Here is a 230,686-nt window from a genome sequence, read left to right as displayed (position 1 = left end):
GAGCGGATAATACATTGAAGTTTTCATTTCCTTGGTTGGCGCTTAAGATACCGATGATTTGTTCGGAACCCGCTTTCAAAAATCCCAAAGAGAAACCGCTGAGTGTATTGATGTTCGGATTGATTTGTCCGTTCGAGTTGATGATGTTTGCTTCTTTGGAAAGACCCGAGTTAAACTGACCGAACGCTTCTCCCTTATATCTCCAGTCGATACCGAAGTCGTTTAAATCGCTGGATGTAAGTTCTACGATTAGAACTTCCAAGAGAACTTGTTTTCTAGCGGAATCCAAGACCTTGATGATCTTTCTAATCTCGGTCCATTCGGTGTTGGTTGCGGTTACGATTACGGAGTTCGATTCTTTGTGACCGACCGCTTTGATCTTATCAACCTTACCCGGAATTGCTCCCTGCGCTTTTTTTTCGGGAGAAAGTTCTTCGGATTGAACGACCGGATTGTCGAGTTTTACGAGGGTCGCGGCGATCTTTTCCGCTTCACTGTGTTCCAGCGTATAGATATGAACATCGCCTGCGGATGCGATCGCACCGGGAGTCGCCTCTTCCAATTTCATATCGAGTTCGTTTACTAAGATCAACAATTTGTTGATATCCGCCGCGGAACCGGAAAGAACGATCGTGTTCGTATTCTTATAAACGATCACGTCCGTGTTCGGAGAAGTAAGACGTTTGAGGATGGGTTCCAATTCTTCCGGCTTTACGTTTTCGACCGGAATGATCTGTGTGATGGTTCTGAAATCGCCCACTTCACTTTCGGGGATAAGATCCTTTCCAACACGAACGACGGGAGATCTCGCAAGAGCGTCCTTAATTTTAACGATGGAAATCAGATCGGGCTCTTCCACAACGCCGAAGCCTAAGGATTCCAAAACAGATTTCATAAAGATGAATGCGTTTTTGATCGGAATTTCTTTTTGAGAAATGATCGTGATTTTTTTGCCCTTTAAGCTTTCGTCCAAAAGAATATTCTTTCTCAGAATGGCGCTCATTCCTTTGAGAAAGTCGTTCAGTTCCGTATCTCTCCAGTTCGCATAAAAGGTTCTTTCCGCAGGTTCTTCGGATGCGGTCGATTTCGTCTTAACGGAGGTTTTCTTTTTCGATTGGGATAATACGGGTTTGTCCCATACTAAAAACAATAGCATGAGAATCGAAAATACTCTGAAGAATGGAATTTGATTGGTTGTTCCGGGCATTTTTTTTTTAGTTTCTGATAATAAATTCGTAGGTGAGAATCTGGCTACCTCTTTCCACATCTACCGTAATCTTATCGGCAGTTTTTACGGCTCCCCAGATCTCTAACATTTTTTCGGTTTCGGTCAACGGCATCCCGTTTACCCGTTTGATGATGTCTCCATTCCTTGCACCTAAAGCGTAAAAGATATGATCGGGTGCGACGCTGTAGATTTTGTAACCCGTTATCTTTCCGTTGATCAAAGCGGGTCCGAATCTTCCGTTCTTATAGATGGCCGCCGGGTCTTTCAGCTTCCGGTTGACGTCTTGTCTAGATAGAACTTTTCGGATCGTATCGGCCGATGCGGGTTGTCCCCCGTCCGTTTTGGCTCCTGCGTCCGGATTCAACTTGGCCCTTGCCTCTCCGGGGGTCTGACCTATCTCGACCTTAAGAGCGATCCCTCCCTTTTCTAAAACGACGTAGTTTAATGCGATCGAGCGGATCTTATATCCGGCGACGGTTTCGCCTGTCGCAAATTCCTGAGCATCCGGTTTTCCTTTTTCCACGATTGTAACTCGGGCAAAGGACCAGTGGCCGCTTAAGGTTCCGGTGATTTTCATTTCCTCACCTTCTCCGGTATCGGGCGGTGCGGTGGACATTTCACCTTCCGTTTGGATTTCGCCGGCTCTTGCGACGATTCCTCGGATTAGATTTCCTTGAACCATTTCCTCATACGAAGAAAGCGCTCGGTTGGTTTCCGGTCCCGTTTTTCGGACCGGATTCACGTTGGAACTTACGGCTTGAACGCTTGGATTTAAAAAGGCGAGAATGACCGCTCTCAAAAGATACGCGAGAGAATAAGAAAAGAATAATATAACAGGAATGAGCGTATAGAAAGTGTTCTTCCTGAGTTCTAAAAAAATCGCGTTCATAGGGTCGGATCAGTAAATTTTTTTTAGGAAACCGGAAATGTTCCGATTTCCATTCTACTACAGTCTGGCAAATTTACCGGGGTCTAAAGGTGTAACAATCTTTAGCGTCTTTCTCAAAGCCACATCCGGATTGATTCTATTTCCGTTTAAAAAAACTTCAAAATGGAGATGAGGTCCCGTAGCCGAACCGGTTCTGCCGACGGCACCTATGACCGTTCCCGCGCTCACTCTCGTTCCCTGTTCGATGGTAATTTTCGCGCAATGCGCATACATGGTTTTATAACCGTTTTCGTGATCGATGATGACCGTGTTTCCGTATCCGCCGTTGACTCCCGTAAACGAAACGATTCCGTCCGCTGAAGCGAGAATCGGAGCGCCTTGAGAACCGCCGAAATCCAGTCCGCTATGATAACCGCCAGATCCTGTATGAAACGGATCCTTTCTTCTTCCGTAACGAGAAGTAACCTTCGCGTTTACGACCGGATAAACGAAGACCTTGCGGAATTCCACTTTTTCGCGGCTTGCATTCTTAACTTGAACTGGAATGGAAAGACTTTGGCCCAATTGGAGCGTGGAATTCTTTTTCAGCCCGTTCGCGGAGCTGATTTTCTGCACGGAGGTTTTCATCGCTCTCGCGATTTTAGAAAGAGAATCCTTCGGTTTAACTACGTAATTCTTATAGATGATTCCGCTGTGGCTAACGATCTTCGAGGAGATGATCTTATTGACGCTGATAAAACTCGGAAGTTCTAAATTGGATTTATCCTTATGATAATTGAGGGAATACTTTTCTTCCTGCCAGTTTTCGGGAGACTGGGAGAACAGTTGTTTGATTTTACGTTCTTCCTTATCGGAAAAAAAGGAAGAATCCTTATTGGTGTATTCCGAAATCTCCGCGTCGTAATTCTTCAACGGATCTGCGGAAAGAGAGGTCAGAACCAATGTGGAAATCAGGGGAATAAAAAATAGTTTTCCATTCACCTTTTTAGTATCGGAACCGGGTCGGGCCGATCTTGAACCCACCCTTCTAGAGGATTTATTTTTTCTTTTTGTATTCCACGAGTTCATTGGCTATCAGTTTATCCAGATCCTCTATCGTAATTTTCTTGCCGCTGTATTCATCATTCAATTGATAGATGATCATTCTTCCGATCGCATATTCCCTTTTGTGGTCCGCAGGATAACATTTGATCTTCACCATCGAAGGCGTCGATTCCACGTAAATCCGAACGAGCATTCCCTTTTTAAAGGTTTCCGTATTGGAGACCTTTTTGTCTTGGGTTAGGTAATAAATTTTTTCCACATAGTGTTCGTTGATCTGAGCGACTACGTCTTTGCGGATCAGTCGGTTTCCGCATCCGGCGAGGAACAAAAAGATCGCCGGAAGCAAGAAAACAGTGATACGAAACATTTCAGAGCAAAATTACAGAGGCTAAACGTATTTGAAAGGAGTTTTTTTGGAAATGGCCGGAAACCCCTTTAATTTTTCGATTTCAAGACCGTTTTTCTAACACGAAATCGTTATTCTCCCTTCCGTGAACGGATGTTTCGGAACCGTACTTCCCGAGGAACAAAGTATGAAAAATTCTTGGATCTGTTTGACGGGCGCCAATCTGGAAGGACTCGATGCGTTTGCGGTTGGCGTGGAAATCAATCTTAAACGGGGCCTGCCGCGATTTATGATTACCGGTCTTGCGGCCCAGTCCATTCGAGAGTCTACTGAAAGGGTCCGGATTGCACTGGAGAACAGCGGCTATTCCTGTCCGTTTCAAAATATTCTCGTAAACCTTTCCCCGGCCGGCAGAAAAAAGGAAGGCACCTTGCTCGATCTATCGATTGCTTGCGGGATTCTTGTTTTGACCGGACAGATTTTTCCTTCCGGAAAATTACAGAGAACCCTTCTTTTGGGAGAATTGGGTCTGGACGGAAGCCTCAAACCTTTGAAGGGAGTTTTGCCCATTCTTTCGGGAATGCCTTCCGAAAAATACGATACCGTAATTCTTCCGTTTCCCAATCAAGAGGAAGCGTCGGTGCTCAAAAAATTCGAGGTCTTCGGAATTTCACACTTACGAGAACTGGAAGACGTTTTGGAAAATCGAAAAAGACCGGAAACCAAATCCAGAATCCAAATCAGAGAAGTGGAAGTTTTAAAGGACATAGAACTCTACCAAGATCAGATGGTCGCATTTCGGGCGGCCGAGATTGCGGCCGCGGGTTGGCATCATATTCTTTTTTCAGGGCCGCCCGGAATCGGGAAAAGTCTTCTTTCGAAGATGATCGGTCTTTTACTTCCTTCCCCCGGAGAAAACGAGGCCTTGGACATTTTGAAAATTCAATCCGCAATTTCTCCGTTGAAAGAATTGATCGCGGAAAGACCTTACCGCGCTCCGCATCATACAACGTCCGAGATTACCTTGGTCGGCGGTTCCAGAGATTTGAGAATGGGAGAAGTCACTTTGGCGAACCGAGGAATTCTATTCTTAGATGAACTCGCGGAATATAAATCAGGAATATTACAAACGCTTCGAGAACCGATGGAAGAAGGTTCGATTACGGTTTCTAGAATCAGCGGAACCGTAGTTTATCCGGCGCACTTTCTTTTGGTCGCGGCGACCAATCCTTGTCCTTGCGGGTTTTACGACGTGAAGGGAGAAAGCTGTTCCTGTAGCAAGGATAGAATCAAAAAATATCAGGCGCCCTATTCCGGTCCTTTCCGAGATCGGATCGATTTGGAAGTTCGTATGTATCCTCTCAATGAGGAAAAAGAGAAAGAACGAAAACGAATACCGGTTTCTTTGAAGGAAACCAAGGCACGCATTCAAAAAGCCGCATGGATCCAAAAGGAACGTTATCTTGGAAACGAATTTTATTTTAACGGACAACTCAGAGGAAGTTTCGTAAATTCCTATCTTCAGTTCGATTCCGTTTGTGAGGAAATTTTAGAAAAGGAAATGAAAAAAAGAAAGCTGAGCGTTCGTAAGTTCAATCAAATTCGAAAAGTGGCTCGGACGATCGCGGATTTGGAGGAGAAAGAGTGTGTGGAAGAAAATCACCTTCTAGAGGCCCTGAATTTCCAGAATGCCGGAAATTACGGAGAAAACAGGGCCGTCGCTTAATTCCCGTTAAGCGAGAAGTCTATTTTGCAAGAAAGTGGGAGATTTCCATAGCAATCTTATCGATCGCAAAATCGATGTAGCTTGGGTCTTCCAATTTCTTTTTATAATCCTCAAATTTTCGCTTTTTTACCGGCATTCCCCGTTTCCGGAGGATGACCGGATCCGGACCAAAATCATCTGATTCGGCCAGATTCCCTAAAATCGTGATGCTCTTCATAGTTACTTCCTTGTAACGATTTAAGGCTCTCTTCCTTGAGAACCCGCAGACAATTTAAGAATTCGGTGCTTGTTGGAAGTACCTTAACGTACTATTTCAGAAGAGGTCAGGATAATATTCACATCCCTTTTTTGCATTTACGGAGACAAGACAGAATGAGACAAAATGATTTTGAAAGGAACCATTCCGCGCGATAAACCCTTCGGCGGCCTTTCTCATCCTCGTTTGTTTCGCCTGGTTAAACGCGAATAACGGATCGAACTCGTGGAATTCTTTCCAAAACTTGACTTCGGTAAAATAAAGGACTTCTTCTTTGTTTGAGATTATGTCGATCTCGGCGCGACCGAAGCGGTAATTTCTTTGAACAATCATATGACCGAGCGAAATCAAAAAATCGGAAGCGATGGATTCTCCCTCGTATCCCTTGATTTTTCGAATCGACCGCAAAGGGAAGAATTTACGCGCTGATTTCCTGAAGATCCACCGGACGAGAAATGAAAAGGTTCGTTTCCTTCAAAAGATCGACCAGGATCAGATGGCGGACCATTTCACCATATTCATCTTTTATAATACGAATGCAGGGGCGAATCGGTTTATCCGGGTTCGGGCCCAAAACAACTCCGATTCTTTTATCCGAAAGTTCGATACAAGATCCTACCGGATACAAAGAAAGATGGTTGAGAAGAGATCTTACCAGCTTGAGATCGAATTTTCCCACATCCATGCTGATCATGGATTTGATCGCTTCGTGAGGAAGAATTTTCTTTCTGTGGGGACGATTGGTTACAAGCGCGGAAAAGTTATCCGCGATCGCGTAGATCCTCGCCTGTTCCTCGATCGCGGTTCCGGCTAACTTTTGAGGATAACCGTTTCCGTCGTATCGTTCGTGGTGTTGAAGCGCGACGATCGCGAGGTTATTTTTCAGTTTCATCTTTTGGGAAAGAATCTGATAACCCAGAATCGTATGTTTCATGATCGTCTTGAATTCTTCGTCCGTCAGTTGTTCGTTTTTTTCCGAAACGGCGGACGGAACCTTACACATTCCAATGTCCGCTAAAAGACAGGAGATTCCAAGATCGATCATCTTCGGTCTGGAATATTCCAGAAGTTTTCCGAGGATCAAGGAATAGAAGGTCGCGTTTGTGATCTGATTGTAGAGATAATAACCGGTCGGGTTGTTCGCAAGAATCAGATAGGATATGTTTTGATTGCTTCTTACGAAGTCTGTCAAACGTTCCGCGATCTCGCGAACCGGGGTGACCTCCAACGGCTTTTCGTCCAAGGTTTTTTTAAAAACATCCTGAAGGATCTGTGTGGTTTCTCGGAAGAGATTTCCGAACGTAACCTTGATTCGGTTCAAGTTATCGTAAACCGCTTTGAGGGGTTGTAACTCTTCTTCTACGACCGTATTGATGATGATATCGTCTATGCTTGTTTCCAGGATTTCCGGATCCGAGGAAGTGTTTCCGCCGAGCTGGAGAATTTCTCCCGCAGTCATAACCTCTCTAATTCCGAACTTATTCAAACGATCCAAGTCGCTATCCGTCACGGGAGTGTTTGAAGTGATAAATAAATTTTCCTTATCTAAGTAAACGGGTTTTGAGAATCTCATTCCCGGCTTAAGTTCGGATACTGCTAACTTCTTCATTTTAACATTTCCCTTTTTCCGGAATTTGAATCCAACTCCAGGATCATAGAAAAGATCGCACCTACGGCTCTGTAAAGATTTTCGGGAATTTCCGATCCAACGGGAAGATCGGAAAGGGATTCTGCAAGAATCGGATTCTCAACGATCGGAACGGAATTTTTATGCGCGATCTTACGAACTAAATCTCCCAAAAGGCCTGAGGCTGAAGCGGTGATCACGGGCGCGTTGTCTTTGTTTGGGATGAATTTGAGGGCAACACTGATCATTTACGCATTCCATTCCTTTTGAGTCAGGGAAGATTTATAAGCCAAATTGTATCCCTGAAAGCTCACTGACGATTCCATTAAAATTCTCTTAAATTTTTCTTTGTTTTGGCAAGCATGCAAGTACATTTTAAAATTATCAAAAGTGGCGTTGATTTGCAGATCTTCTCCCGAGTTTTCCTTCCATAAGAATAGAACCATTGTCTTTCCGGTTTTTTCGGTCTGAATTCGAAATAGGAATTTTTTAGTTTCCTCTTGCGGGTCGTAGGTTCCCTCCGCATTTCCTCCGGGAAACTCCCAACGAAAATGTGGTAATTCGGAATTCCATTCTAAAAAAGGATAATAGGTTTTTAAAACTTTGAACAAGGATGTCTCCGGTGAAGCGTCCTTAAAATCTGCTCCGTTCATTTTCTCGGAAAGTTCCCGAACGCTCATTCCCATCGTTTCCAATTTGTATGGAGAATTTTCGTTTCCTTTCAGCTCTCTTTCTAAGATCCTCAGTTCTATCCCTTTTTTTCCCGACTTTACGGCTAACGTGAGAATTTCTCCCACGAACAAGGGACCCGAGTCGGAGGTCGTTTTCAACTTTTTTCCTCCAATGGAAATCCAGGCTCCTCCGGGAAAAATTTCCAGAACGATCCCTTTGACGTTTCGGTTCAAAGGTAAACCGGCAAGCTGAGAATTTAAGGGATCGGATTCTTTTCCAAAAAGAAGTCTTAAATTTCCAGTTTGAAAGTCTGCAGAAAGTTTCATGTACGACATCGTGAAGACCGAAAAATTCTCGAGCCTTTTGTTCACTCGTTCAATGATTAGACTATGAGAGAGGCTGTGGAAATTTTCCGGTAAAACTTCTTCTATGAATATCGGAAAGTCCGTGGCGAAGAATCAGTTCCTCGTGAAGTTTTGTTCCGTATCCCTTGTGTTGGTCGAACCGGTAGTCCGGATATTTTTTGGATAAGGAGATCATATAACGATCCCGATCCACCTTCGCGAGAATGGAGGCGGCCGCGATGCTTACGATTCTTAGATCTCCTTTTGTGTAAAAGGAAGAACGGCTTTTGAGAAACTTCCATTCGGGATAACGGTTGAAGTTATAATTCCCGTCGATCAGAAGTTGGAGGGGCAACGTCGATTGGGCGGTTCGAATCGCGAGTTTGGAACATCTTCGAATCCCTTCCAAAACGGCTCGGTTGATCCCTTCCTTATCGATATAACTCGGACTTAGAAAAGTTCGATAAGAGATCTGAGCGGTTTTGAGAATTTCCGGGTAAAGAGATTCCCTTTTTTTTTCGGAGAGTTTTTTGGAATCGGTCAATCCCTGGAGGATCTTTCCTTCCAGAATTTGAGTGAGCGTATTTTGGGAAAAGGAGACCAGTGCAACAGAAAGAGGCCCCGCATAAGGACCTCTTCCGGCTTCGTCGATCCCACAAGGAATCGAGTCTGAGTAAAACCGGTTTTCTTCCGGTTCAAAACGAGTTGGGAATTCCGGCAATCCGGATTATTCCGCCGCAGGAGCCGCAGACTTTGCCGCCGCCGCAGATTCCTCTTGTTGTTGTCTTTTTCTATCTTCACTCACGAGTGTTTTACCGCCCTTGAGTTCTTTGATACGAGCCGCTTTACCAGCAAGATTTCTCAGGTAATAAAGTTTCGCTCTTCTTACTTTACCTTTGCGGATGAGTTCGATTTTCGCGATTCTCGGGGAAAACAATGGGAAAATTCTTTCCACACCGATATCGTAGGAAACTCTACGAACCGTGAAAGTTTTTCCGTTTGCTTCGTTTGCGATGGAGATAACGACCCCTTCATAAACCTGGATTCTTTCTTTTCCAGACTCAACAATTTTATAATGTACTTTTACAGTGTCGCCTACGGAAAAGTTTTGTTTTCTTTCTGCGTCCGGAGTTAATACTTCTTTTAAAAGTTGATTCATAATTTCCTCTCTTGATCGGGGTCGATCTTCTTTCTATTTTGTTCCCTCCACGCTTCTATTTGTGCGTGGTTGCCGCTGAGCAGGACGTCAGGAACTTTCCATCCATTGTATTCCGAGGGTTTTGTAAATTGCGGATATTCCAATACATCTGGATGATTGTGTGATTCATCCAGAAGGCTTTCCCCTGCGCCTAAAAAACCCGGCAGAAGTCTGGACACCGCATCCGCTATACAAATGCTGGCCAAATCCCCGGCAGATAATACATAATTTCCAAGGGACATTTCCATGTCAACTAGATGTTCTGCTACACGGTGATCCACTCCTTCATAGTAACCGGAAATGAAAGTAATCGGTTTTCCCGACTCTTTGAGTTTGGTTGCGATGCCTTGGTGAAACGGAACTCCGGATGGAGATGTGAGAATTACGATTCCCTTATCTTCTCCTAAGGATGAAAGCGCTTTGTGGATCGGTTCCACACGAAGGAGCATTCCCGGCCCGCCGCCGTAAATCGTGTCGTCTACGCGATTGTGTTTGTTCCCCGAGAAATTTCTTAACTGAATTACGTTTACGGAGAATACGCCTGACTCGATCGCCTTTTGTTGAAGACCTTCGGAGAAATAAGACTGAATCTTTTCGGGAAAGAGTGTGATGAAATTAAACTTCATTCCAAACCTCCGGTTGTATCAAAACGATCGTCTTCTTTTGCAGATCGACTTCACCCACAAAAACGTGTATGAAAGGAACCAAAACTTCTTCCCCTTCCGGTTTTGCAAAGATAAGAATCGGATGCGCGGGATTGTCTTGAACTTCGGTGAGTTTCCATTCTAAATTCTTACCCGACTCGTCGATTGCGCTTAGACCGATCAGTTCTCGAATGTAGAACTCGTCCTTGGTTTTGATCTTTGGAAGTTTGTTTTGCGGTAAATGAAGAATTCCGCCGATCCACTTTTCCGCTTCATCCGGTGTGGAAACACCTTCGAAACGAACTACGAACTTTCCGCTGTGTGGACGGATTTCCAAAAGAGTAATTTCTTTCGGTTGGAAACTCGGATCAGGTTTTGTAAGTCTGAGAGAAATCGGAAGTTTGATTTCAGTGAGAGCCGATTCTCGGACGTTCAAACGCAGCCACCCTTTGATTCCAAAGGGTTTGCCCAATTGTCCGAGTGAAATCCACTCTTCAGTCAATGATTTCTAAGGAGAAGTTTTTTCCTGCTTTAACGGAAGCCGCAGTAAGAATCGCGCGCAGGGATTTTGCAATACGACCGTTCTTACCGATGACCTTTCCCACGTCTTTCGGGGAAACTCTGAGTTCGATGATGTTTTGTTCTTCTCCTTCGATTTCCCGAATTACGATTTCTTCGGGAAATTCAACGAGAGAAGCAACAATGTACTTCAGTAATTCTTCCATTACTTCTTCAGAGTGGTTTTGTATTCTGCCCAGATTCCTGCGTTTTTAAACAGGTTCAGAACGGTTCCAGTTGGTTGAGCGCCGTTTTTTAGCCAGGTAAGAATTTTTTCTTTATTGAAAGTAGTTTGTTCTTTGATTTGCGCTGGATGATAATGACCCACGATATCCACGAACTTTCCGTCTCTAGGAGCTCTGCTGTCCGCGGCGACAATTCTATAATGAGGATCGTGTTTGGTTCCAGTTCTTTGTAATCTAAGCTTTACCAAGGGATATTTTCCTTTTAACCCATTCTATACTTTCGGATCGAGGACGATCGAAAAAAGAATGCATGATTTTTACCAATATTGGACAATATGTCCCCCTGTCAAGAAATGATCTGACAGAAAAGACGAGGTTCTTTACTTTGCCAAAGATTTGAGATTCTTTGCGTTGTCTACGGGATTTCCCGTTTTATAAAGTCCGGCTCCGACAACTACGATATCCACTCCGTTCTTCTTCAACTCTTGGATGTTGGTATCGTTTACGCCCCCGTCCACTTCGAGTTCGATCGCTCTGGATCCGATCAGCTCTTTCGCTTTGCGGATTTTTTCCATTCCGTTTGCGATGAACTTTTGTCCGTAAAAGCCCGGTTCCACGGTCATCAGAAGGATCAGATCCACATAAGGCAGAACGTTTTCTAAGTGAGAAACTGGAGTTCCCGGATTCAAGGAAATTCCTACTTTGGTTCCGTGGCTTTTGATTTCCTGAGCGAGTCTTACTGGAAAGTCGGTCGTCTCGATATGAAAGGTAATACAATAAGGATTGAGTTCGTAGTATTTTGCGACGTGATTCTCCGGTTTGGAAACCATCAAATGAACGTCTAACGGAATCGATGTGAGCGCTTTTACTTCTTTGCTGAGCGCTTCTCCAAAACTGATCTGAGGGACGAAATTTCCGTCCATCACGTCCATGTGCATGAGATCGATCGCCTTCGGATCGTAATCGGGAACGGTTTTTCCGAGTTCTGTAAGTTTGGTAGCTAAGATGGATGCGGAGATTTTCAAAGTTCACTCTCGTAGGATTTAGATTTTACTTTGGAATCGGTTGCGTCGAGCAAAGTCAACTTAGCGGTTCCTTTTCGATAGAAGACGGTTTGGAATTTTTCACCGTCTTTGAGAGTAACGGGAAGAGTCAGAACGTCGGCTTCTTCCTGATTCGGAGATTTTAAAACGGCCTTGTAATTTCCGTCGTCTCCAACCTCGTACGAAAACAATTCGTATCCGCTTTCCACGGCGAGTTCCGGTTCGAAATAAAATACTTTGAAACGGATTTCGTCCCCTTCGAGTCTTGCGGAGGAAACGAGCCCGTTTTCGGAACGAACCCTTGTATGAACGACTTCTTCCACTCTACTTTTGATTCCGGAACGGGTCAGACTTTTTTGAACCAAGGGAAAGGAAGCTCCTTGGAAAGAAGTCGGGGAAAATTCTTCCTTGGTTTTGCTCGGAGCCTTGGTCACGAGTAAGAATACTTTTTCTCTCGCAGAGGTGTTTTTACCGGCCTCCGGAATTTGATCGATGACCGTATTCGGAAGTTGATCCGCTTGCGGTTCTATGTAAGTGATCCCGCCGATCTGCATTTCCACATAGGTTTCTCCCGAAAGAACTTTTTGGAGATTGGCTCTTGCGGAGTCTATGGATTGTCCTCTGACATCGGGAACGATGAGACGATCGAGTCCTACGTTTACGGTAAGAACGATTTTACTTCCCGCTTCGATTTCTCTTCCGGGACGAATGGATTGATAAAGGATGATTCCGTCTGTTTTGTCCGGATAACGTTTGTTTTCCAGACGCACTTTGAGTTGAAGACGATTGAGTTCGTTGTGAACTTCCGGATAGGATTTTCCGATCAGGTCCGGAATGATTACCTTTGCCGTACTTTTGGTTCTAACGAATACGACTAAGAAGGCCGCGCTGAAAAATAAAAGAAGACCGGCCGCTAAGAATAAGATGTAACCTCCGATTGGAAGATACTTTTCTTTGATTTGTTCCTGATTCACCCGAATGTTTCCCCTTCTTGGATTCTGAAACCGTTGAGAAAATCGGATGCAGACATCCTGTTTTTATTTTCCGGTTGCAATTCCAGAATTTCCAGAAATCTACCATCACCACACTGTGTAAGAAGGCCTTTTTTGTCCAACCGTTTCAATTTGCCAGGGCCTGGATTCGATTCGGGAGGCAGGGAAGAATGTCTTGTTTTGAGGATGTTCAACCTTTTTCCTCGGAACGTGGTAGTTCCCACAGCGTCCGGGTATAAGGCGCGGATTCGATTGTGAAGTTCTTCCGCTCGAAGGTTCCAATCCAAAATTCTATCCTCGGATTTGATTTTACCGCAGTAAGTGGCTTTCTCGTGATCTTGCGGAGTCGCAGAGAAAGGTTTTCCGTTGAATTCTTTTAAGAGCTGGAGAATCGCTTCGATACCCGCGTCGGTGATCTTATCCATCAAGGTTCCGGTATTGTCTTCCGAAGAAATTTCCACTTCCTTGGAAACGAGAATGTCCCCTTCGTCCATCTTTTCGCCAATGTATTGAATCGTGATTCCCGATCGACTATAACCCTTCCAGAGAGCGGTTTGCACCGGAGAAGCACCTCGTAAATCCGGTAACAAAGAACCGTGTAAGTTGATCGAGGTCAGAGGTGCGTGCGCGTACACTTCTTTGGGAAGAATGGAACCATACGCGAATACAACGTAGAGATCCGCCGGAAAGGAACCGAAATCGGCGATCGCTTTTTCTTTTTCCTTTTTGATCGATTCGTATTGAAAGACCGGAAGATTGTGCGCGAGCGCGATTTTTTTTACCGCACCCGGTTCCGGCGTTTTGCTTCTTCCTTTGGGGCGATCGGGATTGGTTACGACGAACAAAACTTCCGCAAGTTTCGAGTCGATCAATGCCTGTAAAAGTTTTGCGGAATGTTCCGGGGTTCCAAAGTAGCCGAGTTTCATGTTCTTACACCAAGTCCAAAGGATCGAAGTCGATTTCCAAATACACTTTTTTGGAAAGTTTCAAAGGACGAATTTCTTTTTTAAAAATTTCCCTCCAAGTATTCAAGGAGGAAGTTTTGAGAATGATATGATTGCGGAAGTTAGAATCGATTCGATAAAAAGGACAAGGCGCCGGTCCGAGTAAAACCGTATCCTTGGAAGGAAAGAATTTTTTGAGAGCGGAAAAAACGAGTTCGATCGTTTCTAAAGAGACTTGTTCGTCCTTGGAACGGGAAACGATTCGAACGAGTCTAGAAAACGGGGGATAAAAAAGATCCTTTCGCACCGGGATTTCGGATTCATAAAATTGAATGTAGTTTTGGCTGGTCGCCATCTGGATCACCGGATGATCGGGAGCGTTGGTTTCGATCAAAACTTCTCCCTTGAGAGTCGATCGCCCCGCTCTTCCCGCAACCTGAGTCAAAAGCGAAAATACTCTTTCGTTGGCTCGGAAGTCCGGAAGTCCGAGTCCGATTCCGGCGTTCAAAACGCCGACTAACGTAACCTGAGACGCATCGAGTCCCTTTGCGATCATCTGCGTTCCCGTTAGAATATCGATTTCTCCGCCAAGAAGACGGGATATGACTTCGTTTAACAAACTTCGATCCTGGATCGAATCCTGATCGATTCGTTCCACCCTTGTATGCGGAAACGCTTCGAGAAGATTCTCCTCGAGCTTTTGGGTTCCGGTTCCCTTGAGGGTCAGACTTTCTCCCATTCTTCTTTCCAAAGAATCCAAGGTTTCCGTATGACCGCAGAGATGACAGATCGCCGTTCCCTTTTTATGATAACAAAGATTGGTCGTGCAGTTCGGACAGGGAACGTAAGAAGACGTGGAAGGAGAATAGATCAGAGGACTATAACCTCTTCGATTCAAAAGAAGAATGACCTGTTCCTTTTTGTCTAATCTTTGTTTGATTGCAAAGGAAAGTTCGGAACTGAGAACGTTAGACTCCTTTTGATTCTCCACGATCCGAACCGTTGGAGGCAAAACTCCTTCCGGTCTTTTGGTAAGAGTATGAAGATGAATCTTTCTTTCTTTTGCGAGGTGATAGATTTCGAGCGATGGCGTTGCCGTTCCCATGACGAGGACTGCGTTGTTGGTTTTACATCTTTGCATCGCCACTTGACGAGCGTGATAACGCGGGCTCGAATGTTCCTTAAAGGAAGAATCATGATCCTCGTCTATGATGACAAGACCTAAGTTTGAAACCGGAGCGAAGATCGCGCTTCTCGTTCCGACCGCGATTCTTTTTTTACCGCTTAAAAGTTCGTTATACGCTTTGAATTTTTCGGAAACCTTGAGCGCCGAGTGAAGCACCGCGAGTTGACCCGGAAAGATGAGTTCCAGTTTTCGAATGATATGAAACGTCAAACTGATTTCGGGAACAAGAAGGATCACGGAACGATTCGGTGTTTCGAGCGCCTTCTGGATGAGATGAATATAAACTTCCGTTTTGCCCGAGCCGGTGATTCCGAATAAAAGATGAACCGCGGTTTGTCCGAACGTGGAAAGAATATTTTGATAAGCGACTTCCTGTTCTTCGTTGAGTTTGACCGGTTTCCCTTCCGCGTCCGAAGGAAATGCTTCGAGTTTGACCTGTCTTCTTCCCGCGGGAATCATCTTATAGATACATTCGCCGAGAGAAGCGATGTATTGATCCTTCATCCAATACGCGAGATCGATTTGTTCTTTGAGAACGATCGGAGTTTTATCAATGATCTTTTCCACGGGAAGAACCTTATAGTTCGGTTCATTTTGGTGGACGGATACGATGATTCCTTCCTCTTCTCGGTTTCTCAATTTGGCGAGAACGCGTACGCCTACTTGAGTATTCGCAGGAACTTCGTATGTGAAGGTGTCGTCTTCGACCGGAAGATCGAAGGCAACTTCCGCGTAATAGATCAAAGTATATCCTTGAGTTTGTTTTGAAAAAGGGCGAGCTGGGAAAGAATACTTTCCTTGATCGAGATCTCTTCCTTTTTGATCGTCTCGAACTCGAAGGATTCTTTATCGCCTTTGAAGTTTTTGCGTTTTGTTTCGATCGCGGAAATCGCTTCGGGAGAACGTAATACGATCATCGGAATTCCGGGAAGGAAGTCTAATGTTCTTCCCATCATTTCAAGAGCTTTTTCTTTTCCGTAAACCGCGATCGCGCTCGTTCCCAAAAGAATGATTCCTTTGATATTTTCGGAATCGATGGTTTCCTTAACCTGGGTTTCGCACTTTTCCGTTCTCAGCTTCCAATCCTCGGCGTTCGATTTGGAATGAGCGAAAATACAGGCCGGATATTCCTGATAATAAAATTCTTTGTGACTGAAGCCGAATTGTTTTTGGATCATTCTTCCGAATAGATCCTCCGATTCCTTGTTTCTAAAGATCTGATCCGGTGATGTTTTGGAAAAGGAAGGTCTTCCGGGGGCGATCTCGCCCGTATAATGAAGTACTAATATGGGTTTTCGTCCCTTGATGAGAAAGTTGCGGACCGCGCTGATTCGATCCGCGCAGAGTTTACATACGAAATTTCTTTCCGCGGCTTTGGCGGGTCTACGAACCTGGATGCCTTCCGCTTCCAACGCTAAATCGTCCGAACGCGAACCTTGTGTCGAAGGATTCCAATCCTCTTTCCAAACAAGCTCCGTGGTTTCGGGAGGTTTTTCTCCCGCAAATTGGTGGATCGGAACCTGTTTTTTTTGGATCAAAAACCGGAGATCGCCGAGGATTCTTCCGAGACCGGTGAGAATTTCCTTATCCATCCGTGTATTGATCCGAAGAAATGTTAAGCGACTTCATCTTTCTGTAAAGATGCGAACGTTCGATTCCGAGAACACGAGAGGTGCGGGTTACGTTTCCTTCGTTAGTCTGTAACGTTTTTATAATATACTGTCTTTCGAATTCTTCCTTTGCCTTTCGGAAGTCTCCGAGTTCCACCATTTCGTTGGCGGTTTTGAATCCCTTGAGCGCGTCCCTCGCGTCGTTTGCGGTGATCGTCGCTCCCACGGTCATGATACAAAGTCGTTCCATGATGTTCTTGAGTTCTCGAATGTTTCCCGGCCAAAAATGATTTTGTAGAATCGAAACGGCTTCGGATTCTATTTTTTTAGGAGGAAGATTATTTTCCTCCAAGGTTCTTGAGATATAATAATCCACGAGTAAGGGAATGTCGGAGGTTCTTTCCCGCAAAGGGGGAATTATGATCGGAATCACGTTCAAACGATAATACAAGTCCTCTCGAAACTTTCCGTCTCGAATCGCCTCTTCCACGGGAATGTTGGTCGCGGCAATGATACGAACGTCCACAGTGATCGTTTCCGTGCTTCCCAATTTTTCGAATCTTTGTTCCTGAAGAATCCGAAGCACCTTTGCCTGAGTGGACAAGGACATATCGCAAATCTCGTCCAGAAAAAGTGTTCCTCCGTTGGCGGCTTCGAACTTTCCGATTCTCGAATCCGTGGCTCCCGTAAAAGCCCCTTTCGTAAAACCGAATAACTCGGATTCTATGAGTTCCTCGGGAATCGCGGCACAGTTCATCTCCACAAAGGGCTGATCCGCTCTTTTCGAATTTTTGAATATAGTTTTTGCTACGAGTTCCTTTCCGGTTCCATTCTCCCCATAGATAAAAACTCGGGCGTTTGTCGCGGCGGCTTGTGCGATCGCAAACTTGACTTTTTGGATCGCGGGAGAGTTCCCGAGAATTTCATCGTATTCTAATTTAACATCGGAAGCGGAACTTTTATCGTCTGGTTTGATTACGTTTTCGATCGCTTGTAAAACCTTCTCGATGGAAAGAGGTTTTTCCAAAAAATCCACCGCGCCCTTCTTTGTAGAAGCCACGGCGATTTCGATCGTTCCATGACCGGAGATCATCAAAACGGGAAGAGTCGGATATAGTTTTTTACATTCGTCGAGGACTACGATTCCGTCTTCTTTGCCGAGCCAAACATCCAAAAGAATCAAAGACGGTCTTTCGCTTTTGAGTTGTTTGAGAAGTGTTTTGCCGGTGGAAAACGTCTCCACTTCGAAATTCTCATCCTCCAAAATTTCCTTGAGTGACTTTCTGATTTCGGGTTCGTCGTCGGCGATAAAAATTTTCATGAATTGTAAACGGTTAGGAAACGGGCAACTCGATTTGAAATCGACAACCCCCCATATTGGAAGAATCTATCGAGATATGCCCGTTGTGGTCAATCACACTTTTCTGAACGATCGCAAGACCGATCCCGGATGTATTGTTGTTTTTGGTCGAGTAATAAGGTTCGAAAACTTTTTGTTTCAGTTCGGGAGAAATTCCAATTCCGTTATCCTCGATCGAGATGACGGCCACTCTTCGCATAATCTTTCTCGTCGTGGAGGCGGTGATGTGAATGGTTCCGATATAATCCGGAGTTTCTTCCTTTTCGCGTTTTCTTTCGATGGCTTCGATCGAATTTTTCACAAGGTTCGTAAGAACTCTTAGAATAATTTTTTGATCCAGAAAAAGTTGCGGAAATCCCTTCGCGATGTTCGTTGTGATTTTGATTTGGGGGGTATGTTCGAAAAGTTTCACAGCTTCGAGAATGATCGGTTCCAAGTTTTGATTGATGAGTTTCGGCGCAGGCATACGCGCAAAATCCGAGAATTCGTTTACGAGGTGTTCCAGGACTCGAACCTGTTTGATAATGGTATCCGTTCCCGTGGAAACGATTTCACGGAACTGTTCCATGTTTTCCGATTTCATTTTTCTACGGATTCTCTCCGCGGAAAGTTGAATCGGTGTAAGCGGGTTTTTGATTTCGTGCGCCATTCTTTGCGCCACTTCCTTCCAAGCGGCGATTCTTTGACTTCGCATCAGTTCCGCGTCTTTCGATTTTAAATCCTGAACCATCTGGTTGAAGGAATCGATGAGCGCGCCGATCTCACCGGCTTCTCGAATTTCCAAACTGATGTCGGTTTCACCCATGGAAATTTTTTGAGTCGCGTTTGCGAGTTCTATGATCGGTCTTGAAATTTTTCTCGCGAACAAAAGCGAAAAGTAAATCGCCAATAGAAAGATGGAAACCGTAATGATGCTAAACGTTAAACGAATTCGATACGGAAGTTTTTCTTTCGCTAAGTCCGCGCGATCGTAGTTTCTTCTGGTGGAAATGAGAGAATATACGATCTTCTCCTCGCCTTTGTGAACTCGAATTCCCGTTTGCAGAGAATACTCTCCGACCGGAAACGGAACACGTATGAAATACATACAGTAATCCGGTCTGTAACTCAGAAATTCTTTCCAGTTGGAAGTTTTGGAAAAACTTTTGAAATTCTTTTCGAGAGGTCTGTATTTCAAACCCCTGTTTTCCAAAATGGATTTTTCCTTTTCGTAAATTCCCACATAGAACTCGTCGCTTTGGATCAGATTGAGTTTGGACGCGCCCGCGACCAGCGATTCCAAGTTGAGGGGTTGCATTCTTAAAAAACTTTCGAGCAATCTCGTTTTTTCCACGAGGAGTTTCTTTTTGGGGATTTCTTCGTTCGAGATCAGAGTTTCGCCCGAGGAAAGCGCCTCTTCAATGTCGATCCCGTAAAAACGTTCGTATAGTTTTCCGGTGATGTTCGAGGAAAGAAAAAGAATCGGGACCGAAGGAAGAAGAGCTACGAAGATAAACGATAACGTTAGGCGATACCGGATCGAACTTTTGAGTCTTCCGGTTTCCAGGTTCCTTTTGTTTCTATAAAAGTAAGAGATCAGAAGAGAAAGGGAAAAAAGAGGAATGAAGTAGAAAATATAAACTACGATCCGATCCAAAAAACCGATATCGTCCGCAAAGGAATCCTGACCCGAAAATTGGATCACTTCCGCCAAAACCACGGAAAGGAGAATGATCAATCCGAGGATCAAAAGATCCCTGAGATAATATCTGGTTTCGTCGTTCATAAGTTTTGTCGTCGATTTTGTTAAACGAAATCGTTGTTTACGATATTGCTCAGTGCCTCCAGGGCTTCGTCTTCCTTTTCTCCAGTAACTTGAATTTTGAATTCGTTTCCGGGTGCGAGCGCGAGCATCATAAGTCCCATGATACTTTTGCCGTTTACGACGACGTCGTCCTTTACTACCGTGATTTCACAGGGAAACTTGGACGCGCAGTTGACGAAGACCGAAGCCGGTCTTGCGTGCATTCCGGTTCCGTTTTCATTGATTTTGAGGAGAATTTCTTTCAACTTTACCCTGCTGGAGATACTGACTCAGTTTTTGATTGAATTCCTGCGCCGCGTTTTTACCGAGTTTACGCAGACGTTGGTTCATCGCGGCGGTTTCGACGATGATCGGAATGTTTCTTCCCGGTCGAACCGGAACTCGGATGAGAGGAATCTGAACGCCCAGAAGTTCTTCGGTGGGATTTTCAAGCCCCGTTCGATCGAAGTCCTTATCCTCGGTCCATTCTTCCAGATGAATGATGAGCTCTATGAGTTTGTGATCGCGGACCGAACCGATTCCGAATATATCCTTTATATTCAAAATTCCTAATCCACGGATTTCCATGTGATGTCTCAATAAATCCGAACAGGTTCCGATGAGATAACTTTCGGAAAGTCTACGGATTTCCACCATATCATCGGCTACAAGACGATGTCCCCTTTCGATGAGTTCGAGTGCTGTTTCGCTTTTTCCGACTCCGCTTTTTCCCGAAAGGAGAATTCCGATCCCGAAAACCTCGATCAAAACCCCGTGTCTCATCGTTCTCGGCGCAAGACTTCGATCCAAAATTCCGGAGATCAAGGTGATGAACTTATGCGTGGAAACGTCAGAGATCATTAGAGGAATTCCGAGTTGTTCGCAATTTTCCATAAAAATCTGAGGAGGCATGTTTCCGTGCGTGAAGATGATACAGTTGAGATGAAAACTAAAAAACTCCGCGGCGATTTTTTTCAGATCCTCGGGAGTTCTGGAAGTGATGTAAGCCCATTCTCCCTTGCCGAAAATTTGAATCCGATCGTGTGCGAAACTTTCGTAAAAGCCGGTGAGTGAAAGACCGGGGCGATTGATCTCGGACATGTTGATCCGATTCATCAGTCCTTTTTCACCCGCGAGCATTCGTAAACCCAACTCTTCGTGTTCGTTTAGAATATTGGAAACATTGATACCTGGCATGGACATAGGTTATCTCGACTCCAAGGACTTGACTTTTTTTCTTTGGCTTGAGGGAAGAATTTTCAGAATCTTTCTGTACTTCGCTACCGTTCGTCTTGCGATTTCGATTCCCTGTTTTTGGATCGCTTCCACGATTTCCTGATCGGAAAGAGGATTGTCGGATTGTTCTTCTTTGACGAGATTTCGAATGAGGTCGTGGATTTTTTTGGAGGATTCGATTCCTCCTTCGGCAGAACGAACGCCCGAAGAGAAAAACCATTTTAACTCGAGAATCCCGCGCGATGTTTGTATGTATTTGTTCGAAGTGATTCTGGAAACCGTAGATTCGTGCATATCCAGTTTTTCGGCGATGTCCTTCAGAGTGAGCGGTTTGATATGCTGAATCCCTTTTTGAAAAAACGCGGTTTGCATTTCTATGATTGCGGAAGTTACTTTGAAAAGGGTTTGTCTTCTCTGGTTGACGGAACGGATCAACCATTCGGCGGATCCGAGTTTGGAAGTGATGTATTCCTTGTCGGTTTCCTTTGCGTTCTTTAGAATATTCTTATATTCTTTATTGATTTTGAGACGGGGAATCCATTCGTCGTTGATGTAGATGTCGAATTCTCCCTCTACTTCTCGTACGATTACGTCTGGGATCACGTAGTCCGGTTTGTTCGGTGTGTATAACGTGGCCGGGTACGGTTCCAATTTTTTGATTTCGGAAGCGAGAGATTCCACTGCTTCGAGTGAGATTTCCATCTTTTTGGAAATTGTCTTATAATCCAGTTTCTCCAGATCCTTGATATGATCTCGGATGAGCGTATGCAGTTTTTGATCTTCGGGTTTTAGAATCTTGGCTTGGATCAAAAGAGTTTCTTGAACGTCCTTGGCTCCGATTCCGATCGGATCCAGTCTGTGGATTTGATCGAGAACTTTACGAACTTTTTTTTCATTCAACTTCATCTCCGCGCAAAGATCCTGAATCGGAATCGTGATGAATCCGTGATCGTCCAGCATGGAGATTAGAATTTCACCGATCGAAATTCCTTCGGGTTTTAAACTCGAGAGTCTGAGTTGCCAAAGAAGGTGTTCCGACAAGGAACTTTTTTCGGGAGAGGATTCTATGTATTTTTGGTTTCGGTCGGACGCGTCCGAGCCCGCGCTTCCTGCGCGGTCCAAGGAAAAGTTATCCTGCCAAGTAACGTCCGAGTTTTTGATAAAGTCGTTCTTTTCTTTTCGACGAAGATCGTCTCTGCTGTATAGATCCGGGGTTCTGTTGCGTTCGGAAGCGTATTCTTCCTCAAGCATCGGATTTTCGACGAGTTCGGAACTGATTCGATCGGAAAGTTCAAGAGTCGATAAGGGTAAGAGTTCGATGGACTGTCTTAAGTCCTGGGTCATCACCAGTTTCTGGGTTTGTTTTTGAACCAGTGAGTGACCGAGATTCACAGCGTAAAGTCCTCGCCCAGATAAATTCTTCTCGTTTCGGGATCGTTGACAAGATCATGTGTGGAACCGGAAATCAAAATTCTTCCGCTATACATGATATAAGCGCGATCTGTGATCTTTAGGGTTTCCCGTACGTTGTGGTCCGTGATGAGAATTCCGAGTCCCCTTTCTTTCAGGGATTGGATCACAGTTTGAATGTCCTTTACCGCGATCGGATCCACACCCGCGAACGGTTCGTCTAACAAGATAAAGTCGGGATTCGTTACAAGCGCTCTTGCGATTTCACAACGTCTTCTTTCCCCGCCCGAAAGAGTATAACCCTTTTGATTGGCGACCCTCATGATTTGTAGTTCTATGAGAAGTTCGTCTCTTCGTTTGATAATTTCGTCTCTGGAAAGATTCATCGTTTCGAGAATCGCTTCCAAATTTTCCGCGACGGTCAGCTTACGAAAGATGGAAGCTTCCTGTGCGAGATAACCCACGCCGAGTCTTGCGCGGATATGCATGGGAGAATCGGTGACGTCTTGTCCGTCGATAAAAACTTTACCGGAATCGGGTCTTACGAATCCCACGGACATATAAAAGGAAGTTGTCTTGCCCGCACCGTTCGGACCTAAAAGTCCGACGACTTCCCCTTTTTTGATATTGAAACTGGCTCCGTCTACGACCTTTCTTTTGTTGTAGACCTTGACCAGGTTATCCATTCGGAAGGTTTTGCTCATATTCTTAGCTTACTTTCCGGGAACGATTCCATCGGTCAAAAGAGCGCGGCCTTCTCTTGGGAAGAATATGATTCTTCCTGCATGAATGTCCCTGCCGTTTTTTCTCAGAGTCGGATTTCCCTCAAGATACACTTTTTCCTCTTTTTCAAAATAAGTGGCGTATTCTCCCGTTGCGGAAGAATCCTTTCCTTCAATTAGAACGTTTCCTCGAATTACGGTTTCGTTTTTATCCATAAACCGTTCGAACTCGACTGCGGTCATCGTGCTCGTGATCGCGTCAGTCTTTTTGTCTAAGAAATCGATTTTTCCCGAATCGGTCAAATGAATGTACTGATCGTTTTTAAAGTAGTCAAGGACATTCCCGGAGAGGATCAATCTGTTTTCACGATCGTGAACCGTGATTTGATTTCTTGCTTCGATCTTGGATGAATTTTTTCCGTAGCTGACTAACTTTTCAGCATTCATTTTTAGATTTCTGCGGTAAATCGTAGCATTTCCATAGAGCCCCACTCTGGTTTCTCCATTCTCATCCTTGTCGCTGATGAGTTGATCCCCTTTCATGATGGCGACTCTCGTAACTTCCCTTTTGGTTTTTTCTTCAAGCGCCGGAGAATCTTTTTTATCCTTGTTCTCTTTGTTGTCTACGGTTTCCGTTTCGGTATAATTTTGGAAAAGAATACTTTCTCCGGTTAACTCAACTTTGTTGATGTTCGTATAAAACGTAAGTTGTTTTCCGGTGAGATAACGATCTTTTGCGATGAGAATCGGATCTGGATCGGTTGTGATCTTGTCTGAGTCCTCTTCGAACACAGCTTCCTTACAAAGAATGGTGATCTGAGGATGTGCTATGACAACGTTCTCTTTGAGTAAGGTAGTTTTTTTGGCGAGATTTCTTTCTATGAATGTCGCGGAGATCACCGTTTTGACTCCGCTTTTATCCGTGTGAAAAAGTCGTGGACGATCCTTGATAAAAACCTTTTCTTCGAACTTATCGTATTCTCCGACTCCGGCGCGAAGTGTAACTCCGTTGTCCCCGTCTTGAATGACGACTCCCCCTCTTAAGAATCCCTTGAACGCGTCCTTTCCATAGATTTCGATCTGATTTGCGGAGAGTTTTACTTTTTTGTGCTGAATCCAAGCGCCCCCGTCCAGGATAAACGCCGTCACCTTCAAACCCGAAACGGTTTTGTCTTCTTGGGTTAAGGAAGAGCCGCCCCAAAGAGTCGGAAAGGTAGGAGTGTTGTTGTTTTTCTTTTCCGGGTTTTCGGGAAGAACGTTTACGAACTTTCTGTCCGCAGTCTCGCTCCCCACAGGAATCGGAGGTTTTACGTTTCCGTAATATGAGAAAAACGGAATGCATAAAAAAAGGAATATACGGATGTTTCGAATCACGGGGACCCGGCCGCTTTCAAGGGGTTCGTGCCGCCTTGTGTGATCGCGCTCGGCTTAAGAATCGTGAACTTATTCAAATCCTTATCGGCTCTGAGTCCGATTCCGCGGATTGTGGTTCCGTCCGCGCTTACCGTAACTTCCGAATCGGATACGAGTTTTTTCGTATCCATATTGTATTCCATCGCTTTGGCGGTAAGAGTTTTGTTGTCTTCGGTTCTTAGGAAAATTTTACCTTCCAAGATCATCAATCTTGTCTTGTGATTGATTTCCCCTTTTTCGGAAAGAAGTTTGGATTTGAATTTTCCACCCTCATATTGATCGAAGTCGATATTGTAGAAGATGGTTTTATTCTCGTTTACATAGACGTAGGATTCTTCCGCTCTGAGTTCCCACTGAAGTTGGCCGTTCTCATCATAGGCTTCCCGTTTGAAGTTACGAATGGAAACCGAAGAACCGCTTTCTCTTTCCTTCTCCACTCTTTCGTAATTTACTTTTTTGCAATCGAAGAATGAAAACGTGAAGAAGACACAGACAACCGAAAGGAAAAAGATTCGAAGTCGATTGATGTTGTTCTTCTTCATAAAATAAGGTCGGGGTCGGTTTCGTCAGTTTCTGGAAACGAGAATTTCTTTTTTGATATAACGATCCAAACCGATCATCTCCTTCAAAAGGGATTTGATCTGAGAAAGCGGATATTGAGTCGTTGCGTCGGAAAGCGCCTTTTCAGGATCCGGATGGACTTCCATAAAAATTCCTTCTATGCCGAGAGAAACTGCGGAACGAAGAACGCTTGGAATGAATTCTCTTTGTCCACCGGTGCTGTTTCCCGCGGCGCCCGGAAGTTGAGCGGAATGGGTCGCGTCGAATACGACCGGGATATCGAACCCGTGGATGATCGGAATCGCTCTTCCGTCGAAGATTAGATTTCCGTAGCCGAAGGAGGTTCCTCTTTCGGTTACGATACATTTTTCGTTTCCGGATTCTTTCATCTTAACCGCGATATGACGCGTGTCGGCCGGAGCTAAGAATTGTCCTTTTTTTACGTTCACCCACCTTCCGGTTTTAGCGGATTCCGCGATGAGATCGGTTTGTCTGCAAAGAAATGCGGGAATTTGATAGATGTCGATCACGTCCTTTAGAGGAGCGATCTGATAAGTTTCGTGAATGTCCGTTAGAACGGGAACGTTGTATTTGTTTTTGATATATTCTAAATTCTTAATACCTTCGGCGAGTCCCGGTCCGCGATAGGAATTTACGGAGGAACGGTTCGCTTTGTCGAAACTGCTTTTGAATATATAAGGAATTTTTAATTCTCCGCAGATCTCGATCATTTCCGCGCAGACACGGTCCAATAGATCCCGATTTTCCATAACGCAGGGACCGGAGATGAGAAAGAACGGTTCGTCTCCTCCGATTTTGGCTCCGTTTAAAAAATCTCTCTTGGTGCATGTATTGTCTTTCATGTTTATCCTTTCTTTGAGTATTTCACGGTAGCACCGATAAATCCAGCGAATAAAGGATGCGGCGCCGTAGGTTTGGATTGAAATTCGGGGTGGAATTGAACTCCGATAAACCAGTTGTGTTTCGGAATTTCCACGATCTCCACTAGGTTGTCGTCGGGCGATGTTCCCGCGATCACCATTCCGTTTTCCTCATATTGTTTTTTGTAACGGTTCGTGAATTCGAATCTATGTCTGTGACGTTCGTGAATCAGTTCGGATTTGTATTCTTTAAAAGTAAGGGTGTCTTTTTTGATTTTACAAGGATAAGAACCGAGTCTCATCGTTCCGCCCATCTGTTCGATATCGTTTTGTTCTTCCAAAAGTGAAATCACCGGATGTTCGGTGTCCGGTCTGATCTCGGTGGAGTTTGCGTCTTTGAGACCGAGAACGTTTCTTCCGTATTCCACGACCGCACACTGCATTCCGAGACAGATTCCGAAAAAAGGAATTCCTTTGGTTCTTGCGTATTGGATCGCGAGAATTTTTCCTTCGATTCCTCGATCTCCAAAACCGCCCGGAACCAAAATGCCGTGTACGTTTTTTAAAGAATCGGCGACGTTGTCCTTGTCGAGGTTTTCAGGATCGATTTTTACGAATTCGACTTTCGCGTTATGCGCGATTCCACCGTGGGAGAGACTTTCGTAGATGGAACGATATGCGTCCTGTAAGGAAATGTATTTTCCGACAACGGCGACTTGAACGGTTTCTTTCGTGGTGAGAAGTCCTTTCACCATAGAATCCCATTCGTTGAAGTCGGAAGTGCGGAGTTCGATTCCCATCGTTTTGAGAACGACCTCGTCGAGTTTTTCTTCCTTATACATTTTAGGAATTTCGTATATAGATGTGGAGATGTCGCTTGCGGAGATTACGTTCTCTTCTTTTACGTTGCAAAAGAGGGAAAGTTTGTTTTTCATTTCCTTGGTCATCGGTTGGGAAACACGGCAAACGAGAATGTCGGGTTGGATTCCGAGTCCGAGTAACTCTTTAACGGAATGTTGAGTCGGTTTTGTTTTTGCTTCTCCTGCGGCTGTGATCGTAGGGACGAGTGTTAAGTGAACGAACAACACATTGGAACTTCCGTGTTCGTAACGCATCTGACGAATCGCTTCCAAAAAAGGAATCGATTCGATGTCGCCTACCGTTCCTCCGATTTCGACGATGATGAAGTCGGGGTTTTCTTCTCGGGCGACGATATACATCCGGTTTCGGATTTCGTTCGTGATATGAGGAACTACCTGAACGGTACGACCGAGGTAATCTCCCTTTCTTTCTCTTTGTATGACGGTATTATAAATCTGTCCGGTGGATACTGAATTCTTTCGTGTTAATTTGGAATGAGTAAAACGTTCGTAGTAACCGAGATCCAAATCGGTTTCGGCTCCGTCGGCGGTGACATATACTTCCCCGTGTTGGTAGGGACTCATAGTTCCCGGATCGATATTGATATAAGGATCCATTTTTTGGAGAGAAACCGTATATCCTCTGCTTTCCAACAAACAACCCAGAGCCGCGACCGTGACCCCTTTTCCAAGTGAGGAACTCACCCCTCCGGTTACAAAGATAAACTTAGTTCTCGACAACTTGCATTCCCGCCTTTCAGAACAGAGTTTTGAGTGTTTCCAGAAATTCAAACAGGAATTTCTAAGAATTCTGTCTCTAAAAAAATAGAAGGACTTCGTTTTAGAGTTTGAGGATTTTCTCGATGAGAAGCGAGGTGGATTTTCCGGGGACAAACGGCAAGATTTTGACTTCCCCGCCGAATTGACGAACGATCGGGGTTTCGGGGAGGTCGTCCACTTTGTAATCTCCCCCCTTTACGTGAACGGAAGGTTTTACGAGACGGATCAGATCGAGGGGCGTGTCCTGAGAAAAAATCGTGACCGCGTCCACAAATCTAAGATTAGAAAGTAGAATGGCCCGATCTTCCTCGGAAACGACTGGTCTTTGTTCTCCCTTGAGACGTTTTACGGAAGAATCTGCGTTGAGTCCCACCCAGAGAAAATCTCCGAGCTCTCTTGCTTGAGAAAGATAAGTAATGTGTCCTTTGTGAACCAAGTCGAAACAACCGTTGGTAAAAACGATTTTTTTGTTTTGCCGGATGGTGTCGGCGAAGTTTGCGGCCTGATCCCAGGGGACGATATGATTTTTTAAATCCATTCTTACTTTTGAAAACTCCCCATGGATTGAAGCGAGGCTTCGAGTTCGTCGGGTGTTACGGTTTCAGCTCCGAGTTTGGCAACGACTACCCCCGCGGCGGCGTTTGATACGACGCTTGCGTCTAGTTCGCTGAGCCCCGCCGCGTGATAAGCGGTGTAGGTGCTGATGACAGTATCTCCCGCTCCGGTTACGTCGAAGACCTCTCTTGCAACCGTCGGGATATGAAAAATTTCTTTTTTAGAAGAAAGATAAAGACTCATTCCTTTTTCTCCTCTTGTGATCATCAGAGAGGGACAGGAAAGTTTTTCCGAAATTTCTTCGGCGGCTTTTAATATCTCGGAATCGTTCTCAAGTTTTTTACCGATCGCCTTTCCCGCTTCGTGGTGGTTCGGGGTGAGAATGCTCACACCTTGGTAAAGAAAAAAATGACTTACTTGAGGATCTACCGTTACGATCTTTTTTTTATCCACACAAATCTTGGAAACTTCGCTGATGATTCTCGGTGTTAAAGTTCCCTTGTCGTAGTCGGAAAGAATCACCGCGTCTGCGGAATCGATTCTTTCCAAAAACGCTTTGAGAAGTTCGTCTTCCTCTTTTTGTGTGATCGGTTTTAATTCTTCCTTATCGATCCTACAAACTTGTTGATGTCCCGCGATCACTCTTGTTTTTAAAATGGTCGGTACGTCTTCGGATTGAATTAGAAAATTCTGATTTTGATCCGTCTTTTCGTTCGAGAGAAGTTCCGAAAGACTTTTTGCCTTTTCGTCTTTTCCGGCTCTTCCTAATACGATGGAAGTCACACCTAAGCTCGATAAATTTTTGACAACATTCCCCGCCCCGCCTAAGGTTATTTTTTCCTTTCGAACCCAGACAACCGGAACGGGAGCTTCGGGTGAAATTCGATTCACTTCTCCGATCAGATATTCATCCAGTATGAAATCTCCGATTACGATGATTTTTAAATTTTTAAGATTCGCCGTGGAAGTTTGAAAGCGGTTTCGATCGAGATAATACAAATTCTACTAGTCCTTGGGATTTTGATTTACGGTTTCTCTCTAAGCAGTTATAGTATCCTTCCCGTGTCAACCACTACTGTCCCCATCTTTCCGTTGCCGGAAATCATTCTATTCCCTGGGACATACCTACCGCTTCATATCTTTGAGCCGCGTTATAGATTGATGCTCGATTATTGTATGGAATCCGGAGAAGAATTGGCCGTTGCGCCCATTCTTCCCGCCAAGTCGAGAACTCCTTCCAAACATCCCGAAATCGAAACGGTTTTCGGCTGGGGAAAAATCATTCGAAGAGATCCTCTGCCCGATGGTCGATCGAATATTCTTTTGGAGGGAAAGGGAATCGCCAAACTGATCGACTACGAAACCGTGGAACCCTTCCGAGTTGCGCGCATCGAAAAGATAGAGCCCGATTTCGAATATCTCAGAGATGAGGATTTTAAAAAAACATTTGAAAGACTTCTCTTTCTTACAAAACGAATTCTTCTTTCGGAAGGCGCCGGAGAAGATTTGATTCTTCGAATGAATGAACTCATGACACATCCTTTTCCGATCGATTTTATAGCTTCGATTCTCAATTTTGAATTTTCCAAAAAGCAGGAGATTCTTGTGGATCCGAATCCTTTGGAGAAAACGAAAATTCTTATGGAGATTGTGGAAGAATTGAATCTGAAAGAATGAGTCTTCTTCGGTTTTCGTTTTTGTCGTTTTTCCTTGTTTGATTGTTTGCAGTTGGATTACGTCGGTTGGCGGTCGGTAGATTCTTTTTTTGGGTTTCTGTTTTCTGTCCGCGAGAGCGCTTTCGGTAACTGTACTTTGTATGGGCGTTTTATTACTGAATTCCGATCAAGAAATCCGTTCGATTCTTCAAGAAAGAAAAACGGAGGTTGTTACTTTTTTAGTTCCCGAAGCAACATTGCTCGCGTTGAACGAAAAGGCGCGAAAAAATATCGGTAAACAGATTCCGATTCTTTTGACTTATTATTCCAAGTATCTTTCCACGACAAACCGTTTGGGGAAGAATGCTCGTAAAACAACTTATCAACCTAGTCCGGGTAAAGAAAAAATGAAGCGAATCAATGTGCGTTTGAGCACTGGAAGTTGGGCTTTACTCAGCGCCCTTGCTCAGGTTCACGGGGTTTCTCGGTGTTATCTATTTAATTATTTACTTTGGTTGGAAAACGTTGGGGTTGGGAATTCTATCGTGAGAACTATGAATGAAGGAGGTCCTACATTTCACAGTAATTACAAATACATCCTCCACCTCGATCTACTCAAAAACGAAATAACGCGCAGATTAGAATGCAACCCACAAGATACTTTTTACGTAGTAAATTACGAAAGCCTCTACAGTTCCTAAAGAATCCCAAAACTTATACCCAAAGCTTGAAGCTACGATAAAAAGCCAAAAGCGCTAAACAACGCTTACTCATCGGAAAAACAATCGAAAGGATCGACCATTCGATCGATATCTTCCGACGAGGCAATGGCGAGACAAGCCGAAGCAGGCACTATCCAATTAAGATTGAACTTTCTTAAACACCCGACGAGACGTCACATACCGATCAATCCACCATTTCATGGAAATCTTATCGATCACAACGCCTCTCGTCGAGGAAGCATGCGCGAATTCCTTGTCACTGATGACAAGTCCTACGTGCGTAATCTTACTTTGATTCGGTGAAGCGGAAAAAAAGATCAAATCCCCCGCACGTAAATTTTCATGGGACACCTTACTCCCCGAATTCGCCTGTTCTCTACCCAATCGAGGAACGATTTTTGTGGGAACTCCTACCCTCTTATCGGTCAACGAATTAAACGTGAACCCGGAACAATCCACACCTTTCTTCGAGGTCCCACCCCAATAATAAGGAGTTCCAAGCCATTCTTTCACGACGGAAAGTAAATAAGAAGAATGTAATGTTTCCCAATCTTCCTTGGCGGCGGGAACGGGAGCGTCCGGCTCTACTTCGGGAACCAAAGGCAGATCGGGAATATTCTCCTCAAACCCGAACTTAGGCCGATCCCCGATCACAATTTCACCGGCGGAATCCAAACCGCTATCTAAACTTCTCGCGGTCGCGATCGAACTCGTCCAAGAATCCAAGGATTTACTTTTGGTTCCGTCGTGCAAAGATTTGAGCTGGGACAAAAGATCGGAGGCAAGCGTATAACGATCATTAGACGGATTAAAAAAAATCGCCTGCCGAAAGGAAGAATCCGTTTTTTCAAACGGAGAATTCGCCCCCTTGCTCGGAAGAAGGCTGAGAATTCTCGAAGCAAGTCGATTCTCAGGAATCCCCGCGTATTTACCCGCGATCAAAGCGCGACCACCGGCCAAAATTGAAAAACCGTCCCAACGGGACTTCAAAGCGGTGGATAAAAACACATTTCGGATCTCTTCCCGAATTCCCGCCTTGTCTGTTTCCTTAACGAAAAGAGAAACCAAAACGAAATCCTTATCGCTCAGTTTTTGTTTGGAAAGAATCGGGATCGCGTCCTCAGCCTCGGTAAAACGCATACCCGAAAGAGAAACATAGTATTGATTCACGATCAGATCCGCGATCGTATCCGGGGCAAGGCCTTCCATGATCGCCCAGGGAATCGTATTCTTCGTGATTTCGATTACTTTCGGATCTTTCGATTTACCGCCTAACTTTTGAAAGACGGAATTTCGAATCAAAAGGGTTTGACCGGTTTCAAAATCCTCTTTGAGCAGGTCGGAAAACGGGTCCGCAAAAACGGAAACTGGAATCCAAAGAACGGCGAAAAGAATCGTCAGAATTCGAAACATCATCATCTCCTAATATATCAATTTTAGAATATAGTAAAACGAGAATTCTCGCGTTGTGTTGTCATTGATCCCCACCGTGCATCCAAATTTGGAACTTCTTTCTTGCCAAATAAAGAATCAAACCTCCCGAAAAAGCGAGACAGGTAAACATTCCGAAGAACGTCGGAAAACTGTCCGTTCTCATAAGACCTGCCAATTCTCCCGCGAGAATATTCCCGAAAAAACTGGAAAGAAACCAAACGCCCATCATAAACCCGCCGAGATGGCTCGGAGCCAACTTCGTAACGAGCGCCAATCCGCCTGGAGAAGTAAACAACTCACCGACGGTAATACAAAGAACCATTAGAAAAAGCCAGATCGCAGAAATCTTATGACCGATTCGAAAGTCAAGGGTGACTAACGTCAAAATCAGAAATCCAAAACCCAAAATAAAAAAACCGTACGCGAACCTGGTCGAAGTATCCGGTTTCCAATTCTTTTTAGCAAGTACGGTCCAGAAAGAAGCGATTACAGGCGCTAAGATCAAAATCAAAAGAGGATTCAAAGACTGGAAAAAAGGAGTGGGAATATCGTAGCCGAACCAATTTCGATCCACGTGACGATCGATAAAAAGATTCATAGAAGAGCCGATTTGTTCGAATACCGCCCAGAAAATGATCGCAAAGGCGGTAAAAATCAGAATCACCGTGAGTCTTTGTTTTTCTTCCCGAGTTAAAGGAGAATGCCTGCGTCCTTCCTCGATATGATTCTTTTTGCCGGGTTCGAAAACCCGATCCGAAAATCTTTTTTGTCCGAAGAGAAAAATCAAAATTCCGAATAACACACCGAAGGCGGCCACTCCGAATCCGTAACCCCAACCGAAGGATTTGCTGAAATATCCGCAGAAAAGAGGCCCTAAGAAACCGCCGAGATTGATTCCCATATAAAAGATCGTAAACCCGGAATCTTTCATGTGGGTTTTGTTTTCTTCTTCGTAGATTCTACCCACAACCGTGGAGATGTTCGGTTTAAAAAAACCGACCCCGACGATGAGCAAGGCCAAACCGAAAAGAAAGAACGGCTTCGTTTCAAAGGCAAGACACAGATGGCCGAACATCATCAACGTCGTTCCCAAAAAGATGGATTTTCTAAAACCCAAATAACGGTCCGCGAGATAACCGCCGATCAAAGGAGTTAAATAAACGAGACCCGTATAAATTCCGTAAACTCGGTTCGCTTCCGGATCCGAATAATGAAAAACCTTCGTAAGAAATAAGACGAGCAAGGCGCGCATTCCGTAGAAGCTGAATCGCTCCCAGGTTTCCGTAAGAAATAAAACCGGAAGAGCTTTCGGATGAGAATTTACGCTTTTGCTCTGGAGGTCCATAAGGGTTCCTGAATATTCTCTTCAAGATTCGCATAACGCGCCGCTACGAAAAAATAATCCGAAAGACGGTTTATAAAAACCATCGGAGGAGAAAGTATCTCAAGACCTTCTTCCTTAAATCGCACCATTTCCCGTTCCAGTCTTCTCGCGACGGTTCTGGAAATGTGCAAAAACGAAGATGCCTTGGTTCCCCCGGGAAGAATGAATTTCTTCAGAGGTTGTAACTTTTCCTGCATCGTATCGATTTGCTGTTCCAAAAAGGAAATGTCCTCTTCTAAGATACAGGATTCTTCCTTGGGTCTAAAACCTGCGAGTTCCGAACCCAATTCAAAAAGCAGATTTTGAATCGTTTCTAAGGGAGAATGGAGATCCGAATTTTCAGGTAAAAAAGATTTAACGATTCCGATCGTGGAATTGAGTTCGTCTGCGGTTCCGTACAGCTCCACTCTTCGATCGGATTTGGGGACCTTGGCTCCGGTCGCCAGAGAGGTCTGACCGAAATCCCCTTTTTTAGTATAGATTTTCATGATTCTTCCGTAGGCTCGATTTTCCAAAACGGAAAAAGGAGACAAAATACGATCAAAACAATGGGAACGTCGGATGGAAAGAAAAGGACTTTTTTTATAAACTGAAGGAAAAGAGTTGCTTTCAGAAATACTTTTAGTTAATATTTTGACAAAAGTATCCTAAACTAAGGTTCGGCTCCCTCCGCACAATACTTTAGGAAAAAAATATAAAAACTTTCACCTCCGTCCCAAAACAGAGTGGAAGTTCGCAGTGGAAAACAAAGGCGGTTTACCGCCCAAACATCGGCCCGGACGGATCCGGGCAACATTGACAGGGAGGTTGTGAATATGATCATCAATCACAACATTAGTGCGCTCAGGACGAACAACGTACTGAAGAGCGTAAACAAAGAATTGGATAAAACCATGGAGAAACTCTCCACCGGTTTGCGGATCAATCGCGCCGGGGACGATGCTCTCGGTTTTGCCATGTCCGAGAAAATGCGGACTCAGATCCGCGGTCTGGCTCAAGCAGAGCGTAACGTGATGGATGGGGTTTCCTTCATTCAGGTTACGGAAGGAACTCTGGAACAGGTCAACAACATCCTCCAAAGACTGAGAGAACTTTCGATTCAAACTTCGAACGGAATTTATTCCAACGAAGATCGTAAGCTCGTTCAACTCGAAGTGGATCAATTGATCGAGGAAGTGGATCGAATCGGTAAGTCCGCCGAGTTCAATCATATCAAACCTCTTTCGGGAGATCATTCGAAACAATCCAATAAACCGATTCAGTTGCAGGTCGGACCGAATCAAAACGAAAAGCTCGATATTTTTATCGATTCCATGAACGCGACCGGACTTCAATTGGTTGCCAACGGTAAAAAACAAGTCCTCTCCTCTCCGGCCAGTGCGAATGCGATGATCGGTATTTTAGACACTGCGATTACCAAAGTGAATCAACAAAGAGCCGATCTCGGAGCTTACTACAACCGTTTGGAAATCACTTCCCAAGGATTGCAGTCAAGTTATGTGAACATGGTCGCCGCAGAAAGCCGCGTGAGGGACGCGGATATGGCGGAACAGATCGTGGATTATACGAGAAATCAAATTCTCACCAAAAGCGGATCCGCTATGCTCGCTCAAGCGAACATGAGACCCGATCAAGTGGTGAAATTGTTAAGCGACAGATTCGGTTGATCGTTTCGACTCGTTGAATTTTTCCATTGGGGAGAATGGAGAATCGACACGGTAACGAACCTTAAAAATTTTTCCGAAAACCCAAAGGCCGCTCGTTTCGCAACGAGACGGCCTTTTTTATTTTTCCGCACAAAGGCCTAGGCAAGTCTATTTTGCTTTTTGAATATTCAAACTTGAAAATATTCTATCGAACCGAATTCTTCCCTGTTTCCAAAGTAGATAAACCGGAGGATAGACCAATAACTCCAAAATAAAACTCGTTGCAAGACCACCGACCATCGGCGCGGCGATTCGTTTCATCACGTCGGAACCGGTACTGTTCGACCAAAGAATCGGTAAAAGCCCCATCATCGCCGCGAGAACCGTCATGATCTTGGGACGAACTCTGTGAACCGCTCCGTGAAAGACCGCGTCGATCCATTCTTCCTCGGTTTTGAGTTTTCCATTTTTGCGAGCGTCTTCGTAGGAAAGATCCAAATACAAAAGCATAAAAACTCCAGTCTCCGCGTCGAGTCCCATGAGCGCGATCATTCCCACCCAAACCGCGACGGAAACGTGATAGTCGAGAATATACAAAAGACCCACCGCTCCCACCAAGGAAAACGGAACCGCGAGCAATACGATCCAAGTTTTTGCATAGGATCTCGTGTTTGCGTATAACAGCAAAAAGATGACGAGCAACGTGATCGGAAGGACATACTTCATTCTTTCCCGGACTCGAATCATGTTTTCGTATTGGCCGCTCCATTCGATCGTGTAACCGCTCGGTGTTTTGATTTTTTGTTCAATCAATTTTTTGGCTTCGTCGACGTAACCTCCTATGTCGCTCGTGGACGGATCGACGTAAACGTAACCGGCCAGAAATCCGTTTTCATCTCGGATCATGGAAGGGCCCGTTTTTAAACGGACATCCGCGATTTCGGAAAGTGGAATGTGTCCGAACGTTTGCGTAGGAACCAAAATCGCACGGATCTTATCGGCGGAATCCCTGAGTTCTCTCGGATATCGAAGGTTTACGGAGAATCTTTCCCGTCCTTCTACGGTTTGTGTGATCGATTCTCCTCCGATCGCGGAAACTACGATTTGTTGAGCGCTATCCACGGATATATTATATCTTGCTAAATTAAATCTTTTGAATTCGATATCGAGATAGTATCCGCCGGCGGTTCGCTCCGCGAACGCGCTTCTCGTTTCGGGGATCGTTTTTAAAACCGTTTCGATTTGAATTCCGATTTTTTCGATTTCATCCAAGGAAGATCCGAGAATTTTGATTCCCACCGGGGTTCTCATTCCGGTGCTCAGCATATCGATTCTCGCTTTGATCGGCATGGTCCAAGCGTTTGTAACGCCGGGATATTCCATCTCCGCATTTAGAATTCGGATCAATTCTTCCTTCGTGATTCTTTCCGATAAAAAAGGATAAAAAGGAATCTGAAAAATTTTGGGCCATCCCGAATAGAATCGATTCGCCTTTCTCCATTCTTCCTTAGGATGTAAAAGTAAAACCGTTTCCATCATGGAGAACGGAGCCGAGTCGGTCGCGGTTTCGGATCTTCCCGATTTTCCAAAAACTCTTTTTACTTCCGGAACCGATCTGAGTTTTTTATCCATCGCGATCATGAGTTTTTCCGCTTCAGCCACTCCGATTCCGGGTAACGTGGTCGGCATGTAAAGAATCGTTTCCTCGTCCAGAGGAGGCATGAACTCCGATCCTAAACTCCAATACATCGGTATCGTAAGGATTACGAGGATCAACGCGGAAAAAATCGTTCGTTTCGGATTGTGAAGAACCCAACGACAAGCGGGTCCGTATAACTTAAAAAGAATCTTACTGACCGGATGTTTTTCTTCGGGGTAATATTTTCCCACAAAAACAGCGGTTGCGATTTTGGAAAGAATCGAACTTTTGAATCGGAAAGGATCCATTCTCGTGAACAACATTCTAAACGCTGGATCCAATGTGATCGCAAGAACTGCGGCAACCGCCATTGCAATGTTTTTTGAATATGCCAAAGGTTTAAACAACCTTCCTTCCTGATCGACTAAAGCGAACACCGGAATGAAAGCGACCGCGATCACAAGTAACGAAAAAAACACCGAGGGGCCGACTTCCAAAAGGGCTTCCAAACGAACCTGGTGATAGTCGCCCTTCCTTCCCGAGGTCTCCCATTCTTCTAATTTTTTATACGCGTTTTCCACTTCCACAATCGCGCCGTCCACAAGAACCCCGATGGAGATCGCCATTCCGGAGAGAGACATGAGGTTCGCGTTGATATCCAAAAGAAACATGGGAATGAACGTAAGAAGCAAACTGATCGGGATCGTCAGAATCGGAATGATCGCAGATGGAAAATGCCAAAGAAACAAAAGAATCACCGCGGAAACAATGATCATTTCTTCGATCAGTTTCCATTGAAGGGTTGAAATCGCGTTGGCAATCAACTCGGATCGATCATACACCGTGATCAGTTGGGTTCCGTCGGGGAGATTTTTTTGAAGTTGGGAAAGTTTTGTTTTTAGACGATCGATGACATTTAACGCGTTTTCCCCATGTCGCATAACAATCGTGCCGCCGACCACGTCCCCGTCCCCGTTTAAATCCGCGATTCCTCTCCGTAAATCGGGACCGAACTGTACGTTCGCGACGTTTTTTAAAAGAATCGGAGTTCCGTTTAAGTCGGTTCCCAAGGAGATATTTTCTATGTCAGTCAGCGAAGAAAGATAACCGCGCCCTCGGACCATATACTCCGCTCCCGAAATTTCCAAAAGCCTTCCACCCGTTTCCTGGTTGCTTGCTCGGATTCTTTGGACGAGGGTTTCAAAGTCTATATTATAAGATCTTAAAGCGTTTGGTTGGATCGTAATTTGATACTGTCTTTTGAATCCCCCGATCGAAGCGACTTCGGAAACCCCGGGTACCGCGTTTAAGGAATATCTGAGTTTAAAATCCTGATAGGTTCGCAAATCGGCGAGATTCGAATTTCCGCTCGTGTCCGATAAAACGTATTGATATACCCAACCCACGGAACTCGCGTCCGGACCGAGTTCGGTTTTGACGCCTGCGGGAAGATTGGATTGAATTCTGGAAAGATATTCCAAAACTCGGGATCTCGCCCAATAGATATCCGTCCCGTCCTGAAAGATCACATACACATACGAAAATCCAAAATCGGAAAAACCCCGAACCGCTTTGATCTTCGGAGCTCCGAGCAAGGAAGTGATGATCGGATACGTTACCTGATCCTCCAAGATATCCGGGCTTCGATCCCATCTGGAATATACGATCACCTGCGTATCCGAAAGATCCGGGATCGCGTCCAATGGAATGTTGCGAAGCGATACGATCGACACAACGACCGCGAAAAACGTCAGAAGAATGATTAAAAATTTATTATATACGGAAAAACGAATGATATTCTGAATCATGAATGTCGACCTCAGTGTTTATGATCTTCGGCGGAGGAACCGAAACGTATTTTGGCTTCCGAGTCGAGTAAAAAGGCCGATTCGACGACCACTTTCTTTCCCTCTTGCAATCCTTCTTTGATTTCGATCCAAGAACCCGCGCTCGCACCCGTCTTAACCGGAACTCCTATGAAATTGTCCGGTCCCGTTTGCACATACACTGTCTTGTGCATACCCGTATCGAGAACCGCCGAGGATGGAACGCTTAGAACTTTTTTCAAAGGAAGATCGATTTCCAGATCTCCGAACATCTGTGGTTTTAAAATTTGATTTTTGTCGTAGACCTCGCTTCTGAGTCGGAGGGTTCGATTGTTCTTATCCAGAATCGTATCGATGCTCGCGATTCTCCCGTAAAAGATCGCATCCGAATACACGTTGGTTCGGAACGAAATTTTTAAACCGACACGAACTACGGCGAGATCGGATTCGTAAATTTGAGAATAGATATGAGCCCTTCCCGACTTACCGCCTAAGATCAATTCGGAAGGATCTCTTTTTCCCGAGGACCAAAGTCGGATTTGTTCCGTGGAAAGGCCGAGTTGTCTAAGACGAATCTGCGGATTTTGACCCGCAAACGAGGACGAATCGGATAACAATTCTCGAGCGCGCAAAAGTTCCTTATACTCCGTAAGCGCCGTATACAATTCGGGATCGTATGCAACCGTAGAATATGCGGAAATTCTTTTATTCAAATCCCTTCTTTGAACCGTTTCCGTCCGGATTCCGATCGATTGTTGTTTTTCGAGAGAAAGTTGAATCTCCTGAGAATTCTTCGTTTTGAATGTCGGCTCCGATTTTCCATTTACAGGTCCACCGGAAGAACTTTGCGAAGAATCCGGCGTTGTATGTTCTTCGTGATTCTCGTGCGTTTTTGGAACGAGATCCATATTACAAATCGGGCATGTTCCCGGACGATCGGACGTATACGTAGGATGCATCGGGCAGTAATAAATTTGTTTGGTTTTTTTACAAAGAGCCAAAACGGAAAGGAGAGCGACTAACGCGGTTAAGAATAGAATTTTCCGTTTCATAAGGATTCTCCCGAATTCATTTCGGATGAGATGGACGAGTTTGCGGATTCTGAAGTCTTCGAAATCTTACGAACTTCGTGATCGTGTTCGAGATGAGGACCGGTTTCTTTTTCCGGATACAGAAGACTGAGCAATCTGAGAATGTTGAGAATGGATTCGTTCTTTCTTTCGTAGAGGTCTTCTTTGCGAATCTTCGCGTTGACCACTTCGACTTGTGCAATCAGAACGTCCTGCAATTTGGCTTTGCCCGGAAGATACAAATTGGAATTGGCTCGAACCGCTTTTTCCAATTCGGGGATCAATTGTTTTTGAAGAATCTCGAGTTGTTTGTCGAAACCTTGGATCAGTTCCAAGTTTCTTTGCAGTTCGGAAACAATTTGTTTTCTCGCTTTCTCGGCGGATTCTTTTCCTGCGTCCGCTTGTTTTTCATACTGCCCCGTGATGCTTCCCCATTTTAAGGCGGACCAAAACGGAACCTTCATGGTTACGCCGAAACTGAAAAGATCCCCTCTGTATTCGGTCGTGTCCATCAAACGATAATCCAAGGGACCTCGGTCGAGCGCGAAGGTTTGAGATCTTCGTTTCATATACGAAACGAAAACTTCGGTTTGAGGAAGAAGCGAAAGTTTACTTAAACGAGCGGATTCCTTCAGACGTTTTTCCTCGGTTAGAAACGCCCTATAGTCCGGATTGTCCGTCGCGGAATTTTCGATCGAGTTTTGAATCGAAAGAATTTTAGATTCGTTTTCCTTAAAGTAAGAATCCAAATCCAAAGAAGAAAGATCGTTTTTAGAAAGTCGATCGGGGATTTGAAAGTAATTCAACTGGGAAGAAATATCTTTGAGATTCGTGGTATATTCGGTTTCTCTTTCTATGGATTCCGTTTTTGCGATTGCGGGTTTAAACGCCTCCGCCAAGGAAATATTTCCCGAAGAATAATACCCCATTGCTACGTTTTTCTGAGCGGAAAGAAGATCGATCGTACTCCGATTCAGTTCCATCTTATTTTTCAATCTTTGATAACGATTGAGTTTGGATAAAAAATCCCAGAGAATTCGGTTGATTCCGGAAACATACGTTAGGCTCGCTTCTCGTTCCATAAATTTGGAAATTTTTTGTTCGGAACCGAGTTTACCCGGAAACGGAAGTTCTTGTGAAACCGAAAACTCAACTCCGGTCATCGTAGGAGTATCGAGTTGTCTGTCGTTTAACGCGTATCCGTTGCGGGCCGGATAGTTTCTGTAGGCGACTCCGATTTTAGGATCGGGAAGAATTCCGGAAGCCTCCGTATGCGATTTATGCGAATGTGTAAGATGTCCGAGCGACTTCGCTTCCGGATGTTCCTCCGCGATGAGGCTCAAAACCTCTTCCACACGTTTGCCGTTCGAAGACGACTGAGGCAACCGCGAAGGATCGGCGAACACGGACAAATTACCGACTGAAAGATAAAAATAGAATATTATAAAAATAGAATGAATGGGTAGAGAACCCATGGTCCCTCCTTAAATTTAAAAAGAAAAAGGAAGGATTGGGTTTAGATTAGAAAAACTTGAAGGATAGAAAGAGAATCTTTGGAATCCGGGCGGTAAAAGCTGAAATCTGCATTGAAAAAGGAAATTTGTGCGATCGGTTCTAAAACGAACTCAATCGGAAGTGAAAATAGAACCGCAAAAACCTGAAACTGAAACCAACTTTCCGATTCGATCCTGAACTCCGGTTGAGAAATTCCATCAGCGATTTCAGGGGAACAACATGGAGAAGAGGATTCGTTTGAAGATTCTCCATTCTCCCCATGGCAGGGAGAAGCCGAAGAATCCGCATCGAACGCGGAAGTTGTCATCGGACAAACACCCGTAACGTCGTTTAGGGAGGAACAGAATAGATTGAGTGCGATCGCAAAAATTACGACAACCCCATTCCCCTTTTTGATAAGCGACATCTCGGACATCTTGTCCATTGGACGAAAACGAAACGCACAATGGAAGAAAAAAAAGCCCGAAGATTCTCATGGAATACTCGGGCTTCAGAGTCGTACGGCGATTTATAACGGGAATTATAAATCCATTTTAGATATCGTCGTTTCCGGCTTTTGCTTAAGTCTTCCGGCTGAAATTTAAGGTCTTTCAGCCGGAAGAAACGGTGCTTTCAGTTTACTTGAGTAACTGGAGAACCGTTTGCGGTTTCATGTTGGCCTGAGCCAGCATCGCGGTCGCCGCCTGAGTCAGGATCTGGTAACGCGTAAAGCTGGTCATTTGCTCAGCCATGTCGGTATCACGGATTCTGGATTCCGCGGCTTGGATGTTCTCATAAGCGTTCATGAGACCCTTAGCGGCGTGTTCCAGACGGTTGTAATACGCACCCAAGTCCGCTCTCTGTTTAGAGATGGAACGGAGCGCATCGTCAGCCAATCCGATTACCGAGTTAGCCTTGCCGGCTGTAGAAAGAGAGATAAACGTTAAAACGGTCGGGTTTCTGAGACCCAATGCCGCCGTATTCATCGTTTCAATGTAAACTCTTTCTCTTTGGTGCATGTTTGCACCCATGTGAAACCACATACTCGCAGTCGGGTTCAAACGAGCGAAAGCTCCGGTAAGGAGTTTCATCTTGTTGAATTCCGCTTGGGAAGCGATACGGTCGATCTCGTCCACCAACTGAGAAACTTCCACTTGGATCTGTTGTCTGTCCTCTTCGGTATAAATACCGTTAGCGGCCTGAACTGCCAGAACCCGGATTCTCTGAACGATTTCATGAGTTTCCTGTAGATATCCTTCAGTTGTCTGAATCAGAGACATACCATCTTCAGTGTTCATTTCCGCTCTTCTGAGACCCAGAATCTGAGTTCTCATTTTTTCGGACACTGCAAGACCGGAAGCGTCATCACCTGCGCGGTTGATTCTCATCCCGGAGGACAATTTCTCGATGTCCTTTCCCATGTTTTCGCTATTGAACTTCAATGTTCTGTGCGCGAAAATGGCACTGATATTATGGTTGATAATCATTCGGTTCCTCCTTGAATCCGATTCCCTTAAAAAGGGGGTTATGATTTTTCAAAGGTCTTCCTTGACCTTTTCAAAGAATCCATCGACTGGTCCGTAAAATCCGATAATGAACTTTTTTGAATCCGGAAGAGATAAAATATTCTTCCCCGAAACGGATTCTATGTCCCCAATCCGATCTAAGAAGAAAGGGAGAATTTTTTTGATTCTTCGCTGAGCCGAGTTTCCTAAAATGGCAAGCGGACGGAGATATCATGTTAGAGAAGATCTATTTAGCCAACCCCAGAGGATTTTGCGCCGGCGTGAAGTATGCGATTTCTTACGTGGAACAGGTTCAGGCGAACGCGGCGGAACAGATTTACGTGCGTAAGGAGATCGTTCACAACCGCAGGGTCGTGGAAGACATGAAAAAACGAGGAATTCTTTTTATCAACGATCTGGACGAGGCTCCGGACGGCGCGACCGTGGTTTTCTCCGCGCACGGAGTGGCTCCTTCCGTAGTAGACGCCGCGAAAAAAAGAGGAATGAAAATCGGGGATGCAACCTGCCCGCTCGTAACTCGAGTTCACAGAAAGGCTCGCAGAATCAAGGACACTCATCAAATCATTTATATCGGTCACGAAGGACACGACGAGGCGATCGGAACCATGGGAGAAGCGGAGATGTTTCTCGTAGAATCCGCCGAAGACGTTCTCGCCCTCAAGGACAAGATCGATCCGGACAAACCTCTCACCTATTTGATGCAGACCACTCTTTCCGTCGCCGATACGAAAAGCGTCGTAGATCAGATTGCGAATACGTTTCCGTTCGTGGAACATCCCGCAAAGGACGATATTTGTTATGCGACCACCGAAAGACAGGAAGCCGTCTCTCTGATGATGGAAGAAATAGACGCGATGCTCGTGATCGGAGCGGACAACAGTTCCAATTCTCTCAGACTTCTACAACTCGCTCAAAAATCGAAACCGCATTCCTTTAAGGTAACCGGAGCGGACGATCTTTCCAAAGAATACATTCAAAATAATCAAATTAGAATATTAGGATTAACTGCTGGAGCCTCCACTCCTCAGGTTCTTGTGGACGAGATCATCTCCAAATTGAAAACGTTTTATCCGAACGCCGAAGTGGAATTGTTTCCCGGTTCGAGAGAGGATTCCATGAATTTTAAACTTCCAGGCAATCTGCTCAGTTAAACAATCGTTCAAAACGTTCCGATTAGGCGACATAGAAAATGCGTATACTTTTCCATATTCCTTAAGGAATGAGGGACTTTGGAAATTAATTTTTTACCGATTTTTAACGTTTTCTTTTTAAATTCTTTCAAAATCGAAATCGAACGAAGTTTTCCAAAAATCTAATTTAGAACTTTTTACTTTTCGAATATTGAATAAACCGTTTCTCAAATAATAAAATCATTGATCTTTTTATAAAATTGAGGATGTTTTCGGGCCGTGGAACGCGATCCGACAAACTTTGAACATTCTCAAGAACTTTATGAAATTCTTGTGAATCAAATTTCAGATTCGATTCTCGTAACCGATGCGATTTTGGATTCGCCCGGTCCGAAGATCATCTTTGCAAATCCGGCTTTTTGTGCGATGACCGGTTATCAAAGTTCGGAACTCATCGGTCAAACTCCCCGTATTCTGCAAGGTCCTCTTACCAATCGAAAAGCTTTGGGAGATTTGAAACGTTCGCTTGCACAAGGCAGGGACTTTTCGGGTGAAACCGTCAATTATAAAAAAGACGGAAGTCCATACAACGTCGAGTTGCACGTATCGGCGATACGGGATGCAAGCGGAACCGTTCTTTACTTTATCTCGATCCAAAGAGACATCACCGAAAAAGTAAAAAAGGGAGAATCCGCAACAAGACGTCTTCGTTTGGAAATGGGAATCACTTCTGCGACGCAGATTCTTTTGTCCTCTTCCGTGGAACTAAAAATTCTAAAATACGCGATGGAACAATTTTTGGTCTTTGTGGATTCGGAAAGATTGTATCTGTTTAAGAATTCCGAAAACGCGAATTCCGCCGAACTTTATCTGGAAGTCAGCGATCCTTCCTTGGATACTTCCAAAATTCCGATGACGAAAGTCGTTTCGTATAAGGATCATTACTCGCGTTGGAAAAAGATTTTTTCATCCGGCGGTTATCTGCAGGGAAACGTCGGCGAATTTCCCGAAAACGAAAAACTCTTTTTTGCGCAAAGAGAAATCCGCTCCATAACCTTGATTCCGCTTTTTGTTTCGAACGAATGGTTCGGATTTGCGGGTTTTGAAAATTTCAAAATGACGGAGGTCGTGAAGGAGGAAATTTTTACGATCCGTACATTCGTCGATTTGATCAGCGTTTTTTTGGAAAGAAAAAACGTATTAGAAGAATTGAAAGTTCATAGGGAAAAGCTGGAAGTTCTTGTGGATCAAAGAACCGAAGAGTTGAATCTCCAAAAAGAAATGGCGGAAAAAGCCAACAAAGCCAAATCCGAATTCTTGGCCAATATGAGTCACGAACTGAGAACTCCCCTCAATTCCATCATCGGGTTTTCCAGACTCATGCAACTTCCCGATGATATGGAAAAAGAAAACAAATATAAGGATCTTATCTTTCATTCGGGCGTTCATCTTTTGAATATCATCAACGATATTCTGGACGTTTCCAGAATCGAAGCCGGTAAATTGGTATTGAACGAATCCGATTTCGATCTCAAAGAACTGACTTCCACTTCGGTTGAAATGATTCTCGGGCAAGCGATCACAAAAAAGATCGGAATGACTTTCGAATTTTTTCCCGAAGGAGCGGACTTCGAAATCAAAGCGGATCCGAAACGAATCCGACAGGTGATTCTCAACCTGCTCGGGAACGCGATTAAGTTTACCGAATCTTCCGGCGAAATATTAATCCGACTGGAAAGATTGGAGGATCGATTTCTTCTTTCGGTTCGAGATTCAGGAATCGGAATTCCTACTGATGAGATTCCGAATATTTTCGAAACCTTTTATCAAGTAAAGGGAGAAGACAGAGGCGCGTATGAAGGAAGCGGGCTCGGACTTCCCATCGTAAAAAAAATCGTGGAGGCACATCACGGTTCCATCGAAGTGGAAAGCGAACCCGGACGCGGTAGCAAGTTCAGCGTATTCATTCCATTCTCCATTTCCGAATCGAAGATAGACGTATCCTTGCCGTCGGCTTCGACTCAAAATCCGACTTCGAATCCTTCTTTGCAGGAAATGTTATATCCCGAAGAACTTAAGTCTCTATCGCTTCTACTCGCGATTCAGGATCGGATTTACGATAGAGCGATTGAAAAATATTTCATACATAACTCGCAAGAGTTCATTACGCTTCGTACCGTGAAAGATTTTTCCAAAATTTCACAAAAAAGCCTCGATTCTCATAGAATACTGCTATATGATACACGTCTGCTCTTGGAAGAAACGGCAGTTGTCAGATCCTTGAGAACCTTATTGAACGGGGACCCTAAGTTCAGACATCTCGTCCTTTTGGAAACAGCGGATATCCCGCTTCCGTTTCAGGAAGATCTGCTTCCTTTCTTCCCGGATTACACGATCCAGAACCCGTTTTCCTTAGATAAGTTGAAATCGATTTTAATCGAGATTGAGAAGGAGATATATCTTGGAGACCGAACTGAAAAAGAAGAATACTCTTCATAGAATTCCGAACGATCCGATTCTGATCGTCGAGGATAAACAAGAGAACAGTATTCTTTTAGAAAGTTTATGCGACGAACTCGGAGTGAAACACGAGGTTGCGGCTAACGGTGCCGAAGCCATGCAACTCATTCAAGATCGTAAATATTCGCTTTTTATTTTGGATCTGATGATGCCGGTGATGGACGGGCGTTCCTTTCTCGTAAAACTCAGAGAGGTTTATCCTAACGCGGTGGTTCTTGTCCAAACCGCGATCGACAGCAACGAGAAGATCATTGAAATCATGAAACTCGGTGTGTTCGATTATATTCTCAAACCGATTTATCCCGAAATTTTTCTCAAGGTTCTTCAGAAGGCTCTGAACTATTGTTATCTCAAAAACATGGAGGAGAATCTCGCGGAGATCGAAGGGCAAAAACTCAGAAGTCAGCTCGAATGGCTTACCTACAAAGAAACGATCCGTAAATCGGACAGCGAATCCTTCGAAAAAACTTCGATTCACAGTTTGAAAACTTCCCTTTCTCAAGGAAGCGGGATCGGAGCGATGACAAGTCTTTTGGATATGATAGACTCCGTTAAAATTCAGGACGGGAATTTCTACAAGGTGGATAAGGAGGTTCTCGATCTTCTTCTCACCAATAACCGAATCACCAAAAACATGCTTCTCGGTCTTGAAAAACTTTTGAATTTGATCGATGAGGATTTTCTGCCTTCCGTGATTTCTTCCAAGGACGTTCTGGATAAAATCAAAGAGTTACCCGAGGGTTTGAATTCTTTTTTGACATCCAAAAAAGTATCCGTCAATCTTCCCGTATTAAAAAGAGAATATAAGATAAACGTAAATCTTTCCCTTTTGTATTTAGCGATGGAGGAATTGTTTCTCAACGCTTTTAAATATTGTTCCTCCAATTCTCCGATCGAAATTTTCGCGAACATCAATCAAAGTTATTTCTGTATCACGTTTAAGAACCGAGTGGACGTAAAACCCTACGGAGGAATTCCCGAAAAGTTCGAACAACTCGTGATCCAACCCTTTTTTCGAATTTATCCGCCCGTTGAAAACGTAAGCCATCTGGAGAAATTCGGTCTCGGCCTGGGACTTACCGCGGTGGATCATATCGTCCGCAAACACCACGGTCTCTTTTTTATACACAACGCGAACGATCATACTTCCGAAGACGTAAGTCTTTGTGTTCTCGCGGAAATTTTTATCCCTCTGGTTTGATAAAGGAGAAAGGAAAGAATGAAACGAATTCTCATCGTGGACGACTCGGCCGTTTTTAGGAAAATTCTGAACCTGCATCTGAGCAATTCGAATTTCGACATACTCGAAGCCGTAGACGGTCAGGACGGTTTGGACAAATTGCAAGGCGACAAGGTGGATTTAATCGTCAGCGACATGAACATGCCGAATATGGATGGGATCACTTTCGTAAAGGAAATCAAAAAAGATCCTAAGAATAAGTTCACTCCGATCATAATGCTTACGACCGAATCGCAAGAAGAGGTAAAAACGGAGGGAATGGCCGCGGGCGCGAGGGCGTGGCTTACGAAACCGTTCTCCCCCGAAGAGCTGGTGCAGACGATCCATAAGCTACTTCCTTGAGAAAAGTATATGTCATTTTCATTATATACAAATCCTGAAATATACAAAACGAAGGATTCTCAGTCCTCCGGTTTGAAAGTAACCGTAGAGGGCGAGCTAACGATCTACGAAGCCTCCGAATTTAAGGAGAAGCTCGACGGAGTGATGAAAGATTCTCCCGTTTTTTTAGAAATCGATCTTTGGAAGATCGCGAAGATGGATACTTCCTGTCTTCAGATTTTACTGGCTCTTAAAAAGGAAGCCAAACGAAAGGATGCGAGCGTGCGTTTCGTAAATCACAGTCATAGTGTACTTCGATTGATCGATCTCTTCGGGCTTACCGGGTTCTTGAGAGATAAGATCAAAGTTTCCAAGGAAGAACGCGGAGAATTTTCGTTTCAATACGGTATGAATAAGGATTAAAGATGGATCTTTCCGAGGTCAGGGACACGTTTATATCCGAATCCGAAGAATTGCTTTCCTCTATGGAATCCAATCTTTTGATTTTGGAAAAGGATTCTAAAAATACCGAAGGAATTCATTCGGTATTTAGAACGATTCATACGATCAAAGGAACTTCGGGGATGTTCGGCTACGAACCCATCGAAACGTTTACGCACGACGTGGAAACCCTTTTGGATCGAATTCGATCGGGGAAACAAAATCTTACCAAAGAAGGAATCGAATTTTTATTTTTAGCGTGTGATCATATCCGTCATCTTGTGGGAATCGTTGGCGATACTCTTGTGTTGGATTCCAAGACCTCGCATAGACAAGCCGAGCTCATTCAACTCGTCAAAAAACTTCTTTCCGAAACCTCCGCCCAAGAAACACAAGCGACCTCTCATTCCGGGAAGAATGGAGAATCAAAAAATAATGCGACATCGTCGGAGTTCGATCTTACTTCCACGTCTTCGTATTGGCAGATCACTCTCATTCCGAACCCGCATCTCTACGAGTCAGGAATGGATCCCTATACATTCATCAAATATCTGTCTCAATCCGGAAAGATCAGACATCTTTTCGTGTATCCGGATTCGATTCCCGATTGGGAAAGTTTTAATCCGGAGCTTTCGTATCTCGGGTTTGAAATTTCTTACGAATCCTCCTCGGATGGAAATGAAATTCATTCTACGTTTCAGTTTTTAAAAGAAGGAAGTTATCTTAAAATTCTTCCTCCTCAAAGCTCTTTACGTTTATTTGCGGAGAACTGCGATGATTTTCCATTAGGCAAAGAAGTGTATTTAAACGCCCTTGAAATTCAAAAAGCGTTAACCGAAGAAGAACTTCTGAAACTAAGAAACAAATCCGATGTCCCGGATTCGAGGGAAAGTTCAAGTTCATCAATCGAATCAAATCCGTCTTCTTCCGGCTCCTCTTCCCTTACGGAGAATGGAAAAGAATCCGAAGCGCTCAAGATGCAGACCAAAACGTTGAGAGTGGATTCGTCCAAGATCGACACGTTAATCGCTCTTGTCGGCGAGCTGATCACCCAAGAAGCGAATCTAAGTAGAAGGATTGGAGATACCGAAGACACACAGTTGATCGAAAGTTCGGAATCCTTGTATCGTCTCGTCAGCGAAATTCGGGAGTTTGCTCTCAGTCTTCGTATGGTCCCGATCGCGGATCTTTTTGAAAAATACAAACGAGTCGTGCGCGATCTTTCCAAAGAACTCAACAAACAAGTGGAACTTGAGATCATCGGCGGAGAAACCGAACTCGATCGATCCGTGATCGAAAAAATCGCAGACCCGATCGTTCACATACTACGAAACGCACTCGACCACGGAATTGAAACCTCCGAAGAAAGAATTCGAAAAGGAAAACCCGCAACGGGTAAACTTCAAATCCAAGCAAGTCACGGCACGGGAAGTATATTGATCGTGATTCAGGACGACGGGAAAGGTTTGGATGCTGAGAAGATCGTCGACAAGGCGATTTCAAAAGGATTGATCACGAGAGATCAGAATTTATCGGAATCGGAAATTTATTCACTGATCTTTCAGCCCGGATTTTCAACGGCGGAACAAGTCACCAATCTTTCCGGTCGTGGCGTGGGTATGGACGTGGTTCTTCGAAACATAGAATCCTTACGCGGAACCGTTCAGATTCAAACCATAAAGGATCAAGGAAGTTCCTTTCAGATTCGTTTGCCTCTTACTCTTGCAATCATAGACGGCTTCTTAGTGAAAGCTTCCGGTCTTTACTTTATCGTGCCGATGCAGATGGTGCGGGAAACCGTGGAATCCAAGGTCGTATTGAACGGTTCCTCGTCGGGAACCATGAATCTGCGCGGAGAACTTTTGCCGGTCCTTCATCTTTCCGAATTTCTAGTTTTGGAAAGATCCGTATTTGAAAAAGAGAATATTCTCATATTGGAATATGAGGACAAATCCTTCGGAATTGTGGTGAACGATCTCCAAGGAGAGGTTCAATCCGTGATCCGCCCCATGGCCGAAGTTTTCAAAAACATCAAATGTTTCAGCGGAACTTCGATCTTGGGAAGCGGAGAAATCGCATTTATACTCGACGTTCCGGGTTTGTATAACTCGATTCGAGACCAGGAACAAAATAAGAATCGGGAGTTTGCCGCCAAGACGAGTTAAGGAATTTAGGAATCATTTTACAGATATTGAATGTGGAGAAATCAGATGTTTCGAAAAAACTTAGGAATTTGGATCGGACTGGCTATCACCATAAACGGATTCGTTTTTTTATCGCTTCAAAACTTTCGGAGTTCGACGCCCGTTTTAGGAACGAACAACGGAGAACGATTGGAGTCCTTACGACGATCCGGAGAGACTTTTTTGAAAACGGAGGATTCATTCGCCGATTTTTCCATGCATCTTGCCCTCGGAAAGGATAAGGAAACTCTGCTCGAGGACCTTGACGGAATCAAAACCGATCTAAAAAATCTGAAATCATTTTTGTCCGATTCGGAATCCAAAGACGATTTTTCGATTCGTAAGTTCGACAAAAAAATATCTTCCCTTTTTACCTCCCTGGATGAATTGAAAGAAAAAATTTCATCCTCTAAGGACTTAAAAAAAGATTCCCCTATTCTTCTGAAATCTCCGTTCTTTGCGGATCTTTCCGACTTTAGACAAAGTAGGACGGAATTTTATAAGGAACTTCTCAAATCAACGGAATCGGCTTCGGTCGCGATCGTTCCTGCGAGCACGGACAATGCGTTCTTAATTACAATTTTAGAATATACCGGAGTTTCGATTCTTTTGATTTCATTACTCTGGTGGTTTAGTAGAAACAGTCAAAATATCATTCTCAACTTGGAAAGAGAGTTCTTAAGAATGAGAACCGCCGTGGACAACGTTACGACGAACATCATGATGTCGGATCGGAATCTAAACATCGTGTATATGAATAAGGCGATTCGGGAAATGTTCGGTAAGGCGGAGACGGATATCAAAAAACAACTCACCAATTTCGATCTTGGAAGTTTGATGGGAACCAATATAGATATCTTTCATAAAAATCCGGCGCATCAAAGAGGGCTTTTAAATCAGCTCAACGGAACGTTTAAGTCGTCAATCTCCATCGGCGGCAGGGATTTTGATCTGATCGCAAATTCGATTACGGACGTAAAAGGAAACAAACTTGGTACGGTCGTGGAATGGAACGACGTGACCGAACAAAACAAGGTTCAAAAACAAAGAAAGATCGAAAACGAGGAGCTAACGCGCGTTAAGGTGGCGTTAGACAACGTGACGACGAACATCATGATGGCGGATCGAAATCTGAACATCGTGTATATGAACAAATCGATCCGTTCCATGTTTCACGTCGCGGAGGCGGATATCAGAAAACAATTCGCGAGTTTCAACTCCGGCGCGTTGATCGGCACGAACATTGATACCTTTCACAAGAATCCGGCGCACCAAAGAGGACTTTTGGATAAATTAACGGATACGTTCCGTTCTTCGATTTCTATCGGAGGAAGAACATTCGATCTGATCGCAAATCCTATCGTAGATGAAAACGGAGACCGTTTGGGTTCCGTGGTGGAATGGAGCGACGTGACCGAACAGAATAAGATTCTCGAACAAAGAAAAATCGAAAACGAAGAATTGATTCGAGTCAAGGTCGCTTTAGACAGCACGTCGACGAACATCATGATCGCGGATAACGAATTCAATATTCGTTATATGAATAAGGCGGTTGTGCAGATGTTCGAGATCGGAGAAGCCGATATCAAAAAACAATTCGCTCACTTCAATCTCAAAGCCCTTATCGGAGCGAACATCGATCAATTTCACAAGAACCCGGCACATCAAAGAGGTGTATTGAGCAGTTTTACCGGAATTCATAAGGCTACGATTAAAATCGGAGGAAGGACGTTCAATCTCATCGCGAACCCGATTTTGGACGTGAGCGGAAAACGTCTCGGTTCCGTGGTGGAATGGTCGGACGTTACGAGCGAACTTGCCGTTCAGGATGAAGTGGAAGGAATCGTAAACGCCGCCGCAAAAGGAAACTTTACGACTCGGATCTCGCTCGATTCTAAGACCGGGTTCTTTCTCAATCTAAGTCAATCGCTCAACCAATTGTTGGAGGTGAGTAACGTAGGTTTGAACGAGGTCGTGGATGCTTTGGAAAGAATTTCCGCAGGAAACCTGACTCAAAAAATAACCAACGAGTATCACGGAACTTTCGGAAAGTTAAAAGAATATTCCAACGTCACGATGGACAAACTCAACGATATCATCGGTGATATCATCGTACGTTCTTCGAGTCTTGTAACATCGGCAACCGAGGTTTCATCGACGGCGAATTCTCTCAGCCAAGGAGCTTCGGAACAAGCCGCGAGCGTAGAGGAAACAACTTCTTCCCTGGAGGAAATGACCGCTTCCATCGATCAGAACGCGCAGAATTCTCGTCAAACGGAACAGATCTCTTCCAAATCCTCTAAGGATGCGGAAGAAGGCGGAGCCTCGGTGATCGAAACCGTAAAAGCGATGAAACAGATCGCCGAGAAGATCAGCATCATCGAAGACATAGCCTATCAGACCAACTTACTCGCGTTAAACGCCGCGATCGAAGCCGCAAGAGCCGGCGATCATGGAAAAGGATTTGCGGTAGTCGCATCCGAGGTTCGTAAACTCGCCGAAAGAAGTCAGAAGTCCGCGAATGAAATCAGTAGTTTAGCGGGAAGTAGCGTCGCGATCGCCGAACGCGCGGGAGATTTGATTTCTCAGATCGTTCCTTCGATTCGAAAAACCGCGGACCTTGTGCAAGAGATCACCGCGGCCAGCGACGAACAGGCCGCGGGTGTTTCCGAAATCAACAAGGCGATGGGACAACTCGATCAGGTTTCTCAACAAAACGCATCGGCTTCGGAAGAGTTAGCCGCGATCTCGGAAGAGATGAACGCACAAGCGGAACAACTCAGGGAATCGGTTCTGTTCTTTAAGATTTTGGACGGTGACAAACGAATGAGCAACGGCGGAGGTTTGATTCATCGGGATTCGTCCGAGACCGGAATTCTCAAAACGACTCCGACAACTCGAAAGGATTTAGCCAAAGGTAAAACCGACGGTTTCGGATTATCGTCAACGACCGAAAAGTTCGAGAAATATTAAGAGGAAACCGATGAACAACGCATTGGAGGAAAACCAGTTTCTTACGTTTTATCTCGGAGATGAATGTTATGGAATTGGAATATTAAATATCAAAGAGATAATCGAATACTCCGGTTTGACGAACGTTCCATTGATGCCCGAGTTCATTCCCGGTGTGATCAATCTGAGAGGAAACGTAGTTCCGGTCGTGGATCTAAAACATAAATTCTTTAAAAGTAAGATAGAACCCGATCGAAAAACCTGCGTAATCATCGTCGAACTCCATTCTCAGAGAAACGAGGATCATAAGGAAAAGACCGATCTCGGAATCCTAGTCGAATCCGTAAACGAGGTCGTTTCGATTCCGGGCAACGATATCGAACCCGCCCCCACCTTCGGTTCGAAGATTCGTGTGGATTTTATACTGGGGATGGCGAGACAGGAGAACGGTTTCATCATCATCTTGAACACGGAAAAAATTCTCAACTTGGAAGAACTGAGTTCGCTTGAAGAAAGTCCTCCGGTTGAGGCTCTTGTGGAGAACGCATGACGGAACCGGATACGATCCGGGATCTTTTTCTACAGCCGGGCGGTTTTTGTTGGGGTAGAAGAAACCTAAGAATCAGAACCCTTCTCGGTTCCTGCGTTTCGATTTGTTTCTGGAACCCTTCTCGGTTATACGGAGGAATGGCACACGTTATGCTACCTTCTCGACCGAACGGAGACGTTCGTCCGAGCTTGGATGCAAAATACGCTGACGACGCGCTTCTTCTTTTTTTTGAAAAGATAGGACAGACCGGAGGACGAAGCGGCCACTATCAGATCAAACTTTTCGGAGGGGCTTCCATGTTTTCAACGGAAGAGGAAAAACTTTTCGAAATCAAATCGGAACGGGATATAGGAATGAAAAACATTCATTCGATCCGCGAACTCCTCGATAAAAATCGTCTCGCAGTTACTTCTGAAGATCTCGGAGGATTTTCGCATCGAAGGGTTTTCTTTTCTCTTTGGGATGGAGAAATTTATGTTGAGAGGCCGGAAAACGCATGATTCGCGTTTTTATCGTGGATGATTCGGCTGTAGTTCGTCAGGTTCTTACCCAAATTCTGAGTAAGGATCCCGAAATCGAAATTGTAGGATTTGCGTCCGATCCGATCTTCGCATCGGAAAAACTTTCCTCGGTTTGGCCGGACGTTTTTATCCTCGATGTGGAAATGCCACGTATGGACGGAATTTCTTTCCTAAAAAAAATCATGTCTGAAAAACCGACGCCCGTGATCATCTGTTCTTCGTTAGCCGAAAAAGAATCCGAAACGGCGGTGCTCGCCATGAAACTCGGAGCGATCGACATCATCGAAAAACCCAAAGTCGGTTTAAAAAATTTTTTGGAGGAATCAGAAATCCTTTTTACGGATTCGATCAAGGCGGCTTCCAAGGCTCGACTCAAGTTTCATTCTTCGCACAACGGCGATTCGGGTTTTTTCGAGAATCACAAACAAACCAAAGCCGACTTTTCCAAGATCAGCACGACGGATAAACTCATTGCGATCGGAACTTCCACCGGAGGAACTCAGGCCTTAGAATTCATTCTCACACAATTAAACGTTCATTGTCCCGGCATTGTAATCGTACAACACATGCCCGAAAAATTCACCGAAGCATTCGCAAATCGACTCGATCAAATCTGCGAGATTCAAGTAAAGGAAGCGAAGGACGGAGATAGAATCCAATTGGGTTCCGCATACATCGCCCCCGGAAACAAACACATGGAGATTTATCTAAGCGGCGCTCAATTTCACATTCGCGTTTTGGATGGTCCTTTGGTCAACCGTCACAGACCTTCCGTGGATATTCTTTTTAATTCGGTCGCGAAGGTTGCGGGTAAAAATGCGAAGGGAATCATCATGACCGGAATGGGAAACGACGGTTCAAACGGTCTGTTGAGAATGAAACAAACCGGAGCGTCTACGATCGCTCAAGACGAAACTACTTGTGTTGTTTTCGGAATGCCAAAGGAAGCGATCTTGAAAGGAGCCGTGGACACCATTCTCCCTTTACCCAAGATCGTAAAAGAGGTTCAGAATTTTTAAAGGCTCAAACGGATTCGGGGTAAGGATAAAAAAACGGCGAACCCATATTCATGGACCCGCCGTCGTTTTTCGTTAGGTGAAAACGCTAAAAAAGAATTTTTAAACCAGGCTGAGTGTGGTTTTCTTTTTTCTGTCCGCAATTTCCGCTTCCGTTTCGATATGAATCACCTCGTCCGGAACGATTTTGAAAATCGTTTGTCCTTTCGAAATGATCTTTCCGTCGCTGTCGTTTAATAAAATCTCTTTTACGGTTCCGCTGAAAGGAGCCGAGATCTTGTTGAACATTTTCATAACTTCCACGATGAACAAAGGTTGTCCCGCTTTAAAATGATCTCCTACGTTGACCATAGGAGGAAGATCCGGAGCTTCTTTGGAATAAAACATTCCGCCCATAGGAGCCACGATTTCGTCCGAGCTTGCCTTCGGAGGTGGAGCCAAGAACTTGATAAACGCGTCTCTTGTATCAGCCTTTTTGAATTCTTCCGGAATGATCGCTTCGAGTTTTTCATCCACGCTCAGGTTGTAAAAACCGGAATTCAAACCGGCTGAAGGAAGGAGTTTCAACAACTCGAGTCCCACCTGAAAGCCGTTATGCGATTGAACTACGGAAGCCGAATGCGCCGAGTCCACACCGCCGATCGATTTGCCGGAGTTTAAAGCGTTTACGAGTTCGATCGAATCCGCCGCGATTCCGCTTCTTTTGGAAAGTTCCTGATAAAAGGAAAGAGCTTTCTGAAGAATTTCGTTATCGTGATCCCAGATCTGTTCCGATGGAGGAAGATTCGCGTCCGCTTCCATGTTCAGATAGTGATACAAATCGGAAAGAACGAAGATTGGATTTCTAAGCCATTCAATCTTGGAACCGGAAATTTTCCAGGAACGGTTCAAATGATAACCGATAAAACCGGCCACTAAATGCGCGTCCTTGAGAATTTCTCCGATCGGTCTTGTGATCAATGTCAGTTTTCTACCGAGAATCTTCTTAGCGTCCGCAGACGGAGACTCTGAAATAAATTTCTTCCAAGCGATTTCCAAGTCCACGTCTTTCGTGATCTTTTCGAGAGCTCCCACTCCGGCGAGATAAGAAATCATAAACGCGGTGGAAGGTTTGAACATAGCGTCCTTACCGAGAATCCAGTTGATCAAACCGTAATGAACCAAAAGGTTCGTTTGAAGATCGTATCCTCTGAGTTCGGTTTTTCTCAGAATATTTCCCAAACGAACCAGGTTGTCCGTACGGTTTTCTCCGTGAGAAATGAGAAGCGCGATGTTCGAATCATACGCTCCGGCTACTTTATAATGTACGAATAGACCCATATCCGGGTTGCGAATACTGATCCCTTGATCGTCTCGGATTTCATCCGGAAGAGGTTTGGACCAGTTCATAATCACGCCGCCCGCGTGCGGTTGAATCGCTTTGTTGGTCGCGTTGATACGCACTTCCGATCCGGAAGGATAACGAAGAATTCTTTCCGGTTTTTGAAGTCTTTTTCCGTGAAGGGAAAGAAGAGCCATCGCTTCGATCAAACTGTCTACTACGAAAAATTCGTTTTGATTTTCAGGATTCTTGAACTTCAAAGAATAAACCATCTCGGTCACTCTATGTTCCACCTGAATTCTCGTGTTCACTTCCATAAAGAAGTGATTGGTTCCTTCCACGATGGACTCGAACGTCGAAACGCTGTTGAGTTTTACCGCGGCTCCGAAACGTTCGGATTGTTCTTCCATTTCGCGAAGAACTTTAAGATCTCCTTTGAGAACTTCCGCTTTTTTAGGATGTGTTGCCGCGCACGTAGCGATTTCTTTTTCGAGAAGTTCCTGGGTTAAGGAAAGTTCGAGAAGTTTTTGTTCGTGCATCTGAACCGAACAATCTCTTCCACCCAGTGCGAGACACCATTCTCCGTTACCGATGAGCTGGATCTCGTTGTGTCTTGTGTTTTCGATGTTCAATTCGATGAGGAAGTTTTTGTTCGTTCCCGGTGCGGTAACCTTGGATTCGGAAAGAATTTCCTGAACCGCGCCTTTGACTTCTTCGATTTTGGAAACGACCCTTTGTCCCTTACCGCCGCCTCCGCCGATGTATTTAAAACGAATTCGATTTTTTGAATATTTTTCCCAAATCTTTTTCGTTTCCTTTTCGGCTTCCACTTGAAGATCCGCGATGGATACGAGTTCTATAATTTTAGAATATCCTAATTCTAATAACTTCTCCGCGTTGATTTCGAGCGATGCGGAAGAATCGAAAGTGAAATCGATTCCTTTTTCCTTTGCTAATTTTTCCAGAGCCTTTGCGTCGGGAGCTTTGGCGAGAAGTGCGAGAGAGGAAATATTATCCACACCCGGAGTCACGGAAACGTCCAGTTGTCTTGCGATTTTTTTCGCAGCATCCTTAGAACCCGCTTGGTTCGCAACGTAAGAAGCGGGACCCATAAAAACGACGCCGCTTTTTTCGATCGCTTCGATAAACTCGGCGTCTTCCGCCATAAAGCCGTAACCGGCGAAGATATGAGTGTATTTGTTGTCCTTTGCGATGGAGATGATCTGTTCGATTCTCTCTACCTTTTCTTCCTTACCGGCTCCCATATAATCGGGAACTCTGTGGATGTTGTGGGGAAAACGAAAACCTCTGAGTTCCGGCGCAAGAGCCATCGGATAAACGACCGAGTCTTTTTCGGAAAGAAGAATTCCGTATTCTCTGATTCCGATGGAATCGAAAATTTCCATCGCTTCCTTACGAACCGGACCACGACAAACGATCAGACATTTGATCGATTCCAACGAAAAAGAACGAATCCAAGCGGAGTTGGATTGATGAAACTGAATGCGATTGTTTTGAAAGTCGATCATGTCGATTACTCAAACTCCCTTTGAGGTCCGGACAACGGAGCCGGTTTGTAATGTCGGATTAAATAATCCAGGTTTTGGAAAAGAATACTTCTGGTGGTTCCCGGAAGAACGATTCTGGAAACGGAACCCAAGGAAAGAGCCTCTTTCGGGTTCATCAGTTCCTTTTCGTACTGTGTGGAAAGCACTTGGAGTTTTTTATCGCGAATGACGATCGCTTCCTTTTCGGACATTCCCTTCTTTACGTTATCCTGATATTCTCTTTGGATCGCGGAAACCTCGTCCTTATAGACGTAGTCTTTTCCGGCTGGTCCCATCACCGCGATTCTTGCCGTAGGAAGCGCGAACACCATGTCCGCTCCCACGTGATAGGAGTTGAAACAAGCGTAAGCGCCGCCGAACGCGTTTCGAATAATCAACGTTAGGCGAGGTGTGCGGATGTCGATGATAGAATCCAAAAGTTTTCTACCTTCGAGAACGATTCCGTTTTGTTCCTGTTCTTTACCGGGTAAAAATCCGGTGGTATCTTCCAAGAAAACGATCGGGATATTGTAAAGGTTACAGAAACGAATAAATCTGGTTCCCTTTCTCGCCGCGCTGATGTCGATCTGTCCGGAGGAAACCGCGGAGTTGTTTGCGACGAACGCGACTACGTGACCGCCGATTCTTCCGAAAGCGGTTACTAAGTTTCTGGAACGTTGTCCTTGGATTTCGAAATACTGACCGTGATCGCAGATGTTTTGCAGATACAGAGTGATGTCGAATGGAGTGTTCATTCCCGTGGGAGAATTGAAGGTTTTCTTAAAAAGAATTTCTTCTTCGTAGATGAATCGATCCGTCGGATCCGAGGTCGCATGAAACGGAGCAAAGGAATGATTGTTATCGGGAAGATACGAAAGAAGTCTCAGAGCGGTTCTCAGAGATCCGAGTTCGTCTCCGGTAACGATATCGACAACGCCGCTTTGTCCGTGAACCTTCGGTCCGCCCAAATCGTCCGCGGAGATGTCCTCGCCTAATACCGATTTGACGACTCCCGGTCCGGTCAAACCGAAGAACGTATTATCGCACTGGATCATAAACGATCCCTGACGAGGAAGATAAGCTCCTCCACCCGCGTTGAATCCGAACATAAGCATGAGGCTCGGAACCACACCGCTGATTTTTCGAAGAGCGGTAAACGCCTCGCTATAACCGTCGAGTCCGCCCACTCCCGCAGGAACGTATGCTCCGGCGGAATCGTTCATACCGATCAATGGGATTCCGTGTTCTCCCGCCATGTAGATCAGTCTTGCGAGTTTACTTCCGTTGGTCGCATCCATGGAACCGGCGCGCAAAGTAAAGTCGTGACCGTAGATTGCGACGTCTCGACCGTTGATGTTTAAAATTCCGGTGACTAAGGAAGCTCCGTCGAGACTCTTTCCCCAGTTTTGATAAAGGATATTGGGCTCTTGTTCGGTGAGAACTTTGATTCTTTCCCATACGGTCATTCGATCTTTCGAATGTTGAACGAGAATCCTGTCGACTCCTCCTCCTGCAAGAGGTTTGTTGAGGAGTTCTTTTCCTAATTCGTTGGCGTCTTCATAAAGACCACGAGCTTTGGGAACGTCAGGTTCGGACGTGGATTGGAATGGATTTTCCAGTGAATATTTTGCTTCAGACATGCGAGAACCTTTAAATGGAATGAAATAAATCCAGTTTTTAAAGAAAGGATTCTCGGGAAAGTTAAATTCAAGCCCGATCGACGGGAGAAACTATTTTATAGCGGATTCCAACGTTTCAAAAATGCTAAACATGGAATTCATATCGATGATTTCGAAAACCTTTTTCACTGCCGGTTTGATACCCGCCAGTCTGAGTTCCACGTCTCTTTCTTTGCAGATTCTAAGAGCGGCGACGATGATTCTGAGTCCTGCGGATGAGATGAATTCCACGGAAGAAAGATCCAAAACCAACACGGGAGAATTTCCGGTCTTGATCTGATCCATAAACACGGATTCGATTCTGTGCGTATTATGAACGTCTAAGTTTCCGATCAAGTGGACGATTTTTGAATGATTCTTTATTTCAGATGTGATTTCCATTCGAAGCCTTGTGTTGAAAATTCTTCTTGAGAACGAGAACGTTCTTACCGCCTTCGCTGGAATAATCGACCGAATCCATCAGCTTTTCGATCAGATAGACTCCGAATCCACCTTTTCTTCTGCCGCTTAGATTGTCTTCGATCGAAGGCTCTCGAACTTCCTTTCTCTGAAAGACTTTCCCGGAATCAATTAATACAATGGTGATCCAATCCCCTGTAAAGCGTATTTTGCATTCGAACTTTGGATTTTTCAAATCCGTATTTTCATAACCGTGCATTACGATATTCGTACCCGCTTCATCGCAGGCTAAAAGAATATCGTCTCTCAGAGATTCTTCCAAATTTCTGACCTTGATTGTTTCATAAACGAATTCTCTAAACAACGGAATTGAAGATGTGTTCGCGTCGAATTCTCTGGAGAATTGATAGTCATCGTTGAATTTCAGGATCATCACGGTGAAGTCGTCGAATAGTTCCGGCGCTCCCGAAAATTCCCGAACCAGTCCGAAAAGTTCTTCGATGATCTGCGTGGAAGGAAGATGTTTTCTCGCGATCACTTCGCGTATCATTCTTTCTAAACCGAACTCCTCGTCCTTCGCGTTTTTCTCCTCGATCGCTCCGTCCGTATAAAGAATGACCATATCTCCCGGTTCCACGATGAGACTTCCACCCTTGTAACTCGCCGAAGTGATCACACCAAGCGGAGGACCGGAACCTTTGATGAGTTCCCAGGTTCCGTCCTTACGAATCAAAACCTGATCGTTGTGACCCGCGGAAGCATAATCCAAAGTGAATATAGCGGGATTGTAATGTATGAAGAACGTGGTTACGAACATTCCGTTGTGAGAATCCTCGTAGATCAGCGCGTTTCCTTGTTTGAGGATGTCTTCCGGATTGAGATCGTGATTTCTCGCTAAAGTACGGATGATAGAGGAACTCATCGCCATAAAGATCGCGGCGGGAAGACTTTTACCGGAAACGTCCGAAACCAAAAAGGAATATTGTCCGTCTTGGTACTGATAGTAATCGTAAAAATCCCCCGAAACTTCCTTTGCGGGAACGGATTTAACTCCTAAGTCGAAGTTCGAGCGGAACGATTTCGGTTCCGGGAGAATGTTCTTTTGAATTTCTCTCGTGATCTCGATTTCCCGTTCCAAGGAACGTTGCATCGCCTTTCTCGAAATCATTTCGTTTTGGAGTTTGAGGGTTTCGTGACCCCTCGCGATGAGCGACGCAAAGGTTTGTAAAAGACGAAGATGAGAATAACTGTAAGAAAGTTTATCCACTCGATCGGAAACCGTGATCGCTCCGAAGGCGCTTCTTCCCTGATGAGTCAAAGGAAAAACAATATAAGATCCTTTTAGATATTCCAGATCCAGATCGTGATCGAATGCAAAATTTTGAATGTCTTCCTTAACCGTGGTTTTTTCCTCTTCGATGGAACGATGAATAAAACTTCCCTGATAATTCGTGGTTCTGAAAATTTCCACGGTCTTTTCGGATGTGTAAGAGATCGAAGTAAGAATTCCCATCTTGCGATTGATGAGAAAAATTCCGGTTTTACTCGCATCCATCTCACTGTGAATCACCGGAATCGATTGTTTCATAAGATCGGCTTGATTTTTAGCGGAGGAAACTACTTGCGAAAGTTCGAATAAACTTTCCAGTTCGGAAACTTTTTTGCGAAGATCCTTGTTCGCGGCTTCCAGGTTTTGTAAAAGCCCCGTTTTCTGAATCGCTAATGCGGACGTTCCGGAAAAACTTAAGAATAGTTCGAGGTCATTCTCCGTAAAAAAAGTGCGGTCGATCGTGTTGATCGCTTCGATCACTCCGATCACCTGACCTTCGACCAAAAGCGGAGCGGCCATGATGTTTCTCGTAACGAAATGAGAAGCCTTATCCACTTCCCGATAAACTCTCGGATCGTTCATCGCATCGTTGATGATCATCGGTTGTTTGTCTTGAACCACCATTCCCGCAACACCCTTGCCCACGGGAACTCGAACCTTTGTAACCTCGTCTTTCTTTTCGCCGAGTACCGTATGAAAATACAGATATTCTTTCGTATCGTCCAAAAGTAGAACGCTACAGGCTTCCGTACGAAAAACCGATTTGGAAGAAAGCATGATCGCTTCCAAAAGTTGAGAAAGATCCAAGGATTTGTTGATCAAACCCGAAACACGAATGATTTCCGTTAACAAAAAGTCGAAACGATCCGTTTGTTTGCGAATCTGCACGGACTCGAGCGCGACCCTTGAAGTGGTCATCAAAGAAAGAACTACAAGGGAAGATTCTCCGGAAACGAAGGATTCTTCCAAAAGATCGGAGATGATCCGAGTTGTGGCTCGGAGATGTTCGAAATCGGATTCTCTGAATTCCCCACCGCTTCCGTTCGGTCTTCCGAGAAAAATCGTTCCGAAAATTTTCTTTTGATTTTCCGAAGAGGAAGCGCCGAGTTCGCCGACGTGTAACACACAACAGACGGAGTTTTGTTCCAAAGGAGGAATGAGTTTACTCGGACTACTCCCTTTTTTGATATTAATGTCCTGACCGGTTTTAAAACAATATTCGGAAACGAGTCTTGCTTCTTCGATCGCGTTTTTCGGCGGGTTTCCGTAGATAGATTTGAGACTTCCGTCTTCTAAACGAAAACTGAATATACCGAATTGGGCGGTAGTGAGTTGTATGATTTCCGTGAGGAGGGATTCGAAAACAATCGTCAGACCCGGATTGTCTTCCAGGTAGAGGTTTCCATCAGAACTCTGTCTGAGGAGAGAATCCTGTTTTTTGCTAGAGATCAAAGCAGAGGTTCAGCCGGCCTGAAACTTTAAGGATTCTTCCCGAAGTTTCTTATTCGCATTTTCTAATTCTTTAATACGAGTCAAGGCTCCCATCAATTCGTCTCGGGAAAGATTCGTAACCACGTTAGTGGCGTCGAAAGCTTCTTTTGCATCCTTCAATTCGCTACCGGAATATTGAATGATACCTTCGTACATACGGATAATTTCATCCGCGTTTTCCAATTCTTGCTCGTTGAGTCTTAAAACCTTTTCGTATCCTTTGATAATATCGTTTTGGATCTTTAGTTTTTTTTGTAAATCCTCGATCGACTCACTCATCCGTAACCACTCCTTTATTTGTATTGACTTCAAAGAAATCGGTTAAAACCTGATTTCTCAGCGGGGACGTAGCTCAGTTGGGAGAGCGTTTGAATGGCATTCAAAAGGTCGGGGGTTCGATTCCCCTCGTCTCCAGTCACGACTTCCGCCACTTGAGTTTTTAAACTTTCGGCACTCTGTCAAACTCTTTTACTGTCTCGTTTCGGATCGACCATGCCTAATCCAATCCAAATCACTCGGTTTGAAACCGAAAATACAAGCCCTTTGATTCTTCTCCCCGATTTTGAATTTCCGGGTAGAACATTATACGCGGAGCCGTTTGTTTCCTCTTATGACGTTCGGATTTTCGCACTTCCCACGAACTCGTTGCAAATCGACTTTCCCAAGTTTGAGGAGTGGGTAGAAACGCTGAGTCGAGAAATTCTCACCTTAAAAAGAAAGGTAAGAATCGTCGGAGAAGGATTGTTTGCCGGAATCGTTTTTGAACTTTTAAAAAAACATCCTCAGTGGATCGAATCGGCTTGTGTATTGAATCCCCCTCTTTCCAGATCCGATGAGAATTTCCCCTGGCTTCCGAAAAACGTGGATTGGATCTTGGAAAGATTTCCCTGGAATCCTTGGTTTTTACTTTCGGGAGAACTTCATTCTTTTTACGAATCTCTGGAAAGAAGTTTCCAATTCGGTTTAACGGATTCGGATCTTTTGCCCGCTCTTATTTTTACGAAAAGTTCGGGTAAGATCACGAAACAGATTCAAAACTTCGGCGGAACGATCGAACGTTTTCCGGTTTTTAGAATCGAGGCAACCGATTCCAAATCGGTTCAGCCCTTAATTCGGAATTTAGTCACGAAAATTCTTGCTGAGGTTCCGATTTCTTCTGTCCAAAAAAAGTCAAAATTTAAGATAGAACCTGGTTTTTAAGTATGTCAGTAAGAAAAATTTTAAGAATGGGAGACCCGCTTCTCCGTCAAGTTTCAGAACCCGTCACGGAAGACGAGATTCAAACCAAGGAATTCAAAAAGTTACTCCGTGATATGTTCGATACGATGCGTCATGCGGAAGGTGTGGGACTTGCGGCTCCTCAGATCGGAATTCTTAAACAGATCGTAGTCGTGGGCTCCGAAGACAACGAACGTTATCCGGGAACGCCGGACGTTCCGGAAAGAGTCATTCTCAATCCGATCATCACTCCGCTCACAAACGACACTTCCGGTTTTTGGGAAGGTTGTCTTTCCGTACCTGGAATGCGGGGTTATGTGGAAAGACCGAATAAGATCCGATTGCAGTGGATGGACGAAAAGGGAAACCGTTTCGACGAAACGATCGACGGTTATAAGGCCGTCGTCTATCAACACGAATGCGATCATCTTTTGGGCGTTCTTTATGTGGATCGTCTGAAGGACACGAAGTTATTCGGCTTTAACGAAACTTTGGATTCCGGTAACAATATTCTAGATTAAAAAAATTAAATATATGAAATCACTGGTTGAGTATTTCCTTTCTAAAAGTATCTTTGTAAACCTTCTTACCTTTTTAATCATTCTGATCGGCGTTTTTACCGCAGTCAGAATGAACCGCGAAGCCTTCCCCAACATCAACTTCGATATCGTAAGCGTCGTGACGGTTTTCCCCGGAGCTTCCCCGGCGGAAATCGAAAAGTTAGTCACGAAACCTCTCGAAGAGGCGATCAAAGAAGTGGACGGGATCAAGGAGTTTCGATCCGCTTCGATTGAAAACCGAGCGGGAATCGTGATCACCTTGGACCCGGATTCCAAGGATACGCAGAAGGTTGTGGACGATATCAAATCCGCGATCGACAGAGTGGAAGACCTTCCCGAAGAAGCGGAAGATCCTTTAGTTACGGAAATCACCACTTCCAGACAACCCGTAATCGAAATCGATATCAGTTTGAAATCGGACGACTCGAGCGTAGAGGCCGAGAAACGTCTCAAGGCTCAGGCAAAAATCGTGGAACAGGCCTTGGAAGACATTCCGGGCGTGGCGAGAATTTCCAAACGAGGCTGGAGAGAAACGGAGATGCAGGTGGATATCAACCCCGCCGCGATGTTCTCCCATTATCTTACGAGCCAGGACGTAATTTTTGCATTAAAAAACCGTAATATTAACTTTCCGGGCGGGAATATCGCCGGAAATCAAAAAGAAGTCATCCTAAGAACGATCGGAGAATTCGATTCTCCGAAAGAAATTTCGGGCGTTCATATCCGTTCCAACGAAATCGGGAATTCGATTCGAATCGACAACGTCGCCCATGTCACCGAAGGTTTGAAGGAAGCGGAATATCTCGATAAGGTCAACGGAAGAAAGACGATCGCGTTAACCGTAATCAAAAGAGAAAAAGCGGACGCGATTCTTGTTGTCGACGAAGCAAAGAAGGTTATCGAAGAATTCAAAAAGAATTCTCAGAACGAGTTTGAATACGCGTTTGTAAACGATCTTTCCAAATATATCCGAAGAAGACTCGGGGTTCTTTTATCGAATGCGGTCGGCGGTTTGATTCTTGTTACCGCTTCTCTCTTTCTATTCTTAGGTTGGAGAGTCGCTTTGATGACCGCGCTCGGGATTCCGGTTTCCTTCGGTGCGACATTCGTCATTATGAACTACATGGGATTGACCTTAAACCTGATCTCCATGTTCGGTTTGATCATCGTCGTGGGGATCCTGGTCGACGACGCGATCATCATCTGCGAGAACGTGTATCGTTACATGGAAGAAGGAATGCCCGTTTACGAAGCGGCCTTAAAGGGAACCGTGGAAGTGATCGATCCGGTAACCGCCACCGTGACCACGACAGTCGCGGCGTTCGCACCTATGCTTTTTATGACCGGAATTTTCGGAAAGTTCATCTACAGCATTCCGTTAGTCGTCATCATCGCGCTTCTTGCTTCTCTTTCGGAGGCGTTTTTCATCCTACCTTCCCACTTATACGATATCAATAAACACAAGTTTCATTCGGGGGAAATCAAACAAGAGAGCGGTTGGTTTTATAAACTCAAGGTGAACTACTACCTCCCTCTTTTGAAATTCGCGTTAAGACATAGACTTCAGATTTTTATCTATTTGTTCGCGATGTTGATCGGAAGTTTTGCGCTTTTTGCGGTTGCCGGAAAGTTTAAACTTTTTCCGGGATCCGTGGATGTGTTTCAAATCAAACTCACGGGACAAACCGGTATGTCCTTGCAGGAAATGGAAAGATTTACGCACGTATTGGAAACCGAACTTGCTAAAATTTCCAAGGACGAAGTCGAGAACTACGTTACCCGAGTCGGTATCATTCAAAAAGATCCGAACGATCCTTTTACCAAACGTGGAAAACACTACGGACAGATTCTCGTATATCTGACTCCCGAAGAAAACAGAAAGAGAGCGACGGACGGTATCATCTCCGAAGTAAGAGAAAAAACGATCTGGCTCTTGAACGAAAAATCGGTAAAGATCGTGGAAGAAACCCGCAAAAAAGAAGCGGAGAAGAAAAAGGAAGAATACAAACCTTTCAATTTGAATTCCTTTCCCGCAGAATTTTCGCGCTTTAAAGGACAACTACTGGCTTTGGATTTTGAAAAAATCTCGGGTGGTCCTCCCGTTGGAAAGCCGGTCGCGATCGAAATCCGAGGAGATGACTACGACAGTCTGATCCGAATCGGAGAAGAATACAAAGCCGTCATGGCCAAAGTTCCCGGAGTTACGGACATCGGAGACGATTTTAACGAAGGTAAGGACGAGGTGAAGATTAAGGTCAGCGAGTCTCTTGCATCGACCGCGGGCGTTTCCGTCTTTAAGGTCGCACAAGCGATCAACACCGCGTTTCAAGGAACCGTGGCGACGAAGATCAAACGGGCCGATGAAGAAGTCGAGGTCAAAGTTAGATTTCCTGAAGAAGTCAGAAAGTCCATAGGTTCCTTGAACAATATCTTCGTGAGCAACCAAGTTGGAAAACTCATTCCCGTATCAAAGTTGATTACGTATGTGCGTGAACCGGGTTTTGCGAACATCAATCACCTGGATGGAAAACGTCTTTTGACCGTAACCGCCAACTTGGACGAAACCAAAACGGACACAAGAAGGGCTAACGCGGAAATCGCAAAACTTTCCAAAGGAATCATCGAAAAGTATCCGGGTTACAGAATGCGTTTCGGCGGAGAAAACAAGGATACGGAAGAATCTCTCGCAAGTTTGGGAAGGGCCTTCTTAGTCGCGTTTATCATTATATTTATGATTCTCGCGTCTCTTTTCAGATCGTTGATCCAACCGGTGATCGTAGTCAGTTCGATTCCATTCTCCTTGATCGGCGTGATCTTAGCGTTCGTTCTTCACGGAGAATACTTCGGCTTTCTCGCCTTTTTAGGAATTGTAGGTCTTGCCGGGGTTGTGGTAAACGATTCCATCGTACTTGTCGATTTCGCGAATCAGTTGAAGATGGAAAAACCGAACGAAGACATCGATTCGATTCTTATCGAAACGGGTTTGTTGCGACTCAGACCGGTTGTTCTTACCACAGTAACCACGGTTCTCGGTTTATTACCGACCGCGTATGGAATCGGAGGAAGGGATCCGTTCCTTGTACCGATGGCTCTTGCATTCGGTTGGGGACTCGCGTTCTCCTCTTTTCTTACGTTAGTCGCCGTTCCGGTTCTATACAAGACGGTGCATAACACGCAAGCAAGATTCCAGCGTTTGTTGTGGAGTCGAACTAAATAACTACCCTACTTCCTTGTAGAAAAGAGATTTGAATACCAAATAGTTGGCGGATCTCTTTTCTACATTCTTCCAAAATTTTCTCGTCCTAGATTCTTCTTATCTCTTTCTTTTCTTGACTCTGATTGTTTTGCTCACTCCTTAGTAATTGAATTTTGCTTAGGAGTTTATGGAACGTGAAAAGAATTTTATTCTCATTCATTTCATTGGTATTGCTTACAAACTGTTTATCGCTGACGAAGATCGACGAAAATCTTTACAATCAAGACTTGACGCGCACTTTCAATCGTTCCAAGGAACAAACATTCAATGCCACAATTCTTGCATTCAAAGAATTGAAAGTAGGTATAGAAAAACAGGATAAGGAAAAAGGAATCATCGTCACCGAAAAAGTTCCTTTTTACGAGATGGTTTATCTTTACGGGAATCAATATCAAGCGACTGGTCAACAGTTTACAGCGTATCACAAATATTATTTGCAGATCACCGGTGATAAGAACAGCGCAACGGTGAGGACCGTAAAGTATCGACTTTGGAACAACAACGTGGAACAGACAGAAGTTAACGCTCGTTGGACGAAAGAGAACGTTTGGGATCCGTTCTTCAAAGAGATACAAATCAAATTGGACGGTTATTGATCGATCATTTGTAGGAGTTCCTACGAAATAGTTGTAAAAAGTTTTGCTTGCAAGAAGAGAAATATTCTGTTATAGGAAAATTTCCGAAGTTTTCCCACCGCCTCACCCCTCCACCCAATACAGGGTGGGGTCCGCAAATTTTTCGGCAAAATCGTAGGAGTTCCTACGAAATTTCGAAATCAGTCCTGGTGATCGTTGATGATTTCCGGGACGGTCACGAAATGATAACCTTTCGAAAGCATTTCTTGGATAAAATCGGGAAGAATGTAGATCAGTTTTTCGGATTGTCTTGGAGATCCCAAGTGCATCAGAATGATTGCGCCGTTCATACCGTTTTTGTCCGCCTCTTCCCATCTGTATAAAAAGTCCAAAGCTTCCGCTCTGGTTTTGTAATTTGGATTCGGCATGATTCTCGTTTTGCCGGTTTGCGGATCTTTCTTATAAATGAATTTCTTATATACGAAATCCGGAATGTCTAAGGAGCCAACCGAATTGTTGCTCCAAAAAATATGGTGCGTATAACCCAATTTGCCGAAGGTGCGGATCACCAAAGGGTCGAATCCGCCGTAAGGAAGACGGTAATACTTAGTAAGTTCCTTCCCCGTAACAGACTCAAATTTTTCCTCCACCATTCTCATTTCCTGCTGGAGAAAGTTCGTATCCGGGATCTCATCCGAAACGTAACTGAGCAATGCCCTTTTACGCAAGGAAGGTTCGTATAAACTTCTTGGAATGTTATAATGACTCCAAGTATGATTTCCGAATACGACTCGGTTTCCGAGCTCGGAAAGTTTTTTGAGATAGTAAAGGTTCGTGTTGCTGAAAAACGATCCGTTCTTCAAAGCAGGGTTTTCGTTGGAAACGAACAAAGTGATCTTGATCGGAAAGCGAGAAAGATATTCGTAAATGAGTTTTAAGTCTTCACCCGTTCCCAGGTCAAAGGTAAGTGCGATTTCCTTAAAACGTATATCACCTCGGTTGACATTTTTACCCACATCCGAGCCGGGAAGAATTTCCAAATTCGATTTGTTTTCCGAAACCTGATCGGATAAATCTCCGTCGGGAACCGCGTCATACAGATCCGATTTGAACTTAAGAAGTTCTTCTTCTTGTTGTTGTTCTTCCAAGCGAAGAGAGGTTAAGGTTTCCTCAAGAGTTGTGATATGTACCGTTTGTTTTTCAACGGTCGCTTCGAGTCTGAAAATTCTATGCGTTAGGGTAAGAATGGAAACGGCGCTTAAGAATGTGAAAAAGCCGATGGAAAAAAGTATACGAAGAGTTTTGAACTTTCTTTCGATCACCTCGGATTCGATTCCGCTGTTTTTGATTTCGGAAATCGTTCTGGAAAGTTCCGATGATTCTTCCTCGCTTAACATGAAGATTCGATTGAAATGAAGAATTTCGAATCCTTCAAATCATTTTTAGGAAAGAATTTTTAAAAATTTTCCCTTTTTCCCCTGTCTTACCAAGTATTCTTTTCCCTTTTGAATCGGAAGTTTTTCGTCCGTAATCTTGTCTTCGGAAAGATACAAACCGCCCGCTTTGATGAGCCTTCTTCCTTCGGAAACGGATGGAACAAAAGCAAGTTTGCTCAGGACCCAAACGAGCAAGGGTTCGGGTGTTTCGGCAAAGAATTCTTCACCCAAGGTGACTTCTTTGATATCGTCCGGAACCGCTCTGGACTTCGGATTGTGGATTTTTTTCCATTCTTCGATCGCCGTTTCGTTTTCGGACGCGGGAGAAAATTGATCCATAATTAATTTCGCAAGTTCCGTCTTCACTTCTTTCGGGTGAAGTTCCTTCTTTGCCATTCCGTTTTTGCGGTTTTCGATTTCGGGCAAAGGAAGATCGGTCAGAAGCTCGAAGTAATTCCACATCAGATCGTCGCTGATCGACATGAGTTTTCCGAACATATCGATCGGTGCCTCGGTGATCCCCACGTAATTGCCGAGGGATTTGGACATCTTTTTGGTTCCGTCCAATCCCACAAGTAACGGAAGGGTTAGAACACACTGCGCTTCTTTTCCGTATTCTCTTTGTAAATCTCTGCCCACAAGAAGATTGAACTTTTGATCGGTTCCGCCGAGTTCCACGTCGCATTCCATAGCGACCGAATCGTAACCTTGAACGAGAGGATATAAAAATTCGATCATAGAGATCGGTTGTCCGGCTTTGTAACGTTTGCTGAAGTCGTCTCTTTCGAGCATTCTCGCGACGTTGTATTTGGAACTGAGAACGAGAACGTCTTCGAAATTCATTCCGGAACACCAGCTTGAATTGTAGACGATCTTCGTTTTCACCGGATCGAGAACCTTAAAGACCTGGCTTTGGTAGGTTTTGGAATTCTCAAGAACCTCTTCTTTAGAAAGACGTTTTCTGGTTTCGGATTTTCCAGTCGGATCTCCGATCATCGCTGTGAAATCTCCGAGGAGAAAAGAAACCTCGTGACCCAGGTCTTGGAAGTGTTTTAATTTTTTGAGCTGAACAAAATGACCGAGGTGAAGATCGGGTGCGGTTGGATCGAAGCCCGCCTTGATTTTAAGCGTTTTCTTTTTTTGAAGTTTGGATTTTAACTCTTCTTCGCTGATCAGATCAACGGTGCCGCGGCGAATGATTTCGATTTGTTTTTGAATGTCCATGAAAGAAAAATCCGGATCGGATGTGAAACTTAATGCAAATTTGTAGGGGGAAAGAAACCTGTAAAGCAGGAAGAATTCTCAAAATGGAAAAACAGAACCGAGCCGAACAAATTTCTAAACTGCAAAAAGAGACCTTCGATATTCTCGTGATCGGAGGCGGATCTACTGGCGCCGGAGCCGCTTTGGATGCGGCCAAAAGAGGATACAAAGTTGCGCTCATCGAAAAGAAAGATTTTGCTTCGGGCACCTCTTCCCGTTCCACCAAACTCATTCACGGTGGAGTTCGATATTTAGCTCAATTTCATTTTAAACTGATTCACGAAGCATTGACCGAAAGGCAAAGACTTTTGGAAAACGCTCCTCATTTGGTAAAACCTCTCAAGTTCGTTCTTCCCGCGTATCGTTTTTATGAAAGACCTTACTATGGAATCGGTCTTACTTTGTATGATATTCTCGCTTCGAAAGGAAAACTTCCTTCTCACAAAACGGTTTCGAGATCGGAAGCAATCTCCGAATTTAAGGCGATCAAAAAGGACGGTCTTTTTGGTGGAATCACCTACTACGACGCCCAATTCAATGACGCACGTTTGAACGTGTTGATCGCAAGATCCGCGGAAAAAGAAGGAGCGACCGTCGCCAACAGAGTCGAACTCGTTTCTTTCGTTAAGGAGAATGGAAAGTTAAAGGGCGCCAATCTCAAGGATTTAGAAACCGGAAAAACTTTCCCTGTTTACGCGAACGTAATCGCGAACACGACCGGGATCTGGGTCGACCATATTCGTAAACTCGACGATCCAAGGACGTTTAACGTTCTTTCTCCGAGTCAGGGAATTCATCTCGTGTTCTCCAAAGAAAAAGTTCCTTGTGAATCCGCGATGATTATTCCGAAAACCAAGGACGGACGAGTTGTGTTTATCATTCCTTGGGAAGATCATGTGATTCTCGGAACCACCGATACTCCGATTGAGAATCCGGGCGACGAACCTCTTCCGATCGGCAACGAGGTTCAATTCTTGCTCGATACGGGAAATGATTATCTGGAGAATCCGGTTTCCGAAAAAGATATTCTTTCCGTGTTTGTCGGGATCAGGCCTTTGATTTCTCCGGAAGGAAATCAGGATACGAAAAATATTTCCAGAGAAGAAGTCATCCTCGTTTCAAACTCCGGTCTGGTTACGATGGGCGGAGGAAAATGGTCCACGTATAGAAAGATGGCCGAGGACCTTGTAGATAAGCTGATTCAAGTCGGAAATTTGGACGAACAAAATCCATGCTCCACTAAGTTTTACGCGTATCCCGGTGCCGCAGGATATTCGGAAACTTTGTATCAAGAAATCGAAAAAACTTATAAGATCGATACGATCTTTGCAAAACGACTTCAGAATTATTACGGAACGGAAGCATTCGCAATTCTCGGGAAGAAACCGAAACTTTTAGGAAAGGGAATTCCCTACTTCGAGGAAGAGGTTCTATTTGCGGCTAAGGAAGAATTCGCGTTAGGCGTCACCGACGTTCTTGCGAGAAGATTTAGAATCCTCTTTGTGAATTTGGACATGGCCCAGAAGATGGTGGCGCCGGTTGCCGCCCTTCTTTCCAAACAATTGAAGTGGAAGGACAAGACCAAAAAAGCGGAAGAATCCGAAGCGTTGGATTTGATAGCGAGCTTGAGGAAGTCTTATCGTTAAAAACTTTTAAAAGTTCCGACGTTCTTTAGTAAAATCATCGGACCCCACCCATGATTAGGGTGGAGGGGTGCGGAGGTGGGAAATTTTCCGCAAAAATCTTCTCTATCAGAAAATTCTAATCTACGCAAGAAGAATTTTGCGGACTGTATTTGTCGGAACTCCGACAAATCTTAACCGTCGATGTAATCCTTCAACTTCTTAGAACGCGAAGGATGTCTGAGTCTTCGAAGCGCCTTCGCTTCGATCTGACGAATCCTTTCTCTCGTAACCTTGAATTGATATCCGACCTCTTCCAACGTCTGAGGATAACCGTCGTCCAAACCGAAGCGCATACGGATCACCTTTTGTTCACGCGCCGGAAGAGTATGAAGAACCTGACGAATCTGTTCCGCGAGAATGCTTGAAGCCGCCGCGTTTACGGGAGTTTCCACTTCCGTATCCGGAATAAAATCTCCAAGCTCCGAATCTTCCTCGGAACCGACTGGGATTTCGAGAGAAATCGGTTCTCTCGCTACGTTTTTGACCATCTTCACTTTTTGAACCGGCCAACCCAAACGTTCCGCAATCTCTTCGTTGCTCGGATCGCGTCCGAATTCTTGAACGAACAATCTGGTTTCGCGGATTACCTTGTTGACCTGTTCGATCATGTGAACAGGTACTCGGATCGTTCTCGCTTGGTCGGAGATCGCTCTTGTGATCGCCTGACGGATCCACCAAGTCGCGTATGTGGAGAATTTATAACCTTTCTTATATTCGAATTTATCGACGGCCTTGATCAGACCGATGTTTCCTTCTTGGATCAAATCGAAGAAGTGCATTCCTCGGTTCGCATAACGTTTCGCGATGGAAACCACAAGACGAAGGTTCGCTTTGACGAGTTCTTTTTTGGCTTGAGAAATTTCTCGTTCGCCCTTGATGATTTTTTCACCCCAGTCCTTGATCTCTTGAACCGTGGAACCCGCTTCCTGTTCCATACGACGGAGTTTTCTTTCGTTGTTGCGAATGTCCTTGATGACCTCGCGAACTTCGTCGATGTTCACTCCCATCTTTACTTCGATGTCGTCTAACTTCTCGTTCTTTTCGATAAAACGGTTGAACGCTTTGATGTCGCGAACGTCTTGTCCGTATTGAGCCTTGATCTTTAAGAAGTGGCGATCGATTTCCTTGATTCTAAAAACCATGGACTTGATCTTTTGGGAAATCTTTTGGATTTCTTTTTGAGAAACTCCAAGTTCGCGGATCGCGTTGTGGATGATCTCCGTGGAAGCGTCGATCTTCTCTTTGAATTCCTTAAATTTTTTGGAAGTCTCGGAATACTTTCTGATTTTGGAAACCGCTTCCTGAAGAACCTTTTCTTGTTCTTGGATCACGAGAATGTTCTTAAAGAATAATTCTTCGAGTTTATGCGCCTCTTCGGCGTTCAGCGCATACATTTTGTCCACGCGGATCAAATCGTAGACTTTGATCTTTTTGCTACGGATCTTCGGAAGAAGTTTTATGTAGTTCGCGCGGAGAATGGAGGAACTTAAGATCGTTTCTTCGATGATCTTCTCGCCCTTCTCGATTCTTTTGGCGAGAAACACTTCGGTCTCACCGGAAATCAAACTTACCTTTCCGATTTCTCTTAAGTATAGTTTGATCGGATCTTCGGAACCGCTCGCGGATGAAGAGGATTCTTTTTTCTTTCTCGCAGGTTTGGAATCGTCCTTAGGAACGAGAGTGGAAGCGGGCTCCAGAGTGTTTCTGGTATATTCTTCCACGATTTCGATTCCCATCTCGTGAAGAAGGGTAAAGAAATCGTCTATCTTTTCTGAGTTCAGAATTTTATCGGGAAGAATCTCGTTGATATCGTCGTATGAGACTTCTCCGTTTGCCTTTCCCAGAGATATAATCTTCTGAACCTCAGGCATGCTTTGCAGATTTTCCATCATTCCCATTCCCTCTAAATTATGTGGTAGCCGACTGATTCCGGATATGTTCCAGAATCTTTTCTTTTTCTTTACGGTAGAAACTCAGTTCCGTAAAGATCTCGGGCGTAAAAAAACGTTCTCTTCTTTGATCGAGTTCCCGAATTCTATCCTCGATTCTAAACTTCTTTTGTTGTAACAAAAGAATTCGAAAAACCTTATGTAGTTCGCCCGGTTCCGTCTTTTCGGAATCTTCTTCCAAAAGATACGGAGCCAAAGCCTGTTTCAAATCCTCGGGCAGATCCGAGGCTAAAATTTGTACCGGAGAAATTTCGCCTTCTCCCGTATAAATCGTGTATAAATAATCCCAAAGAAAGGAACTCGCGGTATCCATGAATTCCATCGAGGAAATTTCCTCGGAATAGGAAAACAACCCCGTATGTTTCACGAGCATGGAGATGATTTTTCTCTCGCAGTCCAAAGCGGGACCTGTGATCGCCGGAACTTCCTTTAAGTTAGATCTAGTATCGGCATTCGAGGGTCCATTCTTTGCACTTGTTCCGCCTTTAAAATCGCGCAGAACCGCATCCATGCTGATCCCGAGTTTGTTCGCGCCGAGCCCTAAAAAGAATTGTTTGTCCGTTTCCCGGTTCAGGCTCTGGATAAAAGAATATAGATTTTGAAGAGCCTTTCTTTTTTTCTCGGGCAATGCGCGAGAATCGGCGTTTTCAAGCAATTCGTCTACGACAAACTCCGAACCTTGGATTTGGTTCGTAATGATTTCGTTTAGTTCCGGTCTGCTCAGGGATTTGGATAAATCGAAAGGATCTTTTCCCTCCGGAAGAAGTACGATGGAACTTTCCATTCCTTCTTTTAGACAGATTTCGGCGGCTCTGAGAGCGCCTTTCTTCCCGGCGATGTCGCCGTCCAAAACGAAGATCACTTTTTCGGCGAACTTCTTCAAAGTTCGAATGTGATTTTCAGTAATGGCGGTTCCCATGGAAGCGATCACGTTTTCGTAACCCCTTCTTACCAAGCCGATCACGTCCAGATAACCTTCGACGAGCATCGCTTCCCCAGTCTTACGAACGCCTTCTCTGGCTCTAAAAAAATTATAAAAAGTACGGCTCTTATCAAAGATCAAGGATGCTTGGCTGTTGATGTATTTCGCTTCCTTGCCCGGTCCTAAAATTCTTCCCGAAAACGCGATGGTCCTTCCGGATAAATCCAAAACCGGGAACATGATCCGATCCCGAAAGAAATCGTAAGGGCGGTTGTTTCCCGCTTCCTTTTCCCGAAGAAGACCGAGTTGAATCGCTCCCGCGATTTCGTCTTTCGTCTTTAACACCTCTTTGGCGAGTGTTTCAAAACCTTCCGGCGCATAACCGAGACCGAACAATCGAATTTCGGAATCTTCGATTTCCCTGGATTTCAAATAATCCAAGGCGTTTTTTCCGACCGGAGTATGCAACAGATGTTGATAATATTCAGAAACTCTTTGATTGATCTTGTATAAAAAATCCGAAACTTCGGCTTGTTTAGAATTCTTTTCCTCAAGTGGAATTCCGGAATACTCGGAAAGAATTTCCAGAGATCTGGAAAAATCCACTCTCTCGTAATCCATTACAAAACGAATGAGATCTCCGGAGGCTTTACAACCGAAGCAGTAGTAAAATTGTTTCTCTGCGGAAACGTTGAAGGACGGGGATTTCTCCTGATGAAACGGACAGAGTCCTAGGAAATTCTTACCTCTTTTTTTAAGAGGAACAAAACGGGATATATAAGATTCGATGGGAACTTCCCGGTGAACTCGATCAATGAAATCCTTTTTGTTAGACAAAAGAGGTGACCCACTTATGAGATTCAGGAAAGCCTGGATTTAACGATTGCCGAAACCTTAGTACCGTCGATGCTTTTTCCTTTGAATGCGGCCATGACACGACCCATGACCTTTCCCATATCCTTTGCGGTCGGTTGCATTTCCGCAAAGATCTGATCGATCGTTGCGATGATTTCCGACTCGGGAAGTTCGGGTGGAAGATACTCCTTGAGAACAGCGGCCTCACTTTCTTCCTGAGCTAAAAGATCGTTTCTTCCGGCTTTCTGATACATCTCGATCGCATCCAGACGTTTTGCATAAGCCTTCTTGATAACGGAAATGACCTGATCATCCGCGAGTTCTTTCGCTCCGGTTTTGGTCAGTTCGTATTGAATATCGGATTTGAGAAGACGAAGCGTAGAAAGATGAGGTTCTTTCTTTGCTTTCATCGCCTCTTTCAGATCGTCATTGATTTTTATCTGCAGGGACATAGGTTATAAAGATTCAAGTGAGTGGAATCAAAAAGATTCCGATTTTGACAAAGCCTACGATTAGGCTTTGTCTTTTTTAGAGAAAAGGCGTTTTTTCTTTTCTGCTTTTCTTTTTGCGGATTCGATCGCTTTTTTCTTTTTGATACTCGGTTTTTCGAAGTATTCTCTGCGTTTGATTTCGCTCATAATTCCTGCGTTAGCGCAGTCGCGTTTGAAACGTTTCAGAGCAGATTCGATCGACTCTCCGTCTTTTACAATGATTCCTACCATTCTATTCTTAGGTTCCTTCGTTTTAATAAGCCGCTCCGAAAACGAATCATTCGGAGACAAAATTGCATGCAAAATGACCACCGATTTCCGTGAAGAAATAGGTAGACAAGATTTACAATACCAGAAAAAGGGGGTATTATGTCAAGGGTTTTCCGACAAAATCTCAAAAAGGCGTCGGTTTTCCGACGATTTTAACCGTTTACGCCGCAAAGAATTCCGCCTTTTGAATTTCGGAAATCTCAATTTGTGCGACGATCCCGAATTTTCCATTCTTAATCACCACGTCCCCGTTCAGTCTTCTGTTTTTATCCAACTCGATCACGGTTCCGTTTTTTAAATGAAGAATGATATCGATCCCTCTGTAGTCGATGTATCGTTCCAGGGTTTTCTTGAACTTTTCTGCTTGATCCATTCTTTCCTCCGAGGGTTGGCCTCGTGAAAATTTACGGTACAACCGTTCATTCCCTGAAGAACTTTTTAAAAAAGATTCAAATTACGTACATCGGTTCGAATCGGTTTCGCTTAACAAGCGTCATGTACTTTTTGACGTTACGAGAAGTTCTTTCCAAATCGGTTCTATGGTTTCAATCGGAGAACCGAGTTCCATAAACTGGATTTCATAGTCCACGATGAGATGATTCACCTGAAAGACTACTTCGTCGAATCTTGCTTGTACTACTTCCGTTTTACAATCGGGAGATAACGTGAGAATCGATCTAGGACTCAGAACATACAATTTATCATAAGGTCTTAAGTGGGCTTGGATGATCGCTTTGAGTTCTCTCATGATCTCGCCGGATCTTTGTTCACCCAGAAGTTTAAAGTAAGAATACAAATCCTGAAATCGAAAGTGTGTGATCACGATTTCGGTACTTAGGGAGTTCCGAATATCTCGCACGATCTGATCCGAAAATTCTTCGAATAGATCCTCTGAAATTTTGTATTTATGAGTGATCGGTTTGATTACGGATTCCATCGGAAACTCCCTTCTCCTATGAATATCGGATCGGAATCCTTTGAAAATTCGTAAGATTCTTTCCAAGCGTCTCGATTTTAGGCGAAGAATCGTTTTTTTCAAGAGAGCTTTTCGCTTGAATTCGGAGGCACTCGAAAAACTCTGTTGGAATCATTTTCCCAGAGGAATTTATGTCCGTCCATCCTACACAAACATTGAGTCTTTCCCAGTATCTAATCGAGGAACAACTCAAGTTACCCCAGGCAACAGGGGATTTTACGGCTCTTATGAGTCACTTAGTTTACGCCGCAAAAATCGTTTCCAGAGAGGTTCGTAAAGCGGGGCTTTTGGAAAACATTCTCGGTTCGACCGATGTCGTAAACGTCCAAGGCGAAACCCAGATGAAGTTGGACGAGTATGCGGACAAGGTATTCAATCACACTCTGACCCGTTCCGGTCACCTTTGTATTTTAGGAAGCGAAGAACACGAAGAAACCGTTTCCGTTCCGAACGGCTATAAAATCGGTAAATATACGATCGCAATCGATCCTCTCGACGGTTCCTCGAACATCGACGCAAACGTTTCCATCGGAACCATCTTTTCCGTTCATCTCAGAAAAAGTCCGGGGGGAACTCCGGGAACGTTAGGCGATCTTTTACAAGCAGGTTCCGGTCAAAGAGCGGCGGGTTACGTTCTTTACGGGTCTTCCACGATGTTGGTTCTTTGCACGGGCAAAGGAGTTTCCGGTTTTACGCTCGATCCTTCTTGTGGAGAATTCATTCTTTCTCACCCGGATATGCAGATCCCGGAGACCGGCGGAATTTACTCCATCAACGAAGGGAATTACAACTACTGGTCCGATGAGGTGAAGAATTATATCCGTGACATCAAGTCCATCGAGGGCGGAAGAAAACCTCAATCCGGTCGTTACATCGGTTCCTTGGTTGCGGACTTTCATAGAAACCTTTTGAAAGGCGGAATCTTTCTCTATCCGAACGATACGAAATCCACCAAATACCCGAACGGTAAATTAAGACTTCTTTATGAAGCCGCTCCGATGGCGTATATCGCAGAGCAAGCGGGTGGTATGGCGGTTACGGTTTACGGAGAAAGAATTTTGGATCTCACTCCGAAAGAACTCCACGAACGTACGACCCTCGTTACGGGGAGTAAAAAAGAAGTGGAACACTTCTTAAAGTTCGCGCCTAAAAAACCTTAAGTCCTACTTCGGTTCGGGTTCGCAGTGGTTTGAATTTTCGTACGGGTACGATTGTTTGAATTACTGTGAGCTCGGATCAAAGATCGGAATCCTCAGATGGAACCGAGTATATTGTCCAGGTTCACTTTCCAATTTCAAACTTCCACCGTGTTCATTCGCAATTCCTAAACTTACGGAAAGTCCGAGTCCGGTTCCCTTGTCCGCGGCCTTCGTGGTAAAGAAGGTTTTAAAAACCGATTTTTGAATTTCTAAAGGGATTCCCATTCCGAAATCACAAACGGTAAACTGAGCGAATTCTTTTTTTTGATCTTTCACGACGCTTACATCCAGAAGAATTCTTTTTCCATCGTCGTACTCCGGAAACTTTTGATTGAGACTGTCCACTGAGTTGTTGACTAAGTTCACCAAAATCTGAAGGATCTGCCCTTCTCTACATTGAATTGTGTGACCCGGTTCCGCGTTTTTCCAACCGACTTCGATTCGATTCATTTTAAAGATCTGATGTGTGATCGATTCAAGCTTGATGAGAATTTCGGAAACGTCCACGGGATGAAGCGAACCCTTATCGTCCCTGGAAAAACGAAGAAGATTTTTCATGATGGTCGAGATACGAGCGCTTTCATCCCGTATCTTTACGGCCAATTGTTTCGATTTATTCGGATCGATTTCACCCTTTGCGATCATCGCCGCGTATTCCGAAATGGCGAGCAACGGATTGTTGATTTCATGCGCGAGGGTTCCGGCCATCATACCCATGGCCTCCAATTTTTGACTTTGTCTCAGTTGTTCCTCGAGTTCGTATCTTTCCTTTTCCGCCTTGATTCGTAATTCATGATCTTCTAATTCGTGTAAGGCTCTCTGAACCGCAGGAAGAAGTTTTTCGATTCTATCCTTCAACACGTAGTCCGTTGCGCCCATCGTAAGCGTTTGGATCGCCGCGTCCTCTCCGTAGGTTCCGGAAACGAAGATGAACGGAGTGCCCGGGCAGATTTTTTGCGCGACCTTGAGCGCGGAAAATCCGTCGTATTTCGGAAGACTAAAGTCGGATAAGATCAAATGCGGTTTCTGCTCGAGAATCGCTTGTGAAAAACTTTCAGAGTCGCTCGCATGAATCGGGTGATAGTCGATTTTTGCGCGATTCAATTGTCTTTGGATCAGCTCCAAATCGACTAAGGAATCCTCCAAAAAAAGAAATTTCCATCTACTCATTCTCGACTCCGTTTTCTTTTTTAGAATTTTCGGAAAGTTTCGGAAGGGTAAAAGAAAACTTAGATCCTTGATTTAAGGTTCCTTCCGCAAATACTTCTCCGCCGTGTCGTTGTACGATTCTGGCTACGATCGCCAAACCGACCCCAGTGCCTTCGAATTCCTCCTGAGTATGAAGTCTTTGGAATACTTTGAATAAACGATTCGAATACGCCTTGTTGAATCCTACGCCGTTATCTTCCACGGAGTAGGAATTATAACCGTCCACTTGTTTGGCGCTTATCTTAATGAAGGGTTCATCCTTCGTAGAAGAATACTTCGTAGCGTTGGAGATCAAATTCATCCAGACCTGTTTGAGCGCGGCTCCGTCCGCGAGCGCATTCGGTAGCTTCTCAACCTGAAAGGAATATTTTTTTCCGGAATAATTCTGCAGAACGGCCGCGATCACTTCTTTGACCATATTGTTCATGTCCACAACTCGAGTGACGAGATCGATCTTGGATACTCTGTGAAAGTTGAGAAGATCCAAAATCAAACTGTTCATGTAGACTACGTTTTTTTGAACGATATTCAGCAAACGAACCACTTCCGGATCCAAGGACTTTTCGAAATCCTCTAGAATGATATTCAAAAAACCTTCTATACCTCGGATCGGAGCGCGAAGATCGTGCGAAACCGAATAACTAAACGATTCCATGTCCTTGTTCGCGATCTCCAAGGTTTCAACAGATTTTTTTAATGTAGCAAAATTGCGGATTCTTACGATCAATTCTTCCGGAGTAAACGGTTTGATCAGATAGTCTTGCGCACCTTCTTGAAGAAGTTTGACTCTAAAATTCTGATCCGATTTTGCGCTTAAGAATATGATATACGTTCCCGTTAGATCCGGATTCTTCCGAATCTCCCGAACCATCTGATCTCCGCTGAGTACGGGCATCATGATATCCGTAACGATGATATCCGGTTTTTCCTGAATCGCCTTTTCCAAACCCTGTTTCCCATCGGATGCGACCACAAGATTGAACTCGGAGGACAACGTATCGAAGATATACTTTCTCATTTCGGAATTGTCTTCGACGATCAAAACCTTAGGACGATTGTAATAGGATTGGAGTTCTTCGGTTTCGATTCTTCTTTTTTTCAGTTCGAAAATATCGCTCATCAGCGCGGGAGTTAATTCTTCCGTTTCCGCAACCTGTTTGCTCTCTTCGATTTGATACGGAGCATAGATCGGAATCTGAACCTTAAAAAGCGCTCCGCCCAATAAAGAATCGAAAACGCCGATCGAACCCAGATGTAAACTTACGAATTCTTTTGCGATCGCAAGTCCGAGTCCCGTGCCTCCGAAGGATCTGGAATCACCTTCTTCCCCTTGTCTGAATTTTTCGAAAATCTGTTCGCGCAGATGTTCGGGAACTCCGGGTCCGCTATCGGAAACGCAGATGGATGCCAATGCGCCTTCGGTCTTTAAGGAACAGTGAATCGTTCCGGAATCGGGAACAAACTTAAACGCATTCGAGATCAGATTCAAAACGATTCTTTCCACCTTGGAAACGTCTATCTGAGCCGGAAATTTTTCAGGGATATTCAGAACCAAATCGATTTCCCTTTCCTTTGCGACCGAATCGAAATGTGCGGCGATGTATTGAATGACCTTTGCAAGATCCGCGTTGGAATAATCCAAGTCCATTTTCCCCGCTTCCAACTTGGAAAGATCGAGAAGATCGTTTACGTGTTTGAGAAGAGTATAAGAGTTTCTTTCGATCGTCTCCAAAAAGGCTCTCTGGCTTGCGGAAAGTCGTTGATCCTTGAGCATGGTTCGAGTTGGTCCTATGATCAAGGTCAAAGGAGTTCTAAGCTCATGACTGACGTTTGCGAAAAATTTGGATTTGAGTTGATCCATTTCAAAAAGTCTTTCGTAAACTTTCTGAATCTCGTTTTCCCTTTGTGTTAATTCTTCGTTGAGTCGAAGTAAGGTCTTGTTTGATTTTTGAATCTCTTGCGCCCTTTGATAGATTTCCGTTTCCATCGAAGCGGTAAGATTGCGCAGTTCTTCGGTTTCCTTGTTTTGTTCGTTGTCTTTGTTTTTGAGTCGAACAAACTCGGTGACTTCTTCGGCTCTGTGAACGATATAGACCACTTCCCCCTTTGCATTCAACAACGGAGAATTCATCGGGCTCCAATATTTTTCTTCGAAACCACCGCCTTCCGATTCGGGTCGCCTAACGTCGTATTTTTGAACGGCCATCGTGTTCGGAACCTTATCCTTTAGGACAATGTTTAATGAGGCTCTGAGATTGCTGACTCCGTCCGCGCTCGGATCGGAAGGATTATCCGGAAAAACTTCGAAAATTCCTTTTCCAAGGATCTCGCTTCTTTTTGTCTTTGTGGCTTGGAGGTATGCGTCGCTGACGGCGGCGATTCTAAAATCGGGTAGAAGAATTAAATACAGACCGGGTAAGGCCTCGAAGATGAGTTTATATTCTCCTAGTTCTATATCGACGGTTTTTACCATAAATTTCTAATTCCATTGGTTAAACGTATCGGAAGAGCATTCGCTTTGAATTCGAATTACGAGGACATACAATTATCAAAGTTTGAATAGTTTTTCAAATGCTTTTTGTTGAAATTTACAATTAGACTCGATTTATAAAAGTATAACATAAATACCGATAAAGAGACGGGCTTTTTCAAACGTATTTTTCAAATTATTCGAGAATTTCTATTCCTCCGGATTTTTTTTGAAAGAATTTATTGAGTAAACTTCAAAAACCCTTCGGAACCTTCGTTAAAACGGAATTTACGGAGCGGAATGTAGATTCAATTTATTGAATGCGACTAAATCCAAAGACAATTCGTAGTATACTAGGCTAATATACTCGCGTTAGATTCTTCGGTATATGAATACATTATAAAATTGCAGAATTCTAAAGTGCAATCCTAAGAAAAATCGAGAATTTTTCCGAAAAAAGGAGAATGTGGAGATTATCCCGCGTTATTTAGTCAATTTCTTGCAAAGACGTTTCCGAGAGAATTTTTCTTCGTTTTCCTAAGGATTCTTTTAAACTTAAAAAATCGGAAAGAACGAAAATGATCGTAATAAAGGATAGAATCGCTTCTAAAATCACCAGGACTTCGGAACTCGTGCTTTCCGGTACGATTTTGATGATTCCGATGTTCGTAAAAATCATCAGACTAAAGTAAAAGAACTTAAAAGCGAGAAGAAACGGCGTGATTTCGTTCGGAATGCCGGAAAACGATGTCGGATCCACGCGAAACAAACAGTAATAATCAAATCCGAAGGAAACGATGATTACCCCGATATTCACCGCGATAAACACAAGAAATTCGTAATATTGTAGATCCAGAGTGGAAAGCTCCGAGATTTTTCGAAACCCTTTTATGAAAAAGTAGATCGATTTGATTCCCGCTAAACCTACGATCAAGAAATGAATGTCGAGCGCAGTGAACTCGCTTTCATCCAAATACACGATCGTTAAACCGAGTAGAATGACCGCCGCATATTCAACCAAAATTTTAAGTATATTGCGAATCACATATCGATCTATATACATAAATCAGATCGCTACCTTCTTGTAAAAAATCCTTTTGGTGATTTCCGCGACTGTCACATAAAGAACGATGATTCCTACAAGAAGCGCCAAAAATTCGGGAGGAAGAGGAACCAATCCAAACAAACCTGCGATCGGCGTATATGGAATCGTAATCGTAAGCAGGACGATGGAAAGAGTGGTCAAAAACAAAGGTGTTCCCGGCCTACTCGCGAAAAATGCGTTTCTCGTTCGAATCACAAGAACGATCAACGAAGCGGATACGACGGATTCTATAAACCAACCCGTTCTAAACTGATCGTGATTTACGTGTAGAACCCATTGTAAAACACCGAAGGTTAGATAATCGAAAAAGGAACTTACCATTCCGAATACGACCATAAATTTTCGAATCGCTCCGATGTCCCAGCGTTTTGGAGAGGATATCATTTCCGTATCGACTCGGTCGGTTGCGATCGTCATTTCGGGAAAGTCGGTCAAAAAATTAGTGAGTAGAATTTGTTTCGGCAACAGCGGTAAAAACGGAAGAAACAAGGAAACTCCGGCCATACTGAACATGTTTCCAAAGTTCGCGCTGGTAGCCATAAAAACGTACTTTAAAGTATTTGCAAATGTGGTCCGACCTTCTTTTACCCCGTCGACCAAAACCTCTAAATCCTTTTCCAACAGGACAAGATCGGCCGCGTTCTTTGCGACGTCCACTGCCTTCTCCACCGAAATCCCGACATCGGCGGAATGAAGTGCGGATACGTCGTTGATTCCGTCGCCGATATATCCGACCACATTACCGGCCTTTTTCAAAGCGATGATGATTCTTTCCTTACTGTTGGGTTCCACTTCCGCAAAAACGTCGACCTCGCCCACTTTCTGAATCAAGGCCTCGTTGCTCATCTTTTCCAGTTCGGGACCGCAAAGAGTATTCGGATTTTCTAATCCGATTCTGGAACAAAGACTGCTCGCTACAAATCGATTGTCCCCCGTGATCACTTTCAACGAAACTCCCAAATTTTTCAGATTGGATACCGTTAGTTCCACGTTCTTTTTCGGAGGATCAAAAAAGGAAAGAAGTCCTAAGAAAACCAGATTCTCCTCTTCCGATTTTTCGATTTTGGATCTCTCGCCGATTTCTTTGATCGCGATTCCTAAGATTCGATTTCCCAGTTTTCCCAAATCCTCGTATTTCTGAAGAATTTGGTCCTTTACTTTTTCGATTTCTATTTGAGAACCGTCTTCCGTTTTTGCAAAATTACAAATATCTAATACGTTTACGAGGGCGCCCTTCGTGATCATCCTATGCCCGCCCGAATGGGAAACGAGGATGCTCAACCTTTTTCTCAAGAAATCATACGGAATTTCATCCGTTTTGACGAACTCGGCAATGTCGAAGTTCAAATCGGTTCGAATGGATTGGTCGATCGCGTTTACGAATCCGGTTTCAAAGGAAGCGTTTAAGAATGCGTTTAACGCGACTTCCTTGTTTTCGTTTCCGTAAATATCCAGAGCCGATTGAAGTTTTACGATTCCTTCCGTCAGCGTTCCGGTTTTATCGGAACAGATGATGTTCATGTTTCCGAAATTTTCGATCGCCGCAAGTCGTTTGACGATTACCTTTTTCTCGGCCATTTTTTTTGCACCGTGAGAAAGATTGATGCTGATGATCGCGGGAAGAAGTTGCGGGGTCAATCCGACCGCCAATGCCAGAGAGAATAGAAAGGATTCCAGTACGGGTTTGTGAAGAAAAACGTTTACCACAAAAATTGCGATGACCAAAAGAAGAGTTACGTGAAGCAAAAAAAATCCGAACTTACGAACACCGGCCTCGAACTCGGTCTCCATCGGACGCAATTTCAGACGTTCCGAAATTTTTCCGAATTCGGTTTCCTTTCCCGTTTTAACGACGAGCGCCTTTCCTTCTCCGCTCACAACGTGTGTTCCCATCCATAGAGAATTCGTTCTTTTGGATAAGGGAGAATCTTCCGAAACAACTTCCGTAAATTTTTCGGAGGCGAATGTTTCACCCGTAAGAGTCGCCTCGTTCACGAATAAATCCTTGGATTCAAGGAGAATACAATCCGCGGGAATGATATCACCTGCGCTCAGTTTTAGAATGTCGCCCGGCACAACTTCTTCCAATGGAATTTCTTTCAACGCGGAATCTCGAATCACACCGACTCGGATTTGAACCATTGCCAAAAGTTTGCTCACAGCGTTCATGGCTCCTCGTTCCTGCCAGAAGCCGAGTATGCCGCTTACAAAAACGATTCCTAAGATGATGATCGCATCGGTAGAATCGCGTACTACGATGGAAAGTCCGGCCGCAAAAAACAAAAGAAGAATGATCGGGCTTTTAAACTGAGAAAAAAACAAACCGATCGAAGAGGATTGTTTTTTGGAGGAAAGACGATTCTCCCCAAAACGAAAAAGTCGATTCTTAGCCTCAACCTCCGATAACCCGTTCGGTTTTGAATCCAATCGTTCGAGACATTCTTCCCGAGTAAAACTCCAAAAATGATCGGAGGGAGGTTGTTTGACTTTTTCTTTCATTGCAGAGTCGAATCCTTTGAATTCGATTTCGTTTTATTTCTTCCAGGGAACAAGCGCGCGTAACTCGGGGGTTCTCAGATACAAACCGCCCCATATAAAGAATCCTAAATATACGGGAAATAGAATATGGCTGAGCCATGGATTTAGAATTCGAACGTGAGAAGCGACCGCACCGCCCAAATATCCGGTCAATAAGATCGCGCCTAAGACGGAAGTTTTTGGGAACGCGTATAACAGTGTGCAGATGATAAGCGTGGTGCCGAGCCAAGGCATGATACTATTGGGATAAGCGAGTTTTGCCGCGTCTTCCATGGCTTCTTTGGGCATTTGATCGAGGAAAAATTTTCCAACCCCGTCCATGAGTAAGAACGCAATCGCGAGTCCGCTTAAAATTCTTCCGGTCCAGAGTTGACCTTTTGAAACGGTTTGTGATTCCATAAAAATCTCCTTTTGCACGTTTTGTCGCGCTCAAAGGTTAAAAGGACTTTGATCCGATTCAACCATTAAACTTGCGGAAGAATCGGATTCAAACGGCGATCGAAAAAAATTATTTTCTGCGGATCACTTCTTTTTTCAATTCTTCCTTAACCACATCCCTGTTGGAACCAACCTTGTTTTTCAATTCCAAAGAATAATGAATTTGAAACTTGGTGACGACCGGTTTTTCTTCCGAATGTTCCATGGACCAACGTGTTACGTCGTTCTGAACGATTTTAGCAAGATCGTTGATACGGGGAACCCTCGTGTTAAAACGAATCGTTTCAAAAGCCCCGGTATTTCCGTTTAACACAACGATGATGATTCCGTCGTCCACGAAATTGATCTTATTAAAACGAACCAATTCCTCGCTGATCAGTGCATCCCCGCCCTTATCCACTTTTCGTTTGATATACTTGGATCCTCGGAGCTGACGCAATTGATAACCGTCGCTTGTGATATGAACTCGGAAATATTCCATCGGATCCTTGGACGGTTTTAGAAAAGAAGCGGGATCGCCCGTGTTCAAGGAAACTTCCCTTCCTTCCTCGTCCAAAACAACCTCGTTGTCTCCGGCCGGATTCGGAACCGACTCGTGTTTTACGCTTTCTCCTTCGGGAGTTTTTGTGGTCGTGGAACAGGACGTAACGAATAAACTCAGAGCCACCGCGAAAAAAAGGATCGCGTTCTTAAGATTGGATTTTGATTTGATAAACGACATTGATTTTTGATTCTCCGAAACTGATTTCTTGGTAAAAACTTTAACTCGAACGGGAACCCGCCCGTATTATTTTTCTTTTAGCATATCATAACATTTGAATGAAGATCGTGGCCAATCCCAAAAAGCAGAAAAACCCGAACACGTCCGTAAACGTAGTCACAAAAATCGAGGACGCGATCGCGGGATCGATTCCCAAAACCCTCAACAACAACGGGATCGAGGTTCCGATCACAGCGGCGATTATGAGATTCGCTTGTAAGGCCATAAACATAACCATGGAAAGGACGAAATTCCCTGTAAAAAGATAGACTATGATTCCCGCCGTTACGCCTACCATAAGGCCGTTTAATAAACCGACAAGACCTTCCTTTCGAATCGCGGATTTCCAGTTTTCCGGAGTAAGATCTCCGGTCGCCAGGTTTCTTACGATGAGAGTGATCGATTGAGTTCCCGCGTTTCCTCCCATCCCGGCTACGATCGGCATCAAAGAAGCGAGTAACACGTATTTTTCAATCGTCGCTCCGAAGAACGAAACCACGGAAGCCGCAAGGGAAGCCGTTCCCAAGTTGATCAAAAGCCAGACCATTCTTCTTCTTGCGGAAGTAAGAACGGAGGAAGATAACTTCTCCTCTTCCGAAACCCCTCCCAAACGGAGAATGTCCTCGGATGCCTCTTCGTGAACGATATCCAAAATGTCGTCCACGGTGATTCTTCCCAAAATTCTTCCGAGATCATCCACGACCGCCGCGGAAACCAAATCGTATTTTCGGAAGATCTTCGCGACTTCTTCCTGATCGGTATCGTAGTGAATGGATGTGAACCCGGTTTTCATCAGACGATGAACCTTCGTGTTGAGCGGAGCCAGAAATAAATTCTTTAGCTTCACATAGCCCTTGAGTATATTGTCTTCGTCCGTAAGATATAAATGATAGATGTCGTCCGTTTCTTTTGCGATCTTTCTGAGTTTGATGATCGCCTTTCTCACCGTGTCTGTTTCTACGGCGGAAGCGAAGACCGTGTTCATCAAACGACCGGCGGTGTATTCACGGAAGGTAAGTTGTTTTCTGACCTGGGAAGAATCTTCCTCGTCGATCGAGTTGAGGATTTCTTCCGCCTTCTCTCTTGGAAATTCGGAAATGAGATTGGAGAGTTCGTCCGTTTCCAAGTTCTCCAAGATCGGAGAAATTTCTTTCATCTGAAAACGGGAAATTAAATCCGCTTGGAACTCTTCGTCGAACTCGACTAAGATCGAACTCTGCAGTTCGGAATCGCATCGTCTGAAGACGTAGAAGGCTTCGTCCTCTTCGAGTTTTTCCAGAACCTCGGCGATGTCCGCGGGGTGATTGAGTTTGAGAAAACGATCTAAAAAAGCGTTCTCACCCGCTTTGATTTTTTCGGAGAAGAATTCGATCCATTCCAAAGAAGAAGGATTCGCTTTTTCCGAAAGTAGGCCTTGGCTGACTCCTTTTTCTTCCATAAAATTCTCCCCAAGAAATGGTTCCAGAGAACAGGATTGAAAACTTGACAGACCGATCAATGAATTTCCAGACGAGGCATAAAAAAGGAGTTTTTCATTTGACCCGGTCGTACACTGCTCAATCGTAGAAAGAAGGTGCAACCAAGATGAAACCGTTTCTGAAATCCTATCTATTTATTTCCCTTTCTCTGATTCTTTCCGTAAACTCCGTTTCCGCCGATGCGTTTTATTATCCTTGGGAATACAACAAGGTGTATAACGAGAAGATCGCCTTGGAAATCGAATTGGATTCTTTAAGAACCCGATACAGAAACGAAACCGAAAATTCCAAAAAGGAACGTTTGGAATTCGATTCCAAGATCCGTTCTTTGGAGGAATTACTCGCAAGAGAAAAAGAATTCAGAGCCAAGGACAACGATCTCTCCGAGGAAAAACTCAAAGCACTGGAGAATCAAATCGCCGTTCTCAAAGCGAAAAGTTCCAATAAGGAAAAGGAACTGATCGAAGAAAACGAAAGACAGGCCCGTAAGTTTCGTGAACTTCTCGAAAACTTAAAAGAAGAACTGGAACGAGAAAGAGCGGCTTGTCAGAAAAAGACGGAAGCGCTTCAAAAAGAATACGAGAAAAAGATCGCGGACTTGGAGGCGAGAGTTCTTTCCTTAAACGACGAAATTTCCAAACTGAAAAATCTTTCCGACAATCAGAAAAAGGAACTCGATCGTCTCGCGGATCAAGCGAACGAACTCGAAAGTAAACTCACGGACGAAATCAAAAAGGGTCAGATCCGTTTGAAACGTTTTCACAATCGTCTTGTCATCAACATCGACGATAAGATTTCATTTGATTCGGGTTCGGCCGATCTGAAAAAACAAATTCTTCCCGCGTTGGATAAAATCAAAGAAATCCTCGGAAACTATCCGGGCAATCTCATCATCATCGAAGGACATACGGATAACATTCCGATTCGTACCAAAAAATTCTCGGACAACTGGCAACTTTCCGGCGAACGCGCGTTATCAGTTCTTCATTACTTTTTGGAAAGTAAGAATTTGGATCCGAGAAACTTCTCTCTCGCCGGTTACGGAGAATTTCAACCGATCGTTTCCAACGATACGCCCGAAAACAGAGCGCTCAACCGAAGAGTGGACATCGTAGTCGTTCCGCGTTGATGGACGATTTTTTTCAACTCCATCACGTAGAAAGAAGTCAGGAGAAAGGTCTTAAAAGATCGATTCTTCTGGCGATTCTCGTTTCGCTTTGTATCTTCTTTGTAGAACTTTTCGGAGGAATTCAAAGCGGAAGTATCGCTCTTCTTGCGGACGCGGGGCATATCATCACCGACGCGATCGCTTTGTCCTTATCGTTTATCGCGGTTGTTTTGGCTTCGAGAAAACCGAATCACAGATTTTCATTCGGTTATTACCGGATTGAAATCCTCACGTCCCTTTTGAATTCGATTCTAATATTCGGGATTTCGTTTTATATCTTTTACGAAGCCATCGAAAGATTTCAAAACCAAAAAGAAATCTTAAGTTTTCAAATGGTTTTTTACAGTTCCCTCGGAATTCTTTTGAATCTTCTCAGCGCTTGGATTTTATTTCGGTTTAGTAGCGAGAATATCAACATCAAATCCGCGTATGTTCATGTTTTGAGCGACCTTCTTTCCACTGCGGGTGTGTTGATCGGTTCGATTCTAATTTATTTTACGAATTGGAACTGGATCGATCCGTTGATTTCCGTTTTGATTTCGGTTTTGATCCTTCGTTCCGCTTGGGGAATTTTCAAGGAAAGTCTTTTCGTTCTTTTGGAATCCTCTCCGCAAACATTCGAAATCCCTCATATTCTCGAACATATCCGAAAGATCGACGGAATTCAAGGGATCTTGGATTATCATTTCTGGGCGATTACGAGAGGGGTTCACGCCTGCACGTTGCGTGTTGCAGTGAACGATCTCAAGAACGGCGACAAGATCGTCTTTCAGTGCAATCGGATTTTAAAATCGGAATTCGGAATCGATTTCGTTACGGTTCAATGCGAACTGTCGGATTTGACTCGGAAAATTTCGGAATTGCCCGTTTTGGATTCGCACGGAACCCACGATCATCACGGGCACGGACATCATCACCATCACTGAAAAATTTTCGTTTCGTTTCGTTTCGTTTCGGATCAGCGATCAGCGATCAGCGCAAAGATCGAATCTTTCTTAGAATATTCTTTTGATAGATTGGGGTTTTGCCGGGATGAATCGAATAAAACAAACCGATATCCGGAAATAGATTCGATAATTCCACTCCGCTCACCAAATCCGTAAGCCAAGAATAAATCAAATCTAGGGCGGTTTCGTAACCGTAGGGATGATTTTCGTCGATTCTAAAATCTGGATCGGTGTCCTTTCTTCGCGAAAGTTCCAGTATTTTAGAATATAATAATTGCTGAATGTCTAATATGTTTCCGACGATTCTCGAGTCCATGGAGTCCTTTTTCTCGCGCAAAAGGGTTTTTAGAATGAGCTCCACGTAACCGCAAAAAAGAGCGGAGGCCGACAACATTTCGGAAAGATGGATTTCGGGAGCCCAACCGTGATAATTCAAAAAGATCAGATTCTTCGACGGAAGAGAAATGGATTCGCCTTTTAACCTGCAATGAGTGGCTTCTTTTGCGTAGTCCAGATCGAAAATTTCTATCTCCAATCCTGGAACGTTTCGATCCAAATAGATCACGTCGAATGTCTCTTGCGGAGACTTTGCCACGACTAAAAATCCGTTACAATTCGCTCCGTTCGTCAAAAAGGATTTGGAAAGATCCAGGATGATACGATCGTTTTCGATTTTGTAACTCGTGCGGATGTTCGAGATTCTTCCCTTCCAACCGGATTCGCTGACGCCCATCGAAACGATATTTTTTCCGGAAGCGACTTCGGCCAAGAGTTGGGAACCGATTTCAATCGCTTCTTTTTTATTCGGAATCGGATTGTTTTCTCTTTCGTTTACGAAACCTTCGGAAACGAATTTTAAAATTTTTCCCGCGACGTTCGTCTGAGCCATAATCGCGATTCCGAGTCCGATTCCTCTCGGATAGGAACCGAGTTGATAGATTTTTTTATGAAACTCTTCGAACGAGCCTCCGGCGATGGCTTGAAAGTAACCCTCTTCCACCAAATACGGAAGTGCGTTTTTAAATACGCTTCTGAATTCTTCCTTGGGAACGGAAGTTAAGAATTCCTTCAGACTCATAATACCTCGACCAACTTTTTCTTATCGGAAGCAAAGACTTTCTTAAGATATTGACCCGTATAGGAATTTTTTATTTTTGAAACGTCTTTCGGAGTTCCTTCCGCGATGACAAGACCGCCTCCGTCTCCGCCTTCGGGTCCCATGTCCACGATCCAGTCCGCTTGTTTGATTACGTCCAAGTTGTGTTCGATCACGATCATGGAATTTCCACGATCGACAAGAGTGTGAAGAACCTCGGAAAGGTGTCTAACGTCTTCGAAGTGAAGCCCGGTCGTAGGTTCGTCCAGGATATACAACGTTTTTCCGGTGGGGCGTTTGGAAAGTTCCGTGGCGAGTTTGATTCTTTGCGCTTCTCCGCCCGAGAATGTGGTCGCCGGTTGACCGAGTCGTATATAACCGAGACCGACTTCCAAAAGAGTTTCGAGTTTTCGTTTTACGATCGGGATGTTTTCGAAAAAGTCGTTCGCGTCTTCTACGGTCATTTCGAGGACGTCGAATATATTCTTCCCTTTATAACGAACTTCTAATGTTTCTTGGTTGTATCGTTTTCCTTTGCAGACCTCGCAGGTCACGTAAACGTCCGGTAAAAAGTGCATTTCTATCTTGAGAATACCGTCGCCTTCGCAGGTTTCGCATCTTCCGCCGCTTACGTTAAAGCTGAATCTACCAGGACCGTAACCCCGCAACTTTGCTTCTTCCAGATTTGCGAACATTTCCCGAATCGGAGTAAACAGTCCGGTATAAGTTGCTGGGTTGGAACGAGGAGTTCTTCCGATCGGCGATTGATCGATGTTGATGATCTTATCTATGTTTTCAAAACCTTTGATCGTCTTGTGTTTACCAGCCAAGGTTTTCATCTTCATAACCTTGTGAGCCGCGGCGTTGTAAAGAATGTCGTTGATCAAGGTAGATTTACCGGAACCGGAAACCCCCGTAATGACGACTAACTTTCCAAGCGGAAGGTTTACGTCTATGTTCTTGAGATTGTTTTCCTTCGCTCCGACGATCTGGAGCTGATTTCCGTTTCCATCCCTGAGTTTCGCAGGAATCGGAACGCTCAATCTTCCCGAAAGATATTTTCCGGTCAGAGAATTTTTATGATTGGCTACTTCGGTCGGAGTTCCGGCACAAACAACCGAACCTCCGTGAACTCCAGCTCCCGGTCCCATGTCGATCAACCAATCCGATTCTTCCATGGTTTCGTGATCGTGTTCTACGACTAACACGGTATTGCCGAGATCTCTCAGATTTTTAAGAGTGGAAATCAGCTTAGTATTGTCTCTCTGATGCAAACCGATGGAAGGTTCGTCGAGAATGTAAAGAACTCCCATCAGTCTAGATCCGATCTGAGTCGCGAGACGGATTCTTTGCGCTTCTCCACCCGATAAGGAACCCGCGCTTCTTTCCATGGTGAGATAACCGACTCCGACATCGTTTAAAAAGGAAAGTCTCTGATGAATTTCCTTTAGAATCGGTTTTGCGATGACTTCTTCGGATCCGGTGACTTTAAGATTTTGTACAAAGTTCAAAGCCTTTTCAATGGAATACGAAGTGAATTCGTCCACGGGAACGTTATGCACCTTTACGGAAAGACTTTCCCGTTTTAGACGTTTGCCCTTACAAGAAGGACACGGATGATTCGTCATATACGATTCGAACCACTGACGCATGGAATCCGATTTGGTTTCCTTATATCTTCTCTGAAGATTCGGAATTACGCCCTCGTATTCTTTCGTGAATTCGTAATGAGAGTTCGCACCTCTAAAATCGTATTCGATTTTTATTTTCTTATCTCCGTAAAGAACCGTTTGTCTCGTTTTTTCGGGGAGATCCTTCCAAGGTGTGTTCATCTTGAACTTTAATGAATCGGATAAGGACTTCAGAGTCGCCATAAACCAAAAGCCGTTGCTCTTGGAACCCGCCCAGGCCTCGATACAACCGTCGACCAAAGAAAGTTCCGGATCGTTCACCAAAAGATCTTCGTCGAACTCCAACAAACTTCCGAGACCGTCGCAGGTCTCGCAGGCTCCATAAGGAGAATTGAATGAGAACATTCTCGGTGAAAGTACGGTAAATCCGATATCGTGTCCGTTCGGACAGGCCATCTTCTGAGAAAGAATGTGATCCTTGGAACCGTCGTCCAAAATCACGAGTCCTTCGGATTGTTTGAGAGCGGTTTCCACGGAATCGGCGAGTCTGCTTCGGATTCCATCCTTCATCACGATTCGATCGACGACGATCTCGATGGAGGTTTTAAAATTTTTCTTGAGTACGATTTCCTCGTCGAGGGTACGGATTTCACCGTTGATTCTCACCCGATTGAAACCGTCTTTGCGGATCTTTTCGAGAACGTCTTTGTGTTCCCCTTTTTTTCCCGCGATTACGGGAGCGAGAATTTGAAGTTTGGTTCCTTGCGGAAACGCAAGAACCCGCGCGGTGATCTGATCGATGGACATGGATTGAATCGGAGTTCCACATTCGGGACAATGCGGTTTTCCGACACGCGCGTATAAAAGTCTGAGATAGTCGTAGATTTCGGTAACTGTTCCGACGGTGGATCTCGGGTTTCTATGAGTCGTTTTTTGTTCGATGGAAATCGCGGGAGAAAGACCCTCGATCAGATCCAAATCGGGTTTTTCCATCTGACCCAGGAATTGTCTGGCGTATGCGGATAAACTTTCCACATACCTTCTTTGACCTTCCGCGTAGATCGTATCAAAAGCGAGTGAAGATTTGCCGGAACCCGATAAACCAGTAATGACAACGAGTTTGTCCCTCGGAATATCCACGTTGATATTCTTAAGGTTATGCTCTCTCGCTCCTCGAATCCGAATTTCCTGCAATGAAATACCCTCTCACTTTTTAGGATTTATGGCGTACTAAAATCTGAAAACTTTTTTCCTAAATGAAATTCTTCTTTTTCAGAAGGAATCCGGTCCTTAAACTGGCGCAATGTTTCGAAATCTTATCAAAATCCTATCGTATCCGTTTCGTCTGATCTTTCACAGCATCCGTTGGTTTCGATTTCGATTTTTTCGAGGCAATCACTATTTCTTGGAAATTCCGTCCGAGTTTTCGAACTACCGCAAATCTTTCTTTATGAGACTTCTTTCGTCCAAGGACGACGATGTTTTTTTCACGGATTTTTTACTCGAACTCAAACTCCTTTCTCAGATTCCGAATCTTGAAAAAATTTCGATTCTGATCCAACAACCCGAGTACGGTTTCGGAGAAACGTTGAGCATCGCGGAACGATTGCAGATTCTCAAAGAATCCGGAGTAAAACTCGACGGCTTCGCTCTGACGGGCGGACTGAAATCCTTATTCTTACTCGGTGTTTGCGACCAACGTTTGAGTTCGGAAGCTTCCGAATTTTTTCCCGTTCTGCCTTCTGCGGAATCTTTCTTTTTTGGAAACGCTGGAAAAAAATGGGGAGTGAAGGTGGAAACCTTTCAAAGCGGACCTTATAAATCCTTTGGGGAATCGTTTCAAAGAGACGGCTTTTCACCCAAGGCAAGGGAGAATTTAAACGCGCTACTCAAACAAATGACGGACGACTTGGAATCCCTGTTCAAACGTTATACGGGCTTTGGGCTCAAAAATTTTGCGGAACCTTTTTTATCCGCGAAAACGTTGAAGGAAAGAAAATTCATCACGGGTTTTTTGCACGAAGAGGATTTTAGGGAGAATTTTCTATACGCTCATTACGAAAACGACGAGAAGGATCTAAAGCCGATCACAAAAGAATTGAGTTTTTCATCTTTATACCGTTTTGCTAAATTAAGAAATTTTAAACTTCTTCCGGGAAGAGAACCCATCGTCGCCGTTCTTCCTTTGAAAGGAAACATTCATCACGATACGATCGGAAAAGGAGAAGGTAAAACCGATGGGATCTCCTATCATTCCGTAAAATCCGCGCTGAAAGAACTCAGAGACGAACCTTCCGTGAAGGCCGTGGTTTTGGAAGTGGATTCTCCCGGCGGTTCCGCGTTCGTTTCCGAACTTCTCTATCAGGAAATCCGAAAGTTACAAAAGAAAAAACCGGTTTATGCGTATGTTCAAAACGTTTCCGCAAGCGGAGGATATTATCTTTCCTGTGGAGCTTCCAAGATCTACGCTTCTCCCTATGGAATCGTGGGAAGCATCGGAAGTATTTCCCTTCGTTTGGATATGAAAAATCTCTACACCAAACTCGGTGTAACGAAGGACCGAGTCGGCTTTTACAAATACAGGGATATCTTATCCGAGTACGGACCGATCCATCCGGAATCGAAAAAATTGATGGAACAGGAAATCCAGGATTCCGAAGGACTTTTTTACAAACGGGTTTCCGATGCGCGTAAGATCGAGGTCAACACATTGGACAAACGATTCGGTCAGGGAAGAGTTTTTACTTCGAGCCAATTTTTAAAAGACAAGATGATCGATTCGATCACCGACTTTTTAGGAATGCTGGAAGACATCAAACAGGAATTAAAAACCGAAAAGGTTCAACTTCGATACTTGCCTACTCTATTTACGTTTCAAAGTTTTCTAAAGTCTTTACGACCCGGATTTTTATCAAATCGACTCGGTACAGATTTAGCTTCCGTTTTTTCGGAAGAGATTCGATCCGCGTCAGCCGAAATCGCGGACCCGCTTCGTAAGAAGTTTCGATTTGCGGAAGCGGAATTTATACTTCAATCTCCGTTTTGGAAACAAGGATAAAGAATTTTTACTTAGAGGCGGCTTTTACAATTCGATTGAGGAGCGCCTCTTTTCCGTTTTCGTCCTTAGGAATTTGACACCAGGCCTCAGCGATATTTTTCCGATCACATTCCACAAAAAACGAATAGATGGATTTCATGTATTCCTCGTTGTTTGAAACGAGGACGGAATACGCGGACTCGGATTCTATCTCAAAACCGATCTGAGCGTATTCTTTTGGAATTCCGTTTAACGAATCCTTTAATACGACTTTGCACTGAGGAGCGTAGTGTCTGTATTTGAGTCCCGGGCTGATCGGGGCAACATACATAGAAGTCGAATCAGTTATGTTCTTCGATTTCGAAACATCGGATTTTGTGTTTTCGCCGAATCCGCTAAAGGATTCAAGTCCCTTTAAATCGGGAAGAATTTCCAAAAGTTGATTTCGATCTACAAAACCCGGACGAAGAAGAATCGGAACATCGGAAGTAAAGTCGATCACCGTGGATTCGATTCCGATCTTGGGTTCCACACCCGTAAGAATACAATCCACCTTACCTTTGAATTCATCCAAAACATATTCCATTTTTGTTAAGGACGGTTTTCCGGAAAGATTGGCGGAAGGAGCCGCGACCGGAACTCCGCAAGATTCCAAAAACTCCCTCGCGGTAGGATTGGAAGGAATTCGAACCGCAACCGTATTCAAATCGGCGGTAAAAAGATCCCGATTGCGTTTCGGAAAAATTCCGGTGATCGGTCCCGGAGAAAATTTCTGAAACACAAGTTCGCCCTCTTTGTTTACTTCGCCGCAAATTCTCAGAGAAGAAAGATTTTCAACGTGAAGGATGAGAGGATTGTCGGACGGGCGATTCTTAACTTCGTAGATTCTTCTGCAAGCTTTGTGATCGAAGGCGGAGGCTCCGATTCCGTAGACGGTTTCTGTAGGAAAAACGACAAGCCCTCCTCGAAGCAGAATTTTCGCCGCTTCTTGAGGAGAGTCGGTAACGAGTGTGTTAACCTTGTTTTCTGGCAAGTTTCTCCGAATGATGTTGGCGATCCGCCTTCGCTTCTTCGGGAGCCGATTGTTGAGTTTCCGGCGCCGGAGCATTCGGATCTTTTACTGGCTCTTTTATTTTTTCCACAGGTGGAAGTTTATTAGAAACTAATAATTCTAGATAATCGTTGATTCCCGGATCGTTGTCGCTGATCAACTGCCAGAATGAAAAACCGCCGAGATCGTATTTTCTCAAAAGGCTCATTTTATCTTCGAAGGCTTTGCGGTTCATATAAAACGCAACGCGGTCGCAACCTTCCGATTTATACCAGATGCTCGGATCTTCGTATGTTTTTCCGGTGTGAACCCAGGAGAACTTGGAAAGATTGGTCCAAGAATCGGAACCTTTCGTATTCGCAAGAATCTGATCGATGTTAGTCGGTTGTCTGTGAATTCCCAAATCCTTTTTACGAACCGCGTCCTGATAATAAACGGACTTGATCTTCGCGTTACAATTCAAAGCCCAATCGTATCCGTAAGTAGGAATCGCCATATAAAGTTGACGGGAAGGAACTCTCGCTTTCGCATATTCGATGATACTTTTGATCCAGATGTTCGGAGCCTGCGGTCCCGGTCCCGGGTTTCTGTATTTACGAGGATGCAATTCATATGCCATAATCTTAATGCGATCCGCGTATTTTGCGAGGAAGGCGTAGTCGTGCGTCATAGGCCCTCTCCAGTTTTCCGCGTAATCCATCTTGATCTTTTCTTTCAAACCCTTGCAGGCTTTCATCGTTTCTTTTTTAGCGGGAGTTTTTGGGTGAACCGCAACGGAAAGAATTTTACCGCGTTTGTGAATTTCTTTGGAAAGAATGACGATGAACTCTTCGAACTTCTCTTTTTTCTCGCAACTCATTCCTTCGTAGTCGATGTCGATCCCGTCGTAACCGTAAGTATCGACTTCATGAAGAATGTTCGCCATGTGACGATCGCGAATATCGTTGCGACCGTTCATCCCGATGTTCTCTGAGATTTTTTCGTATTTATTTTCCCAGCGAAAAATCGTAGGAATGATCTTTACGTTCGGATTGAGTTTGCGAAGTTCGGCGACACGTTCGTGTTTTTGAGTGCTTCCCCAGCTGGAATAAAGATCTCCGTTGTTCGTATCTCTTCCCTTCATTCCGTAGATGAACGGATGAATCTCGTTGTAGAGATGAACCGTTTTTTTCATCGCTTCGTAATCGGAAAACCAAGTAGACGCGCGGAACGTTGTGTTGTCGTCCGCTTTCGGAAGAAGCGTTGCTTCAGGCATATCTCCGCCGAAAGAAAAGAAACTCGATTTGGATTCTTGGGAAGAATCTTCCGCTTTGGAAGCGGAATCGTCCGGCTTTGCGCTTCCGTCCGTTTTATCGATGAAGAATAGATTTTTGATTCCGTCCATGATCCCGACGGAACTCGTACGAACGTTTTCCCCCGTAGGATTGGAATCTCCCTTTTTGAGAAGGTTGATCCCTAAGGAAAAGGAAAGTGCGGATAATAAAAACCAAGTTAAGGAATAGAATAAGAACTTATTCTTAGGTTCGGAAACTTTCTGAAAAGGAACGGGTTTTATCAAACCTTCGGGGATATTGTGTTTGTCTTCTTGTTCGTGTGCCATCGGTGTTACTGTCTAATTATCGAATCGAAACGTAAGAAAATAAAGAAGTTTCCTAACTCGATGATTTTGGGATCCACTTCCAGAGATTTACAGGGGTAGAGACTGTCAAATGGTTCTTTTTACAAGTTGACGAATTCGAGGGGTGAGCGAAAAAAACTGCTTATGCCTCTTTCCAAATCTCTGAAATTATTTATCACCTTAAACGCATTCTTTCTTACTTTCTTGATTCTCGCCGAAGTGACAGGTTCTAAACTTTTTGTCTCTTTCGGTTTCACTCTTACGATGGGTGTGATTCCGTTTCCGGTCACGTTTATCGTAACGGACTTACTGAACGAGTACTATGGTAGAAAGGGAGTTCGTTTTACCACCCTCGTGGGAATGGTAATGATCTTTGTTGCCTACTTTCTTCTGATGTTGGACATGTCCATTCCTGCGGCGAAGAATTCTCCCGTAGACGATCATTCCTTCAACGTGGTTTTTGGAAACTCCGGAAAGGTGATCGTGGGTTCGATCGTGGCGTATTTGATCGGGCAGTTGATCGATATCCAGATCTTTCACTTTTTACGAGTTAAAACCAAGAACAAATATATCTGGTTGCGTGCGACAGGATCTACGATCGTTTCACAACTCGTAGATTCTTTTGTTGTCATTTATATAGCCCTGGGTGGCGGAAATCTCAGCTGGCAGGAACTGAATCAAATTTCGACGAACAACTTTATCTACAAATGCGGGGTTGCCATCGCGATCACTCCTCTGATCTACGGAGCGCACAAAGCGATCGATTGGTATTTGGGTGAAGAAGCGGAAACCATGATCGAATCCGCAATGAAGGATGGACGATCCGATACGGAACCGCTTTCTCCTGGCTGAAATGTTCGCGTAGATCCTCGGCGAAGACGAATAAAGCGCCTCACACGATCCATTCATCAAACGGCAAGAGCGAACGAGTTTCAACTCACTCGAAATAAAACCAGATTCGATTCTTCCAAGGATCGAAAACGGAAGCATATTGAAAATCTTGAACCTCCAGGGAAAATCCCCTGGAAAGCAAATCGGTTTTCAAAGATTCCCATTCTCCCTTAGAAATTCGAAACGTAAGAGTTCCGGGACTGACCGGGCATTTTTTAGATTCTTTACTGAAGATTAAAATTCCCCGATTGGCCTGGGAAAGTTCGGAATGGTTTTGGGAACTGCTTTGAATTTCCAGACCGAAAAGTTCTTTGTAAAGATTCGCCGAAACGGAACAATCCGTGGATTGAAAATTGGCCGCGTAAAATTGGATCATGTTTGGATAAAGGCCCGATTCCATTGGGAAGAATGCGGATTCTTCTTCGTTTAATTGGTTGTCTAAAGAGTAAAACTCAAAAAACTGGAAGAAGAATTTTTTGCGAGAATCACATGGCAACAGATCAGGAAGACTACGTTCGCATATTTGATACGACTCTGAGAGACGGGGAACAATGCCCCGGAGCCGCGATGACCGAAAACGAAAAGTTGGAGATCGCCGCTCAACTTGCCACGATGAAGGTGGACATCATCGAGGCCGGATTTCCGGTTTCATCCCCCGTTCAATTCCAAGCGGTGGAAAGAATCGCCCGAGAAACCGAGGGTCCGATCATCGCCGCGCTCGCAAGAGCGATGAAGGCCGATATCGAATCCGCATCAAAGGCGCTTCAACCCGCAAAAAAAAGAAGAATTCATACATTCATCGCATCCTCTCCGATTCACATGAAATACAAACTCGGAAAGGAACCCAAAGAAGTTTTAAAGATGGCGATCGAAGCCGTCACTCTCTGCAGACAGTTCGTGGACGACGTTGAATTTTCCCCCGAAGACGCTACGAGAAGCGAACCCGAGTTTCTCCGTGAACTCTGTGAAGCGGTAATCGAAGCCGGTGCGACCACGATCAATATTCCGGACACGGTCGGTTATACAACTCCGGCGGAATACGGGAATCTGTTTAAATTCTTAATCACAAACGTAAAAGGCGCAAACAAAGCGATCTTCTCCGCGCATTGTCACAACGACTTAGGACTTGCGACGGCAAATTCTTTAGCCGCAGTTCAAAACGGCGCTCGTCAGATCGAATGTACGATCAACGGAATCGGCGAAAGAGCCGGCAACACAGCGATGGAAGAAGTTGTGATGGCGATGCGAACCAGAAAAGATACGCTTGGAATTCAAACGCAGATAAAAACCGAAGAGATCGCCCGCGCTTCTTATCTCGTAAAAACCATTACGGGAATGCTCGTTCAACCGAACAAGGCAATTGTGGGAGCCAACGCGTTCGCACACGAATCCGGAATTCATCAAGACGGTGTGATCAAACACAGAGAAACCTACGAGATCATGAAACCCGAAACCGTAGGACTTTCCTCGAATCGAATGGTTCTCGGAAGACACAGCGGTCGCGCAGGATTTAAGGATAGAATCGTAAAGTTGGGTTTTACTCCGCAAGCGGAAGAACTCGAAGCCGCTTATCAAAGATTTTTAGACATCGCCGATCGTAAAAAGGAAATCTACGACGAGGACATCCGCGCCCTCTTCTCCGAAGAAACCAGAAAGTCAACCGGGGACCGTTATCAACTCGAAGGTTTTACAGTTTCCACAGGAACCAAAAGTACGCCCACTGCGGGCGTGAGAATTTCGGTCGACGGTCATGTCAGGGAAGAATCTTCCACCGGCGACGGTCCGGTCGACGCGATCTATAAGGCGATTCAAAAAACTACCGGCATGGATCCCGAGGTTTCCAGACTTGTAATTTCTCCCGTAACCGAAGGACAGGACGCGATGGCGGAAGCTTCGGTCACCTTGGAATACAAGGGAGAAAGAGTGGTCGGAAAAGGAAGTTCCACGGACATCATCGAAGCCTGTTCCAGAGCTTACATTTCCGCTCTGAATCGACTTTAATAGTTTAGAATATTCTAATTTTGAATTCTTTTTGAACCCATGGTTCCAATGCCGCGCGACTTGTCGCTCCTCTGATAACGTTCTCGAAGTCTGTAAAACATTCGAGAACGTACACGCGTCATAGATTCCACACGCCAAGCAAACAAGTCCTGACGAACCTGTAAGAACCTGCGAACGTCCAGTATTTTGTTTCACTGAATTCTTCCGTTCTATCCACTTCAAACGAACAAGGTTCGGCAATTTGTTGGATATCAAATCAGAATTCGTCTCCAAAAAGCCACACAAAGCCTAGTCGGAAGACAAAAACGAATCGCCCGTTCATTGTAACGATCCCTAAATAATTCTCTTGCCCGGATATGGATCGATTTTCAAGGTAGAATGGAGAGATTCTCCAATAAAAAGGTTTGTTATGAAATATTCTGAGATTTTTGAGCCGATTCAAATCGGTTCCGTTACGCTTCCGAACAGAGTCATTATGGGTTCGATGCACTTAGGACTCGAAGGAATGCCGATGACCGCGGAAAGAATGATCGCGTTCTACGGAAGACGTTTCGACGGAGGCGCAAGTTTTATTACCACGGGAGGAATCTCGGTCAATCACGAAGGAAAGGGTTCGAACATATTCTTCAACTTTCAAAAAGAAGAAGACTGTAAGGAGCTTTCCATCGTTGCAAACGCGCTCAAACCCAAAGGAGTTTTTTGCGCTCAACTCTTTCACGCGGGAAGATACGCGTATCACCGCGAACTTGTTGCACCGTCCGCGTTACGCGCACCGATCAATCGTTTTATTCCAAAGGCACTTTCCGAAGAAGAAGCTTGGAGAACCATCGAAGACTTCGGCGACTCCGCTCTCAAAGCAAAAGAAGTCGGTTTCGGCGCAGTGGAAGTGATGGGAAGCGAAGGTTATTTGGTGAATCAATTCTTCTCTGGCGTGACCAACCAAAGAGACGATTTTTTCGGAGGAACTCCCGAAAAGAGAATGAACTTTGCCACCGAAGTGATGAAGAACGTTCGTAAAAAAGTCGGTAAGGATTTTCCGGTCGTGTATCGTATGTCCGGCATCGACTTGATTCCAGGCAATCCTACTTTCGAGGAAGTGATCGCTCTCGCCGAAAGATTGAAAGCGGAAGGCGCGGACGCCCTCAACATAGGAATCGGTTGGCACGAATCTAGAATTCCCACCATTTCCATGCTCGTGCCGAGAGGGGCTTGGGCGAAAATTTCCGGAAAGATCAAAGCAAGAGTCAAAGACATTCCGATCATTGCATCCAACCGAGTCAATATGCCGGAAACCATGTCCAGAATTTTAAAGGATCACGAAGCGGACGTTCTGAGTATGGCTCGTCCCTTTTTAGCGGACCCGGATATTTTAAATAAGATCAAAGCCGATCAAGAAGAAAGAATCAATACTTGTATCGCGTGCAACCAAGCTTGTTTGGATCATACGTTCAAAGAACAGATGGTTTCTTGTTTGGTGAACCCTTCCGCAAACAGAGAACTCGAAATCAGCAAACTCAAAAACGCGGATAAAAAACACGTTGTGGTTGTGGGTTCCGGTCCGGGAGGACTTGAGTCTGCGAGAATCAGCGCGATCCGAGGTCATAAGGTAACGGTTCTCGAAGCAACCGATAAAATCGGAGGACAACTCAACCTCGCGGCGCAAATTCCGGGTAAGTCCGAATTTTTCGAAACGATTCGTTATTTCAAAAACGAACTGAAAAATCTTGGAGTTGATATTCAGTTCGGTCATCAGGCCACGCTCGCTAGCATTCTCGCCTTAAAACCGGACGCGGTTATCTTTGCAACCGGGGTTAAACCGAGAGAATTCTCCCTTCCAGGAATCGAAAAAAAGAAAACCGCATCCTATGCCGATTATCTTTCCGGAAAGTTCAAACCGGGTAACAATGATAAGGTGGCGATCATCGGAGGCGGAGGAATCGGTTGCGACGTAGCTCACAAACTTACGGAAGAAGAAGCGCCTACGATCGATTCTTACTTTCACCGTTACAACGTAACCTCTTATACCGAAGCAAAGATCCGTCCGGAAAAACCGGAGAGAAAGGTTTCCATCTTCCGAAGATCGGGCAAAATCGGTTCCGGTTTAGGAGCGACTACCGCTTGGGCCTTGCTCCAAGAGCTCGAGTCCAAAGAAGTCGGATTTTATACTTCACTCAACTACAAGGAAGTTACGGACAAGGGTCTTGTCGTAGAAACGAAAAAAGACGGCCCGGTTACGATCGAGTGCGACTCCATCATTCTCTGCGCGGGACAACTGAGCGAGGTTTCTCTTTACGAAGAATTCAAAACGAAATCTCCGGGCATTCCAGCGCATTTGATCGGCGGAGCCAAAGACGCATCTGGGATCGACGCAAAACGTGCGATGTTGGAAGGTTTTGAAGCCGCCATTTCGATCGGAGTGAACTAAAACTTCGAATTTTCGAAACGAGATTCGAAGTTTTTACGGCGTAAACATTCTCCTCTGACGACGCGCGGAACCGTACGCGTTAGGAGGAGAATGTATTGTTCTCAAAAACTTTCTTTGTACTTTCCATCCTTGTCGCCCTCCACTGCGGGACCAATCCTCGACCTTCGACGCAAGAATTTCAGTCTTCCAACTTCCAAGACCTTTCGGGAACCTGGGAAATCTACACGGATTTTACAACCTTACGATCCGACCTAAACATCGAACAAATTCGCGAGTTAGATCCCTCTTTCTGGAAGCCGGTTTTGATTCCTTCCAATCTCAAGCAGTTTGTGGATCTTCATACAAAGGGTTCCGCTCTTCGAGGCAAAGTAAATCTTCTGTTTCGAAAAAGAATCGAACTTTTACATCCGGAAGATTCTTCTTTGAGCCTATCCTTGGGAAAAATTTCCGATCGAGGAATCGCATTTTGGAACGGAGAAAAACTTCGGGAAGAATTCTTTCCGGAATACGAAAACTCAATTCCTCAAGGGTATGATCGGACTCGGATTTATGAAATTTCAAAAAATAGAATATTCGTAAACAATGAAATATTGGTGTTCGTTAAGCCGTACTTCGATTACGAATTCGGAATTCTATCGGGTTCGGTTGGAATCGGCTCTTCTTCCGAAGTCTGGAAACGGTTTTATCTGGGGGAAATCGGCGGACTTTTGGTTTTCGTTTCATTCTTACTCGTGGGAGTTTTCTTTTTGTTTCTTTCCGTTCGAGAAAGGAAATGGGAAGAGAATTTTTACTTCGCCCTTTTTCTGATCTTTTTCGCGTTGTTTCAAATTTCGCTTTCCGAGCTGAAATACTTCAGCGGCTGGAGGATTCTCCACTTAAAAAAAATCGAATATTCGTTTCTTGCGTTTTTGTTTCCGTTGTTTTGCAGATTTTTAAACTCTTTGTTTCGAAAGGCGAAAACAAAACTTCATTCTTCTCTGGAAATCGTTATCGGCGTCGCGCTCGTTTGGATCCTTTTTTCCGAATCGGTTCTGAGAATGGATCAAATCAATCGTTATGTTCTACAGATTTCTTGGATCGGTTTTGTATTCTTAAGTTTGAGAACTCTGATCCCGAATCTTCGGAAAAGTTTCGAATCCAAGATGATTCTTTTCGGAATTTTGTTTTTGCTGATTTGTGTGGGAAGCGACGTTCTTTCCCAACGAGGAATGTTCAAAATGATCCGTCTTTCCGGTTTGGGAGTTTGTGGATTCCTCGGATTTCTCACGTTAATTCTCGCGGACAGATTCTTACGAATGAAAGAGAAACTCAAATCCTGGAATCGCGTATTGGAAACCGCGATTCGGAATCGAACCGAAAAACTTTCCTCGACGCTGGAAGAAATCAAACAACTCAAAGAACAACAGGACGGAGATTACTTTCTGATCACACTTCTCTTTCAGCCGTTTCTTTCCAAAAATTATAAAACCGATTCCACCCGGATCGAAATTCATAGAAAACAGTTTAAGAACTTTCAATTTAAGAATCGATCCTACGAGATCGGTGGCGACGTGGTTTTAAACGAAACCGTTCTTATCTCGGGAATCGAATATCGAGTATTGATCAACGCCGACGCGATGGGAAAATCCTTACAAGGAGCAAGCGGCGCTTTGATCTTTTGTTCCATCGTTAAAAGCTTTCTGCAAACTCCCGATTACGAATTTAGAAATCCAGAGAATTGGCTTTTTCTTCTTTATAGAAATCTACAGGCCGTTTTTGAATCCTTCGACGGAAGTATGTTGGTTTCCGGAATTCTTTCCTTATATAGAATTTCGAGCGGGGATTTATTCTTTCTAAACTGCGAACATCCTCCGATCGTTCTTGTTCGAAACGGAAAAGCGGGTTATCTTCGCGAAAACGAGGTGCAGAGAAAGATCGGTTTTCCAGATTCCGATCTCAAAGTAAAGATCGAACACTTTAAACTTTTGCCCGGCGATACGATCCTCTACGGTTCGGACGGAAGAGAGGATTTATACATTCAAGATTCATTGTATTCTTCCCAAAGACAAAAATCCTCGGAGCCGACCTTGTTTTTCGGCCTGGTCGAAAAAGAAGTTCCGGACTTGGACAAACTCGAAAACGAAATTCTTCAGATCGGAGAATTGAGCGACGATCTGAGTTTTCTAAAAATTCAAACGGAATCGAAAACGAATTTCGACGAGGAACTTTCCCGATGTAGAATGCTCATCCGACAAGGAAACGAATTCTTTCAAAGGGAAGAATATCAAAAGGCCTGTTTCCAATACGCCCGCGCATCCCTTTTAAGACCGGGAGATCTGAAACTCGCGAGAATGGTTTTGCTCCTCGCTAAGAAATCTCAAAACTTCAAACTGATCCGATTTTTCTCCGAAAAGATTCTTTTGAGAATGGACGGGTTCGACTTGCAGGGCACTAAGGATTCTCCCCGGATAAAAACCTATTTCCGACTCGAAAACCTCGATATTACCATTCAGGACTTCGGTTCCGGAAAAAAAGCGGTTTAAGCGTCATAAAAAGAATTTATTGTTGAAATTGTTTCAAAATAAATATATTAGTCATAGTTAATTCATTCTTTGGCGAAGATTCGAGCACTTTGTAAATAAGGATGAATCCGGGAACCCTAGTCTCCTAAATCTTCGGCCTTCCGGTTATCTTTCAATGCCAGCTCGTTTGCCGGAGTAGAATCCGAATCCTGTCTTTCGGATCGGTTTTGGATTCTGCCCCGGAATTTTAGTCGGTGGGAAAATAAAGAAATATGAAGATCTATTCGGGCGCGATCAGTTCAAAATTGGATCAACCTCCCTTGTTCGTCACGAAAAACGGACTGAAACGAAAGATGCCGATTCAAGAACCCCAAAAGGTTTTGGAAACTTCCCTGGCTTACAGCCTTGAGAAAAATGTTCTACTCATCTCATACAATCTTCTTCTGGATCATACCGGAGATTCAAAACTTGCCGAAAGCAGTTACCTTCAATTCTCGGCGAGGTTTCACGAAACATTCTTACAAGAGTCTTGGTTCTTTTTGTCCAATCGAATCGAAACTTTTTTGAGAGAACACGAACAAGCCAAACTGGATTTTCATTACGATTCCAAATTCTAGAATAAAATTCTGATTGAGTTAAACCGAGCTGAATTTACCCTGAAAAGTACTTAGATTCCGGTATTTTTCTCAAACCGATTCCTGCCAGAATTTTGAATTTATTCTTATTTGGAGATATCCATGAAAACCAGAGTGATTACGTTTCATTACACCCTTCACGACACGGAAGGCAACCTGATCGATTCTTCCGAAGGAAAGGCGCCCCTTTCTTATTTGGAAGGTGTGGGTCATATCATTTCCGGTCTGGAAGATGAAATGAAAAAGATGGGAACTGGAGAAAAGAAAAAGATCAATGTTTCCGCGGAGAATGCATACGGTCTCAAGGATCCCGATCTGATTTTCGACGTACCCAGAGGTCAGTTTCCTCCGAACGAAGATCTTCAAGTTGGAATGATGTTCCAAACCGACGAACCGGATAAAGTTTTTACGATCACCGAACTTCAAGAAGACTCGGTCATCGTCGATGGAAATCATCCTCTCGCAGGAGTGAATCTTGTTTTCGACGTGGAGCTTACCGAAATCCGCGAAGCAACCGACGAGGAAATTTCACACGGACACGTTCACGGAGAAGGTGGTCACCACCATCACTGAGAATCGATTCTGATTCATTCATGTCCTGGAAGGAAGAATTAAATCCAGCTCAATTAGAAGCGGTCCTTACCCAGGAGGGACCGGTGCTCGTTTTAGCGGGCGCCGGAACCGGAAAAACCAAAACCATCGTCAGCCGTTTGGCTCATCTCGTTTCCTCTGGAATTCCAGCCTCTTCCATTCTACTTTTAACGTTTACGCGCAAAGCCGCAAGAGAAATGATTTTGCGGGCCTCTTCGATCGGAGATTCCAAATGTGCGGATGTACAAGGTGGAACCTTTCATTCCTTTTGTAGTGGAGTGCTCCGAAAATTCGGTCCGGTTCTCGGGATTTCCTCGGACTTTACGATTCTGGACGAAGCGGACTCTTTGGACGTCTTTCAATTTCTAAGAAACGAAAAAGATTTCGGGAAAACAAAATCCAGATTTCCCTCCAACGAAACGTTAGTTTCCATTCACGGAGAAATTCAAAATACCGGAAAAACTCTACAATCCATATTAGAAAAAGATTATCCTCAGTTTATCCAAAGGTTCGACGATATAAACACGATCTTCGAGGATTTTAGAATCTACAAAAACGAACGTTCCCTTCTCGATTACGACGATCTTCTTTATTTTACGAAAGATCTACTTTCCAAACATCCGGGAGTTCGAAACACACTTTCCCAAAAATACAGATTCGTGATGGTGGACGAGTTTCAGGACACGAATAAGATCCAGGCTCATATCGCGTGTCTTCTTGCTTCCGAACATTCCAACCTAATGGTGGTCGGAGACGACGCTCAATGTATCTATACGTTTCGAGGCGCGTCGGTTCGTGGGATATTAGATTTCCCTAAAATATTTGCAAATACTAAGACCGTCTTTTTGGAAAAGAATTACAGAAGTACACCCGCGATTTTAAATCTTGCGAACGCGGTTCTTCATAACTTCGCGGAAAAATACGATAAATATCTTTTTACGGATAACGAAAACGGTCCCGTCCCCGCGGTTCTTCAGTTTACGGACGAGCTCGAGGAAGCGGAAGGAATTGCGGATATTCTTTTGCAAAAAAAAGAGGAAGGTATTTCGTTTCATAAAATGTGCGTCCTTTTCCGAGCCGGATGGAATTCGAATCAGCTAGAACTCGTTTTAGCAAAACGGAATATTCCATTCGTGAAATTCGGCGGAAGAAAATTCATAGAAACCGCGCATATCAAGGACCTGCTTTCTTTTTTAAAAATTCTTTTGAATCCATTGGATTCGGTTTCTTGGATTCGAGTTCTAAAGCTGATTCCCGGAATCGGAAACGCAAAATCGAATGATCTTTTGGAGAAAATTCGGATAAGTTCGGGTTCTTTCGAAGTTCTTTCCGAGGAAACCGGAGGTGCGATCGGAAAATATCTTTCTCCCCTTCTCAACCTCTATCGGAAACACAAGGAAACAGACGCCGAAGTCAAGAATGTAACCGCGGACTTTATCGATTACTATCGTGTTCTTTTGGAAAAAAATTACGACGATTACAAACGAAGATCCGAAGACTTGGATTCCGTTTTGGGATTCGCTCTAAAATACGATTCTTTAAGCGCTTTCTTATCGGATCTTACGATGGATCATGCTTCCTTAAGTTTGGACAAGATCAAACCGGACAATTCCGAATCGGATCAACTCAATCTTTCTACGGTTCATTCGGCAAAAGGACTCGAGTTCGACGTCGTTTTCGTCTTAAACGCGACCGAAGGGGTTTTTCCATCGAATAAAAACACGGATACGGAAGAAGAAAGAAGACTATTTTATGTGGCGATCACAAGAGCCAGAAAGGAGTTGTTTCTAACCAGGCCTTCTCTTGCGCAGTCCAGATCCGGTCCGTATTATACGAAACTTTCCCGATTTTTGAGCGAGATACAATCCCCCGAAAAAGTATATGAGCTAAAACTAATATCGGGCAAATCCGCATCCAAGGATTCTTTCGCGGCACAGGGATCTCCCTCTAAAACCGCGAACGATTCCTTTTCCAGAATCCAGGATTATTTCGGAAATTGATCGTGGTCTACGCATTTCAAAGACGCGACGAAAACATCGAAGAATCCTCCGTGGAACCGTATATTCAAAATAGAATATTCGATTTTCTGAAACTCTCCGGAGGTAAAATTCTCTCCGGTAAAAAGATCGGTGTGAAGTTTTTTCCCTATTCGAACTTAGGAAGTTCCATCCGGATTTCCTCCGGCAAATTGGAGTTTAAAATCCATTCTTCCTACTTAAAAGCGGAACCGCAAGAATTGCAAGCCGTGATCGATTTGCTTTTATACAAACTTTTGAAAAAACCCGTTCCGGAAAATCTGGACGCGACGATCCGAAAATTCTACGAAAGTCAAAACGACCGAAAGAATCGAGCCGACAAAAACCGAAAGAGAATCGAACGTTCTCCCCTTCAAAACGCGGGGCTTCGAGCAATTCTGGAAAGGCTGAATGATTCTTACCTGAAAATCGATCTGGGCGATCTGGAAATTTTTTGGGGAAAGTCGAAATCAAAAACGAGACTCGGTCACTACGATCCGGTTCATAGAATGATCGTGATCAATCCGATCCTATCCCTTGAGTATGTTCCCGACTTTGTTTTGGAATATATCGTCTTTCATGAATTGCTCCACGTTTATTTTCCGGTTACGAGAAAACGGGGAAGAAACGTCATTCACGGGACGGAATTCAAAAACTTTGAAAAGAAATTTCCGGATTACAAAAAAGCGAACGTTTGGTTGAAGTCCAAATTCCATCAAACGATGATTTTACATACTTGAACTATTTTGAATTTTCTGATTCTTTTATATTCGAAAAAAGAGGGAAACGATGCATCCGAAAGTATTTGAAACTCTTTATATTCGTAAAAACTACGTGGACGACGAATTGAGAAACCACCTAAAAGAAATGCAAAGTTTGAATTACCGTTCTCTCGGCGAATACGACCGCGGAGTCTACGACGGATATGTTCAGGCAATCACCGAAATTTTAAAAAAGATAGAACGGAAATTTTCGCAGGCGGGATGAATTGTTTCGAATATTGGTTTTAGGTTCCGGAGCGATCGCCGGACTGTACGCGGGCAAACTTGCACAAGCGGGTTGCAGTTTGGATTTTTGGGTCCGTAGAAATTCCTTAGAGTTGAAAAAGAACGGATTTCGGATCGAAAGCCAACCCTGGGGCGATTTCAAATACGGAGCCGAAGACGTTTTTGAAACGGTACCCGAGAATTTAAAAAAATACGATCTCATTCTAAACTGTTTGAAATGTCTTCCCGAGGTTCGTTTGGAAACGATCTTAGGAAAACAAATTCCGGATCAAGTTCCGATCTTACTTTTACAAAACGGAATCGGCATCGAAGAACCGGTTGAGAATTTGTATCCGAAGAACGAAATCCTAAGCGGACTTGCGTTCGTCTGTGCGAACCGTTTGGACAACGGGAAAATTCTTCATTTGGATTACGGAGAGTTGACGATCGGTTCTTGGAATCGAAAGAATTCTTCCGTTGCGAAAAAGATCGCGGATCTTTTCAACGGGGTGGGAGTTCCCACACAAATTACGGAAACGATCCGACAAGCCCGTTGGAAAAAATTGATGTGGAACGCTCCCTTCAATCCGATCAGCGTTCTTTCCGGCGGCAAAAACACTTTCGAAATTTTAGCGCAACCGTTCGGACGCAAACTCGTGATCGAAATTATGAAAGAGGTCCAAAAACTTTCCACGTTGGACGGGGCCGAGGTTCCCGAAACTCAGATCCCTACTTTTATCACGATGACGGAAACGATGAAACCTTACAAAACGAGTATGCTTTTGGATTTTGAATCGGGAAGGCCCATGGAAATTGAGGCGATTCTCGGGAACACGATCCGTATCGCCGAAAAAAACGGTTTAGAAATTCCTCATATTCAAACCTTATATTCTCTTTTGAAGCTGAAGGAAAATTCGTAAGCGCGATTTGCTAAAAAGAATTGAAGGAAAGTCGACTAACGCACTAAAAAGAATTGAGAAGTTTTCGGATTCCTCTTTCCAATCCGTCCAAGGATAAAAAATACATGGGAATCTGATCTCCGATTTCACGGATCGTAGGCGCGTCCCAATATTTCATCGGTTCCGGATTCAACCAGATCGAATCCTTAAAATGTCTTCGAATTCGTTTTAAAGAATCCAAGCCCGATTCCGGATTTTCGGGAAGTCGAAAGTCCGTTCTAAATCGACTGTGATAATATCCGTATGTGGAATCGAGTAGTTCGTACGGAGCCATATACGCGTCTCCGATGAGAATGAGTTTCGTATCTTCACTGTGTTTTTTGAAAATTCTTTGCAGAGACATCGGTGTTCTCATATTCGCTTTGGGATACACTGCGTCATAGATGATGTTGTGAAAGTAATAGTAATGAAATTCCTTAAAGTGATTGATCTGATGACTCGCGGAAAAGAGTTTATTGACCCGTTCCGCGTGGGAGGTCATACTCCCTCCCGTATCCATGAGCAATAGAACCTTGAGTCCGTTCTTTCTGGATCTTTCAAACTCGATCTGAATATCACCCGCGTTTCTACAGGTGGAATCGATCGTTTTCGGAAGATGAAATTCGGAAACACCTTCCTTTCTAAGATTCCTGAGTTTTTTGAGCGCGGTTTTGATCTGACGCACATCGAGTTGTTCGTCGGTTCTGTATTCTTTATAACGTCTTTCTAATGCTTGAAACACCGCGGAACGGTTTCCACCCTCTCCGCCGACCCGAACTCCTTCCGGGTTTTGACCCCCGTGTCCAAAGGGAGAACTTCCTCCGGTTCCGACCCATTTGCGTCCGCCGTGATGTTCCCCTTTCTGTTCCTCGAGTCTTTTTTTGAGTTCCTCTAAAAGTTCCTCCGGAGGAATCAAAGAAGGGGGAAGTTTATTAGGATTATCGAATATTTGATTCAACCAATCCAAAAGTTCCTGTTTAAACTCGGGTTTTAACGCGCCTTTTTCCCCGAATATCTCGGAGAACACAAGATCGAACGCGTCGAAATATTTGATGTCTTTTACCATACAGGCTCTTGAAAAACGATACAATTCGTTCAGATCGATCCATGCCTTTTTGTGTGTGGTGTAATGATCCACAACTTTCAAAAAGTCGAGAAATTCTCCGGTTGTCACCGGAACTCCTTCGCTCTTCAGCCTGTAAAAGAAAGGTATAAACATTCTAATTTCTGAATAATCTCAGATCCTCTTCGTTTTTGATCAAGGCGCCTAAGAAAGGAATTCTAACCTCTTCTTTCAAAACCGCCCCTTGGTGCACCAATATCTGAATCCAATCCAACAGTTCGCTCGTGCCGGGTTTCTTTTTCAGATCGTCCATTCTTCGTATGAGATAAAACATCTCGAGCGCTTTGATCAAAAGTGTATGACCCACTCCCGGATAATGAGAAAGGATGATCTTTTTCATAAATTCCGGATCGGGAAATTCTATATAATGAAAAATGCATCTTCTTAAGAATGCCGCGGGCAATTCCTTTTCGTTGTTCGAGGTGATGATCGTAAGTGGACGATGTTTTGCCTGAATCCGTTTCGAAATTTCGGGAATAAAAAATTCCATCCGATCCAATTCCAAAAGAAGATCGTTCGGAAATTCTATGTCGGCCTTGTCGATTTCGTCTATGAGCACGATCGACTTTTTATCCAGATCGAACGCTTCTCCGAGCGCACCGAGCCGGATATAATTTTCTATATTCTTTACCTTTTCGGAATCCTCCGAAAAACGGGAATCATTGAGTCTGGAAACCGCGTCGTAAAAATACAAACCTTCCTTGGCTTGTGTGATCGACTTGATATGCCAAGTGTAAAGAGGAAGTTTTCTTTGATCCGCAAGATATTCGGCTAAGAGAGATTTTCCGGTTCCGGGTTCTCCCTTCAAGAGTAAGGGACGAGAAGTCACCTCTGCAAGAAGGATCGCTTCTTCCAAAGCGGGAGACAATAGATACGTTTCAGTGGATAGTTTCATGAGAAATCTTGGTTTGATTCTAACGTGAAGGTTCTTCCCTGCAAGAGAAAAACCTTTCTTTTATCTGACTTCGAAAACTACGCTGTCGACGATTTTTCCGTTCGAATCCTGCACGGAAAGAATGTGAAACCCTCGTTCCGGTTTCCAAAAAACTTCCTTGTCTCTTGTTCTTTGAATTTGTTTGCCGTTTAAAATCCATTGATATCCTTCCGCAAAAAACGAAGCGGAAAAATGAATCTTCTGTTTGCCTTCCGGTATATCCGGATCGATCGCGTAGATCGTATCGTTGCTGGGAATGAGAATTTTAGGAATGGAAGAAGACTCCGTGATCGGTCTCGTCGTAGAATCGTTATAGGCTTCGAACACACGGTGACTCGGTTGTTGTTCTCTGTCTTGCAGAAGATTCATGATCGCGTTCCAAATCGGAGCCGCACCGGTAACCCCGCTCACATCCCACATCGGACTTCCGTCCATGTTCCCGACCCAAACTCCCACCGTATAATTTTTGGAATATCCAACACACCAGTTGTCCCGCATATCCTGCGATGTTCCCGTTTTGACCGCCGTAAAAAAGCGAGTGCTTAGATGGTTGTTCAATCCGAAGGAAAGGGATCTATATTCTCGGTTGGAAAGAATTTCGGATAACGTGTTCGATGTCTCTTTTGAATAGACACGATTCCATACGTTGCCTTCCGATAAGTTTTCCTGAATCGCTTGTTTCGCTTCGTTCGGATAGAACGTCGGTCTTGAATTCATTCCATCGTTGGCCAAGGTTCTATAAGCGTTCGTCAATTCGAATAAGGTTACATCCGCGCTCCCAAGAGCGAGAGAAGATCCGTAAAAGTCCGCTCGTTCCAAACCGCTCAGTCCGAGCTCTCTCAATCTCTGCACAAAACCGGAGACGCTCACAAGATCCAATACGTGAATCGCGGGAATGTTTAAGGAAGAAGCAAGAGCATACTTCGCCTGTACGTTCCCGTGATAAATATCGCTGTAGTTCGAAGGTTTATAAATTCCGGAAACCGCCTTCCATTCAAATGGACTGTCATCCAAAATCGAATTCGGTTTTAAAACTTCGTTCTCAAATGCAAGCGCATACAAAAACGGTTTTAAAGTCGAGCCTGCCTGCCTTTTGGATTGAATCGCGTCCACGTAATATGAGGAACTTCCTTCCAAGTTTCCGATATAGGTGAGAATTGCGCCGGATCGATTGTCCAAAACGAGAATTCCGGTTTCGGCGACGTTCTTTTTTTTCAATCCGTCTATTATGTTTTTTGCAAGTTCTTCGATCTTCCATTGAAGATCGAAATCCAATGTCGTTTTAATTTTTGCGTTCCCGGATAGAATTCCCGGATTTTCCCGGAAAATCTTTTGAGCCGCGTGTAATGCGATTCCACCGGTGGAAGGCAAACCGTTTATCTTCGCGGTTGCCTGTTTGGAAAGGCCCTCGAACGAATCGCAGAGATCTTCTTTTCGTATTTTTTTAGCAAGAATACAACCTCTTCTCGCCAATGTTTCCGAATTGGCTCCCGGAAACGGAAGCAGAGCGACAAGAAAAATGGATTCGGTGTCGCTTAACGCGGACGGTTCTTTCTGGAAAATTCCGCGGCTCGCGGCGCGAAGTCCCCTGAGTTCCCCTCGGAACTGAGCCAAATTCAAATACGCGGTGAGAATTTCATTTTTGGTCCAAGTTTTTTCGATCGTATCGGCGAGATTCATCTGATCCCATTTATCAAAGATACTTCTTCGGCCGGGTTTTGTTCCGAGAAAAATTCCCGCCAACTGCATGGAAAGAGTACTCGCACCCCGTTTCGAATTTCCTAAAATTCTATCCTTAAGCGCTCCGAGAATCGCAAGTTTATCCACGCCGGAATGTTCGAAAAATCGTTTGTCTTCCTGTAAAAACAAGGAAAGAAGCAAAGTTTCCGGAATTTCTCCCTCTTCCGTCCAACCGAGTTTTCTTTCCCGAGAATTCAGACGAATCGTCTGGAGAAATCTTCCGTGAAAATCCAGAATCGTTCCATCCGAAGAATGATACGAATTCCGAATCTCACGATAAGAAGGAACAACTTCTCCCGCACTGATCACATTCGAAATAAAGAATATTCCAATGTAAAAATATACGAAAAAAGCCGGACCTCTCAAAATTCTCCCCATACGAAGATTCTATTCTTTGTTCACCGTTTGATCCGGGTTCGGAAGTTCCGCAAACTGATCGGGAAGATACATGGCCTCGGTTCGAGTCGGAGGTAGTATGAATTTCCCGCTGTGATTGATTCGATAAACGTATTCCAAGGTCACGGAACCCGCCGGTAAATATTCAAAATACGCGGTATAACCTTCCCATTTTCGTTCCACAAAAGTAGGAGAAGACCACCAATCCGTTTCCTTTGCCAATTCTCCGCCGGAACGAGAATCATTTCCGAGTCCCGAGCCCAAGATGCTCGCACCCGCGGGAATCGGATCTCTTACCGCGATCCAGGAAAGTGCGGATTCGGTATAAATTTTTAAACGGACACGCACAACGTCTCCTTCTTTAAAGGAGGATTTTTTACTTCCGGATTCGTCCAAGATTTCCTTTTCCATTCTCATTCCGCTTTCCAGTTTTTCCTTCAAAGGAAGAGCGGCCTTCGTATGAATCACGGCGTATGGTTTACCGTTTCCATTTTGAACGAACTCCAAGTTCTGCGTGCTTCTCGGCATCGGGATCGAAATCGTGGGCGGATCTTTTTTATTCTTCCATTCCAAAGTGTTCGTGTTGTTTTCCAACTTCACGACCGTGTTTCCTTCCACGGAATCCTTTTCGAATTGTCTCGAATACGATTGGAATGCGAGAATTCCAAGAGCGTTCGCGGGTGTGATATCCCAATGACCCTTGGACTGTCTTGCGATCGCGCCCCGAATCATTCTCGGAAGGTCGTCCTTCCAATTCGGATCCTTTACGACGGATAGAATGGTTCTCATCACGGTGGAATCGCTCGAGGATAAAAGCCACCAGAGAACCGGTTCGTCCGTTAAATTGTAAGAGGTTCCCTGAATTCTAAATCTGGATTTTAAAAGAGTATCCAACTGAGGAATCTGATTTTTGTATATTCCCGATTTTGAATATAGATTTCTAAGGCTGATCAGAATATCCGAAGGAAGAATTTTCGGATCGGTTTGAACGCTACGAATCACGTCGTCCCCGACCGTTTGAAAACGAGACATCGCGTCGAGAACGATGATCTTTCTCAAAAGAAAATCGGTATTTGAGATATAACCGTTTCTGTAAATCAAACCGTTCGTATAACGATTGAGAGCCTCGAGCAGAGTCGTTCTTGCGGCTTCCGGAATTTTATAACCGGATTCGGCCGAAAGAATCAACACGTAAGCCGTTAAGATTTCGCTTCCATACCAGGACATAGGGAAGAATTTCAAAAGACCGTCCCCGTCGTAATAGGAACTCAACTGATCCATGATCTGATTCCATTCTTTTTCGGAACCGGCCGCGATCGCCTTGGAAAGTTTTTGCTCGAGACAAGAATACGGATAGAGACTCATGTATTCTCTGGAAGTGAGAATCGCTCCTCCCGTTAAGGAAGATTTTAAACTGATCTCTAATTCTCCGCTTCCCTCGATCGCTTCCTGATGTTCCTGAATCGGAACGCTTAACGTTCCATCCTCCAAACGTCTGAATGTGGATTGAAGCACACGAACCGGAACCGATTCTCCCACCTTTTGACGGAAACGAACCGAATCCGTAAAGGAACCGCCTCCGGTTTCCTTGGTTTGAAACTCGTAAACGATTTCGTTCTTCTTCGACGGAATTGCAATGTCCCAAAGAACGTTTGCGGATTCTCCGGCCTTCAATTGTATATTCTTAGTTTCTAATTTAAGATCCGGTGATGTTTTCGGACTGATTTCCAAGGAGAGGGTTCTTTCGGTTGTGTTCTTTAAGGAAAGTCCGCTTTGAACGTTGTCCTTCTCCCTTGCAAACGGAGCGATCGAAGGATACACCAAAACGTCTCTTGTGGTTTGAATCTGAGTCGAACCGGAACCGAACTTATCCTTTCCGGAATGAACGATAGCGACGATCTTAAACGAAGTCAAAGAATCGTTCAACGGAACTTCCACTTCTAAAAATCCGTTCTCGTCCGGTTTTAAATCCGCTTTCCAAAAAAGAAGGGTGTCGAACAATTCTCGGGTGGTGGACCCGCCCCCGCCGCCTCCGGGTGGAAGACTTTTTAATCCGAAGTGTCTTCTTCCCACAACCTGAAGTTGTGCGGTGGATGTTTCCACGGAGTTGCCCCGTTCGCGCATCATCGCACGTAGAAGATCCCAGGTATCATTGGACTTCAATTCGAGAAGCCCCTGGTCAACGGCGGCTAACGTGATTCTTGCGTCCTTCTTTACCTGTGCGGAAGGATGGTCGATCTGAATTTTCACCTTCGCTTTTTGTCTGGTTCCGTAGACTGTCTTATCGGTTTCCACACGAACCGGAACCTCGAACGGTTTCCAACCGACTCGAATTTGAGCGACCCCCAATCGAAAGGAAGGTCTCGCCAAATCCACGAGCGCGGTTTCTTTCGGACTGTCCACACGTCCTCGAACCGCGAGCACGGAAACGAAAACGTTCGGAGCAAAAGAATTCTCCACCGGAATTTCGATTACCGGTTCTTTACCGCTCAACGTTTTGATATAAGAGTTGATGATCCCTTCTCTTTCCACCGTGACAAGTGCGGTCGCTTCTCTAAAAGGCATTCTCACTTGAAACTTAGCCTTTTCACCCGCTTGGTATTCTTTCTTTTCGGGAAGAAGATCCATACGATCGTGATCGCTTGCGGCGAACCAAAAATCATCCTTACCCGAAACCCAAACGGAAGAATGCGCTTTTACATCCTCGCCGGATAAGGAGGCTTCGAAATAAATTTCTCCGGTCGATTTAACGGGAGCATTGCAGAATAAAATTCCTTTTGAGTTGGTTTTACCGGAGCAGAATTCTCCGAGTTCGTTGATCTCGTATTTGTGTTCGTAGCTGTAAAAACCGCCGACCAAACGTTTTCGGTTGGAATAATAATTTCTTGTAAACGCGATTACGCTTACCTTCTTTCCTTCCACGGGCATTCCCTTCAAATCCAAGACCGCGACCTTAAACTTAACCGCGTCTTGAACCGCGGCCCAACCTTCGGGTGCGATTCCTATATGATACGCTGACGGATAAATCGGAAAGGATCTGTAAGCGCTTTGGATTTCTCCGTTCGGATCTCTGTACTCGAGTTCCGTTTCCAAAACTTGAGTCGTATCGGATTCCGGAATCGACTTCACCGTTGTTTCAAAAAATCCTTTCGAGTCCAAGGTCAAAGGAGTTTTCGTAAACTCGACCGCGCTTGTGTTCGATGATTCTTCGTTGTCCTCGGATTTTTGATTCACCTTACCGTTGCTAAACGAAAAATCGGAATAATCCGGAAAGTAAACTCCTCCTCCGTTCGTAACTCTGGTTCGGAGTAAAACTGGAATTTTTCCGGCGCCTCCACCGGAAAGATATCGAACGCTCCCCGTAACTCCGATCTTCGATGGAGAAACGTTCGAACCGGAGGTTTGAAAGTCGGCTTTCATCAGAGGAACTCTAAACTCTTCCACCCTGAATTCTCCGGCGTAAACCTGCCCCCTGTCCTTGCCGGGAAAGTCGCTCAACGAGATCCGATACACTCCGAGGCTAGCTTCTTTCGGAATTTTGAATTGAACCGAACTGGTTCCTTCCGGAGTCCACTTTAAAGAAAGTGAATATTCTTTTTCGCTACCGGAGTGAACGATTTTTGCAAAGGCGGGATATTCGTTTTGACCCGGAACCTCGAAACCGAAGGAACGTTTTCCCCTCGACACGAGTTTCATCGAAAGGGTTTCGCCCGCGCGGAATAAGGTTCTATCCAAAATCGGATGAAATAGAACGTTGCTGTCTCCGTAATCTCCGGGAAGATTGAATCTCCAGTTTTCGATTCCGTTTTGCCAACGAGTATGAGTGAACGTAAAGTCGTCTTCGGAAACCGCGGTCAAAAACAAACCGTTGTCATAGGCTCTCCAAGAACAATACGGAGCCTTGGATTTTGTAGGAATTCCTTTGATGATCAGGGTTCCGTTCGGACCGGTTTTCCCCACGTAAATTTTTTCGTTCTTACAATTGAAGATTTGAATGTCCGCGTTCGGGACCGGCTTCGCGTCGTTCAATCTTGTAACCCAGGCCAGAGAGGATTCTTTTCCCCATTTAAAATGTAAGGAAAGATTGGTAACAAGGGCCGCGGTGCGAACGTAAAACGGTTGATTGATTCCTAATAAAGAATTTCCTAATACGTCCGATTTCATTTCGACTACGTGAAAGCCCGGTTTTTTAAGAGGAATTCCGACCACTTCAAAACGTCTCGTTCCTTGTTTGCTTTGAAGTTTGATCTCGTTGGTAGGCGGAGGATTTTTAGAAGGATCGAAGATGGAGTAACGATGTTCCAGATTTTCGATCGTCTTGAGATATTGAACGATTTCACCGATCTGAGTGGAATCGAGAATCATTTCTCTTCCCGTAAACTGTTGTGTGTTTTGACCCGAATTGGAATTTTTTTCGTCCTTACCCGTGGCCCAGTTGAGAATTTCCTTTCCCTTGTCCTTCAACTTATCGAATTGTTCTTTGACCTTATCCGAAGTATCGGGTGTGGTCTTTACTTGATACAATCGAACCGGATTCTCCGCTTCCAGGTTTCGAATCGTAACCGGAAGAACCGCTTCCGGAAATCGTTCCAAAATTCCGAACTGAGAAGCGAACTTCAAAAGCGGAGGATAATCATCCGTGGAAACACTCAAAGGAAAAGAGGATTGATTCACGAGCGGACGACCGGCGTCATCCTTTACACCCGAAGGAAGAATGATCTGAAACTTCGACTTCGGTGAAAGAGGTGTTGGAAAACGAACTCCGTATTCATGACTTCCGTTCTCGCCCGAAACAACGGCGGGAATCATTTTACCTTCTGCGGTTTGAAGCTGAATCTTTTTGAGAATTTCGACCGCAACCGGAGAATTGAAGTTCAAGGTCAAAGGCAAGGAAGGAATACAAGCGGCTTTCGCGTTCACTCGATCACAATTGAATTCGGCGCGGAAAGCCTGTCTTACGGTATATTCAATTTTTCTTGTGGAGCTTCTGGGAACTCCCGATTTGGATTTGAGTCCCTGTTCCAAAACGAGATAAACTTTTTTACCGCTCGCGAACTTCTGATCCGGTTTGATCAAAATCGTCCGCTCCGTTTTTCCGTCTCTGTAGTTCGCCTTTAGGATTTGTTTTTCGACGGAGCTACTGACCTTGCTAAAACCGATCTTATCGCGAAGCCCGTCGGTCACAAAGTAGATATGATCGCTCATCGAGGAAGAATCCGGTTCGGAATCCAGATCCACGATAAAAATCTGATCCTCGTCTATGATTCCTCCTTCATACGGAGAGGAAGAATCCATTTCGGGTCCGCCCGTGTTGAAGGAGAACTTTTCACCTTCGTTCAAAGAATTTCCGGCCACCGATTTGACCTTCTTCGTTTCGAACGTACATTCCACTCCGCCCGGAAGCAATTCCGGAAATTCAAGAACCCAGTTTTTATCGTCCACCCAACGTTGCGTTCCTTGTAACGGACAACGGATCTCGAATGGGTATAGGGAGAATTTCGGATTCCCCAAAGGAATCATCGATTCCGAAAACTTGGCTCGGATCTGAGAAGGTTTTTTCACTTCTCCCGTGGGACCGAATTCGATTCTTACCTGAGCGTGAATCGTTCCCGCAAAAAGAAACAGAATCAGTAAATAAATTTTAGAAAAGGACTGAGAAGGGATTCGAATCGAAAAATTCTTCTCTTTGAAAAGTTTTGCAATTTGTAAAACGAAAAGTTTGAGGGTTTGCGAAAAGTGGATCCAAGGACTCAAGGGTTTCTCCCGAAACGGAAAGTTATTTCGGAAAGAAAACCCTATGTCAAAGAGAGAAGCAAGCGAAAACCGATTTCAGCCGGCGATACTTGCTTCTCGAATCAGAATATCGGGAACCTTGATCGAAGAATAAGAATCGTTGTATTCGTTTGAAATTCCATCGATTCGGAAAAGAAGATCAAAAAAATTCAGATTCATTGTTATGCTGTCCACGGGATGAACGGGCATTCCGTTTTTGTAATAGATCCCCTGAACACCGATAGAAATCTCTCCGGAAACCGCGCTACAACCCGAGCCGCCTTCGAGTTTCAAAACGTAAATACATTCGGGAACGCTCTTCAACAATTCTTCCAGGGTTTTATCACCCTTAGGTACAACGTAATTGTTAAACGAAGTTCCCACTCTTCCTCCGTACGATCGAACAGCGTTGCCTGTAGGAGCCACTCCCGCTTTTTTTGCGGATTCAAGATTATAGAGATAAGTTTGCAAAACTCCGTTTTCGATCACGGCTTTTTTACGCGTCAAAACTCCTTCCGCGTCGAGCAATCTCGAACCCGGATAATCCCGAACATGAGGATCACAGTACACGTTCCAGTTCGAAGAAGCGATTTGAGCGCCGATCTTTCCGTCCAAACGCGAAAGACCTTTTTGAACGCTGTCCGCCGAAAACGGTGAAGAAAACATTCCGAAAATCTGAGGACTGATTCGATTCGACAAAACGATCGGATACGATCCGCTCGGAATCGATTTCGCTCCGAGCAAGGCCATAGAACGTTCCGCGGCTGTGGAAACGATGTATTCCGGCTGGATCCGATCCAAGTCCAAACCGGATCGTGTAAAACCGCCCATCTTCTTCGTTTTTCCGTCCGTTGCGACTAACGCAACCCCCGCCGAAACCAGATTCGATTTTTCGCTATGGAAAAGACCATTCGAATTTGCTAATATAAATCGACTCCAGGTTTTACCCGCGTACGAATACGGAACGTTTTCGATTTTATCGCCGACCGACCAGGCCAGATCGTCGAGTTTTTCTCCGGTGGATTTCAGCCATTCAAAACCGAGAGATTCCAAGGATTCTTCGTAAGAACGAATGTCTATCTTAGGAAGTTCGGAAGGACCGGGTAGATCGATGTCTAACGCGTCTGAAATTTTTGCCTGAGAGACCGCGTCTTCCACCATCTGCGTCAAAGCCTCTTCGGATAATTTTTCGCTGTAAGAATAACCGGGTTTGCCGGATTGAATCAAACGGATTCCGATTCCTCTGGAATTGGATAGTTCGGTGTTGCTCACTCGTTTTCGGAAAAGTTCGATTCCTACGTCCTTAGATTCGGAACCCACGAGATCGTATTGATCGAGTCCCTTCTTCTTACAAACGTCTAACACATACTCAACGGATTGATCCAAATTCATGAACGACCTCCCACGAGGATCTCGTCCACTTTCAAAGAAGGTTGACCCACTGTGACGGGAACGGAACCCGAGGAAGCGCCGCACATTCCCGCCGCAAGTTCGAGATCGTTTCCAACCATGCTGATCTTGGGAAGAATCTCGTCTCCCTTCCCGATCAAAGTGGCTCCCCGTACCGGTTCCGCGATCTTTCCGTTTCGGATAACGTATCCTTCTTCCACGGAAAAGTTAAATTCTCCCGTGGATGGGTTTACCGAACCGCCGCCCATCTTCTTTGCGAAAAGTCCGTAGTCGATTCCGGATAACATGGATTCGAAAGAATCGTTTCCGGCCGCGATGTATGTGTTTCTCATTCTTGAAACGGGAGCATACATATAACTTTCTCTTCTCGCGCTCCCGGTTCTCGGAACTCCGACTTCTTCCGCTCCAACCCGATCGGAAAGATAACTTTTTAAAATTCCATTCTCGATCAAAACGGTTTTCTGCGGAGCGGAACCTTCGTCGTCCACGGTGATACTTCCCCAAGAATCGGGGATCGTTCCGTCGTCGATCGCGGTTAAACAAGATTGTGCGATTCTTTCTCCGAGTTTATCCACAAACGGAGAAGACTTCTTGCGAATCGCTTCGGTTTCGAGAGGATGTCCGCAGGCTTCATGAAAGATCACACCACCAAAACCGTTGCCCATAACCACCGGCATTTTTTTACCTTGGATATAACCGGAGGACAACATGAGGAGCGCTCTTTCGGCCGCAGTTTTGGAAAGTTGTTCGATCGGAAGACCGCTAAAGAATTCAAAACCTTTTCTCGCTCCCGGATTTTCGGAAGCTACAAAACGTTCTCCCCCTTTTTCGGCGGCGACGTTGATGCTAAAACGACTTCTCACCCGTAAGTCTTCTAAGGACAATCCTTCCGAGTTGTAGATTCCGATTCTGGAAACGGAATCGGATGCGGACGCGCTGACTTGGACGATATTGGAAGACGTGCCCCGAGCGGTTTTGTCCGCTCGAAATAATAGTTCTAGTTTTTCATCCGGAGAAACCTTACGAGGATCTCTGATATTTACCGGAAACGAAGGAGTTTTTACATCGCCTCTGAGTACGAGGGCTTGTCCTTTTCCTTTCGCGGCTCCTCTTGAATCGGCCAAGAGGTCTATTAGAGAAATTAAATGTTCCGGATCTTCGTTGTTTGTATGAGCGTAGAGAACGTCGGTTCCGTAAATCAGTCGAATTCCGATTCCGTAATCGATACCGGCGAAACTCTGTTCGATTTTTTGATCTCTTAAACTTACCGAGGAAGACCTTGTCTCCTCTTCGAATATTTCTACAAAATCTGCTTTTCTGGACAATCCCGCTTCCAGGATCAGGTGGGCTTTGTTTGTCTGCATTCTATCCTTTTAGACTCCGAAGTTTCTCGGAGTCTTTAGTTTTTCCTCTTAAGGCTTTTTGATTTTTTCCCTGTATTTGATCGCGTGAGCCGTTGCTTTCCATTTGACCCGGTTCCAAACGACCAAAAGAATACTCGTTTCCTCGACTTCGAAACGATAGTTCATGATCTCGTCCCCGCCCATGGCTTTGGATTTATCGCGCAATTCTTTATAACCGGTTTCACCCGTAACCACGAGCATCAACCAAGACGTATAAACCCCTTCGGTTTCCACGGTTCCCAAAATTTGAAAATCATCCGATGAGATCAAATATTGAGTATAATTCGTACCCAGACCGGGAACTCGAATATCCCTATAGATACAACCGCTCAGCAAAAAGGAAACAAGCGCCAAAAGCAGAATGTTTCTCGATTTCAAAACTCTCATATACTTTCCTCCAATTTTTTTAAACAAGTCCATTATAAATCTCGAATGTAATTCTGATCGGGCAATTTTCCCTGAAGCGCAAGTCGAATATAATCGACCCCTTTCAATTCTTCGGAATAACGCGGAATCAAGTGGAAGTGCATGTGAGGAACCATCTCCGAAACCGTCACCGTATACACTTTAACGGGAGAATGGTTTTTATAGATCCAATTGGTCGCAAACTCGAGCGCCTTGCCGAAATCGGAGAACGCATCCTTGGACCAATCTTGATACGAGGTCCAATGAGAACGGGGTTCTATATAAAGATACCCTTTGAGTTTTTTTTCTTCTTCGGAATGACGGACCGAAAATTCTCCGAAACGGAAAAGAATTTCAGAGTCGTCTCCGGATTGATGGAACTTACAAAGTGGACAATCGGACATGAAAGGACCTAAAATCGGTTTCTATGATTATTTCAAAGATTCTCCTATTGTATAGGAGAAAATGCTCCCAAGAGACAAAGGACCGTTTAAAAAAACGATTCGGAAAGAATTTATTCTTTTCAGATAGAGGAAACCGAACAAGAATTGAGTCCGTTCTTTTTTGTTAGGAATCCTATGAAACGTTTTTATCTTTTTTCCATTCTATTCTTTCTTTGGAATTCTTCCGCAAACGCGGAAACCTCCGCTCTTTCGCAGAGATTCACCGTTCTCAAACGATTCTTAGGTGATCCCGCTTCGGTGGAAAAATCCTGGCTGATCGAATCGATTCCTGTTTGGAAAAAAGAGGAAGAATCCAGACTGGAATCCTATCTCAAAAAGGTTCTTTCTCCGAAACTGGAAACGTCTTCTTTTCCTTCTCAAGAATTCTTAAGAACCGAATTCAAAAAAATTCCGAACCTGGGCGGGATTCGAATTCGAAATCAAAAATCGACTTTGTTTACGATGGTTTCTTTCGGATCGGAATTTCCGAATCTTTCTCAAACCCGTAACTTTCAAATTAAGGATTATTATATCGATTTTTATCTGGGAAGAAGAACCGGAATTCCTTCCGTGGAATTCCCAAAGGCGGGACTCGCCTCCTCGTTTTTTTATTTTTCCGAAGACGAAACGCTTCTCTATTCTCAGGAAACTCCGGAGTGGAAGATCGAAAATCAAACTTCTTTGGGAGAATTGAATTCGTTCTTCAGAAGTAAGAACGAAAAATGCCAGGGTTGCGAAAAACTACGTTTGATAGACGGCACGTTATTCTTCTTTCCTTCGCAAACCGCGGTTTCCTTTTGGCTTCGTTGGACATTAGGCGTTCTTCTCTCTTTGGGTGCGCTCATTCTTACGATTCTTTTCTTTAGAAGTTTTCTTCTGAGAAACAAGGAAACCCTTCGCAAGGCGGTCCAGGCTCAAAAGACTTTGGATGAAGAAAAAAAATCGATTCTTTCTCAATAATACTCAAATTTTTGCTATACAAATAATTACATATAATTTAGAGTTGCCCATAGAAAACCGGGTGACATAAACCTAAGTTTTCGAAAAAAATCGTATCAGATTTGTTTTTTTAGTTTTTGAGACCAAAATTTGTCCGGATCAAGAACTATACTAAAAAGTAAGCCGCTTACAACTCCGCGGCGCCACTGCCAAGAACCGTAAAGGAAGGAGGCAGAAAACATGGGAGAAGGTATTATGAAGAAAAGTAAAGAAGAAGCTCAGAACGTAGACGATTCCAAGAAGTTAGCGATCGAGCAAGCGATGAGCCAAATTGAAAAACAATTTGGAAAAGGTGCGATCATGAAATTAGGATCCGATGCGGCGAAACAAACCGTGCAAGTGATTCCTTCGGGTTCTTTGGATCTGGACATCGCGCTCGGAATCGGCGGTTATCCGATCGGTAGAATTGTAGAGATCTACGGACCGGAATCTTCCGGTAAAACCACTCTTACCCTTTCGGCGATTGCGGAAGCTCAGAAAAGAGGCGGAGTGGCGGCGTTTATCGACGCAGAACACGCATTAGATCCTTCTTATGCAAAAAAACTCGGAGTGAATATCGACGAACTTTTGGTTTCTCAGCCGGACAACGGAGAAGAAGCCCTTGAGATCTGCGAATCCCTGGTTCGAAGCAACGCGATCGATTTGATCGTAATCGACTCGGTAGCGGCCTTGGTTCCAAAAGCCGAAATCGAAGGAGATATGGGAGATTCTCACATGGGTTTACAAGCAAGACTCATGTCCCAGGCACTCAGAAAGTTAACCGGAACGATCGCAAAATCCAAAACCGTAGTTATCTTTATCAACCAGATCCGGATGAAAATCGGGGTTATGTTCGGTTCTCCGGAAACGACCACGGGTGGAAACGCTCTGAAATTCTATTGTTCGGTTCGTTTGGACATCCGTAAAATCGAAACCCTCAAGGAAAAGGAAGAATCCGTCGGAAACCGGGTTCGTGTCAAAGTCGTGAAAAACAAGTGTGCGCCGCCTTTTAAACAGGCAGAATTTGACATAATCTTCAACGCAGGGATCAGCAGAGAAGGTTCTCTGGTTGACCTTGGTGTGAAACATGATATCATTAGCAAGGCCGGAGCCTGGTATTCTTATAATACGGAAAAGATCGGGCAAGGAAAAGAGGCGGCTAAAGAATACCTCAAAAATAATCCCGAGATCGCTTTCACCGTGGAGAACATGGTAAGAGATCTGAACAGTCTGCCTTTGCTGGCTCAAGATAATAAAAAACCTCGTAAAGAGGAAAAATTGGAGCAGGCCGCAGGCTAAGTAACCCACTGGCTTTCTTTTTAGGAACCCTTGACCGCCGGATGAGAAATCACCCGGCGTTTTTTTTAGTTACAGCATTCTCCCCGAATTAAAATCTTTCTATAAGAAACACAAAAAACGAATCTTATAAAAGATAACGAGGATTATGGCGGAGATCAGTATCTTAGGAGCGGGCGGTTTAACCGGTAAGGAATTACTTTCACTTCTTTCTCATCAGTCGGAACACGAAGTCGTACATATCACGAGCGATAAACTCGCGGGCAAAACCCTCTCCGAAGTTTTTCCCGAAATTCCGTTTCCAAAAAATCTCACATTTCATAAACACGAGGACGCGGTTCCTAAAAAATCCTTGGTGGTTCTTGCGGTTCCGAACGAAGTTTCCGTGGAATCCGCACCGAAGTTTTTGGACGCCGGTCATAAAGTGATCGATCTTTCCGGGGTCTATAGACTTCACGATCAAGAAATATTAGAAAAATCTTATAAACTAAAACATACGAAATTTTCGTATGTGGACAAGGCGGTTTTCGGAATTCCGGAAATCTTTCGGGATAAACTGAAAAACGCGGACTTCGTTTCCAACCCGGGTTGTTTTTCCACTTCGGTGATTCTTCCCGTGTTTTTGTTAAACGAACTCAGAAAAAATCTGAGACCTCGGATCGTAGCGGATTCCAAATCGGGAGTTTCCGGCGCGGGTGGAAGAACGGAAGACGCTGGATTTTCTTATACGGGTGTGTATGAAAACTTTCGTGCCTATAAGGTTCTTACCCATCAACACGAACCGGAGATCAAAGAATACGTTTACGCAAAGTCCGGTTTAGCAGAACCCGAAGTGATCTTTACGCCCCATCTTCTTCCGGTTTATAGAGGAATTCTTTCCACGATCTTTTTGGAATTGGACGCCGAACCTTCGCGGGACCCGATCGAAGTTTTGAGAAATTCTTCCCAAAACGAACCGTTTATCCGGATCTTAAATACTCCGGAAGAGATCGAACTCAAAAAAATCCAACATACGAACTTCCTGGACATCAGCGTTCGTAGAAGAGGAAACACGTTAGTCATCGTTGCCGCCTTGGACAACTTGGTCAAAGGTGCGGCGGGTCAGGCGTTGCAAAACATCAATCTGATGACCGGAACCCGGGAAACTCTGGGACTCCTCCCCTAATCGAATTTATGGAAAAGACGAGCCTTTATCATCTTCTTAAGGACGTTTCCGTAGTTTATGCGGACCGACCCATGTATTGGATTCGGGAAGAATCCGGCGACTTTCGCGGAATCTCTTATAAGGATTGGTATGAAAATCTAAAAAACCTCTCCATGTTCTTGATCGATCTCGGAATGCAAAAAGGAAACACGGCCGGGCTTATCTGCGACAACCGATACGAATGGTCTCTATGTTCTCTTTCGCTAGTTACGATCGGATGTGTGGACGTTCCGAGAGGATGCGACGCAACCTTGGATGATCTGAAATACATTCTCGGACATTCGGAAGCGAAGGTTCTCTTTTTAGAAAACGAAAAGGTTCTCAAAAAATTACTCGAGGACAAATCGAGTTTGGCGGACGTAAAGACGATTCTTCTCATCGATCCTCCTTCCAAGTGGAAGGATTTGGAAAACGCACGTGTACAACTTTCCGGAATCAAATTCGTTTTTTTAGAAGAAGCGCTTTTAGAAGGCGAAAAATCCAGAATGAAAAAAGGAGACAAACCGTACGTTCAAAGAGGAGAAACATTGATCGGAAAGGATCTCGCAACGATCATCTATACTTCCGGTACGACCGGAGCTCCGAAAGGTGTGATGTTGAATCACAGAAGTTTTACTTGGGGAATCCATCAACTACAGGAATTTGTTCCAGGTTCCTGCAACGATAGAACCATCGTGTTTCTTCCGCCTTGGCATATCGCGGAAAGACTTTTGGAAACTACTCTCATCGCTTGGGGAGCGTCCATGGCATGTTCTTCGGTTCCTACGATTCCTGCGGATATGCAGAAAGTAAAACCGACCGTTCTTGTTTCGGTTCCGAGACTTTGGGAAGGTCTTTACAAAAGAATTCACGATACGGTCCGGAAGTCTCCTCCTCTTAGACAACAACTCTTTCATTTCGCGGTAAGAATGGCCGCGATTACTACAAGTCTTCAAGATACGATCCGAGATTCTTACGCGACTACCGATACGGAAAATCCGAATCAAAAAGTTATGGATCGTTTTGTCGCGAGCGTCCTTCTTCTTTCTCTTTATCCCGTTAAGATTCTTTCCTATAAAATTCTGCAAAGAGTGCGGGATCTTTTCGGAGGAAAGATGAGATTCGCGTTATGCGGCGCGGGTGCTATGCCTTCTCACATTCAATTTTTCTTTCGTAGCGCCGGAATACCGATCATAGAAACGTACGGTATGACGGAAACCACCGGAATCGGAGCGATCGGAGAATTTCCACTTCCGAAGAATGGCGCGATCGGCGCTCCGTTACCCGGAACCGCGATCAAACTCGTGGGCGAAGACGGAAGAATCGTAAGTCTTCCCGGTGAAAAGGGAGTCGCTTGGCACAAGGGCCCGCACGTAACCGTTGGCTATTACAAAGAACGCGAAAAAACCGCCAAGGCGTTGCAAGATGGATGGCTCGACTCCGGAGATATTCTCACTTGGACCCATACGGGAGAACTGAAATTCGCGGGAAGAGCAAAGGATACGATCGTTCTTTCCGGAGGTGAGAATCTGGAACCGGCACCGATCGAAGCAAAACTTACCGAATCGGAATTCATCAATCAAGTCATCGTTGTCGGTCAGGATCGAAAGAACTTAGGAGTTTTGATCGTTCCGTTTTACGATCGGGTTCAGGAAGAATTCTCCGCACAAGGAAAGAAAATTCCGAAAGATCCGAACGAATGGAATTCATCCAAAGAAGTAAGCGTATTCTTTAAGAATATCGTAAAGGATAAAGTTTCCACGAGAGCGGGTTTTAAATCCTTCGAAAAAATCGCACACGTCCACATTCTTCCCAAAGAATTCGAAAAGGGAAAAGAAATGACCGAAACGATGAAACTCAAACGAAACGTGGTATTTTCACTTTACAATAACGTGATACAATCCATGTATGAAAACGATGAGGATTGAACCTGCAAAAACTCTAATATGTTCCGCGATCGCAGACGAACTGGATCTGATCTCGAAATCGGGAAAGTATCCCGCTCTTCTTTGTGGCATCGGAAATTTGGAAGCGGGGCTTCGTCTTCAAAGATTTTTACTCGAACACCAAAACAAACACTTGGAACTGCCTACTCAGGTTCTATTTGTCGGTTCGGCCGGCGTTTATCCTTGGCTTCATCCCAGCTTTTGGAAAGATCGATTCGGTTTTTCGAATCATATCGAAAATCAGGAACTTGCAAAGTTGGAACGAAAGGTTCGAGTTCCGGAGATCGTTCCCGATTCGTATGAGTTCCCACATTCTTTCGAATTTACGTCAATGGAAGAAATCCTGATTTCAAAAACCAACGCAACCGGATCGATCACGATTGAAAATGTTTCCGGCAAGGCCCTCGAATATCTGAGAGAACACGATCTCGGTTTTGAAAACATGGAATGTTTCGGACTCGCAAAAGTTTGCCGAGATTTCGGAATTCCTCTTTATTCTTTTTTTGCGTTAACTAACACTGTCGGGCCTTCCGGTAGCGAAGAATGGAGATTCAACTACAAAAGGGAATCGGCCCGACTTCAGGAATTTCTTTTATCGTTTCTTCTTTGAATATTTTTTTCCGGGATAAAAGAGGCCGTATATCTCTTCGAGATGATTCTCCGTCTCCTCTTCTCCCTTTCGGATGATTTCACGAAACTTATTGAAATCGAAAAAGGAGAATTCTTCTATATGAAGGTTGATGAACAAATCCATCTTATCCTTTCTGAGTTTCGTGATTTCCCTTCCTTCGAGTGTGATCGCTCTTCCCATAATCTTTAGAATGGGCGGATACTTTAAGTCCTCCCATAAATTTTTGAAGAACGATTTTCCCGTGACCTTTCGATCCTCCAATAGACGAACGATGGCTTCGTCTCTCAAAGGGGAAACGTTCGCGGAAAGAACGATGTCCGCTCCTCTTTGTCGGATTAAATTTTCGGGAACGTTGTTGATGACTCCTCCGTCCACGAGCAGATGATCTCCGTGAAATACGGGAGGAAACATTCCTGGCAAACTCATCGCCGCCGCAAGAGCTTCCCAAATCGGACCTCGGTCCATGATGTATTCTTCTCCGCTGTGAAGATCCACGGCGGAAGTCACGAACGGAATTTTTAAGTCTTCGATCAAGGCGGAACCGAACGCATCTTTCAGCATTCGATTCATTTTCTTTCCTTTAAAAAAGGAAACGAGAGGAACCGTAGGATCGAAAGGTTTATCCAATCCTCCGAAAAACTTATAAATCATCTTTTGAATCGTATCCGTGTTTTCTCCTCGCGCATACAAGGCCGCGATCACCGCTCCGAAAGATGCGCCGGAAACAAGATCCACTTTTATATTCTCTCTTTCTAATACTCGAAGAAGTCCTACGTGAGCTAACGCTCTTGCACCTCCTCCACCTAACGCGAGTCCTCTGGTTCTAGACACGAGATAGCGGGAGAATGTTTCTTCCTTATGAAAGATTTTCTGATGTTTTACGCTGTCTTCCGGTCGAATGGAATTGACCGAGTCCACATAACGGATCGTTCTTCCCGCGAAGTTGCGGATTCTCGAACGGAAGTAAGTGATGATTTCGGTTTTTTTCTTTTGATTTCGTTCCGGATTGTCCTCCCAGAAAACGATCTGATCCGCTTGTAAGAGCAACTTATCCAACTCCGGCTTCAGACCCGCGTGTTGAAAATATAAATGAATGACCGGAAACTGATTTCGTAAAAGAGAAAGTTTTCGAATCGCATCCTGAATGCTTACCTTCTCGAAGGATTCCATGGGAACCAAGGTCATCTTTCCTTCGTGAGAATACCCGCCTATCTTCACGATAGCGTCTAACTTCTCCTTATAACCTTGAACCTCTTCCAAAGGAACGTGACAGATCATCCTTCTCGGAAGAGAACTCAGTTTGTCTTCGGGTTCCAGATGTTCCCGAAATCGATTGCTCATCAATCGAATCAAATTGCCGGAAAGGATCGGTTCCTTCTCGGCGAGCTTCAAAAAGAAATGTCCGTCAAGAACATACAACAAAGTGTCCATCACCGCAATCGCCGAACCGCCGTGTTGCGTCCGGGTCATCAAACTGTTCTCCGCGAAAAATTCTCCTTCGCCCAAATACTTAACCGCTTTTCCGGATTCTCCGAAAGTAAGCATCACCTCGCCGTGTCGAACTATAAATAGCTTATCCGATATATCGCCTCGAAAGTAGATCACGTCGTGGTTGTAAACGTTCCTTTCCTCGATGTTTTGATAGATACGAGTCAGAACGGCCGGAGATAATTTTTGAAACAAGGATATCCCGGAAAGAAATTTCAGAATTTCAGGATGAATTTTTCGTGCCATAAAACGCAGGTGACTCTATTTTAATAGGACGAGAAAGTAAAGGATTTCTCGAAGCACCAACCGTTTGAATCGCATATCTGAGAATGTTTTCTCTTGATTTTCTGGCTTACCGCGCAAAGTTATACACAATGACCTTGAAAGCGAACTCAGTTGTATCCGTTTTTCGTCAATCCGTGGTTGACTGGCATAAAAAGGAAGCGACTTCCCCGAATCCGTTCCCGTCCGATAGCATAGAATCGATCCTGTACAGCAAAAATCAAATCGATACCATCCAATGGCACGTGGAAGACGAAATTCGCAGACCGGACCTTCCGGACAAGGAACTGGTGGGTTTCAAAAGACAAATCGATAAACTCAATCAGGAACGCACCGATCTCGTTGAAATTTTAGACGACCGTATTTCCGCGGAATTTCAAAACGTTTCCAAAAAACCCGGCGCGAAAATGAACTCGGAAACCCCGGCTTGGCTCATCGACCGCATGAGCATCCTCGAACTCAAAATCTATCACATGGAAGAACAAACCCAGAGAAAGGACGTGGATGAGAATCATATCCAAACCTGCAAACGCAAGTTGGACGTCCTACTCGAACAAAGAATCGATCTTTCCAAGTGTTTGGACGAACTACTGGAAGACCTGAAGAGCGGGGATAAATTCTATAAGGTCTATCGTCAGATGAAGATGTACAACGATCAAACTTTGAACCCATCCCTCTATTCCAAAAAATCATGAATCTATTAGTCATGAGGTTTTCGGCCATGGGAGACGTAGCTCTTATGGCGCCCGCAATCATAGCGATCGCGGCCAAATATACGAACATCCAACTTACGATCGTTACACGGGGAAACTACGCTCCTTTCTTTTACAATATTCCGAACGTAAACGTAGTCGGCTTTAACCTAAAACGTTACCGTGGAATCGCGGGCTTATACCGTCTTTTTAAGGAAATCAACAAACTCGGTCCGTATGAAAAGATCATCGATCTTCATTCTTCCGTTCGTTCCCGTTTGATCAGCTTGCTTTTTTCCATTCGAGGAATCGGTGTTTATCGAATCGTAAAGGGAAGAAAGGAAAAACTCAGACAAATCCGTCAGAAACGAAAAATTCTAAATCCCCTCCCGCATACCGTGGATCGTTATCTCAGGGTTTTTGAAAACGCGGGTTATCCGGCGTCCGTGAGAAAAGGACCTTGGATCAACGTCGATCCGGAATCCAAGATGTTCGCAAAAGAATTTTTCGAATCTCAGAATATTCAAAAAAAGGAAAGTCTTTATATCGGCTTTGCTCCGTTTGCCGGACACGCGCTCAAAGAATGGCCTCGTGAAAAAAGCAGAAACCTACTCAAACTTCTTTTGGATGAATTCCCGGGCGTTAAGATTTTCTTGTTCGGTTCCAAAGAGGAATCCAAGATTCTCGCGGAATGGAGCCAAGGTTTTGAAGATTCTTTAAAGATCGTTTCGGGTGGAAAACTCGGAATCCGAGGGGAACTCGGGATCATGGAAAAGATGGACATTATGATCGGAATGGATTCTTCGAACGTGCACATCGCCGCTCTTTTGAAAAGACCCGTGATCGGAATTTACGGAACCACACATCCCTATTCCGGCTTTGCTCCTTTCGGACAAGAGGATTCGGGGGTATTACAAATCGATAATTTACCCTGCAGACCTTGCAGTATCTACGGAAACACGACCTGTTATCGAAAAGACTTTGCTTGTATGGAATGGATTCAACCCGAAGACGTCATCAAAAGAATCCGGGTCGTTTACAATATCAATACTCTTTTTTGATTCTTTCGAAGTTCCGAAGGATTGCGGCACCGCGATCACACAAATCAAAATGTGTCGCACGACCTATACCCGTCACAACACTTCGGCGCGTTCGGCAATCTCGTTTATTCGAAATATCTTAAGAACTGATCCAAAGGATCCGGTAAAGAAAAGAGCATATTGATCAGAGTATTTCGTTTCTTTTTGTTCTTAACGCTCGCCACGGTTTTATAAACCTCTTCCATCTTATCCACACAGGCCATCATTTCGTGACCTTTAGAGATCTTGAGCGATTCCTTAGAGAACTTTTCGTAAAGGGCCGAATCTTTTAAGATTGCAACCGACTTTTCCGCGATTCCTTTTACGTCGAACGGTTTTGCGATATATCCGTTTCTACCATCGTGGATGAGTTCCGGAATCGCAAAAGAATCCACGCCAACCGCAGGTAAACCGCAGGCTACGGATTCTAAAATCACAAGCCCTTGAGTTTCCATCGTAGACGCGGTTAAGAATAGATCGTATTTAGGATATTCTTCCGGAAGTTCTTCTCGTTTGATAAATCCGGTAAAGGTTACCGCGTTTTCAAGACCCAGATTCTGAGCTTGTATCTTTAAGGACGGGAGCGCCGGTCCATCTCCGATAATGGTCAAAGTGGAATCCGGAATCTCATCGTGAATGAGTTTAAAAGCGTTTAAGATGACGTCGCAATTTTTCTCGTATGAGATTCTCCCCACATGAAGGAGTTTCGGCGCCGCGGAAAGTTGTTTGATCGTTCCTTTAAAACTGGTCAGATCGAGCCCGTTCGAGATCACCGCAATTTTCGTTTTTATACCGAACTCGCGAAGTTGTTTTTCGATGAGATGTGAAGGAGAAATGATGAGATCGCAACGGTCGTAGATATTGTTCGAAATTTTAAGAATGATCTTTTTTCGAATATTAAACTTATCGAATTTTTCGATCTTACTCAGATCCTTCATCTTCAGTTTTTTTTCGGATTTGCTCGCTCTTAAAAAAAGTTTATCGAGTTTTAAAAGTCTGTAAAAGGAGAGATACATGTCCTGTTCGGACATCAAGGTGTGATAGGTTCCGATCGTAGGAATCCCGTATTTTTCAGTCGCATTGATTCCGTAAAGACCGAGAAGACCCGGCGTATGAATGTGAACCAGATCCGGTTCGAATTCCTTGATGATTCTTTTGATTTTTGACGGCGAAGGAAGAACCACCTTGATATCCGGATAACTCGGCAGATAACCGCTTCGAAATCTTTCGATCCGAATCGAGTCCCCGATTTGATCAAAGTCACCCTCGCCGTAACGAGGACAACAGATCATAAAAGAATGTCCTCTTTTTGCCAGAAGATCCGCAAAATTTTTCATGGAAATCGCGACACCGTCCACCTTCGGGAGAAAGGTATCGGAAAAATAAAGAACTCTCATCAAAGATCTCCTAATTCACGGACGCGCCGGAATCCTATGTTTCAAATCGATTGAAAGAAAATATCGAATTTACAATTCCCAGGTTTTATAAAATCTGGGTTCCAATCGATTAGAGAAGATGCCCGAACGTCTTAGAAAAATCACTCTTTTTTTATTCTGCGCAAGCATTGTAACAATTGGTCTTTCCGTATCCCTCAGCCAAGGTTTCTTGGTGCTCGCATTTTTATTTTCCTTACCCGCTTCGAAAACTTCCGGTTTCTGGAAAGAACCGGTGATCGTCCTCGGAGTTTTATTCTTCGGTTGGTATCTAGGTGATTTTCTCATCCATTCTTTTCGCGAAGAAAGTTTTCGGGCCTACGCCAAAACGGCGTTTAACGCCGAACTCAAGGACATTTTTCTTTTCATCGGATTGATTCTCGCGTGGAACTTAAAAAAGGAAGAATTCCCAAAGGTCCTGAAAGCGCTTCATATTCTTTTTTGGATCCTGCTCGTAACCGGTTTTATCTCGAGCTTTTCTCCCATCCGACTTTCCAGATTGATCAGCGATTTGTATCGGGTTTCCGCAAATTGGAAGTTCACACATCCGATGGGAAGTATCGGAGGTTTGTCCTTATATCTTCCGATCGGGCTTATGAACACGCACCTTACCTTCGGCGGTTTGTTACAATTCTTCTTCGTTGTTCCCGTGTTTCTTTTTTTAAAATCATTCTTTGATAAGAATTTTAAAAAGGCGTTTCTCCAAGGAATCGTTCTGATCGTATTTCTTTACGTAGTCTTTTTAAACAACGCGCGCTCCTCTATGTTGGGAGCGATCTTTTCCTCTGCGACCGCCTTCCTTGTTTTGGGAATCGTTCGAAAGGAATTGCCATCCGCAAAAATTCTTCTCTTTGTTGGAGGAACGCTCGCGTTTCTTCTTATCCTCGGAATCGGACTTTCGTTTACACAGGCCGGACAAAAGATCACCGAACCCCTTTTCGGAAAAGAAAAGCATACCGATTCCGGAAGAACGTTTATCTGGGATTCCACATTTCCATTGATCGAAGAACATCCGATCACGGGTGTCGGTCCTGGAAATTACAATCGAGAAATCGAAAAGTCGAGAATGGAACATTCCGAAACACACAGAGAACTCTACTACTTTTACGAAACGACTCAAAGAGGACACGCGCACAACGATTACTTTCACCTTTTTGCCGTTTTCGGTTTTCCTGCGATTGTACTTTTTATTTTATTCGGGACCGCGTTGTATCGGAAACTGATTACGAACAAACTTCCCTATGAACAAACCTTGTATTTTTTCGGCTTATCCGGCTTTTTTGTTTCGGGTCTTTTTCAGTGTTACTTCCAAGACGACGAGGTCGTGATTCTTTTTTGGATTCTTTGCGGACTCTTTTTACGTTTTTCCAAAGAAGAAGAATCTACAGTCGCGCGGTAATTTTCAACTTCCTTCAATAACGATAACAGTAAGTCCCAAGATCCGTTCTGTTTTGAATCGGCCTTTTTTCGGATTCAAAATGCGTCGCAGGAACCAATTCACTTTCCCGGTAGGAAAGAATTTCTTCGATCAGCTCCGCGTATTCCATTCCCTTTTTTGAATATTCATGAAAACAAAAACTCAGATAAAAAGATTCGTATTCTAAAAAGAATATCCCTTCCGTCGCATTCGAGGTAACGGAAAGATAATTTCCGTTCTGACTCCAAGAAATCGGATTGGGACCGTTTCCCTTTTGATACAATAGAATCGAACTCGGATGTAAAGAATCGACGTTCGATAATTCTTCAGGAAAGAATACGTTTCCGGATTGGATCGAATAATACGAAGGAGAGAATAAATGGACCGGCTTTGTTCGGAAACCGTCAAGTTCATTCGGCCCGACGCTTTGATTTCCGGAAAACAAAATTTCTCCGTTTTTTGTCCGAGCAACTCCATTCTTTCTAAAACCTTGCGTCTTAACGGGATGATTCGTTTTTTTTCCGGTAAACCCACTGCTCGTCGCGGTAAAATTGGAAACGTTTTTACAAGATTCTCCGCTTGAAAAAGAATATTCTAAAATGGATTTCCAAAACGCGGTTCCCGATTCTAAATACAAAAAATCTTCCTTCGATGAATCGATTCTGCAAACGATTTGTTCCTTTCCGTTCGGAATCGAATTTTCCGCATAACCGAAGTAAAACGAACCTTGATTTTGCGGATTCGGTTCCACTTGTAAAAACGGATCCACTCTAAAAGGAATCGCGCTCGCACGCACTCGATCCCATTCTTTTAGATATGAATCTACAACGGACGCGTCCGAAGTTTTAAAAAGAATTTCTCGATTGTTGTCCCTCGCACTGACTGAAAAATTATACGAACCGGAAATCAAAGTCTTTCGATCCGCGATCATCGTCTTGTGATGCAAAAGACCGCCTTTGCCAAAGGAATCGCTTGAAATCGTTTCCTCGTTTCCATCCCCTAAAATTTCAGAACGAGGCAGTTTCAAAACTTTCGCAAGATATTTACCCTCCGCGTCCACGGGAGAATCATAAACGCCGCGCACTTCCACTCCCTTATGATCCGCTAAGGCCAAACGCGATGTTAAGACGGAATCAAAATGATCAAAGATCAGATATTGAATTTCGAACTGCGCCCTATCCGTTTCCCTCAAAAGAAGATTTTGAATCAGCCTTCCCTTTGAAGGCGAGATATAAAACTCGAAGGGTTCTATATACAAGGACGTAATTCTCGGATCCTCTTCCAAGAAAGAATAAAAATCCTCTACTTCCGAATCGAATAACTCGAAAGAAACATAACCGTTCAAATCGTTTTCAAGACCATACCAGGTAAAATTTCCGGAACCCAAAAACACTTTCTTTCGATCCACCATCAGTATTTTAGAATGTTGTAAACCGGATCGTTCCCATCTTCGAAACATTCCCAGATTTACAAACTCGTTTGGATATTCTTTCTCCGGATCGGCTACGATTCGGATCACAACGCCGCGCCGATTGGCTCGAATCAATGCGTCCAAAATTTCGGGATCTTCAAAAGAATATACCCAAAGATCGATCGAAAGTTTAGCGTCCTCTATCAAACGCAGAACCTTTTCGCGTACATTCCGTTTTTGTAAATTAGGCACATATCTTCCGGGATAAGAGAAGAATGTTTCCACGTTTCGAAACCCGGTCAAAGCCAACCAAAAAGGTTTCGAATCCCTTTCGTTCGTACAAAAACTTCCACAAACCAGAATCCAAACAATGGGCATTCTTACGCAGAACGAACTCAGAATCGATCTCATAGAATGACTCCCGCGCCCAACTGAAAGAAAACTTCTTTCTTCGCTGTTTCCGAATCGCTCCAATAACCGCCCAAGGAAACTTTCAAATATGAAAACTTAAACCTTGTAGTCTCCGAAGGAAAATAAATCAGAGCCTGGACCATCGCCTCTTTCAATGATTCCTTTCTAAATCCGCTCCGAGAAATCGTAAGAGCCCCCGAATTTCCTTCGAAGTCTTTGAGAAAAAAATACGAGGCCGCGTAGAAACGAAAGTGTAACAGACTTTGATGATATTCTAAATTGATTCCCGTCCAAGCGGATTGACGTTTTCCACTTTGAACCGAGGATTGTTTTTCAAGACCTTTATCCGTGATCCAAGCGGACGGAAAAAAAACCAAACTCTGGTTCGTGCTGAAAACGGGAGAAGGAGAAGATCCCATTCCTATAAAACCGAGTTCCAGAACTTCTGCATTCTCGCTTCGTTTGTCTCGGTTCGGAAGAAATCCAAAGACCTCGAACTTCCAAAAATTCCGAGATGCGCCTAACGTAAGTAAAACGGCTTCTCCCGTAATTGGAATGGTCGATGCGTTTCGAACACGATTCCAACCGGTTTTGTCCTGTCCTCTCGCCAAAATACCGGTGAAACACCCGTAAAACCATGAGAACTTCGTATTCAACTCCAAAGAAGAATGAATCAAATAATCTCGATCGCCCGAACTCACCGTTCCCGTTTCAGCGCCGAGATCGTTCGAAAATCTTCCCCAGTTTTGAAGATTGAGATACTGAAATCGAAAACCTGTCTCCAAATAAGGAAGATCGAATTTGTATGTTACACCTCCACGATAACGATTTTTGAATGTTTTCGGGAAAGAATTTCTTGCTTCGATTTCCCCCGCCGAATCCGACTCGATCCTCTTTGTATTTAAGATCGTATCTTTGAGGAAGTTCTTCTCAAACAAAGAATAACCGGAATAAAAATCGAAAAGATCGACTCTCACTCTTCCTTGTTTTTGAAAGTCGGCCTTAAGAACGACTCCGTCGCTTCCGTCCAACCAATCTCGAAAGGAAGACGTTTTTATGTCTTCTTGAACCCTTCCCAAATAGAGGGAGACGTTTTCCTTTTTGAATTCGAAGAAAAGATTCTTTCCCGCAAAAAAAGAAACCTTGGATTCCGGCAGAACACTCAAATCCGCCTGAACCTTCCAGTTTAAACGGGACGAATGAAAGTCGTGATCGACTTCTCCATGAAACAAGGAAGAATTCATTCTGGTTTCTTGAAACTGAGGTTTCTCCTTCGCTTGAGGAAAGGATTGAGTTTTTTCGTTCGTTCCCAAACCCCAACCCATCCAAGAAACTCCGGTCCACCCGTTTGATTTTTCGTTTGCCGATACGGAAAAACACATTAAGAATACGGAATATACAAAGACCCGCTTCATAGATTCCCTCTTTTTTTGATTTCGTAATCCGATACGGAATCCCCGCTTCGATTCTCCTTCAAAAGAATCAGTTCGTCCGTATTCGCGTCCAAGGCGAATGGAAACGGAGAAAATTGATTTCCATAACTGTGGATATGAGTGGTTACACCTCGAATGTCTTGAAACAGATCTAAACCTTCGTTCTTTCCGATTCCGTTTCCGATCGTCGTCGTTTTGTCAATCGTATAGATCTTTCGAAACTCGGACGAGGCAAACGGAACCGATTCGTTTTTAAAATTCGGAGAAAGAACATAAGCGCATTCGTTCGGATTTAAAAACCGATCCGCGAAAATCCAACCGATCGAGGACGTATTGTAAACATTCCAACCCTCGGGAAGATTGGCGCCAAAACGAAACGAGTATTCGACCAGCTTGTCCGATGCGGAACTGTCTCGAATTTCCAAACTTCGAACGTCCACCGCTTCAGCACCTCGATTGCATATAAAAAACCATTCGTTGGCGGAAACCGTTGGATTCGGATAAATTCCGGAAATTAAGATTCCGGAGGAACCCGGAACGGAAATCAAATCCTCTGCTCCGATCGGAATCAGGTAATTCAACGCTTCTTTTCGAATATTCAAAGAACTTAAAATTCCGGATCGGATCTCGCTCCATACGTTTAGAAACGGGGAAACGTTCGCGGAAAGCAGAATGTTCGGTAGATAGTTGTAAAGATGGATCGAATACTGATTTGAACTCGAAGTGTTCGCATTCAAGCTGATCCTCGGATTCAAGATAGAATATAAGTCGTTCGAAATTTCCTTATAGAAAAAAGGAAGGTTTCGATTCTCAAAACCGGGACTCGCTTCCGTGCCGACACAGGTCGGTCTTCTTTCGGATAAATCGGAAAGAGCGCTGTTTTTCCAAACGTGCACACCCGAATTCGTTTTCACTCTGGAAGCGGATCTGCGAATTTTTTGAGAAGTGGAACTGATTCCCATTCTTCCCTGAGAGTCCCAACTCACCCAATCGCTCTGAAATTTTTCATTCACAGAAAGAAGTCGAATCTTACCTGTAGTACCAAGACTCAGTTCGGGAACGATCCAAACATCGGTCTTTGGAAAACAAACCGATTTACCGATGGAAAAAACATTCCAGCCCGGGTGTAAGAAAGTTAAAAATCGATAGCTTTTACTTCCTGAAAGAATTTCCACAATTTGTGAAGTGGCGATTGCCGATTCGATTTCCACAAAACGGTCTCCGCTCACCGAAACCGTTCCGTCATACGAACCCATCCAAGAGATTTCGGATATCTCTGCAAGCCGTGACAGAAAAGAATCATCGACAAACGTTCGTTTGCCCGGATTCATAAAATGAGTCGTTTGAATTTCGGCGCTCAAAGAATCCGAAACGGTTTTAGGATGTGGTAAACGAATTCCTTCCTTGTATAAAAGAGAATGAACCGAAGCGTCGCTCCCGATCAAAACGGGAACAAGATTTACGGCTTCGGAAAGTATCTTCGTCCTTTTTGCCGCCCTGTCCTTCAAAAGAATCGAATTGTTATATTCAAAATCCTTTAAGTCGGAAAGGGAAAGCAGGATTTCCTCTTTTAGATAATCTCGTTTTCCCAAGGTAAAAATTTTTCCGGGTCTGAGCGTTTTGGTTCGAGTCCAAATCGGAATCTCCTTTCCGTCACTTTCAACGGAAAGAAAATTCGGATGACATTCCTTGGTTCCCGAATATTCCAAATCGATAAACTTTTGTTTTTCATCCAGATTTCCGTTCAGGTTCAGTCCGGTCAGATTTACTTCCTCGATCTGAATCTTGTCCGCGTCGCAAGCGGGAAAATTTTTGTCTAAATTCTCCTGCGATCCGACGGTTCGATCGTATTTCTTTCGGTCCAAGGCCTCCGTCGAATCTAAGAAGACAAAACCCGGATCCATACAAAGATTCTCCAAAGCCGAAGAATGGAAGAAGTCAAAACAAAGAGAATAGTATTCTCCCGTTGAAGAATAGTATCGTTCTCCTTCGAGAAAGGTCCGTTCCCGGTTTTCAAAAGAACGAGTCGTATCCTTGCTCCGTAAAACCCAGGTTCCTTGTTTTTTGAGATCCCCCCAAGGAAAAGCGACGAGATCCGTTCCGGGCAACGGACTTCCCGATTCCGTTTTGAGAATCGTTTCTCCCGGAATCAAAAACTGCGGACCCTTAGCAAGCGATTGAGCGCCCGAGCCCGTTTCGACAACAAAGTCCCGAAAACAAATCGGATGTGGGAACGGATTATGAATTTCGATAAATCTTCCGATCGAAGACTCGGTTCCTCCGAATGTTTCGCTGAACGACGGAAGATCGTTTTTGCAAAGCGACGCCATTTCTAAATTTCTCTTTTGAATTTCCAAAAAGAATTCGGAAAGAATCGATACGTCACCCGGAATCTCAACGACCAAAGTGTTTGCAGAATTAGTAATGCCCGATGACGAAAATAGAATTCTAAGTTTGCCCGTCGTCGCCAAAACGCTGAAACCGGTAAACGCATTTGTGGAATGAGGTCTTTGGTAGGAATTTTCAGAAAGGACACCGACTCGGTTTTCCGGAGGAAAATTTTCTTTTCCGAGCATACGATCCAATTCTTTCGATCCGGAAAGAACGAGCCAATCCTCGTTGATATCCTCCAAAAGATCCCGATTCAGTTGGATTCGGATCGAGGCTTTTCCGTTTGCGGAAAAATCGAAAAACTCCCGTTCCGTTCTGGATTCTAAATTCGTATTCCAGAATTTAAGAATATTCCGTAATTCTAATTCTGTGTTCGCGTTTCCATCCGGAAAGCAGATCGAAACCCCGTAGACGGAAACCACTCCACTGAATAGGCAAACGATTCCGGGCGCGGTCCGAATGCGAACGTTTGTTTCGCTCCATTCTTTTCGAATTTCTTTCGGAATTTCGGGACCGACTGTAAAAGCAGGTTCGTAGAATAGTTTGAATTCTCCCGGGCCGGTGATCGGAACCAGAAAGGACGGATTTCCTTTTCCATGACAAAAATTGAATGTGATGAAAAAAATCGTAGTAAGGACGATCGGAACGATCTTGGCTTTGAGTTTCATGTTTCCCTCCGCCTGGTACGGTTTCGGAAACACGTTTCTCATTTTGAAATTTAGGGTTTTTTATTCTTTTTTTTGCAGTTGTCCCAGAATTTTTTCCGCAAGATTCTCCCCGATTCCGGGAACCGCGAGAAGTTCTTCCTTAGTCGCGTCCTCGATTTTCTTTTCACCGGAGAAATGTTGGAGCAACAACTTACTTCGTTTGAATCCGATATCGGGAACGTCTTGGATCAAAGCACGCATCGTTTCCTTATTTCTGCGGGACCTGTGATGTGTGACTCCGAATCTATGCGCCTCGTCCCTCAGATGACGCAGTAGTTTCATTCCCGGAGAATTCATATCGAAGATAAACGGTTCGCTGTCTCCCGGGAAAAAAATTTCCTCCCGTTTTTTGGCGAGCCCGACCATTGGAATTCCTTCCGCTCCCGCCTCCAGCGCGGCTTCGCAAGCCTTGGTCAACTGAGTCGGCCCGCCGTCGATGACGATGAGATCGGGGAACACACCTTCTTCGTTGATGATTCTTTGCAAACGTCTTGAAATCACTTCGTGGATCATACCGGGGTCGTTGATGCCCTCGTATCCGCGCATATTGTATTTTCTATAACCTTGTTTGAAAGGTTTTCCTTCTACAAACATTACGCCGCTCGCAACCGGTTGAGAACCTTGAAAGTGACTGATATCGTAACATTCTATGATATGAGGAGGTCGTTCCAAAGAAAACATCTCTTGGATTTCTTTTAAGGAAGCGGTTTGATCCTTGTAATGAGTCGCGAGCAATCTTTCCGTAAGTCCGAGCTCCGCGTTTTTTTCGGCGATCTTTAAAAGAGAACGTTTATCTCCCGTGCGAGGAGATTTTAGTTTTGGTCGGAAGCCGGTCTTTTCCTGAAGAACGTCTATAACCGCGGAAACCTCGTCTTGAATATCGATCGGAACAAAAATAGAAGGAGGAACCAATGCCGCGTTTAAATAATAATCACGGAAGAATGCTCCGAGAATTTCGGAATCTTCCGCGTCCAATACACCTTGGATCGGAAATGATTTTTTGGTTTCAAGTCTTCCGCCCCGAACTTCCAAAAGAATCACCTGACCCTCGTCCTGTTTTCTTGCAAACCCGATCACGTCCTCGTCTCCGCCTTCGGTGCTCACGACGGTTTGTTTTTCTCGGAAGTTGTTGATCCGTTGAAGCATATCTCGATAACGAGCGGCCTTTTCGAAATCCATTCGATCGGAAGCGTTGGACATTTTGATCGTCAAGTCGGTCGCAAGAGATTCTTTTCTTCCTTCCAAAAATTGAATCACTTGGTCTATGATCATTCTATAATCTTCTACAGGAATCGTTCCCTGACAAGGACCGAGACAACGGCCCATATCGAAGTTCAAACAAGGCCGTCTCGGTTTCGGCAAAGGAAGAACCTGTCTCGTCTTACGAACCGGAAAAATTCTCAAGATGATGTCTAACGTTTCCCGAGTGGACCGAACGTCCGCATACGGACCGAAATAACGATCCCCGTTGTCCCTTAGTTTTCTCGTGATATAAACCATCGGATACGGTTCGGATAAGGAAACGCAGATATACGGATATTTTTTATCGTCCTTCAGACGAACGTTAAAACGAGGATTGTGTTTTTTGATCAGGGTCGCTTCGAGAATCAGAGCTTCCTTTTCGGTTCTCGTGGCGATCCATTCCAGATCGAAAATTTCACGTTGAAGCGCGCGGGTTTTTACGTCGGGATGATTTTCTTTGAGATAATTGCGAACCCGTTTGTCTAGATTCTTTGCCTTTCCTACGTATAGAACCTCTCCCTTTCTGGATTTCCAAAGATAACAACCCGGAGAAGCTCCTAGGTTTTTGATCTTTTCCAAGATGAGAGTGTGATTTAGAATTTCAGGCATAAAAACGATCGCAGAGATTTGTTAAGAATCGGATTCTTCTTCTGAAAATTCAGACTCTTCCGCTTCTTCTAAAGTTTCTTCGGTCTCGCGCGGAATGGAAGAAGAATTTTGATTCTTTCTGGAATACTTTTCCTTCTTTCGTTTTGCGTTTTTTTGTTTGTTGCGAATGATTTTTTTTTGTTCGTCGCTCGTTTCACCGAGGGTCTTCCGTTTTTCCTCTTGGAACTTTTCGCAAAGAATCGCTCGAGCCTTATAACGATTGAGCCCTTGTGTTCTGTAAAGAGAACACTTGACCTCAATCCCGGTCGGTTTGTGTTTGAGATGAACCGCCGTGGAAACCTTGTTTACGTTTTGTCCGCCCTTGCCTCCGCTTCTCGTAAAACTTTCCTCAAGATCGCCTTCCTTTACTCGAAGAGAATCCATGAGTTCTAAAAGTTTGGTTTCTTTTTCTACGGAAACCGGAAAACGAGAAGCCATAAACGATTACTTCAAATCCTGAAGTTCGAAATGATCTCGGAAATACGGGAACGGTCTTCCGTTTTCGTCGAGACAAACATAAGTGATCTTACAATCGATGATTTCTTTCAATTCTTTGCGGCTTTGACTTTTACCGATAGAAGTGTTTCGAATCGTGATCGAACTGTTTCCGATCTTGTCGATTTTGGAAAAAATCTGAATGATATCTCCCAAAAGACCGGGACTTTTAAAAACTACGTCCGCCATACTTACGGTTACGATATTGGAATAACGAATCTTTTCCATCACAAACATCGCACAACCCTCGTCGATCCAAGCGAGCATCTGACCTCCGAAAAGAAATCCGTGCTGGTTCAAATCCCGAGACATCACGATATGTTGCGTCGCAAGTTCCATTCCTTCCAACTTCTGATCGATAAATACTTCCATACGATTCTAAACTCCGTTATCAAACGTGGACGAAGGACAATCCTTCTTTAATATACATTCTTCACAAAACCTACGATGGGCCTTACAACTCTTTCTACCCAAAAAGATCAGATACAAGGAAATATCCCTCCAATATTTTTCGGGGAGAATTTCCATCAGATCCTTTTCCACTTGAACCGGATCCGTCTTCCTTGTAAGACCGAGCACCTTTGAGATACGATTGACGTGCGTATCGACTACGATTCCTTCCACAAGACCGTGCACTTCGGACAAAACCACGTTAGCCGTTTTACGACCGAAACCGGGAAGACTCGTAAGTTCTACGATGGTTTTAGGCAGTTCACCACCGAAGTCGTTTAACAATTTCTTCGCGAATCCTTGGATCGACTTTGCCTTGTTGTGGTAGAATCCGGTGGAAAAGATCAGCTTCTCTATGTCTTTTAGATCCGCTTCCGCAAAGGATTCAAGACTGGAAAAGGTTTTAAAAAGCGCCGGAGTGACTTGATTGACTCGTTCGTCCGTGCATTGCGCGCTGAGAATCACCGCAATCGCGAGTTCGTAGTCTTTTTGAAAATGAAGGGGGGTTGTGACATCCCCGAATTCTTTTCTTAAAAGAGAAAAGATTCGGGAAAACCACTTTAGAAACGCAGGATCAGGCTTTTTTAGGAGCCGCTTTTTGGATTCCCGCGTATTTTTTCGGAGCAAGAACGCCCAAGGATCCGCCGTTATCTTTGATGGCGGCCTTAATTCCTTTTTTTCTCAGAGTACGAAGAGCTCTGGTAGAAAGACGAACGGTAACCCAACGGTTTTCATCTTCCAAAAAGATTCTTTTTTTGATAAGATTCACCTTCCAGGTTCTTCTTGTCTTAATGTGGGAATGGGAAACGTTGTTCCCGGAGATAGTTCCTTTCCCGGTTACTTCACATCTTCTGGCCATAGTAAGGACAGGATTGATGAGCACCTTTCTCTGTCAACCTTTCCGCCGAATTTCTGGCGTTTAGGAAGGAATTTGAAGAAGTTTTTTCTTTTTTCATTGGAGAATCTCCCGGTTGCAAAAAAGTAACCCTCAGACCTTTCCCGATGTTTAGAACCTTCTTTACAAATCTTCAACTTCGCTTGGATCGAATTTGGAAGGTCAATCTTCTTCCATTCTTCCAGAGCAAACGAGTCCGAATCGAAAGACGATTACAGCCCATTCTCCAGGAAGAATTCACCAAAGAACAAATCGTAGATCCAAAACAGGTCCAGCACCTTCTTTATGAAACCAATCTTCCTCTGGAGAACGGAATTCCTCCCCAATTTGCGGGCGCGGTCGAAGTGGAAACGAGCGCGTTTGCGGGCGGAAAACAAAAGGTTCGGATGAAACAAAAACTCCATTCGAGTTTTCCCGAACAAACCAAGTATCGAATTTGGAAGCTCTTACACAAATCGCTTCTGGCTCTTCATGAAAAACATTGGAAGAATTTTTTTGTCAAAGCGGAATCCGATTCTTCGGAGGTTCATCATTCTCCGGATTTGATGAGCGCGGCCTCGCCGAAGCCGTATCATTTATTTCTTCATTCTCTCGTTCTTTGGGAAGAATTTTATCCTTGGGAAGAATGGAAATCTTCGCTTCCGGTTTCCTGGATTCCGTTCGGTAGTTCCAAGAAAATCAAATTGCGTTACGTAGCCGCCCGTGTTTCTTCTTTTTCCAAACAGGAATTTTATGACGAATCCTATTCTCCCGAACTTGCGTTTTGCGATCTTTATGCCTTGGGTTATCTCCGCGAAACCTCGGACAAAAACGTGGATTTGGAAAACCCGGAATCGTATTACTTGGGAACGTTCTTTCCTTCTAAATTAGAAAGAAAGAATCTTCCTCTTTGGTTGAAAGAACGGAATTTGTTTCCTCAGGAATTTCAGTGGAAGAGTTCCGCCAAAGAACAAATATTCAAGATTTTGAATAAAGAAATCCGTTTTAAGATCGAAAGCGAAACCCAGGAATCCTATGATTCTGAGTTTTTACAGGTCGGCGGTAGAAAGTTTCATTTGAAGAGCGATTTTTTGCAGGCTCGTTTTTTTCAACGCGCGATCTTGACCGTTCATCCGATGGTTTTTGCAAATCGTTGGCTGAAAGGATTTTGATCTCTGCAAATCTTTTTCGAAAGTCTTGTCGGAACACTTTGAAAAAACGCGTTCAAGCAAGAATTCTTTTTTAGAATTGTTCCGACAGGAATTCAAGTTTAGAGTCGCAAATTCTTCCAGCGTTCGACTCCGGCACGAAATCGGTCGGGCGTTTCCCCGAAACCGATTCGAATCCAACCCTCGGTTTCAAAGTCCCTTCCTGGTAAAACAAAAACCCCACATTGATCCATCAGCGCGTCCGCATACTGGGAAGAAACGATCTTCTCATTCAACTTAACAAAGGAAACGACGCCGCCACCGGGAGGAATGAACGTTGCAATCCCCGGAAGTTCTTTCCAAACACTTTCAAAGGTTTGAATATTCTCTAAAAGTGATGTTTTGATCGGAGCGATCACACGTTCTCGGTTTTCCAGAATCTTCAGCGTCAAAAACTCGGAGATCGGAGAAACCGTATGTGTGAGATAATCCTTAAACGATCTCGCCTTTTCGATCAATTCCCTTGGACCGGTGATCCAACCGATACGAAGACCCATCACACCAAAACATTTTGTGATGGAACCCGTGGTTACGGTTTTGTTCGTAAGTAATGCGCCCGACCAGGAAAGATCGTTTTGAAAATCCAAAAATCGATAGTGTTCGTCGAATAAGATCCAACCCGGATGTTCCGAGGCAAATTCTTTGATCTTTTCGATCTCCTCCGATTTTAAGGAAAGCCCGGACGGATTTTGAGGATGATTGAAAATTACGAGATTTTTACCGCGCGCAAAAAGTTCCCAAACACAAAATTCGGGAAGAAAGGAATTCGGATTTTGATCCAGATATTCCAAAAGAGAAACCGGTTCGAGCACCGCCCCGATCATCTTCGGTATTTCGTATAACGCTTGAAAGGCGGGATCCAAATACGAAACAACGGATCCCTTTTTACAAAGAAGGTGAAATAGAATGAAGAGCGCTTCCCCGGTTCCGGTTGTCACTAAAACCTGATCCGCGTTTAAACCCGGATAAAGTTTTGCAATTTCTTTCCTGAGCGAAAGTTCTCCTCGATTGGGGGCGTCTTCCAGAGAAATCGAAGTCAGAATCTCGGGGGCAAGATCCAGTTTATTGAGAAGTTCTCCCAAGGTAATGTTTCGAATCCCGCTTTCACCGAGATTACAAGGAGCAACCTTTCTATATTTTTCGAGTCTTTCCTCGATCCAGAATTCTCCGGGTTCCATCAAGAGACAAGGGTAAGAACTGCCCCTCCCAAAAGAAATAGAATTGCGAAAAGTCCGAAAGAAATCTGAATCCAGAAATGAATTCGTAAACTACGAAGACCGATTCGTAAAAAATCCAGATCCTCTCCTTTTGTATCGGTGATTCTTTTAAAGGAAATTCCCGCGCTATAACTCCAGAGGCCGGTCAGTAAAAATAGAATTCCCGGAACGAGAAACAAAACGAGCTTACCCGTATCGTTGGAAACAAAAGCCGAAAAGAATGAAACACCGGAAAGACAGAAAAAGGAAAGCGATGCAAGTTTTAAAACCCGGCTTAAACTTAGAAATTCCCTGTTTTCGTCCTGATTGAATTCGTAAGATTCCATACTTTTAGAATCGGCTAAAATTAGGGTTGAACCTCAGAGAAAGCCGATTTTTATGAATTTAATCCTCTTAAAAAAACATATCGGAATCCGTAATTTTATGAATCATCCCGAATCCTTTATTCAATCCTGGACTCAGGAACCCTTTCCTTCTTCGGTCCGCGAAGAAGCGAATCTCGCATTAAAAAAATTCTCTCAAGGAGAAACCGGTGCGGACGTGGAAGCCTTTTCGATTCCACTCGAATTCGGTACGGGAGGAATGAGAGGTAGACTCGGAAGCGGAATCGGTCGGATGAATGAATTCACCGTCGGAAGAGCCGCTCTCGGTTTTGTAAGTTATCTTTCTGGCAAAAACAAAAAGGCATCGATCGTGATCGCCTACGACTCGAGAAGAAGATCGAAAGAATTCGCGGAGGTGACCGCGGGGATCGCGGCTTCTCTTGGAGTGAAGGTCATTCTTTTTAACGAAGTGACTCCAACCCCTCTTCTTTCCTACGCGATTCGTTACTACAAAGCGACCGGCGGGGTTGTGATTACCGCTTCGCACAACCCTCCCGATTACAACGGCTTTAAAGCATATCTTGCGGACGGAGGACAACTCGTCCCTCCGGATGATAAAAAGATCATCTCAAAAATCGAATCGATCCAAGATTGGAATCAGATTTCCATTCTTTCCCCTAAGAGCGCACTTTACAAAAAGATGGTAAAGGCCGCGGGAAAGGATTGTTTCGCGTCTTACAAAAAAGAACTTTCGAAAGCGGGAATTCTTTCCTCAAAAATCAAGCCGAAGGACCGTGCTTCATTGAAGGTCGTCTATTCGCCGTTACACGGAACAGGCGGAAAGTCGATGAAGGAACTTTTGAACGGTTTCGGTTATAAAAACGTATTCTTAGTTCCCGAACAAAAAGATCCGAACGGAGAATTCCCCACCGTTAAATATCCGAACCCGGAAGAACCGGAAGCGATGGAGCTTTCGAAGAAGTTCGCGATCGCCAAAAACGCACACGCATTTATCGCAACGGACCCGGACGCGGACAGACTCGGAATCGGAGTCAAAAGCGGAAACGGAGAATACGTTTTATTAAACGGAAATCAAATCGGTTCGATCATGGCGGCTTATCTTTGCGAGAATTATGCGCTCGGTAAAAAAAAGAAAAAAGCGGTTCTCATCAAAACGATCGTGACCACGGATCTTCAGGAAAACATCGCAAAGAAGAACAAGGTAAAATACAAAAACGTTCTTACCGGATTTAAGTTCATCGCTCAGGTGATGGCAAAGATCGACAAAAGCAAAACGGATTTCTTTTTGTTCGGCGGAGAAGAATCCTTCGGTTATCTTCCGGTTTCTTTTGTAAGGGATAAGGATTCTCTTTCTTCAGCTTTGCTCTTACTCGAAATTCTTACCGAGAAAAAAGATCTGCTCGCTTATATGGACGAAATCTATCTTAAATACGGGCTCTTTCAGGAAAGTCTAAAGTCCTTAACGTTAGAAGGAAGCGCGGGTAAGGAAAAGATCCGCAAATCTCTGGAATCACTTAGAACCGTGGATCTTTTGGGAAAGGAAATTCATCACAGAAAGATCGTTGGAATTCTCGATTACAAAACTCAAACCGCTAAAGGAACCGCTTCGAAGTCCGCGTTTGCTGGTTGTCCTTCCTCGGACGTGATTCAAGTCATACTAGATGGAAACGCAAAACTTACGATTCGGCCTTCGGGAACGGAACCGAAGATCAAGATCTATTCTTCCTTTCAGAGTTTAAAAACTCCGAAGTCTAAGGAAGAGATTTCAAAACTTACGGGGGATCTTCTTTCCGAGATCCAAGCATCCGAAGAAATATTTTTAAAACTGGCAGGACTCTCATGAACGACACGGACATTCACAAGGAACTTTTTCAGCACACGAAAGAATTGGCGGATCACTATCTCCTCAATACGTACGCTCGTTACAATGTCGCGTTTCGTTACGGTGTGAACGAACTTCTATTCGACTTTGATAATAAACAATACATCGACTTTCACTGCGGTGTTGCCGTGACGAATCTCGGACACGCAGATCCGGATATCATCGAAGTAGTTCGTTCTCAAGCGGATAAACTCTTTCATACTTCCAATCTGTTTTATTCGGAAGAAGCGGCAAACCTCGCTGAACTTTTGATTCTAAATTCCTTTCCTGGAAAAGTATTTTTGACCAACTCCGGAACGGAAGCGATCGAAGGCGCGTTTAAACTCGCACGGAAGTACGCGGATTCCAGAAGTATCGTTGATCCTATCATTCTTTCCTTGGAAAAAAGTTTTCACGGAAGATCCGTTTCCGGTATGAGTTTAACCGGTCAGGACAAGATCAGAAAGGGTTACGGAGAACTTCTAAAAGGAATCGAGTTCGTGGAACCGAACAACGACGAAGCTCTTGTCGCGGCGTTTGAAAGATACCAAGGAAGAATCGTAGCTCTCATCGAAGAACCGATCATCGGTGAAAGCGGAATCATTCCTTTGAGCAACAGCTTTCTTACACTTTCCAGAGAATTGACGGCGGAAAACGAAGCGCTTCTGATCTTTGACGAGATTCAAACCGGAGTCGGAAGAACGGGAACGTTATTCGCCTTTGAAACGATGGGATTCGCTCCGGACGCAATGACTCTCGCGAAAGGACTCGGTTCCGGTTTTCCGATCGGAGCCTTGATCGTGGGAGAAAAATACCAGGACCTTTTCACACAAGGATCTCACGGTTCCACTTTCGGTGGAAATCATCTCGCCGCGGCGATCGCTTACGAAACGATTCGTATCATTCAAACCAGAGAAATTTTAAACAACGTAAACCTTTGTTCGGACATCGCGTTTACAAGACTCAGAGAGATGAAGGAAAAATATCCGGTGATCTCCGAGGTAAGAGGAAAAGGACTTCATATCGGAGTCGTTCTGAAAGTTCCTTCTCGCCCTGTTGCCGAAGCCTGTTTGGCCGCGGGACTCGTCGTCAATGCGACTGCGGAGAACGTGATTCGGATCATGCCTCCTCTTACGATCTCGTCCGACTTTTTAAACCAAGGGTTGGACATTTTCGAATCCGTACTCAAACAAAACTAAAAAGGATCCATAAAAAGAATGAAGAATGTAGCAGTACTATCCGGTGACGGAATCGGACCGGAAGTCATGGAGGTCGCCCTCTCCGTTTTGAAAAAGGCTCTCGGTGCAAAGGCTTCCGAATTTAATTTTAAGGAAGGACTCGTCGGAGGAATCGCAATCGACAAAACCGGACATCCGCTTCCACCGGAAACCCTAAAACTCTGCGAAGAATCTTCCGCGATTCTTTTTGGAAGCGTCGGCGGACCGAAATGGGAAACCCTTCCTCCTGAAAAACAACCGGAACGAGGAGCCCTTCTTCCTCTCAGAAAACATTTCGATCTGTTCGCAAACTTAAGACCCGCGATCATCTATCCGGAACTCAAAAACGCTTCTCCGGTTCGCGCGGATATCATCGGAGACGGTTTGGACATTCTGATTTTGCGAGAATTGACCGGAGGAATCTACTTCGGACAGCCTAAGGGAAGAGAAGGATCCGGGCAGGAAGAATTCGCATACGACACGATGAAGTATTCCAGACGTGAAATCGAAAGGATTACCAGAGTAGCGTTCCAAGCCGCCCGTAAAAGAAATAATAAAGTGACAAGCATCGATAAGGCAAACGTCTTGACTACTTCCGTTTTTTGGAAAGAAGTTGTAATCGATTTGCATAAGAAAGAATTTTCGGACGTCCAATTGAATCATCTTTACGTGGACAACGCGGCGATGCAGTTGATCGTAAATCCGAAACAATTCGACGTAGTTCTTTGTGAGAACATGTTCGGAGACATTCTTTCCGACGAGGCTTCCATCATCACCGGATCGATCGGAATGCTTCCTTCGGCGTCGCTTTCCGAATCCGGTTTCGGTTTATACGAACCGTCCGGCGGTTCCGCGCCCGACATCGCGGGAAAGGGAGTCGCCAATCCGATCGCGCAGGTATTGAGCGCGGCTTTGATGTTACGCTATTCATTCTCCATGGAAGAAGAAGCTTCCAAGATTGAAAGCGCCGTTCGCAAAACGATCGCGACCGGTAAAAGGACAAGGGACATCGCGGAAGCGGGATCCACCGTAGTCGGAACCAAGGAAATCGGTCAAGTCATCGAATCCTTTCTCTAATAAGAGGTAAAAAGATATGAAAGCAGGTGTAGCTCCCAACGGAAGACCGTATCAGGTTTTGATAGCCGAGAACTCCAGATTTCAAGCCAAACAATTGGCGCAGATTTTGGAATCGGAAGGTTATCAAGTGATCGGGTTCGCCGAAAACGGAAAGGAACTCGTAAAACTATACGACGAACACAGACGTGTGGATCTAATCACGCTCGATCTCAATCTTCCCGTAATGGACGGTTATGCGACCTTCTTTGAAATCAAGGATCGTGGAGTTCTTCCAAGGATTATCATCGTATCCGAAGAAAACACTCCTGCGGTTTTGAAAAACCTAATCGACGAAGGTGCGATGGATTATATTCCAAAGCCGGTGAAACGCGAAAAGGTTTTGGAAAAGATCAACGCCGCGATTCAAAAAGTTCCTAAGGTCTAACCTCTTTCCAAATCAGATTCAGATTTCTTCCGACGTCCTTTTTGCGATGACTGAAGAAATCTGAATTCTCTTCCATCGTGCAGATCCTATCGGATTGAAACGAAACCACGATTCCATTCTTCTCAAGTCTATATCGAACGAACGATTCCAGATCGAGTAAAAACTTATCGACCCCGGTTGGTTTGAGACATTCTGGAAATTCTTTTCGAAACAAACTCGCTACTTCATCGCCGACCTCGTAACGGAGTCCGCTCGCACAAGGACCGAGATAACCGAACAGAGATCCGTCTTTCAAGATCGATTCGTCGAATGCAAGCCTCAAAGTTTTTTCGGAGATTCCGGCTAACGTTCCCTTCCAACCCGAATGAATCGCTACAAATTTCGGGCTCTTGGGCGACCAAAAAAACAAGGGCATACAATCTGCGGTTTTGATACAAAGAACTTGATCCGGTTCTTCTCCGATCCAAGAGTCTCCGTCCTCAAAGGAAAAAGAATCCGAACGATCCGCGTCTAAAACCGTATCCCCATGGACCTGGTTTAAAATAAAAACCGAGGATTCCTTTTTACCAGTCAATCTTGCAATTTCGGTTCTTTGTTCGGAAACGTCCAAGCTCCGACCGGGCAGTTCTTTCTTTCCCGCGATGAGAATCTTGATTTGTCGGCTTTCGGAAATCGGAAAGGAATGAAGGAGCGCCATCGAATCCGAAACTAAATTCTCAGGCGAAACTTACCAGTGTTAAAGTACGTGATCTAAAGAAACCCTCCGGGAAGACTGGAAAAACTTTCATCCATGAATCAGAATTCTTTTGAAAAAACGAAGGTAAAGATCTGCGGAATCAGGGATCTTCAAATCGCCAAGGTATGCCTGGACGAAGGCGCGGATTACATAGGACTCAACTTTGTTCCTTCCAGCCCGAGAAAAATCGCCTTAGACGACGCGCAAAAAATCGTAGAGTATTACTCATCGGAAAAGAATTCTCCGAAGATCGTTCTGTTATTTTATAAAAATTCTTTCGAAGAAATCGAATCGATCCGCTCCGCTTTAAAACACGATTTCGTACAATGGGTTTGGGACGATCCAACTCTTACGAACGCGGACCCGAAAAAACTTTTTGGAGAACCTCAGATCTGTTCGTATCGAGTTACGGCTCCGATCGACGACGAGATTCTCAAAAACGTTCCCGGAGAATTTTTGATCTTGGACAGTTATTCCAAGGGCGCAGGCGGCGGCACCGGAGAAATCTTCAACTGGGAATTCGTTTCCAAGGTGAGCAGAAAGTTTTTATTGGCCGGTGGTTTAAACCCGACTAACGTAGCACAGGCGATCCAAACCGTAAAACCGTTCGGAGTGGATGTCGCGAGCGGAGTCGAATCCGCGCCGGGTGTCAAAGACAAAGAAAAAGTAATTCAATTTATCAGGAACGCAAGAACCGCTTTATGAGTTTGGAAACCACAGGAACATCCGCAGAATACTGGAGTGATCTCGCAGACGCGCTCAACACTCCGATGATGAAACAATTCCTCGCGATCAAGAAGGATTTCCCGGATACGATTCTATTCTTTCGAATGGGAGATTTTTACGAGATGTTTTTGGACGACGCAAAGATCGCCTCCTCCATTTTAGACATCGCTCTTACAAAACGTCAAAACGCGGTTCCTATGTGTGGGATTCCGTATCATTCCAAGGACAATTATATTTCCCGTCTTCTGAACGCGGGTAAGAAAATCGCAATCTGTGAACAATCCAAACCGGAAGAACCGGGTTCGAAATTGATGACAAGAGACGTGGTCCGAATCATCACTCCGGGAACGGTCATCGAGGAAAATCTTCTTTCCGGTTTTCAAAACAACTATCTCGCCGTTTTACATCTTAAAAAAAGTCTGATCTACTTTGCGATGGCCGATTTTTCCACGGGAGAATTGTTCTATTCCTCCGCATCGGTTACAAGTCCGGAAAGACTGATCGCGGAACTCGAAAAGTTCAAACCTTCGGAGATATGCGTTCCTGTATCCGAACAATCCTACTTTCAAAATTTGGAATATTTCAAAAACAGAGAATTCACTCTCTTAAAAGAACAACCGGAAACTTCCGAAAAAGATCCGTTCCAAATTCTTTCCCGTTATTTGACCGATTATATTCGAGAGACGTATAGGGAGAACAAACTCGTTCTAAGAGAACCTAGGATATTGAGTTCCGGTAAATTTTTGGAAATGGATCGGGAAACGATCCTGAACCTCGAACTCGTCGAGAACGAAAAAGAAAAAAATCATACGCTCTATTCTATATTCAATTTTTGCAATACTGCAAAGGGAAAACGCCTTCTCAAACAGCGAATTCTTTTTCCGGAATGCGACGCCGCGGTTCTTTATTCCCGTTGGGAAAAACAGGACATTCTTTTAAAAACGGTTCTAGCTCCCTTCGTGTCTGCGCTTAAGGACGTGGCCGATTTGGAGAGAATTCTCACTCGCTTTCGGGGAAATCACGCGTATCCGAGAGATTTTCGATCCTTTCTAAATTCGATTTCAACCGGGATGAAACTGAAAAAAGATCTGGAATCGCTTTCGTATCCGTTTCTCATTCCTTCGGAAGAATTGAAAACCCTTTCCGATTTTATCGAAGAACGTTTGCATCCGGGCGACGATCTTCCCGTGATCTTAGGCAACGGTCCTTTTTTAAAAGCGGGGCTTTCCGCGAAACTGGACAAGGCGCGAGAAGCCGGAGTCAAAGGAAAGGACTGGATTCTCGAACTCGAGACCGAAGAGAAAAAAAGAACCGGTCTTAACACATTAAAGATTCGTTATAATAAAATCGTTGGCTACTTTATAGAAATCTCGAGGGCACAAGCGGAACAAGCTCCCAAGGATTATCTCAAAAAACAGACTCTCGTAGGAAGCGAACGTTTTACGACTCCGAAACTGGAAGAAATCGAACGGACCATCTTAGAAGCGGACGAGATCATTCAGGAAATCGAAAGAGCCGAATTCAATCGAATGACGGAAGAGGTTTTGAAATATTCCTCGGCGCTTCTTTCGTTTTCGGAAGAGATCGGCGATCTGGATTTTCAGATTTCAGTTCTAACCGCCAAGGACAAGTTCGGCTGGATTCGTCCTACACTTTCCGAGGATCGTTCCTTGGATCTGGGAGATTCAAGACATCCGGTCGTCGAAGCCACTCTTCCACCCGGTCAAGAATTTATTCCCAACTCGGTTTTTCTGGATACACACGACAAGGCGGTCGCAGTTCTTACGGGACCGAACATGGCCGGTAAGTCCACGTTTATGCGTCAAATCGCGCTCAATCAGATTTTGTTTCAGATAGGGGCCTTTGTTCCCGCGAAGTCCGCACGTCTTCCGATCGTGGATAAACTGTTCACGAGAATCGGCGCAGGAGACAATCTTACCGCTGGAGAATCCACATTCTTCGTGGAGATGAAAGAAACCGCAAACATCCTCAATCATTATACCGAAGATTCTTTGATTCTTTTCGACGAGGTCGGACGCGGCACATCCACGTACGACGGAATGAGCATAGCTTGGTCCATTCTCGAATATCTTTCTTCGTTACCCGTAAGACCGAAGACGATCTTTGCGACACACTACCACGAACTAACGGAACTTTCCCGTCTCGGAGGAATTTTCAATCTTTACTTGGAAACTCTGGAAAAGGACGACAAGGTTCTTTTTTTGAGAAAGGTAAAGATCGGTAAGGCTAAAAAGTCTTTCGGGATTTACGTGGCGAAGATCGCCGGTGTTCCCGAGCCGATCGTAAAACGAGCCGCGGAACTTTTGACGGATTTAGAATCCAAAAAGAAAGAGATTAAAATTCAAGAAGCGCAACCTTCCCTTTTTGCGGAACCGGAAATAAAAAACGTTCCTTCCGTCACGGAAGAATCCATTCTTAAATTGAAACTGGAAGAGATGACTCCGATTGAAGCCCTAAAGACTTTGGAAGACTTTCAAAGAAAACTAAGAAAACAAAAATAAGAGAGAATCCATCGGAGCGAAATCCACCCAATTGAGGATCAGCTTTTTCAATCCTTCTTTTGCATGAAAACCGATTCCGATTCCGGCCTCGTTCAACATAAGAGAATCGTTTGCTCCGTCGCCGACCGCGACCACTTGGGCGAATGAAATTCCTTCCCGGTCGCGGATCATCTTTAAGTATTCGAGCTTTTTGTTTTTATCCACGATATCCCCGACTACGTTTCCGGAAAGTTGTCCGTTCTCCCTTTCCAGAACGTTAGCGTAAACCTCGTCGATTCCGTATCTCCTTTGAAAGATTTCCAGAATGTCCGTGAACCCTCCCGAAAAAACGGCGGTTCTACTTTGATTTTCTTTCAGACCTTTGAGAAGATTTTCAACTCCTATGTTTAAAGAAAGAGTCGGATAAAGTTCGGTAAAGATAGATGAGGAAAGTCCTTTTAAATAGATGCATCTTTTTTTCAAAGCCTCGTGAAAATCGAGGTTCCCTTCCATCGCTTCCTTGGTTACGGACGCGACTTCCTCGTAAACGCCCGCCATTCTCGCGAGTTCGTCTATGACTTCCTGTTGAATCAAAGTGGAATCCATATCAAAGGCGAAAAAACTTTTCTTCTTCGCGTCCAGAAGTTTGTCCACTTGTAGTAGATCCGAATTCCTTTTTGCGAATGTTTCGCGGACGGCAATCAGTTCGGAACGATCCAGTTTTCTAGAAATCTTCCATTCGATACAATTCCAGAGTCCTTGTGTACGGACCGGAGCCGAGGAAAGTAAAAATCGTTCTTCGGGTTTTAAGGAAACGAAACTTCCCAGTCCCAATAGGATTTCTTTTCGAATTTCTTCGGGATTTTGAGTGAGAATTAAGAGCAATGGAACCTTTAGAGATACGGTAAGAGAATCGGTTTTAACTTATCGACCCAGATCTTATACGCGTTTTCGTTGAGATGGATTTTATCTTGTTCGAGCCAAAACTCCGGGCGTAAACCGGGTCTATCTTTTTCTCGAAGCCATTGCCAGTTGTCCAAAAAGACTACGTTCTTATAGGATTGCGCGATATAAATCCAGGTTAGATTGATTACGGGAGAAATACTATTTAAACTTTGTGTGCGAACGGGTGGAATTCCCAAAATAACGATCTTCGTATTCGGAAGGGATTTATTGAGTTTATCGAGAATTCGTACCAGATTGTTTTCAATCAAGTTCAGACATTTCCCTTGGATCAGATCGTTTCCTCCGATCTCCAAAACGATCGCTTTCGGATTTAAAACGACCACGTCCTCTTCCAATCTTTCCAATAGGAGTTCGGTCATATCCCCGCCGATGCCACGATTGACCGCGCCGGGAAATTCCTTGGTAAGAATCTCGTTTGGAAACAACTGAATCAGGGAGTTTCCCACAAATACTACGTTTGCGGTTCTGATCCTCTGGTTATCTTCGCGATAGATCTTTCGCATCGTCGACCAGAGATTTCTGTATTGTTCGAATTTTTCGGACGATCTGTATCCAGTCCCAGCCCAACATTCGAAGTTAGAGCTGGTATAGTCCGTGTATGATTTTTTAATCAGGAGGGAACAGGAGGAGAAAAGAAAAAGCAAAGAAAGAGCGGAAAGATACTTTGCCAAAGAACTTTTACTGCTCCTGAGGTTCTTTCATGTGAAAACGTTTGTGCCAATCCGCTATCTGCGCTTGCAGATAATCTTCCGAATCGCAAATTCTGAATTCGATCGGATTATTGGAGGCGGTATCAATCAGCTTGGCTTCTATATAACCGTTCTTTAGCTTATTGATTTCTATTTTATATTTCATCCATTAAACTCCAGTAATGTCAGATTTTTAGATTAACCCAGGCTTTCAACCGATTCTAAAAAAAACGAAATACTCTTTTTAAGACTCAAAAAGAAGATTTCCTAACTCCGACATTTCCATATTCTTTTTCAAATTTTTTCTTCGGGTTTTGCAAATTGAAAGACGCATAACGTAAGTAATTTTGTAAAAGCCGAATTCTCATTTTTCGCCTAAACAGTGTTTGAAACCGAACTCCGTTCTTTAAAATTCCTTTCGAAATTCTGCAAAATCCGGGAGCTGTTTAACAATCTACATTGTCTTCAGACTCAATTTAATAAAAAAAAGTTGCCGGGAAAGCGTAAAAAATCCCAAAAACAGGTTTTTTTGACAGTTCCTTGACACTCAAAACTTAAGCTTTTTTGAATTTATAAAGCTCCGGAAAATTTTTCTCAGCGTACATAGAACCCGATTCGGAATCCTCGGGAAGAATTCCACCGTCCGCGAGTTCCGGAACAAAACCGGCGTCTCGGATCATGGAAATCGTTTCCGTCATCTCCGAACCTTTGACGTTCAAATAACCGGCGGAGAACAAAGAATTTGCCGCAAATAATGCCGTTGCGGAAAGAGTTCTGAGATGTCCTTCTCTTCCCGCCGCGATTCTGATTTCCGAGTCTGGATTTACCAAACGGAAAAGACAAAGAATTCTTACACAAAGTTCCGGCGTCAAAACGCTTGGGTTCTGGATCGCGTGTCCTTTCACGGGAATAAAAAAGTTCACAGGAATCGAAATCACTCGAAACGATTTGAGTTCAAAAGCTACGTCTACGATGTCGCGAAGTGTTTCCCCCATTCCCACGATCACACCACTGCACATCCCGATTCCCGCCTTGGAAACCGACCCGAGCGTTTCCGCTCTTTGAGAATACGTATGTGTATCACAGATTTCCGGATAATGATTTTCGGAAGTGTTTAAGTTGTGATTGTATCGATCAAGTCCGGCCGCTTTCAAAAGCTGAGCCTTGTCCTCGTCCAAAAGTCCCGCGGAAAGACAGACCTTCATTCCGAGTTCGTCCGTGATTCTTCGAATCGTGGAAGCGAGTTTTTCCGTGGTCGGTCGATTGGGTCCGGTTCCGGAAGTTACCATACAAAAACGATACGCTCCGTTTTCCTTCGCCTTAACCGCGTCCTCGAAGATTTCGGTTTCGGACTTCATCGGATATTCCTGAACTCCCGAGTTTGCGTTCTTTCTTTGAGCGCAGTATCCGCAATCCTCCGGACAGTAACCGTTTTTGATATTGTCTAAGATATGAATTCTAACCTTATTCTCGAAGTAGCGATTTCTTTCTTGAAAGGCTTTGTCCAAACAAGTCGTTAACGGAACGGAACCGTTTAGAATTTCCAACCCTTCTTCTTTTGTGATACGGCTTGGAATTTCGGAGAATATTTTTTCGGCTGTTTTTAGTGTTGTGGACATTCTTCAGACAGGTTCAAGCGAGGGAGTTTTCTTGAAAAGTCTATTTCCCAAGAGAAATTTCGGACAGGGTTTCCCGAATCGCCGAAAAGATTTTTTCCAGGGAAGAATCTCGAATGATATATGGAGGCGTCAGATAAATCACATTCCCTAAGGGCCGAAGCACCACACCCTTTTCCAAAAACTTTTTCTTAAGAATTTTATTTCCGGGATAACTATAACCGCTTTGATTTCCCACTTCCAACTCAAGAACTCCGACCGCTCCCAAAACCCTACAATCCCGAACCGCATTCGGAAATTCTTCGGCGATTTTTTTTAAACCGACTTTGAGTTTCGTTTCGAGTTTTGCGATTTGTTCGAGACGATTCTCCCTAAAAAAAAGATCGATTGAGGCAAGCGCCGCGGAACAAGCGATCGGATTTCCGGTCATCGTATGTCCGTGATAAAAACCTTTTTCCGGTTCCGGCGTTACGAACGCAGAATGAATTTTTTCGGTCGTTAAGGTCACCGCCACGGTCGCCGCGCCCGCGCTCAAACCCTTTGCCATCGCCACAAAGTCCGGTTGGATCTTCGCCTTTTGATACGCAAAGAGAGAACCCGTTCTACCGAAACCTGTAAAAACCTCGTCCACCAAAAGTAAGGCCCCGTATTTTCGGGCGATCGTTTCCAATCTTTGGAGAACTTCCTCTTTGTAAAAGATCATTCCTCCCGAGCCTAAGATCAACGGTTCGAGTACGATTCCCGCGACCGACTTCGGATTATTTGCAAAGAAGATTTCGATTTCTTCCAAACATTCCACTTCGCAGGTCGAGGGCTTTTTTCCAACCGGACAAAAACTGCAGTTCGGTGTTTGAAATTCTTCGGCGGGGAACATCAAACCTTCAAAAACTCGGTTGAATACGGAATTTCCGCCCACGCTCATGGTTCCGATCGTATCCCCGTGATAGGAAGTATTAAACTTTATGAATGTTTTGCGTTCGGTTTCTCCCGTATTTTGAAAATACTGATACGCGAGTTTGATCATGATTTCGACGGCGGTAGAACCGTTGTCCGAATAAAGAACGTGAGAATACTTCCCTTCCGTAATTTTTAAAAGTTCCGAAGCCAGATTTTCAGCAGGATCGTGGGTGAAACCCGCGAGTAAAACGTGATCGAGTTTGTCCAATTGATCCTTTACGGCTTGGATGATCTTAGGATGGTTGTGTCCGTGAATGCTCACCCACCAGGAAGAGATCGCGTCTATATAAGAATTTCCGAATGTGTCATATAAAAATTCTTCCTTGGCTCTTTCGATTCGTAAGGGAGAATCGGGTTCGTGTTGAAGCGTAAACGGATACCAGATCATACGATGATTTTTTGGATCGTTTCCTCTGGATCAAACCGTAAAAGACATTCTTTTTGAAATCGTTCGCGTCCTATTTTTTCCCGAGAATTCAAAGCAAACGTTCCCAAGGACGGGACCCCGCTCCATTCGGTGATGGTTCGGATATTGTCTTCCGTGGTTTTATCGGGAACTCCGATAAAGAAGATTCCTTTCAAATCGATCTTTCGGCTTTGAATCGCTTCAATGGAAAGAAGGGTTTGATTGATCGCACCTAAGGAAACCGGAGCGACTAAGATCATCGGGATTTCGGATTGTCGAATCAGCTCTGCGGTAAGAAAGTTTCGAGTCAACGGAACGAGCAAACCACCCGCGCCTTCGACTACGATCCTTTGATCCCGAATGCTGTATAGATGTCTGGAAAGTTCCGCAGTATCGATCTCGGCCCCTTCCAGTTCGGCGGAATAATGTGGAGAACCCGCAAAGGCCAAAGAATAATAATTCTTCAGAAAGTAATTTTCGTGAAGTCCGCTTAGATTCATCACGGTAACACGATCGCTGTCGTCTCCGGTTTGAATCGGTTTGAAATACTTGAGGCCCAAAGACTTTCCGTACTTACAAAAAATCAATGAACTCAAAAGAGTTTTTCCGACGTCCGTTCCCGTTGCGCCGATGAAGATCGCCATTAAAACTCCGGCAAAAGAGAAATCAATTTTTCTAATGTAGTTTCGGACGTATCCGAATGAATGCTGATCCGAAGTCTCGGAACGTTCACCGTAGGCGGACGAATCGCTTTTACATAAAGCCCATTTTTGCGGCAGAGTTCGGCGGCGTTCAAAACACTTTCTTCGGAAGAAAACAACACAGGAACGATTTGAGACTCGGAAGTTGTCTTCGGATAATTTTTGGTTTCGAGGGAACTGCGGAAACAATCGGCTTTTTTTAGAAGATTCTCCCTTTGAGTTTGCATCGACTTTACAATCTCAACCGAAGTCGGAACCGCGTGAGCGATCGCGGGCATCGGAGCCGTGGAATATATAAACGTGCGCATCTTATTGATGAGAAAATCTTTTCCGGTCTCGGAGGTTCCGATCCAAGCTCCTTCCAACCCCAGAGACTTTCCGGCCGTGTATGTGATAAAATCTACTTCTTTGGTTTTATCGGGACCGAGTATTTGTGAAACCCTTCCTTCTCCTTGTTGTCCGAAAACGCCGATTCCGTGCGCGTCGTCCAGTATCAACGTCGCGTCGTATTTTTTCTTGAGATACAAAAGATCCTCGATCGGCGCGAGATCTCCGTCCATGCTGAAGACCGTTTCGGATACGATGAGCTTTTCCTTTCGTTTCGATTTCTGGAGAAGTTCTTCGAGATGATTCAAGTTTAGATGTTTATAATACGTTTTTTCGGCTCCGGAAAGTCGAACCCCGTCGAGAATCGAAGCGTGATTGAGTCGGTCCGTGAAAATTTCCGTCTTTGCGTTTGCAATGCAGGAGATCAGCCCAAGATTGGCCGCGTAACCGTTCGCAACCCAAAGAGCGGTTTCCGTCCCCGTCCATTCCGCACAAACGCGTTCCGCAATTTCAAAAGAATCTCGATGACCGCTCACCAAACGGGAAGCGCCGGATCCGGAGCCGTATAGATCCAGACCTTCTTTTAAACTTTCTATAATCTTGGGATGTTTTGTAAGAGCGAGATAATCGTTGGAAGAGAGATCGACCCCGGAAGGAATTTCCAGGGATCGAAGTAAGAAATCCTTTTGCAAGGATTTCAAAACGAGCGAGGCTTTCTGAAGAAACGTTGAAGGATTCAGATTCAAAAAACCTCGATTCGGTTTTAGAGCATTTCCTTCACTTCGTTTCTTTCGGAAACGAGTTCGTCGTGAGTAATTTTGAACTTCTCTTTTGCAAAGTCGTTCAAAGGAAGACCTTGGATGATCTCCACTTTCTTTCCGTCGGATTTCAACGGGAATCCGAAGATCAGACCTTTTTCCGCTCCGTAAGACCCGTCGGAAACGATCGCCGCGGAGAAAGCATCGCCGGGTGCAGTCGGATTGATGATTCCACGAACGGTGTCTACAACTCCGTTTGCCGCACTTGCCGCAGAAGAAGCTCCTCTTGCTTTGATGATTTCGGCTCCTCTTTGTTGAACGTTCTTAATGAAATCTCCCTTCAACCATTCTTGGTCTGAGATCACATCGGTTACCGGTTTTCCGGAAATCTTCGCGTTATAAAAATCAGGATATTGTGTGGAGGAGTGATTTCCCCAGATTCCGAGATGAGTCACTTCTTTAACCGCAACTCCGGCCTTGCCCGCGAGTTGAGACTTCGCTCTGTTTTCGTCGAGTTTTGTCATCGCGAACCAACGATCTTGTGGAACACCTTTTGCGTTGTTCATCGCAATCAAGCAGTTCGTGTTGCAAGGGTTTCCTACAACGAGAACTCTTACGTCGGAAGCCGCGTTCTTTTCGATCGCCTTTCCCTGATTTACGAAGATTCCTCCGTTGATCTTAAGAAGATCCCCTCTTTCCATTCCCGCTTTTCTAGGAACGGAACCGACTAACAACGCCCAGTTGATATCCTTAAAAGCCGTGTCCAAATCGGAAGAGACTGTCACTTTCTGAAGAAGAGGAAACGCACAGTCCTCTAATTCCATGATTACGCCTTTTGCCGCTGGAAGCGCCGCTTCCAATTCAAGCATCTGGATTTCCACCGCAGTGTCCGCACCGAACATTTGTCCGGAAGCGATTCTAAAAAGTAAAGAATACCCTATTTGCCCTGCGGCGCCTGTAACAGCGACCTTCACTGTCTTACTCATATTTGGCCGACTCCTAATTTTTGATTTTAATTTTTAAGTTCCTGATCGATCACTTTGGTAAACGCTTCAATCGGTTGAGCGCCTTCCACCATAATACCGTTTATAAAAAAGGCGGGGGTCCCTGTGACTCCGTATTTCTCGCCCTCAGCCATATCCGCTTCGACTTCTTTACGAACCGCGGAATCGTTCACACACTGGCTGAAAGTTTTCATTTCAAGCCCTGCGCCTCTTGCAAGATCCAAAACTCTTTCTTTCGGAAGATTTCCGGAGTTGTTAAAAAGAACGTTGAAGAAATCCCAATACTTTCCTTGAGGAGCGGCGCAATTCGCCGCGATATGCGCGAACATCGCGTTCGGGTGAAACGAAAGAGGATAATCTCTAAACACCCAACGAATCTGATCCTTATACTTGGCTCTCAATTGAACGTTTACGTCCTGACTTCTTTTGCAAAAAGGACATTCGAAATCGGAAAATTCTATGATCGTAACCTTCGCTTTTTCGGGACCGATGGAAGGATTGTTTCCGGTGAGAATGGTATTGTCTTTGAGTGGAGGAAGTTCCTTCACCTTTACGGAAATATTATATTCGTTGCGGAGTTGACCGAAGAGATTGTTTCTGATCTCTTCCTTCTTTTGAGAAATGAGATGGTTTTCGATTTCATTCTTCACTTGATCAAAGGACTTTCCTCTGAGCGCGGGAGAATTTTTATACTGATCGTAAATCGCGCGCATTTCCTCGATGCTCGGTGCGGGAACGTTCGGCTCCATCAATTCCTTTTCGGAAACGTTACGCTCCTTTGCGGCGAGCGCGACTACCTTCTTACTTGCGAACTCCGAAAGGATTCGATACAAACGATCGTTCGTTTCCGCATAGAATTTACGTGCGATTCTCGGACTTTCTTTTTCAACATCCTTGATCGTATAATTCTTACCTTTGATCTCGGCGACACCGTCCGGGGTAAAATAAGCAATGAGTGGTAAAATGGTGAAACCGATATAGATGATAAATGCGGCGGAAAGAATGAGCAGAGGTCTGAATTCCTTTGCTTTCAATTTCTCGATTATGTCTTGCATGGAAATATTGCTCCCGATGGCTTGAAAAACGGCGTCTTGTTTCCCTTACTTGCCAGCTTAGAAACCTCGGGTCCTCTGGCAAACGATAAATTCCGGCTCCATTCTTGCGTTTGACTGAAATTCTAAATTCTTTGCAAGCCGTGCAAATTTCCGAAAAACCGAACGATCTTTGTAAAAAAATCCTAAAAAAAACTAAAGTGAATCCCCTATTACCGATAGTTTTAATAGAGAGACTTTCGGATCGAACGTAAATCCGAAGGCGATTTTAAAGGAGGTTCGGGTTTATGAATGTTTCCGGATTAACGATCCAATCTTTTTCGTTTTCCTGGCCCCGATCCGTAGAAAGCGAGGCGTTGAGTTCAGGACCGACTACGACGCATACACAAAGCGCCGAAAAGGACGTAAGAATTTCGGATTCGATTCCGCAAAAAACCAAGCCGGAAAAGAACGAAATCAAACCGGAAGAGCTTGTCATGAAACCTTCTCCGGTATCCTTTGAAGAAAGAATGAACCAAGTAATCAGTCCAGAACAGATGAAAAATCTTCTTTCCATGATGGTACGTTCCCGTATGAGCGAAAACCCGACCGACCATAAAATCGATGTAAGACGATAGAGAAGAATTTTGTTTTTGATTCTCGCTCTTATCTACACGGTCGGTCTCGACATTCTTTTAATCTTTGCGGGCCTTGGCGCGTTTGCGGGCCTCGCCTTTATATTTTTCCAGGAAGTGATTTATCCCGCGCTTAAAAAAGGAAGCGCCGGAGCCGGAACCCCTCCCGAAGAAGGAGATCGTTTCGTTCTTGTGGTTTCCGAAAGTCAGAGAAACGTGCGGTTCAGCGTGGGTCAAACCTCGGGCGATATCCGCACCTATTGCAACGCGATCTCGGACAATCATCTCGTATTCAACGTAAAAAAGGCGAAGGACACGGAAGATTACGAAATTCAAATATTACGAAATTCTCCCGTACTTTTCAAACCTCCCGCAATGCCGACCTTCTCCAAAATGGAATCCGCCGAAAAACTGGATAGTTACGAGGTCATCGGTAAAAAGGCCGATTTCCGGATTTCGGATAAAGTGGTTAAGGAAAGAATGATTCAGTATTTCGAGATCAGTCTTTCTTCCGAGTTTTTCATCAACAACTTCGGAAAGGAAAGAATGCGTTTTATCTTTACGGTTACGAAAATTCATCCCGGTCTCAACCGGAGAACCCCGATCAAAAAGGGACTCTATGCGTTCGGAAAGGAAGAAAGAAGCGGCGGAGACGAGGAAGAATAAGAACTTTAAGAAATCTTAATATCCTTAACGCTCTCTGAAATTCCGTCCTCCTCCACTTTGAGCGAAAGAATCTGACAATTAAAATGAGTTTTCTGAGTAAACTCGGCGAGTTTTTCTTTGAGAATCTTTTCCACACGAACCGCTTTGTTGCGTTCTGAAAATAAAAGAACGGACGGACCGCTTCCCGAAAGAGAATACCCGATCAAAGATTTTTCCACCTGCGCTAAAAGCGGATTCAATTCAAACTCGGAATGCATTCGATACGGAGTATGAACCCGATCTTCGAGCGCTAGTTTCAAAAGAGAAACCTTTCCGGAATCCAAGAACTCCATCCAAGTTGCGATCCGACTCATGTTAAAGATCACGTCCTCGGTGGAATAAGAACCGGGAAGAGTTTTTCTGGATTGATGTGTGGAAGTTTCCAGATCGGGCACAATCAAAAAACAACGAACCTTCTTTGGAAATTTCTTTTTGACGTATTCAAGACGGCTTCCGTTGAAATACGCGAATACGAACCCGCCCAAATACGCAGGAATCGTATTGTCCGGATGACCTTCGATCTGACCTAAGTGAAACAAAAATTCGTTTTCACTCGGAAGGGAAATCCTCGGATAAAAATTCTTATGAGCAAACCGCGCCGCGCAAACTCCGGCAACGGCCGCGCTCGCGCTGGAACCGAGCCCCCCTTTCATAGGAAGATTCAAATCCATTACCAAGGAATACGGAAGGACTTCGATCCCAGGAAGAAATTTTTGAAAGTAGGATTTATACGAAGAAAGAACAAGATCCTCGTCCGGACCGAACGGCAACACGTCCATTCCTTTTACGGAAGTATGAAAGCTCTTTCCGGGAATGAACTGAAATTGAAACTGATTGTAAATTCGAAATGCGAGTCCGAACAAATCAAAACCCGGTCCTAAATTGGCCGAGGTTCCCGGAACCCGAATGGAATACTGTCGAATCGAAGTCATAGTGTAAAAGCGAAACTTCCGCGCAGAAGTTCGCAAAAGATACGACCAAGATTTCTCTCCAAATCAAATCGTCATTTGATTTTCGATTCCGGGGTTTTGATTTTAGAAAATCGAGCCGACATTTTATAATTCCGAATTCATTCTTTCGCGGAATTCGTGTGAACAACATCGCGTCCTTGAAAAAGAGTTTTCTCGATCCTACAACGGTCAATTCTGCCTGATTATGCACTTTTCGTTTCTAGATTTAATCGTTCTGCTTTTATATGTTGCACTGGTTCTTTTTTCGGGTTGGTTTACTTCTAGAAAAAAAGACAAGGATTCTTCCTCGTATTTTCTGGCGGGACGAGAACTTTCCTGGATTCCTCTCAGCTTTTCCATCGTCGCGACGGAAACCTCCACTCTTACTTTTTTAAACATACCCGGTTTGAGTTATTCCGGGAATCTTACGTTTCTCGGTCTCGGTTTGGGTTTTGTTCTCGGGAGAATTCTCGTCGCGAGGCTTTTCATTCCTATGTATTACCAATCCGGTTTTATTTCCGTGTATGAATGGGTGGGAATCCGTTACGGAAAAGTTTCCCAAAAAACGGTTACCTTTTTGTTCAAACTCACTCGGATTTTAGGAGACGGGGTGAGAATGTACGCGTCCGCGATTCCGGTTGCGATTCTTCTCGAAGTTTTTTTAAAACAATACGGCTCTTTCGAGATCTCCACACTTCAAATCGAAATCTTAAGTCTTCTTTTGATTTCCGGAATCACCATTCTTTATACGGTGCAAGGCGGCTTTCGTTCCGTTGTTTGGGTCGATTCGATTCAGTTTTTGATCTACGTCGCCGGTGGAATCTTTTCTCTTTTTTATCTGGGTTCTCTTTTGTTGGAAAGAGGTTTCGATCTCGGTCTTCTTTTTCAAAAAGCGAACAACGCGAACAAGTTAAGAATTTTTGAATGGACCGATTATTCTTCCGCGTATTTTATTCCGACTGCGATCATCGGAGGAATTCTTTTGACTCTGGGAACCCACGGAGTCGATCAAATGTTCGTACAAAGGGTTCTTGCCTGCAGATCCGAAGCAGACGCGAAAAAAGCGATGATCTCCTCGGGAATTTTCGTGTTCTTTCAGTTCGTTTTATTTTTGAGTATCGGAGTTCTATTATATTTTTATTATGAAGGTTCTTCCCTTCCGAAAGATAAGGTGTTTTCCAAATTCATCTTGGAAGAGGTTCCTTCCCCCGTAACCGGGTTTTTGTTGGCCGCAATCTTGGCTTCCGCGATGTCCACACTTTCCAGTTCGATCAATTCTCTTTCGTTGACCACAAAGGTGGATTTGAAAATCGAAAAATTCGGCTCGGGGACCTTGAGTCTTTTCTGGGGAATGATTCTTCTTCTGAGTTCTCTTCTTCCCTTATTTTTGACCGCGGGTAAAACGGGTCTTGTGGAACTCGGGCTTTCGATCGCGTCTTATACGGTCGGTCCGATCATCGCGGTTTTCCTCAGCGGAAGAATACAATGGTTTTCTTATATGCAGAATTTAAGGGATTCTTTTGCGTCATTGGCGATCGGGCTTACGCCGGCTTTCACGCTCGTCGTCGGAAAATGGACGGGTTGGAGTTTTACCTTGCTCGTTCCATTCGGAATCGGAACCTGCTTTTTGCTCGGACTCAGTCTATTGCAAATTCAGAATCGTCTGACTTCTCAAAGATAGATTCCATAATTCTTCGGAATTCGGGCGCTTTTGTAAAGTGCATGAAGTGATCCCCGTCCGGAATTCCGTAGAACCTTGAATTCGGGAAAAAACTTTTTGCAATCGGAGTGTCCTCTTTGTGAAAGAATTCCGAAACACCTCCGACGATAAAGTATGTCTGACCGGGGTACGGTTTTGTCGTATATCGTCCGAAAAAATCCTGTAACAATCGGGGCGAACCCGCGATTCCTTCCACGTTGAGTTTCCAACGATACGAACCGCTTTCCGTCCGTTCCAAATTCATTTCCAAAAAGTTTCTGATAAATGCGTTCGGAAGAATTTTCGTCAAGGCCGCGTCGATTTCCTGTCTGGATTTAAAACCGGAAACGTCCGTTCGTAAACAAGCGAGTTCGCCTTCGTATTGAAACGGATAATCCTTCGGCGCGATGTCCTCGATAAACAATAAGGATGGAATATTCGGATTTTTTAATGCGAAACCCATCGAAACGAGTCCGCCCATGGAATGCCCGAGAATCACCGGATTCGCAATATTATTTTTCGAGATCCAAACTTCGAGATCTTCCACCATAGAAGCGAGGGAATGTTCGGAAGAATGAGGAGAATCCCCGTGATTCCTCAGATCCATCAGATACACGTCGCCGTAACGACTCAAAAAATCCCCCACGCTCGGCCAGTTTTTGGAAGAACCGAAAAGTCCGTGTAAAACGAGAATCGGTCCGCAAATCGGGGTTAAAAACTTCTCCGAATTAAAATCGATCTTACGAAAACTGAGATCTACTGCAGACATTCTTTTTGGATGAGCTTTAGAAAATTATGATATTTTTTACCGTATCGATACGGCAGAGATTGCAGTTCTTTTCGAAAGGATTCGTAGATTTCCTTTTTGGATTCTCCCTTTCCACACTGAATGGTTTCGCCATCCTTTGTCAAAGATTCGAGTTTTTTGGTGATTTGATTCGCGAATACGCTCGCGTAGTTTCCGTTCGGATTCAATTGCAGATAACGGATTCTTCTTTTTCTTTCGTCGTTTAGAAAACAAAAAACATCCCGTTTGCAATTCGTTTCCGGCATATGTTTTACTCCGAGAAACGCCGCAAAGTCGCCCGGGCCCTTATCCTTAAATTCTTCCCCAATCTTCCAAAATACTTCGGGGTTAATTCTCGCCGGTTTTCCTCGTTCCCCGGGGATGATTTCGCCCGGGTTTTTGGAAAGATAATCCGAAAGTTTGGATTCTTTTCGTTTGCTTTCGCCTTCTTGCAAAATTTCTAATATTCTTATCAAGACGACCGATCTTCTGATTTTCAGATAGAGATATTCCTCGCCGTGATAGATCCCGTTTTCCTCCAAAGAGGAAAGATATTGATAAACGGATTCGAGTTCGGTAAGACCGGTGTTCGTCGAATACAACATTCGATCAATCGAACGTAGGATCACCTTATAAGCTCCCCTTTCTTCCATGTCGAAAAGAACCGCGGTTTCGGACCAACCGCTTAAACCGGAAGAATCGGAAACGAATCGAAAATTACGATCGTTTTGTTTTTCGTTTTTGCTTTGGACAACTTCTCCGAAACCGAGACGGCGGAGAATTTCGGATTTTTTATCGGGAAATAAATAAAGGGGAGAATTCGGCTTTAACACCAACCGATCTCCTCCCCAAACCTGCGGGACTATCGTAAAAAAGAATAGGATCAGAACGATCCGCTTCATCGATTACTTGCTCAGATCCCGTATCATTTCCGCGAGTCTTTCGACTCCGCGTTTGATGTCGTTTTCTCCCATCGGATAGGAAAGCCTAAGAGCGTCGTCTTCTCCGAAAGCGATTCCGGGAACTGCGGCTACTTTATACTTTTCTAATAGAACACTGCAGAAAATCTTACTGAGAGACTTTTCCGAAGATTCTTTTTTGAGCTTTTCAAAACCGGGAGTTTTATAAACGTCCGTGAGATACGGAAACACATAAAACGCTCCCTGAGGATTGTTGCATTTTACGCCCGGGATGTCGTTCAAAAGGGAAACGATGAGATTTCTTCTTTTTTCAAAAGCCTTTCTCATTTCCTCAACACAAGTCTGATCTCCGGCAAGAGCGGCTTCGGCGGCGGCTTGCGAAATCGAAGAAGCATTGGAAGTGGACTGACTCTGAATCGTTTCCATATTCTTGACGATGCTTAAATCTCCCGCTCCGTAACCGATTCTCCAGCCAGTCATGGAATACGTTTTGGAAACCCCGTTGATCACGAAGGTATTTTTTTTGAGTTCCGATGAAATCATCGCGAGATTGGAAAACGTAAAACCGTCATAAACGATTTTTTCGTAGATATCGTCGCTCATCACTTGAATTCCCGCTGAAAGAACGATTTCGCCTAATGCTTCGAGATCCTTTCTGGAATAGCCCGCGCCGGTCGGATTCGACGGAGAATTCAGGATCAGACATTTGGTTTTGGAGGTGATCGCCTTCTTCAATTGTTCGGGAGTGATTTGAAAATTACTTTCAGGAGTTGTAGTTACGATAACGGGAACACCTTCGGCCAAACGAACGATGTCCGCATAACTCACCCAATACGGAGCGGGAATGATCACCTCGTCCCCCGCGTTGAGAGTCGCTAAAAAGTAATTGTAGATAACCTGCTTTCCGCCGGTTCCTACGATGATTTGACTTTTATCGTAATCGAGTCCGTTGTCTCTTTTAAACTTGGTAACGATCGCTTCTTTGAGTTCAATCGTACCGGAAACAGCCGTGTAACGCGTCATTCCCTTATCGATCGCCTTCTTAGCGGCGTCTCGGATATGGGTCGGAGTTTCGAAATCCGGTTCACCGGCTCCGAAACTTACAATGTCTTCCCCTTTTTTTTTCAACTCGTTCGCCTTTGCGGTGATTACGAGAGTCGGGGAAGGTTCGATGACGTTCAGCCTTTTTGCGCTGAGATCCATGCTGTTCCTCTTTTTATGTTTAACTTTGTATCTATCTCCGAATGAAATTCAGAAAAAGACTCTCATCAAGCGTTGTTCAGTTGTAACTGAGCCAATTCCTCTTGGGCTTCTCTGAATTGATCCAAAGTATAAATTTCGTATTCGTATCCTTGTTCGGTAAGGAACAACTGACGGTTCTGGCCGAAACGTTCCTCGTTCGTATCTCTCGAAATGAGAGAATAGAATACGGCCGTGTTGTCGTGTCCTTTCGGTCTTAGGATTCGACCCAATCTCTGAGCCTCTTCCTGTCTGGAACCGAAGGTTCCCGAAACCTGAATCGCGATGTTCGCGTCCGGAAGGTCGATCGAAAAGTTCGCAACCTTACTCACAACAAGAGACTTGATCTTGCCCGAACGGAACGCGTCATACAACGTTTGTCTTTCCGGAAGCGGGGTTTTTCCCGTAATCAAAGGAATATTAAATTTCTTTGATATTTCTTCCAGCTGATTGATATATTGTCCGATCACGAGCAGATGCGACTCGGAATGTTTTTTCATGATGAGGTCGATCGCCTTCATCTTTTCAGGATTTTCGGAAGCGAGTCTGAACTTTTCACGGTCGTCCGCGATGGAATATTTCAGACGAAGATCGTCGTCCATGTTAACGCGGATTTCCTTACACTTCGCTTCCGCAATCCAAGACTTGCTCTCGAGTTCCTTCCAAGGAACGTCGTATTTTTTCGGTCCGATCAGGGAGAATACGTCCTCTTCCAAACCGTCCTCGCGCACGAGAGTTGCGGTAAGACCGAGTCTTCTCTTTGCCTGAAGTTCCGACGTCATACGGAAAACCGGAGCGGGAAGTAAGTGAACCTCGTCATACACGATCAAACCCCAGTTGTTCGCGCTGAACAGATGGAAGTGGGTGAAATCCCCTCCCTTCTTCTTTCTATGGGTGAGAATGTTATACGTCGCTATGGTAATCGGGCGAATCTCTTTGACTTCACCGGAATATTCTCCGATATCCTCGGGAGGAATGTCCGTTTTATCGAGAATTTCGTTTCTCCACTGGCGGATGGAAAGTGTGTTTGTAACGAGAATCAGGGTTTCAGCGCCCACGATCTGCATCACACCGATCCCTACGATCGTTTTTCCAGCACCGCAAGGAAGAACCACAACACCGGAACCGCCTTCGTTTCCACCACCGGCGTGAAACACTTCCACGCACGCTCTTTGGTAGTCGCGCATTCCGAACTTTTTACCGCTGATGCTTTCCGGTCTTAGATTGAATCCGTATTTGTTTCCTTCGTCGTAACCGGCGAGGTCTTCCACGGGAAAACCGATTTTGATCAGAGCTTGTTTGATATGACCGCGGTATTCTTTTTTGATATAAATTTTATCGGGGAACGTGGTTTCGATAAACGGTTGAACCGCTCTATGATTCCCGATTTCTTGAAGAAATCCTCTTTCATTCGAGATGATTGCGAGTTCTCCGGATTCTTCCTTAACGAGTTTTACCTTTCCGTAACGACTGATCTGTTCGCGGATTTCGTTTACTATGTTTTTTGGAACGGAGTATCTGGAGAATTTTTCCAAACATTCCACAATTTCGTCGGCGGTCATTTTGATCGACGCGGCATTCCAAAGGGAAAGTGGAGAAATTCTATATGTATGAAGGTATTCCGGACTTTTTTCTAATTCAGCAAATTTGGAAACAATGCTCTGACAGGCTTCAAACTCGGGGTTATCTACCTCCAAAAGCATGGTTTTATCACTCTGAACGATTAAGGGTTTGCTCATTTGTGTCTGGTTTCCTGTTTGTTTAGACTGAAAATCGACCCCTTTCTGTCAAGAAGAATGCGAACATAAGGCTCTTTTCGTTCCATCGGGCAAAAACCGTAGAACAAATGAATCCGAAAAGTCGATTCTTCCGCGAAGTCATACTGAGTTTTACAACTCGGAAAGCAGAATTTGAAAACTTCCGCTCTTTTCTTCCTCGGGAAGAAGAGTCGTTAAAGAAAAACCGTTCAGAATCGCGTTCCCCGGCGCGCTCATCGGTTCGATCGCAATTCGATTTCCGGAAAAGTCCGTATAGATTTGAAAATACGAAAGTCGAATCTCGTCGTCGCTCGATGCGTTCGATCGAAGATGGACTTGGTAAGAATCATCCGGAACTTCCAAACGCACCCAAGCCTCTTCTCCGTAAAACAAAGAATCGAGATTGGGAACGTCTTCCAAAGTAAACCGATCCGTTTCGATTCCGTATATGGGATACGTCGGAGTAAGATCTTCTTGTAAAGGAATCTGTTTCTCAAGGTTAGACCGAAGAACACAAGGTTGTTGTAAGGATTTCATTCTAAAATAAGGATGATAACCGTAACAAAACCGGAATGAAAAATCGTTCTCGTTGAAAAAGGAGGTTCTCAGAGTTAAGACCTCTTCTTCCACAATTCTTCGAATGGAATACGCTTCCCGGACTCTGATTTTTCCCAAGGTAGAATTTTGAACCTTCTCATCGGGAACCAATTCAAAAACGATCGATTGATTCGTTCTTTCGATCACCTTTCGTTTCCAAGAATACGCAAGTCCGTGAGAAGGATAACCGTTCGAGTCCTTGGTTCCAAGATCGGTTAAGGAAATCCATTCTTCCCCGAGACGAATCTTATCGTCGGTATGACGATTGACCCAAGGATACATGAGATACGAACCCGATGAGAAAAATCTTTTTTCCTTTTCGTAACCGGAGATGATTTCCAATTCCTTTTCGGTGCTCGGATGTTTCCAATTCCAAGAAAGAATTTGTTCACCGTTGTCCGTAAATCGAAGTCGGGAACGATCGCTAAAAATTTCTAACACGTTGCGCAAACTTTTCGGAAATTCGGATTCCTTTCCATCCATTTTAGTCCTTTTTTAAAACTCGAAAGGTCTTAGGAAAGGAATTGAAAGCCTGCTTTAGCGGGGGAAACTGACCATTCCATAGGAGAATTTCTTTGAAACACTCGATTCTAACTTGGGCAACTACTCTTTTTCTAGGATCCTTTCTTGCAAACTGTTACATTCCGGTAAACGCAAACCTAGGCGGAGGAACCGGTAAAACCGCGGAACTGAGAGAAAAACTTCTCTCCGGTAGAAACGAGGATAAAATCCTAATCATCCCGATCGACGGTGTGATCAGCGACGAAGGCGAAAAAACGTTCTTCGGAGGCCAAGAAGATTCGATCTTAGCCGGCGTTAAAAAACAACTCGAGCTCGCGGAACTCGATCCTGAAATCAAAGCAGTCATCTTAAAAATCAATTCTCCCGGCGGTTCTGTTACCGCGAGCGACATTCTCTATAGAGAAATTCTACAATTCAAAACCAAAAAGAAAATCCCGGTCGTTTCCCTCTTTATGGATACGGCGGCGAGCGGTGCGTATTATATTTCTATGGCTACGGATCTTGTGATCGCTCATCCTACTTCCGTAACCGGTTCGATCGGAGTGATTCTTTCCGGTATCAACGTGAAGGATGGTCTTGATAAACTCGGCATCAAGGATCAATCGATTCGTTCCGGCGGAAACAAAACGATCGGTTCTCCTTTGGAAGATCTTTCTCCCGAACAAAGAAAACTACTTCAATCCATCGTGGACGATCTGTTCGAGAAGTTTTTCGAAGTTGTGAAAAACGGAAGACCCGGAAAAAATCCCGCGGAACTTCGTAAGATCGCGGACGGAAGAATTTTTACGGCGACTCAAGCCCTGCAACACGGTTTGATCGATAAGGTCGGTTACTTCGACAACGCGGTTCAAGAAACGATGTCTCTTCCGAACTATAAAAAAACGCCTGGGAACACAAGCCCTAGAATCATCTACTATTCTCAGAGCGCTGAAAAAAGAGCGAACTTCTATCAGGTTCAATCCCCCGAACTAAGACCCGATTCCGCGATTTCGAAAATTTTAGGAACGGGAAGACAGGTTCGTTTTCTATATCTCTGGTCTTACTAAGGTCCATTAGAAATTTAGAATCTATTTTCCGGTATATCGATGTTATTCAATTCCTTACCCTTTCTTTTTCTATTCTTAGTCACGTATCTGATCTATTGGAACGTGAACGGGCCTTCCAAAAAGAAGGTCCTTCTCGTTTCCTCGATCGTATTTTACGGTTATTCGCACATAGCGTTTCTGATTCACTTCTTGCTCGTAATCGGATTCAACTATTACTTTTCCCTCAAACTCTGGGATAAAAAGGAAAAGGGAGAATCCACAAGCGGTCTTCTGAAATGGGTGATCGTTCTGAACGCGATCAACCTCGCCTTTTTTAAATATTACTATTTCGTAATGGACTCGATGAGTTCGATCACCGGAATGGAACTCTGGCAAAGACTGGGAACTTCGGTGGAAATTCTTTTACCGTTGGCGATCAGTTTTTATACGTTTCAGTTGATCGCGCTTCAGGTGGACATTCACAGGGATCTGATTCCGAAACGGATCGGTTCCAGCGATTACTTTTTATTCATCCTATTCTTTCCTCAATTGATCGCCGGTCCGATCATGAGATCCACGGATTTCTTGCCGAAACTCGATCATCCCGAAATCGACAAACACAGAATGAAACAAGGGATCTTTCTTTTGATCTTCGGTCTGTTTAAAAAATCGGTGCTCGCGGATTCCATCGCGGGAATCATTTCCCCACTTTATCTCGAGCCGGGTCAATACCACGCGGCTTCGATTTATATCGCGATGTTCGGGTTCGCTTGTCAGGTTTACTGCGACTTTTCCGGTTATACGGACATCGCCCGAGGTTCCGCATTCTTACTCGGATATGATATTCCGGAAAACTTCAGAGGACCGTTCCTATCCTTTTCCTTCCGTGAATTTTGGGGGAGATGGCACGTAACGTTATCTACTTGGCTCCGCGATTATCTCTACATTCCCCTCGGCGGAAGCAGAAAGGGAGAATTCAGATCCCAACTGAACATGTTTCTTACGATGTGTCTCGGAGGTCTTTGGCACGGAGCCAATATCGCTTTCGTACTCTGGGGAGCGTATTTGGGTTTGATTCTCGCCGTGGAAAGAATCTTAGAGCCTAGACCGGTTCCGGGTGCGGCGAACTTGGGTCCGTCCAAAACGGTTCGTATTTTAAGAAACACGCTTACTCTCAATCTATTCGTGTTCTCCGGTCTTTTTTTCCGGGGAGGTTCTGCGGGTAAAAACGCGGTTCCGTTTATGCTCGATCTGCTCAGTGGATTCAAGAATTTATTTACGGGCAAAATTCTTCCCCGCTGGGAAGAACTTCTACTTTTCATTTTCTTGACCGTGGGACTAAACGCACTTCAATACTTTCCGCAGACGATGGAAAAGGTGGAAAAACGTTCTCTCATTCTGATTCCGTTGCTCAGCGTTATACTCCTATTGCTCTTGGGCGTTTTCGGCGACGGCGGTGGAGAATTTATTTACTTTCAGTTTTAAAACCCTCCGATAAAAAAGGAGGATCGGAAACGAAAAGGAGGGACTTGCGTTGAACCTGAAAAGACTCTCTGGAAACGTTCCGAACCTCCTCCTTTACGTCTGTCTATTCTGTTGCGGTTGTTCCACCGAATGGATTCGAGAACTTCCCAAAGACCCCGACCAAACCGTAAATTCGATTCGAGTTCCGAGCGGAATGTATGTTCGAAACCGGCCCGAACGGTCGCATCGAAACACCCTCTTCTACAAAAATACGGTTCAGGAAAGAATTTTCCTAAATGGGGAAGACGGAACGTTCGAAAAGTCCATGAGAAGAGAAGTCAAGGACGTGAACGAATATACGACGCATATCGTCAGCGGTAAGGGAAAGTATTCGATTTCGGGTAACTGGGTTTTATTGGAAACACTAGAAAAAGGCGAAACCCAGTTTCAAGGAAACGCGGAAGCGTTTCAACTCGAGTATCTTCCGTATCGTCACAAATTGTTGTATCACTACGATTCTTCCTCGAAAACTCTCGTCCCATTATTGTATGAATCGGGTTATCGGGAAAAGACATACGGACTTTTGGACGGGATCAGCAAACCGTATTTAGAGGATAAATACTTTCAGATCGCGAGACGGAATTTTCTCAAAAAGGAATTTCAGTTTCACGCATATTTTTATAAACCATGAATTTATCGGATTATATCAAAAGTTACTTTCAAAGAGTCGGGTGGCTTTTACCCAGTATCAACCTGATTTGTATCTCCATCGCGGTTCTATTTCTTCAGACTTCCTCCTTTTCGACAAAAGAAAAAATCGTTCTTTATTTTACGGTCACCGGCTTTCTCTATTTAGTAAATTATGTTTCTTTTATATTGTTTCTGACTAAGAAAATTCTTCCCGGAGAGGAAATCCGCGGCAAGATGATGAAACGTTATCGCAAAGGCGACGATAGAATGCAGAGTTATCTGTTTCCATTATCGCTCGACGACGAGAATTACGAAATTTTCGGAAGAACCCTCACCTACAATCCGATCGGAGGAGACTTTTACAACTTTCTCACCGACGCGGATGGAAACTATTGGATCGGAATCGGAGATTCGGTCGGACACGGTTATCTCGCCGGAATTTTCAGTATGATGATCTTTCAAAAAATGGCTCTTTTGGTTCGAAAGGAAGCGGGCCCATACGAGATCATAGAAAGAATCAACGAAGAACTTCTCAAAAGAACCGAACAAAATCCGACGATCAATCCGAGTTTATATGCGACCTTTCTTCTCATCAAAGCGGACAAAGATGGAAACGTGGAACATTCCGGTTTACATCCGAGTTTTGTTGTGTATCAAAAGAACGAAGGGAAAAACAGAATCGTCGAAACCGACGGAAAATTCATATCGACCACGATGAACGCGAGTTTGAAAAACATCCAAGGCAGAAACTCATTTCGTTTGGAATCGGGGGACATCGTATTTTGCTTTACAGACGGCCTCTACGAACAGAAAAATAACGGAAACCTGTATTTCGGAGAAAGTCTGTTCCGATTTTTAGAGGAAGTTCCCAAGAACGATCTGCGGAAAATCGCGGACAGTCTTTTTGAGGAAATCCTAAGACATACGGGCGGAAGAATCCAAGACGACATGACCATTCTCATGATTCGCAAAAAATGATATGTTAGAACTGACGCCACTCGAAATTAAAATCCTGAATCTGATTCCCTTGGACGAAAGAGACGCCCGCAAGTTGGGAAGAATTCTTCACGACGCAACCTTAGTAACCGGACTGACCGAGGACGAAATCATAGAGTTTATTCCGTTCGGATTGGAAGATGAAATTCAAATTCTAAAAGTTGAATATAATTTCAACGATTTCAAAAAGGCCCTCATTTCCAAACTTACCAAAAGAAACCACAGTTCCCCCGCACTTTCCGCTCCGATTCCGGAAACCATACGTCCTTCCTTTTAAAGAGGATCGATGCCGTTAGAAGAAGGTCGGAATTACTTTTTCGTTCTGGCAAATCCGGACGCGGTCGTCCGTTTTAAATCCAAATCCGAACCTTTTTACGACTTCAGTCCCAAGGACATAGAAGAGCTTCCGTTCTTATTCGCGTCACACGCTCTTGTTCCCCGTTTTTTATATTCAGTGGATTGGAACCGAGTTTCCTTTTCCTCCAAATCCATAGATTCCCGTTCTTATTTGAGTTACGAACAGGGAAAAATTCACTCCAGAAGCGAACGATTCCCGGACGAATCCTTTGAGATTGCGGATAACGTGGAATTTCCAATTCGACAAAATCCGTATCTTCCGGTCGGACATTCTCCGTTTCGGATCTCCAGGGGAGAATCGGACCTAACGTTTATCGGAACGATTCAAACCGGAAGTTTCACACTATTCAGACAAAGAAGAAACAAGATGATTTCTACGCGTTATCTTTCTTTGAAAGATATCGTAAACCCCGAGCTTTCCGAAGCCCAAGTGGATCAAAAGATAGAGTCCCTTTACTTCGATGCGAAACAAAAATCATATCTATTCCGACTTGTGAAGATTCTTTTTGCGGGAACTCCTTCGGAAGAACAGACGATCGTTTCCAATCTTTTTTCTCACGAGCCTGAGTTTGCGGTTTTTCTCAGGGATCAAATCTTTCGAATCGAAATCCTTCCGTTAATCCACGGACCGTTTTTGAATCGAATTCTAACTTCTATGGACGAACGAATCATACGTTATTCTTATCCTAAGTTATCCCCGCCCGTAAAGGCGATGATCGAAAAAAACATCTCGAAGAATAAGTTAAAGTCGATCTTAAGTTCTCCGGTGAAAAAACCCGAAGCGGGAGAATCCTTGGAGGAAACGATCGAAAAGGAAATCTTCAAAAACTTTTCCAGAAAGATCTATTATGAAAATGGAATATTTCCTATTTATCGGGAAAACTTGGAGGATTCCAAAACGGATCCAAGCCAAAACATCGAAACCAACTTTCGAAGCGTTCCAATCACCTCCAAATTCAATCTTCAGATTGCTGGAAGAAACGCGATCGAACTTTATGCCGTAACCGAAAAGACGATTCTTTTTAAGATCTTAGAATGGATCGAAATCGTTAGAATGGATACGCTGATTACAAAAAGGGAAAGGGACGAACAATTCTTTTTGAAAATTCCGCCGGGAAGAATTCTCGAAATCCCGTTCTTTCCGGAATTCCGAATCCTATGCGGAGCCGGAATCACTTCGGAAAGAAAGACATTCGAATTTTGTTTATTAGGTTTTGATTATTGATTGGTTCGAATTCTTTTTACCGAATCCTTCCAGATCTGAATTTCTTTTTCCCTTTGAGCGGTTTTCATCTGAGGCGAAAATTCCTTGCTCGCCTTTAACTTTTTCTTTAAGTCCGCTACGGATGGAAAAAATCCACGTTCGAGTCCGGCCAAAAACGCCGCACCGAGTACGGTTGTGTCCACGTTCGAAGGGCGAATCACACGTTTTCCTAATATATCGGATTGATACTGCATCAACCAGGAATTCCCGGTCGCTCCACCGTCCACTTTCAGAACTTTCAACTTCGAACCGGTATCATTCTCCATCGCTTCCACGAGTTCGTAGGATTGAAGCGCGATGGACTTGAGCGCCGCCCTTGTGATTTGTTCCGCGGTCGTATCTCTGGTCAAACCGAGAATGGCCCCTCTCGCATTCATATCCCAATACGGTGCGCCTAGCCCCGCAAATGCGGGAACAAAAACGACCTCGTCTTCCTTTTTAACCGAAGAAGCGAGTTTTTCGGACACCTTGGATTCTTTGAAAAATTTCAGGTTGTCTCTTAAAAACTGAACGACCGCTCCTCCGATAAAAACCGATCCTTCCAGACAATATACCGTCTTTCCTTCCGGTCCACATCCGAGAGTGGTCAACAAATTGTTTTTTGAGATTTGAAAGTTATTTCCCGTATTGAACAGAAGAAAACATCCGGTCCCGTATGTATTCTTCGCTTCTCCCGGTTCCGTACAAAGTTGACCGAACAAGGCTCCTTGTTGATCTCCTACGAGGGAAGAAATCGGAATCCCGTCCGGAATCCCTTTTACTTTTTCGGTTCTTCCGAACAAGGAACTTGAGTTATGCGCCTCGGGAAGAATCGCGTCCGGGATTCCCAGAACCTGTGTGAGTTCCTTATCCCATTCTTTCTTTTCGATATTGTAGATCAAAGTTCTACTTGCGTTCGTATGATCGGTCTTATGCGATTTTCCGTTTGTCAATCGATAGAGAAGAAAGGTATCGATGGTTCCGAATAGAACCTTTCCTTTTTCGGCCCGTGCCTTTACGCCCTTTACGTTTTCAAGAATCCATTGAATTTTGGTTCCGCTAAAATATGCGTCGAGAACCAATCCGGTTTTTTTACGGAAGAGAGGTTCCATTCCTTTGGATTTGAGATCCATACAAGTATCTGAAGTTCTTCTACACTGCCATACGATTGCGTTGTAAACCGGTTTACCCGTATCCTTGTCGAACAATACCGTGGTTTCTCTTTGATTCGTAATTCCGATCGCGACCGCTTTTGCGGGACTCAACTTTCCGTTTTTGATCGCCTTTGCGATGAGCTTTTCGGTTTTCACCCAGATTTCTTCGGCGTCGTGTTCCACCCAACCCGGTTTCGGATAGTGTTGTTTAAACTCGGAATATGCGCTTGAAATCACGTTTCCGGATTTGTTAAAACAAAAGATTCGAATCCCGGTGGTTCCCGCGTCGATCCCGATGATATACTCACTCATGAAAGATTCTCCCCAAGGTTGAATGAAAGATTGAATTCGGTTTTTATATTAGAAAAACTGTAAGTTATACTTCCAGTTCCAGACCTTCGTAAGCCATGACGATCTGTAACTGGTTGTCCGGATCGAACATCTCTTTGTATTTCAAAGCGCGTAAGAAAACTGCGTCCAGTTTTTCGTCGTCATACGACGGATCGTGATGGAACATCACGAGTTTTTTAACGTTCGCACGGAGCGCGATATCCGTCGCCATAGAAGCGGAACTGTGACCCCAGTCGATCTTTTGAAGGGATTCTTCGAACGTATATTGAGTGTCGAATACGAGAACGTCCGCGCCTCGAAAGTAATTTAAGTAATCCTGAATATTCTCCATTTCATCCAAGTTGAACTCCGCGTCCGAAGCGAAGATCAAGGACTTACCGTCCTCTTCGAAACGATAGGAGAAACTTCCGCCGGGATGGCGAACCGATTTGGAGATCGCCGAAATGGATTCGGTTACGGGAAACGCTTTTCCTTCCGGAATGAACTTGAAGTTTTTCGTGGCTCGAAAGCTGTCATACGGAACCGGAAAATGTGTAAAGCTGTGTTGATACTTAAGTCGTTCCTCGAGATTGTCCACCGAACTCAAAAACTCGAACGTGTTTCCCGGAGAATACAACGGAACGAAAAAAGGAATCCCTTGGATATGATCCCAATGTGTGTGGGTAAAAATCCATTTCGCCTTTCCCTTACCTTCTATAAAACCCTCGTGCAAAATGGAATTCCCGAGTTCTCTCAAACCCGTTCCTCCGTCTACGATGACTAGGTTGTCTTTTTTATCTCGGATTTCGATGCAGGTCGTATTTCCGCCGTAGGTGCTCCAACTGGATAAGGACAAAGAGTCTAAAAAGGTATCGATTGCGTCCGGGCTTTGTATGTCTGCGGGAGTCGCTAAGCTGAGAATTTTCTGTACTTTATTGCGGATCAATTCTCCTCGAACCGAGGAAGAAATAGAACCGCGTACACCCCAAAATTTTATGCGCATAATTTAAAAAAACAGATCCTAAAAGAAGAGGATTTTTCAGGAAAATGTTGTCTAAAATTATCTATTCCATCAGGATTTCCAGCTAATTCTTTTTTATTTATGAAAAATTTCTTATGACTCAGATGGTTGGAAAAAAATTTTGTTTACCGAGTACGCGGATCGAATAGGATTCATAACAGGTTCCGAGCAAAGCAAACGTGGAAAACTTCAACACAGAGATCCTCACAGAGGGCACAACTTGCACCATACGGATTCAAGGGAGCATCAGCCTTAAAAACGCGTTCGCTCTCAAAGAACTCATTATCAAAAAACACGGAGAAGGTTTTACCGATATCGTCCTCGATTTTTCGGGAGACGCTTATCTGGATTCTTCCGGGATTGGGGCCATCTTCAACTCCCAAAAATACGTAACGGAGCGCAACGGTTCCCTTAAACTCAAAAACATCAGCAGAGACGTGATGACGATTTTGAAAATCGCCAACCTCGACAAACATCTGGATATCATCCGTTAGGTTCTTTTTTCTGGAAATCTTTCGGATCTACACGAATAGCCCTCTTCGCAACTTCACTTACATTCTAAGAAACTCGACAACCTTAGAAACTCTTTCCATCGATCCTTATGATTCGAAACAGATCGAAACGTTTTTAGACGAAAGAGGCTGGAAACTCGACTTCATATTGAATACACACGAACATCCGGATCACACTTCGGGAAACGCAGGTTTGGTCAAACGATACGACTGCCCGGTTTACAGCCACCCGGCCGGAATCGGGAGAATCCCGCATGCGATTCATCCCCTGAAAAAGGGAGATCGAATTCTTTCCTCTTCTCAAGAATACCTCGAGATCTTAGACACTCCCGGTCATACGTTTTGTCATGTTTGTATTCTTCTGATGGAGAATCAAAAACCGACCGCTCTTTTTACGGGAGACACACTCTTCAACGCGGGAGTTGGAAACTGTCATCGAGGAGGAGAACCGCATGTTCTCGCAAAAACCGTCCTGGAACAATTCTATCCTTTGGCCGGGGACATTCTTTTGTATCCCGGTCACGACTATCTCGAAACGAATTTAAAGTTTACTCTTTCCTTGGATCCTTCGAACGTCGACGCGATGAAAACTTTGGAAGAATGTTCTCATCTTCCAAAGGACGTCGAATTCCTTACGACCGATCTCGCGAAGGAAAAAAAGATCAACACGTTTCTTCAATGTGATAAACCGACTTTGACTCTGCGAGAAAACGTTTCGAAAAAAATTTCACCGAAAACCTTGGGACCTTCTCCCGAAGATTTATTCGTTTCACTCCGTTCCTTACGCGATCAGTGGTGAATTTGTTCTAGAAATCGTTTGCCCTTCTAAGCCCCGATCCAGAATCTGTAACCAAGGCGGTTCTTTTTTGTGAAAGAATATGATATCATCGTGATCGGCACCGGCGGAGGAACCAAACTTGTTACTCCTCCTTCCAAAATCGGTTATAAGGTCGCCGTAATCGAAAAGGAAAGTCCCGGTGGAACCTGCCTCAACCGCGGTTGTATTCCTTCCAAGATGTTGATCTATCCCGCGGAAATTCTTTCCCTCGCCAAACACTCAAAAAAATTCCAAATCAACTTTCCCGGAAAACCCGAGGTCGATTTCAAAACCTTGGTGAAACGAGTTTCCAAGACCGTGGACGAGGAATCCGCCTCGATTCTTCCCGCGTACGATAAGAATCCCAATATAACCTACATTCAAGGAACTGCAAGTTTTGTTTCCGACAAAGTGATAGAGGTAAACGGGGAGCGTTTGACCGCGGAAAGAATTTTTATCGCGTCGGGGGCCAGACCGATCATTCCCGATATTCCCGGACTTGCGGGAACTCCTTATATGACGAGCCGAGAAGCTCTGCGAAGAACCGATCTACCGAAGTCCATGATCGTAATCGGAGGCGGTTTTATCGCATTGGAACTCGGGTTCGCCTATTCCGCTTTCGGAAGCGACGTCACCTTTGTAGTCCGTGATCGAATGCTCAAAAACGAGGACCAAGACGTTGTCGACGAATTCGAACGAGTTTTCACGAAAGAACACAAAGTATATCTGCACAGCAATGTTCAAAAAGTGGAATATAAGGAGAATCTGTTTTACCTGGACGTTCTCAGCGAGGGGAAAACGATTCAACTCAAAGCCGAGGCTCTTTTGGTCGCAACGGGTGTAAAGCCGAACACCGATCTTTTGAATCTTTCGAATACAAAAATCAAAACCGACGCGAAAGGATATATTTCAGTCGACGAATATCTGGAGACAACCACTCCCGGAGTTTACGCATTGGGCGACATCACCGGAAAATACTTCTACAGACATTCGGTGAACTTCGAGGGAGAATTTTTATTCCGCACTCTGTATCAGGAAAAGAAAAAATCTCCGATCGACTATCCGCCCGTTCCGCACGCTGTGTTCACGCATCCTCAAGTAGCCAAGGTGGGAAAAACGGAAGACCAACTCAAAAAAGAAGGTGCGGATTATATCGCGGCCAAAAATCCGTACAGCTCCAGCGCGACCGGAATGGCGCGTCTATCCGATTCCGGTTTTGTGAAAATTCTCGTGGATAAAAAAACCAGGAAGGTTCTCGGAGCACACGCGATCGGAGACGAGGCGTCGAATGTGATTCATCTTTTTATTCTTCTTATGACGATGCACGGGACCTTGGACGATCTTTTGAAAATGATCTACATACACCCCGCGTTACCCGAAATTGCGCGCAACGCGGCCAGAAAAGCGAACGAACTTTTACAAACAAAAGAATGATGGGAATATTCAAAATTTATGAAATTTGCTCTGCAAATTGAGAATTTAGTAAAAACGTATTCGGGTGGAATCACCGCCCTCAAGGGAATTACGCTGAACGTAGAGAACGGGGATTTTTTCGCCCTTCTCGGTCCGAACGGAGCCGGAAAATCGACTACGATCGGAATTCTAAGTTCGCTCGTAAACAAGACCTCGGGAAACGTCCGTATCCTCGACGCGGACTTGGACAAGGACCTTGCTAAGGCGAAATCGTATATCGGTGTGGTTCCTCAGGAATTTAACTTCAACATATTCGAACGAGTGGATCAGATCGTAATCAACCAAGGCGGTTACTACGGAATGGATCGAAAGGTCGCCGCCGAAAACGCGAACGGTTATCTGCAACAACTCGGTCTTTATGAAAAAAGAAAAGAATCCGCGGGAAGACTTTCCGGCGGAATGAAACGAAGATTGATGATCGCAAGGGCTCTCATTCACAATCCGAAAATTCTCATCTTGGACGAACCGACCGCCGGCGTGGATATAGAACTCAGAAGATCTCTTTGGGAATTTCTTCAGAAGTTGAACGCATCGGGGATCACGGTCATTCTCACCACTCACTATTTGGAAGAAGCCGAAAGTCTTTGTAGAAATATAGCGATCATCGATCAGGGAAAGATCGTAGAGAACACTTCCATGAAAGAACTTCTTCAAAAGCTGGATCACGAAACTTTCATTTTGGATTTTACGGGTCATCTCAATTCTCATAAACCCGTTCCGGGCGTCGAACTCAAACAGATAGACGCCGGCACTCTGGAAGCGTCCATCTACGGAGAGGCCTCGTTGAACGACCTATTCAAAATACTGGAACAGAACGGAATCAAGATCAGCAGTATGAGAAACAAGTCCAACCGTTTGGAAGAACTCTTCCTCAAATTGGTGGAGAAAAAACTATGAACCTCCTCGAAAAATACAACGCATTCAAGACGATCGTAATCAAGGAAACGGTTCGTATCCTGAGAATTTGGATTCAGACGGTCATTCCTCCCGGAATCACGATCACACTCTACTTCATCATCTTCGGAAAGTTAGTCGGCTCCCAGATCGGAAACATCGGAGACCATACCTACATACAGTTTATCGTTCCGGGGCTCGTGATGATGTCCGTAATCATCAACTCGTATAACAACGTGGTTTCTTCTTTTTTCGGAGCGAAGTTTCAGAAAAACATCGAGGAACTTTTGGTTTCGCCCACTCCGGCTTCCTTGATCGTTCTGGGTTATACGATCGGAGGAGTTATCCGAGGAATCCTCGTTGGAATTTTAGTGATCGCGATCTCCCTCTTCTTTACGGAACTTCAAGTGCATAACTTTCCGATGTTGATCGCTACGGTGTTTTTGAGTTCTTTGTTGTTTTCACTCGGAGGATTTTTAAACGCGCTGTATGCAAAGAAGTTCGACGACGTTACGATCATTCCGACGTTCATCCTAACTCCTCTTACATACTTAGGCGGAGTGTTTTATTCGATTCAGATGCTTCCGCCGTTTTGGCAAAACGTATCGAGACTCAATCCGATTCTTTATATGGTAAACGCGTTTCGTTACGGATTTTTAGGAGTGAGCGACATTCATCCCGGATTCGCCCTTTCTATGATTGCGATCGCAACCTTAATTTTATATCTGATCTCCGTATATCTTTTGAAAAAGGGAATCGGAATCCGAAACTGATTTCGATCCGACGTTTAGGAATCTTACGTTTATGAGCACCCAAGAAGAGATTCGAAACGCACTCCATTCTTCCCTGAATCCGTCCCGATTGGAAGTGGAGGATTTCAGCGCGGAACACGCGGGTCACACCGGAAATCCGGAAAATAAACCCGAAGGAACTCACGTAAGAATCGTCTTAGTTTCGCCTCTGTTTCAAAACAAAGCGGTCGTGGAACAGCATAGAATGGTGTATTCCGTTCTCAAACCTTGGATCGACAAAGGCCTGCACGCGATTACTTTAGAAACGAAGGAGCGGGACTAAATTTGGGATTGTAACAAAAACGGGATTCGAAATTGTAAAACTAAGGTCTTTCTAAAACGAAAAACCGATTCAGATTTAAGTCTAAAGAAAGAACGATGACAATCGACGAAATAAAAAATAAGATAGAATCCGGTCTCCCCGATTCGAAGGTAACGATCCTAGATCCGTATCGGGACGGAGTACATATCAAGGCAGTCGTGATTTACAAAGGATTCGAAGGTAAATCCGTTTTGGAACAACATAGAATGGTCTATGAAACTCTAAAAGAAGAACTAAAACAAGAAGTGCACGCGCTTGCACTGGAAACGAGGATACAAGAATGAACGAAGAAGTAAAACAAAAGATAGACGGTCTGATAGGAGCCAACAAGGTTTTCCTTTTTATGAAAGGAACCCCCGATGCGCCTATGTGCGGATTCTCAGCCGGTGTGTCTAACGTCTTAAAAAGTTTAGGAATTTCCTTCGGCTCTTTTAACGTCCTTTCCGACGAAACGATGCGCCAAGGAATCAAAGACTACGCAAACTGGCCGACCATCCCCCAACTTTATGTGAACGGAGAATTCGTAGGCGGTCACGATATCGTAGTCGAAATGGCGAAGTCCGGCGATCTTCAAAAGAAAGTGGGCATCGTCAGCGCATGATGAAGTTGTATCACTTCCAATCCTGTCCTTACTGCGCTTATGTGCGGGACGAGTTTCATAAAATGGGACTCGTTCCGGGAAGGGATTACGAACTCGTGGAAGCGAGTCGTGGAACAGCAGGAAGAGAAGAAGTGATTCGTCTCGGTGGCTTAAGCCAGGTTCCTTTTTTAGTGGATGGAAATACGCAGATGTACGAATCCAGAGACATCGTAAAATACGTTCAGTTAAAGAAGGCTTCTTAAAAACCGAGCAGATCCAAGATCTTATTTCCTACATCCCTGTTTTTGCCTTCGTAAGGATAATTGTGAATGTATAAAACGGGGTTGAAGTTCAACTCGAGAATTCTGTAATCCCCTTTCTTTTCCAAATCCTTTAAGATAATATCCACACCGCAGATCTTAGCTCCCACGGACTCGGCGGCTTTGACCGCAAGTTCCTTGTAGTAAGGATGAGCGAGATCGGTGACGTCCATAGAATCGCCGCCCGTACTGATGTTCGAATTCTTTCTTAAAAAAACTTTTTGATCCTTGGAAGGAATCGAATCTTTCGTAAACCCGGATTGATGAAGAACGTCCAGTTCCGTATCGGCCAACTGAATTTTTTCCAAAGGAGTTACGTGACCGACTCCCCTTCTTTTGTCCTCGTTTTTAATCGAGACGAGTTCTTCGATCGTATGAACCCCGTCTCCCGTAACGTTAGCCGGAATCCGATTGCAAACCGCTACCGTTTCGTTTCCGATGACTAAGAATCTGTATTCGTTTCCTTCCGCAAATTCTTCCACGATGATCGATTCGGAATGATTGAACGCGATTTTAATCGCTTTTTTTCCGTCCTCTTCGGAAGCGCGCGGTGCGAGGATCGTAATTCCGATTCCGAAGTTCGTCGTAACGGGTTTTACGACCATTCTCCGATCGGAATTCTTCTGCCAAAAAGATAATGCAGAATCCGCATCTGCGAAACTATCGCCGGGAGGAACGTCCAAACCGGATTCGTACATTACGATTTTTGAAATCGTTTTGTTCTCCATTACGAGAAAGGACATATAAGAATCGAGTGCGGTTTTCGAGGCTTCTTTTACGTATTGAACGTTTCCATTCGAATTCTTAAGTCTTAAGAAATGATTCTTACGATCCAGAACTTCGACTTCAAGACCTCGATTGAGTGCGTCTCGAATGACGATCTGCGTGGAAATTTCAAGATCTTCGAAATCTTCCAAGATGAATTTTTCGGGGGATAAAAACTCTCCCGATTTCAATTTCAGTGATTGCATAGTTTCACTGTGGGGAAACAGGTTTTTGTTTCCTTCTTCTCGAGTTCCTCTTTTTCTTGAAAGGAACGAAGAGATTCTTTTTCGATCTTCATCAGGGTTCCGGGAGAATATTCCAAATAGGAAAGTGTTCTTCGATTCTCGCGGGCCAGCTCCATTCCTCTATCACGAAATTCTATATTACGTTTTAATATTTCACAGAGAAGTTTACCAGATGGTGTTTTGTCCGGATTCTTCCATTTTTTGATCTGAAAATCGATCGCCTCTTGATACGTACGTCTACCGGAATGAAGATCCAGAATCTTCGCGTAATGTCGGAGCGATTCCGAATATTCCGCTCCCGCGTTTTGAAAATTCTTTTTGCTTCCGTTTACGTCTAATTTCAATTCCGGGTTTCTTCCTTCCCAGATCACGGAGTTCAGATTTCCCTTGAGAATCGCGTTCTCTTCCGCGGAAATGGAAGGAGAAGGACTGAGCAAAGAATCCAAAAGAATCAACTGAGTAAACGCAAGATTCATCCTACAAACTCCCACCGGAGAATAAGGATCGATGTCCAAAGAACGGATTTCGATGTATTCGATTCCTCTTTTTAGAAGAGCGTCTAACGGACGTTCGTCGCCCTTCGGAACCTGTTTCGGACGGACCGGAGAATAGAACTCGTTTTCGATCTGGAGATAATTCGGATTGAGTTGTGCTTCTTTTTCCTTTGAAAATGAAACGTAACCCGGATACGGGGTCGAAACGGCGTAACGCATACGATCCGCGTATTCTTCCAGAGAATTATAATGAATTCCTAATGTATCCTGAACCTGACTCGTATAACCTATCTCGCTCATTCTTAGAGAAGTCGCGTAAGGAGAATACATCGTAAAATTCTTATGTTTTATGAATTCAAGATTTCCCGGATTCGGCAAAAATGTGGAATCAAAAACGGTGGACGAACCGGTCAGATACGTAAGGTAGTGAACCCTTCTCATAAAATTCCGAATCACGTGCAGATATAAGGAAGAAACCTCGTCTTTGGTGATGTTTGAAATTTCTTTTCCCAGATACTGTCTTAAAAAAACGTTCGAAAATGAGAAATTATAATGAACTCCCGAAATCGTCTGCATTCTTCTTCCGTAACGAAGACCGAGTCCGTTTCGATAGATCGTTTTCCACTTACCGGAATGCGAGGTTCCGTATTGACCGAGAGGAATTTCGTTTTCATCCTCGGGAAGAATCGGCGGCATACTAAAAGGCCAAATGAGTTCGTTGTCCAGTTTGCGGATCGTATATATATGCAAATCTTGTAATTCACGAATGTTCGCTTCGATCTTAGGGCGAGGATGAGTCGCGTATTCCAATTGAGGTTCCGCAAAATCGGTTTTGATATAATGATTGGTAAGACTGGATCCCAGATGTTCCGGATGCGGCGTGTGTGCGAGCGTTCCGTTCGGAGTGACCCGCATACTTTCTTTTTCAAGCCCGTGTTTGGCTTTTACCGCGTGTCTAAGAAGAAGTTCGAGAGAGACTTCCTCGATCTTCGCTTGAGTGTTTTCTTTTGTTTTCAAAGTCCGCCTGTGGCCCCTTCTCCACGTGGATCGGAAGCCCCGTAGAGCATTCCATTCTCTCTTTTGACGGAGAATAGTTTCGCAAAGTTCGGAGCGATTCGAATATCGTGCTTCCGGGAAGAAAGACCGTCAAAGACGTTTCTTTCGTTTACCGATTTTTCGATAAAGACCGCGTCCGGAAAAAATTGATGATGAACCCTTCCCCTTGCTACGGATTCGTATAAGGTAAGATTCAGATCCAGATTGTAGATCAAGGATTGTAAGACCGCGTTGACGATATAAGAACCTCCCGGCGCTCCCGTTGCCAGAAAGGGTTCTTTTCCTTTAAAGACGATCGTCGGAGACATACTGCTCAAAGGAGTTTTTTTAGGAAGAATGGAATTCGCTTCCGCGCCGATCAAACCGTATACGTTCGGTTCTCCGGGGGCGCGGCTGAAATCGTCCATCGTATCGTTGAGAACGATTCCCGTTCCGGGAGCCATTACGGATGCGCCGAAACGAAAGTTGATCGATTGAGTCGTCGAAACGGAATTTCCATCCTTATCCATCACGGAAATATGTGTGGTCTGAGGAGATTCCAAACCGAAGTTCAAGGTTTTCAAAAAAGAAGAACTGCTCGAAGCGAACTTTGGATCAAAATCGGAAACTTTTTCTTCCGCGTATTTTTTGGAAAGAAGTCGATCGATGGGAATCTTTGTAAATGTAGGGTCTCCTCCGAGAATCGCACGATCCGCATAACCTCTACGCATCACTTCCGTTAGAAAATGATAATATAAGACCGGATCTTTTTCGTAGGTTTCCTTCAAAGGTTTTGTTTCCACCATGGACAACATAGTCAGAAGATGAACCCCCGAAGAAGGAGGAGGCATCGTGTAAATCGTATAACCGCGATAAGACGTTTTTAAGGTTTTCTTTTCGATCACCTTAAATCCGCTCAGATCCTGCGCGGTTACGAGGCCGCCGTTCGTTTTCATAGCGGTTGTAATCGCGTTTGCGATCTTTCCGTGATAAAATTCTTTCTCTCCGGTTTCGGCGATCAATTTTAAAGAACCCGCCAAATCCTTTTGAACCAAAAGACTTTTGATTTCAGGAATCTTTCCTCCCGAAAGAAAGATCGATTTCATCTCATCGTCCATGTCCTTGGAAGATTTTTGAATCGCAGATTGAAGATCTGGGTAAACCGGAAACCCATTCTCGGCCAAACGGATCGCGGGAGCGATCACGGTTTTTAAAGGAAGTTTTCCGTATCGTTTTTGAATTTGTACAAGACCGGCAACGTTACCCGGAACACCCACCGCTCTAAACCCGAGAAGAGAATCCTCTTTCGGTTTTCGTTTGTACATATTTCTCGAAGCCGCGTTAGGCGCCCTTTCCCTAAAATCGAACGCGATCGGTTCCGAAAAATCCTTTAGATAAAGAACGAGAAATCCGCCGCCTCCGAGCCCGGTAGAATGCGGTCTTGTCACGGAAATCGCAAAGGAGGCCGCGACAACTACGTCCACGACATTCCCGCCCAACTTACCGACTTCGATTCCGGCTTGAGTCGCTTCCTGAGAATCGGTGGCGATCATTAGATTCTTACTTTCGCTGAAGTAATCGGTGTGTTTTCTGAGGTGAGAAGGAGTTACGAGTAAATCCGTGGAAATACTTTTTCCTTCCACGGTAAGAGGAGCTTCTCTGCAAGAGAAGAGTAAAAGTATCAGAACGATACGAAGTGTGATTTGTTTCATCGGATCCCGGTCGAATCGTTTCAGGATTTTTTTCCGGTGGAGAATTCCATTTCAATTTCTTCCTTACCGGCAATCAGTTTCGCCTTACCGCCCGACTTCAAGGCTCCGAAAAGAATTTCTTCGGAGATTCTTTTCGAGATATTTGCGTCGATCCATCTTTGAACGGGTCTTGCGCCGAACTCGGGAGTGTAGGCCTTATCCGCGATGTAAACCAGAACATCTTCCTGAAACTCTAGTTCAATTTGTTTAGAATTCAATCGTTCCTGCAAGAGGGCAAGCTGTTTTGCAACTACTTTAGTTACATTTTCCTGGCTCAAAGAAGCGAACTCGATGACGGCGGTTAATCGATTTCGAAACTCGGGAGAAAATTGTTTTTCAATCGCCTTGAGACTTCGATCTTCCAAGACGTCGTTTGCAAAACCGACTGGATTTGTGGAACGTTCTCGAGCGCCCGTGTTCGTAGTCATCACGAGAATCACCTGACGGAAATCCGATTTTCTTCCGTTATTGTCCGTTAAGGTCGCGTGATCCATGATCTGCAAAAGAATATTATAAATATCCTCGTGCGCTTTTTCGATCTCATCCAAAAGAAGGACACAATGCGGATTTCTATAGATCGCATCGGTGAGTTGTCCGCCTTGTTCGAAGCCCACATAACCCGGAGGTGATCCGATCAAACGAGAAACGGTATGTTTTTCCATATACTCGCTCATATCAAAACGAACGAGTTCCACACCCAGAATCTCCGCGAGTTTTCGAGTGAGTTCCGTTTTACCGACGCCGGTCGGACCTGCAAAAAGAAAAGAACCGACGGGTTTACCGGGCTCGGAAAGTCCGCTTCTGGAAAGTCGAATCGACTGAACGAGCTGATCGATCGCGGTTTCTTGTCCGTAAATCTTAGCCTTTAGATCTTGATCGAGATTTTTGAGTTTTTCACGATCGTCCGCTTTCACGGTAACCGACGGAACCTTTGCGATCTTGGAAACCAAGTCCTCGATCTCGCGAACCGTAACCGTTTTTTTACCGCCTTCTCTGAGACGAACGCGCGCACCCGCCTCGTCCAAAAGATCGATCGCCTTGTCGGGAAGTTTTCTATCGAGAATGTATCTCGCCGATAACTCCGCGGCTTGTTCCACCGCCGGAGCCGAATATTTTACTTTATGAAAGGATTCATATTTATCCAAAAGACCTTTTAGGATTTCGATCGTTTCCGAGATGGACGGTTCGCCGACTTCCACCTTTTGGAATCTTCTGGAAAGTGCATGATCTTTTTCGAATATAGTTTTGAATTCTTTGTAAGTGGTCGTTCCGATACAACGCAATTCTCCGCTGGAAAGCGCGGGTTTTAAAAGATTGGAAGCGTCCAAAGAACCGCCCGAAACTGCACCCGCGCCGATGATCGTATGAATCTCGTCTATGAACAAAACGTGATCGTCTTCGGCGGTGATCTGAGTGACCACGTTCTTCAGTCTTTCTTCGAATTCTCCTCTGAACTTGGTTCCAGCGAGCAAAAGTCCCATATCCAGAGAATATACTTTCAAATTTCGTAATGGTTCCGGAACCTTTCCGTCCACAACTCTTTGTGCAAGACCTTCCACGATGGAGGTTTTACCGACTCCAGCTTCGCCCACAAAGATCGGATTGTTCTTTCTTCTTCTGCAAAGAATATGAATCGTCCGATCGAGTTCGTCTTCTCGACCGACCATTGGATCGAGTTTTCCTTCTTTTGCCCTTGCGGTAAGATCCACACAAAATGCCTTGAGCGGATCGGAAACTTTTTCGCCGTCTTCTCCGATGATTTCCTTATCTCTGTTTTTTGAATCCTTACGAATTCCATGAGAGATATAACGAACGATGTCCAGTCTGGAAATGTCTTGAGAACCTAAAAAGTAAACCGCGTTGGATTGATCTTCTCGGAAAAGAGCCGCAAGAACGTCTCCCCCGTCCATCTTTTTGTTTCTTGTAGATTGAACGTGAAACTCGGCGAGTTGAAGAACGTGTTGAACTCCGATCGTATAAATCGGATCCACATCGCCGGAAGATTCCGGAAAGGATTCGAGTTCGCTTTCCAGATAATTCGTTAAGTCCTTGCGCAAACGATCCAGGTCGGCGCCGCAAGCCCCTAAAACTTCCTTACCTACCGAATCATAGGTCAAGGCCAAAAGGATATGTTCCAATGTGATGAATTCGTTTCTTCTTTTTTTGGCTTCTTCCCAAGCCAATCTCAGTGTGCGTTCCATTTCTTCCGTAAGAATCATGATTCCTCCTCTCCTTCCTCCACTTCCATCGTACAGTGAAGCGGATATCCGTGTTGTTCCGCCAATTGTTGAACTTGTATGACCTTGGTCCTCGCAACGTCGTGCGAATAAACGCCGCATAACGCTTTCCCCGTTATGTGCGCTTTCAACATGATCTGTTGACTTTCAGCCCTGCTTCTGTGAAAGACCACTTGTAAAATCCAAACGACGAATTCCATCGGAGTAAAATCGTCGTTGAGAATGATGACTCTGTATTTGGAAGGACGTTTGAGTTTGACCTTCTCTTTGGTGAGGGTTTGCTCCTCCGTATCGAATCGAAAGATATCGCTCATGATTCGCAATTCTCCCGATCCTCGGACGAGGCTCCGAAAGTTTTAGAAATTCCGGAAGTTCCGTTTGAAAAAAAAGCGTTTGTTTGAACTTCCTTTAAGGGAGAATGTTCGTTAGTTTCGTGGATCATTTCCTGCATGTGCAGTCTTTCCTCTTTGAGGAAACGTTCAATCGCATTTCTCGCACCGGGATGAAAAATCATATGAGAACTGTATGTGGGAACGGCGGGAAAACCTCGCAGAAATTTATGTTCTCCCTGAGCTCCCGCCTCGAAGACGCGGATTTTTTTCCGAATCGCGTAATCGATCAACTGATAAAAACAACATTCAAAATGAAGGTGAGAATAGTATTCCACACAACCCCAATATCTTCCGTATAAAAAATCACCTTTCCGAAGATTGAATGTTCCCGCGATCGGATTTCCGTCCCGATACGCGATTACAAGAACGATCCGATCGGAGAACGTTTCGAAGATGGAATCGAAAAAGGTTTGGTTCAAATACGCAGAACCCCATTTCCGAGAATGTGTATCGGAATAAAAATTCCAGATCGCTTTTTGATCGGCGGATGAAATTTCATTCCCTTCCAAAACTCGAATGTCTAGTCCGTAACTTCGAACGATTTCCCGTTCTCTTTTGATCTGCATTCTTTTTTTGGATTTCATCGCTCCGAGATAATCGTCGAAGGTTGAATAGCCCGCGTTGATCCAGTGATATTGATGCGAAAGCCTTGTCGCAAATCCGTATTCGGAAAGAATTTCGGATTCTTCCTTTTCCAAAAATAAAAAATGAACTCCGGACAAACCTTCCCTCTCGCAAAAACGAAGCAATTCGGGAACAAGATAAGAACAAACTTCTTTTAACGTTAGACGTTCATCGTGTAGAATTCTTTTTCCCGTGGCGGGTGTAAATGGAACGGCGACCAAACCCTTAGGATAATAATTCAGACCGGACTTCGCGAAGAATTGAGCCCACTGAAAATCGAAGATGTATTCTCCGTAAGAATCGAATTTTAGAAACAATGGAATCGCCGCGCTGAAACGATCCTCTTTCCAAAGAACGCAGTATTTTTGAATCCAAGAAGTGGAAGAACCGATACAGCGAGAAATCTCCAATGATCGGAGAAAATCGTATTCTAAAAACGGACTTTGGCGATCGGATATGCGATTCCATTCTTCCTTGGAAATCGAGGAGACGGAATCTAAAAACTCAACTCGGATGCCGGTCGAAGAATGAGAAGACATGCTAATCCTTGGACGATTTTCGTCGCCGTTTTGTCAGAGATCCAGTGAAAAATGCTTTCGAATCTTTTGAACCGCTCGGTGCGTTATGACCTTTATGTTGGATTCGGAAAGACCGGTTCGTTCGGAAACTTCTCGGACGCTCATACCGTCCAGTTTGAGGTGGGTGAGAATCTGTTTTTGCCGTTCGTCCAGAACGTTCAACCATTCCCTTAGGATTTCCCTCGCCTTTTCGGGCTCGTCCTCTTCCAGAGGTTCCGGAGAAGCGAAGAAGTCCAGATTGTCCGTGGTATAAGTGCGGTCTCCGACTTTCTTCTTACGAAGATAATCGATCGTTTTGTATCGAGCGATCGCAAACACCCAGGGAGCCGGATGTCGGTCGGCACGGTAAGAATCTCTCGCTTTATGAAGTCCGATTAATATCTCTTGAACCAAGTCCTCTCGATCCTCCGCATTTGTGATTCTGGGAACGAGATAGGATCTGAGAATTCCGGTCACGAGACGGAGAAACTTTTCGTAAGATTGCGAATCCCCTTCCCGGGCCTTGCCGATTAGGAGCGAACATTCTTCCCAGATTTCTTTTTTAGCTGACATGTAACTAACTGCTAAGAACCTTCGAATAGATAAGAGACGGTCCTACGAACTTGGATGCGTCTGTAACAAGTTGAAATCGATCCGTTCCAGTTTGAATTGGGAAGAAATTATTGTCCAACCATTCTTGAAAATTGGAAAATTTCCGAAGATAGTGTGCAAAAGATGCCTCGTAAAGATGAAACAACCGAATCCTTGATTCAAAGAATGGCCGAAGAAACTCCGACTCGAAAGTATGATCGGAATTGGTTCGCGATTTTAGGTCCGGTCTTTGCGGTCATTCTTTCTTTGTATCTTCTTTCCTTGTTTCCGCTCACAAGCCGTTTGATTCATATTCCGACTTTGTTTCCCGATTTTCTTTGGATCACTCTGATCGCATCGTATTCGTTTTGGATTTTATCTCAGTTGCGTTTTCCGGAAGAATCGTTTACCAAGGCGGCTCGTTTCCCTCTTCTTCTGGCGTTTCTTTGGATTCTTTATTCCGTGGGAATGTTCGCTTGGGACCTGATCGCGGATCACGAAATCCATACCCATATCGGTAGATGTTGGCTGATTCTTTTTCTTACGAGTCTTCTTTTGGCCGGAAGCGGAATTTTAATCTTGAGAATGGGCAAACCGGGAAATCCGGTTTTAGCGGCCGCGGTACTTTCCGTATTCAGTCTGGCTCTTGCGAACTTCTGTTTGAAATTCGTTTGTAGCGATCAATCTTCGTTTCATATTCTTGTCTCTCACGTCTTTTCAAGTCTTGGATTTTTCGGCTTTGGCTTTTTTCTATTTAAGAATATTTTGAAATGGTGATGGATTTGTCGGGGTTCCGACAAGATCTGTAGCGGAATGGCGCCCCACCCCGCATAGCACCCCGTAGGAAAGCTACGCGCTGAGTTTTTTGGGTAGAGGGGTGAGGAGCGATCCGTAGAGAGCGACTCGCTGAGTTCAGGTGGGCATTTTGCGAGGATTTTGCTATATCAGAAAATTCTAATTTAGTAAAGTAAAATTCCGATTCACGGCGTTCGTCGGAACTCCGACAAAGTCAGCGAAATGTATGAGCATAACACTCCCTAAGGATCGCGTAGGATGATTTTAACTGCGTTGAAAGCCGCTCGTGAGACTCCGTTGCTCGCTAGCAATTTGGCTCTCTATGGGATTATCTTTGCTTCGCAAAGAACTTTCGATTTCGCTCCGCTATCTACAGCAATTTAGCTCCCTATGGGTCGCTAAATTCCCATGCCGTTCGAAAAACGTCCTCGTCTTCCGCAAAACGAATCAACTTCGATAAAAATGGATCTTCCGACAAAGTGGAACTATCCCCGACACAAAGTAAAAGATCTCTGGCTCTGGTCATTCCCACATTGATCCTTCTAGACTCTTTTAAAAATCCGGAACGACCTTCCGAATTGGAACGAACAAATCCGAGAAGAATACAACGATTCTCCCTTCCCTGAAATGAATCGATCGTCGAAACTCCGACCTTTGAAAAACCCGCTTCCTTTAACTTTTCGGAAATCAGTCGAACCTGCGCGCGGTATGGAGAAAGAATCGTGATTTCCTCTTGGGGCCAACCGTTCACTTGTAAAATGGAACAAAGACCGATTTGTAAATCCGCCTCGTAAGGATTGGTGAGACTGTCGTCCACGGAAACTTCTTCGCTGTCGGTTCCCGCGGTATCGATCCATTGAAACGACTTTGGAAACGGAAACGCTTCCGAAAAATTCGAGGCTCTTTCGTTTTGAGGACGACCCGATTTTAAAAGATTAGAATAGAATTCCTTCGACGGAAACGAAGCGATCTCGTCCTTCATTCTATACTGGGTATCGAGTAGAAAAACGCGACCCGATTGACTTAACCTTTCCGCGGCCTTTTCAAAAAGGGTCAGCTCAAGAGAATTCCTATCCGAAAACAAGGTCGGAGGCAACTGTTTATGATCCCCCGCCAAGATCGCTCGATCCGATTTTAAAATCGGAATCCAAAACGCGGGTTCAAGCGCTTGAGAAGATTCGTCTAACACACAAAAGTCGAAGGTCCTGTCTTCCAATACGGAACGAGCGGAAGCCACCGGCGTGGAAACGATCACCGGATGTGAGGAAATCAAACTGTCGATCAGACCCTTTTCCATGGAGCGAATGGTCTTTTTAAGTTCTTTTACTTCTGCAAAAAGATTCTTTCTTTCCTCTCTTTCTTTTTCGCCGAAGTTCCTTTTAAACTTTTTGGCTTGTTTCGAAATTTCGACCACGTCCCTTCTGTAGTCGCTTAACAATTTGCCATCGGGATGATGAAAAAGTTTATAATCCAAGGTAGAATGCAAAGCGGCTTCACTGATCCTCGCGGGATGACCGAGTCTCAAAACGGAAATTCCTTTTGCGGAAATCGATTCCACAAGAAGATCGCAAGCGGAATGTGTGGGTGCGGATACGAGAACCTTTTTGTCCTCCGCTACGATTTGATTCACAATTTCGGTTAACGTAGTCGTCTTTCCGGTGCCCGGAGGTCCGTGAATGATAGAAACATCCTCGGAAAGAACACAATGCAGAACTGCATTCTTTTGAGAATCGTTTAGACTTGGGGTCATTCTTCCCAAAATTCGAGAACGATCGGTTTCGCGAATGTGAATCGGATCGGGTTTTCCATAACCTAACAGAAGTTCTCGGTTTACGTATAAACGAGTTCCTTTCGTGGCGGAGGAAACGACGTCTAACGCGTGAAACATTTCCTTATAAGAGGTTTCATCGGGAAGAAGATCGAGAAAACACTTTCCTTCCTCCGTCCATTCCGGAACCTCTTCGACGGAGATCCGAATTCTTTCCTTATGAAGGGAAACCAAAACGGCTCGAATTCGATCCTCACCTTTGCCGATCTGAACCGGTGCGCCCGATTGAAACTTTGCCGGATATTCTTCCTGATCCGGAAAACGAAAGGTTAGAATCCAACTTCCTTCTCGGCCGAGGGATTGTTCTTCATAAACTAACGGATGTAAGGTGATTCCGAGTTTAACTCGATCTTGAAGAGGACGCGACAACCAGTCTTTGGAAAAAAGAGAATCTTCTTCTTTCTTTTCTCTTTCGAGTTCGGATCGAACGAACTCCAACTCGGAAATCGAGTCGGAGAATTTTTGTTCCTTCAAAACCGATCGGGAGAAAGGACTACGATTCTGTAGACCTGTGATTTTTGATCGTCTCTTGTGGGAAGACTTTCCGCGAATTGAATCGCGCTGGCTAAGGTTGTTCCGGTCGTTTGTCCGGCGAAAATTCCTTCTTTTTGATAGAGCTCGGATTGGTAAAGAAGGGCTTGTTCCCGATCGACTCCGACGTATTCGTCCACAATCTTAGGATCAAAAGACTCGGGCAGATGAATTCCGTGTTCGTGTTGGATCATCTTGCGAATGAATCTGGATTTTTGGCTTACGCCCATAATGACTCGAACGCCGGATTTCTTGGATTTTAAAAATCTTCCGACACCGGAAATCGATCCGCCGGAACCGCCGCCCGCCACAAACGCGTCCACGCTTCCGCCGAGATCTCTCCAGATTTCGGGTCCGGTAAAAAGATAATGCGCGTTCGTGTTCGCCATATCCTTGTATTCGTTTAAGATGACCGTATTCTTTTCTTTTTCTTTGATGTCTTTGGCTCTTTTCAAAAGAGCATCGTCCCAATTCCCTTTTGCTTCGGGAACGATTTCCACATGAGCGCCGAATGTCTGAAGGTCTTTGATCTTTTGAGGATCGGTATCGCTTGCAACAAGACAACGAAACTTATACTGACGAATCGTACAGATCCAAGCGAGACTGATCGCGGTCGTGTTGTATCCCGGTTGGATCACTTGTCCCCCCGGTTTCAATTCTCCCCTTCTTTCGGATGAGAGAAGCATGGACAATGCGGTCCTATCTTTTACGGAACCGGTAGGATTGCAGAATTCGGCTTTGAGATAAAATTCCACATTGGGAATGTGTGAACCGATTTGATTCAAGCGGATGAGCGGAGTGTTCCCGATCATCTGCAAGATCGTTTCTTTTACGGGTTTTGCTACGCTGAGCTCCCGTCCAAAAGATTTCTGAATGTTGTTCAGCGCACCGAGGAAACTGTTTCCAAACTCGTCTATCGAACGGGATATTTCATCAAACATAGGTATTCGGCAGAATTATATAGCGTACAACCAAGGTTCAACTTCTTTCTGCTTTTTTTCAAACTCTCCGATCTTACTTTCCTGTTTCAAGGTCAGTCCGATATCGTCGAGTCCGTTGTAAAGACAGTATTTGCGAAAAGAATCCACTTCGAAACCGTATACTTTTCCGGTCGGCCCGGTTACGGTTTGTTTGTCGAGATCCACGACGATCTTCGCGCCTACGTTAGCGGAAACGGCTTGGAACAATTCTTCCACTTCTTCCGATTTTAAAACGACAGGAAGCATTCCGTTCTTAAAGCAGTTGTTGAAAAAGATATCCGCATAAGAGGGAGCGATGATGGATCTGAATCCGTAATCTTCCAAGGCCCAAGGTGCGTGTTCTCTAGAAGATCCGCAACCGAAGTTGTCTCTGGTTAAAAGAACCGAAGCTCCCTTGTATCTTTCTTGGTTCAGGGAGAATTCAGGATTCGGTTTTGTTCCCGCGTCGTCCAAATATCTCCAGTCGTGAAAAAGATGTACTCCGAATCCGGTTCTTTCGATTTTTCGAAGGAATTGTTTCGGAATGATCTGATCCGTATCGACGTTCGGTCTGTCGAGCAACGCCGCGATTCCGTTTAATACAGTAAAAGGTTTCATAATATTCTTATATTCCTATCGATTATTTCCAGTTTCGGATGTCTACGAATCGACCTTCGATCGCCGCGGCCGCCGCCATTTCCGGTCCCACGAGATGTGTACGTCCGCCCTTTCCTTGACGACCTTCGAAGTTTCTGTTCGAAGTGGAAGCACAACGATCTCCCGGTTCAAGAACGTCGTCGTTCATCGCGAGACACATGGAACAACCCGGATTTCTCCATTCAAAACCCGCGGCGGTAAAAACCTTATCCAAACCTTCTTGTTCGGCTTGGCGTTTTACTCTTCCGGAACCGGGAACCACGATCGCTTGCACCTTGGAAGAAACTTGTTTTCCTTTGATGGTTGCGGCCGCGGCTCTTAGATCCTCGATTCTGGAGTTGGTGCAGGAACCGATGAATACCTTGTTGATCGTAATGTCTTCGATCTTTTCTCCAGGCGTTAAACCCATGTATTTGAGCGCGGATTCGATTCCGATCTTATCGATCGCGTCGGTTGCGTCGCTCGGACTTGGAACGGTTCCTTTTACGGAAACGACTTGGCTTGGAGAAGTTCCCCAGGTTACCATCGGAGCGATTTCGTCAGCGTGAAGAACTACGGTCGTATCGAACTTCGCACCTTCGTCGGTTACATAACGTTTCCATTTCTTTACGGCGAGATCCCATTCCGCGCCTTTCGGAGCGAAATCTTTTCCTTGAATATAATTGAATGTGGTTTCGTCCGGCGCGATGAGACCCGCTCTTGCTCCGGCTTCGATCGACATGTTGCAGATCGTCATTCTCGCTTCCATACTCAGAGCCTGGATCGCAGAACCGCGATATTCGATCACATAACCGGTAGCGCCTGCGGTTCCGATTTTACCGATGATCGCAAGAATGATGTCCTTTGCGGTTACTTTGTCTGAAAGTTTTCCATCGACTCGGATCTCCATAGTCTTCGCTCTTTTTTGAACGAGGGTTTGAGTCGCGAGAACGTGTTCCACTTCGCTCGTTCCGATTCCGAAAGCGAGAGCGCCGAAAGCGCCGTGAGTGGATGTATGAGAATCACCGCATACGATGGTCATACCCGGATGAGTGAGCCCCATTTCGGGAGCAATCACGTGAATGATTCCTTGGTCCGGATTTTGAAAGTCATAAAGACGGATTCCGTTTTCGTCGCAGTTCTTCTTCAAGGTCTGCATTTGAATCGCGGAAATCGGATCTGCGAGGCTAAGATCCCGAGTGCGCGTGGAAACGTTATGATCCATTGTCGCGAAAGTCGCCTCGGGACGGCGGACTTTTCTGCCCGCGAGTTTGAGTCCTTCGAAAGCCTGGGGGCTTGTAACTTCATGAATGAGATGACGATCAATATATACTAGATATGATCCCGCATCCAGTTCTCCGACTAGATGGTCTTCCCAGATTTTTTCGAACATTGTCTTCATTGGATTCTAATACTCCCCGAAAGAAATTCTTTCGGACTTTGTGGATTGGATTTTTTTCTCGCAATTGAGAAAGGATATCCGTCGTATTTCCATCGTCGGAACATCGGGTCTTTTCGTCTACCCGGATCTATTGTAAGCCATGGAGAATGAATTTGGAAGAATGAAAAATTCTAACGGGCGCGAAAAACGTAGACCGTTTTCCCGAGGCTGATCTCGTCGAAATCGTAAAGGACCCTCGGTCTTAGAATTTTCTTTCCGTTTAAATAAGTTCCCGCGTCGGAAATCAAATCATACAACACGAAACGGTTTTTGATCTTGCGAATTCTCGCGTGGAGTTTGCTGACCCCCGGATCGGCAACGAGAACGTCGGAAAATTCTCCGTTGCCAAGAGTGGTTTCCGCCTTACGGATCGGAACCTGTTTGCCGGGAGATCTTCCTTCTTTTTGAATCAGAGTCGCAAGATCATAGGCTTCCGCCGCATCGAATTCGGACTCGCTCACCGGCAAGGAACGGGAAACGTAAACTCCCTCGGGGTTCGCATACGGGGAAGAATGAAACTGATCCCCGTACATTCTTTGATATACTTCCCGTTCTTCTCCCCTCGCGTGAAATCTTCGTTCGGCTTCTCCGCTCACCCGGTCGGGAATTTCTTCGGGTTCTCCTTTCTCGCGTCGGAACAATAGGATCAATCCGATCAAGGTGAGAATGAGCAGAAATCCGATCGTAGGAAGAAAAACACCGGGACTTAAAAACACAAAACGAAGTTGTTTTACAACTCCAGGTTTGTATGTGAACGTGAATTTTCCACCCTTGGAAGATTCCCAGTCCCCTCGGATAAAATCCCCTTCTCCTTTCCAAAAATCGTTTTGAAATGGAGAATCATATCGGACTTCCGCAGGATGTTTGTGAAAGTATTCCAAATCCGTTAAGAACTTGGAGAGAAAGTCCTGAGACTCCACGTCGTAAAAATCTCCGCCGTAGATCCGAACGAGTTCGTAATTAGAAACGTTGCGTCGACCGATCACCTGCAAAGGCAAACCGCCGGTGGACAATCCTTGTCTGAGTCCGGGTGGAAGTCTGTAGTCGTTGTCGGAAACAAGAAGCGAAAGATAGGATTCTCCCGTTAAAATCGCATTCACTTTTTGGAATACTAGATCGAGGTTGGTTCCCGTGTTGCGATTGCTAAGAGAACCGGGAACTCTCGCCTTTGCGAGCGCGGCTTGTCTGTCTAAATCCTTTTCGACCACAAGAAGATCGTCCGAAAAAAAGATAAAACTGAAATGGTCTTCCTCCCCGGAAGCCTGAACCACTTTTTGAAGGAATCGAGTGTTGAAATTATTCTCTTCGAGTGAGGTTCCCGATTGAACTAAAAAAACGGAATGAACCGGACGACTTCCTTCTTTTCGGAGAACCCTCGGCCGCAATACGGTTCTTGTTTCCGATCCTCTGGATTCTCGGATCAGAAAATTCTCCCGTTCCATAGGAAATTGTTTTTTATCCCGAATGAAAAGTTGTACGGTCGGAAAGGATGAAGAGTCCGCGTCTTCCATGACAAACGGAGACTTCTGCGCAAAAAGCGGAGCAGAAAATAAAATCAGTGTTAGGAGAACCGCATAACCCATCGTTGGCACTCGACTATCTTATAGATCAGGTTCCTTGTTCAAACAGTTTTTTTCCGTACGGTGATCGGAGAATCCACTCACCGCGAGTCGGTCTCTTGAGAACTTCGGCCCAATCCCCTTGATAGAGGATACTTATAGTATCGGCCAACGCCTTCACGATTGGGATTTCGTGTGTGATAAAAATGAGAGAAAGTCCCTTTTCCTTTCTGAATTTCATCAATAGTTTGAGAACCTCCGCCTCGCTGATCGGATCGAGGGCGGCCGTGGGTTCGTCGGCGACTACAATCCCGGCCCCGGAATAAACCGCGAGAAGAATGAGAATTCTCTGTCTTTCTCCTCCGGAAAGGCGGCTCGGAAGGGAATCAAAAGCCTTTTGCGGATCGGCGATTTGAATCGATTCGAGTAAGGGAAGAATTTTCTTTTTTTCGGCGATCTCCGGGTTCGTTAAGGAGAACGCTTCGATAATTTGAGATCCCGTCTTTCGATACGGATGAAATCCCCAGATCGGATTTTGCGGAACCAAGGCGATTTTTTTTCCGCGCAGGGTTTGCCATTCTCTTTCGGTCAGATAACGGGAATCCTGACCTAACAACGAAAAACGATCGGACCTTTGAAAAAGTTCCTTATCCGTCATTCCCAAAAGACAGGATGCGAACGTGGATTTGCCGCTTCCCGATTCTCCCACGATACAATGAACCTCGCCCGAATTCAAAGTGAAATCGATTCCTTTTAGGATATGATGCCCCGGTGTGGAAACCTTGAGATTGGAAATTTCGATTACGGGAGAATTCGCCAAAGAACTTTTATTCCATCTTGAAGAGGTTGTATTCCACGATACTACAGAGGATATGTCCGATTAAGATATGAGATTCCTGGATTCTCGCGGTTACGTTGCTCGGAACGATCACGTCGAGGTCCGAAAGATTTTTCATCTTACCGCCGTCTCCGCCTAACAACGATATGGTTTTTACGCCTCTGGTTTTCGCCTTTTCCAATGCGAGTAAAACGTTTTTGGAATTTCCGCTTGTGGAAAGTCCGATCAAAAGATCTCCCTTTCTTCCGAACGCTTCGATCTGTCTTGAAAAAACTTCTTCATAACCGTAGTCGTTCGAACACGCGGTTAGAACCGCCGAGTCCGCGGAAAGAGAAAGAGCGGGTAACGCTTTTCTTTCGTTTCCGGATTTGTATCGTACCACGAGTTCCGCCGCGATATGAGAAGCGTCGCAGGAAGAACCTCCGTTCCCGCAAAGATAAACCGTGTTCCCGGTTTGTAAAACCTTGGAAACCATTTCCCCCGCTTTGGTGATATCGTCCAGGACAGAATCGATTAATTTCTGTTTGGTGGTAATGGAATCCCGGATCTGACCGAGCGCGATTTCCTTTATATCCATCTTAGTTTGTTCCTCTTTTTTTTCGAATCAGTTCGAGTACTTGAAAAAATTCTTTCTTTGCCTTTTCGAAATCCTGAAGGGAAAGATTCTCCGTATACGGAGAATTCTCCTTTTGATTTCCGCTCACGTTTAAAAAATACAACTCATCCGAGATGATGCTCTTCAGTCGTTTTGTAGAGTTAGACTGAAAAAATTGTTCGAAGTCTGCGCCCATATACACGAGAAGAATTCCGATGATGTTCGGTTTTAAACGGATGAATACCTGTTGTTTCCAAAACGGTTCCCAGTTATAAAAGTCTTTCCAGGTTTCTTGGGAGGAACCGGTTTCTCCATACAAAACTTTTAAATCCTCGTCGATTCCTTCGGGTTGAAATCTGGAAAACACGCTCTTTAAATCGGAATGTTCATAGGAAAGAATTCGATTGAGTTCGGCTTCCGGAACAAAAACGACCCCGCTGATCTTATCACCTTGTGCGCTCAAAAAATTTCCGGTGCTGACTACGAGAGAATATTCCCTTCCCGATTTTTCTTTTCCTTCGAGACGAAACAGCTTAGGACCGTTCTTTAGAAGTTTATAATATTTCGTTTCGTGAACGACCCCGCCCGTTTTTTTTCTCGTGACGAAAAAACGATCCGCCTTTTCCCGAAGTTCCGCGAGTTCCCTTTTATAACCGTAACTTTCCCGGACCGGAGGTGTTTCTTCTTCGGGACCTTTTTTTCTTTTCTTCCGTTTAAAAATCGAAAGAAACTTTGAGAAAAAAGTCTTAACCGCGCCCATAGTCCTCTTTCACGTTGGAAGGGCGTTCCACCATTCCGTTTTCCAGCTCGTATTGTTTTGCGTCCTTTAGAAAAGTTGAATATGCCGAAGAAACCGCAATGACCCAACCCGGAAAGCCGTCCAAAAATCCGAACTTAAAAAAATACGTTTCCATGAACTTGGAAAACGGTTTATAAATCGTTCTTAAACTCGAGAATTTTTTTCCCTTTTTTTGTCTTGTATAAGCGACGATCGAGGAGAACTGATTGATCGTATTGACCTGATGTGTAAGATCTCGAAAACTATAGTGAATGATGTCCCCGTGGATTTTATTTCCTTTTCCACGGATGCTGATATAATCGTGCGGATTTTCTCCGACCCAGACCGCGCTTCCCTTTCGAAAGATTCGATAACGGTATTGAGGATACCAGCCGCCGAAACGGATGAATCGTCCCATGTGAAAGGTCAAACGCGAAACTTGAAATCCGTTTACGGTTTCGTCGTCTTTCTTTTGTTTGAAGGTAAGAATCGAATTTTTGAGTTCGGGTGAAACCCTTTCATCGGCGTCCAAAGAAAGAATCCAATCGAATTTACAAAGAGCGATCGCGTCGTTCTTCTGTTCGATATGACCTTTGAATTTCTGTTTATAAAATTTCACGGAAGGATAGGACTTGGAGATCTTTTCGGTTTTGTCCGTGCTGACCGAATCCAAAATCACGATCTCATCGGCTATGTCCAAACAAGAATCGATGCAGGGACCGATGTTCTTTTCTTCGTTGTATGTGATGATTGCGACCGAAAGTTTGATTCCCGACGTGGAATCGGGGGTTTGCGTTTTTTTTGCTGTCTTCTTTTTCTTGGTTGGAATTGATTTTCCCATCTGTTCGATTGATTCCCGGAACCGGTTCTTTTTTCTAATGGTAGAATGAATTCTTTCTCTGTCATTGGTTTTTTATGGGAAAATTGGACGAACTTCGGGGGACACATTTGAAAGATCGAATCGTAAACGGACTCGGAACCGCTTCCTTATTTTCTCTCGGTTTATTCTTACTTGCGTTTCCGCAATCGGTGAGCGTATCTCAGATCTTCGGCGGACTTACGATCGCAACGACATATCCCTTGTTTTTTTTGGAGGAAGAATCCAAACGGACTTGGAAACGAGTTTGTGTTCCGTTCCTCCTTTTTTTCGGGATTTATATTCTTCTTTTTGTTTCGTCTTTGATCCACGCAGAAACCTATTCTCCCTTTTTTAAAAAGTTTTTAAAACAATCCGAGTTCGGCGATTTTTGGATGCTTCTTCTTTTCCCCGCGGCCTTTCTCGTCGCTTCCAAAGAAAAAAATCAAACGATCCTAAAACGGTTTTTGTTCGCTTCCGTATCCATCGCGATCCTGCTCGGTTGTATCAGTCTTTTCTCGGAGGTGCGGCTCGGAAAATTCGTTTCCAACGGATTCCGATACGCGCCCGGAGATAGGCTCCAACATTTTTCAGGAAAGATCGGACCGATCAAATTGTATCTTCCGATCGGAATGATGAATACGCACCTAACGTTCGGCGGTTTGTTGGGTTTGGTTTTGCCGGGGCTTTTTGTGGATTGGTTTCAATCGCTTAAGGGCAAAAAGAATTTCGTTTTTATTCTCAAAACCTTTTTGGTATTTGCAGGATTTATCATACTCTTTTTCAATCAAAGCCGATCGGTTTGGCTGGGAGTTTTTGTAGTTTTTGTTTTGTTGATTTTGAAAGGAACCTTTTCTCTGCGGAAGAATCTTCCCGCTGTCTCGCTGAAAACCAAATTGATCACGGGCCTGACTCTAATCGTTTTGTTTTTTGGAGCCGGTTATTTATTCCGAAACAACTGGCTGATCCAGAGATCGATTTCGCAAATATTCGAAGTTCATAATACGGAAAATCAAAGGTATTATATCTATAAAAATACGATTCCGCTTGTGAAAGAACATTGGCTCGCCGGGGTCGGCGGAGGAAATTACAAGGATTCTCATTGGAAAGAATCCTCCCAAATGATCGAACAAGCGGAACAACTCTGGTATGAACTTTTCATCACACCGAGAGGACACGCACACAACGACCTTCTTCACTTCGTAACGACGGGAGGAATTTTTGCGGGAATTCTATTTCTGCTTTTTTGGGGAAGATTGTTCGTTTCGTTTTTTCAAAAAAACTTCGATTCGACGACGGGCATTCCAATTCTTGCGATCGGTGTTTTGAGTTTATTTCCCGCGGGATTTTTTCAGTGTTATCTTTTGGACGACGAGGTGGTTTTGCCATTCTTCGCTTTTTGCGGAATCTTTTTGGGTGGAAGATGGAATTCTCTCAACGATGACGAAATCGCCGACCCAAACAAGAACATCCAAATGCAACCGAACGATTCCGGTCTTCCATTCTCCCTTTTCAAAGAAAACAAGGGACTTCTTTGGAAAACGATCGGATCCATTGGAGTTCCGATTTTGTTGTATTGGCTTTTTTGGATTCCCCGTCTCAACTTAGAACCTTTGGAAGTTTACAACAGAAGGGTTCGTTCCGCGGACCTCGCCCTCATCAAGGAAGTTCAAAAGAATATTCTAAAATACGAAATCGATTCCGAAAAAAATTCGTATGTAAATAAAAACGGAGCTGAACCAACCGCCGGAATGAAACTTACGATCGAACAAGCCTCGCTTCCCTTTCAAGTGGAAGGCTGTCTAACGCATCTGTATCCGAATCCGCCGGAGCCTAGAAAAACCCCGTTCAGCTTTGCGATTTATGTGCCCGAGAATTCTTCAAACGCTCCGAAAACCGCGACGATTACGATCGTGTCCAGAGATTCTTTCGATCAGGATCAACTCTATTGGGCGCACGGAGAAAGCGATTTAGGAACGATTTCCGTACATCTTCAAAAGGGAAAAAACGAAATTCTGGTTCCGAATTTTCTTTTGGATACACATCCGAAAGAATTTCCTACGGAGGTCTTTTTTAGGGATTTCAAAATTCGGTATTCAGATTATGAAACGGGCAAAAGCCCGGATTTACCGAAACTTTATTTTGGAAGAGTTTGCGATACCTCAATTCGTCTGACACGATAAACACGTCCGAGAATCGATGGTACCTGGAGCGAGACTCGAACTCGCACGAGATTGCTCTCACAGGATTTTAAGTCCTGGGTGTCTACCATTCCACCATCCAGGCAGATTCAAAGCGATGAGGCGTCGCCCGGATTCGAACCGGGGATCAAGCTTTTGCAGAGCCATGCCTTACCACTTGGCCACGACGCCGTTATAGGGTATGATTTTAAGGGAAAGATCAGTGTCAATAGAAAAGTCTTTATGAGGCAGAGAAGAACCTATTTTTATCGACTCGACGGAAGAGGAAGGCTCTTTCACGATTCTTCCGAATTGAAGGATCCGGAATTTCTGGATTTTTTCAACGAAAGAATTCGTAAGAACGATACGGGAGAACATTCCGAATATCCATTTCTGTCGGTTTGCAACGGAGAATGGAATTTCATCCAACCCGCGACTACGGTTTTTGTTTTTAAAAAACTGGAGAATGGTAAACTGTATTATTCACCGAATCTTTCGGTGTTTTTTCAACCCGAGAATTTAAAAATCCGCGAAGAATCCTTAATTCATCCCGCGCCTCTTGAGGAATGGGGAACTTTTTCCTCCGAATTGCTTCTTGAATTTTCCAAACGAATTACAAACGTTCACGGAAAGCTCGAATTTGTTTTTGAAAACCGCACCTACCCCTTGTCCGAAAAGTAAACAGAGTATATTCAGTTTTAAGAATATATCAATCTTTCTAAAATTTTAGAAAAAATCGCAGTCGTCTTCAACTTATATGCAACTCTTCAGATTTAAACCCTGAATTCTAACGCGTCCAAAATACGATTTATTCACAAATATTAATTTATAAATATTGAATGTAATTTCAAAGATCAGACTGTCGCATTTTTCGATTCTTCTTGCGTAAATTCCTCGGATGTACACTGTGAATCACTTTTTATCGGAGGAAAATTCCAAATGTTATCACAAGAAGAGACGGGAAATCTATTAGGACCCTTGTCCATCAGCATAGCCACAAGAGATTCGAAACTAAGACCTCATTTCGCAAGGGCGTTCGGAGTCCGTTTGAGCGAGGACCAAAAAAGAATGACCGTATTGTTGCCTCAGGTCGTCGCGTCTCATTGTTTGCAGGACATAGAGGACAATGCACAGATTGCAACCACGATCGCGCACATGTCCTCCTTTCAAACCCGTCAATTCAAGGGAAAGGTTACCGGAATCGAAAGCTGCACGGAAGAAGATTACGAACTTATGAAAAACATTCGAGAAGCCGGTGGAGAAACGAGTTCCTTATTCTTCGGACCCAAAGCGGGAGAAGGATGGAGAAAATACATTTTGAAACCTGCGATTGCGATCACGTTCGAATTGAGCGAACTCTTTGATCAATCACCGGGAGCGAAGGCGGGAGAAAAACTAAAATGATACCTGAAAATCTTCAACCCTGTCTGCAAGGAATCGTTCCGAGTATCATGGTTACTTCTTCCAAGGAAGGAATCCCGAACGCTACGATCGTAAGCCAAGTGTATCAAGTGGACGATTCTCACGTTGCGATCTCGAATCAATTCTTCGGTAAAACACATACGAATTCCGTGGAAAACAAATACGCGATGCTTCAAGTTCTCAATCCGGAAACGTTGGAACCTTGGATCATGGACATATACTACCAAAGAACCGAAACCGAAGGCGATCTATTCGACGCGATGGAAATGCAGTTGGACGCGATCGCTTCCATGTCCGGGATGAGCGAAATTTTCAAACTCAAGGCCGCCGATATTTTCGAGGTCCGTTCTGCGCGGATTCTTTCGGAAGCAAAGGAAGCATAACGTGTCAAACGACTTGGAAATCGAGGAATTCAAAAAACAGTTTATCGAAAACCAAAAAGGAATCGAGGAACTCAACCAAAAGCTGAATCGGAAAACTCAAGAAGTGGAAATCATCCAATCGATTTCCACGGAGATTCTCAACACGTTGGACCTGGTTCTGATCTTCGAAAGAATCATGAAGGTGATGGACGAGGTTTTCGGGTTCAAACACGCGATGATTCTTATGGTGGAAGAGAATTGCGAACTTCTAAAAGTCGTCGCAAGCCGAGGTTACGAACAAAGCGGGATCGGTGCGACGGTAGAATTCGGAAAAGGAGTGATCGGAGTAGTCGCGAAAAAAAGAAAGATTATGCGTATGGTGGGAATCAGCACGCAGATGCGTTATGCGGGACAGATCGGACAATCCATGGGAATGGAGGAAAAGAAGATCGAACTACCCGGCCTTAAAGACGCAAAAAGTCAAATCGCGATCCCCCTTCTCGTAAAGGAAAAACTGCTCGGTGTTTTTGCGGTGGAAAGCGAGGAGATCAACGCTTTTAAACTTCTGGACGAAATGATCTTGAGCATCGTAGGAAATCAGATCGCGGTCGCGATCGAAAACGCCGCGGCCTATCACACACAACAACAATTGTCCGAGGCCTACAGCCGATTCGTTCCAAAAGAACTTCTTTCCATACTCAGCAAGAAGTCGATTTTGGAAACCCAACTCGCGGATCAGACGGAAGGTTTGATGACGGTTATGTTTTCGGATATCCGAGGATTTACTACCCTTTCCGAAAAGATGACCCCGAACGAGAACTTTCGTTTTATCAACGACTACCTCGGGATGATTGCGCCTTTGATCAAAGAACATTCGGGTTTTATCGATAAGTTTATCGGAGACGCAATTATGGCGATCTTTCCTGCAAGAGCCGAAGACGCGGTCGAAGCCTCTCTTGCGATGATGCGCGCCTTAAAAAAATTCAATCAAATGCGGGAAGAACAAGGTCAAGATCCGATCGATATCGGAATCGGAATTCATACGGGTCATCTTATGTTGGGTATCATCGGTCACGAAAATCGTATGGAAGGAACGGTGATCGGGGACAGCGTCAATTTGGCTTCTCGAATCGAAGGTCTAACGAAACAGTTCCAATGTTCAATCATTGCGAGCGAGGTGACGATCGCTTCTTTGAAAGAACCCGAACGGTTTCAACACGTCTTTTTAGACGAGGTTACCGTTAAAGGCAAATCGCAAGCGGTGAAGGTTTACAAAATCGAAAATCCGATCCAATAAACTACACAATCAAATCCGATGAAATCGGATGTTTATAAAAACATAATAAAAATAGAATATTCTAATTTCCTCATTCCCACTCAATCGTTCCGGGAGGTTTGTTCGTTAAATCGAAAAATACGTATCGAATTCCCGGAATTTTGGAAACCTCGGTTTTGATCTGTTGTAAAAGGGAAGGTTCCATCGGAAAGAAGTTCGCGGTCATCGCTTCCTGGGATTCCACGGGACGAAGAACGATACTCTTTTCATTCTCCTTTTCTCCGATCGGCAAAAGAACCACCGGCATCTGCCAGATCTTATCGTAAAGACCCGCTTTGCGAATTACGGATTCCACGGCGTGATCCGCTTCTCGGAGAAGATCGGAACAATTCTTATCCAATTGCATTCCCGTAAATCGGAAGTTCAATTTTTTAACTTCCGGCTCGAATGGCAAAAGAACCACACGATTGATAAACGAGAATTGATTGGAAAGATGAGTCGCAACCTTATCCAAACTTTTCCAATCCGTTCCGATGTCGTTTAACACCGCACAGTTGGCATAAGACCTTCTATCCCCTTTTACACCAACGCTCGCAACGGGGAGAATCTTTCCTTCCAATCCATTCTGAGTAGAAAGATAAGAATCGATCGCCTTTTGATCCTCGTCCGTTCCTTTTTTTTCAACGGCAAGCATACGAACCACAAGACCCGGTCCGGGGAAAGGATGACGACCCACCCACTCCGGTTCCAAACCCAGAAGAACTCCGAGATCTCTTACCTCATCCTTATACAAATCGCGGATCGGTTCGATCACCTTTCCTTCTTCGATGAGTTTTTGAATGGCCTCGACTCGGTTGTGATGCGTTTTGATCGTATGAGAATGTTTGGTTCCGCCGGATTCGATTGTATCCGGATAAATCGTTCCTTGACCGAGAAGCCAATCCCCGTGTTCCAGATCCAAATCCTTTACGGCGCGGTCCCGCGCTTCTAAGAATAGATTTCCAACGATCTTTCTTTTTTCTTCGGGATCGGATTTTCCCTTTAGACTTTCGTAAAATAATGCAGACTCGTCTCTCACAGTTAGGTGAATGTTTTGAGACGTTAGTTTCTCTTGAAGAGGAAGAACTTCTCCCTTTCTCATAAAACCCGTGTCGATCAAAAATCCGAGAACTTTTTCCGCGCCGAGAGCCTTACACAAAAGAAGATAAGAAACCGTGGAATCCACTCCACCCGAAACGAGCATAAAAATTTTCTGATCCGGTTTGACCGTTTCTTGAATCTCTTTGATTTTTTCCTTGAGAAACTGATCGATTCCCCAGGTTCTCGAAGCTCCGCAGATTCCGATGAAGTTGTCCAAAAGAACGGAACCCTTTTCGCTGTGAGAAACTTCCGCGTGAAACTGAATCCCGAAAATCTTTTTGGAGGAATTCTCCACAACCGCATAACCGCAATCCTTAGAAGACGCGATTCTCGTAAAACCTTCGGGAAGTTTTACGACTTCGTCGGCGTGATTCATCCAAACCTGTTCGCCGCCTACGAAATTTTTCAAGAGAGAATTTCCGTTGGAAACGTGAAGCTCCAAGGACGCGGGACCGTATTCTCCCGTGCCGGAACGTTCCACAACTCCGCCTAAAAGTTTCATGATGAGTTGGTGCCCGTAGCAGATTCCGAGAACCGGAATTCCGAGTTCGAAGATTTGATTCGTGATCGTCGGAGAATCCTTTTCGTAAACGCTTTCGGGTCCGCCGGAAAGAATGATGCCGGAATACTTTTTATAATTGGAAGGAGGTTCTTCGTTGGAGAGAATTTCCGTATAAGCTCCGAGTCTTCGGATTCTGGACGCAATCAAGTGAGCGTATTGCCCACCAAAATCTACTACGGCAATTTTCTTTTGGATTTCCATTCCACCCCTCTTTGGGTCTTTGATCAAGATTCGGGACGGGAAAAAGAATTTTCGCTATGGAGAGATCGAAAAGTCTGGTCATCAAGGAACTATCCATGGAAACGAATCATCCAGAGACTTACGACGGAAGACAGGATCATATCCCTTCTCTGAAAACTCCCGAAATCGAATCTTTCACCAATGTTTACGAGGGAAAGGATTATACAATCGATTTTACGGTTCCAGAGTTTACGGCGGTTTGTCCGAAGACCGGGCTTCCCGATTTCGGAGTCATTTACGTTTCCTACATTCCAACCCAACGTTGTATCGAACTCAAGTCCTTCAAAGAATACATTCTCAGTTATAGAAACGTCGGAATCTTTCATGAATTTTTGGTCAATAAGATCATGGAAGATCTAATCTCCTCGATCGATCCGAAATATCTCAAAGTCATCGGAGATTACAATGCGAGAGGCGGAATCAAAACCGTAGTCAGCCGAGAATACAAAAAGGCTTAGTCGTTTTAACACAATGGACTCTATTACGTTTTTAGGTTATATCGCTTCACTTCTTACAACGGTTTCATTTTTGCCTCAGCTCATTCGAATCGTCATGGGCGGGAGCACGAAGGATATTTCGAGAAACATGTATGTTGTGTTCGTTACCGGCGTCGTCCTTTGGTTTATCTACGGATGTTTGAAACAGGATTTTCCGATCATTCTCGCGAACATTTTCACGTTCATATTCACTTCGATCATTCTTTATTTTAAAGTGAGAAACGACGCTAAAGGAGAATAGGATTTGTAGGAGTTCCTACAAATTTTTTAGTGAAAAACCCGGGCCCCGCCCTGTTTTGGGTGGGGGGTGAGGTGGCGGGAATTTCCGGACGAATTTCCTATATCAGAAAATTCTAATTTTCGCAAGTGACTTTTTCGTCGCGCGTGTTGTCGGAACTACGACAAATCCTCAAACATTCTCCCCTAAAACAAAAAAGCCTCGACTTCGTTTTACAAAACGAAACCGAGGCTTTCGGAGACACGTGTAATTTCAGTAAGATTACTGAGGTTTCACCTGATCTTTGAGAGACTTTCTGGAATTTTCAAGAGCTTCCTTATCCTTGTCGATACCGGCCTTGATGTTTTTCTTTTCTTCGTCTGCGGCGTTTTTGATGGCTTCTTTTTCAGCCTTGCCGGACTCTTTCACTTCGTCGATCATTCTACGGTTTTCTTCTTTCGTAGAATTGATCAATTCTTGGTTTCTTTGTTTTTGATCTTCCAGACCTTGAAGAATTCTTTCCTTGTTCTCTTTGAAGTCTTTTAGAATTTCTTCGATTCTTTGTCTTTGTTCTTCCGTAACGGATTGAACGGTAGCGGAGTCTTCTTGAAGTTCTTTCAGTTCTTCGTCGGAAAGTTTTTCCTCTTTCTGATTCTTACCGTCGGAAACCACTTTTTCACCGGCGTCTGCGGTGTTCGTTTGATCCGGGTTATCGTTGTCGGTAACTTCAACCGCTCCGTCGGAAACTAAAGTTTCGGTTTTGTTTCCTTCCACTTCCACTTGGAAATCCGTTCCGCGAACCGCCGCCGTGGACGTAGGAGTTGTTACCTTAAATCCGGAAGACTTGCTCAGCTTGGTTCCGACTTTGGAAAAGATCTTTCCTTTGTTTAAGCTGATATCCGAATAGATCTCCGCGTTTTTAGAATCCACATAAATCTTGTTCAGGGTTAGGCTCGTATTTTCCTTAATACGAATGACAACCCCGTCCATCAATTGGATATCCGCATAAGAATCCTTAGTCGTTTCGATTTTATCCTCGGGAAGAATGAACTCCGAAAGGCCTACTTTCTTTTCTTTTCCGGTTTTATCCGAAAGTTTAACGGTTCCTTTGATAAAGGTAAAAACCCCGCCCTGGAGGTCTTCTTTTTTGGATTTTCCACAGTCGATTGCGAATAAGACGATCAATGCAAGGCACAAACCTTTTTGAATCATTCTGGTTCTCCCATTCATAAATTCTTTCCGGGCAAGGTAACACGAAATTTATTTCAAGTCCACAGTTTTCCCTAATTCGCTTTCGGGAAGTTGTAGCGATTCTTCCCAAAAGCCCAAAGAAAAGAAATCGCGACCTTCCCCGGCCAAGGAAGAACCTAAGAAAAGGACTTGCCGTCTAAGAAGTGATTAGAAAATTGATCTTGGAACCTGTTTTTTAAGCGACCGGGAGAACCAACCCAGGAGAATCGAGGCCTATGGCGACTAAAATTGCGTATGTAGATAAGGATAACTGCACGTCCTGCAATCAGTGTGCGGACAATCTTCCGAAATACTTTCAAATGGATGACAATGATACTTCGGAAACTCATATCGGAGGAGAATCGGTAAACCAAGCTCCGATTCCGGAAGAAGACTGGAAGATCGTTCAGAAAGAAATGGACGAATGCCCGGGCGAATGTATCCAGTGGAAAAAATAATTTCCCTCTGATAAAACGATCTTCGACGAAAACGTCGAAGACGGCGTTTTTACGAAGCGGCCTTGAGCCGCTTTTTTTATACCTACATTCTTCCCGAAACGGCGATCACGATCCTTACGGTTATCACAATCGCTTTTCTTCAGGGAAGAATTTTTACGATTTAACCTTCGATCAATATTCCTGTTCGGAACGTGTGGAGCCCAAGAGTTCGTCCGGAATGTCTTCCACTCGATCCCCGATTTGAATCGCAAGTCTGCTTCCCACTCTTCCCGGTAGACATTTGAACTTCTTTCTTTCTCCAACTTTTACGATCATCTCGGATCTTGTGGAAGTGTTCTCGAGTTTTACGACGTCGCCTACGGAAAGATTCATAAAGTCGTTGATGGAAACGTCCACAGAACCCACTTCCGCGATCAAAGGAATCGCAACCTGATCGAGTCGTTCTTGGATCACAGCGCGGTTCTCGTCGAGTTCCCCTTTCCGAATCGAAGAATACCAGTATTGAGCGGATAACTTGTTGATGATCGGTTCGATCGTGATGTAAGGAATACACAGGTTCGTCATTCCTTCCACCTCACCGATCTTGGTTTCCAGTGTGATCAAAACCACCATGTCATTGGGAGGAACGACCTGAGCGAACTGAGGATTCGTTTCGATGTTCCCGAGTCTCGGTCTTAAGTCGATTACAGTGGACCAGGATTCTCGCATGTTCCCGAGAATTCTTACAATGATCCCTTCCATAACGCTCATCTCGATCTCTGAAAGTTCTCTGGAGATCTTTGCCTGTTCTCCTTTACCACCAAACAAACGATCGATGATCGTAAACGAAATCGAAGGGTCGATTTCTAAAATTGCGGAACCACGCAGAGGGTCCATATTGATGACCGCAAGTGTGGTCGGGTTCGGGATCGAACGAATGAATTCTTCGTATGTCAACTGATCCACCGAAGCAACGTGAACCGAAACGAGCGCTCGAAGCTGAGCCGATAAACCCGTGGTCGCCAAACGTGCGAATGTTTCGTGCATCATCTGCAAGGTACGAATCTGGTCTTTTGAAAATTTATCCGGACGTTTGAAGTCGTAGATCTTTACTTTCTTTTGTTCGGAAACGGACGCGTAATCCGATTCGTTTACTTCTCCGGAACTGATGGCGCTGAGTAGCGCGTCAATTTCATCCTGCGATAAAATCTCTGTCATTTCTTCACCTTCGCCACTAAGTTAGACACTTTCCAAAAGCCTCCCTGTTCGTCGGGAACCCTTCTTAGAGTATAAGTATATTCGTATTTAGAACGCAAGCGATTCAGTCTTCTTTCCACAAGAACCGTTACTTTTGCAAGACCGATCGAAACGTTTTCGGTGTTCAAAATTCTATAAGAATGAAGAAGCCCCGCTCTGGATTCCGTAAGATAACGTTTGAAATTCTCGATTAAAAAATCCCGTTCCGATTCTTCGGCCCGGTTGTATTCTTCCGAATACTGATCGTAGGCTTGCACATATTCCGGAAAGAAGATCCATTTAAAATGATTGGTCCAATTTTTTTTCTTTTCGGAACCCAAGAAGAGATGGATCACTTCCTCGGGTTCGAGTCCGTCCACGGTCGGATCCTTTTCAGGAATGGAAGAAAGAACCGGTTCGCTGTGTTTTTCTTCGTAAAAGAAATAAGGCTGATTGCGGGAACGGATGAACAACGCGGGCATTTCGTGAACGTTCGGATGAAAGTATGCGGTTACGAAATATTTCTTTCCCGGATTCAAATCGAAACGGGAATTCAAATCGATCTCTTTGGAAAAAACCTCGTCCTTGTGAAGAATGATTTCCTTCACTTCTTTTCCTTCCAGAGATTCGATCGTGTTTCTTCTTTTTAATACGGAATCGATTCTTCTTTCCTCGTCGCGTTCCGGAATCTGATTTCCGTCCTCGTCGCGGACGACGATTCGATACGATTCTAGATCTCGGCCCGATGGAAAGATCCGAACGACTTCGTTTCCTGTGTTAGTGATCGACATCTTCACCGGAATCCGATCGTTTTCACGGTAATGAATCTTTTTCAGATCCAGGGTGATGATTCCTTGTTGTTTGAGATAGTTCTCGGAAACGGAACCGCGAGCGTCTCGTTTCGGAAACGCAAGAAGAAGCGTAGGCGTGAGTAAGATTGCGAAGAGAATCCGGATCATTCTGGTTTATTTTCGGCAAATTCTCCCAAAACCCGCGAAAAAATACGGATTTTTAGATCAACCCGGAGCCTTTGCGTCCTCGATGATCATCTCGGAAATTCGGATCAATCGTTTGAGAATATGTTCCACCTTCTCATAATCGCCGTAACAAGAGATCAGTTTTTCCATAGGAGGTTGTATGAGAGATATCGCCTTTGAGGAAAGAATGAGCGCTGATAAATTGTCCTCGTTTACCTGGCTCAAGGATTCGAGTTCGGTTAAGAATCGGTTGATTTCCTTGATCAGGGCTTCGTCGCCTATGTCGTTCTTTTCGAAAAAGGATTCAATTTTTAGAATATAGTCCGTGAGAATCTGTTTGATTCTCGCTTCGTCGTCGGTCGGTCTTCTTTTTGCGGTCAAAGAATTGATCGTTCCGTATCTCGCCATCGCCACTTCGTAAAACGAATGGACTTCCTGTCGTTTGGAATGAATGATTCGAAAGATTTTGATGATTCCCACCAGACGATCGGGAAGATTCTTCCCTTCGCTCGTTTCCAAAATCGCGGTTCTGGAGTCCTGATCGTGCGCGGGAAGTACGGACAAGCGGTCGAGAATACGGCTCGTGCTGGAACCGGAAGAATAACTCGCCAGTTCCTTTACAACCGCGAGATAAATTCCCGCCTGAGCCTTGTCCGGTAAGGTTGTCATTGCGCCGGTGCTACCGCCGTTCTTTTGTCCACGATGAGAACTTTTTTGATGACCGTTTTTGAATTACCGGCTTTTACGATCCTATCTACGACGTCGGCTCCAGATACGAGTTGTCCGAATACCGTATGAAGTCCGTCCAAATGCGGGGTCTCCACTTGGTTGATGAAGAATTGAGAACCGTTCGTGTTCGGTCCCGCGTTCGCCATTGCAAGGGATCCTTTGATCGCTCTATGAGAGTTTAGAGTTTCATTGTATTTGTATCCGGTTCTAAAAAGAATTTCGAGAACGGATAATTTCTTCGCGTCTTCGAAAGCCTTTTCGATCAGCTCGCGTTTCGACTCGGCCTCTTCTCTATTTTTGATTTGAAGTTCATTGGCGACCGCTCTTTGCAGTTGGTATTGATAGTAAGGAGCTTGTCCGGCTTGGATCTTATCGAGTCCGAGGGACTTTCCGTTGATCTCGTCGTCAAAACGATAACCCGGTCCGCCGGTTCCGTCTCCGTTCGGACAACCGCCTTGGATCATAAAGTTTTCGATGACTCGATGAAACGTAAGTCCGTCATAAAAAGGTTTTTTCACCTTTTGTCCGTTGCGAGTTAAGAATTCTTTTTCACCTTGAGCGAGATCGACGAAGTTCTGAACCGTTTTCGGAGCGTCTTTGTCGAAAAGTTCAACGGCCATGTTTCCTTGTGTGGTTAAGAAGATCGCGTAAACCGCAGGTTTATCCGGTAAAGGAATCACCGCAGTATCCGGACGAGGAACAACCACAGAAGAAGGTGTATAAACTTCCGGTTGGTATTTGCTTTGAGCAAACGGATTTCGATTGCACGCGAAAAAAGAAATAAGGATAAAAAGTCCCGAAATGATTCTCATAAAAACAATGTTTCAGCTTCCTTCAAAGATTCCAGCGCAATTTTTAACTGCTCTTCCTGTCTTTGTTTAGAAGTTCCTCCGTAAGAGATTTTTTTGTCCGCGGAAAGGGAAAGAGAAACCGCGTTCTCGTATTCCTTTCCTGCAAAGTGTTCCGAAATCGAAATTCGATCGGCTTCCGCCAAATCAAACAAGGTCTTTTTTTGTTCCACACAAACCCCGACGAGCTTGCCTACGAGTTCGTGCGAGGTTCGAAACGGAATTTTCTTTTCGTTTACGAGAAAGTCCGCGAGATCCGTGGCCGTAGCAAATCCGTTTTTCAGGGAAGATTCCGCTCTTTCGGGAACCCAAACCCAACCTTCGATCATTTCCCGAATTCCTTCCAAACTGATCTGTACGGTTTCGATCGAATCAAAGAGAGCTAACTTGTCTTCTTGCAGATCCCGGTTGTAAGTCGAAGGCAACCCCTTGAGCATCACGAGAAGATGATTCAAGTTTCCGATCACCCTTCCCGCTTTGCCTCGAATGAGTTCCGCGATGTCCGGATTTTTTTTCTGAGGCATGATGGAAGAACCCGTGGTCAACGAATCCGGCAAACGAAGAATTCCGAATTCCTGGGAAGAATAAAGAATAATATCCTCGCAGATCCGAGACGCGTGGATCATCAACTGTGAGGAAGCGAATAAGAATTGTAGAATATGATCCCGACTCGAAACCCCGTCCATGGAGTTCGGAGATACTTTAGAAAGTCCTAATTCTTTTTTGAGGAACTCTCGATCGGTCGGATAGTTAACGCCCGCCATCGCACCCGAACCGAGGGCCAATTCTCCCGAGGCCTTGAGCGCAAAACGCAAAAATTCCTGATCTCTTTCCAAGGCCCAAAACCAGGAAAGAAGATATTGAGAAGCACGGATCGGTTGTGCGACCTGCAAATGTGTGTAACCCGGAATGATCACGTCCACGCTTTGTTGGGCTTTTTCATATAAAGAAATTCTTAAGTTTACGATCGATCTTAGAATTCCCTTTCCTTGATTGAGAATATAAAGACGTACGTCCTGAGTGACTTGATCGTTTCTGGATCGAGCGGTATGTAATTTTTTTCCGGTTTCTCCGATGAGCTCGGTCAATCTGGATTCGATGTGCATGTGAATGTCTTCGAGTTCCGATTTGAATTCAAGTTTTCCTTCTTCAAGTTCGGTTTTGATTTGAGCAAGAGAGGTTTCAATTTTGGACAATTCTTCCGCGTTTAAGATGCCGATTTGTTTCAACATTCTCGCGTGAGCGATACTTCCCTGAATGTCTTCCCGGTAGAGTTTATGATCGAAGGAAACGGATTCTCCGATCCGTTCCATAATGGAAGAAGCCTTTTCCTGAAATCTTCCGCCCCAGAGTTTTTTTTCTTTGCCTGTCATGACGATCTTTGCCAGATTATTTTCGATTATTCTTTCTGATACTCTTCTTCCAAATCATGAATCCAGTTTTTTAAAACTTCCAATTCTTCCTTGGTAATCTTAGCGGAGGGATGTAAAAGAACGTAGTCGCTCGGAGGCATTTCGCCTTCTTCCAGAGTTTCTAAAATGGAATCGCCCTTGTTGGATTTTTCCTTTTTGGACAATTCTCCCCATTGTGAAAAATTGAGTTCCGCCTTTCCCTCGTCGACGTGGTGAAAAAGATACGCGTTTACCGGAAAAATTTTGGAATACCAGGGCCAGACGGTAAGATCGGAATGACAATCGTAACAGGATTTCTTCAATATCTTTTTGACTTCGTCCGAGGTCTGGATTTCGTTTTGATTCTTTCCTTCGGGCGGTTTGAGAGGAAGGAATTGAAGAAGCAATATCGCCGCGGCGAACGAGAGGAGAATTTTCTTTTTCATGTCTTACTTGGATAGTTCAAACGGTTTCCCTTTTTTTTAAAATAGAAAAAACGGATTGAACTCTGAAAAAAATTTACGAATCTGTTCCACTCGGGAGAATGCGTCTTTCATGCCTGATTTTCTATCCAATCTACCGGTGACGATCTGGATCGGCGGCGGTGTTCTTCTCATTCTCGCGGAATTTTTTATCCCGGGAACCTTCGTCGCTTTCTTGGGAACCTCCGGAATTATCACTGGCATTGTCGTTTATTTTTTCGACATTTCCCTAAGCTGGCAACTCGGTATTTGGGCCTCTCTTTCCACGATTCTGATCTACGTGGGAAGCGCTACGATCCGAAAAATCTTTCCCGCTCAGACGGAACACGCGGTTCCCGAAAACGATCAGATCGGAAGATTGGTTCCGGTCGTCAAAGACGTTCTTGTGGAAAGAAAGGGCGGAAGAGTTCTATTTCAAGGCGTGGAATGGGACGCGGTTTCCAAAAAATCCAGGATTCCAAAAGGAAGTAAGGCGAGAATTTTGAGTCGCGACAATCTCACCTTTCTCGTGGAACCCTTGGAACTTCCGGAAGAATGATTCTGATTTTAAAATAAAAAGGAGATACTATGTCTGCAGGTTTTTTATTCACGTTATTCTTCATAGCGTTGATCTATCTGATTCGCAAGACGTTCATCATCGTTCCGCAACAGTATTGTTACGTCGTGGAACGCGTGGGAGTTTTTAAAGGCGCTTTGGAAGCGGGATTTCATTTTCTCTGGCCCGTCATCGAAGTCGTAAAATACAGACAAACTCTCAAAGAGATCGCCATAGACATTCCTCCTCAGATGTGTATCACAAAGGACAACGTTTCGATCGCTGTGGACGGAATTCTTTACTTAAGAGTGGTAGACGCGTATAAGGCGTCGTATGCGATTCAGAATTATATGCTCGCCACACAACAGCTTGCACAAACCACTCTTCGTTCCGAAATCGGTAAGTTGATTTTGGATCAGACCTTCGCGGAAAGAGACGATATCAACTCCCACGTTGTGCGCGCTTTAGACGAGGCGACCGAACCTTGGGGAATCAAGGTAACCCGATACGAAATCAAAAACATTTCTCCTCCGAAAGAAATTCTTCACGAGATGGAAGAACAGGTAAAAGCCGAACGCGTAAAAAGAGCGGAAATTACGATCTCGGAAGGCGAAAAACTTTCCAGAATCAATCGTTCGGTCGGCGAGAAGGAAGAAGCGATCAACGTTTCCGAAGGAGAAAAGATGAAAAAGATCAACGAAGCCGAAGGTAAGGCTTTGGAGATCGAGTTGATCGCCGCGGCAAAGGCAAAAGGGATTCAGATGATCTCCGAAGCGATTTCTTTGGAAGGCGGCGGTGAAGCGGTCAATCTCCAAATCACGGAAGATTATCTCACCGGTCTCGGAGAAATTTTAAGCGTTTCCAAAACCACCATTCTCCCCGCGGAGCTCGCAAACATCGCCGGTGTGTTCGAAGGTCTTTCCAAAGTAACCGGAAAGTTACCGGAAATCAAAACTCCGAAAGAGAAGGAAGGTCAGTAAAATGGAAACATTCCAAACCACATTCGTAATGATATTCTGGACCTTGTTCGGAATCTACTTTGCATATAAACTCTATCGTTCCATTCGAATCGTTTCCGCACAGGATTGTATCGTCGTGGAAAAATTCGGAAAGTACAGCAGAACCTTACACGCTGGTCTTCATCTTCTTTGGCCCTTTATCGAAAAAGACGCCTACTATCACACGCTCAAGGAACAAGCGACTGACGTTCCTCCTCAGACCTGTATCACCAAGGACAACGTGAAGGTGGAGATGGACGGAATTCTTTATTTGAAAGTGCTCGATCCGCATAAGGCGAGTTATGGAATCAACGACTATCAATTCGCTTCTTCTCAATTAGCGCAAACAACGATGAGAGCGATCATCGGAACGATGGACTTGGATGTTACGTTTGAAACCAGAGACGCGATCAACAGTAAAATTCTCGAGGTATTGGACCAGGCCACCGAGCCTTGGGGAATCAAAGTGAATCGTTACGAGATCGTGAACATCACTCCCCCCAAATCCATCTTAGAGGCGATGGAAAAAGAAAAGAAGGCTCAGATTTCAAAGAAGGCCCAGATCTCTCTTTCCGAAGGGGATCGTGACGCGAGAATCAACCGTTCTCTCGGTTTTAAAGAAGAAGCGATCAACAAATCGCAAGGGGAAAAACAAAAAAGAATCAACGAAGCCGAAGGGGTCGCCAAGGAAGTGGAAGCGATCGCAACCGCTACCGCCAAAGGTATCGAACTTCTCGCAGGATCGATCAATACCAAAGGTGGAAAGGACGCGGTAAAACTGAGAATCGGTCAGAAATTCATCAAAGAATTTGAGAAGATCTCCGGTAAAAAAACGGAAATCGTTCTTCCTTTGAATCTCACGAACTTCCGTTCGATTTTGAAATCCGTTTTAGGAACTACGGATTCGAAGAATTAGATTTTGAATTGCTGAATTTTTCCCGCGCGTTTTGCCCAAAGGAGCGCGGGAAAATTCTAAAAACGACATTGAGGAATCAGCGAATTTTATAATATTCGAAATTTGTGGGAACTCATACACCCAGCGAGGACTCAAAAATTTTCCCGACAAACGTTGTGGGAACTCTTACAAAATCAAAGTCGACGACTTTGTTCCACGATCTCGGTGATCTGAATTCCGTAAAAGTCATCCATTGCCACGAGCTTTCCTCTTCCGACCAAACGACCATTGGCAAGAATATCCAAATCTTCACCGACGTTCTTATCCAATTCTACGACAATACCCTCGTTCAGACCGTTTACGTCTTTGATATACATGTTCGTTCTCCCAAGCTCAACGGTAAGAGCCAGGTTCACGTCCATGAGTAAGTTTAAGTTCGTAGATTGGGTCGGAGAAGATTGTCTGGAAGAAGGTCTTGGAGCCGACGGAGCCGGAGTGGAAGAAGGTCCAAGCGCCGCTGAAATATCCGCAAAGGAAGGTGCATCGGCTCCCCCGCCCCCACCGCCTGAAGG

The 230,686-nt window shown here is 44.4% G+C and carries 205 protein-coding genes, 3 tRNA genes and 5 pseudogenes (1 of these 213 cut by a window edge); 80 read left to right on the top strand and 133 right to left on the bottom strand.

Annotation, left to right across the window (positions count from 1 at the left end; genetic code table 11):
* The 4 genes in view from gspD to CH367_RS17600 are tightly spaced (at most 57 nt apart) and all read right to left on the bottom strand, a layout consistent with a single transcriptional unit that may run on beyond the window.
* Nucleotides 1-1,207, bottom strand: partial view of a type II secretion system secretin GspD gene (gene gspD, locus CH367_RS17615; RefSeq protein WP_100763793.1) — the 5' portion only. 578 nt of this gene lie to the left of the window's left edge; 1,207 of the gene's 1,785 nt are visible here — the first part of the coding sequence; the start codon lies at nt 1,205-1,207; its stop codon lies off the left edge, out of view.
* Nucleotides 1,208-1,214: 7 nt separating this feature from the next.
* Nucleotides 1,215-2,117 carry a general secretion pathway protein GspC gene (locus CH367_RS17610; RefSeq protein ID WP_100763792.1) on the bottom strand — a complete coding sequence of 301 codons (903 nt, stop codon included), beginning with the start codon at nt 2,115-2,117 and terminating at the stop codon, nt 1,215-1,217.
* A 57-nt stretch (nt 2,118-2,174) separates the two neighbouring features.
* Nucleotides 2,175-3,185 (bottom strand): LysM peptidoglycan-binding domain-containing M23 family metallopeptidase, encoded by a 1,011-nt coding sequence (locus CH367_RS17605; protein WP_100763791.1) that lies wholly within the window; start codon nt 3,183-3,185, stop codon nt 2,175-2,177.
* Nucleotides 3,154-3,528, bottom strand: coding sequence for a type II secretion system-associated lipoprotein (locus CH367_RS17600; RefSeq protein ID WP_100763790.1), 375 nt, complete (start codon nt 3,526-3,528; stop codon nt 3,154-3,156). The genes CH367_RS17605 and CH367_RS17600 overlap by 32 nt, the downstream gene beginning before the upstream one ends.
* Nucleotides 3,529-3,694: 166 nt before the next feature.
* On the opposite strand from CH367_RS17600, the gene CH367_RS17595 reads away from it, so the two are divergent.
* A complete protein-coding gene (locus CH367_RS17595) occupies nt 3,695-5,233 on the top strand; it encodes a YifB family Mg chelatase-like AAA ATPase (RefSeq protein WP_100763853.1) in 1,539 nt (512 codons plus the stop codon).
* Nucleotides 5,234-5,252: 19 nt separating this feature from the next.
* Here the strand turns inward: CH367_RS17595 and CH367_RS17590 are convergent, their stop codons facing one another.
* The 28 genes from CH367_RS17590 to rfaE1 form a co-directional block, all read right to left on the bottom strand.
* A complete protein-coding gene (locus CH367_RS17590) occupies nt 5,253-5,450 on the bottom strand; it encodes a hypothetical protein (protein ID WP_000836436.1) in 198 nt (65 codons plus the stop codon).
* A 96-nt stretch (nt 5,451-5,546) separates the two neighbouring features.
* Nucleotides 5,547-5,888 carry a YraN family protein gene (locus tag CH367_RS17585; protein WP_425268867.1) on the bottom strand — a complete coding sequence of 114 codons (342 nt, stop codon included), beginning with the start codon at nt 5,886-5,888 and terminating at the stop codon, nt 5,547-5,549.
* A 19-nt stretch (nt 5,889-5,907) separates the two neighbouring features.
* A complete protein-coding gene (locus CH367_RS17580; RefSeq protein WP_100763788.1) occupies nt 5,908-7,098 on the bottom strand; it encodes an HD-GYP domain-containing protein in 1,191 nt (396 codons plus the stop codon).
* Entirely contained in the window at nt 7,095-7,364 is a 270-nt protein-coding gene (locus CH367_RS17575; RefSeq protein WP_100763787.1) for an EscU/YscU/HrcU family type III secretion system export apparatus switch protein, read from the bottom strand. Before CH367_RS17575 ends, CH367_RS17580 begins: the two co-directional genes overlap by 4 nt.
* Complete coding sequence (locus CH367_RS17570) at nt 7,365-8,114, bottom strand: hypothetical protein (RefSeq protein WP_100763786.1); 750 nt, start codon at nt 8,112-8,114, stop codon at nt 7,365-7,367.
* A gap of 61 nt (nt 8,115-8,175) precedes the next feature.
* Nucleotides 8,176-8,853 (bottom strand): ribonuclease HII, encoded by a 678-nt coding sequence (locus tag CH367_RS17565; protein WP_100763785.1) that lies wholly within the window; start codon nt 8,851-8,853, stop codon nt 8,176-8,178.
* 6 nt (nt 8,854-8,859) lie between these two features.
* Nucleotides 8,860-9,291 carry a 50S ribosomal protein L19 gene (gene rplS, locus CH367_RS17560; RefSeq protein ID WP_100763784.1) on the bottom strand — a complete coding sequence of 144 codons (432 nt, stop codon included), beginning with the start codon at nt 9,289-9,291 and terminating at the stop codon, nt 8,860-8,862.
* Nucleotides 9,288-9,956, bottom strand: coding sequence for a tRNA (guanosine(37)-N1)-methyltransferase TrmD (gene trmD, locus CH367_RS17555; protein ID WP_100763783.1), 669 nt, complete (start codon nt 9,954-9,956; stop codon nt 9,288-9,290). The genes rplS and trmD overlap by 4 nt, the downstream gene beginning before the upstream one ends.
* A complete protein-coding gene (gene rimM, locus CH367_RS17550) occupies nt 9,946-10,476 on the bottom strand; it encodes a ribosome maturation factor RimM (protein WP_100763782.1) in 531 nt (176 codons plus the stop codon). The genes trmD and rimM overlap by 11 nt, the downstream gene beginning before the upstream one ends.
* Nucleotides 10,469-10,699 (bottom strand): KH domain-containing protein, encoded by a 231-nt coding sequence (locus tag CH367_RS17545; RefSeq protein ID WP_000391865.1) that lies wholly within the window; start codon nt 10,697-10,699, stop codon nt 10,469-10,471. Before CH367_RS17545 ends, rimM begins: the two co-directional genes overlap by 8 nt.
* Complete coding sequence (rpsP, locus tag CH367_RS17540; RefSeq protein WP_002176633.1) at nt 10,699-10,965, bottom strand: 30S ribosomal protein S16; 267 nt, start codon at nt 10,963-10,965, stop codon at nt 10,699-10,701. Before rpsP ends, CH367_RS17545 begins: the two co-directional genes overlap by 1 nt.
* 132 nt (nt 10,966-11,097) lie before the next feature.
* Entirely contained in the window at nt 11,098-11,742 is a 645-nt protein-coding gene (gene rpe, locus CH367_RS17535; protein ID WP_100763781.1) for a ribulose-phosphate 3-epimerase, read from the bottom strand.
* The gene (locus tag CH367_RS17530) at nt 11,739-12,734 is read right to left on the bottom strand and encodes a PASTA domain-containing protein (protein ID WP_100763780.1); all 996 of its coding nucleotides are present in this window, start codon (nt 12,732-12,734) and stop codon (nt 11,739-11,741) included. Before CH367_RS17530 ends, rpe begins: the two co-directional genes overlap by 4 nt.
* Complete coding sequence (fmt, locus tag CH367_RS17525; RefSeq protein WP_100763779.1) at nt 12,731-13,678, bottom strand: methionyl-tRNA formyltransferase; 948 nt, start codon at nt 13,676-13,678, stop codon at nt 12,731-12,733. The genes CH367_RS17530 and fmt overlap by 4 nt, the downstream gene beginning before the upstream one ends.
* 4 nt (nt 13,679-13,682) lie before the next feature.
* Nucleotides 13,683-15,626, bottom strand: coding sequence for a replication restart helicase PriA (gene priA, locus CH367_RS17520; RefSeq protein WP_100763778.1), 1,944 nt, complete (start codon nt 15,624-15,626; stop codon nt 13,683-13,685).
* Entirely contained in the window at nt 15,623-16,474 is an 852-nt protein-coding gene (locus tag CH367_RS17515) for a hypothetical protein (RefSeq protein ID WP_100763777.1), read from the bottom strand. The genes priA and CH367_RS17515 overlap by 4 nt, the downstream gene beginning before the upstream one ends.
* Nucleotides 16,467-17,813 (bottom strand): sigma-54-dependent transcriptional regulator, encoded by a 1,347-nt coding sequence (locus CH367_RS17510; RefSeq protein WP_100763776.1) that lies wholly within the window; start codon nt 17,811-17,813, stop codon nt 16,467-16,469. Before CH367_RS17510 ends, CH367_RS17515 begins: the two co-directional genes overlap by 8 nt.
* Nucleotides 17,814-17,826: 13 nt before the next feature.
* On the bottom strand, nt 17,827-19,617 hold the full coding sequence (locus CH367_RS17505; RefSeq protein ID WP_100763775.1) for an LIC_11548 family sensor histidine kinase: 1,791 nt from the start codon (nt 19,615-19,617) through the stop codon (nt 17,827-17,829).
* Between the two features lie 20 nt (nt 19,618-19,637).
* On the bottom strand, nt 19,638-19,901 hold the full coding sequence (locus CH367_RS17500; protein WP_100763774.1) for an HPr family phosphocarrier protein: 264 nt from the start codon (nt 19,899-19,901) through the stop codon (nt 19,638-19,640).
* Nucleotides 19,873-20,838 carry an HPr(Ser) kinase/phosphatase gene (hprK, locus tag CH367_RS17495; protein ID WP_100763773.1) on the bottom strand — a complete coding sequence of 322 codons (966 nt, stop codon included), beginning with the start codon at nt 20,836-20,838 and terminating at the stop codon, nt 19,873-19,875. Before hprK ends, CH367_RS17500 begins: the two co-directional genes overlap by 29 nt.
* A 3-nt stretch (nt 20,839-20,841) precedes the next feature.
* Entirely contained in the window at nt 20,842-22,263 is a 1,422-nt protein-coding gene (gene rpoN, locus CH367_RS17490; RefSeq protein WP_100763772.1) for an RNA polymerase factor sigma-54, read from the bottom strand.
* Nucleotides 22,260-22,985 (bottom strand): LPS export ABC transporter ATP-binding protein, encoded by a 726-nt coding sequence (gene lptB / locus CH367_RS17485; protein ID WP_165783321.1) that lies wholly within the window; start codon nt 22,983-22,985, stop codon nt 22,260-22,262. The genes rpoN and lptB overlap by 4 nt, the downstream gene beginning before the upstream one ends.
* Nucleotides 22,986-22,994: 9 nt before the next feature.
* Entirely contained in the window at nt 22,995-24,377 is a 1,383-nt protein-coding gene (locus tag CH367_RS17480; RefSeq protein ID WP_100763771.1) for an LptA/OstA family protein, read from the bottom strand.
* On the bottom strand, nt 24,374-24,958 hold the full coding sequence (lptC, locus tag CH367_RS17475; RefSeq protein ID WP_100763770.1) for an LPS export ABC transporter periplasmic protein LptC: 585 nt from the start codon (nt 24,956-24,958) through the stop codon (nt 24,374-24,376). The genes CH367_RS17480 and lptC overlap by 4 nt, the downstream gene beginning before the upstream one ends.
* A gap of 24 nt (nt 24,959-24,982) precedes the next feature.
* Nucleotides 24,983-25,840, bottom strand: a complete 858-nt coding sequence (gene kdsA, locus CH367_RS17470; RefSeq protein ID WP_100763769.1) for a 3-deoxy-8-phosphooctulonate synthase — start codon at nt 25,838-25,840, stop codon at nt 24,983-24,985.
* Nucleotides 25,841-25,842: 2 nt separating this feature from the next.
* Nucleotides 25,843-27,459 carry a CTP synthase gene (locus CH367_RS17465; RefSeq protein ID WP_100763768.1) on the bottom strand — a complete coding sequence of 539 codons (1,617 nt, stop codon included), beginning with the start codon at nt 27,457-27,459 and terminating at the stop codon, nt 25,843-25,845.
* Nucleotides 27,460-27,559: 100 nt separating this feature from the next.
* On the bottom strand, nt 27,560-28,036 hold the full coding sequence (gene rfaE2 / locus CH367_RS17460; protein WP_100763767.1) for a D-glycero-beta-D-manno-heptose 1-phosphate adenylyltransferase: 477 nt from the start codon (nt 28,034-28,036) through the stop codon (nt 27,560-27,562).
* A gap of 2 nt (nt 28,037-28,038) precedes the next feature.
* Nucleotides 28,039-29,052 carry a D-glycero-beta-D-manno-heptose-7-phosphate kinase gene (gene rfaE1 / locus CH367_RS17455; RefSeq protein WP_100763766.1) on the bottom strand — a complete coding sequence of 338 codons (1,014 nt, stop codon included), beginning with the start codon at nt 29,050-29,052 and terminating at the stop codon, nt 28,039-28,041.
* A 54-nt stretch (nt 29,053-29,106) separates the two neighbouring features.
* On the opposite strand from rfaE1, the gene CH367_RS17450 reads away from it, so the two are divergent.
* Nucleotides 29,107-29,730 carry an LON peptidase substrate-binding domain-containing protein gene (locus CH367_RS17450; RefSeq protein WP_100763851.1) on the top strand — a complete coding sequence of 208 codons (624 nt, stop codon included), beginning with the start codon at nt 29,107-29,109 and terminating at the stop codon, nt 29,728-29,730.
* Between the two features lie 139 nt (nt 29,731-29,869).
* Nucleotides 29,870-30,409, top strand: a complete 540-nt coding sequence (locus CH367_RS17445; RefSeq protein WP_100763850.1) for a DUF1564 domain-containing protein — start codon at nt 29,870-29,872, stop codon at nt 30,407-30,409.
* Nucleotides 30,410-30,568: 159 nt separating this feature from the next.
* On the opposite strand, the gene CH367_RS17440 is transcribed toward CH367_RS17445, so the two are convergent.
* The 4 genes and pseudogenes from CH367_RS17440 to CH367_RS20930 all read right to left on the bottom strand — a co-directional run.
* Entirely contained in the window at nt 30,569-31,843 is a 1,275-nt protein-coding gene (locus CH367_RS17440; protein ID WP_100763765.1) for a C40 family peptidase, read from the bottom strand.
* Nucleotides 31,844-31,904: 61 nt separating this feature from the next.
* Complete coding sequence (locus CH367_RS17435) at nt 31,905-33,209, bottom strand: peptide MFS transporter (RefSeq protein WP_100763764.1); 1,305 nt, start codon at nt 33,207-33,209, stop codon at nt 31,905-31,907.
* A complete protein-coding gene (locus tag CH367_RS17430; RefSeq protein ID WP_100763849.1) occupies nt 33,185-33,736 on the bottom strand; it encodes a cob(I)yrinic acid a,c-diamide adenosyltransferase in 552 nt (183 codons plus the stop codon). The genes CH367_RS17435 and CH367_RS17430 overlap by 25 nt, the downstream gene beginning before the upstream one ends.
* 32 nt (nt 33,737-33,768) lie before the next feature.
* Nucleotides 33,769-33,997, bottom strand: a pseudogene (locus CH367_RS20930) (hypothetical protein); the annotation flags it as partial.
* 66 nt (nt 33,998-34,063) lie between these two features.
* Between CH367_RS20930 and CH367_RS17425 the strand changes: the two are divergent.
* Entirely contained in the window at nt 34,064-34,915 is an 852-nt protein-coding gene (locus CH367_RS17425; protein WP_100763763.1) for a flagellin N-terminal helical domain-containing protein, read from the top strand.
* A 147-nt stretch (nt 34,916-35,062) separates the two neighbouring features.
* On the opposite strand, the gene CH367_RS17420 is transcribed toward CH367_RS17425, so the two are convergent.
* The 5 genes from CH367_RS17420 to CH367_RS17400 all read right to left on the bottom strand — a co-directional run bounded on the left by CH367_RS17420 (nt 35,063) and on the right by CH367_RS17400 (nt 42,410).
* Nucleotides 35,063-38,341, bottom strand: a complete 3,279-nt coding sequence (locus CH367_RS17420) for an efflux RND transporter permease subunit (protein ID WP_100763762.1) — start codon at nt 38,339-38,341, stop codon at nt 35,063-35,065.
* An 11-nt stretch (nt 38,342-38,352) separates the two neighbouring features.
* Nucleotides 38,353-39,411: a heavy metal-binding domain-containing protein gene (locus tag CH367_RS17415; RefSeq protein WP_100763761.1), complete on the bottom strand. Its 1,059-nt coding sequence runs from the start codon at nt 39,409-39,411 to the stop codon at nt 38,353-38,355.
* Nucleotides 39,408-40,904, bottom strand: coding sequence for a TolC family protein (locus tag CH367_RS17410; protein WP_100763760.1), 1,497 nt, complete (start codon nt 40,902-40,904; stop codon nt 39,408-39,410). Before CH367_RS17410 ends, CH367_RS17415 begins: the two co-directional genes overlap by 4 nt.
* A 41-nt stretch (nt 40,905-40,945) precedes the next feature.
* Nucleotides 40,946-41,350 (bottom strand): hypothetical protein, encoded by a 405-nt coding sequence (locus CH367_RS17405; protein ID WP_100763759.1) that lies wholly within the window; start codon nt 41,348-41,350, stop codon nt 40,946-40,948.
* Nucleotides 41,351-41,561: 211 nt separating this feature from the next.
* Nucleotides 41,562-42,410 carry a flagellin N-terminal helical domain-containing protein gene (locus tag CH367_RS17400; protein ID WP_002176528.1) on the bottom strand — a complete coding sequence of 283 codons (849 nt, stop codon included), beginning with the start codon at nt 42,408-42,410 and terminating at the stop codon, nt 41,562-41,564.
* Nucleotides 42,411-42,661: 251 nt separating this feature from the next.
* Between CH367_RS17400 and ispH the strand changes: the two genes are divergently transcribed.
* The 11 genes and pseudogenes from ispH (at nt 42,662) to CH367_RS17345 (ending at nt 55,326) form a co-directional block, all read left to right on the top strand.
* Nucleotides 42,662-43,600: a 4-hydroxy-3-methylbut-2-enyl diphosphate reductase gene (gene ispH / locus CH367_RS17390; protein ID WP_100763757.1), complete on the top strand. Its 939-nt coding sequence runs from the start codon at nt 42,662-42,664 to the stop codon at nt 43,598-43,600.
* 258 nt (nt 43,601-43,858) lie between these two features.
* Nucleotides 43,859-45,550 (top strand): annotated as a pseudogene (locus CH367_RS17385) (PAS domain-containing sensor histidine kinase); the annotation flags it as partial.
* A gap of 78 nt (nt 45,551-45,628) precedes the next feature.
* Nucleotides 45,629-46,078 (top strand): annotated as a pseudogene (locus CH367_RS21190) (PAS domain-containing sensor histidine kinase); the annotation flags it as partial.
* A complete protein-coding gene (locus CH367_RS17380) occupies nt 46,041-47,300 on the top strand; it encodes a response regulator (RefSeq protein WP_100763755.1) in 1,260 nt (419 codons plus the stop codon). The pseudogene CH367_RS21190 and the gene CH367_RS17380, both read left to right, overlap by 38 nt.
* Nucleotides 47,301-47,318: 18 nt before the next feature.
* On the top strand, nt 47,319-47,681 hold the full coding sequence (locus CH367_RS17375) for a response regulator (RefSeq protein ID WP_100763754.1): 363 nt from the start codon (nt 47,319-47,321) through the stop codon (nt 47,679-47,681).
* 9 nt (nt 47,682-47,690) lie between these two features.
* Complete coding sequence (locus CH367_RS17370; protein ID WP_100763753.1) at nt 47,691-48,083, top strand: STAS domain-containing protein; 393 nt, start codon at nt 47,691-47,693, stop codon at nt 48,081-48,083.
* A gap of 2 nt (nt 48,084-48,085) precedes the next feature.
* Entirely contained in the window at nt 48,086-50,266 is a 2,181-nt protein-coding gene (locus CH367_RS17365; RefSeq protein ID WP_100763752.1) for a chemotaxis protein CheA, read from the top strand.
* Between the two features lie 45 nt (nt 50,267-50,311).
* Entirely contained in the window at nt 50,312-53,257 is a 2,946-nt protein-coding gene (locus tag CH367_RS17360; RefSeq protein ID WP_100763848.1) for a methyl-accepting chemotaxis protein, read from the top strand.
* Nucleotides 53,258-53,267: 10 nt separating this feature from the next.
* Entirely contained in the window at nt 53,268-53,786 is a 519-nt protein-coding gene (locus CH367_RS17355; RefSeq protein WP_100763751.1) for a chemotaxis protein CheW, read from the top strand.
* Nucleotides 53,783-54,286 (top strand): chemotaxis protein CheD, encoded by a 504-nt coding sequence (locus CH367_RS17350; protein ID WP_100763750.1) that lies wholly within the window; start codon nt 53,783-53,785, stop codon nt 54,284-54,286. Before CH367_RS17355 ends, CH367_RS17350 begins: the two co-directional genes overlap by 4 nt.
* On the top strand, nt 54,283-55,326 hold the full coding sequence (locus CH367_RS17345; protein ID WP_100763749.1) for a protein-glutamate methylesterase/protein-glutamine glutaminase: 1,044 nt from the start codon (nt 54,283-54,285) through the stop codon (nt 55,324-55,326). The genes CH367_RS17350 and CH367_RS17345 overlap by 4 nt, the downstream gene beginning before the upstream one ends.
* Before the next feature lie 99 nt (nt 55,327-55,425).
* On the opposite strand, the gene CH367_RS17340 is transcribed toward CH367_RS17345, so the two are convergent.
* From CH367_RS17340 to CH367_RS17320, 5 genes are all read right to left on the bottom strand, one after another.
* Nucleotides 55,426-58,173, bottom strand: coding sequence for an ATP-binding protein (locus CH367_RS17340; protein WP_100763748.1), 2,748 nt, complete (start codon nt 58,171-58,173; stop codon nt 55,426-55,428).
* A 5-nt stretch (nt 58,174-58,178) separates the two neighbouring features.
* A complete protein-coding gene (locus tag CH367_RS17335) occupies nt 58,179-59,831 on the bottom strand; it encodes an acyl-CoA carboxylase subunit beta (protein WP_100763747.1) in 1,653 nt (550 codons plus the stop codon).
* Nucleotides 59,832-59,921: 90 nt separating this feature from the next.
* Nucleotides 59,922-60,251: an STAS domain-containing protein gene (locus tag CH367_RS17330; RefSeq protein WP_100763746.1), complete on the bottom strand. Its 330-nt coding sequence runs from the start codon at nt 60,249-60,251 to the stop codon at nt 59,922-59,924.
* Nucleotides 60,235-63,051 carry a SpoIIE family protein phosphatase gene (locus CH367_RS17325; RefSeq protein ID WP_100763745.1) on the bottom strand — a complete coding sequence of 939 codons (2,817 nt, stop codon included), beginning with the start codon at nt 63,049-63,051 and terminating at the stop codon, nt 60,235-60,237. Before CH367_RS17325 ends, CH367_RS17330 begins: the two co-directional genes overlap by 17 nt.
* Before the next feature lie 9 nt (nt 63,052-63,060).
* A complete protein-coding gene (locus CH367_RS17320; RefSeq protein WP_100763744.1) occupies nt 63,061-63,369 on the bottom strand; it encodes a hypothetical protein in 309 nt (102 codons plus the stop codon).
* A 62-nt stretch (nt 63,370-63,431) separates the two neighbouring features.
* On the opposite strand from CH367_RS17320, the gene CH367_RS17315 reads away from it, so the two are divergent.
* The 5 genes from CH367_RS17315 to CH367_RS17295 all read left to right on the top strand — a co-directional run bounded on the left by CH367_RS17315 (nt 63,432) and on the right by CH367_RS17295 (nt 68,720).
* Nucleotides 63,432-63,504 (top strand) — tRNA-Ala (locus CH367_RS17315).
* A gap of 78 nt (nt 63,505-63,582) precedes the next feature.
* Nucleotides 63,583-64,290, top strand: coding sequence for a hypothetical protein (locus CH367_RS17310; protein WP_100763743.1), 708 nt, complete (start codon nt 63,583-63,585; stop codon nt 64,288-64,290).
* A 2-nt stretch (nt 64,291-64,292) separates the two neighbouring features.
* Nucleotides 64,293-64,829 carry a peptide deformylase gene (gene def, locus CH367_RS17305; RefSeq protein WP_100763742.1) on the top strand — a complete coding sequence of 179 codons (537 nt, stop codon included), beginning with the start codon at nt 64,293-64,295 and terminating at the stop codon, nt 64,827-64,829.
* Nucleotides 64,830-64,842: 13 nt separating this feature from the next.
* On the top strand, nt 64,843-68,085 hold the full coding sequence (locus CH367_RS17300; protein ID WP_100763741.1) for an efflux RND transporter permease subunit: 3,243 nt from the start codon (nt 64,843-64,845) through the stop codon (nt 68,083-68,085).
* 173 nt (nt 68,086-68,258) lie between these two features.
* Entirely contained in the window at nt 68,259-68,720 is a 462-nt protein-coding gene (locus CH367_RS17295) for a hypothetical protein (protein ID WP_100763740.1), read from the top strand.
* A gap of 179 nt (nt 68,721-68,899) precedes the next feature.
* On the opposite strand, the gene CH367_RS17290 is transcribed toward CH367_RS17295, so the two are convergent.
* Together CH367_RS17290 and tyrS are read right to left on the bottom strand one after the other, a co-directional pair.
* The gene (locus tag CH367_RS17290) at nt 68,900-70,096 is read right to left on the bottom strand and encodes a polysaccharide deacetylase family protein (protein WP_100763739.1); all 1,197 of its coding nucleotides are present in this window, start codon (nt 70,094-70,096) and stop codon (nt 68,900-68,902) included.
* 45 nt (nt 70,097-70,141) lie between these two features.
* Nucleotides 70,142-71,359: a tyrosine--tRNA ligase gene (gene tyrS, locus CH367_RS17285; RefSeq protein ID WP_100763738.1), complete on the bottom strand. Its 1,218-nt coding sequence runs from the start codon at nt 71,357-71,359 to the stop codon at nt 70,142-70,144.
* Between the two features lie 32 nt (nt 71,360-71,391).
* On the opposite strand from tyrS, the gene CH367_RS17280 reads away from it, so the two are divergent.
* Nucleotides 71,392-73,044, top strand: coding sequence for a glycerol-3-phosphate dehydrogenase/oxidase (locus tag CH367_RS17280; RefSeq protein ID WP_100763737.1), 1,653 nt, complete (start codon nt 71,392-71,394; stop codon nt 73,042-73,044).
* 170 nt (nt 73,045-73,214) lie between these two features.
* On the opposite strand, the gene rpoD is transcribed toward CH367_RS17280, so the two are convergent.
* The 6 genes from rpoD to CH367_RS17250 form a co-directional block, all read right to left on the bottom strand.
* The gene (gene rpoD / locus CH367_RS17275) at nt 73,215-74,972 is read right to left on the bottom strand and encodes an RNA polymerase sigma factor RpoD (protein WP_100763847.1); all 1,758 of its coding nucleotides are present in this window, start codon (nt 74,970-74,972) and stop codon (nt 73,215-73,217) included.
* Nucleotides 74,973-74,991: 19 nt separating this feature from the next.
* The gene (gene dnaG, locus CH367_RS17270; RefSeq protein ID WP_100763736.1) at nt 74,992-76,791 is read right to left on the bottom strand and encodes a DNA primase; all 1,800 of its coding nucleotides are present in this window, start codon (nt 76,789-76,791) and stop codon (nt 74,992-74,994) included.
* Between the two features lie 23 nt (nt 76,792-76,814).
* The gene (locus CH367_RS17265; RefSeq protein WP_100763735.1) at nt 76,815-77,261 is read right to left on the bottom strand and encodes a GatB/YqeY domain-containing protein; all 447 of its coding nucleotides are present in this window, start codon (nt 77,259-77,261) and stop codon (nt 76,815-76,817) included.
* Between the two features lie 60 nt (nt 77,262-77,321).
* Nucleotides 77,322-77,531 (bottom strand): 30S ribosomal protein S21, encoded by a 210-nt coding sequence (gene rpsU / locus CH367_RS17260; protein WP_000232823.1) that lies wholly within the window; start codon nt 77,529-77,531, stop codon nt 77,322-77,324.
* Between the two features lie 199 nt (nt 77,532-77,730).
* Complete coding sequence (locus tag CH367_RS17255; RefSeq protein ID WP_010574823.1) at nt 77,731-77,943, bottom strand: hypothetical protein; 213 nt, start codon at nt 77,941-77,943, stop codon at nt 77,731-77,733.
* A 120-nt stretch (nt 77,944-78,063) separates the two neighbouring features.
* Complete coding sequence (locus CH367_RS17250; protein ID WP_100763846.1) at nt 78,064-78,507, bottom strand: hypothetical protein; 444 nt, start codon at nt 78,505-78,507, stop codon at nt 78,064-78,066.
* Nucleotides 78,508-78,677: 170 nt separating this feature from the next.
* On the opposite strand from CH367_RS17250, the gene fbp reads away from it, so the two are divergent.
* The gene (gene fbp, locus CH367_RS17245; RefSeq protein ID WP_100763734.1) at nt 78,678-79,706 is read left to right on the top strand and encodes a class 1 fructose-bisphosphatase; all 1,029 of its coding nucleotides are present in this window, start codon (nt 78,678-78,680) and stop codon (nt 79,704-79,706) included.
* Between the two features lie 60 nt (nt 79,707-79,766).
* Here fbp and lvrB read toward each other — a convergent pair whose 3' ends face one another.
* The 7 genes from lvrB to mgtE all read right to left on the bottom strand — a co-directional run bounded on the left by lvrB (nt 79,767) and on the right by mgtE (nt 89,703).
* A complete protein-coding gene (gene lvrB, locus CH367_RS17240) occupies nt 79,767-80,915 on the bottom strand; it encodes a hybrid histidine kinase/response regulator LvrB (RefSeq protein WP_100763733.1) in 1,149 nt (382 codons plus the stop codon).
* Entirely contained in the window at nt 80,908-83,427 is a 2,520-nt protein-coding gene (gene lvrA, locus CH367_RS17235) for a hybrid histidine kinase/response regulator LvrA (protein ID WP_100763732.1), read from the bottom strand. The genes lvrB and lvrA overlap by 8 nt, the downstream gene beginning before the upstream one ends.
* A gap of 484 nt (nt 83,428-83,911) precedes the next feature.
* Nucleotides 83,912-84,487, bottom strand: coding sequence for an ion transporter (locus tag CH367_RS17230; protein ID WP_100763731.1), 576 nt, complete (start codon nt 84,485-84,487; stop codon nt 83,912-83,914).
* A gap of 3 nt (nt 84,488-84,490) precedes the next feature.
* Nucleotides 84,491-87,028 (bottom strand): magnesium-translocating P-type ATPase, encoded by a 2,538-nt coding sequence (gene mgtA / locus CH367_RS17225; protein WP_100763730.1) that lies wholly within the window; start codon nt 87,026-87,028, stop codon nt 84,491-84,493.
* A gap of 33 nt (nt 87,029-87,061) precedes the next feature.
* Nucleotides 87,062-87,466, bottom strand: coding sequence for a DoxX family protein (locus CH367_RS17220; protein WP_100763845.1), 405 nt, complete (start codon nt 87,464-87,466; stop codon nt 87,062-87,064).
* 109 nt (nt 87,467-87,575) lie between these two features.
* Nucleotides 87,576-88,226 (bottom strand): LA_2219 family laminin/E-cadherin/plasminogen-binding protein, encoded by a 651-nt coding sequence (locus CH367_RS17215; RefSeq protein ID WP_100763729.1) that lies wholly within the window; start codon nt 88,224-88,226, stop codon nt 87,576-87,578.
* 85 nt (nt 88,227-88,311) lie between these two features.
* Nucleotides 88,312-89,703: a magnesium transporter gene (mgtE, locus tag CH367_RS17210; protein WP_100763728.1), complete on the bottom strand. Its 1,392-nt coding sequence runs from the start codon at nt 89,701-89,703 to the stop codon at nt 88,312-88,314.
* 146 nt (nt 89,704-89,849) lie between these two features.
* On the opposite strand from mgtE, the gene CH367_RS17200 reads away from it, so the two are divergent.
* Entirely contained in the window at nt 89,850-90,872 is a 1,023-nt protein-coding gene (locus tag CH367_RS17200; RefSeq protein WP_100763727.1) for an OmpA family protein, read from the top strand.
* Nucleotides 90,872-91,837 carry a cation diffusion facilitator family transporter gene (locus CH367_RS17195; RefSeq protein ID WP_100763726.1) on the top strand — a complete coding sequence of 322 codons (966 nt, stop codon included), beginning with the start codon at nt 90,872-90,874 and terminating at the stop codon, nt 91,835-91,837. Before CH367_RS17200 ends, CH367_RS17195 begins: the two co-directional genes overlap by 1 nt.
* A gap of 46 nt (nt 91,838-91,883) precedes the next feature.
* On the opposite strand, the gene CH367_RS17190 is transcribed toward CH367_RS17195, so the two are convergent.
* Together CH367_RS17190 and uvrA are read right to left on the bottom strand one after the other, a co-directional pair.
* A complete protein-coding gene (locus CH367_RS17190; protein WP_100763725.1) occupies nt 91,884-92,936 on the bottom strand; it encodes an acyl-CoA dehydrogenase family protein in 1,053 nt (350 codons plus the stop codon).
* Nucleotides 92,933-95,779: an excinuclease ABC subunit UvrA gene (uvrA, locus tag CH367_RS17185; RefSeq protein WP_100763724.1), complete on the bottom strand. Its 2,847-nt coding sequence runs from the start codon at nt 95,777-95,779 to the stop codon at nt 92,933-92,935. The genes CH367_RS17190 and uvrA overlap by 4 nt, the downstream gene beginning before the upstream one ends.
* Nucleotides 95,780-95,888: 109 nt before the next feature.
* Here uvrA and sppA (CH367_RS17180) point away from each other — a divergent pair, with 109 nt between their 5' ends.
* Nucleotides 95,889-97,643, top strand: a complete 1,755-nt coding sequence (sppA, locus tag CH367_RS17180; RefSeq protein ID WP_100763723.1) for a signal peptide peptidase SppA — start codon at nt 95,889-95,891, stop codon at nt 97,641-97,643.
* 7 nt (nt 97,644-97,650) lie between these two features.
* Here sppA (CH367_RS17180) and CH367_RS21185 read toward each other — a convergent pair.
* The 3 genes and pseudogenes from CH367_RS21185 to CH367_RS17170 all read right to left on the bottom strand — a co-directional run.
* A pseudogene (locus CH367_RS21185) lies at nt 97,651-97,950 on the bottom strand (Sua5 family C-terminal domain-containing protein); the annotation flags it as partial.
* An 80-nt stretch (nt 97,951-98,030) separates the two neighbouring features.
* Nucleotides 98,031-98,655 (bottom strand): annotated as a pseudogene (locus tag CH367_RS21180) (L-threonylcarbamoyladenylate synthase); the annotation flags it as partial.
* Nucleotides 98,636-100,273 carry a glycosyl hydrolase family 18 protein gene (locus tag CH367_RS17170; protein WP_100763721.1) on the bottom strand — a complete coding sequence of 546 codons (1,638 nt, stop codon included), beginning with the start codon at nt 100,271-100,273 and terminating at the stop codon, nt 98,636-98,638. The gene CH367_RS17170 and the pseudogene CH367_RS21180, both read right to left, overlap by 20 nt.
* A 162-nt stretch (nt 100,274-100,435) precedes the next feature.
* On the opposite strand from CH367_RS17170, the gene CH367_RS17165 reads away from it, so the two are divergent.
* Nucleotides 100,436-101,143 (top strand): queuosine precursor transporter, encoded by a 708-nt coding sequence (locus CH367_RS17165; RefSeq protein WP_100763720.1) that lies wholly within the window; start codon nt 100,436-100,438, stop codon nt 101,141-101,143.
* A gap of 85 nt (nt 101,144-101,228) precedes the next feature.
* Here CH367_RS17165 and CH367_RS17160 read toward each other — a convergent pair whose 3' ends face one another.
* A complete protein-coding gene (locus CH367_RS17160; protein WP_100763719.1) occupies nt 101,229-101,558 on the bottom strand; it encodes a hypothetical protein in 330 nt (109 codons plus the stop codon).
* A gap of 38 nt (nt 101,559-101,596) precedes the next feature.
* Here CH367_RS17160 and CH367_RS17155 point away from each other — a divergent pair, with 38 nt between their 5' ends.
* From CH367_RS17155 to CH367_RS17110, 9 genes are all read left to right on the top strand, one after another.
* Complete coding sequence (locus CH367_RS17155) at nt 101,597-103,183, top strand: 2-isopropylmalate synthase (RefSeq protein ID WP_100763844.1); 1,587 nt, start codon at nt 101,597-101,599, stop codon at nt 103,181-103,183.
* Between the two features lie 409 nt (nt 103,184-103,592).
* Complete coding sequence (locus CH367_RS17145; protein ID WP_100763717.1) at nt 103,593-105,608, top strand: oxidoreductase; 2,016 nt, start codon at nt 103,593-103,595, stop codon at nt 105,606-105,608.
* A gap of 95 nt (nt 105,609-105,703) precedes the next feature.
* The gene (locus tag CH367_RS17140) at nt 105,704-108,130 is read left to right on the top strand and encodes a SpoIIE family protein phosphatase (RefSeq protein WP_100763716.1); all 2,427 of its coding nucleotides are present in this window, start codon (nt 105,704-105,706) and stop codon (nt 108,128-108,130) included.
* Nucleotides 108,131-108,381: 251 nt separating this feature from the next.
* Nucleotides 108,382-108,726 (top strand): LIC14007 family protein, encoded by a 345-nt coding sequence (locus tag CH367_RS17135; RefSeq protein WP_100763715.1) that lies wholly within the window; start codon nt 108,382-108,384, stop codon nt 108,724-108,726.
* A 120-nt stretch (nt 108,727-108,846) separates the two neighbouring features.
* A complete protein-coding gene (locus CH367_RS17130) occupies nt 108,847-109,317 on the top strand; it encodes an FKBP-type peptidyl-prolyl cis-trans isomerase (protein ID WP_100763714.1) in 471 nt (156 codons plus the stop codon).
* A gap of 20 nt (nt 109,318-109,337) precedes the next feature.
* A complete protein-coding gene (locus CH367_RS17125; protein ID WP_100763713.1) occupies nt 109,338-111,335 on the top strand; it encodes an ATP-dependent helicase in 1,998 nt (665 codons plus the stop codon).
* A gap of 35 nt (nt 111,336-111,370) precedes the next feature.
* Nucleotides 111,371-112,090 (top strand): SprT-like domain-containing protein, encoded by a 720-nt coding sequence (locus CH367_RS17120; protein WP_425268866.1) that lies wholly within the window; start codon nt 111,371-111,373, stop codon nt 112,088-112,090.
* 49 nt (nt 112,091-112,139) lie between these two features.
* Complete coding sequence (locus CH367_RS17115; RefSeq protein WP_010574850.1) at nt 112,140-112,337, top strand: hypothetical protein; 198 nt, start codon at nt 112,140-112,142, stop codon at nt 112,335-112,337.
* A gap of 1 nt (nt 112,338) precedes the next feature.
* Complete coding sequence (locus CH367_RS17110; RefSeq protein WP_100763712.1) at nt 112,339-113,256, top strand: ketopantoate reductase family protein; 918 nt, start codon at nt 112,339-112,341, stop codon at nt 113,254-113,256.
* A 43-nt stretch (nt 113,257-113,299) separates the two neighbouring features.
* Here the strand turns inward: CH367_RS17110 and CH367_RS17105 are convergent, their stop codons facing one another.
* Genes CH367_RS17105 through CH367_RS17070 form a run of 8 tightly spaced genes read right to left on the bottom strand, consistent with a single transcriptional unit; the run spans nt 113,300 to nt 126,861 of the window.
* Complete coding sequence (locus tag CH367_RS17105) at nt 113,300-114,493, bottom strand: VWA containing CoxE family protein (protein WP_100763711.1); 1,194 nt, start codon at nt 114,491-114,493, stop codon at nt 113,300-113,302.
* 1 nt (nt 114,494) lies between these two features.
* Nucleotides 114,495-115,292, bottom strand: a complete 798-nt coding sequence (locus tag CH367_RS17100) for an AAA family ATPase (protein WP_100763710.1) — start codon at nt 115,290-115,292, stop codon at nt 114,495-114,497.
* Nucleotides 115,293-115,352: 60 nt separating this feature from the next.
* Complete coding sequence (pbpC, locus tag CH367_RS17095; RefSeq protein ID WP_100763709.1) at nt 115,353-117,449, bottom strand: penicillin-binding protein 1C; 2,097 nt, start codon at nt 117,447-117,449, stop codon at nt 115,353-115,355.
* Nucleotides 117,450-117,458: 9 nt separating this feature from the next.
* Nucleotides 117,459-123,266 (bottom strand): alpha-2-macroglobulin family protein, encoded by a 5,808-nt coding sequence (locus CH367_RS17090; RefSeq protein WP_476737515.1) that lies wholly within the window; start codon nt 123,264-123,266, stop codon nt 117,459-117,461.
* 30 nt (nt 123,267-123,296) lie between these two features.
* Complete coding sequence (locus CH367_RS17085; protein ID WP_100763707.1) at nt 123,297-124,631, bottom strand: TldD/PmbA family protein; 1,335 nt, start codon at nt 124,629-124,631, stop codon at nt 123,297-123,299.
* Nucleotides 124,628-126,013 (bottom strand): TldD/PmbA family protein, encoded by a 1,386-nt coding sequence (locus tag CH367_RS17080; RefSeq protein WP_100763706.1) that lies wholly within the window; start codon nt 126,011-126,013, stop codon nt 124,628-124,630. The genes CH367_RS17085 and CH367_RS17080 overlap by 4 nt, the downstream gene beginning before the upstream one ends.
* A gap of 48 nt (nt 126,014-126,061) precedes the next feature.
* Nucleotides 126,062-126,439 (bottom strand): LIC11742 family lipoprotein, encoded by a 378-nt coding sequence (locus CH367_RS17075; protein ID WP_100763842.1) that lies wholly within the window; start codon nt 126,437-126,439, stop codon nt 126,062-126,064.
* A gap of 32 nt (nt 126,440-126,471) precedes the next feature.
* Complete coding sequence (locus tag CH367_RS17070; RefSeq protein ID WP_100763705.1) at nt 126,472-126,861, bottom strand: HIT family protein; 390 nt, start codon at nt 126,859-126,861, stop codon at nt 126,472-126,474.
* Between the two features lie 174 nt (nt 126,862-127,035).
* Between CH367_RS17070 and CH367_RS17065 the strand changes: the two genes are divergently transcribed.
* The 5 genes from CH367_RS17065 (at nt 127,036) to CH367_RS17045 (ending at nt 132,913) form a co-directional block, all read left to right on the top strand.
* Nucleotides 127,036-127,860, top strand: a complete 825-nt coding sequence (locus tag CH367_RS17065) for a hypothetical protein (RefSeq protein WP_100763704.1) — start codon at nt 127,036-127,038, stop codon at nt 127,858-127,860.
* Nucleotides 127,861-128,079: 219 nt separating this feature from the next.
* Nucleotides 128,080-129,177: a recombinase RecA gene (gene recA, locus CH367_RS17060; protein ID WP_100763703.1), complete on the top strand. Its 1,098-nt coding sequence runs from the start codon at nt 128,080-128,082 to the stop codon at nt 129,175-129,177.
* Between the two features lie 145 nt (nt 129,178-129,322).
* Nucleotides 129,323-130,339, top strand: coding sequence for an N-acetyl-gamma-glutamyl-phosphate reductase (gene argC / locus CH367_RS17055; RefSeq protein WP_100763702.1), 1,017 nt, complete (start codon nt 129,323-129,325; stop codon nt 130,337-130,339).
* Between the two features lie 8 nt (nt 130,340-130,347).
* Entirely contained in the window at nt 130,348-132,285 is a 1,938-nt protein-coding gene (locus CH367_RS17050) for a long-chain fatty acid--CoA ligase (protein ID WP_100763701.1), read from the top strand.
* A complete protein-coding gene (locus CH367_RS17045; protein WP_100763841.1) occupies nt 132,275-132,913 on the top strand; it encodes a nucleoside phosphorylase-I family protein in 639 nt (212 codons plus the stop codon). Before CH367_RS17050 ends, CH367_RS17045 begins: the two co-directional genes overlap by 11 nt.
* Here the strand turns inward: CH367_RS17045 and CH367_RS17040 are convergent.
* Nucleotides 132,896-134,668: a patatin-like phospholipase family protein gene (locus CH367_RS17040; RefSeq protein ID WP_100763700.1), complete on the bottom strand. Its 1,773-nt coding sequence runs from the start codon at nt 134,666-134,668 to the stop codon at nt 132,896-132,898. The two genes, CH367_RS17045 and CH367_RS17040, sit on opposite strands and share 18 nt — an antisense overlap.
* 128 nt (nt 134,669-134,796) lie before the next feature.
* Here CH367_RS17040 and CH367_RS17035 point away from each other — a divergent pair, with 128 nt between their 5' ends.
* Nucleotides 134,797-135,399, top strand: a complete 603-nt coding sequence (locus tag CH367_RS17035) for a DUF4254 domain-containing protein (RefSeq protein WP_100763840.1) — start codon at nt 134,797-134,799, stop codon at nt 135,397-135,399.
* The gene (locus CH367_RS17030; protein WP_100763699.1) at nt 135,396-136,457 is read left to right on the top strand and encodes a glycosyltransferase family 9 protein; all 1,062 of its coding nucleotides are present in this window, start codon (nt 135,396-135,398) and stop codon (nt 136,455-136,457) included. Before CH367_RS17035 ends, CH367_RS17030 begins: the two co-directional genes overlap by 4 nt.
* A 104-nt stretch (nt 136,458-136,561) precedes the next feature.
* Here the strand turns inward: CH367_RS17030 and CH367_RS17025 are convergent, their stop codons facing one another.
* A complete protein-coding gene (locus tag CH367_RS17025; RefSeq protein ID WP_100763698.1) occupies nt 136,562-137,872 on the bottom strand; it encodes a glycosyltransferase in 1,311 nt (436 codons plus the stop codon).
* A 69-nt stretch (nt 137,873-137,941) separates the two neighbouring features.
* Complete coding sequence (locus CH367_RS21090; RefSeq protein ID WP_341865109.1) at nt 137,942-138,148, bottom strand: hypothetical protein; 207 nt, start codon at nt 138,146-138,148, stop codon at nt 137,942-137,944.
* On the opposite strand from CH367_RS21090, the gene CH367_RS17020 reads away from it, so the two are divergent.
* Nucleotides 138,048-139,307 carry an O-antigen ligase family protein gene (locus CH367_RS17020; RefSeq protein WP_341865108.1) on the top strand — a complete coding sequence of 420 codons (1,260 nt, stop codon included), beginning with the start codon at nt 138,048-138,050 and terminating at the stop codon, nt 139,305-139,307. The genes CH367_RS21090 and CH367_RS17020 overlap by 101 nt on opposite strands.
* Before the next feature lie 13 nt (nt 139,308-139,320).
* On the opposite strand, the gene CH367_RS17015 is transcribed toward CH367_RS17020, so the two are convergent.
* The 8 genes from CH367_RS17015 to rpmB are packed head-to-tail and all read right to left on the bottom strand — an operon-like array spanning nt 139,321 to nt 149,372.
* A complete protein-coding gene (locus CH367_RS17015; protein ID WP_100763696.1) occupies nt 139,321-141,147 on the bottom strand; it encodes a phospholipase D-like domain-containing protein in 1,827 nt (608 codons plus the stop codon).
* Entirely contained in the window at nt 141,144-142,562 is a 1,419-nt protein-coding gene (locus CH367_RS17010; protein WP_100763695.1) for an LA_2168 family protein, read from the bottom strand. The genes CH367_RS17015 and CH367_RS17010 overlap by 4 nt, the downstream gene beginning before the upstream one ends.
* Nucleotides 142,559-145,639 (bottom strand): LIC11755 family lipoprotein, encoded by a 3,081-nt coding sequence (locus CH367_RS17005; protein ID WP_165783320.1) that lies wholly within the window; start codon nt 145,637-145,639, stop codon nt 142,559-142,561. Before CH367_RS17005 ends, CH367_RS17010 begins: the two co-directional genes overlap by 4 nt.
* A gap of 60 nt (nt 145,640-145,699) precedes the next feature.
* Nucleotides 145,700-147,529 (bottom strand): excinuclease ABC subunit UvrC, encoded by a 1,830-nt coding sequence (uvrC, locus tag CH367_RS17000; RefSeq protein WP_100763693.1) that lies wholly within the window; start codon nt 147,527-147,529, stop codon nt 145,700-145,702.
* 21 nt (nt 147,530-147,550) lie between these two features.
* Entirely contained in the window at nt 147,551-148,006 is a 456-nt protein-coding gene (locus CH367_RS16995; protein ID WP_100763692.1) for a peptide chain release factor family protein, read from the bottom strand.
* A gap of 6 nt (nt 148,007-148,012) precedes the next feature.
* Nucleotides 148,013-148,435, bottom strand: a complete 423-nt coding sequence (locus CH367_RS16990; RefSeq protein ID WP_100763691.1) for an acyl-CoA thioesterase — start codon at nt 148,433-148,435, stop codon at nt 148,013-148,015.
* Nucleotides 148,436-148,441: 6 nt separating this feature from the next.
* On the bottom strand, nt 148,442-149,140 hold the full coding sequence (nth, locus tag CH367_RS16985) for an endonuclease III (RefSeq protein ID WP_100763690.1): 699 nt from the start codon (nt 149,138-149,140) through the stop codon (nt 148,442-148,444).
* The gene (gene rpmB, locus CH367_RS16980; protein WP_100763838.1) at nt 149,088-149,372 is read right to left on the bottom strand and encodes a 50S ribosomal protein L28; all 285 of its coding nucleotides are present in this window, start codon (nt 149,370-149,372) and stop codon (nt 149,088-149,090) included. Before rpmB ends, nth begins: the two co-directional genes overlap by 53 nt.
* Before the next feature lie 143 nt (nt 149,373-149,515).
* Between rpmB and CH367_RS16975 the strand changes: the two genes are divergently transcribed.
* Nucleotides 149,516-150,559, top strand: a complete 1,044-nt coding sequence (locus tag CH367_RS16975) for a hypothetical protein (RefSeq protein ID WP_100763839.1) — start codon at nt 149,516-149,518, stop codon at nt 150,557-150,559.
* 98 nt (nt 150,560-150,657) lie between these two features.
* Here the strand turns inward: CH367_RS16975 and CH367_RS16970 are convergent, their stop codons facing one another.
* Both CH367_RS16970 and CH367_RS16965 read right to left on the bottom strand, forming a co-directional pair.
* Nucleotides 150,658-151,773 (bottom strand): pyridoxal phosphate-dependent aminotransferase, encoded by a 1,116-nt coding sequence (locus CH367_RS16970; RefSeq protein WP_100763689.1) that lies wholly within the window; start codon nt 151,771-151,773, stop codon nt 150,658-150,660.
* Nucleotides 151,773-152,138 carry a hypothetical protein gene (locus CH367_RS16965; protein ID WP_100763688.1) on the bottom strand — a complete coding sequence of 122 codons (366 nt, stop codon included), beginning with the start codon at nt 152,136-152,138 and terminating at the stop codon, nt 151,773-151,775. The genes CH367_RS16970 and CH367_RS16965 overlap by 1 nt, the downstream gene beginning before the upstream one ends.
* A 97-nt stretch (nt 152,139-152,235) precedes the next feature.
* On the opposite strand from CH367_RS16965, the gene CH367_RS16960 reads away from it, so the two are divergent.
* From CH367_RS16960 to CH367_RS16945, 4 genes are read left to right on the top strand one after another with little or no spacing between them, the layout of a single operon-like run.
* Nucleotides 152,236-153,999 (top strand): phospho-sugar mutase, encoded by a 1,764-nt coding sequence (locus tag CH367_RS16960; protein ID WP_100763837.1) that lies wholly within the window; start codon nt 152,236-152,238, stop codon nt 153,997-153,999.
* A complete protein-coding gene (locus CH367_RS16955; protein WP_100763687.1) occupies nt 153,996-155,216 on the top strand; it encodes an aspartate aminotransferase family protein in 1,221 nt (406 codons plus the stop codon). The genes CH367_RS16960 and CH367_RS16955 overlap by 4 nt, the downstream gene beginning before the upstream one ends.
* Nucleotides 155,217-155,234: 18 nt before the next feature.
* A complete protein-coding gene (gene leuB / locus CH367_RS16950) occupies nt 155,235-156,311 on the top strand; it encodes a 3-isopropylmalate dehydrogenase (RefSeq protein WP_100763686.1) in 1,077 nt (358 codons plus the stop codon).
* A 16-nt stretch (nt 156,312-156,327) separates the two neighbouring features.
* Nucleotides 156,328-156,735 carry a response regulator gene (locus CH367_RS16945; RefSeq protein WP_100763685.1) on the top strand — a complete coding sequence of 136 codons (408 nt, stop codon included), beginning with the start codon at nt 156,328-156,330 and terminating at the stop codon, nt 156,733-156,735.
* Here the strand turns inward: CH367_RS16945 and CH367_RS16940 are convergent.
* Nucleotides 156,725-157,432, bottom strand: a complete 708-nt coding sequence (locus CH367_RS16940) for a purine nucleoside phosphorylase YfiH/LACC1 family protein (protein ID WP_100763684.1) — start codon at nt 157,430-157,432, stop codon at nt 156,725-156,727. The genes CH367_RS16945 and CH367_RS16940 overlap by 11 nt on opposite strands.
* 93 nt (nt 157,433-157,525) lie before the next feature.
* Here CH367_RS16940 and CH367_RS16935 point away from each other — a divergent pair, with 93 nt between their 5' ends.
* Both CH367_RS16935 and mutS read left to right on the top strand, forming a co-directional pair.
* Complete coding sequence (locus CH367_RS16935; protein ID WP_100763683.1) at nt 157,526-158,176, top strand: phosphoribosylanthranilate isomerase; 651 nt, start codon at nt 157,526-157,528, stop codon at nt 158,174-158,176.
* On the top strand, nt 158,173-160,719 hold the full coding sequence (mutS, locus tag CH367_RS16930; RefSeq protein WP_100763682.1) for a DNA mismatch repair protein MutS: 2,547 nt from the start codon (nt 158,173-158,175) through the stop codon (nt 160,717-160,719). The genes CH367_RS16935 and mutS overlap by 4 nt, the downstream gene beginning before the upstream one ends.
* Here mutS and serB read toward each other — a convergent pair.
* The 9 genes from serB to CH367_RS16890 form a co-directional block, all read right to left on the bottom strand.
* Complete coding sequence (gene serB / locus CH367_RS16925; RefSeq protein WP_100763681.1) at nt 160,702-161,583, bottom strand: phosphoserine phosphatase SerB; 882 nt, start codon at nt 161,581-161,583, stop codon at nt 160,702-160,704. The two genes, mutS and serB, sit on opposite strands and share 18 nt — an antisense overlap.
* Before the next feature lie 8 nt (nt 161,584-161,591).
* Nucleotides 161,592-162,335: a GDSL-type esterase/lipase family protein gene (locus tag CH367_RS16920; RefSeq protein WP_100763680.1), complete on the bottom strand. Its 744-nt coding sequence runs from the start codon at nt 162,333-162,335 to the stop codon at nt 161,592-161,594.
* Nucleotides 162,336-162,342: 7 nt separating this feature from the next.
* Entirely contained in the window at nt 162,343-162,519 is a 177-nt protein-coding gene (locus CH367_RS20870) for a hypothetical protein (RefSeq protein WP_000875511.1), read from the bottom strand.
* 388 nt (nt 162,520-162,907) lie between these two features.
* Nucleotides 162,908-163,972, bottom strand: coding sequence for a biotin synthase BioB (bioB, locus tag CH367_RS16915; protein WP_100763679.1), 1,065 nt, complete (start codon nt 163,970-163,972; stop codon nt 162,908-162,910).
* Nucleotides 163,973-164,012: 40 nt separating this feature from the next.
* Nucleotides 164,013-165,314 (bottom strand): adenosylmethionine--8-amino-7-oxononanoate transaminase, encoded by a 1,302-nt coding sequence (gene bioA / locus CH367_RS16910; RefSeq protein WP_100763678.1) that lies wholly within the window; start codon nt 165,312-165,314, stop codon nt 164,013-164,015.
* Nucleotides 165,311-165,976, bottom strand: coding sequence for a dethiobiotin synthase (gene bioD, locus CH367_RS16905; RefSeq protein ID WP_100763677.1), 666 nt, complete (start codon nt 165,974-165,976; stop codon nt 165,311-165,313). The genes bioA and bioD overlap by 4 nt, the downstream gene beginning before the upstream one ends.
* A complete protein-coding gene (locus tag CH367_RS16900; protein WP_100763676.1) occupies nt 165,976-167,106 on the bottom strand; it encodes an aminotransferase class I/II-fold pyridoxal phosphate-dependent enzyme in 1,131 nt (376 codons plus the stop codon). The genes bioD and CH367_RS16900 overlap by 1 nt, the downstream gene beginning before the upstream one ends.
* Before the next feature lie 17 nt (nt 167,107-167,123).
* Nucleotides 167,124-168,104 (bottom strand): malate dehydrogenase, encoded by a 981-nt coding sequence (locus CH367_RS16895; RefSeq protein ID WP_100763675.1) that lies wholly within the window; start codon nt 168,102-168,104, stop codon nt 167,124-167,126.
* Between the two features lie 26 nt (nt 168,105-168,130).
* On the bottom strand, nt 168,131-169,177 hold the full coding sequence (locus CH367_RS16890) for a DsbA family protein (RefSeq protein WP_100763674.1): 1,047 nt from the start codon (nt 169,175-169,177) through the stop codon (nt 168,131-168,133).
* Between the two features lie 284 nt (nt 169,178-169,461).
* On the opposite strand from CH367_RS16890, the gene CH367_RS16880 reads away from it, so the two are divergent.
* A complete protein-coding gene (locus tag CH367_RS16880) occupies nt 169,462-169,791 on the top strand; it encodes a hypothetical protein (protein ID WP_100763673.1) in 330 nt (109 codons plus the stop codon).
* A gap of 15 nt (nt 169,792-169,806) precedes the next feature.
* Nucleotides 169,807-170,454 (top strand): hypothetical protein, encoded by a 648-nt coding sequence (locus tag CH367_RS16875; RefSeq protein WP_100763836.1) that lies wholly within the window; start codon nt 169,807-169,809, stop codon nt 170,452-170,454.
* A gap of 5 nt (nt 170,455-170,459) precedes the next feature.
* Here the strand turns inward: CH367_RS16875 and thrB are convergent, their stop codons facing one another.
* Nucleotides 170,460-171,425, bottom strand: a complete 966-nt coding sequence (gene thrB, locus CH367_RS16870) for a homoserine kinase (RefSeq protein ID WP_100763672.1) — start codon at nt 171,423-171,425, stop codon at nt 170,460-170,462.
* 223 nt (nt 171,426-171,648) lie between these two features.
* Here thrB and CH367_RS16865 point away from each other — a divergent pair, with 223 nt between their 5' ends.
* Nucleotides 171,649-173,124, top strand: coding sequence for a sodium:solute symporter family transporter (locus tag CH367_RS16865; protein ID WP_165783318.1), 1,476 nt, complete (start codon nt 171,649-171,651; stop codon nt 173,122-173,124).
* Here the strand turns inward: CH367_RS16865 and CH367_RS16860 are convergent.
* The 5 genes from CH367_RS16860 to CH367_RS16840 form a co-directional block, all read right to left on the bottom strand.
* A complete protein-coding gene (locus CH367_RS16860; protein ID WP_100763670.1) occupies nt 173,081-173,911 on the bottom strand; it encodes an alpha/beta fold hydrolase in 831 nt (276 codons plus the stop codon). The genes CH367_RS16865 and CH367_RS16860 overlap by 44 nt on opposite strands.
* Nucleotides 173,899-174,831 carry a hypothetical protein gene (locus CH367_RS16855; RefSeq protein ID WP_100763669.1) on the bottom strand — a complete coding sequence of 311 codons (933 nt, stop codon included), beginning with the start codon at nt 174,829-174,831 and terminating at the stop codon, nt 173,899-173,901. Before CH367_RS16855 ends, CH367_RS16860 begins: the two co-directional genes overlap by 13 nt.
* Nucleotides 174,832-174,834: 3 nt before the next feature.
* Nucleotides 174,835-176,052, bottom strand: coding sequence for a pyridoxal phosphate-dependent aminotransferase (locus CH367_RS16850; RefSeq protein WP_100763668.1), 1,218 nt, complete (start codon nt 176,050-176,052; stop codon nt 174,835-174,837).
* Nucleotides 176,053-176,117: 65 nt separating this feature from the next.
* Nucleotides 176,118-177,827 carry a DNA repair helicase XPB gene (locus CH367_RS16845; RefSeq protein ID WP_100763667.1) on the bottom strand — a complete coding sequence of 570 codons (1,710 nt, stop codon included), beginning with the start codon at nt 177,825-177,827 and terminating at the stop codon, nt 176,118-176,120.
* A gap of 150 nt (nt 177,828-177,977) precedes the next feature.
* On the bottom strand, nt 177,978-178,883 hold the full coding sequence (locus CH367_RS16840; RefSeq protein WP_100763835.1) for an aldose epimerase family protein: 906 nt from the start codon (nt 178,881-178,883) through the stop codon (nt 177,978-177,980).
* A 134-nt stretch (nt 178,884-179,017) separates the two neighbouring features.
* Here CH367_RS16840 and sppA (CH367_RS16835) point away from each other — a divergent pair, with 134 nt between their 5' ends.
* Genes sppA (CH367_RS16835) through CH367_RS16810 form a run of 6 tightly spaced genes read left to right on the top strand, consistent with a single transcriptional unit; the run spans nt 179,018 to nt 184,721 of the window.
* Entirely contained in the window at nt 179,018-180,010 is a 993-nt protein-coding gene (gene sppA / locus CH367_RS16835; protein ID WP_100763666.1) for a signal peptide peptidase SppA, read from the top strand.
* A gap of 39 nt (nt 180,011-180,049) precedes the next feature.
* The gene (locus CH367_RS16830; protein WP_100763665.1) at nt 180,050-181,474 is read left to right on the top strand and encodes an MBOAT family O-acyltransferase; all 1,425 of its coding nucleotides are present in this window, start codon (nt 180,050-180,052) and stop codon (nt 181,472-181,474) included.
* A 55-nt stretch (nt 181,475-181,529) separates the two neighbouring features.
* Entirely contained in the window at nt 181,530-182,144 is a 615-nt protein-coding gene (locus CH367_RS16825; protein WP_425268865.1) for a hypothetical protein, read from the top strand.
* Entirely contained in the window at nt 182,141-183,121 is a 981-nt protein-coding gene (locus CH367_RS16820) for a PP2C family protein-serine/threonine phosphatase (protein WP_100763663.1), read from the top strand. Before CH367_RS16825 ends, CH367_RS16820 begins: the two co-directional genes overlap by 4 nt.
* A 1-nt stretch (nt 183,122) precedes the next feature.
* Nucleotides 183,123-183,416 carry a hypothetical protein gene (locus tag CH367_RS16815; protein WP_100763662.1) on the top strand — a complete coding sequence of 98 codons (294 nt, stop codon included), beginning with the start codon at nt 183,123-183,125 and terminating at the stop codon, nt 183,414-183,416.
* Between the two features lie 9 nt (nt 183,417-183,425).
* Nucleotides 183,426-184,721: a hypothetical protein gene (locus CH367_RS16810; RefSeq protein WP_100763661.1), complete on the top strand. Its 1,296-nt coding sequence runs from the start codon at nt 183,426-183,428 to the stop codon at nt 184,719-184,721.
* Here CH367_RS16810 and glpK read toward each other — a convergent pair.
* Together glpK and CH367_RS16800 are read right to left on the bottom strand one after the other, a co-directional pair.
* The gene (gene glpK, locus CH367_RS16805) at nt 184,715-186,205 is read right to left on the bottom strand and encodes a glycerol kinase GlpK (protein WP_100763660.1); all 1,491 of its coding nucleotides are present in this window, start codon (nt 186,203-186,205) and stop codon (nt 184,715-184,717) included. The two genes, CH367_RS16810 and glpK, sit on opposite strands and share 7 nt — an antisense overlap.
* Nucleotides 186,206-186,269: 64 nt before the next feature.
* Nucleotides 186,270-187,226 carry an MBL fold metallo-hydrolase gene (locus CH367_RS16800; protein WP_100763659.1) on the bottom strand — a complete coding sequence of 319 codons (957 nt, stop codon included), beginning with the start codon at nt 187,224-187,226 and terminating at the stop codon, nt 186,270-186,272.
* A gap of 197 nt (nt 187,227-187,423) precedes the next feature.
* Between CH367_RS16800 and CH367_RS16795 the strand changes: the two genes are divergently transcribed.
* From CH367_RS16795 to CH367_RS16755, 9 genes are all read left to right on the top strand, one after another.
* Nucleotides 187,424-187,738 (top strand): STAS domain-containing protein, encoded by a 315-nt coding sequence (locus CH367_RS16795; RefSeq protein ID WP_010574904.1) that lies wholly within the window; start codon nt 187,424-187,426, stop codon nt 187,736-187,738.
* Between the two features lie 166 nt (nt 187,739-187,904).
* Nucleotides 187,905-188,555, top strand: coding sequence for a hydroxyacylglutathione hydrolase C-terminal domain-containing protein (locus CH367_RS16790; protein WP_244284609.1), 651 nt, complete (start codon nt 187,905-187,907; stop codon nt 188,553-188,555).
* A 69-nt stretch (nt 188,556-188,624) separates the two neighbouring features.
* Nucleotides 188,625-190,007: a dihydrolipoyl dehydrogenase gene (locus CH367_RS16785; RefSeq protein ID WP_100763657.1), complete on the top strand. Its 1,383-nt coding sequence runs from the start codon at nt 188,625-188,627 to the stop codon at nt 190,005-190,007.
* Between the two features lie 18 nt (nt 190,008-190,025).
* Nucleotides 190,026-190,943: an ABC transporter ATP-binding protein gene (locus CH367_RS16780; RefSeq protein ID WP_100763656.1), complete on the top strand. Its 918-nt coding sequence runs from the start codon at nt 190,026-190,028 to the stop codon at nt 190,941-190,943.
* On the top strand, nt 190,940-191,713 hold the full coding sequence (locus CH367_RS16775; RefSeq protein WP_100763655.1) for an ABC transporter permease: 774 nt from the start codon (nt 190,940-190,942) through the stop codon (nt 191,711-191,713). The genes CH367_RS16780 and CH367_RS16775 overlap by 4 nt, the downstream gene beginning before the upstream one ends.
* Nucleotides 191,714-191,744: 31 nt before the next feature.
* Nucleotides 191,745-192,014 carry a BolA family protein gene (locus tag CH367_RS16770; protein ID WP_100763654.1) on the top strand — a complete coding sequence of 90 codons (270 nt, stop codon included), beginning with the start codon at nt 191,745-191,747 and terminating at the stop codon, nt 192,012-192,014.
* Between the two features lie 95 nt (nt 192,015-192,109).
* A complete protein-coding gene (locus CH367_RS16765) occupies nt 192,110-192,337 on the top strand; it encodes a BolA/IbaG family iron-sulfur metabolism protein (protein WP_010574909.1) in 228 nt (75 codons plus the stop codon).
* Complete coding sequence (gene grxD / locus CH367_RS16760; protein ID WP_100763653.1) at nt 192,334-192,654, top strand: Grx4 family monothiol glutaredoxin; 321 nt, start codon at nt 192,334-192,336, stop codon at nt 192,652-192,654. The genes CH367_RS16765 and grxD overlap by 4 nt, the downstream gene beginning before the upstream one ends.
* On the top strand, nt 192,654-192,896 hold the full coding sequence (locus tag CH367_RS16755) for a glutathione S-transferase N-terminal domain-containing protein (protein WP_100763834.1): 243 nt from the start codon (nt 192,654-192,656) through the stop codon (nt 192,894-192,896). Before grxD ends, CH367_RS16755 begins: the two co-directional genes overlap by 1 nt.
* On the opposite strand, the gene gshAB is transcribed toward CH367_RS16755, so the two are convergent.
* The 7 genes from gshAB to CH367_RS16720 are packed head-to-tail and all read right to left on the bottom strand — an operon-like array spanning nt 192,893 to nt 201,626.
* Complete coding sequence (gene gshAB, locus CH367_RS16750) at nt 192,893-193,924, bottom strand: bifunctional glutamate--cysteine ligase GshA/glutathione synthetase GshB (RefSeq protein WP_100763652.1); 1,032 nt, start codon at nt 193,922-193,924, stop codon at nt 192,893-192,895. The two genes, CH367_RS16755 and gshAB, sit on opposite strands and share 4 nt — an antisense overlap.
* Nucleotides 193,912-195,474, bottom strand: coding sequence for a glutamate--cysteine ligase (gshA, locus tag CH367_RS16745; RefSeq protein WP_100763651.1), 1,563 nt, complete (start codon nt 195,472-195,474; stop codon nt 193,912-193,914). Before gshA ends, gshAB begins: the two co-directional genes overlap by 13 nt.
* Nucleotides 195,471-197,204: a gamma-glutamyltransferase gene (ggt, locus tag CH367_RS16740; protein WP_100763650.1), complete on the bottom strand. Its 1,734-nt coding sequence runs from the start codon at nt 197,202-197,204 to the stop codon at nt 195,471-195,473. Before ggt ends, gshA begins: the two co-directional genes overlap by 4 nt.
* Before the next feature lie 20 nt (nt 197,205-197,224).
* Nucleotides 197,225-199,462, bottom strand: a complete 2,238-nt coding sequence (gene clpA, locus CH367_RS16735; RefSeq protein ID WP_100763649.1) for an ATP-dependent Clp protease ATP-binding subunit ClpA — start codon at nt 199,460-199,462, stop codon at nt 197,225-197,227.
* Entirely contained in the window at nt 199,459-199,794 is a 336-nt protein-coding gene (gene clpS, locus CH367_RS16730) for an ATP-dependent Clp protease adapter ClpS (RefSeq protein ID WP_020985550.1), read from the bottom strand. Before clpS ends, clpA begins: the two co-directional genes overlap by 4 nt.
* Complete coding sequence (locus tag CH367_RS16725; RefSeq protein ID WP_100763648.1) at nt 199,791-201,035, bottom strand: GNAT family N-acetyltransferase; 1,245 nt, start codon at nt 201,033-201,035, stop codon at nt 199,791-199,793. Before CH367_RS16725 ends, clpS begins: the two co-directional genes overlap by 4 nt.
* Before the next feature lie 33 nt (nt 201,036-201,068).
* Nucleotides 201,069-201,626: a sigma-70 family RNA polymerase sigma factor gene (locus CH367_RS16720; protein WP_100763647.1), complete on the bottom strand. Its 558-nt coding sequence runs from the start codon at nt 201,624-201,626 to the stop codon at nt 201,069-201,071.
* Nucleotides 201,627-201,788: 162 nt separating this feature from the next.
* Between CH367_RS16720 and CH367_RS16715 the strand changes: the two genes are divergently transcribed.
* On the top strand, nt 201,789-202,421 hold the full coding sequence (locus tag CH367_RS16715) for an NrsF family protein (protein WP_100763646.1): 633 nt from the start codon (nt 201,789-201,791) through the stop codon (nt 202,419-202,421).
* 406 nt (nt 202,422-202,827) lie between these two features.
* Here the strand turns inward: CH367_RS16715 and CH367_RS16710 are convergent, their stop codons facing one another.
* The 9 genes from CH367_RS16710 to CH367_RS16665 all read right to left on the bottom strand — a co-directional run bounded on the left by CH367_RS16710 (nt 202,828) and on the right by CH367_RS16665 (nt 212,445).
* Entirely contained in the window at nt 202,828-204,741 is a 1,914-nt protein-coding gene (locus CH367_RS16710; protein ID WP_100763645.1) for an AAA domain-containing protein, read from the bottom strand.
* Nucleotides 204,738-205,739 carry a PLP-dependent cysteine synthase family protein gene (locus CH367_RS16705; protein WP_100763644.1) on the bottom strand — a complete coding sequence of 334 codons (1,002 nt, stop codon included), beginning with the start codon at nt 205,737-205,739 and terminating at the stop codon, nt 204,738-204,740. Before CH367_RS16705 ends, CH367_RS16710 begins: the two co-directional genes overlap by 4 nt.
* A gap of 15 nt (nt 205,740-205,754) precedes the next feature.
* Nucleotides 205,755-206,375, bottom strand: coding sequence for a 3-isopropylmalate dehydratase small subunit (leuD, locus tag CH367_RS16700; RefSeq protein ID WP_100763643.1), 621 nt, complete (start codon nt 206,373-206,375; stop codon nt 205,755-205,757).
* 22 nt (nt 206,376-206,397) lie between these two features.
* Nucleotides 206,398-207,795, bottom strand: coding sequence for a 3-isopropylmalate dehydratase large subunit (gene leuC / locus CH367_RS16695; RefSeq protein ID WP_100763642.1), 1,398 nt, complete (start codon nt 207,793-207,795; stop codon nt 206,398-206,400).
* Nucleotides 207,796-207,965: 170 nt separating this feature from the next.
* Nucleotides 207,966-209,417 (bottom strand): FHA domain-containing protein, encoded by a 1,452-nt coding sequence (locus tag CH367_RS16685; RefSeq protein ID WP_100763641.1) that lies wholly within the window; start codon nt 209,415-209,417, stop codon nt 207,966-207,968.
* A 25-nt stretch (nt 209,418-209,442) separates the two neighbouring features.
* Nucleotides 209,443-210,213, bottom strand: coding sequence for an ATP-binding cassette domain-containing protein (locus tag CH367_RS16680; RefSeq protein ID WP_100763640.1), 771 nt, complete (start codon nt 210,211-210,213; stop codon nt 209,443-209,445).
* A 7-nt stretch (nt 210,214-210,220) separates the two neighbouring features.
* Nucleotides 210,221-210,808, bottom strand: a complete 588-nt coding sequence (gene gmhA, locus CH367_RS16675) for a D-sedoheptulose 7-phosphate isomerase (protein WP_100763639.1) — start codon at nt 210,806-210,808, stop codon at nt 210,221-210,223.
* Nucleotide 210,809: 1 nt separating this feature from the next.
* Nucleotides 210,810-211,586 carry an LBBP_01157 family protein gene (locus tag CH367_RS16670; protein ID WP_100763638.1) on the bottom strand — a complete coding sequence of 259 codons (777 nt, stop codon included), beginning with the start codon at nt 211,584-211,586 and terminating at the stop codon, nt 210,810-210,812.
* Nucleotides 211,573-212,445: a glycosyltransferase family 2 protein gene (locus CH367_RS16665; protein WP_100763637.1), complete on the bottom strand. Its 873-nt coding sequence runs from the start codon at nt 212,443-212,445 to the stop codon at nt 211,573-211,575. Before CH367_RS16665 ends, CH367_RS16670 begins: the two co-directional genes overlap by 14 nt.
* A 107-nt stretch (nt 212,446-212,552) precedes the next feature.
* Here CH367_RS16665 and CH367_RS16660 point away from each other — a divergent pair, with 107 nt between their 5' ends.
* A complete protein-coding gene (locus tag CH367_RS16660) occupies nt 212,553-214,643 on the top strand; it encodes an O-antigen ligase family protein (protein ID WP_100763832.1) in 2,091 nt (696 codons plus the stop codon).
* A gap of 17 nt (nt 214,644-214,660) precedes the next feature.
* Here the strand turns inward: CH367_RS16660 and CH367_RS16655 are convergent.
* Nucleotides 214,661-214,746, bottom strand: a tRNA-Leu gene (locus tag CH367_RS16655).
* Between the two features lie 15 nt (nt 214,747-214,761).
* Nucleotides 214,762-214,832: transfer RNA gene (locus tag CH367_RS16650), tRNA-Cys, on the bottom strand.
* A gap of 51 nt (nt 214,833-214,883) precedes the next feature.
* On the opposite strand from CH367_RS16650, the gene CH367_RS16645 reads away from it, so the two are divergent.
* The 4 genes from CH367_RS16645 (at nt 214,884) to CH367_RS16630 (ending at nt 217,721) form a co-directional block, all read left to right on the top strand.
* Complete coding sequence (locus tag CH367_RS16645; RefSeq protein WP_100763636.1) at nt 214,884-215,321, top strand: DUF4505 family protein; 438 nt, start codon at nt 214,884-214,886, stop codon at nt 215,319-215,321.
* Nucleotides 215,322-215,579: 258 nt separating this feature from the next.
* Complete coding sequence (locus CH367_RS16640) at nt 215,580-216,044, top strand: hypothetical protein (RefSeq protein ID WP_100763635.1); 465 nt, start codon at nt 215,580-215,582, stop codon at nt 216,042-216,044.
* On the top strand, nt 216,041-216,445 hold the full coding sequence (locus tag CH367_RS16635) for a pyridoxamine 5'-phosphate oxidase family protein (RefSeq protein WP_100763634.1): 405 nt from the start codon (nt 216,041-216,043) through the stop codon (nt 216,443-216,445). The genes CH367_RS16640 and CH367_RS16635 overlap by 4 nt, the downstream gene beginning before the upstream one ends.
* Nucleotide 216,446: 1 nt before the next feature.
* Nucleotides 216,447-217,721, top strand: coding sequence for an adenylate/guanylate cyclase domain-containing protein (locus tag CH367_RS16630; RefSeq protein ID WP_100763633.1), 1,275 nt, complete (start codon nt 216,447-216,449; stop codon nt 217,719-217,721).
* 70 nt (nt 217,722-217,791) lie between these two features.
* Here CH367_RS16630 and guaA read toward each other — a convergent pair whose 3' ends face one another.
* Complete coding sequence (gene guaA, locus CH367_RS16625) at nt 217,792-219,603, bottom strand: glutamine-hydrolyzing GMP synthase (RefSeq protein WP_100763632.1); 1,812 nt, start codon at nt 219,601-219,603, stop codon at nt 217,792-217,794.
* A 95-nt stretch (nt 219,604-219,698) separates the two neighbouring features.
* Here guaA and queF point away from each other — a divergent pair, with 95 nt between their 5' ends.
* Both queF and CH367_RS16615 read left to right on the top strand, forming a co-directional pair.
* Nucleotides 219,699-220,100 carry a preQ(1) synthase gene (gene queF, locus CH367_RS16620; protein WP_100763831.1) on the top strand — a complete coding sequence of 134 codons (402 nt, stop codon included), beginning with the start codon at nt 219,699-219,701 and terminating at the stop codon, nt 220,098-220,100.
* A 13-nt stretch (nt 220,101-220,113) separates the two neighbouring features.
* Nucleotides 220,114-220,380 (top strand): SemiSWEET transporter, encoded by a 267-nt coding sequence (locus CH367_RS16615; protein ID WP_100763631.1) that lies wholly within the window; start codon nt 220,114-220,116, stop codon nt 220,378-220,380.
* Nucleotides 220,381-220,638: 258 nt separating this feature from the next.
* Here CH367_RS16615 and lsa33 read toward each other — a convergent pair whose 3' ends face one another.
* Nucleotides 220,639-221,568 (bottom strand): surface adhesin Lsa33, encoded by a 930-nt coding sequence (gene lsa33, locus CH367_RS16610; protein ID WP_100763830.1) that lies wholly within the window; start codon nt 221,566-221,568, stop codon nt 220,639-220,641.
* Nucleotides 221,569-221,822: 254 nt separating this feature from the next.
* On the opposite strand from lsa33, the gene CH367_RS16600 reads away from it, so the two are divergent.
* Nucleotides 221,823-222,044 (top strand): ferredoxin, encoded by a 222-nt coding sequence (locus tag CH367_RS16600; protein ID WP_100763629.1) that lies wholly within the window; start codon nt 221,823-221,825, stop codon nt 222,042-222,044.
* 171 nt (nt 222,045-222,215) lie between these two features.
* Here the strand turns inward: CH367_RS16600 and fliM are convergent, their stop codons facing one another.
* From fliM to CH367_RS16570, 6 genes are read right to left on the bottom strand one after another with little or no spacing between them, the layout of a single operon-like run.
* On the bottom strand, nt 222,216-223,241 hold the full coding sequence (gene fliM / locus CH367_RS16595; RefSeq protein WP_010574938.1) for a flagellar motor switch protein FliM: 1,026 nt from the start codon (nt 223,239-223,241) through the stop codon (nt 222,216-222,218).
* A complete protein-coding gene (locus tag CH367_RS16590) occupies nt 223,238-224,218 on the bottom strand; it encodes a hypothetical protein (RefSeq protein ID WP_100763628.1) in 981 nt (326 codons plus the stop codon). The genes fliM and CH367_RS16590 overlap by 4 nt, the downstream gene beginning before the upstream one ends.
* Nucleotides 224,219-224,275: 57 nt before the next feature.
* Nucleotides 224,276-224,905: a hypothetical protein gene (locus tag CH367_RS16585; protein ID WP_100763627.1), complete on the bottom strand. Its 630-nt coding sequence runs from the start codon at nt 224,903-224,905 to the stop codon at nt 224,276-224,278.
* Nucleotides 224,902-225,777, bottom strand: a complete 876-nt coding sequence (locus CH367_RS16580; RefSeq protein ID WP_100763626.1) for a peptidylprolyl isomerase — start codon at nt 225,775-225,777, stop codon at nt 224,902-224,904. The genes CH367_RS16585 and CH367_RS16580 overlap by 4 nt, the downstream gene beginning before the upstream one ends.
* Nucleotides 225,774-227,186, bottom strand: a complete 1,413-nt coding sequence (gene argH, locus CH367_RS16575; RefSeq protein WP_100763625.1) for an argininosuccinate lyase — start codon at nt 227,184-227,186, stop codon at nt 225,774-225,776. The genes CH367_RS16580 and argH overlap by 4 nt, the downstream gene beginning before the upstream one ends.
* A 26-nt stretch (nt 227,187-227,212) precedes the next feature.
* Nucleotides 227,213-227,650 (bottom strand): heme-binding domain-containing protein, encoded by a 438-nt coding sequence (locus CH367_RS16570; RefSeq protein ID WP_100763624.1) that lies wholly within the window; start codon nt 227,648-227,650, stop codon nt 227,213-227,215.
* Nucleotides 227,651-227,759: 109 nt separating this feature from the next.
* On the opposite strand from CH367_RS16570, the gene CH367_RS16565 reads away from it, so the two are divergent.
* From CH367_RS16565 to CH367_RS16555, 3 genes are read left to right on the top strand one after another with little or no spacing between them, the layout of a single operon-like run.
* Nucleotides 227,760-228,224 (top strand): NfeD family protein, encoded by a 465-nt coding sequence (locus CH367_RS16565; protein WP_100763623.1) that lies wholly within the window; start codon nt 227,760-227,762, stop codon nt 228,222-228,224.
* Between the two features lie 29 nt (nt 228,225-228,253).
* Nucleotides 228,254-229,201, top strand: a complete 948-nt coding sequence (locus CH367_RS16560; RefSeq protein ID WP_100763622.1) for an SPFH domain-containing protein — start codon at nt 228,254-228,256, stop codon at nt 229,199-229,201.
* Between the two features lies 1 nt (nt 229,202).
* Entirely contained in the window at nt 229,203-230,135 is a 933-nt protein-coding gene (locus tag CH367_RS16555) for an SPFH domain-containing protein (protein WP_100763621.1), read from the top strand.
* Nucleotides 230,136-230,308: 173 nt separating this feature from the next.
* On the opposite strand, the gene fliN is transcribed toward CH367_RS16555, so the two are convergent.
* Nucleotides 230,309-230,686: flagellar motor switch protein FliN (fliN, locus tag CH367_RS16550; RefSeq protein ID WP_100763829.1), on the bottom strand; the 378-nt coding region annotated here is incomplete at its 5' end.

It is taken from the genome of Leptospira barantonii (assembly GCF_002811925.1).
Classification (GTDB): Bacteria; Spirochaetota; Leptospiria; order Leptospirales; family Leptospiraceae; genus Leptospira; species Leptospira barantonii.
The sequence above is the reverse complement of the archived record's forward strand: the minus strand, read 5'-3'. Positions and strand labels throughout refer to the sequence as shown.

Excerpts from the sequence above, each read along its gene's own strand:
- CH367_RS17050 (WP_100763701.1), top strand. The coding sequence starts at position 130,348 with ATGGAAAAGACGAGCCTTTATCATCTTCTTAAGGACGTTTCCGTAGTT.
- CH367_RS16725 (WP_100763648.1), bottom strand. The coding sequence starts at position 201,035 with ATGTCTTCTCATTCTTCGACCGGCATCCGAGTTGAGTTTTTAGATTCC.
- CH367_RS16935 (WP_100763683.1), top strand. The coding sequence starts at position 157,526 with ATGAATCAGAATTCTTTTGAAAAAACGAAGGTAAAGATCTGCGGAATC.
- CH367_RS17355 (WP_100763751.1), top strand. The coding sequence starts at position 53,268 with ATGAACAACGCATTGGAGGAAAACCAGTTTCTTACGTTTTATCTCGGA.
- CH367_RS16995 (WP_100763692.1), bottom strand. The coding sequence starts at position 148,006 with ATGGCTTCTCGTTTTCCGGTTTCCGTAGAAAAAGAAACCAAACTTTTA.
- CH367_RS16960 (WP_100763837.1), top strand. The coding sequence starts at position 152,236 with ATGAATCATCCCGAATCCTTTATTCAATCCTGGACTCAGGAACCCTTT.
- CH367_RS17435 (WP_100763764.1), bottom strand. The coding sequence starts at position 33,209 with ATGGACCTCCAGAGCAAAAGCGTAAATTCTCATCCGAAAGCTCTTCCG.
- CH367_RS16665 (WP_100763637.1), bottom strand. The coding sequence starts at position 212,445 with ATGGGAAAATCAATTCCAACCAAGAAAAAGAAGACAGCAAAAAAAACG.
- CH367_RS16715 (WP_100763646.1), top strand. The coding sequence starts at position 201,789 with ATGCCTCGTAAAGATGAAACAACCGAATCCTTGATTCAAAGAATGGCC.
- sppA (WP_100763723.1), top strand. The coding sequence starts at position 95,889 with ATGTTTCGAAATCTTATCAAAATCCTATCGTATCCGTTTCGTCTGATC.
- CH367_RS17590 (WP_000836436.1), bottom strand. The coding sequence starts at position 5,450 with ATGAAGAGCATCACGATTTTAGGGAATCTGGCCGAATCAGATGATTTT.
- CH367_RS16720 (WP_100763647.1), bottom strand. The coding sequence starts at position 201,626 with ATGTCAGCTAAAAAAGAAATCTGGGAAGAATGTTCGCTCCTAATCGGC.
- CH367_RS16645 (WP_100763636.1), top strand. The coding sequence starts at position 214,884 with ATGAGGCAGAGAAGAACCTATTTTTATCGACTCGACGGAAGAGGAAGG.
- CH367_RS17400 (WP_002176528.1), bottom strand. The coding sequence starts at position 42,410 with ATGATTATCAACCATAATATCAGTGCCATTTTCGCGCACAGAACATTG.
- CH367_RS17510 (WP_100763776.1), bottom strand. The coding sequence starts at position 17,813 with ATGAAAATTTTTATCGCCGACGACGAACCCGAAATCAGAAAGTCACTC.
- pbpC (WP_100763709.1), bottom strand. The coding sequence starts at position 117,449 with ATGGGGAGAATTTTGAGAGGTCCGGCTTTTTTCGTATATTTTTACATT.
- CH367_RS17015 (WP_100763696.1), bottom strand. The coding sequence starts at position 141,147 with ATGAGATCGATTCTGAGTTCGTTCTGCGTAAGAATGCCCATTGTTTGG.
- CH367_RS17310 (WP_100763743.1), top strand. The coding sequence starts at position 63,583 with ATGCCTAATCCAATCCAAATCACTCGGTTTGAAACCGAAAATACAAGC.
- CH367_RS17420 (WP_100763762.1), bottom strand. The coding sequence starts at position 38,341 with ATGATTCAGAATATCATTCGTTTTTCCGTATATAATAAATTTTTAATC.
- argC (WP_100763702.1), top strand. The coding sequence starts at position 129,323 with ATGGCGGAGATCAGTATCTTAGGAGCGGGCGGTTTAACCGGTAAGGAA.
- CH367_RS17575 (WP_100763787.1), bottom strand. The coding sequence starts at position 7,364 with ATGATCAGTGTTGCCCTCAAATTCATCCCAAACAAAGACAACGCGCCC.
- fmt (WP_100763779.1), bottom strand. The coding sequence starts at position 13,678 with ATGAAACTCGGCTACTTTGGAACCCCGGAACATTCCGCAAAACTTTTA.
- CH367_RS16945 (WP_100763685.1), top strand. The coding sequence starts at position 156,328 with ATGAAAGCAGGTGTAGCTCCCAACGGAAGACCGTATCAGGTTTTGATA.
- tyrS (WP_100763738.1), bottom strand. The coding sequence starts at position 71,359 with ATGGACATTCAAAAACAAATCGAAATCATTCGCCGCGGCACCGTTGAT.
- CH367_RS16685 (WP_100763641.1), bottom strand. The coding sequence starts at position 209,417 with ATGGGTTATGCGGTTCTCCTAACACTGATTTTATTTTCTGCTCCGCTT.
- CH367_RS17415 (WP_100763761.1), bottom strand. The coding sequence starts at position 39,411 with ATGAAACGGAAAATTCTATTCTTAACCGCGTTAGTCGCTCTCCTTTCC.
- CH367_RS16895 (WP_100763675.1), bottom strand. The coding sequence starts at position 168,104 with ATGAGTAAGACAGTGAAGGTCGCTGTTACAGGCGCCGCAGGGCAAATA.
- CH367_RS16555 (WP_100763621.1), top strand. The coding sequence starts at position 229,203 with ATGGAAACATTCCAAACCACATTCGTAATGATATTCTGGACCTTGTTC.
- hprK (WP_100763773.1), bottom strand. The coding sequence starts at position 20,838 with ATGTCCATGCCAGGTATCAATGTTTCCAATATTCTAAACGAACACGAA.
- lsa33 (WP_100763830.1), bottom strand. The coding sequence starts at position 221,568 with ATGATTCAAAAAGGTTTGTGCCTTGCATTGATCGTCTTATTCGCAATC.
- CH367_RS16975 (WP_100763839.1), top strand. The coding sequence starts at position 149,516 with ATGTTTAGAACCTTCTTTACAAATCTTCAACTTCGCTTGGATCGAATT.
- CH367_RS17445 (WP_100763850.1), top strand. The coding sequence starts at position 29,870 with ATGGGCGTTTTATTACTGAATTCCGATCAAGAAATCCGTTCGATTCTT.
- CH367_RS17375 (WP_100763754.1), top strand. The coding sequence starts at position 47,319 with ATGAAACGAATTCTCATCGTGGACGACTCGGCCGTTTTTAGGAAAATT.
- CH367_RS17330 (WP_100763746.1), bottom strand. The coding sequence starts at position 60,251 with ATGGAAATCACATCTGAAATAAAGAATCATTCAAAAATCGTCCACTTG.
- recA (WP_100763703.1), top strand. The coding sequence starts at position 128,080 with ATGGGAGAAGGTATTATGAAGAAAAGTAAAGAAGAAGCTCAGAACGTA.
- CH367_RS17410 (WP_100763760.1), bottom strand. The coding sequence starts at position 40,904 with ATGGGTTCTCTACCCATTCATTCTATTTTTATAATATTCTATTTTTAT.
- CH367_RS17595 (WP_100763853.1), top strand. The coding sequence starts at position 3,695 with ATGAAAAATTCTTGGATCTGTTTGACGGGCGCCAATCTGGAAGGACTC.
- CH367_RS17265 (WP_100763735.1), bottom strand. The coding sequence starts at position 77,261 with ATGTCCCTGCAGATAAAAATCAATGACGATCTGAAAGAGGCGATGAAA.
- CH367_RS17190 (WP_100763725.1), bottom strand. The coding sequence starts at position 92,936 with ATGAGTCTGAAGGAATTCTTAACTTCCGTTCCCAAGGAAGAATTCAGA.
- CH367_RS17580 (WP_100763788.1), bottom strand. The coding sequence starts at position 7,098 with ATGAAGAAGTTAGCAGTATCCGAACTTAAGCCGGGAATGAGATTCTCA.
- CH367_RS17370 (WP_100763753.1), top strand. The coding sequence starts at position 47,691 with ATGTCATTTTCATTATATACAAATCCTGAAATATACAAAACGAAGGAT.
- def (WP_100763742.1), top strand. The coding sequence starts at position 64,293 with ATGTCAGTAAGAAAAATTTTAAGAATGGGAGACCCGCTTCTCCGTCAA.
- CH367_RS17125 (WP_100763713.1), top strand. The coding sequence starts at position 109,338 with ATGTCCTGGAAGGAAGAATTAAATCCAGCTCAATTAGAAGCGGTCCTT.
- CH367_RS17100 (WP_100763710.1), bottom strand. The coding sequence starts at position 115,292 with ATGAAACTATCCACTGAAACGTATCTATTGTCTCCCGCTTTGGAAGAA.
- CH367_RS16990 (WP_100763691.1), bottom strand. The coding sequence starts at position 148,435 with ATGGAAGTATTTATCGATCAGAAGTTGGAAGGAATGGAACTTGCGACG.
- CH367_RS17035 (WP_100763840.1), top strand. The coding sequence starts at position 134,797 with ATGACCTTGAAAGCGAACTCAGTTGTATCCGTTTTTCGTCAATCCGTG.
- CH367_RS16815 (WP_100763662.1), top strand. The coding sequence starts at position 183,123 with ATGTTAGAACTGACGCCACTCGAAATTAAAATCCTGAATCTGATTCCC.
- CH367_RS16955 (WP_100763687.1), top strand. The coding sequence starts at position 153,996 with ATGAACGACACGGACATTCACAAGGAACTTTTTCAGCACACGAAAGAA.
- CH367_RS17010 (WP_100763695.1), bottom strand. The coding sequence starts at position 142,562 with ATGAAGCGGGTCTTTGTATATTCCGTATTCTTAATGTGTTTTTCCGTA.
- CH367_RS16640 (WP_100763635.1), top strand. The coding sequence starts at position 215,580 with ATGTTATCACAAGAAGAGACGGGAAATCTATTAGGACCCTTGTCCATC.
- rfaE2 (WP_100763767.1), bottom strand. The coding sequence starts at position 28,036 with ATGGATTTAAAAAATCATATCGTCCCCTGGGATCAGGCCGCAAACTTC.
- CH367_RS17345 (WP_100763749.1), top strand. The coding sequence starts at position 54,283 with ATGATTCGCGTTTTTATCGTGGATGATTCGGCTGTAGTTCGTCAGGTT.
- lvrA (WP_100763732.1), bottom strand. The coding sequence starts at position 83,427 with ATGGTAAAAACCGTCGATATAGAACTAGGAGAATATAAACTCATCTTC.
- CH367_RS17430 (WP_100763849.1), bottom strand. The coding sequence starts at position 33,736 with ATGAAAATCTATACTAAAAAAGGGGATTTCGGTCAGACCTCTCTGGCG.
- CH367_RS16615 (WP_100763631.1), top strand. The coding sequence starts at position 220,114 with ATGGACTCTATTACGTTTTTAGGTTATATCGCTTCACTTCTTACAACG.
- leuD (WP_100763643.1), bottom strand. The coding sequence starts at position 206,375 with ATGAAACCTTTTACTGTATTAAACGGAATCGCGGCGTTGCTCGACAGA.
- CH367_RS17130 (WP_100763714.1), top strand. The coding sequence starts at position 108,847 with ATGAAAACCAGAGTGATTACGTTTCATTACACCCTTCACGACACGGAA.
- CH367_RS17040 (WP_100763700.1), bottom strand. The coding sequence starts at position 134,668 with ATGGCACGAAAAATTCATCCTGAAATTCTGAAATTTCTTTCCGGGATA.
- CH367_RS16635 (WP_100763634.1), top strand. The coding sequence starts at position 216,041 with ATGATACCTGAAAATCTTCAACCCTGTCTGCAAGGAATCGTTCCGAGT.
- CH367_RS16970 (WP_100763689.1), bottom strand. The coding sequence starts at position 151,773 with ATGGAACCCGGAGAATTCTGGATCGAGGAAAGACTCGAAAAATATAGA.
- CH367_RS17515 (WP_100763777.1), bottom strand. The coding sequence starts at position 16,474 with ATGGATAAGGAAATTCTCACCGGTCTCGGAAGAATCCTCGGCGATCTC.
- CH367_RS16670 (WP_100763638.1), bottom strand. The coding sequence starts at position 211,586 with ATGGGCGCGGTTAAGACTTTTTTCTCAAAGTTTCTTTCGATTTTTAAA.
- CH367_RS16565 (WP_100763623.1), top strand. The coding sequence starts at position 227,760 with ATGCCTGATTTTCTATCCAATCTACCGGTGACGATCTGGATCGGCGGC.
- CH367_RS17440 (WP_100763765.1), bottom strand. The coding sequence starts at position 31,843 with ATGTTTCGAATTCTGACGATTCTTTTCGCCGTTCTTTGGATTCCAGTT.
- CH367_RS17160 (WP_100763719.1), bottom strand. The coding sequence starts at position 101,558 with ATGATCCAATTTTACGCGGCCAATTTTCAATCCACGGATTGTTCCGTT.
- CH367_RS17065 (WP_100763704.1), top strand. The coding sequence starts at position 127,036 with ATGAAACGTTTTTATCTTTTTTCCATTCTATTCTTTCTTTGGAATTCT.
- CH367_RS16590 (WP_100763628.1), bottom strand. The coding sequence starts at position 224,218 with ATGATCCGGATTCTCTTCGCAATCTTACTCACGCCTACGCTTCTTCTT.
- CH367_RS17570 (WP_100763786.1), bottom strand. The coding sequence starts at position 8,114 with ATGAAACTTTCTGCAGACTTTCAAACTGGAAATTTAAGACTTCTTTTT.
- CH367_RS17135 (WP_100763715.1), top strand. The coding sequence starts at position 108,382 with ATGAAGATCTATTCGGGCGCGATCAGTTCAAAATTGGATCAACCTCCC.
- CH367_RS16755 (WP_100763834.1), top strand. The coding sequence starts at position 192,654 with ATGAAGTTGTATCACTTCCAATCCTGTCCTTACTGCGCTTATGTGCGG.
- CH367_RS16810 (WP_100763661.1), top strand. The coding sequence starts at position 183,426 with ATGCCGTTAGAAGAAGGTCGGAATTACTTTTTCGTTCTGGCAAATCCG.
- trmD (WP_100763783.1), bottom strand. The coding sequence starts at position 9,956 with ATGAAGTTTAATTTCATCACACTCTTTCCCGAAAAGATTCAGTCTTAT.
- grxD (WP_100763653.1), top strand. The coding sequence starts at position 192,334 with ATGAACGAAGAAGTAAAACAAAAGATAGACGGTCTGATAGGAGCCAAC.
- CH367_RS17195 (WP_100763726.1), top strand. The coding sequence starts at position 90,872 with ATGGACGATTTTTTTCAACTCCATCACGTAGAAAGAAGTCAGGAGAAA.
- CH367_RS17600 (WP_100763790.1), bottom strand. The coding sequence starts at position 3,528 with ATGTTTCGTATCACTGTTTTCTTGCTTCCGGCGATCTTTTTGTTCCTC.
- bioA (WP_100763678.1), bottom strand. The coding sequence starts at position 165,314 with ATGATCTGGTATCCGTTTACGCTTCAACACGAACCCGATTCTCCCTTA.
- bioD (WP_100763677.1), bottom strand. The coding sequence starts at position 165,976 with ATGGCGATCTTCATCGGCGCAACGGGAACGGACGTCGGAAAAACTCTT.
- CH367_RS17045 (WP_100763841.1), top strand. The coding sequence starts at position 132,275 with ATGAGGATTGAACCTGCAAAAACTCTAATATGTTCCGCGATCGCAGAC.
- CH367_RS16765 (WP_010574909.1), top strand. The coding sequence starts at position 192,110 with ATGACAATCGACGAAATAAAAAATAAGATAGAATCCGGTCTCCCCGAT.
- CH367_RS17340 (WP_100763748.1), bottom strand. The coding sequence starts at position 58,173 with ATGATCGACTTTCAAAACAATCGCATTCAGTTTCATCAATCCAACTCC.
- glpK (WP_100763660.1), bottom strand. The coding sequence starts at position 186,205 with ATGAGTGAGTATATCATCGGGATCGACGCGGGAACCACCGGGATTCGA.
- lptC (WP_100763770.1), bottom strand. The coding sequence starts at position 24,958 with ATGAAGAAGAACAACATCAATCGACTTCGAATCTTTTTCCTTTCGGTT.
- CH367_RS17360 (WP_100763848.1), top strand. The coding sequence starts at position 50,312 with ATGTTTCGAAAAAACTTAGGAATTTGGATCGGACTGGCTATCACCATA.
- CH367_RS17005 (WP_165783320.1), bottom strand. The coding sequence starts at position 145,639 with ATGAAACTCAAAGCCAAGATCGTTCCGATCGTCCTTACTACGATTTTT.
- leuC (WP_100763642.1), bottom strand. The coding sequence starts at position 207,795 with ATGAAGACAATGTTCGAAAAAATCTGGGAAGACCATCTAGTCGGAGAA.
- CH367_RS17025 (WP_100763698.1), bottom strand. The coding sequence starts at position 137,872 with ATGAGAGTTCTTTATTTTTCCGATACCTTTCTCCCGAAGGTGGACGGT.
- CH367_RS17070 (WP_100763705.1), bottom strand. The coding sequence starts at position 126,861 with ATGTCCGATTGTCCACTTTGTAAGTTCCATCAATCCGGAGACGACTCT.
- clpA (WP_100763649.1), bottom strand. The coding sequence starts at position 199,462 with ATGATTCTTACGGAAGAAATGGAACGCACACTGAGATTGGCTTGGGAA.
- CH367_RS16775 (WP_100763655.1), top strand. The coding sequence starts at position 190,940 with ATGAACCTCCTCGAAAAATACAACGCATTCAAGACGATCGTAATCAAG.
- CH367_RS17165 (WP_100763720.1), top strand. The coding sequence starts at position 100,436 with ATGCCTCTTTCCAAATCTCTGAAATTATTTATCACCTTAAACGCATTC.
- CH367_RS16865 (WP_165783318.1), top strand. The coding sequence starts at position 171,649 with ATGCACTTTTCGTTTCTAGATTTAATCGTTCTGCTTTTATATGTTGCA.
- CH367_RS17105 (WP_100763711.1), bottom strand. The coding sequence starts at position 114,493 with ATGTTTATACCTTTCTTTTACAGGCTGAAGAGCGAAGGAGTTCCGGTG.
- CH367_RS16965 (WP_100763688.1), bottom strand. The coding sequence starts at position 152,138 with ATGGAATCTTACGAATTCAATCAGGACGAAAACAGGGAATTTCTAAGT.
- CH367_RS16570 (WP_100763624.1), bottom strand. The coding sequence starts at position 227,650 with ATGAAAAAGAAAATTCTCCTCTCGTTCGCCGCGGCGATATTGCTTCTT.
- kdsA (WP_100763769.1), bottom strand. The coding sequence starts at position 25,840 with ATGAAAGACAATACATGCACCAAGAGAGATTTTTTAAACGGAGCCAAA.
- CH367_RS17200 (WP_100763727.1), top strand. The coding sequence starts at position 89,850 with ATGAAACCGTTTCTGAAATCCTATCTATTTATTTCCCTTTCTCTGATT.
- CH367_RS16705 (WP_100763644.1), bottom strand. The coding sequence starts at position 205,739 with ATGTTTGATGAAATATCCCGTTCGATAGACGAGTTTGGAAACAGTTTC.
- CH367_RS17280 (WP_100763737.1), top strand. The coding sequence starts at position 71,392 with ATGCAAATTTGTAGGGGGAAAGAAACCTGTAAAGCAGGAAGAATTCTC.
- CH367_RS17320 (WP_100763744.1), bottom strand. The coding sequence starts at position 63,369 with ATGAGTGAGTCGATCGAGGATTTACAAAAAAAACTAAAGATCCAAAAC.
- CH367_RS17145 (WP_100763717.1), top strand. The coding sequence starts at position 103,593 with ATGAAATATTCTGAGATTTTTGAGCCGATTCAAATCGGTTCCGTTACG.
- CH367_RS17350 (WP_100763750.1), top strand. The coding sequence starts at position 53,783 with ATGACGGAACCGGATACGATCCGGGATCTTTTTCTACAGCCGGGCGGT.
- CH367_RS17545 (WP_000391865.1), bottom strand. The coding sequence starts at position 10,699 with ATGGAAGAATTACTGAAGTACATTGTTGCTTCTCTCGTTGAATTTCCC.
- thrB (WP_100763672.1), bottom strand. The coding sequence starts at position 171,425 with ATGACTTCGATTCGACAGTATTCCATTCGGGTTCCGGGAACCTCGGCC.
- CH367_RS16600 (WP_100763629.1), top strand. The coding sequence starts at position 221,823 with ATGGCGACTAAAATTGCGTATGTAGATAAGGATAACTGCACGTCCTGC.
- CH367_RS17230 (WP_100763731.1), bottom strand. The coding sequence starts at position 84,487 with ATGTATATAGATCGATATGTGATTCGCAATATACTTAAAATTTTGGTT.
- CH367_RS17215 (WP_100763729.1), bottom strand. The coding sequence starts at position 88,226 with ATGTCGTTTATCAAATCAAAATCCAATCTTAAGAACGCGATCCTTTTT.
- rpoD (WP_100763847.1), bottom strand. The coding sequence starts at position 74,972 with ATGGAAAATCTGCAAAGCATGCCTGAGGTTCAGAAGATTATATCTCTG.
- CH367_RS16860 (WP_100763670.1), bottom strand. The coding sequence starts at position 173,911 with ATGTCTGCAGTAGATCTCAGTTTTCGTAAGATCGATTTTAATTCGGAG.
- guaA (WP_100763632.1), bottom strand. The coding sequence starts at position 219,603 with ATGGAAATCCAAAAGAAAATTGCCGTAGTAGATTTTGGTGGGCAATAC.
- CH367_RS17030 (WP_100763699.1), top strand. The coding sequence starts at position 135,396 with ATGAATCTATTAGTCATGAGGTTTTCGGCCATGGGAGACGTAGCTCTT.
- mutS (WP_100763682.1), top strand. The coding sequence starts at position 158,173 with ATGAGTTTGGAAACCACAGGAACATCCGCAGAATACTGGAGTGATCTC.
- rplS (WP_100763784.1), bottom strand. The coding sequence starts at position 9,291 with ATGAATCAACTTTTAAAAGAAGTATTAACTCCGGACGCAGAAAGAAAA.
- leuB (WP_100763686.1), top strand. The coding sequence starts at position 155,235 with ATGAAGAATGTAGCAGTACTATCCGGTGACGGAATCGGACCGGAAGTC.
- CH367_RS16940 (WP_100763684.1), bottom strand. The coding sequence starts at position 157,432 with ATGGCGCTCCTTCATTCCTTTCCGATTTCCGAAAGCCGACAAATCAAG.
- CH367_RS16780 (WP_100763656.1), top strand. The coding sequence starts at position 190,026 with ATGAAATTTGCTCTGCAAATTGAGAATTTAGTAAAAACGTATTCGGGT.
- CH367_RS16820 (WP_100763663.1), top strand. The coding sequence starts at position 182,141 with ATGAATTTATCGGATTATATCAAAAGTTACTTTCAAAGAGTCGGGTGG.
- CH367_RS16890 (WP_100763674.1), bottom strand. The coding sequence starts at position 169,177 with ATGCAAGACATAATCGAGAAATTGAAAGCAAAGGAATTCAGACCTCTG.
- CH367_RS17255 (WP_010574823.1), bottom strand. The coding sequence starts at position 77,943 with ATGGATCAAGCAGAAAAGTTCAAGAAAACCCTGGAACGATACATCGAC.
- CH367_RS17300 (WP_100763741.1), top strand. The coding sequence starts at position 64,843 with ATGAAATCACTGGTTGAGTATTTCCTTTCTAAAAGTATCTTTGTAAAC.
- CH367_RS17170 (WP_100763721.1), bottom strand. The coding sequence starts at position 100,273 with ATGGCACACGAACAAGAAGACAAACACAATATCCCCGAAGGTTTGATA.
- queF (WP_100763831.1), top strand. The coding sequence starts at position 219,699 with ATGGAAACGAATCATCCAGAGACTTACGACGGAAGACAGGATCATATC.
- lvrB (WP_100763733.1), bottom strand. The coding sequence starts at position 80,915 with ATGAGTAGATGGAAATTTCTTTTTTTGGAGGATTCCTTAGTCGATTTG.
- CH367_RS16770 (WP_100763654.1), top strand. The coding sequence starts at position 191,745 with ATGAGCACCCAAGAAGAGATTCGAAACGCACTCCATTCTTCCCTGAAT.
- gshAB (WP_100763652.1), bottom strand. The coding sequence starts at position 193,924 with ATGCAATCACTGAAATTGAAATCGGGAGAGTTTTTATCCCCCGAAAAA.
- gmhA (WP_100763639.1), bottom strand. The coding sequence starts at position 210,808 with ATGGATATAAAGGAAATCGCGCTCGGTCAGATCCGGGATTCCATTACC.
- CH367_RS17425 (WP_100763763.1), top strand. The coding sequence starts at position 34,064 with ATGATCATCAATCACAACATTAGTGCGCTCAGGACGAACAACGTACTG.
- CH367_RS17605 (WP_100763791.1), bottom strand. The coding sequence starts at position 3,185 with ATGAACTCGTGGAATACAAAAAGAAAAAATAAATCCTCTAGAAGGGTG.
- bioB (WP_100763679.1), bottom strand. The coding sequence starts at position 163,972 with ATGTCCACAACACTAAAAACAGCCGAAAAAATATTCTCCGAAATTCCA.
- mgtA (WP_100763730.1), bottom strand. The coding sequence starts at position 87,028 with ATGAAAGAAAAAGTCAAACAACCTCCCTCCGATCATTTTTGGAGTTTT.
- CH367_RS17505 (WP_100763775.1), bottom strand. The coding sequence starts at position 19,617 with ATGAACGACGAAACCAGATATTATCTCAGGGATCTTTTGATCCTCGGA.
- CH367_RS17085 (WP_100763707.1), bottom strand. The coding sequence starts at position 124,631 with ATGAATTTGGATCAATCCGTTGAGTATGTGTTAGACGTTTGTAAGAAG.
- CH367_RS16850 (WP_100763668.1), bottom strand. The coding sequence starts at position 176,052 with ATGGATCTCAGCGCAAAAAGGCTGAACGTCATCGAACCTTCCCCGACT.
- lptB (WP_165783321.1), bottom strand. The coding sequence starts at position 22,985 with ATGAGCAAAACCTTCCGAATGGATAACCTGGTCAAGGTCTACAACAAA.
- CH367_RS16560 (WP_100763622.1), top strand. The coding sequence starts at position 228,254 with ATGTCTGCAGGTTTTTTATTCACGTTATTCTTCATAGCGTTGATCTAT.
- CH367_RS17610 (WP_100763792.1), bottom strand. The coding sequence starts at position 2,117 with ATGAACGCGATTTTTTTAGAACTCAGGAAGAACACTTTCTATACGCTC.
- fliM (WP_010574938.1), bottom strand. The coding sequence starts at position 223,241 with ATGACAGAGATTTTATCGCAGGATGAAATTGACGCGCTACTCAGCGCC.
- CH367_RS16580 (WP_100763626.1), bottom strand. The coding sequence starts at position 225,777 with ATGAGAATCATTTCGGGACTTTTTATCCTTATTTCTTTTTTCGCGTGC.
- CH367_RS17250 (WP_100763846.1), bottom strand. The coding sequence starts at position 78,507 with ATGGAATCCGTAATCAAACCGATCACTCATAAATACAAAATTTCAGAG.
- ggt (WP_100763650.1), bottom strand. The coding sequence starts at position 197,204 with ATGAAACAAATCACACTTCGTATCGTTCTGATACTTTTACTCTTCTCT.
- CH367_RS16585 (WP_100763627.1), bottom strand. The coding sequence starts at position 224,905 with ATGACAACCTTACCGGACAAGGCTCAGGCGGGAATTTATCTCGCGGTT.
- CH367_RS17075 (WP_100763842.1), bottom strand. The coding sequence starts at position 126,439 with ATGAGAGTTTTGAAATCGAGAAACATTCTGCTTTTGGCGCTTGTTTCC.
- CH367_RS20870 (WP_000875511.1), bottom strand. The coding sequence starts at position 162,519 with ATGAAATATAAAATAGAAATCAATAAGCTAAAGAACGGTTATATAGAA.
- uvrC (WP_100763693.1), bottom strand. The coding sequence starts at position 147,529 with ATGCCTGAAATTCTAAATCACACTCTCATCTTGGAAAAGATCAAAAAC.
- CH367_RS17365 (WP_100763752.1), top strand. The coding sequence starts at position 48,086 with ATGGATCTTTCCGAGGTCAGGGACACGTTTATATCCGAATCCGAAGAA.
- fbp (WP_100763734.1), top strand. The coding sequence starts at position 78,678 with ATGTCCGTCCATCCTACACAAACATTGAGTCTTTCCCAGTATCTAATC.
- rpmB (WP_100763838.1), bottom strand. The coding sequence starts at position 149,372 with ATGGCCAGAAGATGTGAAGTAACCGGGAAAGGAACTATCTCCGGGAAC.
- rpsU (WP_000232823.1), bottom strand. The coding sequence starts at position 77,531 with ATGGTAGGAATCATTGTAAAAGACGGAGAGTCGATCGAATCTGCTCTG.
- CH367_RS16800 (WP_100763659.1), bottom strand. The coding sequence starts at position 187,226 with ATGCGCATAAAATTTTGGGGTGTACGCGGTTCTATTTCTTCCTCGGTT.
- clpS (WP_020985550.1), bottom strand. The coding sequence starts at position 199,794 with ATGAGCGATATCTTTCGATTCGATACGGAGGAGCAAACCCTCACCAAA.
- mgtE (WP_100763728.1), bottom strand. The coding sequence starts at position 89,703 with ATGGAAGAAAAAGGAGTCAGCCAAGGCCTACTTTCGGAAAAAGCGAAT.
- CH367_RS16880 (WP_100763673.1), top strand. The coding sequence starts at position 169,462 with ATGAATGTTTCCGGATTAACGATCCAATCTTTTTCGTTTTCCTGGCCC.
- CH367_RS17405 (WP_100763759.1), bottom strand. The coding sequence starts at position 41,350 with ATGTCGCTTATCAAAAAGGGGAATGGGGTTGTCGTAATTTTTGCGATC.
- CH367_RS17080 (WP_100763706.1), bottom strand. The coding sequence starts at position 126,013 with ATGCAGACAAACAAAGCCCACCTGATCCTGGAAGCGGGATTGTCCAGA.
- ispH (WP_100763757.1), top strand. The coding sequence starts at position 42,662 with ATGTTAGAGAAGATCTATTTAGCCAACCCCAGAGGATTTTGCGCCGGC.
- CH367_RS16845 (WP_100763667.1), bottom strand. The coding sequence starts at position 177,827 with ATGAGCAAACCCTTAATCGTTCAGAGTGATAAAACCATGCTTTTGGAG.
- CH367_RS17290 (WP_100763739.1), bottom strand. The coding sequence starts at position 70,096 with ATGTTAAGCGAGGAAGAATCATCGGAACTTTCCAGAACGATTTCCGAA.
- CH367_RS17220 (WP_100763845.1), bottom strand. The coding sequence starts at position 87,466 with ATGGAATCACAAACCGTTTCAAAAGGTCAACTCTGGACCGGAAGAATT.
- CH367_RS16830 (WP_100763665.1), top strand. The coding sequence starts at position 180,050 with ATGTTATTCAATTCCTTACCCTTTCTTTTTCTATTCTTAGTCACGTAT.
- argH (WP_100763625.1), bottom strand. The coding sequence starts at position 227,186 with ATGACAGGCAAAGAAAAAAAACTCTGGGGCGGAAGATTTCAGGAAAAG.
- CH367_RS16855 (WP_100763669.1), bottom strand. The coding sequence starts at position 174,831 with ATGAAGCGGATCGTTCTGATCCTATTCTTTTTTACGATAGTCCCGCAG.
- CH367_RS17335 (WP_100763747.1), bottom strand. The coding sequence starts at position 59,831 with ATGTCTGAAGCAAAATATTCACTGGAAAATCCATTCCAATCCACGTCC.
- CH367_RS17115 (WP_010574850.1), top strand. The coding sequence starts at position 112,140 with ATGCATCCGAAAGTATTTGAAACTCTTTATATTCGTAAAAACTACGTG.